Raw genomic sequence first — 205,822 nt, 5'->3', positions numbered from 1 at the left:
TTGCTTGCCGTTGTGGATACGACCATTTTTAACCGTGTGGCTGGATTGGCACTGGGGGCAAGCAGGCATGAACTGGAGCGGTGAATGACTGCTGCTAGACTAGCATCATTACTTCACAGGCACTACCAAATCATAAAAGGCTCCCATGCCTGAAGCCATTTCCTAAAAACAGATACTTTTAATTCGTCAGAGGGTTTATTGGAAAGCAATTCTGAACATTCTTTAATTGTCGCAAAATTGCCATTTTCCTTGGCAACGACCATTCCGAGCAAACAAGCAGATTTGACCGCGCTTTTGACATATGACTTGCTTTTACCTGTGTACTTTTCTAATGCATCTAGGCTGGCCTCAGTATATGAACTACGGAGCACTATATCCATCACTAGGCTCACTGACACTTTGTGGGCAGGAAGTTGATACATTTGTTCCTCGGCCATCATCAAAAATTCCGTAGGCAGCTTTGAAAAAAGTAATGATTTTGTTGTTATCCCAATCACTCATATCTACATTAATTGAGATATTTGGGATGATATTCAATGCAGTGTTGGGTGAGGCTACTTGAGGTGATGATAATTTGTCAGTATGAATGTTAGGATTGACAGCTTCTTCTTTAGGATTATCTAAAACATCATTAACAGTTGCTAGAGCACTATCAGCATGTTCCCGACTAGATGCAGGAACTTCAAATTGCTCTGCTAGATCTGAGGATTCCTCATCAGGGGTACAAGCTTTATCGATCAAAGTTTTTGCATTCAGACTCCACTCAATTCGCGATGGCTTCCCCCTTCTACCACTTATAAATTTACCTAGACCTGCCAACTGAATTAGCTTGCCGAATGTAACAACCCCCTCTTCGCGATTATTCCCAGAAGAGCCATAATTGTGCTTCCACCAATAATCTTTTACGCTCTCTGTTTCTGTAGCGGATAGAGCATTGGTATGGGAGAGATTTTCAAGGAAATGACCGTAAGGCGGATAGCTTAGGAAAAATCCGAGAAAAAGCTCTTGCTTGCGACTACCTTCCCTTTCTATAGCTAAGTTCTTCCCACTTAGACTGAAGCTAAATTGATTATCCAAAATCCCAAAAATTTCCAAAGCCTTACGTGCAGTTTCAAAGTTAGATTTGTTGTATATCTCTTTAATGGCTTTTTCGTTGTCTGGCTTCCTTTTTATAGCGTCGATTAGGCGCAAAATATCATTGTCATCAACTCCATAGGGAAGTGTAACACCTGATACTTTACTGGATGTATCTTCGTTGTTAGGCATGTGCTTAAACTCATGACACTAAATTCTGCAAGCAATTATATCCAATAGAAAGGATTGGTGAAAGCGCTCCCCTCCTACATAAGCAGAATCAATAAAAACGGCAAATCCGGTATTTTCAATGATTTCAAGCTTCTTGAGTCTTGTAAATCCAATAAGAATGAGTATGAAGCTATTCTTAAGCCTTTTAAAGAAAAATTTTTCACACCGTTTATCAATAAGATCCTATTTTTTGTATACTGCACTACAAATACTGGAGTGCCAGCAATGAACTAAATCTCCGATTGTCTAGGTTTCTGTTCAAAGTGAACTGGACTATGCCGCTACCTGTAACTCAGCAAGATAACTATGTATTAGACCGTACATATACGATAGCTCTCCTCAGCAGGATGTTGTCAAGCGTGTGCGGTCTAACTCCGATACTACAGGCATTATCCTGTCACTGCGGAATATGCTCTCATTTACGGGACGTTGATCGCAACTCGTAGCGCATAGGTCAACGTTGCGGAGTCAGTCGTGGTGATCAGGAGATTAATACCTTCGCTGCCTACCGATCGCCTAACAGCAACCATCATTTGACCTGACCGATCGAACTAAAACAGCCACGCCCTAGGCTCAGCGATCGCCGCAGGGTTTTGGGAGTTCGCTAGGATTAACTCTGAAAGCAAAGTCCAAAGCAAATTCCAGTCCCCTCGTTGATCGCCCGGACGATCGCCCTTACCGATGAACCTCTGGGAAAGCCTCAAAATGGCGATCGCCACCTTGGCCGCCAACAAATTGCGCAGCAGCCTCACCATGCTGGGGATTGTGATTGGTAATGCTTCGGTGATTGCCACGATCGGGGTGGGCGAGGGGGCCCAACGGTTTGTGACCGCCGAGGTGCAATCCTTGGGCCCCAATACATTGTTTATTCGCCCCGGCAGCCCGGAGGCCGATCGTCGGCCCCTTTGGCCCCCACAAACCCTGGTGCTGGAAGATGCGGAGGCTATTTCTACAGAAGTGCCCACCGTGGTGGCCGTGGCTCCGGAGCTGACCGGGAACGAGGTGGTGAGCTACCGGGGCCGCAACGCCAGCGTCACCGTCATTGGCACCACGCCGGACTATACCGAAGTGCGAGATTTTCAGGTCGATCGGGGCCGGTTCATCACCAAGCTCGATGGCCAACGGGTGCAGCGGGTGGTGGTACTGGGGTCTGAGGTGGCGCGGCAATTGTTCAACGGCCAAGACCCGATCGGGCAGTCTGTGCGCGTTCGCAACCTGCGGGCAGAGGTGATTGGGGTGATGCAGCCCAAAGGATCCAGCTTTGGCATGGATATGGACATGACTGTATTTCTGCCGCTGCGCACCATGGCGAACCAGTTGGTGGGTCGTCGATCGCCCTATGGAACCAGTGTTAGTTATATTTCCCTGTCGGCGCGGGATGAAACGGTGATGCGAGCCGCCCAATTCCAGATTGAAAACCTGCTGCGCCGACGACACAAAATTGTGGGCGAGGATGATTTCACCGTTCGTAACCAGCAGGATTTGCAAAACACCCTGGGGGCGATCACCGGCACGTTGCAGGTGATGTTGGTGGCGATCGCCAGTATTTCCCTGCTGGTGGGCGGCATTGGCATCACAAACATCATGCTGGTGTCGGTGGCGGAACGAACCCAAGAAATCGGGCTGCGCAAGGCGATCGGGGCTTCCCAACGGGATATTTTGATGCAGTTTGTGATTGAAGCGACGATTTTGGCCAGTTTGGGCGGGGCGATCGGGACGGCCGTTGGCGTGGGCGGCTTGGCCTTGGTGAGCGTGGTCACGGACTTGGAAGCGGCCCCCTCTAGCACCGCGATCGGGGTGGCTGTGGGTGTCTCGGGCGGGATTGGTCTCTTTTTTGGCGTAATTCCAGCCCAACAGGCGGCCAAGCTGGATCCGATCGTGGCCCTTCGCAGTGCTTAGGTAGCCCCTAGATCATGGCCACGGAAGCCACCGAACCCGAAACTAGCAGCACCGAGGGCAGCAGCACCGAGGCCAGCCACCGGCCGCGAGTGTCGATCGTGCTGCCGGTGTTCAATGGGGCAGACACCCTGGCAGATACGGTGGCCTCGATTTTGGCCCAAACGGAACCCGATTGGGAACTGTTGATTATTGACGATGGCAGTCACGATCGCTCCCGGGCCTTGGCTGAGTCGATGGCGGCCGCCGATGGCCGGATTCGGGTTTATGGCTTTGCCAACGGGGGACAGGCGATCGCCCGGAATCGTGGGATCGATCGGGCGCAGGGGAACTGGATTGGGTTCATCGATGCGGACGATCGCTGGCATCCCGACAAGTTGCGGGCCCAACTGGCGGCCCTGGCGGCCAACCCCGCCGCCGGTTGGGTTTACAGTTGGACCCAACTCACTGATGATTCGGGCCGGGCGATCGGGCAGCCGGTCACCAGCCCCTTCAGCGGTTGGATTTATGGGCCCCTGTTGGTCACGGATTTTGTTTCCAGCGGGTCTAATGTGCTGGTGAGTCGATCGGCCTTGAACCAAGTGGGCGGTTTTCAGCCAGACTTGGTTCCCTCAGAAGATTGGGATTTGTGGCTGCGATTGGCTTGGCAGTTTCCAGCGGCCCAAGTGCCCGAATGCCATGTGTTCTATCGCCAACGGCCCACCTCCTCATCGGAAAACGTGTGGCGACAGGAGCGCGTCAGTCGGCAAATTTTGCAAACGGCGATCGCCCGATCGCCCAACCAGCTCACCCCCCATCGGGCCATCATTTGGGGTAACCGCTACAAATATTTGCTCTTTAAGGCGTTGGACGGCCCTGCCCAACCGCGCCGCGCCAAAACCGCCGCCCGCTTTGCCTGGCAAGTGTTGCAGTGCCATCACGGGGTCTTGAAGCAATGGCCCTTGGTGGCGCAAATCTTGCTCAAGATGGGGCTGATGGGGCTGCCGGGGGCGATCGGGCAACGGGCGATCGAGCAACTAGGGCTACAGCGCATCCAGGATCGAATCTTGGCCCTGACCCTCGTGCCCCGCTTTCAGGAGCCAATTCATTGCCAGCTCGATCAGTTCGATCGCCCCAAAGGCTGATCGGCCGATCGCTCCTTGGCGTTTGTCTATCCGGCTGTCAATAGCCCTTCCGTAAGCCAAAGCAACCTATTTGACGCACCGTGAGTAAAAAATTTGACTCCTAACTTGGATCGAGGTTAATGCTAGGTGGAAGTATTTCGCCAAAGTGCCCATTGATTCAATTTTTTCTAATCGAGGCCAACAATCTGATCTGACTTCAAGATCTCAAAAGCCACCTAGGTTGCTGACCGAATTTAATTGAATTCACGGAACTTTTTTGATCAGGCATTTTATTTTTCATAACCCATTCTCATCAGAACATAAGCTTCTTTAATTGAAAAACGTTTTCATGAGTGCGATTTAGCACTTTGCCTTTACAAAATAAAACTATCTTTTAGATCCGGTTTCAATTCTAAATTTCTGAAGAAAAAATTATATTCCCTAAAAATCAGCCACGACTGACGGAGTTTTCCCATGAACTTTAGCGAGTTTGGTGTGGCAAATTTTGCTTGTCGAGAATCGAATCCTTGGGCGCAAACGCTTGAGATCAGCCGTCCTTCCAATCCAAATTCCCCAAAATTCAGCTTCTGGCACTTGGCATCCAGCAATTTCCCCGTCAACCAGGATTTTAGCGGTGAAAACCCTGTTTCAGAAACGGTTTCAGCAGCGGTTTCAGCAGCAGATTTCCTGCTCAATGTGGCAGCGAGCAATTTAGTCGCAAATTCTGCAATTCCGGCCACCACGCCCGTCCCCCCATCCAACGGTGGATTAATCCCCTCGATCGCCCCAGAAACCAAGGAACGCCGCAGCGCCAATGATGGTTTTTATCGTGTGGAGCTAACCACTGGAAGCGCCGATCTGGTTCTTGGGGGGATTGGCCGGGACTGGATTCAAGGCTGGGGTGGTGATGACGAATTACACGGCTTGGATGGGGACGATCGCCTGCTGGGCAACCAAGGCCGCGATCAGCTATGGGGCAATGATGGTCATGATTGGATCCAAGGGGGACAAGGGGCAGATAGCCTGTGGGGCGGCAGCGGCAACGATCAGTTACTGGGGGATTTGGGAGACGATTGGCTCGCGGGCGAATTGGGTCTTGATACGATGACTGGCGGCTTGGGGGCCGATCGCTTTTTGATTGGGATGGCGATGGATGGGGGCGCGATCGACCAAGCGGATTTGATTTTGGATTTCCGAACCAGCGAGGCAGATCAGTTGGTGCTGCCCAGCGGTCAACGGTTTGAAGATTTGGACTTCATCGCCGGAACAGGAAACAACAGTGGCGATACGATCGTGCGCGATCGGGCGACGGGCCGAAACTGGGTGATCCTGAAAGGAATCAGCCCCAGCAGCTTCAACGCTAGCAATGTGGTGTCCCAAGACAGCTTGGCTCCAACCCCGGCCGTGATTCGGTTCAGCAAGGGTAATTTTCTAGACGTTGAGCTGGACGGCAAGGCGACCATTACCCTAGAGCGATCAGTGAACACAGCAACGGACGTGAGCGTGAGCTTCAGCACCAGCGGCGGCACGGCCACCCCCAACCAAGACTTCGCCCCCATCACCGGCTCGATCACCTTTGGGGCCGACGAAACCCGCAAAACAATCACCATCCCATTAACAGATGATCGACGCACGGAACCCAACGAAACCGTGATGCTGCTGCTGTCCAATCCCGTTGGAGCTGAGCTGGATTTGGCAACCGCTACCCTCACCATCAGTGATCATGGTCTTTGAGCAGCGTTGAAGTGGGCCGAGTAGTTGCCCATCGTCAATTTCGCACTTAAATCCAGAGCGATCGGGCATGTCGATCGGCATGCCCCTGCTCAATCAACATTGGTCAAAAATTGATTGAGCAGAAATGGGTTAATAGACCTCTTTCACGAACCAGTTAAAAGCCTTCATCCTTGAACCCTTTTCCTCAAGATGGGCTAATCAACAATCATTTTGTAGGTTGGGTTGAGGTACGAAACCCAACAACAGTAAGGTTCGTAGTGATCGAGTTGGGTTTCGCAAGGCTCAACCCAACCTACTGAAGAACCAGGTGACTGAGCATTTTGTCAGTCAATCGGCAATCTCGGAGAGAGATCTAGGATAAGGATCATGATTGATGCAAGAGGTCTATTGATTCCTCAAAAACATCTCGAAAAAGCGATAAAATCTTGCCCCCTTTTCGTTATTGATCGATGAAATTGATGATGAAATTTGCAAATAGCCGATTTGGCTTTTTAGACATCCTGATTAAATTCCCTTTTGAATTATTTTTGCAGCTCCTTTGATTTCCAAAATTCTCACCCAATGCAGTTTTGGAGCGCAATTCCGGTTTCTCAGGAAAATTTTCGAAAAGAAACGTTAGGGTCTGTCATCAAATCCTCGAAATCCTAATCCTGTCATGATCCAAGGGCAGGAAGCTAGGAACTGGAGCCTTAGTGAAAAACTGGTTTCAGCGGTCAGTGCCCACGGTCGATCGCACCGGCATCAGGAATTCAGCGAATGCGATGACAGCTCCTACCCTTCCCTGCGAATCAGTTTTGCTAGACGGAGCCGATCTATGGATTTCACCGGTTTTGAGGTGGCGCGTTTTGCCTATCGTGAAGCGGATTATTTAGCCCAAAATCCCGATGTGAGCCTTGCGGTGAGCGGTAATTTGCTGCGATCGGGCTTTGCGCATTTTTCACAGCATGGTTTCAGCGAAGGCCGCAGCCCCAGCGGCGATTATGAAATTTTGCAAGCGGTGTTGCCGCTTTACAACGAAGCAAACTATTTAGCCCAAAATCCCGATGTGCAAGGGGCGATCGGGCGGGGTCAGCTCACTTCGGGCCTGGAACATTTTGCGCGATCGGGATTTCGGGAACGGCGCGAACCGGGCGGCGGGTTCAACCGCTTCAACTTTGGCAGCGAGTCGGCCGATTCGCTCACGGGTGGCACTGGTCGCGATTTGCTGTTGGGTTGGAATGGTGATGATCAAATCCAGGGGCTAGCGGGCGATGATCAATTGACCGGCAACCGTGGCCGCGATTTGCTGTTTGGCAATGAGGGCAACGATCGACTGCGCGGCGGCAAGGAAGCCGATACCCTCTGGGGCGGTGCGGGTGATGATCAACTGCTGGGCGACCTGGGTGATGATCTGCTGTCGGGGGATTTGGGAGCCGACACCCTGACCGGTGGCGCTGGGGCTGATCTGTTTTTGATCAGTGCCGTGGCGGGTGGCAGCTCGATCGCCTCGGCCGATGTGATTTTGGATTTTTTGCAGGAAGGAGCCGATCGGCTGGTCGTGCCCAGCGGTCAACGGTTTGAAGATTTGGACTTCACGGCCGGCATTGGTGTTAACAGCGGTGACACGATCGTCCGCGATCGGGCAACGGGCCGCTATCTGGCCGTTCTCAAGGGCATCAACCCCAATAGCTTCAGCGCCAGCAACGTGATCTCCCAAGAAAGCCTGAATGCCAACACCGCGATCCTGCGCTTCCTGGGCAGCGGCTTTGTGGGCAACGAGCAAGATCGCAGCACCGTGATTACCATTGAGCGCTCCGGCAACCTGCAAACCGCCGCCCAGGTCACCTTCAGCACCGGCAGCGGCACGGCCACCCCCAACCAAGACTTCACCCCCGTGAACAGCGCGATCGCCTTTGCTTCCGGCGAAACCCGCAAAACCATCTCAATTCCCCTAACAGACGATCGCCTCACGGAAACCGATGAAACCGTGGCCCTGTTGTTGTCGAATCCCGTGGGGGCCCAGCTCGATCGAGCCACCGCCACCCTCACCATCCGCGACGGCAGCGGCGGCGGCAGCAGCACGCCCCCCACCGGCCCCACCGTTTCTCTGGATGGCAACAGCTACAGCATCAACGAAACCAGCGGCTCCCTCGCCATCCCCGTGCGACGGACTGGCGACCTATCCCAACCCCTGTCGGTGACCTACGCCACCAGCAACGAAACCGCCCTAGCCGGTCTCGACTATAGCGCCATCAATGGCCAGCTCACCTTTGCCGCCGGCCAAAGCGTTGCCAGCCTCACGATCCCGATCCTGGGCGACAGCCTGACCGAGCCAACGGAAACCTTCCAACTCAACCTCAGCAGTCCCACGGGCGGACAACTGGGCAGCATCAACGCCGCCACCATCAGCATCATCGACAGCGCCGCCAGCGGCCCCACCACACCCACCAGCGGCCCGGTGCAATCCTCCGTGGCCAGCGCCGTTGCCTTCAGCCCCAGTGATTCGGAAGCCGCGATCGCTGCTAAAAATGGCCCAAAAATCACCCTCGGCAACACCAACATCTACATCGGCTATCAACAGGTGTCGGCCCTCAATCAGGATCCAATCTTGATCAGCTTCACCAACGGCGTGCGCAATTGGGTACGCACCGACTACGAAACCACCGTCGATGATGGAACAGGCACGGGCTTGGCTTGGGATGGCTCCAATCTCTATGCCGTCTTCACCTCCACCGGCAACCAACCGGGAAATAACCTCAGTCGCTTCACGGGCAGTGGCTGGCTCACGGGCTACACAGACGGCAGCCCCAGCGGCGGCGGCGGCGGCAAAGTGGGGATTTTGGCCAAGGTTGACCCCGCCACAGGCAACATCCAAAACGCCACTTACCTGACGGCTCGCAATGACAAGGGAACCGCCCCCCTCGGTGACGACACCACCAACTCCCTGTTTGTGCGGGGTCTCAGTTTCACGGGCGGCAATGTGCTGGTGCAAGCGGATTCGGCCTATGCGCCGCGCCGTCCCGACAAAACAGCCATGACCCAAAGTGTTGGCAATGGTGCGCTGCCCGCCAGCACGGGCTACAACTACGAAGTGGTACTCTCAGCCAATTTGGGATCTGCCCTGTCCACGCGGGCCAAAGATTTCATTTGAGGCCTAGGATGCCAGGGCCCGCTCACGATCGTCTGGAGTTCTTGATGGCATCTACTGATTTTGGGGGAGGAAGCTTGGCCAATTCGGCAACGGCTGTTTTGGGCCAAGGCATTGAGCCACGTTGGACGATGGGTTCCAGTTGGGTTGCATCCTACTTTCCGCCCACCCATGCTCACAATTCCGGAGGCGGTTTCAGCACCCATCACGCGATCGAGATTCAGGATTCTGAGATCAACAATTCTGAGATCAAAAACATTGATCACGTTTCCGAATTTCTCAGTACAAAGCAGCTTCTTTCTGGAGTTGATTGGCCTGAACATTCTTCGGTTGATGCTGGAGTGAGTGATCAGGTCAATTTGGGTCAGATCAGCTTGGGTCAGATCAGTGATGATTTTTGGTTGGATTCTTGGGGACAAAATCGCAACCTGAGGCGCAGTGGAACGGGTGGCGATTTCAATCAGGATTTGGATCATTTTGGTCGTCTCGGTCGCCGATCGGGAACCGATGCCCCCGATCGCCCATTGGATCCCCTGACCGGAGCACCTCAGGAGGAGGCCGCCGCGATCGCCCCAGACCTGCCCCGATCGGTCAATGTGCCTCGTAACGGTGTGCAATCTTCGGTGAAAAACGCCGTTACCTTCGGAATCAACGACTCGGAAGCTGCGATTGCCGCGAAAAACGGCCCCAAAGTCACGATCGGCACCACCACCGTCTATATCGGCTATCGCCAAGTGACCTCCGCCAACAAGGATCCGATTTTGGTGAGCTTTAACAATGGAGTCAGACGATGGGTACGCACGAACTACGAAACCACCAACGATGACGGCACGGGCACGGGCTTGGCTTGGGATGGTTCCAACCTCTACGCCGTCTTTACTTCCACGGGCACTCAGCCGGGCAATGGCTACAGCCGATTCACGGGCAGTGGTTGGCTGCGCGGCTACACGGATGGCAGCCCCGGCGGTGGCGGTGGCAGCCGGGTCAGCATTCTGGCCAAGGTTGACCTGGCCACGGGCAACATCCAAAACGCCACCTACCTGACGGCTCGCAACGATCGGCGCACGGTCAGTGTTGCGGACGATCGCACCAATTCCTTAACCGTCAAGGGACTGCGGTTCTCGGGTGGGAATGTGATTGTTCAGGCCGATTCCACCTATGCCCCTCGCCGGCCCGACAAAACCTCCATGACCCAACGGGTGGGCGGTGGCGCATTGTCGGCCAACAGCAGCTACAACTACGAGGTGGTGTTGGCGGGCAATTTGGGATCTGCCCTTTCAACCAAGGCGAAGGATTTTGTTTAATCGCCAATCCAACGCTAGAGTGCTGAGGGGCCAGGGGTTTGACCTTTTCCCTCAGCATTTCGACCCGAATCAGAACCCATGAAGTCGATCGCAGTTTTAGGAACCTCCTCCAACGCGGGCAAAAGCTGGGTAACCACGGCCCTTTGCGCTTGGTTGCGGCGGCGAGGTCTGCGGGTTGCGCCGTTCAAGGCCCAAAACATGTCCAATAATTCCTTCGTGACCCTGGAAGGGGGCGAAATTGGGCGGGCCCAGGCGGCCCAGGCGGAGGCTTGCGGGTTGCGGCCCGTGGCGGAGATGAATCCCATTTTGCTGAAGCCTTCGGGCAATAGCCGATCGCAGTTGGTGCTGTTGGGCCAGGCCGGGGAACATATCGCGGCGGCGGACTATTACCAACATATCGATCGTCTGTGGGAGGTGGTGGCGCAAACCCTGGCGGACTGGCGCGATCGCTGTGATGTGTTGGTGCTGGAGGGGGCGGGCAGCCCGGTGGAATTGAACTTGATGCACCGGGATTTGGTGAATTTGCGCCCGATCGAGCATCTCCAAGGGCGCTGGCTGTTGGTGGGCGACATTGAACGAGGCGGCATTTTCGCCCAAGCGGTGGGAACCTACCAACTGATGCCCCGATCGGCTCAGGCCCTGGGATTGGGCTTAGTGGTGAATAAGTTTCGGGGCGATTTGCGGCTATTTGCCGATGCCGATCGCTATTTTCAGCAGCATTTGCCCCACCTGCCCTATTTGGGAACCTTACCCTACGCGGCGGAGTTGCAACCGGAAAGCGAAGATAGCCTCTGTCGATCGGCCGAAGAGACCCCCATGGAATGCGATCACCCTGTGATTGCCTGGGTTCGGTTTCCTTTTTTGTCCAATTCCCAAGACAGCCAACCTTGGTCGATCGATCAAGGAGTGGCGGTGCGCTGGGTGACGCGGCCGGCCGAGTTGGCCACCGCCCGGGCGATCGTGTTGCCGGGCAGCAAAAACACCCTGCGGGATTTGGCTTGGCTCCAAGAAACGGGCCTGGCAGCGGCCATTCAACGGGCCGCCGCCCAGGGTGTGCCGGTGGTGGGCATTTGTGGGGGCTATCAAATGTTGGGCCGATCGCTGGTCGATCGCACGGGCATTGCGGGGGCCGCGGGCGAGATGGCGGGGTTGGGACTGTTGCCGGTGGAGACGGATTATTTTCCACAAAAAACCGTGCGCCAAGTGACGGCCCATTGGCCCAGCCAGGCCGGTGCAACCTCACAGCATGACATTCCGCAGCTCGATCGCTGGCAAGCCTATGAAATTCACATGGGTCAAACCCGCCCGATCGCCCCTTGCGATCCACTGTTGACTCTGGAGCCGATCGGACAGCCGCCAGAACCAGAAGGGGCCCGATCGGCCCAAGGCTGCGTTTGGGGAACCTATGTCCATGGTCTGTTTGAGTCGGCAGCGGTGCGCCAAACCCTGACCCGTTTGGCCGGCATCACCACCCATCGCCCCAACCCCCAATCCTGGCAACAACATCGGCAACAGTTGTACGATCGAATGGCCGACCTTTTGGAAACATCCTTAACCCTGGATCGGCTGTGCGACTACCTGGAGGTTTGAGCCGATGGTGTTCGATCGACCGATGGTTTCTCAGTGGCAACTCGCGATCACCAACGTGATCACCAGGGGTTTAGGGGCGATCGGGCTGTTGGCCCTTGTGACCTTGGGCACGCCCACCGCCCAGGCCCAAAGTCCCGGACTGTTGGACTGTCTGCGCCGCGCGGGGAATGATCCCTATGCTCTGGCCCGCTGCCGCAACCCCAACGCCCAGGCTCCCAACCTCGAAGAACCGATTACGCCCTCGCCCGGCAGCGGCAACTCCGGCGGGCCGCCGCCCAGCCAACCCAATTCCGCCAGCGGCCCCAGCAGCAACCCCAATCGTGGCAGTGGCTCCTCCGCCACCAGCACCGGTGTTCCGGCCAGTCGCTACAACTCCGCCAATCGATCAAGGATCACGATCGACTGCATGAGCGCCTACAGCGACCAACCCAGCGCCCTCCTAACTGAATGTGGTGCTTGGGCCCCCAGACGCAACACTCCCACCCCTTCCGCAACGCCCCAATTCCCTACCTCTCCCAACCAAGGGCCACCCGCGCAAACCATTCGCTAGTTGAGATTCACTGAGATTCACTGAAACTCACTGAGATTCGCTGGCTCAGATTGGCTGTTAGTCCAGGTCTGCGGTCGGTTTGGGAGCTGCCGATTCCGCAACCTTGCCCGATCGCGGACGGGTCGCCTTGGGGCGGGGACGGGTCAAAATTCCCTGGCTCGGGCTAAACAACAGGGCCATCAAAAACAACCCAAAAATCACTAGGGCGATCGCCGCGCCCGAGGGCAAATCCCAATAGAAACTGCTGTACATGCCCCCGATCGCGGCCAACACCCCTAAGCCAGCACCCACCAACATCATCATGTGCAACTCTTTGACCAACAAATAGGCCGTGATGGCCGGGCCCACCAACATTGCGATCGCCATAATCACCCCCACCACCTTCAAGCTCGTCACGATCGCTAAAGTCACTCCGGCCATCAGGCTGTAGTGAATCCAAGTGGTGGGTAATCCGGCCGCTTCGGCCCCCAAGGGGTCAAAGGTATAAAACAGTAATTCTTTATAGTGAAGCTTAATTAAAACTAATAAAATCACCGCTACAATCACTCCATGGAGCAAGTCTCCTTGGGTGACGTTCAAAATATCGCCAAAGAGAAATCCTTCCAAATCAAGCTGCGTTTTTAGCAGTGAAATCAGGGCAATTCCTAAGCCAAAAAAGGTGGAGAAGGTTAGGGTCATGGCCGCATCAACCCGCACCCGCGATTGCTGTCGAATCCAGGCAATGACGAAGGTGCTGCACATGCCGGAAATGAACGCCCCGATCGATAAATCAATACGCAACGCATTGGCGATCGCCAAACCAGGCATTACCGCATGGGCAATTACGTCACCCAGCAGAGACATCCGCAGCACAATGAGATAACTGCCCACCACAGGACAAATTACGCCCACGATCATCCCGATCGCGATCGCATGGCGCACAAATTCATACTGCAAAGGATCAAGCAACCAGTCCAAAATTAGCCCTCAGCATTTGGTTGAATCAAATTTAGACCTCCAATCAGGTTTAGACCTCCAATCAGGATAGTCTCACGGGATTTGCTAACAGGCTAAAACCGATTCAAAGGGACTGTGGCGATCGGCAGTTTGCATATTTTCGCCATAGGCTCGCCGGATATTATCCAGGGTCATCACGGCCTGGGGCCGATCATTCGCCAGGAGCGATCGATTCAGCAATAGCAGCCGATCGTATCGTTCCAGGGAGCTGCCCCACTCGTGAGAGCAAACTAACACCAAATGGCCTTGGCTGCGGAGTTCAGCAAACAGATTCAACAACACTAGTTCCGTTTGCTTGTCCACACCGGTAAAAGGTTCATCGAATAGAAAAAATTCTGCCTTTTGGGCCAGGGCCCGAGCCAAAAAAACCCGTTGCTGTTGCCCGCCAGAAAGGGAGCCGATCGGGCGATCGCGCAAATCCCAAATATTCACCTGCTCCATGGCCGATCGAGCCGCGGCCCGGGCTGCTGGGCCGGGCGATCGCCACCATCCTGCCACCTTGGCAAAGGCCATCATCACCACCCGTTGCACCGTGATCGGATAGTCCCAGTCGATTTGTGACCGTTGGGGCACGTAGGCCACGCGATGGCGCAGTCGCCGCAAGGGCACACCCCGAAAGGTAATCACGCCCGATTCGATCGGCACGAGGCCCAACAGGGCCTTGATCAGGGTGCTTTTGCCCGCGCCGTTGGGGCCAATCAGCCCCACCAATTCACCGGGCGCGAGGTCAAGCGAAACATCGTCCAGAACCGAGAGTCCGCGATAGCGAACACACAGCGATCGAACTTGCAGCATGGAGGCGATGGGTTCCAACCTAGGAAGGCCAACAAAACCGCCAGCCACCACCGCGCCTCAACAGCGCCGCACAATGGTGGTGGCTCACGAAGATGTTAAAGATTAGTTTGAGAATGGTTCTCAAAAAAAATTCTAACACCCCCCTGAGTCCCCGTCGCCCCCGGAATTGCCAAGCTCGATCGATCCCTGGGCGATCGCTTGGCCCCACTGAATTGCCGTCGAATTGCTGCTGATTAGCCCCGATCGCGCCTTCTGCCGTCCCTCGGTTGGTTACCTGAGTTGGGCAATCGGAAGACCGCCAAATCGCCTAAACTGAAAGGCTGTCGCAAGATTTGGAATGCGATTGGGAATTGGGATCAACATTGGGTGCGATTCACCTTTGGGATGCACCCGATCGATCGCCCGCCCTGGCCATCAGCCTTTCACCGAACCATGAAACACACCCTTTCTGTACTTGTCGAGGACGAAGCCGGCGTTTTGACGCGCATCGCGGGTCTTTTTGCCCGCCGGGGATACAACATCGAAAGCCTGGCCGTCGGCCCTGCCGAGCAAGGGGGCGTATCGCGAATCACGATGATCGTGTCCGGCGATGACCGGATCATTGAGCAAATCGTTAAACAGCTCTACAAATTGATCAACGTGATCAAAGTCCAAGACATCACCGAAGTGCCCTGTGTGGAACGGGAGTTGATGTTGGTGAAGGTGAATGCGCCGAGCAGTGCCCGATCGGAAATTATTGAACTGGCGCAAATTTTCCGGGCGCGGGTGGTGGATGTGTCTGACGACTCCCTCACGATCGAGGTGGTGGGCGACCCGGGCAAGATGGTAGCCATTCTGCAATTGCTGGAAAAATTTGGCGTGCGCGAGCTGGCCCGCACCGGCAAAATTGCCCTCACCCGTGAATCGGGCGTGAACACGGAATATCTGAAATCTGCTGATCTCCGTAACTAGGGCGCTTCCGGGGCCACCGACCGGTGAGCACCCGGCATGACACGATCGATCCCTGACTCTGACGGCTCGATCGCCAACCAACGCCACCACCGTCCCCAACAGACGGTAAAATCTGACTTTGGCGAATTGCAGCCCAACCATTCAAGTCCTAGCGTTCCCCGGTACGATCGGCCCATGATTCACGAAGTCTTCATGCCTGCCCTTAGCTCCACGATGACCGAAGGCAAAATCGTCTCGTGGGAGAAAGCGCCGGGCGACAAAGTAGCCAAAGGCGAAACGATCCTGATCGTCGAGTCCGACAAGGCAGACATGGACGTGGAATCCTTTAACGAGGGCTACATGGCCGCGATCGTTGTTGATGCCGGTGGTTCCGCCCCTGTGGGTTCCACGATCGCCCTGATTGCCGAAACCGAAGCGGAAATTGAAGCCGCCAAGGCCCAAGCGGCCGGCCTGTCCGGTGGCGCAGCCAGCGCTGCCCCGGCCGCTGCTTCAGCCCCGGCCGCCACGCCCGTTGCCACCCCGGTGACCGTGGCCGCTGCCCCCAGCAATGGAGCCAGCGCCCCCGCAGCCAGCCCCAGCGGCCGCACGATCGCCTCGCCCCGCGCCAAGAAGCTGGCCAAAGAACTGAAAGTTGACCTGAGTGGCCTGACCGGTTCGGGCCCCAATGGTCGGATCGTGGCTGAAGACGTGGAACGGGCCGCCGGTCGCACCCCGGCCGCTGCCCCCGCCCCGATCGCCGCGCCCGTGGCCGTGCCCGCCGCTGCTCCCGCTCCGGCTGCCGCTGCTGCGCCGTTGCCGCCCATGCCCGGTCAAGCCGTGGCCATGACCACCCTGCAAAAGGCCGTGGTCAACAACATGATGGTCAGCCTGAGCGTTCCCACCTTCCGCGTGGGCTACTCAATCACCACCGACAAGCTGGACGCACTCTACAAACAAGTGAAGTCTAAGGGCGTGACCATGACCGCCCTGCTGGCCAAGGCCGTGGCCCTCAGCCTGCGCAAGCACCCGGTGGTGAACGCGGCCTATGCCCCTGACGCGATCGCCTACCGCAGCGACATCAACATCGCCGTGGCCGTGGCCATGCCTGATGGTGGCCTGATCACCCCCGTGCTGAAGAATGCCGATCAGGTGGATCTCTATTCCCTGTCGCGCAACTGGCAAGACCTGGTAACCCGCGCCCGCAGCAAGCAGTTGCAGCCGGATGAGTACACCACCGGCACTTTCACCCTGTCGAACCTGGGGATGTTCGGGGTCGATCGCTTCGATGCAATTTTGCCGCCGGGCCAAGGGGCGATCCTGGCCGTGGGCGCATCCAAGCCGACTGTGGTGGCCACCGATGACGGTTTGTTGGGCGTGAAGCGGGTGATGCAAGTGAACCTGACCGCTGATCACCGGGTCATCTACGGTGCAGATTCGGCAGGCTTCCTGCGCGACTTGGCCGCCCTGATCGAAGGCGATGTGCAATCCCTGACGCTGTAAACCCTGGGAGGCTGACGCAAGCCGCAAACCTAACCTGGCTAGTCGTTAAGTCGTAGATCGTTCCCATGCTCTGCATGGGAACGCATCCCAGAAGCCCTGCATCATAGCCCGCAATCTTGACTTGGGTAATGCAGATCGTCCGAATCCGGTATTCCCGCCATCTGCGTGGGAAAATCAGACTACGTACTATGCACCCCTATGTTCCCCCTAATTTCCCCCGTTTCCGCTCTGCCTGCACCGCCTACTCCGGTTCCTCTGGTATCCCCGGTGGTTGCTCAGCGACTCGTTGACCCCGCTGATCCTCGGATCAACAAGCTCTTCGATCTCCAGCGCGCCGCTTTTAACCACGTAGTACGGGTGATGAAAGTCCCGAGATCAGGACAGGTAACCATTGATCGCTTTCAAGCTTACGTGGAATGGGGGGCAGCAATTTGTTTCATCAAGGAACGCCCTAGTGACCCTATGGGTTACCAAGTCACTATCATCATGCAATGGGATGACCGGGCAAACCGCTGGGCCTACCGAGGAGTCGTGGATGGGTCTAGTGTCGAAGAATTTATGGGCGTGGGGATGCCAGCCGAGAATGCCCAGTGGATTTCTGAGTTCCTTTGATGCCGCCTCTAAATTATTTTGATCATTGGATCGTTTTGAATCGTTCCTATGCTCTGCATCGTAGCCCCCACCTTCCAAGGAGCGCAGAGCACCCGATCTAGCCTTCCCACTCCAATTGCGAGAGCAATCATACTTGAAGCATCACCATGGTGGGTCAGGACTAATACTGAGTCCTGACCCTTTGTGCTAGGATTTCAAAAGCTCTCACAAAAACCAATGGCAATCATTTCTGTTCTGAATAATCCTGACGCTCAGGGAACTTCTGGGGCTGATACCATCTACGACACTGATTTGGGCCGCCGCACGCTGGGACTTGGCGGCAACGATGAGATTTTTGGAGAGGGTGGCAACGACGAAATTTTTGGAAATGAAGGCAATGACACCATTTTTGGGGGGTTGGGAGAAGACTCACTGTATGGTGGGCGTGGCGATGATGTGATCTATGGCAGAGTCCAACTAGGGCCAGGAGAATCGAATGGCAATTTCCTATTTGGTAACCTGGGCCAAGATACATTGTGGGGCAATGATGGTAATGATCAACTGTTTGGTGGACGCGAAAACGACTACTTAAGCGGCAATCTCGGCAATGATTTCCTCTCAGGAGATTTAGGATTTGATGTCCTAGTGGGTGGAAGTGGGCTAGATACCTTTGCTATATCTCCTTTGGCTGATAACTCATTTGACTACATCACCGACTTTGCGCCCGGTCAAGATGTCATTCAATTGGGCGGAGGACTAACTTTTGATAATTTAGTCATCTCCACCGTTGCTCAAGCAGGTCTTGTGGCCAATGAGGTTAGGAAAAATTTCTCTAGCCTTTCATCAGTCAGTCCATCTGATGTCGTGATTAGGGTGAAAGGCTCAGGACAAATTCTTGCTGTCTTCGACCTCACTGGCTCGTCACCACTCCTCACCCCACAATCCTTTACAGCCAGCAACTTTGTCAGTTGATACTGATACTCATATTGTTTGCCCTGCATGGGAGCGATTTTTCGATGCTTTGCGTCTTTATCAGTACTGGGGAATAAGGTACAGAGCATTTGGGAACGGTCAGCAAAAGTCAGACCGTAATCCTCAGTCCCAATCTTGACAAACGGGTACGAGCGATTACAATAAAGTCATAAACCGCCGAAAGGAACGCAATGCGTTCCTTTCGGCGGTTTTGCGTTTCAGGGCGAATTAGATGGGTCAAAACCATGTCCAAACCATCCAATCGCTGGCTGAATATTCTCGCTTCATGCTTAGTATTTCTGACTACGGTCTTGAAGCAGTCTGACTCAGTGCCTCATCAGATCAATATCAATTTCCCGATTCTTTTGATTGCCGTCACCGCAAAAAAGGAATCAGGTAAGGAATAGCAGCATAGGGTTAGGCCGAGGTACAAAGGCTAACACCTATAAGTACTTCAAGAATCGATCTGGGTTAGAAAGCTCAACTCAATCTTAGGACTCGGGAATTTGCATGGCGCGGGCCAGCTTGGAGGTGGCCATGTCCTGGGTGCGCTTGCATTTTTTCGTTGAGCATCATTAGCGCGATCGACCTAAACAGTCGATCGCGTTCTTGTTGGAGGCTAACTTCCGATCGCTTGCAGTTCTCCGGCAGTTCTTCGGTAGGTTGGGTTGAGCTTTGCGAAACCCAACTCGATCACCATGAAGCTCACTGTTGTTGGGTTTCGTGCCTCAACCCAACCTACAAAATGACCGTTGATCAGTCCATTGATCAGTCCATTTTGGGAAAGGGGTTAAGGATCAGGGCTTCTAACTGATTCGTGAAAGAAGTCTACTGACCTAGTGTTCCGCTTCAAGCTTGCTAGTGCGGCAAACAGGAGAGCTGACCATTTGAAAATCAGCTCGATGGCCAATGATCTTAAAATGATCTTACTTTTACAGTTCTAAATACTGTTGCTATTAATCTAAAAATCTTGCAACAGAAGCGTTTCAGCGATGGCTCAGGCGGGATTTGAACCTGCGACCTTGGGCTTATGAGTCCCCTGCTCTAACCTCTGAGCTACTGAGCCTTAATGCGTCTTCAAATCTCTAGGTTACGGAGATTGCTTGAGTGGTGATCGTTTGGCTAACGGAGCAAAACTCAATATTTTTGACGCGAGTATGTATTATACGCCATGGATGAGAAATCGCAAGGGTGCTAGCCAAATAATTTGGATGCCGCCCTGCAAAATTCTCAACAACCGGCCAAGATTTTAAGATTGGTTGAGGTTTTCGCCTTTCGCGACGCGCAATTAGGCGATTCTCGATAGGATGCGATCGCCTGGCCCCGTTTGGGCCCGGTGGCATCATTCAACAGAGCAAAGCGTTCCCGATCGCGATCGAGGCGATTACCGTCGGTTTCGATCGGCATGAGGCGCAAGAGCCAGTTGCTCTGCCCCCTTTTTTAGTAACCCATCACGATAAAACCGCACAACAGCAATGGCAGAACAGCAAAAACCCACCGTCCTCATCACCGGTACTTCCTCGGGAGTCGGGCTGTACGCCGCTAAGGCCCTCGTCAATCGTGGCTGGTATGTGGTGATGGCTTGCCGGAATTTGGAAAAAACCCACGCGGCGGCGGCCGAGGCGGGCATTCCTCAAGATAGCTATACGGTGCTCCAAGTGGACTTGGGGAACCTCACCAGCGTGCGGATGTTGGTCAGTGCTTTTCGATCGCTGGGTCGATCGCTCGATGCGCTGGTCTGTAACGCTGCCATTTATATGCCCTTGATTAAGGAACCGCTTTGGAGTCCTGAGGGCTATGAACTGACCATGACCACCAACCATCTGAGCCACTTCCTGTTGTGCAATCTGATGTTGGATGACATGAAGCTCTCGAACTATCCCGATCGACGGATGGTGATTTTGGGCACGGTGACCCACAACCCCGACGAATTGGGGGGCAAAATTCCGCCTCAGCCCGATTTGGGCAACCTGGAAGGCTTTGAACAGGGCTTCAAAAATCCGATTTGCATGGCCAATGGCAAGAAGTTTGAGCCGGTGCGGGCCTACAAGGAAAGCAAGGTTTGCAATGTGCTGACCATGCGCGAGTTGCACCGTCGCTTCCATGAATCCACCGGGATTACGTTCTCTTCGCTCTATCCCGGTTGCGTGGCCGATACGCCCCTCTTCCGCAATCACTATCCCCTGTTCCAAACCATCTTCCCCTGGTTCCAAAAGAACATCACTGGGGGCTATGTGTCCCAGGAGTTGGCGGGCGATCGGGTGGCTCAAGTGGTGGCGGATCCTGACTTCAAGCAGTCGGGGGCTTACTTTAGCTGGGGCAACCGCCAGAAGAAGGGTCGCGAAGCCTTCCTGCAACGGGTCTCGCCTCAGGCCCGCGATGAGCAACGGGGTCAAAGAATGTGGGATCTGACCCTGAAACTGGTGAATTTGGCCTAGAAATTGCTAGCAATTAGCAATTTGCGGTCAATGGCAATCGTTCAAAGGCAAGGGGTTTAAACCTCTTGTCTTTTTGATTCTGATCTTTTTGATTCTTGTCTTTTTTGTTGAAGTTTGGATTTCGTTAAAGGTTGAATTGCTCAAGGTTTGAATTTAACGGCATGGGCTTTTGGGCGGCGATCGGGGAAGGAAGTTGCAATTGATCGAGCCAGGCCATGTTGTCACCGCCGAGGGGTTGGATTTGCCCTTTTAATTCTGCCTCGATCGCCTCGCGAAAGGGGGGCATCAGGTTCAGGACGTATAGATCGCTGATCGGTGGAGTTATTTGCCCGATCGCCGTTTTCAATAATTGCAAATCACCGGGGTTGACCTGTCGAAAATCTGAGACCAAATAGAACGGCACATTGGGCCGAAGACGCAGAGCCAGGGCGATGGTGTTGCCAATTCGATAGCCAAATCCATCCGCAATCACCAAGGGGTTTGCGGCGGCGTTAATCTGTTCCGCAAAAGCAGGCAAGCTAACACTAATGCCTTTGGCCCAATTGGTGGTGGCGGTGATTAATTGCCAACTACCGTTCAGGCTAATGGTTAACAACAGGCTGGCCCCGATCGCGGCGAGACTGCGGCGCAGGGTTTGCCCTTGGGTCAGGGATTGGGCAATCAGAATCGCGAGGGCAATTTGCAGCCCCAGATAGGTCGGAGTCCAGTAGCGCGTTGAGATGGAGCGCAGCCCGCCATCGAACAGATCGGGGATCACCAGTAGGCTGGTGGAGACCAACGTGAGGGTCAGCACCCAACCGCTCACCCGCAGGGGAAACTGCCGTTGCAGCCAGATCAAGACTCCCAGGGCGATCGCGCAAAACAGCCCCGCCCCCCACCAACCAGCGCCCACGGGAACCCAATCCGTGAACCCTCGCAACACTTGGATGACCAATCGGCGGAGCACTTGAATGCGCGGCTCTTCATAGGCAGTCATCCAGGCGGTGAGCTGGCGAGCGGCTTCCCAATGGTTCAACAACACCAGCGCCCAAGGCAAGAACAGCAACCCACCGGCCAAGCCGGCCAGAATGAGCGATCGCACCCGCCAGCCCAGTCGCCCCCGATCGAGCCACAGCACATACAACCCTTGACCTACGGACACATAAACCGTCAACAGGGAGGTGTATAGCCCCAGCGCCAAAACCAAACTGTAGGGCCACCAGGCGCGCACCCGATCGCCCCAAGTGGCCGCCCGCTCTGTCAACCGCAAAGCACGCAGCAGCAGCGCCCCCAACACCAACAGCAACGCCGCCCACAGGCTATATTCCCGCACCTCTCGCCCATACAGCACATGAAACGGGGAGAGGGCCACCAGCGCCATGGCCACCCAACCCACCAAGGGCGATCGGGTTAATTCCCAACAGACCCAGTACAGAGCAGGAAAAACCGCCAGCCCAAAAATCGTGGGCAAGCTCCGAAGGGCAAGGGCACTGCTGCCAAAGCATTCCATCCAAAACCGCGTTAACAGGTAATAGAGCGGTGGATGCTCTGGATTGCCAATCACGGAAGCAAAAACGGTGTGCCAAGGCTGTCCTTTGGGCCCCAAATAGGCGACCAACTCCGGCTGCATGACCAGCTTGTTGGCAAATTCACGAGCCTGGAGCACCGGCAAACGATGGCCGGCAGCACTGACGGCCGTTAGTACTTCGTCATGCCAAAGGATATTGTGATCAATGGCCCAAAGACGAAGGCCAATGCCCAACACAACACAGCCGATCGCCACCCAACGGATGACGGTTTGCCAGGATGAGGCGCTCGATCGAGTCGGGTTCATGGGCAATGCTGATGGGTAACCGAATTTAAAAGCTAACCGATCGATAAATTTTGGACAGGGGTAACGCTAAATTGCCGGTGGCGATCGAGCAGGTTTCTGTCAATCCTTCGGTTCTTCGCCAGCGCCAGTCGCCGTCTTCACCCAACCAGAATCGATCGATGGCCGGTTCTTCCTGAGCCACCAACAGATATTCCCGGAACTCAGGAATTGAGCAATATTTACTAAACTTTTTCGTGCGATCGTAATCTGCCGTTGAAGGCGACAAAACCTCAATGATCAGTGTGGGATTTAACACTTCATCTCGCCGTCCATTGGAAAAGCTAGGGTCACCTTCAATCACCATCAAATCAGGATAAGTTCCGTGATTGTAGGTCGGCAACCAAAGGCGCATATCCAATGCAAAAACCGTGAAGGGTGGATCTAGATCGAGAAGCCGAATCAGGTTCAGACCAATTTGGTTATGACTTGAAGTACCACCGGTCATGGGGATTGATACTCCATCGCAATATTCATGGCGAGTTTCGCTTTTTTCTTCAAGGGCGCGATACTCGTCGGGTGTGAGGCTAGCAGCAATTAACTGGGCGGCAATAGAAGCAGTCATAGCAGGACGATCGCAGGAACTCTCTCCAGCATAGCCACTGAATTCAAATCCCATTCAGGGATGATTCCACACGATCGCCCAGCCGTTCAAAAACGAAGGCCAATGCCCAACACAACACAGCCGATCGCCACCCAACGGATGACGGTTTGCCAAGATGAGGCGCTCGATCGAGTCGGGTTCATGGGCAATGCTGATGGGTAACCGAATTTAAAAGCTAACCGATCGATAAATTTTGGACAGGGGTAACGCTAAATTGCCGGTGGCGATCGAGCAGGTTTCTGTCAATCCTTCGGTTCTTCGCCAGCGCCAGTCGCCGTCTTCACCCAACCAGAATCGATCGATGGCCGGTTCTTCCTGAGCCACCAACAGATATTCCCGGAACTCAGGAATTGAGCAATATTTACTAAACTTTTTCGTGCGATCGTAATCTGCCGTTGAAGGCGACAAAACCTCAATGATCAGTGTGGGATTTAACACTTCATCAGTGCGATTTTCGGTGAAGCGTGGCTCACCTGTAATGACCAGCACATCCGGATATGTGCCCGTTTGCCATTTCGGTAACCAAACGCGCAAATCATTGGCATGAACGGTATATTCCGTTTCGGCCCAGGCTGTAGCCAGCAGCACTATCAAGTTAGTAATAATTTGGCTATGTCGATAGCTGCCACCGGTCATGGGGATTGATACTCCATCACAATATTCATGGCGAGTTTCGCTTTTTTCTTCAAAGGCGCGATACTCGTCAGGTGTGAGGCTGGCAGCAATTAACTGGGCGGCAATAGAAGCAGTCATAGCAGGACGATCGCAGGAACTCTCTCCAGCATAGCCACTGAATTCAAATCCCATTCGGGGACAATTCCACGCGATCGCCCAGCCGTTCAAAGTCGCAAACTTTTAGCCTGAAATTAGGGGTCGATCGCCAGGGCCAGCTTGCCAATCAAGCCGCCCTGCTCCAGCAGTTGGTGGGCCTCAGCGGCGCGATCGAGCGGGAAGGTTTGGTGCAACTGAATTTTGAGTTGCCCCGCATCAATCCAGGCCGCGCATTGACGCAAAACCTCCGCCTGATGCCGCAAACCCGCATCCCAATGCTTCAGCAGTGGCGTGAGCATCAACTCCAACCCAATGCGCAAGTTGTGGTTGCGGGCAACTTTCCAGTTGGTGTTGGCCGCGGGTTCCAAAATCGTCACCACGTCGCCGTAGGGCTTCACCGCCGGAAAGGTGGCCGTCAGCAAGTCGCCACCCACCGTGTCAAAGGCAATATCTACACCTTGGCCGCCCGTCCAGCCCTGCAAGGCGCTGACGAAATCCTCTTGGCGATAGAGAATCGGACGATCGCAGCCCAACCCAGCCACAAAATCCGCTTTCTCGGGCGTGCTGACCGTGGCGGCCACCTCCGCGCCCCAGAGCTTGGCCAACTGAACTGCCACATGGCCCACACCGCCAGCCCCGGCATGGATCAGCACTTTTTGGCCGGCGGTGATGCGTGCCCGATCGCGCAGGGCCTCCCAAGCCGTAATCAACACCAAGGGAGCCGCCGCCGCTTCCGCAAAACTCAGGCGATCGGGCTTGGGAGCCAAGCAACGGGCATCCACCGCCGCCCATTCCGCATAGTTACCCGCCGGGCCGCCCAACCCGCCATAGCAAAAATAAACCGCTTGGCCCGGTTGCCAGCCCGTCACCTCGGAGCCGATCGCCTCGATGATCCCCGCACCATCGCACCCCAACACATGGGGCGTTGCCTCGGGGTAAAACGTGCCGCGCGATCGCAACTTGGCATCGATCGGGTTAATGCCGGCCGCTTTGAGCTTCACCAACACCTGGCCCGCCGTAATCTCCGGCTGGGGCAAATCCTGTAGCTGCAAATTTTCCGGCCCACCGGCCTGACTCAGGGCGATCGCTTTCATGGATTTCAGCTCGTTTTCTTCACAGCAAAATCCAATTTTACCGGCTGATTCTGAGCTAGTTAATCTGGCTTCGAACCTCATTCAGCATCTTGAGTTTTTCAGCTCAAAAATTACAAGCATGAATTGATTTTGAGCTGATTTCTAGAAGAGAAAGCTTGGCTCGATCAAACTCAATTTGGCTGAATTGACCTTGGGGCGATCGATTCTTCAGTTCGAGAGCTTTTCAGACAGTCCTAAGAGTTTTGGGAACTTTGGGGATTGTGGTTGGTTATCGATCGCCCTTGATCACTTCTCCGTCCACGTCCGGCGGGCCAGCGGGGCGATCGAGTTCTTTTTCATCGGGGTTTAGCTCATCGCGAAACCCGCGCAGGGTTTTGCCCAAGGCCCCACCCAACTGCGGCAACTTCTTGGGCCCAAAGATCAAGATCGCCACCAGCAAAATCAACAGCACTTCCGGCCAGCCCAGTCCAAACACGATCGCGCCTCTCCTAAACGACAATGCCCGCGATCTCAGTTGCGATCGGCAAATTACCCAGCGATCGCCACCCGTACCGCTGCCCCCATAGATAGCACCAATTGCCCAATCTGACCGACCCCATCACCAGCCCAAATCGCCAAATCTGTCATAAACACCAAGCGATCGCCCAAAGTATGGCAACCTAAAAAACTGGGAAACCCATTTATTTGGGCAACCCCTTGAACTATCCGCGCCTTCAGACATACCCCGCGCCATCCGCGATCGGAGCGAAGCCATGCAAACCCTGCCGAAGCCCCCCATTTCCAACGGCAGCATCGCCACCAACCTAGACGATCGACTGTTTGACACCACGATCCATCGTCGCCAAACCCGCCCCGTCCAAGTCGGTGACATCACGATCGGTGGCGGCCATCCGGTCGTGGTGCAGTCGATGATCAACGAAGATACCCTCGACATTCCCGGTTCGGTTGCCGCCATTCGTCGCCTCCACGAAATCGGCTGCGAAATTGTGCGCGTCACCGTCCCCAGCCTGGCCCATGCCAAGGCCATGGAAAGCATTCGCAAAACCCTGGAAGACACCTATCGCCCCGTGCCGCTGGTGGCCGACGTGCACCACAACGGCATGAAAATCGCCCTGGAAGTGGCCAAGCACGTCGATAAGGTGCGGATTAATCCGGGCTTGTATGTGTTTGAAAAGCCCCGCGCCGACCAGGACTACAGCGCCGCCGAATTTGAGGCGATCGGTAAGAAAATCCGCGAAACCCTGCAACCCCTGGTGGAAACCCTAGGCGAGCAAAACAAATGTATGCGGATTGGCGTAAACCACGGCTCCCTAGCGGAGCGGATGGTCTTCACCTATGGCGACACGCCCTTGGGCATGGTGGAATCGGCGCTGGAATTCCTGCGGATTTGCGAAGACATGCAATTCCAAAACCTGGTGATTTCCATGAAGGCCTCGCGCGTGCCCGTGATGCTGGCGGCCTATCGGTTGCTGGCCAAGCGGCTGGACGAAGCCGGGATGCCCTACCCGATCCATTTGGGCGTGACGGAAGCGGGCGATGGCGACTATGGTCGGGTCAAGTCCACCGCCGGGATTGCCACCCTGCTGGCGGAAGGGATCGGCGACACGATCCGCGTTTCCTTGACGGAAGCCCCCGAAAAGGAAATCCCCGTTTGCTACAGCATTCTGCAATCGTTGGGCTTGCGGAAAACGATGGTGGAATATGTGGCTTGCCCGTCCTGTGGGCGGACGCTGTTTAGCCTCGAAGAGGTGCTGCACCAAGTGCGGGAAGCGACGAAACACCTGGTGGGCTTGGACATTGCCGTGATGGGCTGCATTGTGAACGGGCCGGGCGAAATGGCCGATGCAGACTACGGCTACGTGGGCAAAACACCGGGGACGATCGCTCTCTATCGGGGACGCGACGAAATCAAGCGAGTCCCGGAAACCGAAGGCGTATCGGCACTGATTGAGCTGATCAAGGCCGATGGCCGTTGGGTGGATCCGCCGACCAGTTAAACCGGGCGATCGACTGTTTTTGATGCGGCTCTAGCCCCAAACCAGCTTCCCAGACTGTCCCTCAAGCTTGCCTTTGCGCTTGGTGGCCGGACGCTGGCGAGCTGGTTTGGCATAGCCATTTGGCATCACTGTTTGGCACATTTGGCCGCAAAAGTCAGTGGCCAATCACACTTGCCAATAACATTGCCCATGCGAATTGGCAATCCTGGGCTAGAATCATTACAGATTTTTACAAAAATCGTCTTTCCGAGACCCAACCTGCTGGACTGCTTGCTGTCAGCGGGGCCCGTGTGAACCCATCGCTAATCAACCTATGAGCCTCCCGATTCGTAACGTTGCCATCATTGCCCACGTTGACCATGGTAAAACCACCCTGGTTGACGCGCTGCTGAAGCAATCTGGCATTTTCCGCGAGGGCGAAGAAGTGCCCACCTGCGTGATGGACTCCAACGACCTCGAACGGGAGCGCGGCATCACGATTCTGTCAAAAAATACTGCGGTTCGTTACAAAGAAACACTGATCAACATCGTTGACACCCCTGGCCACGCAGACTTCGGTGGCGAAGTGGAGCGGGTGTTGGGCATGGTTGATGGCTGCGTGCTGATTGTGGATGCCAACGAAGGGCCGATGCCCCAAACGCGCTTCGTGCTGAAGAAAGCGCTGGAAAAGGGTCTACGCCCGATCGTGGTGGTCAACAAGATCGATCGCCCGCGTGTGGAACCCATGACCGCCGTGGACAAGGTGTTGGATTTGTTCATCGAGCTGGGAGCCGATGACGATCAGTGCGACTTCCCTTACCTGTTCGCTTCGGGGATGGCTGGTTTTGCCAAGAACGACTTGGCCGACGAAAACAAGGATATGCAGCCCTTGTTTGAAGCGATTCTGGAGCATGTGCCTGCGCCCGTGGGCGACCCCGAAAAACCCTTCCAACTGCAAGTGACCACCCTGGACTATTCCGAGTATCTGGGTCGGATTGTGATTGGCCGGATTCATAACGGGACGGTTACCGCCGGTCAACAAGCGGCTTTAATTAAGGAAGACGGGTCAATCACCAAGGGGCGGATTACCAAGCTGTTGGGCTTTGAAGGGCTGCAACGGGTGGAAATCGAGCAGGCTTCGGCCGGTAACCTGGTGGCCATTTCCGGTTTTGCCGATGCCAACATTGGGGAAACTTTGGCCAGCGCCGAGAATCCCGAAGCGCTGCCGCTGATCAAGGTGGACGAGCCGACTCTGCAAATGACCTTTGTGGTCAACGATTCGCCCTTTGCCGGTCGTGAGGGCAAGTTTGTGACCTCGCGGCAAGTGCGCGATCGCCTGATGCGCGAGTTGGAAACCAACGTGGCTCTGCGTGTGGAAGAAACGGACTCGCCCGATCGCTGGGCCGTGTCCGGTCGGGGTGAACTGCACCTGGGCATCTTGATCGAAACCATGCGCCGCGAAGGCTATGAATTCCAAGTGTCGCAGCCGCAGGTGATCTTCCGCGAAGTGAACGGCCAACCCTGCGAACCTTACGAATTGTTGGTGTTGGATGTGCCCGACGATGCATCCGGCAGTTGCATCGAAAAGCTGGGGACTCGTCGCGCTGAAATGCAGGACATGCGTGTGGGCGAAAACGGCCGCACCCAATTGGAATTCATCATCCCGGCGCGGGGTCTGATCGGGTTCCGGGGCGAGTTTATGCGCATGACCCGAGGCGAAGGGATCATGAACCACAGCTTCCATGACTACCGCCCGATCGTGGGAGACATCGACACCCGCCGCAACGGGGTGATGATTTCCTTTGAAGAAGGCGTGGCCACTTTCTACGCCATGAAGAACGCTGAAGATCGCGGTGTGTTCTTCATTGAACCGGGCACGAAGGTTTACAAGGGCATGATTGTGGGTGAGCACAACCGCCCGCAAGACATTGACCTGAACGTGTGCAAAACCAAGCAGCTCACCAACCACCGCGCGGCCGGTGGCGATGAATTGGTGCAGTTGCAAGCGCCGGTACAAATGACGCTGGAACGGGCGCTGGAATATATCGGCTCCGATGAAATGGTGGAGGTCACTCCCGAATCGATTCGGTTGCGGAAGCTCCCGGCAAAAAAGCTCGCTAAGCGCTAAGTCGTTTTAAGGCGATCGCTCCGGGGCGATCGTCTTTCCCACATGGCAGGAGAGGCGCTGATCTCTTCTGCCTTTTTGCTGTCTGGAGTTTTGTGCTAGCCTCGATGGGTAGCTCTCCAGCAGCTCGCAACGCCAGTCTATTTTTACTGATCTACATAACCGACTCAAAACTATGTTTCTCAAAAAAGTTCATGTTAAAAATTTTCGTGGACTGCAAGACGTAGTGCTTGAGTTCAATCAGTCTCTGTCGCCTTCTGTTTTTCCAGTCGGCAGCTTAAATGGTGGCGGCAAAAGCACCCTACTACAACTTATTTTTATTCTCCTTCGTTGCGCCGCCGACCCGCAGAAACATCACTACATTCAAAATATTCTTAAAGTTAATTTGAGTAACTTCAACTCAGATGTAAGTGAAATTATCCGCTTCTTAATCCATTATCAACGAGAAGATATTGATCTTCAGTTCCTGGCTGTTAATCGTGAATTGGCTAATTACAACCTCGAAAGCTTCTACCAATATGAACAATATAAAAATGAAGTTTCTCAAGAATTCGGTTCAGAGAGTGTAGTCAAGAATAATCTAGATATGATCAGTGCAAAAAATATAGAACTAAGAAGAATCATACAATCTCTAAGATCGAATGTTGGTAACGAAATAAAAACTTCTCAAAATCGAGAAATTGAGAAATTTATTAATGATTTAATTTTCTTGATTTACGACTCTCAATCGAGACTCGTAAATTATTTGTCAGAAGATGAGATTGAAAAGTTTTCAGTGCTGATTTTACGGGCAAAAGATATCAAGCTCACGATCGAGAGACTTAATGATCTTCTAGAAAATCTAGCAGAGATTGAATCTAGTCTCTATAATGTTCTGAAATTATTAAATCAAAAGGAATCTGAAATTTCTACAGTTCGAGAGCAGTTAGAAAATAATGGCTATTATTACATAACAATTTTATCCGATCATCATCTTTTATTTGCTCAGACATCATCTGATCAATTTATTTTTGAACTAATCGCCAGACAGATTTATCTAGCCTGTCCTTTGACACAAGTTTTTCTTTTTTTGGAAGAAAAAGTTCGTATGCAGCTTTTGGGCAGCAATGAAGGTCTTCTATCTTACGTGGACATTGTAGATCGCACTAAGCAGGCAATTGGAAACTGGTATACTTACGAATTTTCTCCAGTCAAAACATTGGCAGAGGTTTTCCAACGCTGTATTAAGGAAGATACAAAGATTGGCTTAGCATCTGATAGCTATGGTAATTCTCTGATGAGGCTAAAAGAAGAGGTAAATCAGTTTTTTACAGATAAAACTGTATCAATTGAAGACGAATTTCAGTCCATCACGTTCAAGAAAAAAGGCTCTGATCAAACATTATTACCTGAAGATCTAAGTCATGGTGAGCTAAAGAAGTTCGGTATTTATCTTTGGTTGAAATATATGGAAATCAAAGATGCAATCGTGCTGATGGATGAAGTGGAAATTGGTTTCCATCCTGATTGGCAATATGAAATTATTCATGAATTATTGAAATGGTCGAATAATAACCAATTCATTCTGGCGACTCATTCCTATGATTTGTGCAGTGCAGTTACACCCGCCCATGTGAATGAAATTGAGCCTCGGCTAATCTCAGAGAGAAAAAATGACCAGCCGCTTGAATGAATATTTTTGTTTAAAGAATTATGGGCTTGAATAGTATTCAGATTCTGAACTTGGCAAAGTCTATTTGCAACCTGAAAAAGCTGCAAAATAAAATGATTGTCCTATGTGAAGGCACAGTTGAGCCTGAGCCACCCTCAGATTCCAATGCGACACATCGTCAACTTAGGCAAAGCCCAGGAACGTATGCGAAGGAAAGATTTGAAGATAGCAAATTTTATAAAAAGTGCTTGCCTGTTGATCTTCGGAGTAAGGTGCAGTTTATTAACTGTGGCGATCGATCCAATGTGATTGACGCTTTTCATCGTATTACCAAAATCTGTCAAGATGATCCAGTCAATAGCTATATAGATACCGAAAGACTATTTGCGATCGTTGATTTAGACCTTGAAGTAAAGAAAATAAGCGACTACCACTTTTCCAGTATAGAGGAAATTTATAATGATATATACTGCTGCGATTCTGGAAAGTTAAGACTGAAAAATCACAGGATATACACAACAGGACTCATTCACAAAGAAGCCTATTTTATTTTGCCAGAGCTAGAAGGAGAGTTTTTTAGTGGATTTCTAGAAAGATTTCCGAAGTTGCAGCACTTTGGTCAACCATTCAACCTCAAGATCATCTATCAGACGTTAATCAACAGTATTGGCGATGATCCAAGAATCAAAGAGAATTTTGATATTGTCAAACAGCGGATTCAAAGGTATTTATCGCCAGAAGAGTTGATAGATCTAGATCCAAGAAAGCTGCAAGTAATCCTAGAACAGCGATTTGAGGCTTGCACTAATCAATATTCTTTGGACTCTGAGGAAGGGCGATCGCTTTTAATCAAAGCTGTCCTTGTGATCACGAAAGTCAAAGACTTGGCTTGGAATCAAATTACAGATGGTGATGATTACCCCTTGGATGCAAAAGTAATTCGTGATCAGTTGACTCTTAATATCGCAGAATATTTTTCACGAAATCATGAATCTTTGAGGGATTTTCATATTATGGAAATTTTGAAATTTATTGCCGAACAGTCTAGAAGTTAATGTCATGACGATCGCGCTAATTTGTTGGAGTTGCGCGATCGACTGGCAATTTTGATTGGGCATTGGTTGAAGTGGCAATACCAAAACAACAAATTTAGTCGCGGTTGGTTGGCAAGCATTCGGGTGCAACGGCGCAATATTCAACCACCCAAATTCTGATTGCTGAATTTTAAACAAGAAGATTTTGTGAGGTCTTTGTTCAAATTACAAATTGAGCTGAGACTCTGTGTTTAGATAGAGTCCAGTAGTTGCTTGGTGATCTCCATGCTTCATCAGCTTTTATGCGGTGCGATCGCCCTGGTTATCGGCTCCACGGCGATCGCACCGGCCCAGGCCCAACAGCGACCCAACACCCAATCAACCCCCAGCAGCCGTTCCACCACCCCGCCCGATCCCAAATGCCCGATCAAAGGCAACATCTCCCAAACCACGGACGGCCAAAACACCGGGCGACGGCTATATCACCTGCCAGGAATGCGGGACTATGAGCGCACCGTGATCGACCTATCGCGAGGGGAACGCTGGTTCTGTTCGGAGGCGGAGGCGATCGCGGCCGGCTGGACAAAGGCCCCACGCTAACCACCAAGGAAAGGGGCCAGGTCGATCGACCCAGCCCCCCATCGAGTTCAGAAGTGAAATTTTTGGCAGTCTTCACAGGACAGAATTTCTTGTCCTGCTCTAATCCGTGCAGTTCTAGATTGTGAACGTGCTGGCCGCAACGTTGGTCACATCGGTTGCTGCCACAAAACCCGCAGCCGCCGTATCTACCAATACTGCCAGATACTTCTTCACACCACTTGCGTCGGTGTAGGTCAGCGCCAAATCTGATGTTGCAGCCACGCCTGCCACATTCACCACTTCCGGCGTAATCACCACGCTGGTCAAGCCAGGGCCAAGACCAATTTTGTCAGCGCCAGTGGTGAAAGTCGTGATCTGATCCGCTGTCAGCGCGCTGGTCGTCAAGTCACTAGCTTGGAACGCAAACACATCAACACCCGCCGCGCCCGTCATTCGATCGAGACCTGGGCCACCGACAATCGTGCCACCACCAGCACCCGCCGTAATCACGTCATCACCCGCACCGCCCAGCAACTTATCGCCTGCGATCGGGCTACCCGTGATCGCATCGTTACCTTCACCGCCATCGATCGAAATCGGAGCCGTCGGCGCAACTGCTCCAGGCGCAAAGGTATCGTTACCGCCTTCACCGCGAAGGATTGCTGGAGCTGTGTTTGAGTAAGTGAACTGATCGTCTCCACCACCACCGTTAATCCCGCCGGGGAAGGTGGAGAGCAGACCTTGATCAGCCGTGATCGCATTCGGATCGTTGTTGAACTGTAGTGTGCTACCAACTGCCGAGCTACCAGGCGGCGTGGTTGTGGTCGAAGTTGACACATCCTTGATCGTCAACACCGAAGTGGCCTGAGTGCCCAACGTACCGCCAGTGGGAGCCGTCAGAGTCAGGTTAACTGTCTCATCGGCCTCTGGCGTAATCGCATCCGACAGAACCGGCACGTTCACTGTTTTGGTCGTTTCACCCGCCGCGAAGCTCACCACTTGGTTCGCAACCGCCGTGTAGTCCGAGCCAGCCGTCGCCGTGCCGCCTGTACCGGTCGAGAAGGTGACGGAGCCAGCTTGGGAGGTGTCGCCCGTGCGGGTGATGTTGATGGCCGCTTGTACCGTGGCCGTGCCTTCCGTCGCCGTGTAGGTTGCGCCGCTGAATTGGAAAGTGGAAGAGCCAGTGGTTCCGCCGCCACCCGTTGCGCCCTTGTCCACGATCGTCAAGATTGCCGAATCCTGCTTGCCCAAGATTGCGCCGCCCGTGGGACGAGACAGCAACATCCGAATCGTTTCGCCGCTGTCGGCCAAAGGCGCATCGTCAATCAGATCCACCTTGAAGGTTTGGCTAATTTGACCCGGCGCAAAGTTCAGGGTTTGGTTGAAGGTTTTGTAGTCTGCGTTGGCCGTTGCCGTGCCGCCCAACACACCCACATCCACAGAAACCGCGCCCGCCGATTGGTTCACATCCCGCGTCACGGTCACTTCCACTTGGGAACCTTCCGTGCCGGTCAGGTTGGCCACCGAGAATTGCAGTGCGCCTTGGGGCGGCACAGATCCAGGCTGCACACCATCGGAACTGAACGTGCCGGGGGTGTTCATCAGTTGGTTGGCGCTGACCCCTTTCACCACCGCCAAAATTTGGTTGTTGCCTTTGTCGCGAATGATGGCGCTGCCAGCGGTTTGACCGGAACCATCAAAGATTTCCAGGTCAGACATGGTGACTCCGCCAATCAGCCGAATTTGGTCTTGGCCAAATTGGTTGAAGTCTTCAATCACGTCGGCTTCCAGGATGGTGGAACCGCCGGTGGAAATTTGACCGGTCTGGGCCGAGAAGCTGTCGCTGCGGCGACCGATCACAAAGGTATCGTTGCCTTGACCGCCGCGCATGGTGTCTGCGCCCAGGTCGCCGGACAACACATCGTCGCCGTCTTCGCCAAACAGCAGGTCGTTGCCTTTGCCGCCATACAGCTCGTCACCGCCGCTGCCGCCATACAGTTGGTCGCTGTCCATGTTGCCGAACATCAGGTCATTGCCGAGTCCGCCCAACAACAGGTCATTGCCAGCACCGCCGAGCAATTCATCGTCGCCGGATTCCCCTTCCAGGGTATCTACGCCTTGGTTGCCAAACAGGCGATCGTTGTCGTTGCCGCCCAGGATGCGATCGTCTCCGTTATAGCCCCGGATGATGTCGTTGCTATCCAAACCGCTGATCACATCATTCCCGGCCAGGCTGTCGAGGGCGGCTTGGGTTTCAGTAATGGGGATGACATCGGGAAAGTTGGTTCCGTTAATAACAGCCATTGACTCCTCCAGTGGACTTGAGTTGCAAAAGGTGAGCTGTTGAGTTGAAGCGGCGCGGACGAACAGCCGCAACCATTGCGGTCACGAGTTCGAGTCCCAAACGCTGGTGCAAGTCCTGCATTCTTGGGTGCTTAGGGGCCGGTGGAACCGGAACCGCTATCGAGGTGCAAGTGAATTGCTGTTGCGTTCCCTGTGCGGGTTGGTGAACTGTGGTTCGCTGCCTATTCCTTCGGGAAGCGATCGAAGAATCCGGAAGTGGGGAAATTTTTTTGGGGAATTTTGCGGGAACAAAATGTTCTGAAAAGTTTTCAAAAAGTTCCCGCAATTCTTGATTTTTCTGGAAAATAATCGGGAACGATCGCCCTGTCTGGTTCGTCTGGGGAGCGACTGTTGGGAACCGGATTTTCAGGATCGGCTGGATGGCGATCGCATCTTGGCCAACGCTCCGGTGGAGTGATCGCTCAATCCGCCCAATCCCATCGGGGCGATCGGCTCGGGTTGTTTGGGGATAGCAATGGCGTGGGGTTGGGGCCTAAGGAGCGATCGATCCACAAGGAAGGCATCCCAAGCGGATTGATCCTGAAGGGCTGAGGAGATTCGTGGGCGATCGATGGCCGATCAATCCCGCCCTTCGATTAGGGATCATCAACCGCAATCCCCCCAAGCCTCCTGCCCATGCCTGGGGAATGACACTTGAGGCTAGGGTTTTCTATTAATAGTTTTCTGGTGGTTGAAGTTTAGAAGTTTTATCTAATTAATTCAGTCAGTTTCTTGATTTTAAGAATTACTGAAAACAAAACTCAGTGATGAGGTTTCTTTTAAAAGCAGGTTTTGATGATGACTGGAATTAGAACCCAGGAGCTTGATTCTTTTCAGTAAATCGTGGTCATGGGCTATTTTTCGATGGCTCCTCAATTAAGGACGTAACCAGTATCACCAGGTTCCCAAGGGCTGGCCCGGTTCCTCAGGACAATTAGGGTGATGCAGGATGATTAGGGCAATTTGGGAAGGTTTGGGCAACGGTTACGCCATAGGCCAGCCATCGATCGCCAGGGGGATGGTGCTCAGGATCCGTCCGACTCCAGCTCATCGGGGCCGCTGTGGATGTAGTCCCGCTCAAAGGCTAGTTTTTCGGCATATTCGCCCAAGGCAACGATTCGATCGAGATCGAACACATCAAAGACAAAATCCATCACCTCGGAATGATCGAGGCTGGGCCGCCGATAGTAGTGATTGCCGGATGGATCCCGTGTCACCACCCGTTCTCGAACTAACTTGTCGCGGATGGGGCGAATGTAGTGATAAAACAACAGGGCTTGGGTGGAATATTTTCCTTGCAGTTCAAAGAAGCGCTGCTGCTCCATGAAGCTCATGCAGAAAATCATGATAATGAGTTCAATACCCACGATGAACTTCATCAAAAAGTTTAAATAATCGGGCGTTAGGCGCTCCGGAATCGTACCCGTAAGGATGTAATAACGATAGTAATATTCACGAATATCGTTTTCACCCAGATTTTTTTGCAAGTAGAATCGCTTCAGCAAGCCTTGCACCCGTCGTCGCAAAAATTCCCGCGAGCGATCGGACAAAATGATGATTTCAAACTGAATCAGATCGTTGATGGCTTGGTGTTGTTGCTCGGGGGAAATGGCGGCAAATAGGGTGAGTGCATTGAGCAAAAACCGTCTTGTGCCCGCGTCCTTCTGGCCGAATTCTTCAAGGAATGATTCGGGCATGATTCGCGCCAGATCAAGACGGCGATTGGCAAAGTTTCTGCTCATGCGGGGCGATCGCCTGATTTCATACACCCGAGTCGATCGGGTGGGGGTTATTCTCCAAAATCTGATCCTTTGTGTCCTCAGGCCGGTTTTGTGGCCTGGCTGATGATGACGACTATCAGGCGCTCGATCGTGGCAAGGTTGCCCCTAGCCCCAGCGGCCATACAAATCCACCAACTCCCGGAGTCGATCGGCCATCCAAGGGGCAAAGGATCCCTCTAAACAGCGCCACTCCCAATTACTATCGGCCTGGCCGGGCACATTCATGCGGCAATCGCTGCCAAAGCCCAAGCAGTCTTGCAACGGAACGATCGCCCAGTCGGCCACCGAGGCCATGGCCATCCGGGTGAGATCCCACTGAATGCCATCGGGGCCCGCATAGCCAGCGTAGCGGATTACGCGCTGTTGCTCCTCGGGCGATCGGCCATTAAACCAACCCACCGTGGTGTCATTATCGTGGGTTCCCGTATAAACCACATAGTTGGGACTGCGGTAATTGTGGGGCAAATAGGGGTTACCGCTACCGGAGTCAAAGGCAAATTGCAGAATCTTCATGCCGGGAAATTGGAAGCGATCGCGCAGGGCTTCCACCTCGGGCGTAATAATTCCCAAATCTTCCGCAATCACCGGCAACTTGCCCAAGGCCCCCTGCACCGCTTCAAAAAATGCAGCGCCCGGCCCCGGAACCCAGTCGCCATTGATGGCGGTTTCTTCCCCTTGGGGCACGGCCCAAAAGGACTCGAACCCTCGAAAGTGGTCAATTCGCACCCAATCCACCATGGTGAACAAATGGCGGAATCGGTTAATCCACCAGTGATAGCCCGTTTGGGCGTTGGTTTCCCAGTCATAAACCGGGTTCCCCCACAGTTGCCCCGTGGCACTGAAATAGTCCGGGGGTACGCCAGCCATTTGAGCCGGATCCAGGGTATCTGGATCCAGAGCAAACAACTCGCGATTAGCCCAAACGTCGGCACTGTCGAAGGAAACATAGATGGGCACATCGCCCACCAATTGCACGCCCCGTTCGTTGGCAGCGGTCTTGAGCTGTTGCCACTGTTCAAAGAAGACAAATTGTAAAAACCGTTGCAGGGCGATCGGCTCGGCCAGGGTTTGGCGGGCGGCGGCCAACACGGCCGGATCTCGCTGGGCAAATCCCACATCCCAACGGTTCCAAACAATTTGGCCAAATTCCGCCTTCAGGGTCATGAACAGGGCAAAATCCTCGAGCCAGGTGGCCTGCTCGGCGCAAAATTCCTCAAAGGCGGTGCGTTGTTCTGCGGTGGCATGAACTTGGAACCCAGCCCAGGCTTGGACAAACAGGCGCTCTTTGTAGGCCCGCACCGCCGCAAAGTCCACCCGATGGGGATTGAAATCGGGCACTTGTTCGAGGGCGGCGGCAGGCAGCCAGCCAGCTTCCACCAGGCGATCGGGGCTGATCAGCAACGGCTCCCCGGCGATCGCAGAAAAACTCATATAGGGCGAATTGCCAGCACCCACCGGCCCCAAGGGCAACATTTGCCACACCCGCTGGGCCCCCGCTTGCAACCAGTCACAAAAGGCAATGGCCTGGTCACCCAGATCACCCACTCCGTAGCGACTGGGGAGCGAAGTGGGGTGCAGCAAGATTCCGCTGAGTCTGGCCATGGGAATTGTTTAAACCATCCGGATCGGGTCGGAATGACTCTAACACAGGGTCAGTCTTGCTTTTTGTTGATCAGCGTTTGTAGGCTTGGTGCTCGGTTTTGTAGGCGTGGGGAAAGGGTTGATCGGGAATTGGCACACCCAAAAAAGGGCAGAGTTTTTCCCAACCATCCCCGGCGGGAATATTCATCACCAGCAGTCGATCGGGCGGAATTTCTGCCATCACCCGATCGTTATGCTCCAGATACTTCTTCTTATAAAGAAATTCGGTGGCGATCGCCGAGCCATAAACACAATTGCGCAGGTCGCGGCGAAACTGTTGCGATGCGCTTTCTTGCCAAAAGTTTTGCCAGCCCGCTTGCCAATCCGTCGGCCAAGGCCCTTGGCTCAACCAGCGATCGAGCTGCCAACGCTGGGCAAGCTGGGCCCGAATCCCCAAGCTGGGTGACACGGGGAAGCGATGATTAATATGAAATTCCACACTGCGCCACCAGGCATCCACATCGCGCACGGTCAGGATGATTTTGCTGTCGGGATAGGCGGCCGCCAACTCCCGATAAAAATAGGCGCTGGGTAAATCCGTCACCACATCCACATCGTCATAGCAGCGGAAATTGGGTTGGGTGACCTTGCCGCTGAGGATCTCGTTCAGGCGATCGCGATCGAAATGCAGCCCATACAACCCCAGAATCTGCAAAGCCGCATGAAGTGAAGAAGTGCCCGTTTTGCTGAGGCCCGCGCCCAAAATTTTCATAGTTGTTGCAACTCTCGCCCTCGTGCGGTTTTGGCGGTGGCGATGCTCCCCTGATTTGGCCGTCGCCCTTTGCAAAATCTCGGAGCAAAACCTCGGGCCAAAACTTCGGGAGTAGAAGGCATCCGGGTAGGGGCGTACCGCTGTACGCCCCTACGGATGTGGCTCAGAAAATCAGCCATTCCCGTCCCCAGCGATCGGGAGTGCCAACCAGGCCTAAGGCATCAACACCTTAGCCACCGTTTGCACATCTTTATCGCCTCGGCCCGAACAATTAATCACAATTTTGGGGCTACCTTCCAAGGTCGGGCAAAGTTTTTCCAGATGGGCAAAGGCGTGGGCCGTTTCCAGTGCCGGAATAATTCCCTCCAGACGCGACACCCGTTGGAATGCATCCAACGCCTCCTGATCCGTCACGCTGTAGTATTCCGCACGTCCCGCATCCTTCAAGTAAGCGTGTTCCGGGCCAACGCCGGGATAGTCCAACCCAGCGCTGATTGAGTGGGCCTCAATGACCTGGCCGTCACCATCTTGCAGCAAATAGCTCATGGCCCCATGCAACACGCCCACCCGGCCTTTAGTCAAGGTAGCCGCGTGCTTTTCGGTTTCGGCTCCCTCGCCGGCCGCTTCCACACCAATCATCCGCACCGTTGGCTCCGTCACAAACTCATGGAATAGCCCCATAGCATTGGAGCCACCGCCGACGCAGGCCAGCAAAATATCTGGCAGTCCGCCCCACTTGGCTTGGCACTGTTGGCGGGTTTCCTGACCAATGATGGCGTGGAAGTCGCGCACCATCATCGGGTAAGGGTGGGGGCCAGCCACGGAACCCAGGATGTAGTGGGTGGTTTCCACGTTGGTCACCCAGTCGCGAATCGCTTCCGAGGTGGCATCCTTCAGCGTGCCGGTTCCCGCTTCCACGGGTCGCACTTCTGCACCCATCAGCTTCATGCGGAACACGTTCAGGGCCTGGCGCTCCATGTCATGGATGCCCATGTAAATCACACAATCGAGGCCAAAGCGGGCGCAAACGGTGGCCGTGGCCACGCCATGCTGACCGGCTCCGGTTTCGGCGATGATCCGCTGTTTGCCCATCCGCTTGGCCAGGAGGGCTTGGGCGATCGCGTTGTTGATTTTGTGTGCGCCCGTGTGGTTCAGGTCTTCGCGCTTCAGGTAAATTTGCGGGCCGCTGCCGTCGGGCCGGGCGTAGTGTTGCGTCAGTCGCTCGGCAAAGTAGAGCGGGCTAGGGCGACCCACATAGTCCTGAAGCAACCCTTGCAGTTCCGCTTGAAAGTCTGGGTCGTGCCGATAGTGCTCGTAGGCCCGCTCCAACTCAGCCAGGGCGGGCATCAGGGTTTCGGGAACGTATTTGCCGCCGAACTGGCCAAACCGGCCGAGGGCATCGGGCACTTGGGCATTGAAGGTGGCGGAACGGAGCGGGGTTACGGTCACGACTAGCTGGGCTGAATTCAACACCTCCATTATCGCATTGGGCGCTGGGCTGACGATCCGAGGCCCCCGGTCAGGATTTCTGAGGATGCAAATCATTTTGCAAAGGGGAAATTCTTATCTTGGGGGAAAGTTTTCCACAGGTTTTCCACAGAAGACCCCCAAGTTTTCCACAGAAATGACGGAGTTTTCCACAGGCTATGTCGCCAACGATACGGTTTGTCGTTCAGTTGGGGATTGTTTTGGGCGATCGCCCACTTTCTCATAAAAGGCAATTTTTTATGAATTTATGTAAATTAAATGAATAAAAATATATGCTATCCAGAAAAAATTCTGAGTTTTTGAGCTGGATCGCAATATTTCGCAGCATTGACATCGCCGGGAGCCTGGCGCACAATGTTGCCGCTTACCAATGTGGCTGGGGTTTTGCCGATGAGTGGCACAGTTAGCATCGTGGCGGAAATTCCTGAAGAACTCCACGAAGCCCTTAAGGATTATTTGGAAGTGCATCCCGACTGGGATTTGAACCGGGTGTTTGCAGCGGCGTTGTCGCTTTTTCTGTTGCAAAACGGGGAGAGCGATCGGCGGGTGTCGCGGGTTTATCTATCAACGCTGTTTCGCCAACCAGCTTAGGGGTTTTGGCTCGGCTTGGCCTGCGCTAGGGCGATCGGGAAGGCAACAGCATCAACCATCGCAATCAGCCTTCAATTGAAAAGTTGAAGCTCCAGAGATGAAACTCAAGAAACTCAAACTCAAGACGTTGAATTGAGGTACTGAGTCAGGGTGCTTTAGCCAAAGTGCTTCAGTCAAAGTGCTTCAGTCAAAATGCTAAGTTGCAACCGTTGATTAACCCTAAGCCGTGAAAAACGCTGTTGAAACCTAGCACTTGAAACTTAGCACTAAATATTGCAGAGCCAAGGGAGGATTGAGTTATCCCTTGGCTCTATTAGTTTCTGATTGGTTTTAAACTGGTTAGAAATTGGTCTATTCAACCGACGAATCAGATCCATTCGTCAAATCCAGCAGATTCATCCATCAACGATCATAATCGGGGTAATGACAGCAGTGATGACAGCAGTGATGACAGCACTCACGGCGGTGGTTGACTCCCAATTGCTCGATTGCCTGGGCTTGGAGTGGGGAGACTTTGCCCTTTGGTTTGGCGTAATTGGTGCGGTGTTGGGTGGCTCTTTAGGAATTATGATTTGGGCCTATCGCGGCCAGGGTAGCCGATCGATTTTGTTCACGGAGGCGGTTCCCTTGCCAACAGAGAACGGCGATCGAATCCCTAAGGCGATCGCGGCTTTCAATCAAGGGCAAACGCTGTTTATGCAAGGGGACTATCGGACAGCCGGTGAGCGATTTGCAACGGCCCTGGAATTAGCACCCAACTGGCCAGAGGCTTACCATAACTGGGGTCTGGCCTTGGCGAATTTGCTCAATGATAATGAAGCAGTTCCTCGGTTGGTGAAGGCGGGAGATTTATATTTAGAAAATCAGAATTTGCAAGGTAGCGCTCTGTTGCGACGGCATTTATCGGCCATGGTGGAACGCAAAAAGCAACGGCAAGCCCAACAAAAACTGGTGAATTGATGGTTAATTAATGGTGAGTTAATCAATGGAAAACCTTAGCCCTTAGGGTGGGCATTGCTCACCTAATAATGGCTCCGTGGAATTTGCGATAGGGCGTACCAATTGTTCTAGGTAAAGGCTAGATAAGAATTTGAAGAATTTGAAGAATTTGAATTAAGAATTTGAAGAATTTGAATTCTTTGCAGTTTCAGAGTGCCAGCCAACTAAACAAAACTTCTGAGGTGAGGGTTAGCTCTCCGACAAATTCTGGAATGGGCAAGGGGCGATCGGGCATTTCTTCTAGATCAAACAACAGTGCCTCTTGACCCGGCCGATAGATCATGACGGCTTTGTTTGCAGGATCAATAATCCAACCAGCGATCGTCCCGTGCTGAAAACAATGGCGTAGTTTTTTAAACAGTTGGGCATGGCTTTGATCAGGAGACAGAATCTCCACCACCCAATCGGGAGCCAGCAGAAATCGATCGGCAATTTCACCCGATTCATCTTTGGGAATCCGTTCCCAAGAAAAGACAGCAATATCCGGCACGATCGAGCGCCCATCAAAGGTGCAACGCAATTCGGTAAATGCCAGCCCCCGGCGGCGGGAACGAATTACGGCATTAATGGCGGCAGCCAGTTCAGCTTGGATGATGCTATGTTTTCCTTTGGGCATGGGTTTTTGCAGAATTTGCCCGTCGATATATTCACTCGCTGGTTGGGTTTCCGGCAACTCCAAAAAGTCTGCCAGGGAGATCGGGGCGGTCAGGGTTTCTAGCATGTGAACATCACCGTGCTTGCAACCAATTGATTTATAACCAATTGATTTATTTTGACACCAGAATTTTGAGATGCAGAAAAGTGGGTTCAGAACTGGTCTGAACTGGTCTGAACTGGTCTGAATGATCCGCACGATCAATACTGTTAAACCCGGAGGGTGGCCATTAACCACCCCACACATTGCTGCGATCAGCACTTGAAGGCATGACCCGATCGCCCGGTTACCCCCGGTTGCCCAAGGATGAACTCATCAACCCCATCATGGGCAGCCGATGGCTAGGCCGCGATCGGGATTTTGGTGCTTAACAGCGCCTTCGCGGCTTGTTTGCCCGAGAGGGTTGCGCCCTCCATGCTGTCGATGTAGTCCTGCATGGTGTAGCTGCCGGCCAAGAAGAAGTTCTCGATCGAGGTCTTTTGATTGGGGCGGTAGGGATCCATGCCCGGCCCTTCGCGGTACAACGACTGAGCCAGCTTCACCACCCCCGACCACACCAGATTCAGGCTGCGCGACGAGGGGAACAGGTCATGGACTTGCTTGAGGACATGCTGCACCGTTTCCTCGTTGGACTTTTTGATGAACGGGTCGCCAGGAGTCAACACCAATTGCAGCAGGGAGCCTTGGCCCTCGCGGTAGTAGTCTTTGGGGCTGGTGAGGGCCAAGTCCGCAAAACAGGAAAAATCCGCATCGGCCGAATAGAGCAAGTTATCCAAGCCCCGTGCTTTGCTCAGATCCTTCATGGCTTCGGGATTTTGCATTTCCGTGACCCAGCCATCAAACCGCAACTGCACCGTGGCCACGGGCACGGCTTCCAGCTTGTAGATGTTGTCGAATTCGGGAATTTTGCGCCAGGATTCCGGCAACAGGCGCTGAATGCCGGGGATGTCGCAGGCGGCCACGTAGGCATCGGCCGTGATGCGCTCGGTGGCTTCCCCGTCGGCCACGTCAAGGCCCGTGACGCGGATTTCGCCGTTGCTGCTTTCGGTATATTGCACTTCCCGAATGCGGCGACGCAGGTGAATTTTGCCGCCCCGATCGGTGATGTATTTCACGATCGGCTTGTGCAGATATTCATCGGGCGAGCCGGCCAGCATCCGCAACACCGAAGCTTCTGTTTTGGCAGCGAAGAATTGGAAGATGGTGAGCATACAGCGGGCCGAAATGTTTTCGGTGTCGATGAAGCCGAGGGCATAGGCGATCGGGTTCCACATCCGCTTCAAGCTGCCGTCGGATCCGCCGTGGCTGCGGAACCAGTCGGCAAAGCTGACCCGATCCAGCTCACGGATCGTTTTCATTGCGCCATTGAAGTCCACCAATCCCCGGACGATCGGGCTGGTTCCCAGGGCGATCGAGTTAGCCAGCTTGTCGGCAACCGACAGTTGCGAAGTGGTGAAAAAAGCCTTCAGACCGTTGAAAGGGGCCCCGATCGGGAAGCGAAAATCCAGCTCGCCCAAATTGCCACCCCGATTCACGAAAGTGTGGGTATGCTCCTTCAGCAACAGATTTTCAAAGGCTCCCACCTTTTTCATCAGGCCGAACAGGTTTTCATAGCAGCCAAAGAAGACGTGCAAGCCCATCTCCACATGGTTACCGTCTGCATCAACCCAACTGCCAACCTTGCCGCCAACAAAGTTGCGGGCCTCAAAGATTTCCACTTCATGGCCCGCATCGACTAGATCCACGGCGGTGGCTAATCCGGCTAATCCGGCTCCCACGATCGCGACTCGCATGGCTGCCTCAAATCCTTCTGTGCATCGGGTGAGTAAGGACGATCGGGCGGCGGGTTCCTGGAACGGTTAACCCAGCTCGATCGCCCAAAATATTAACGGATTGTAACATCGCAGTTGCCCGCTTCCGTCGCCCCTAGGCCTGCTCTCTTGCGATTTGGGCCTGCACTGCCGATCGCATCAGATCTTCCATGCTCAACGCATGGATATCCCACAACCGCATCAGATCCAACGGATCAACCATGCCGCGATTCTTGCCCGTGGCTCCCTTGAACACCGCCACCGAGCAACGATTTCCCGCCGCTTTGATCCGCTTGCGCCAGTCTGCAATCAATGCGCGATCGATCGGGTCATCTTGCCAATAAACATTCACCCCCAGCAAACGACCTTGCGCCGTGTAAAGCACCAACAAATCGTAAGCCTGATCAAACTGATCATGACTCGACATCAACCCCATCGCGATCGGGCGATCTTGACTCAGCACTTCATCAATCAACGCCTTGGCTTTGGGCTGGGAGGTTTGCAAAGCCAGTAGCGGGAAACTCTGGGGCGATCGCTTCGACGACTGAGCAGCAGTCTTTCCAGCAGCCTTCCCAGAACCAGCTTTTTTCTGCTGGCCTTCCTGCACCGAACCGCCACCCGTCAAACTATTTGGCGTGAAGGGATAGTCCACCAAGGGCGATCGAAAAGTATCCGGGATCATGTCATAGGTCACCCGAGGCAAATTGGTTTCCAAATTGACCAACGTTCCCTCCGGCAACCAATCCATCTCAATTTCCTGAGAATAGTGGCGTGAACCCGATGACAATTGTTGAGACGATGCCGATTTCAGCGCCCTGGGAACATAGCCAGGATTCAAGTTAGGGTTGCCCAATCCCAGAGGAACATCCCGTCCCGATGCGAGCGACAACAATTTTTGGATTTGCTCCAGAGCGGCCATGCCCTCTTCATCCTCATCCAAGTCATCCACAAAATCGGGCATCAGCAAATGAGCCGCCAAGGATTCGGGATCCGCAACAGATTCCAGCAAGCGCAGGGTCACATCAGGGCGCGTTTGAATCGTGACAGTGATGTTATCCTGTTTGCGCTTCTGGCCAGGATTGGGATTCGCTAAAGGGTCCAAAATCCGAAATTGGTTTTTTAGGCTTGGGAAATCATCAGCATCGTAAAGAATTTTGTTATTACGCTTGATGAACTGGTTGAGCGCTTCTAAGATTACGACCATCACCATCAATTCATCATCTGATAGATGATCTCGCATTCCTTCAAGGGGGTGAATGCTGCCCAATTCTGGCCAAGCAGATTCGCTGAGAATAGGGCTTTTGGAGGATGGTGCTTCTTCGTCTTCTAAATCATTGAAGGTGAGGAAGAAACAATCTTGATTCAGAAAGATTTCTTCCATTTTGTGCGGTTCCGATCGATGGGGACTGCTAATGATATCTTTGCGAAATTTCTCCAACGATTCCAGCGATCGATAGAGCAACAGTCCCAGCTCCAACCCCTCCATACCCAAAGTGGATAGATAGAACTGGTGTGGCTCATCCAGCTCAAATTTAATTTCCACCACTTCATATTCAGCCAACAACATCCAAGGGGCCGATCGCCAGGTGGCCCGAATTGCTTGAATCAGCCGTTTGGCGTGGGGCGAATCCCAAATATCTCGCACTTCCAATTCTGGGTTATAGGCTTCCAGCGATTGCACCACATCATCAATCAGAGGCAGCTTCGCGCCGTATTCCACCTTGATGTCTAACCCTTGCAGCGCGCCTCGCAGGAAAAATTGCAATTCTCGGTTGCAAACCACCAACCGCTGGGGCCGTCCCGGCGGCTGTTGTCCTCGGGGTTGTTCAATGGCCTGTAGCAAAACCCGCACCACCGCCCCAAACCCCGCTTCCTCTGCCACCGGCTCCAAAGAACGCAACGAGGGTTGACTAACATCCATCCACAACACACAGAGCCTTTGGGCATCCTGGTTTGCGCGGGTATTGAGGGCACGGCTGTGAACCGGTCTCAGGTCTCCCTGCCAAGTGGTTCGCAACAACGGAAGTTGTGTTAACCGTTCGATCGTCGCCTTTGGCAAACTTTGCATATCCCAGATCCCCAACAACACAGCGCATTGGAAAGAGCAGTGCGCACCCCATTTTCACGTTCTGACGCAGCCTTTCCGGTTCCATTATCGCAAGTCTTCCCAACTAGCACTTGCCAAACCGAGCATCAGAGGTAGCCTGACGAAACGGTGGCTTAAGAACGCCGTGGGTTCTGCGGTGGGTTCTGCCATGGGTGCTGTGGTGGGGTAACTTTGCTGTGCTTTCTGGATGTGGGTTGTTTTTGCCTTGGTTTCAGCCCAGAAAATTCAGAAAGCGGATGATCGTTAAGTTATCGCTACATTTCCAGATCCCATAGCCTACCGAAATTACTGAAAATTAGCTGGAGGAGTTGCATACAATAGATTTCATCAGATTCCATCGATTTCACAGATTCCGCGAAACTCTGGGGCATTCCTCCAAGGAGCTATCCCCAGGCAGTTGCTAGTCCCAGCCCTTTGAATCCTATGACTACTTCAACCATTCCCGCCAAGCAAGGCATTCAAATTAGCGAGTCGGCCCGCCAACACCTGCTCAACCTACGCCAGAGCCAAGGCCAAAGCGACCTCTGCTTGCGAGTTGGCGTTCGGGGAGGCGGTTGTTCGGGCTTGTCTTACACGATGGACTTTGAGACGGCAGCGAATATTCGCCCCGATGACGATGTGTTTGATTACGGCGATTTCAAGGTGGTTTGTGATCCGAAAAGCCTGCTGTATCTCTATGGTTTGGAACTGGACTACAGCACGGCTTTGATTGGTGGCGGGTTCCAATTCCGCAACCCGAACGCTACCCAAACCTGCGGCTGTGGGAAGTCTTTTTCGGCCTAGTTGGGATTGAACCTAACTGGGTTTTGGTTGAGGGAGCTAAGTTAGCTTGAGCTGATTGAGTTTGAATTAAGTTAGTTTGAGCTGATTGAGTTTGAGCTGAGTTGGTTTGAGCTGAGTTGGTTTGAATTGAGTTAGTTTGAGCTGAGTTGGTTTGAACTGGGCCTCCTGTCCTTAACTGGGTTTCATCAGTGTGGTGGGGTGCGTTGGGGGGACGATCGATCGCCCCTCTGTTAGCGGCGGCAGTCCTTTGGGATTGCCGTTTCGCGTTTGCTGGTATCGTTAGGATTCGGAATTATCCCTGCCATTCCGTTTTCGGGGCGATCGCGACTTTGTGCGCGCAACGTAACCCTTCAACAGTGGTCAAAGACCAAGCCTTTGGGCGATCGATGCTGGCGGGTTACTCCCCGTTGGCAATCGTTCGTCAGGACTGACCCTCATTCTTTTTCGTGGTTGACCCATGGCCGAAACTCCTGTCGTCACTTCAGAACTTGCGGATGCGGAAACCACTGACTCCGCGACGTTAACCGCCGAAGAACTGTTCTTGCAAGGCATCGATCGCTATCAAGCCGGTGAAGATCCCACTGTGCTGATTCCGCTGTTTAAGTCCGTGTGCGATCGGGCCCCCAAAAGCAGCCCCCCTTGGACTTGCTTGGCATGGCTGTATTTGCTGACTGACCAAGCGGGATTGGCTTTCAAAGCTGCTAAAAAAGCCGTGAAACTCAATCCCCAGGATGCCCAAGCCCGTGTAAATCTGGCTGTTGCCATGATCGAAGACGGCCAAAAAGGGGTGCGCGAACAGGTGGAAATCGCCAGCCAGTTGGTTTTGATTGACCAAGACGCGGCCGAAGAAGTTCAGAAAAATTTGGAAGAGGCGATCGCCCAAAAACCCAACAGCAAAGGCTTTCAGCGGATCAAAGCTTGGATCTTTGATAGCTAGGGATCGCACTGGGATCGCGTCTTATTGATTTTTTGGCATTGGAGTCAGGTAAAAACTGGCTCCATTTTTAATTGTCAAAAAACTTTACAATTTCTCGAACGATTGTGATCCCAAAAGTCCAAATCTCTGACAGGTCAAACCCTCGAAAAAACAGGGTTCAGCAGCTCTCTGGTTACACCGTTTACATTTAACAAGGGGTTGCAAGATGTCACAGAACTTTACTGGACAATCAAAAATTGAATGATAGGATTTTGCGATACAAGTTATTAGACTTGCTTTACCCGACCAGTTCAGTTCGTCGTCACACCGTTTCAGGAGTTAGGGAAATGTCTGCGAACAACGTTACTGTTAAGCCGGAAACCCGTAATCATAAGGGCTTTTTTGTCCAAGAAGCCTCCTACAAATTAATGGATATTGATGCATCGGGCTGGGCTTTGATTTGTGTTGATGATGCGGTTTGCCATTATGTGGATCCCGACAATCTTCTAGAGATGCTGTCTGAAGAAGATGCCATTGGTTAAGGGTTCCGATGGTTGAATGGCTGAGCCAGCGATTCAGCAGCTACCGTTTATAAAGTTTGCTAGATTCGCTGAATTGGGATGTTGGGATGAAGGTTGTTCACTGAAACAATCGCTTCAAAAGAGAATGTTCAGCAGTTTGCAACCGATTTTTCCCAATTCGTTTTTCAAGTACGATACAATCCCATCTTGATTCTCAAGGATGCCCCTGAAGCTGAGAATACCGGTGCGATCGCCCTTTCTTTTTTTCCCTTCAATTGGTGGCCCAGTGTTCGGCACAATTCACGACACTTGGAACAGCACTGTTATGGGTTTCTCGATCGGGTATAGGCACTGAGTGAAAGATGGGTATTGAGGGTGAACTTACTCCTTTAGTCCACAATGGGCCTCCTGTGTAGGGGGCTTTTTTGTGGGTGCGCTAATTGCCTGGCCATTCTGTCGTCAGTCTGGTGATTGAGGGCGAAGCGGGAAAATCCTGATTATTCCCTGCGGCAACGCTGCCCTCATGGGGGATACTTTTAAGGTCTCGATTCCCATCGCGCGCATGACCCAAGAAGATACTGCGTGGGACGTTCCCACCATCACCCTGTCCGATGCCACGGGTCGGACATTGGAGTGTTTTGTTGAGCACTCGATCGAGGTGGAAGGCTCCGAGTATGTGCTCTTACACCCGGTGGATTCCCCGGTTGAGATTGTGACCTGGAAGGGTGACGATGAGGACGAGGAAGCCGTCCCGATCGAGAACGAGCAACAGATCGATCTCCTGTTCAACACGGCGAAGGCGGTGTTGGCAGAGGAGAATTTGAAGTTGAAGCGCACGGCGATCGTGCTGACCGTTGAGGGCGAATTACCCGAAGAGCCGGAGGACGATGAACCCTGGGAAGGGAATGGCTCCGGTGAAGATGTGGATGAGTTCCAGTGGTTAGCCAGCTTTTTCCATAACGAAACGGAGTATGCGGTTTATACGCCGCTGGATCCGTTTTTCATTGTGGCCCGCATGAATGAACAGGGACAGCCAGAATTACTGGATCCCGAGGAACTGGAGCAGATCGAAGATTTGCTACCGTCGATCGAGGAACAACTATTTAATGGGTTGGAGTAGTTCGATCGAGCCATGCAACGATTGGGTCGCGTGATATTTACTCTCCTCGTGCCCACGGCGGCCTTGGTTGGTGCTTGGCAAGGATGGCAATGGTGGAGCTGGGCCAACCGTCCTATGGACTTGGCCCAGGGCGACACCGCCATGAAAGCGGTACAAGTGCAAATTGAACGGGGAACCAGCGCCCGGCAAATTGGCCGCGATCTGGAACGGTTGGGGATTATTCGCTCCAGCGCGGCTTGGGAGCTGTGGGCCCGGTGGCTGACTTGGAATGACGACAATGGCGGCTTCCAGGCGGGAACCTATGAACTATTGCCCACGGCCCCGATGACGGACATTGCCCAACAACTTTGGCAGGGCAAGACCATTCAACAGAGCCTGACGATTCCGGAGGGCTGGACGGTGCGGCAAATGGCCGACTATTTCCAGTCCCAAGGGGTGTTTCGGGCGGAGGAGTTTTTGGCCCTCACGCAAAAAATTCCGCGCGATCGCTACCCCTGGCTGCCCCAGCGAATTACGTCCTTGGAGGGGTTTCTTTTTCCGGATACTTACCAGTTTCCGGGAGACACGATTACCCCGCAGGCGGTGATTGATTCGATGCTCGATCGCTTCGAGAAGGTGGCTTTGCCCCTGTGGAACCAAAATCGCGGCCAAACCAAGCTGGATTTGTTGGGGTGGGTGACGCTTTCCAGCATTGTAGAAAAAGAGGCGGTGATTCCCCAGGAGCGATCGGTGATTGCGGGAGTGTTTAGTAATCGGCTGAATCGGGGGCAAAAGCTAGAATCAGATCCAACGGTGGAATATGCCCTGAAAATTCGGCAAACGCCCGATCGCCCCCTGACTTTCACGGATATTCGCCAGCCTTCGCCCTACAATACCTATCTCAATCCTGGGTTACCGCCGGGGCCGATCGCCGCACCGGGCAAGGCCAGCCTAGAGGCCACCTTGGCTCCGGCCAAAACAGACTATGTGTTCTTTGTGGCACGGTATGACGGAACCCATGTGTTTAGCAAAACCTTGGCGGAACACGAAGCCGCTGTGAAGCGCATTCGGGCCGAGCGCAACGCCAGGACTCGATCGACCCCTCAACCGGCGGCCAGCCCCAGCCCCTAGGCACAATCGCCCCGATCGCCCTGATAATCGCCCCTTTATCAGTTTGCCGCTCAGTTTGCTGCTCAGTTTCGCTGCTCAGTTCGATCGCCACAAGTTTGTGAGGTTCCCGTGACGTTTGGTGTCCTGCTTCAGCCCGACTTAATCCTAGGCGACTGCATTTTGGCCCTCACGCCGGAAGTGATTGTGCAGCACGGTTTGCAGGGCTTGATTCTGGATGTGGATGACACCTTGGTTCCCACCACCACCGACGCGGTTTCACCGGAACTGGTGACCTGGATCCAAGCAGTGCGGCCCCATGTGCAACTGTGGCTGGCCAGCAACAACCTGAGCGAGTCGCGAATTGGCAGCATTGCCCGATCGCTCGACTTGCCCTACTTCACCGGAGCTGCCAAACCCTCTCGCCGCAAGTTGCGCCAAGCGCTCCAAGAAATGCAACTGCCGCCGGAACGGGTGGCCATGGTGGGCGATCGCCTGTTCACCGATGTGTTAGCCGGTAACCGATTGGGGCTGTTCACCGTGTTGGTGCAACCGATGGTGAATCCCCTGTCGGCCCATCGGGGCTACCCGATTCACTCCCTCGAAGTGTGGCTCTCAAAACTGATTGGCGCATCGTTCTATCGCGATCCTTCGCCCCTGCCCACAGCAACCTCCTCGCCCGATCGCCCCGCCAGCTAACTCAATCAATGGTCAACTCGAAGTCATTCTGAGATTGAGTTAAAAATAACCGGTGCTCATGGATCTCGACTGGGTGGATCCCACCTGAATAGATGAGCACACAATTAAGCAGTCTTGGCCCCAAAAAACCAACACAGCACCATTGACAACCGCCCCCAAAGATTCGGAATCCAATCCGAGGATTTGGGGGCTAACTTTAGGAGCGATTAGTCATGGTTTTTGCCATCATTAATCGTTGCAATTTGCGGTGTAACGCACAGATTCATGGTGAAAATCTAGGGAATAGGGCGCTTAATAATTTTTTGTCAATCCCGATACAGTTTTTATTCAAATCGTCTTCGTTTTCTGGCCTAAGGGAATTTCTCTATCAAGTTGCCGCCATGGTTGAAACATTTTTTAAAGAAAAGATACTGATCCCGTGATATATCGCTTGCTAGAATACAAAATCTCGCCTTTTTGATTAACTTTTATGAAGAAACAAATATAAAAAAAATATAAGGAAATAAAACGCCATCCCAAAAATCTGCGATTCTAATAACAGTTCAAATGGGGTCAGCCAATAAAGACCCTAACCATAAAACCAACTTTTTTAAACACTCAAAGTGCTGGGGTCTCCGGATCCCGGCACTTTGTTTTTGGCCCTGCTGTTTTGGGGCCCTGTTGCTCAGGGTTTTTGGGATCACGGTGCTTGAGATCGCCGTTTCGCCCAGGATCTGAGTCGGACTCGGGGGCGAAGGTCTCGCGGTAATCTCAAGCATTCCGGTGGGGGATCCGCACGAAGGCGAGTCGATCGCCCAGAATTAGCCCCCCGCATTAACGCCACACCTCAACCGCTTGATCCCCATCAACCTCGATCGCCCTGGGGCCACAGCCTGGGCCGCTGGGGCCGTTCGCTGGTTTGATAATTGGTTGCCCCTTGCAACCCTTCCAGAAGTGGTGGTTAGTTATGCGCCCGATCGTCTTGAAAATTGGCACTTCCAGCTTGACCCAACCGGACAGCGGCCGGCTGGCCTTGTCCACGATCGCCACGTTGGTGGAAGTAATTTGTGATCTGCGCGATCGGGGCTATCCCGTGGTGCTGGTGTCGTCGGGAGCGGTGGGGGTGGGCTGTGCACGGTTGGGGCTGACGGAACGGCCCAAGGCGATCGCCCAGAAACAGGCCGTGGCCGCCGTGGGCCAAGGGCGACTGATGCGGGTCTATGACGATCTGTTTAGTCAGTTTGACCAGCCGATCGCCCAAGTGTTGCTGACTCGGGGAGACTTGGCCCAGCGCAGTCGCTACATCAACGCCTACAGCACCTTTCAAGAACTGCTGCGGATGGGAGCCATCCCGATCGTCAATGAAAACGACACGGTGGCCGTGGATGAGTTGAAATTTGGCGATAACGACACCCTTTCGGCCTTGGTGGCCAGCTTGGTGGAAGCGGAGTGGCTGTTTTTGCTCACGGATGTCGATCGGCTCTATTCCGCCGACCCGCGCCAAAATCCCGACGCGGAACCCATTCGCCTGGTGGAGCAAATGTCCGATTTGGAGGCGTTGGAACTGGACATTGGCGGCCGTGGCTCCCAGTGGGGAACCGGCGGCATGGCCACCAAAATCACTGCCGCCCAAATTGGCACCAGTGCCGGGGTTCGCGTGGTGATTACGGACGGCAGCCAACCACGTAACTTGTTGAAAATCTTGGAGGGGGCGGATATTGGCACGCAGTTTGCCCCCCAACCCCAGGCCACCAGCGCCCGCAAGCGGTGGATCGCCCATGGCCTGATTCCAGCGGGCAAGCTTTATCTTGACTCCGGGGCAGTGCGGGCCATCTGCACGGGCGGTGGATCCCTGTTAGCAGCGGGAATTCGGGATTTGGAAGGGGAGTTTCAACCCCAAGATGCGGTGCAGCTCTGTGATTTGGAAGGACGGGAGGTGGCTCGCGGCCTGGTGAATTTCAGCCATGAGGCGCTGGAGAAAATCTGTGGCAAGCGATCGGACGAAATTGCCGCAATTTTGGGGCATGATGCGCCGGAAACGGTGGTGCATCGGGATAACTTGGTGCTGGCTAGCTAAAGACGCGGGGCACAGGATTCAGCCATATTCAACCGTTCAACTGATTGGGGATATCAAAAATTTTGGGGGCGATCGGGCGGGATTGGGCGATCAAAGCAGCTCGATCGCACGCTATCGTAAGGGCTGGGCATCGGTTGACTGCCCCCGGGGCCCCAAGCCCTCATTCCCAAGCCAATCCCAGTCCCTGTCGAGTTCAGGCTAATCCTATGATCCTGCCCGGTTCCGCAGTCCGTGTCATTAACCCCAACGACACCTACTATCAGTTTCAAGGTCAAGTGCAGCGCGTGACCGATGGCAAAGTGGCCGTGCTGTTTGAGGGCGGCAACTGGGATAAATTGGTCACCTTCCGGTTCTCGGAACTGGAGACGGTGGATGCCACGGCTGGTCGCGGCAAAAAGTAACGCATTGGTTCAAGGCCGTCAGTCCCCTAACCCTTGCTCCCCTTAGCCCCGCTTTGGTTCGGCCATGCGTTTACCCCTGCCGCAATTTGCCCAGCGAGATCGCCCGTCCCATCACCTGGCGGAAGTGATTGAAACGGCCACGACGGAATATTTAGCCCAATGTTTGGAGCCAGAAACCCTTAGTTTTCCGACCATGCCGCCCTTTGGCAGTTGGGTGCGATCGCGCGATGAGGATTCCGGCAATCAGATCTATGGGGTGGTTTATCACGCCACCACCGCCCCGATCGACTCCGTACACCGGGCCCAGGCCTTGGGGCTGTCCTTGGAAGATTTGCGCGAACAACAGCCGCAAATTTTTTCCATGTTGCGCACGGAGTTTCGGGTGGCGATCGTGGGGTTTGTGCCGCTGGAGTCCTTGAATCCCGACGCGATCGGGACAGAAGGCGTGAACCCAGGGGCGATCGCCAACCTCCTGCAAGCGGGGGCCAAACTGATCAACGGCCCGATCTATCAACATTTGCCCCCTCGCCCACCCCAAATTCACCAGGCGGTGTATGGGTGCGATCGCCAAGAGGTGGTGGAATTCACCGCCAAAATGGACTTTTTGCGGACTTTGTTGCAAATGAGCGGCACGCCCACCGATGCGTTGATTGCCGCCACGCTGCGGGAGGTTTATCGGCTGCGACAGGGCGATCGGCCCTGGTTGGTGCAGGCGGGCCGCGCCCTCAGCGTTCTGCTCAAGGATGATTACGACCGCCTGCGAGCGATCCTCGGCCAAGTTCATCTCAGTCCCTAGTAGCGTGGCTGCCTTAATTCACTGGGTTAAATGACATGGCTGTTACTGTCACCTGATCGTTAAGCAGCAAGATGCTCAAGCCCCTTGTTACCACGACTGGCTCCGCAATTTTGACCCAATATTTTAAGGATGTCGCGCTACTAGTCCTTGTGATCCCTAATCCTTGCAATTCCTAAACCCCCAAGCGGCCGGCATGGGGGCGATCGAGCAGCAGCCACAGCAGCCACGCCACAACCCGCTTAGCCCTGGCCCGGTCAGCCCCAGCCCGATTGCGAATCATGGCAATATTGCGAACTGTTACCGTCGGTTGCGAACGATTGCTAAAACAAAATAGTGATTTTCCAGCCTTCTTCTCAGCCGCTTTATAATCCGATCAGGGATATGCAGTTGGTTGCCTGTCCCCGATCGCACGTTTTTCGGAGCCAAAGGCCATGCCGCGCATTCTCGTTATTGACGACGATCCAGCCATTTCCGAACTGGTATCCGTCAACCTAGAAATGGCCGGCTATGACGTGAACCAAACCACCGATGGCATCAAGGGCCAAGCCCTAGCGCTCCAACTCATGCCCGACTTAATCTTGTTGGACATTATGTTGCCCAAGGTGGATGGGTTCACCGTTTGTCAGCGGCTGCGACGCGATGAACGCACCGCCGATATTCCAGTGCTGATGCTGACAGCGCTGGGGCAAACACAACATAAAGTTGAGGGCTTCAATGCAGGGGCAGACGATTACTTAACCAAGCCCTTTGAAGTGGAAGAAATGTTGGCGCGGGTGCGGGCCCTGTTGCGGCGCACCGATCGCATTCCCCAAGCTGCTAAACATAGCGAAATCCTCAGCTACGGCCCCTTAACCCTGGTTCCTGAACGGTTTGAGGCCATTTGGTTTGACAAAACCGTGAAGCTCACTCACCTGGAATTTGAGCTGTTGCATTGCCTGTTGCAGCGCCACGGCCAAACCGTTGCTCCTAGCGAAATTCTCAAGGAAGTTTGGGGTTACGATCCCAACGATGACATTGAAACCATTCGAGTTCACGTGCGACATTTGCGCACCAAGTTAGAACCCGATCCCCGCCATCCGCGCTACATCAAAACCGTTTATGGTGCGGGTTACTGTCTGGAATTGCCGGCCCAGGACGATCGCGCCGTGGAAAGCGTGGCCGACGCAGCTTCGGTTTAAACGCCAGGTTGGGCGATCGCTTCGGCTCTGCAACCCCGATTCTCTCCTCGATCGACAAAGACAAAGACAAGGGGCTTAAGCCCCTTGCCCCCCACGGCTCCTACTAACGGCAGCTCTAGGGTTTCGGGCTAAACGACGATAGGCCCTAAGCCCCTTGCCCCCATGACTGCGGGTGCTGGGCCCGGGCCAGATCCTTTTCAGATAGCTTCTTCGGTCTCATCCCAACTTTTCAATTGAGTTCAAGTTCGTTCACCTTGATTCAAGTTTGTTCAAAAGAAGACAAAGCCAAAACAGGGTTAATTCTCGAAAAGCCAATCCCAAACAAGGCAAACGCCATTCATTCGTCTGCAAGGGTTGTTAGGTCTCGCAACACTTGCAGATTTTTGTTTACGTTGCAATGCTTCATGTTTAGCGGGGATCAATTATTCGTCTGCGAGAATCAGACTTGGGCTTAGATTTAGATGCAAATTTAGACCTGATTCAACGTCAATGCGTCGGGCTATTGGGCCCAAGTTGAGCAGCAGATGAAATTAGCCTATTGGATGTATGCCGGGCCGGCTCACATTGGAACGTTGCGGATTGCCAGTTCTTTTCAAAAAGTCCATGCCATCATGCACGCCCCACTGGGGGACGACTATTTCAATGTGATGCGATCGATGTTGGAACGGGAGCGAGACTATACCCCCGTCACCACTAGCGTGGTCGATCGCAACGTTTTGGCCCAAGGCTCCCAAGAAAAAGTTGTTGATAATATTGTTCGCAAAGATCGAGAAGAAGCGCCCGATTTAATTGTGCTGACTCCCACTTGCACTTCGAGCATTTTGCAAGAGGATTTGCAAAATTTTGTGGCACGGGCCCAGTTGGATGCCAAGGGCGATGTGCTCTTTGCTGATGTGAATCACTACCGCGTGAACGAATTACAAGCGGCGGATCAAACCCTTCAGCAAATCGTCAAATTTTATATTGAAAAAGCCCGCAAAGTGGGTGATTTGCAAACCCAAAAGACCGATCGCCCGTCGGTGAATATTTTGGGAGTGACCACGCTGGGATTTCATAATCGCCACGACTGCACGGAACTGAAGCGATTAATGGCAGATTTGGGAATTACGGTGAATGCAGTCATTCCCGATGGGGCTTCGGTGGAGGAACTGAAACAGTTGCCTCGGGCTTGGTTTAATTTAGTTCCTTACCGCGAAATTGGCGGACTGACGGCGCAATATTTGCAAACGGAATTTCAGATGCCGCTTGTGGATATCACGCCGATGGGGATTGTGGAAACGGCCCGCTGCATTCGATCGATCCAAGCCGTGCTGAACAGCCAGGGCGAACCGGTGAACTATGAAGGGTTTATTGATGAACAAACCCGATTTGCTTCGCAAGCCGCTTGGTTCACTCGTTCGATCGATTGTCAAAACCTAACGGGTAAAAAAGCCGTGGTGTTTGGTGACAACACCCACGCGGCAGCCATGACCAAAATCCTGGCCCGGGAAATGGGAATTCAGGTGGTTTTGGCGGGCACTTACTGTCAGTATGATGCCGACTGGTTCCGGGATCAGGTCAGTGAATATTGCGATCGAGTTTTAATTACCGATGACCATACCCAGGTGGCCAACGCGATCGCGGAAATTGAACCGGCCGCCATCTTTGGCACGCAAATGGAGCGCCACGTGGGCAAGCGATTAGATATCCCTTGCGGTGTAATTGCGGCTCCGGTTCATATTCAGAATTTTCCCGTTGGCTATCGACCCTATTTGGGCTATGAGGGAGCCAACCAGGTGGTGGACTTGGTTTATAACTCCTTCACCTTGGGCATGGAAGATCATTTGCTGGAAATCTTTGGTGGCCACGACACCAAGGAAGTGATTACCAAATCTGTTTCCACGGATTCGGAGCTGAATTGGAGTCGCGATGGGCTGACGGAGTTGAACCGTGTGCCGGGTTTTGTGCGGGGCAAGGTGAAGCGCAATACGGAAAAGTTTGCGCGCGATCGGGGACTGACGCAAATTACCGCTGAAGTGCTCTATGCCGCCAAGGAAGCCGTCGGCGCATAGCCCAGTGAGGAACCCAGCTCTCCCCGGGAAGCAGGAAACGCCTTGGTACAATGCCCAGGGATTGATCGCATCGGTGGGGGACTGGTGACCTATGGTTTTTGCAACGACCGCGCCCCGTTGGGTGCTAGCAACGGATTTGGACGGAACCTTTCTGCACGGCTCCCAGGCCGATCGCACTGCGTTTTATCAACGGATTGAACAACAGCGAGATCGGCTGATTTTAGTTTTCGTGACCGGTCGCCATTGGCAGCTCATTGAACCGCTGTGGTCGGGCGATTGCCCAGTGCCCCAACCGGATTTTGTGATTGGCGATGTGGGCACAACGGTCTATGACGGTCAGGGCCGCCCGATCGAAACCATCCAAACGGACATTGCCAATCGCTGGAATTGCGCGAACGATCGGGTCAAGCGCTTGCTGGCGGGGGAGCCGGGTCTCTCGTTGCAGCGCGGGGAATTTGCCTACCGCGTGTCCTATGACTACGACCCGCAATTGTTGCGGCAAGCCACACTGAACCTGATCCAGGCAGCCGGTTTTGATGTGATTATGTCCGCCGATCGCTATCTGGACGTGATGCCGAAGGGCGTTGCTAAAGGATTTACTCTGCAACGACTAGCCAAGCTGGAGCGCTGGCCGGGCGATCGAATCATCACCGCCGGAGACAGCCTCAATGATTTGAATCTGCTGGCGGCGGGCTACCGGGCGATCGCCGTGGGCAACAGCGAACCCAAGCTACTGGCGGCATTGGGCGATCGGCCCACCCTCTACCACAGTCCCTATCCTGGCCTCTTGGGCATTATGGATGGGTTCCGCCATTGGCAAGTGGACTTGTTTTGAGCCATCGGTTTGCAGCAAGGACTTGCAGAGATTACCTACCCAGAAAATATTTGCAAATAATCACAAACCGGCAATCGCTGATCAGTCAACGATCAACCGAAAACCAATCAGAAACCAATCAGAACTCGAAAGCGAGATCTTGGTGCTTGAAACGACCAGCCCATCAGGAGCCTATCAGGATCAACTGGGATCCAGTGCCCATCCTTCAGTGGAAGGCCTAAATTTAACCAAACCCTGATAGATTGAGCGAAACAATCGGCAAGCGCTAGCTCCAAGAAGTTATGAGAGTCCTCGTCATTGGCGGTGATGGTTACTGCGGTTGGGCAACGGCTCTATACCTGTCCGATCGCGGTCATGAAGTTGGCATCCTAGACAGCCTGGTTCGTCGGCACTGGGATCAACAACTGCAAATTGACACCCTGACCCCCATCGCCCCGATCAAGCAGCGCATCCAACGGTGGAAAGACCTGACCGGCAAGCACATTGACCTCTACGTTGGCGACATCACCAACTATGCTTTCCTGGATCAGGCTCTGACCGAGTTTCAGCCTGAGGCGATCGTTCACTTTGGGGAACAGCGATCGGCTCCGTTCTCAATGATCGATCGCGAACATGCCGTGTTGACCCAAACCAACAACGTTGTCGGAACCCTCAACCTGCTCTACATCATCCGTGAGAAGTTCCCCGACTGTCACTTGGTCAAGCTGGGCACCATGGGCGAATATGGCACGCCCAACATCGACATCGAAGAGGGCTACATCACGATCGAGCACAACGGTCGCAAAGATACCTTGCCCTATCCCAAGCAACCCGGCAGTTTCTATCACCTCTCGAAAGTCCACGACTCCCACAACATCCACTTTGCCTGTCGGGTTTGGGGTCTACGGGCCACCGACCTCAACCAAGGGGTGGTTTACGGCGTGTTAACCGACCAAACCGGCATGGACGAATTGCTGATCAACCGGTTGGACTATGACGGCGTGTTCGGCACAGCGCTCAACCGCTTCTGTATCCAGGCCGCCGTGGGCCACCCGTTGACGGTGTATGGCAAGGGCGGCCAAACCCGCAGTTTCCTGGACATTCGCGATACGGTGCGCTGCGTGGAACTGGCGATCGAAACGCCTGCCAACCCCGGTGAATTCCGAGTGTTCAACCAATTCACGGAACTGTTCAGCGTTTTGGACTTGGCCAAGAAAGTCCAAGAGGCCAGCGCGGCCATGGGCCTGAAGGTGGAAATCAACAACATCGAAAACCCCCGTGTTGAAGCCGAAGAACATTACTTCAACGCCAAGAACACCAATCTGCTGGATTTGGGCTTGCAACCGCACTACCTGTCCGATTCGCTGCTGGATTCCCTGTTGAACTTTGCGGTGAAGTACAAGGAGCGGGTGGACAACTCGGAAATTTTGCCGAAGGTGAAGTGGAAGGGCTAGGAACTATCCTCCAGTTTTCAGAATGCTGATGCCGTTGGTGGGCGACTCAAACCGCTGCGACTCAAACCACTACGACTCTAGCCACTACGATTCAAACAACAGCGGCTAAAACCACTGAAAGGGTAAGAACAAGGGCAAGGGGCTGAAGTTCCTTGCCCTTGATTTTCTGATTTTCTTTGGACTTTTTGGCTTTGGCCTGTTTTGGTGTTCGCTGGCTGCATTTAGGGGGTCACCAACAGGGCCGGCTCCACGGCGGTGGCGGGGCCCGTCAAAACCATGTGCGGTGCGGCAAAGTAGCGATCAGCCACTGTTTGAATATCTTGGGCACTCACTTGGGCGATCGCGGTTTGAAAGGTGCGATCGAACTCGCGACCCAAACCCAACACCTCATACCAGCCATAGAGTTGAGCCAACTGGGCGTTGGTTTGCTTACCCAGGGCATATTGACCCAAGAGCTTATTTTTGGCGGCGGTTAACTCTGCCGCTTCGATCGGGTGATGAATCAAGCGTTCCACCTCCGATTGCAGCCCGGCGATCGCCTCGGGCACGTTCTGAGGCGCAGTGCCCATGTAGACCACAAAGTGCGACGGGCCCAAGCGAGTGGGATAGAGGGCCGAAACTTCATAGGCCAAGCCGCGTTTTTCCCGCAGCTCCACAAATAGGCGACTCGAAAGGCCATTGCCCAAATAGGTGCTAGCCAACTTCAGCGCCGCATAGTCCGGGTGATGTTGTTGCTCGGTTGCGGTTGAATCCGTTCCCAACACCGATGCGGCCCCATAACCCAACATGACGATCGCCTGCTGAGTTTCCTGGGCGATCGCCCGTTGCTCAATGGTGTTGGGCAAGGGCGGAAACTGTGGCTCCACAATGACTTGATCGCTCACCTGCCAATCGCCAAACACTGCTTCGATCGCCTTCAAAGCTTCCTGGGTGCTCAGGCAACCGGACACCGCGATCGTCACCCGATCGGGCTGGAAGTAGGTTTGATGAAACCCCTGCAAATCTGCTGGGGTCAGTTGTCCCGTGGTGGTTTCCGTGCCCAAGGGCGAAAACGCATAGGGATGCTCTGGCCCGTAAAGCACTTGGCGCAGTTGATCAAACCCCAGGGAAAACGGCTGCTCGCGCTGGGAACGAATTCCCTGCAACATCAGCGATCGCTCCAGTTCCACCTCCGACTCCGGAAACGCGGGCGATCGCAACAACTCTCCCGCCAAGGACAGCAGATCCACAAAATCGTGGGACACACTCTTGAGGCTAACCAGAAAGTAATCCGTGCTGGCATCCGTGCCCAGGCTGGCCCCAATCGATTCCACCCGCTCCGCAATTTCCATCGATGACAGGCGTTCCGTGCCCTTCGTCATCACCGCTGCCACCAAGTTGGCTAGCCCCGCTTTCGATCGCGCCTCCCATAGGCTCCCGGCCTTAATGAAGATACGAGCCGCCACAATATCCGCTGCTGGATTTTCGATCGCAATTACCGTCAAACCATTGGGAAAAACATGGTGCTGAACTGGGGGCGCAAACGTCATAGCGAAAGAAACGGGAAATTGTTTTGCACAATACATTCTCACCCCTTTTAACCCCTTTGGGGGCGATCGTACTGTTCATCTTGATCGCTTCTGGCCGTGTCTCAGCCCATCCTCTCCCTCAAATCATTCAGCAAAGGAATCCGGTTGGTTGTCCTCGGAATCCGTAAAACTTCAAGAACTGCGATCACTGTGATCATCCAACGCCCATCATTATCATTGATCACTTAAAATTTCAAAAAATAAAAGATAAAGATCAGGATTGTCAGCCTTCTGAAAAAATCGCATAATTGTAATCGTTGAGGGTAAAAGCAGGTTCTGAGTTAACTCAACTGTCAATTTTAATCATGCTTAACCTAACTGTTTCAGAATAGGCAAAGATAGGAGATAGTTAGCATTTCAAGCATTTTCAGAAGCAACCATGACTGTCGATCGCTAGGGCCAAGTTCAGGGCATTTTTCTTTAAAACCCGTTGCTCTTCCAAACAACTGATTCCTATGCTGGCCAAGTGGTTTCAAAGACTACACGATCGCCTGCTTGTTCGATCCATCAGCACTCAGCTTTTTCTTTACGTTTTGGGTGGCTCCCTCGTCGCGCTGGGAACCATGGCCATTGTTTTTTACCGCTCCATTGAGCGGGAGTCTCTTGGAAGAATTCGCGCAGAACTCGATGCTCAAGTTGAATTCACCCGGGGGCAACTTTTAGAATCTCAACGCTACATTGAGATTCTGACTGCTGCGGTTTTGACCAATCGTGATCAAAACGTCCAAGATCCCGAGTTTTATAAGCAACTAACCTTTGAATTTTTTAAGCAGCGTCCAGAATTAGTCCTCGGAGTAGGATTTGGACAAGATGCCTTTCAAGTTTTACGAGATCGTAAGTGGTTCTATCCTTATTTTTATCGTGATCAAGGCCGCCCCAACCCCATTGGTCAGCGATTGCCACCCCCTCATTCAGATTGGATTTACTCAGAGCTTTATCAAGACGATCAATACCCTGAAAAGCATTACTGGCAAATTCCCATAGGCAATCAGGGCGGGATTTGGATAGAACCCTATGAGTGGTCAAATATCGTTATGACCAGCTATTTAGTGCCCTTTTATGATTACCGAGGAAAGCTGGTTGGCGTAGCTGGTACTGACTTTAGCGTAACCGAACTCAGCAAGCGTGTTGATCGATCGGTCATCAACGGCGAAGGCTATTTTGCCATTTTCAGCAGCTCCGGAAAATTACTCGCCTATCCACCAAAGCTCAAATTTATTCAGAACAATTCTAGCTATCGCGATTTACCCCTGTTTCGAGAGTTATGGCCAATTTTGCAGTCCAAGAACTCCGATGTTATTTATCACCAAGATCAAATCATTGCCTATGAGCGAATTCCCAGCGCCAACTGGATTGCGATCGCCGTTGTTCCCAGCGATGTGGTGTTAGGGCCCCTCTGGCGCGTTTTAATCATCAGCGTCAGCATCGCCGCCATTCTGTTAGCGATCGCCGTGTTGGGTTTCGTGCGCCGTCTCAATCGCCAACTCAAGCCGATTCTAGAAAAATGTAATACCTTAGTGGCCACCAAGCAAATCATGCCCATGGTCACCCCAGTGGCCGTTACTACATCAGAGGAGATTTTCACTTCTCCAAACTACGATCGGCAGCACATGGATGAGCTAACTTTTTTATGTCATTCCTTTGATCAAATGGCCGCCAAAGTAGAGGCAACCTTGGAATCTTTGGCGGAAACAAACCAAACCCTGCAAGCCACCGTTCAAGACCGGAGCGAAGCCCTAAACCAATTGCAGCAAACCCAACTGCAACTCATTCAGAGCGAAAAAATGTCAGGGTTGGGGCAGCTTTTGGCAGGAATTGCCCATGAAATTAATAATCCCGTGAATTTTATTCACGGCAACTTGGACTATGTGCGGGACTATGTTCACGAGTTACTCCAAGCCACAACGCAGGTCTATGCAGTCCATTCCGGTCAAGCCAGCCAATCCAACGGTCAAGCCTCGATCGACTTTGAAGAGCTGGCGTTTATTCAATCCGACTTGATTAAAATTTTGGATTCCATGACCGTTGGCACCGATCGAATTCGGCAGCTAGTTTTATCCCTGCGCACATTTTCCAGAACTGACCAAACCAAAGATTGTGTCACCAATTTGCACCATGGCATTGAAAGCACGCTGCTGTTGCTCAAACATCGCTTGAAAGCAACAGCAGACCATCCGGCCATTGAAGTGATTACGAAATATAGCGATTTGCCGCCTGTGGAATGCTATCCAGGCCCGTTGAATCAGGTATTTATGAATTTGTTGGTTAATGCGATCGATGCCTTAGAGCAAAAAACAGCCGGATGGAGCGAAGCAGAAATTCAGGCTGATCCTAGCCGGATTGAAATTACCACCCAGTTTATCGCTAGTGAAAGTGTGGTTGAAATCAGCATTGCCGATAATGGTCTCGGCATTCCAGAATCAGTGCAGGCAAGGATTTTCGATCCATTTTTTACCACAAAGCCCGTTGGCAAAGGCACAGGCTTGGGATTGTCAATCAGCTATCAAGTTATTACGGAGCGACACCAAGGGAAAATTTTCTGTCACTCTCAACCCAATCAAGGTACTCAATTTGTTATTCATCTGCCTGCTGGTATCAAAAAACACATTTAGCCATTAACAGAATTGAGTTCTCGAAGTGGTTCAGTAGTTCAAAATTCTCCAGTTTTTCTTTTTTCCTTACATCATCCCAAGACAGATCATCTTCTAAATCCTTGAAATCATGGGGTTTTTGGGGAATTTTGCAAAAGGATTGATCTCGAATTCTCGTTGGGAGTGTAACATTTTATTTTCAAAATCTCATGATTTTATGCTCTAAGACCGCTATATAACAGGGGTAATGTTTAACAACAAGCGCTAGTCCTATGCCTATTGACTATCGATATCAATTGGGATTTCCTTGGCCGGTTCGATCGGTCAGCACACGTCTTTTTATGAGTGTTCTCAGTGGAGCACTGGTGGGCATTGGCAGCATGGCAGGAATTTTTTACCGATCGCTGGAGAGTAAGTCGATCGACCAAATTCAAGACACCCTGAATGCTCAGGTACAAGTCATCAACGGACAGCTCACCAACTCTCAAGCCTATGTTAAGGCGATCGGCTCAGCCGTCAGGGCCAATCAACAAGCCGGCATTCAAGACGCTGAATTTTATAAACAATTAACTTTTGAGTTTTTTAAAAGCCGCCCTGACTTAACCATGGCGGTTTTTTTTGGTCAAGATGCTTACCAAATTGTGCGCGATCGTCCTTGGTTTTATCCCTATTTTTATGTTGATCAAGGCAGCTCGGGCATGGTGGGTCAGCGCCTTCCCGCGCCTTACCAGCATGTGCGCTATTCAGAAATTTATACCGATGATAACTATCCGACGCGCGACTACTGGAAAGCAGCAATCGCAGCCCGAGGTGATGTTTGGCTAGAGCCTTATGAGTGGTCAGGTATCAAAATGACCACATTCTATAGTCCCTTTTATAATGACCGCCGCAAGCTATTGGGCATTGCAGGTGCTGATGTGAATATCTCAGCCCTTGCTCAAAAACTAAAAAGAACTGTTACCCGTGGCGAAGGGTATTTTGCAGTTTTCAGTCAAGAAGGAAAGTTGCTCGTTCCACCGCCCAATTTTAAGTTTACAAAGGTCTCCACCGATTACTATGACCTTATATTATTTCGCGAAGCTTGGCTAATTCTTCAGTCTCGACCCGTTGGCATGGCTTACATGGAAGGCCAGTTCTTAGCCTATCAACGAGTTCCTAGCACAAACTGGATTGCCGTTGCCGTTGTTCCAGAATCGGTCGTTAAATATCCCATTTGGCGCACAGTCCTAATCGGCGCAGCCATTGCCGCTTTAGTGTTGGCTTTTGTGGTTTATGCTGCTGTGCAATATCTTAATCGTCGCTTACAGCCCATCGTTTCCAAGTGCAATGATTTACTGATTAATGATTTTTCCAGTAATTCTTCAATGGAGAAATTTCGCAATTTTTCCAAAAATTCAAATGAAAATTTATCAAAAGCTCATTCTTCATTGGAGATCCTAACCTTAACACAAAATAGTACAGAATCATTTGCTTCAGAATTAAATTCAGAACAAAATTTGGAGCAATCAAGATCTAGGCGATCGCCCCATAGGATGGATGAATTAGAATTGCTATCCTTCTCCTTTGAGCGAATGTCCAAGCAAGTTCAACAGTCTTTTCAATCCCTGGAAGCAGCAAATCAATCCCTTCAGAAGACTGTGGCTGAGCGGACGGCTGCTTTAGATCAATTACAGCAAGCCCAAATTCAACTAGTTCAAAGCGAAAAAATGTCGGGACTCGGGCAGATGCTGGCAGGTATTGCCCACGAAATTAATAATCCTGTGAATTTTATTTATGGCAACCTCGATCACATTAAAAACTACACAGCAGACCTCGTTAGTCTGATTCATCAGTATCAATCACTCGTGGAAATCATTCCCCAAAACGTGCGATCACAGTATCTTTCCGACTTAGAAGGTGATGCTGATTTTGATGCTGAAGAGCTGGCATTCATTGAGGAAGATTTAGACAAAATTCTTGGTTCTATGACTCTGGGAACTGAGCGCATTCGCCAACTGGTTCTTTCTTTGCGCAACTTTTCTCGATCTGATCAGGGAATGCACCAACCCTTTCAAATCAATGAGGGAATCGCAAGTACCTTGGCACTTTTAAATCACCGTTTGAAGGCCAACTCACAGCGACCCGCCATCCAGGTTACAACTCAGTTGGGTGATCTTCCGCTGGCGGATTGTTATCCAGGGCCGCTCAATCAAGTTTTGATGAATTTATTGGCTAATGCGATCGATGCATTGGAAGAGCGGACAACCAGTTGGGACTTTACGGAGATTGAAGCGAATCCTAATCGGCTGGAAATTACAACCAGACTGGTGAAATCTGACCCATCCCAATTATCAAACCCATCAACAGACACAAGCACGGTAGAAATTGTCATTACTGATAATGGTTCTGGAATTCCCCCAGAAATTCAAGCGAAGATTTTTGATCCTTTCTTTACTACTAAGCCCGTTGGCAAAGGCACCGGGATTGGTTTATCAATTAGCTACCAAATTATTGCGGAAAAACACCATGGCTCCCTAATCTGTTGCTCGCAACTGGGGCAAGGAACAACATTTATGATTCGGCTACCGCTGAAGCAACCCCCAATCCCGATCGCGGGGATTGCTCACGGGGCGGGTGGGGATAGCCATGCTTCTGTGGCTCGTTCAGAATCCCTGGAAGCTGAGGGTTCAGCAACAGGTTAAGCCCCTGAGAATTAACTGACTAAGAATTAACTAACCAAGAATCAACTAACTAAGAATCAACTAACTAAGAATTAACCAACCGTTAGGAATGCCAATCGTTGCCAGAACCGTAGCGCCAAGCCGATCGCACTGGTTCGCGAGCGGGCAAGGCCAGGCGATCGCCCGCGTGATATAGCCCCAAGGCGAGATAATGCCGCATCCAATCCAACAAAGCCGGCAAGCCCAGTTGGGGAATGAGTTGAGCCACCAAGGCCGGCTGGGCGATCGCCACACGGGCCAGGGCAATGGAAAGGGCAGGAAATTGCACCACATCTTGCAGGAAGGGCCGCAGTACCCGATCGCCCGCTGCGGCCATTTCCCCAAACACCGCATCCAACAATCGATTGATTCGATCGCTCGGTAACTGTTGCCCCACAGCCACGCGCATGGCCTGCTGAAATAACCAGGTAACGGAAAGATTCGGTTGATAGGGCAGCAACAGACTCAGGTGGGACCGATCGAGCCGATCGGTTTGCAGGGCGTTGGTGATGCCGTCCAAGAGCCGATCGAAGTGGCGCAGCAGGGCCCCAAAGCCGCCAAAACTGAGGGGAGATTGCAAACCGCTGCTATCACCAATAAACAGCAGGCGATCGACTGTCGGTTGCAAAGGGCTTTGGCGAAAGGCAGGAAAAAAACCAAATAGGGCCCGCTGAAATTGCAACCCCTCCAGGGAAGGTAAGTTTTGGTAGGCAGGTAACAGCCGGAAGTAGTCTTCAAACAAATCGTGCAAACTGGGACGGCTGGGGTGGGCATCCCCATAGCAAAACAGATAGGTAGTGCGGCCGGCTTTGGCGGGGAACGCTTCCCAAAAGTATTGGCGATCATCCTGAATGCCGGTGGTCGTGGCAATGAGATCGGCGCTGTCATTGGCAGGATAGCCCGTGGCGCAAGTGCCCACCACCAGACAAACGCCATCGGGCTTGGCGGGGCCGCGGGTTTGCCGGACGATCGGGGACTGATGCCCCATGGCATCCAACACCAGCCGTGCCCCGATCGTGACCGTAGCCTGATTGGCGGTGACCCAATCCCCATAGGCAGCGCTGCCCCCAGCTCCGGTGGCTCCGGTGGGGCCGCCCAGGAGCGATCGCCCCTGCACCCAAACCCGATCGGGCTGCACGGTCAAGGAAACAAACTGGGTTTGCTCCAGCAGGATGCCCCCAGCGGCCAAGAATTTTTGCCGCAATTGAGCGACCAAAATGGCGGGACTGACTCCCAGATTCAGCACATCCCGCACCCATCGCTCCTGGCCACCAGCAAAGGCAATCCGCACAGGATTAAATTCCGAGGCGATCGCCCGCTCCAGTTCCGCCGCCGTCAACAGCCCCCGTTCAACCAAAACGGCCAACTCCGATCGGGAAATGTTCCATTCCTGATCTCGCCCTTGCAGTTGTCCCCGTTCCATCAACACCACGCGCCAACCGGCCTGGGCCAGGGCCGTGGCCATCACAATCCCCAAGGTTCCCCCCAGCACCACCAAATCAACCATGAGGGCATCGGTCGGCGGCGAGTTGGCAGAATCTACCGCCAGATTTTGTGAAGATTCGTAAATCACCGAAATGGGGGGTGTAACCCCCTGATCATCCAGCCCCCGGAGTTGTTGCCACAGGCGATCGGCTCGCGCTAAACCCGCCAACGGTTGGCCGGGGATGGTGGAAAGGAGATCGGCGGTTAAACTCATAACGAACAAGAACGAACAATTGGGTGGAACAGGGCGATCGATTCAGGCGATTGCGGGCCCAGTGGCCCAAGCTTGGCATCCTCATGACCCCCACCCTCCACAAAGGACAGAACGGCCATGGCTGGTGTGAGGTCGAATGCGGCGGCGGTCGTGCAATTGCGCGAGGTGGTGAAAATCTATAACCGCAGTCAGCGCGGCCTGTTGGGGGCTAATTTACGAGTCAATCGCGGTGAATTTTTGATGATTACGGGCCCCTCCGGCGCGGGCAAATCTACCCTGCTGAAGTTGCTCTATGGCGAAGAACTGGTCGATCGGGGCGAAGTGATCATCGATGGGCAACGGGTTAGCGACCTCAATCGCAATCAACTGGCGCTCCTGCGGCGCAAAATTGGCATCGTTTTTCAAGATTACAAACTCATTCCCCGCCGCACCGTAGCCGAAAATATTGCCTTCGTTTTGTTGGCCCAGGGCTATCCTCAGGCGGAAATTCGCCGTCGTCTCACACCCGCCCTGCGGTTGGTGGGGCTGCTGCACAAGGCAGACCACTTTCCAGAACAGCTTTCCGGCGGCGAACAGCAACGGGCCAGCATTGCCCGGGCAATTGTCAGCACGCCCCCCTTAATTTTGGCTGATGAACCCACCGGCAACCTCGACGGCGACAACTCCCAACAGATCATTTCAATCCTGGAGCGACTCAACGAATTGGGAGCAACCACGATCGTCACGACCCATGATGAGTTGTGGGTGCGGCGCAGTCACCACCGAGTTTTGCAACTGAATGAAGGTAAGCTTTACGAGGTGCGGCCCGCCGGTCGATCGACCGCTCGGCCCGCACCGGCCGCCTGGTTAGGCTAGCAGCTTGCCAGTTTGCGATCAGTAAATTTGCGATCAGTGAATTTGCGATCGCACGTCTGTAACCACCATCTGTAACCACCAATTGACGCGGGGCGATCGCCCAACGCTCAAGGGTTGGAATCCGCCAGGCGACCCAAGCTCGGCATTTTCCCCAGCAGTCCTGTCATCAACCTCAGGGCCAGGGACTTCAGGGGCGGAACCCGCTTGAGGGCCGCCAAGCCCAGCCGTCGCACCCAAACCACGGGCCACAGTTGGGTAGAAAAGAGTCGATCGAGCAAATCGGTGAACGCCAGGATCACCCAATTGCCCCAACGACGCCAGCGATCGTAGCGCCGCAGCACCGCCACTTGCCCAAAGTCTTCACCCCGGGCGATCGCCCCTTGGATCACATCCACCAGGGCCGCCGCGTCGCGAATGCCCATGTTCAAACCTTGTCCCCCCACCGGATGGCAACAGTGGGCCGCATCCCCCGCCAGGGCCAACCGATGCCCCACGTAGCGATCGCACTGCATCAACCGCACCGGAAATAGATAGCGATCGCCCACCAATTCCAATTGCCCCATCTGGGGGCCAAACCGTTGGCTCAGGGCCCGCAAAAATGCTGGGTCATCCAACGCCAACATCGCCTGGGCTTCCGCGTGGGGAGCCGTCCACACCAAACGACAAACATCCCCCAAGGGCAAAATCGCGAAGGGGCCGCTGGTCTGAAACCGCTCGTAGGCAATGTTTTGGTGATGCTGTTCAGCCTTGACGGCGGCCACAATGCAGGATTGCCAATAGGCCCAACCGCGTCTGGGAATGCCGGCCGCTTCCCGCAGGGGCGATCGGGCCCCGTCCGCCGCCACCACCAGTTTGGCCCGCAGTCGCGACGGAACCGTCACCCCCTCGCCATTGGGCGCAATCACCAACTCAGCCCAATCGGCCCCGTAGTCCAAAACGGTGGCCGTGGCTGGGCCAATCCAAGTGCAATGGGGCGATCGATTCACAGCCCCTTGCAAGGCTTCCAGCAGGGTATTGTGGGCCGCCACATAGCCCAACTCCGTCTGCATTCCCGCATCTTGGGGCCAAAATTCCACCACATCGGGCCAATCACAATCGGAAAGCCGAATGCGCCGGAAGGGTTCCAGACTCGATCGCACCTGATCCCACAGGCCCAATCCCTGAAAGATTTTGGCCGAAGACAGGGAAAAGGCATAGGCCTGGGCTTGTTTTGCTGCCGTGGCCTGGGTTAGGGCTTCAATGATCACCACTTTCAGTCCCGTTTGGCGCAACCCACAGGCCACCACCAATCCCACAATCCCACCCCCAACGATCGCTACGTCATAGGTGGGAATTGCAGCCGATTCCGCCACTGCCACGTCAGATTCGCTATGCATTTCTGGGCGATCGAGCAACATAAATCTTCAATTCCTCAAATCTTGAATTCCTACGAATTCCCCGAGAGCCGCCGCAAAACCAGTACCCGTAACCCAATTATCGGGCGATTCAACCGTTCTGGATCCTGCGGATCACTGCCCGCATGAGTTTCTCAGGATCACCAATAGCAAGAGGGGAGACGATTCAAGATCGTCCCCCCTCCACTGTGTCGCTTAGACTGACTTGCTCAGGCTAGCAGGCACTCACAACCTTCAGAATTAACCGTTGATTGCGGGAGCTTGCAGAGCTACGGGAGCAGCTTCACCAGCAGCCAGATCCAGCGGGAAGTTGTGAGCATTACGCTCGTGCATCACTTCCATACCGAGGTTGGCGCGGTTGATCACATCAGCCCAGGTGCCGATCACGTGACCTTGCGAATCAACAACCGATTGGTTGAAGTTGAAGCCGTTCAGGTTGAATGCCATCGTGCTCACGCCCAGGGCGGTGAACCAGATACCCACAACCGGCCAAGCACCCAAGAAGAAGTGCAGCGAGCGGCTGTTGTTGAACGAAGCGTATTGGAAGATCAAGCGACCGAAGTAGCCGTGGGCTGCAACGATGTTGTAGGTTTCTTCCTCTTGACCGAACTTGTAGCCGTAGTTTTGCGACTCAACTTCGGTAGTTTCCTTAACCAGCGAGCTGGTCACCAAGGAACCGTGCATTGCCGAGAACAGCGAGCCACCGAACACACCAGCAACGCCCAACATGTGGAAGGGGTGCATCAGAATGTTGTGCTCAGCTTGGAACACCAACATGAAGTTGAAGGTGCCCGAGATGCCCAAAGGCATACCGTCGGAGAACGAACCTTGACCGATCGGGTAGATCAGGAACACGGCGGTAGCAGCAGCCACAGGAGCGCTGTAAGCCACGCAGATCCAAGGACGCATACCGAGGCGGTAGCTCAGTTCCCACTCACGGCCCATGTAGCAGAACACGCCGATCAGGAAGTGGAACACAACCAGTTGGTAAGGACCACCGTTGTACAGCCACTCATCCAAGGAAGCAGCTTCCCAGATGGGGTAGAAGTGCAGACCGATGGCGTTCGACGAGGGGATCACAGCACCAGAGATGATGTTGTTCCCGTACAGCAACGAACCAGCCACGGGTTCGCGGATGCCGTCGATGTCAACCGGGGGAGCGCCGATGAAAGCGATAACGTAGCAGATGGTGGCAGCCAGCAGGGTGGGGATCATCAGGACACCGAACCAGCCCACGTACAGGCGGTTGTTGGTGCTGGTTACCCACTCGCAGAACTGATCCCACACGGAAGCGCCTTGGCGCTGTTGCAGGGTTGCAGTCATGGTTGGATGAATTGCTTTGTAGAAGAATGATTTGGTGGGTTTTGCTTCCCACGTGAATATAGATTAACCGCTGTGTTTAGTTTTGTAAAGAGGTTTTGACGATGATTTACACAAATTCCTTTTTCTTTAACCTTTGAGGTCAAGGGCCATGGCCGATCGTACAGAGGCGGATTGCCGTACCCATCAGCCTTTGGGGTCTCTGGTGACCTACAGCGCTGCCTACACGCTGGTTCCCACCTATGAATGTTTCAATCGCTGTCAGTACTGTAATTTTCGGGTGGAGCCGGGGGCCGATCGCTGGCTGGGTCTGGCGGAAGCAACGGTTAAGCTTCGATCACTCATCAATCCATTGCGAGATTGTTACAAATCACGATCAGGGGGATTCTCGATCGCCCCGACCAGCCCCCCAAGCTCCGGGCCGATTGAGATTCTGATTCTGAGTGGGGAGGTGCATCCCCGCAGTCCCCGGCGATCGGCCTGGATTCGGCGCATTGAGTCCCTCTGTCGGTTGGCGCTGCTGGAAGGGTTTTTGCCCCATGCCAACGTGGGGCCGCTCGATCGCGAGGAGATGGCTTATCTGAAAGCGGTGAATATTTCGATGGGCTTAATGATTGAGCAGGTGAGTCCTGCCCTGGCCCAAACCGTCCATCGCCACGCCCCCAGCAAGGATCCATCCCGACGGTTGGCGCAACTGGCCCAAGCCGGGGAGTTACAGATTCCCTTCACCACGGGTCTATTGATTGGGATTGGCGAAACCGAGGCCGATCGCCTGGACAGCTTACGGGCGATCGGGCAGATTCATCGCCAGTACGGCCACATCCAAGAAGTGATCGTGCAACCCCACAGCCCCGGTCGAGATCAAGTCTGGGAAGGCGAGGCCTGTTCGGCGGCCCTGTTGCTGGAAACGGTGGCGATCGCCCGGGAACTGTTGCCACCGGAAATTGCGATTCAAGTGCCGCCCAATCTATTGAAAACAGCGGAATTGTTGCAACGGGCGATCGAGCTGGGGGCAAGCGACCTGGGAGGAATCTGCCCGATCGACGAGGTGAACCCCACCTATGAACACCCGAGCTTGGCCCAGCTCACCGATTGGGTAGCCGCAGCGGGCGGTCAACTGCGCCCCCGGTTACCGATTTACCCCGCCTTTGACGACTGGTTAAGCAATCCAATGAGATCGCTCGTGCAAAGTTGGCGCGATTTCCTCGGTTCCTTCCCAGATTCGCGAGATTCCCCCGGGCGATTCGACCCGAAACCAGGGCCTACAATGCAGAAGTTAATCAGCCGGCCCTAAATCCGGTGTTCACGCCCGCTCTCATCGTCTGGTCTTGCTGCTATGTGTGCTTTGGAAATTCGCCCCGTCAATACGCCGGCTGATTTGGAACAGTTTTTAGATGTGCCCGATCGGGTCTATCACCAGGATCCCTATTGGGTTGCCCCCCTGCGCAGCAGCATCGCTCGGCAATTATCACCGGAGAATTCATTCCGCACCTATGGCCAATTACAAGCTTTTGTGGCCTTGAATCCTGAACCGGTGGGGCGGATTGTGGCCACGGTGAATCAACGATTGGTGGAAAAGGAAGGGGAAGCGATCGGGCTGTTTGGCTATTTTGAAACCATCAATGATTTCAGTGTCGCCCAAGGGTTGTTTACGGCTGCTGAAACTTGGTTAAAAGCACAGGGCATGACCAAAGTTCGCGGCCCCATTGATCTGTCTACCCACAATAATTGCTTGATGCTGATTGATGGGTTTGATTCCCCACCCATGGTGATGATGCCCTACAACCCTTCTTACTATCCTGAGTTGGTGGAGCAAGGGGGATTCAGCAAAGCAAAAGATGCCTATGCCTATGAATATCCGCTCGATCGCCCCTTGCCCACTGAATTTGAAAAAGCCTATAAAATTGCCACCAAATCCGGCGTGAGCTTCCGCTCCATTGAAACCAAGGGTGAAGCCTTTGAGCGAGATGCCAGGATTTTATATCGTCTATTCACCGAAGCTTTTTCAGGGAATTGGAGTTCCACTCCACGCACCGAAGAAGAGTTTTTGGAAGAGGCGCGATCGCTCCAACAGTTGGTTGATCCCGATGTGGTTTTGATTGCAGAAGTGGACGGCAAGGCAGTGGGATTTTTTATGGGCTTACCAGACTACAACATCCCGCTCAAGGAAGTGAAAGGCAAGCTAAATTGGTGGGGAACGTTGAAGTTTCTTTGGTATCGGCGGCAAATCGATCGGGGGCGGGTGGTTGCCATTTGTTCTTTGCCGGAATATCAACGCAAATTGGTTCCCTTGGCCTTGATTTATTTGGGGTTGCGAGCTTGTCAGCAAAAGGGCAAGCCCTATCGCACCTCTGAGTTAGGTTGGGTTTACGAGGACAATTCCCGATCGCGCCGTTTGATCGAAGCGGCCGGCGGCAAAATCTACAAAACCTATCGCATTTATGAAAAGTTCCTATCTCTAGCCTAGGCAATCTCTGAACAGTAACTTAGGGTACTTGCAAAACACCAGTCATCGTCGGAACAAGGGGCTTAAGCCCCTTGTCATCATCGATCAATAAGCCCCACAGGCATCGACCAATAAGCCCCACAGGCATTGATCAATGAGGCACACAGGCATCGACCAATAAGCCCCACAGGCATCGATCAATGAGGCCCCCAAGATAGCGGTTTTAGCTGTTCAGACATCCTCATTCAAGCCGGATTCAAGCCGGGATTAGAACCCCCTAAAAACTTCACTCGCAATGCCCCAGAAAAGGCGCGATAATAGCATCATTGGCACTATTTCGCACCTCTTCGCATGGCTGCCCAGTAAGTTCATGGGCGCTGAGCGATCGGCAATAGGCGATTCAGTTGATCGGCCATTTACTAGGCCCTTGATAGGCGATCGGTTTAGGCACTGCAATCATGGTTTTCTCCGCCCCCGCGCCGGATGCTGCACCCAGCAACGGCCAAGCCCAGCCCAGTTCTCACCAGGCGAGTCCTCAACTGTGGCTCTATGACACCACGTTGCGGGATGGGGCCCAGTCGGAAGGTCTCTCATTTTCCATTGAGGACAAGCTACGGATTGCCCGCAAGCTCGATCGCCTGCGAATTCCTTTCATTGAAGGGGGATGGCCCGGGGCCAATCCCAAGGATGTACAGTTTTTTTGGCAACTTCAGGAAGAACCGCTGGAATTTTCCGAAGTGGTGGCCTTTTGCTCAACCCGCCGACCGGACATGAGCGCCGAGGAAGATCCGCTCCTGAAGCCCATTTTGGCCGCTGGGACACGTTGGGTAGCCATTTTTGGGAAGTCCTGGGATTTGCATGTGACCGAGGGCCTCAAAACCACCCTCGATGAAAACATCGCCATGATCCGCGATTCGATCGCCTTCTTAATCAGTCAGGGGCGACAGGTCATCTACGACGCGGAACATTGGTTTGACGGCTATTTGGCGAATCCCGACTACGCGATCGCCACCCTCAAAGCAGCCCACGAGGCCGGGGCCGCTTGGTTGGCCCTCTGCGACACCAATGGCGGCACACTCCCCCACGAGGTAGCTCGGATTGTGGCTGAGGTGCGGGAATGGCTGCCCGCGGCCCAATTGGGAATCCACACCCACAACGACTCCGGCACGGCGGTAGCCAACGCGATCGCCGCTGTCCAGGGAGGCGCAAGGATGGTGCAAGGCACGATCAATGGCTATGGCGAGCGCTGTGGCAATGCCAACCTCTGCACCCTGATTCCTAATTTGCAGTTGAAACTGGGGCTGAACTGCATTCCCGCCGCCCAGTTGGCGGAGTTGACGGCCACCAGTCGTTTTGTCAGTGAATTGGCGAACTTGGCTCCGGACGATCGCGCGCCCTATGTGGGTCTGTCCGCCTTTGCCCACAAGGGCGGGATCCATGTCAGCGCCGTGGAACGCAATCCCCAAACCTATGAACATATCGCGCCCGATCGGGTGGGCAACCAGCGCCGGATCGTCATTTCTGATCAATCGGGTTTGAGCAATGTGTTGGTCAAGGCCCGCTCCTTTGGCTTAGATCTCGACAAACAAGACCCCGCCTGTCGGCAGATTTTACAAACTCTCAAAACTTTAGAAAATCAGGGCTATCAGTTCGAGGCCGCCGAAGCCAGTTTTGACCTACTGATGCGAACGGCCCTTGGACAGCGATCGAGCTTTTTTGTCCTGAAAGATTGCCGCGTTCACTACGACTTTGGTGAACCGAGCGATCGGGAATCCTTGGCCACCGTTAAGGTCACCGTGGGCGATCGCACCCTGCTGGAAGTGGCGGAAGGTAACGGCCCCGTGGCAGCCATGGATGCGGCCCTGCGGCGAGCGTTGGTGCAGTTTTATCCAGTGGTGGCTCAGTTCCACCTCACCGATTACAAGGTGCGAATTTTGGATGGCGGCGCGGGCACATCCGCCAAAACCAGAGTATTGGTGGAATCCAGCGACGGCCACCAGCGTTGGACAACCGTGGGAGTCTCCGGCAACATTTTGGAAGCTTCCTATCAAGCCGTTGTGGAAGCGATCGAATATGGCCTAATTCTCCACGGCATTCAGACTTTGCAACCACTACCTCTACCATTGGAGGTCTAAAAAGTCACATCTTTGGCAACCCTATACCACGGAGGTGTTACGCCAAAGTGTCATTCTCGAAGCAGGATTTTAGGGCTAAGAAATAAAATTCCCGATCGCAAAAGCAAGGGTTTAATCATGAACCTTTGCTAATCTTTAATGCCCCAGATTCCGGCGGTCTTAGGGATTTTCCCTGAACTTGAGCACCCCTGAGAGCACATGAGACCAACCCGGAATCGGGGCCAATTTCACGCCATGGCTGCCCGTCGAGCCTGAGCAACCGTCACCCCCATGCCCACCGGTCTGCTGGTCAATCTGTCTGGCAGTTTACTCCCAAAGATATTTACCATTAATTCAAAACCGAGTTAACCCGAAAGAAAATTATCTAAATTGGATCCCAGAGGAAAAAATTTAACAATAATTGAAGTTGCGACCCCTCTATTTGTGATAACTCTGAAGGAAAGATGGAAAAGGATCTTGAGGCAGTTCTGTGCTGAAATCAGCTTCGTCTGAAAGTGAGCAGGTGCGACGCGGCTTTCGGCAGCTCGTGGTGACCATTTTGTTGGTATCAGGGTTGCTTTACACGGGCGTGGCGAGTGTCCTGCTGAACACCATCACCAGCCTCGAACAAAGAACCATCGAAGAACATACCAACCGCTTTACTCGGTTGCTTTACCGGCGATCGGCCCAGCTTTTGCCATCGGCCTGTGACTATGGCTATTGGGATGCAACCCATCGGTTTCTAGAGCAACCCAATGAAGACTTTATTCGTAATAATTTTAGTCCAACCAATTATCAAAGCTTTGATTTAACCATCATGGCCGTGGTGGGTCGCGATGGCAAAATTCGCCATGCCCGAGAGCGCCAAGTTTCCAATCAGTCCGGCAGCACCGCCAACGATCGCTATCATGAACCCTCCACAACCTTGACGTATTTTTTGCAATCCTTGCCGAGAGGATTTCAATCAAACCCAGACCAAAAGCGGCTGGCGGGCGTGGTAGCCATTGACAATGATTTGTTAAGCATTGCCATTTGCAGTATTCCCAATCCTCAAAAGCCGGATCAAGTGGATGGTTGGTTTGTGATGGGGCAGCGGCTGGATGCTCGCGTGCTTCAGGATTTGAGCCAATTGGTGCCGGGAGCTTTGGAAATTAAGGTCAGCCGCCACTCCAACAATTTGCCCCTCTATGGAACCTTTGATTTTTCTGGTCAAATCAGACGAAATCAGCGCACCGAGGTAACTAACTCATCGCGCAATTTGGTGGGCTATCGCTATTTAGTGGATTTGTATGGCAAGCCGAGCGCGATCGCCCGGGTCACCATTACGCGCACCCTACATCAACATAGTTTGTATGGACTTTTGAGCATTGGCGGCATTCTGGTGCTGCTTAGTTTGGGATTTATTAGCCTTGCTTGGCAAGCCCTGCAACAGGCTTTGCAAAACTTAGATGAGCGTGATCGCGCGGAGGCCGCTTTAATTGAATCGGCCACTCAAAATCTCGATCGGGAAACCTATCGCGCTCGCATCATGGAGCTGGAGTTAATGCTTCAGGATTTGCGGGCTTCTCAGGCTCAGTTGATCCACAGCGCCAAGATGGAAAGCTTGGGCAAAATGGTGGCAGGAATTGCCCATGAAGTGAATAATCCTGTGAGCTTTATTCAAGGCAATTTGCGACACCTTAAAAAATATCAACAGGATCTTTGTGACCTGATACGACTGTATCAAAAATATTATCCCGTTGCCTATGACGAAATTTTAGATCGCAGCCGAGAAATGGATTTAGTTTTTATTTTGGAAGATAGCGATCGGGTCATTCAGTCCATTGATCGTGGAGCCGATCGGATTTATCGAATTGTGAATGCCCTGCGCAATTTTTCGCGCTTGGATGAATCAGATTTGAAATCGGTGGATCTTCACGCGGGCATTGACAGCACGATCGAACTCTTAGACCACGCCTTAGAAGAACGCCCATTCCGGCCAGCAATTGCGATCGAGCGAGTCTATGGAGAATTACCCCTCGTTGAGTGTTATGCACGCCAGCTCAACCAAGTTTTTATGCATTTGCTCATGAACTCGATCGACTCCCTCGACGAGACCATGAAAAAACGCTACCAACGCATTCATGGTAAACCGGCAGATTCATCCCCGAGCACCCCAAATACTGCTCCCGTCGTTTTGGGTGCAGAGTCAGAAACCGAGATTTCCCTGAGCGATTCAGAATCCATTGATGGGGAAAGCCATCGTCCACCGGTCTTGAAAACCTCCGCTGGTTTACCCGCAAAGTCTCCCCGAAATTCCGGCCAACCCAATAGCCAACCGAGTCTGGGAAATGCTGGTGTCGGTAATTTGAGTTCTGGAAATTCTAGCGCTAGCAACAACACTAGCAACACCAGCAATACCAACAGCAATCGGCGCAATCGAGGGGCTTCCTTTGCGGAGCAACTGAGATCAAAATTACAAACTTTTGATGCGAATGGTTCAGGACTTGAGTCCACCAAAGCCTTATTGCAACCCACTATTACAATTCGCACCAAAGTGGATTTAAACCGCTGGGTTCTGATTTCCATTGCCGACAACGGCTTAGGCATTGACAAGCAAGTTCAATCGCGATTATTCGACCCCTTTTTTACAACTAAGCCCGTTGGGCAAGGCGCTGGGCTAGGGTTATTTATTAGTCATCAAATTATTACGCAGCATGGTGGGCAACTCCGCTGCATCTCTGAGCCGGATCAGGGTAGTGAATTTATTATTTTGTTGCCCCTGAAGCAGATTCGCGAAACCAAACCCCAGGAGGAGTTGGCGATGAAGTTGCGATTTAACCAGCTTCAGCGGGGCTTGAGTCATAGTCATGAGAGATCGCCCCATTTGGCTTCGACTCCGGTAGTTTCTGCCGCCGAGGAAGAAGCGTCCAAAAGTTAACCACGCCACGGGGCAACTCCGTCCCTTGTCGTCCGCTGTAGTCTGTCCCCTGTGGCAAGTTGGCACAAGTTGGCTTAATTCGGCCTAGCGTAATCGGCCTAGCGCGATCGCTCTAGTAGCATGACAGGCTTAATACATTGGGTCAAAGTTGCGGAGCCAGTCGTGGTAACCAGAGGCTTGAGCATCTTGCTGCTTAACGATCAGGTGATAGTAACAGCCATGTTATTTAACCCAACGAATTAAGGCAGCCACGCTACTAGCGCAATCGTTGGGCGATCGGGTCAAAGCACAAACGACCAGCCCCCCAGGACACCACCAGCGCACCAACGGAGACAGCCAGCGCCGCCGCCACCATCACCAAGAGCTGCACCGACACAGCCATCAGCGGATCCATGCCTGCCAGCAGGGCCCCACTCACCAAGCCTGGCAAAGTGAATAGTCCCGCGCTGGTGAAACCGTTTAACGTTGGCACAAGGGCCGATCGCAGGGCAGCACGGCGATGGGGGGCGATCGCCTGTTGGGCCGTGGCCCCCAAACTCAATCGCTGTTCAATATCGTTGCGGTGCGATCGGGCCGCCATCATCGCCTGTTCCCCCGCGATCGCCGCCCCATTGGCCGCCGCTCCCAACACCACGGCCCCAACGGGAACCCAAACCCGAGGCTCAAACCACTGACCCGGTCGCAGCACCAACAGCACCACCGGCAAACTGGCCAAAAGCCCGGCCCCCAACAGCCCACCCACCAACCAGGGCAAGAGTTGGGGCCATCGTTGCCCCATTTGTTGGTGGGCGGAAACCACCGCCAGTCCCCACAATCCCCCCAGGGCGATCGCCAGGCTACCCGGAGACGGAGCCGCCCAAACCAAGGCCAACAGGCTGCCCACCGCCGTGAGTTGCAACAGGGCCCGCCCGATCGCCCGGCCCCAAGACCGCGTTAGCCCCAAGCCTTGACTGGCACAGAGGCCCACTGTCCCCAGTGCCAATCCTCCCAGCCACAACAAATCCACTGGCTCCATGAAAGAACCCAACGCAAAAAGATCTCAACGACATCCTACAGTTACGCAGTTTCTCCACAATCTCTCCGCAATTGCCGCGTCACTATTATGTTGGGGGATGTTGGGGCTGCGTAATTGCTCTGAAATTTGGCTGAAATTTGGCTGAAATTGATGAGCGACTGATACGCAATCAATGCGTTATCTACCGATCCTTACACGCCATTGCTACGAAATAAATCTGCAATTATCATGTCGTTAACCTAGGATTAATTGCGCTTCTGAGTTGGGTTTTCTTGAATAATTGATCACAGTTATTAATTGCAATCATTAATTGTAAAGATTTGTATCATTTCAAAAAGTTTTGACTATTTCCTTCATTCAAAACTACATAAACAATTTTGTAGATCTTAGAGAAAATCTTGAAATTTAGTTGAAAAACCTCAAGAAGGTTACACTAATTGCCCAATTTTTGAATAAGATTTTTGTCATGATTTCAGAATTTTTAATTCCTTATAGTGATCTGAATTGAATTTGGAAGAAGCAGATTCAATTACAAAATCAGAATCCAGAAACTTTTTAGATTAATTTCCTCGTAAATTTACTATCTTAGAGTTACTCAAACAGAGAACATTGGTTCGAGACTGCTCCATCAGCCATTGGGCTTAGTGATCGTTGCTGTTGTCCAAATAGGCGATCGCAGGACATTTCTCGCCTTTTTAGCGATTCTCTTTTGGTGTTTTTGTCAATGCCCTTGGCCCTATTGAGTGTTGGCTGCCAGGAAAAAGGCATTTTTCGACGGCTTTGGGTTGAGTGAGTGATTTCAAAGCAATTCTCATTTTTGGGCCCCATTGAGGAAGCCTCTAGTCAGGACGAGTTAGCACGCTGCTTCACTTTGACCCTGCATCTGTTGGGATCGGGTTCTGGATCAGTTGACTGCCATCAAGCTTTCACTGCCAGGATGATCCCAGTCGTCAACGCCTCAAACAACGGTCAAAGGTGCCATGACAATCTGAATGGTGTGGCTGAATTTGGTGCTTGAGGTTGAACCGTTTTTTATCCATTACAGGCTGCCTAAATTTACGCAAATCTACGTCGAATTTGGGAGTTTCTGCCATCCCCTAGAACGCTGTCTGCCAGCGTACCGATCATGAGTGGCTCGTTTGCGCAATCATTGCAATGGACCTTGACGGCGGAGGGCTGTCAACAGGTGCGATCGCTGCTCTGGCAGTCAACGTTGGATTGTCTCCAGGAATTAGGTAATTTGCCGGAATCCGGGGCGATCGCAACGGAAGGGGACGCGACGATCGGGAAGCGACAACAGCCCGCTTTTGCCCTGGTGACGGGGCCGGGGCTGGCTTGGCTGTTGACCATGGAGCGATCGAGCGATGGCGAGGATCCAACCGGAATGGTGACGGAAGCGCCGGAGTCATCGATGCGACGGGGGCGGGGCCGAAACCACAAGGCCAATGGCCGCGGGTCGATCGAGGATCCAGCGGCCACGACTCACCAAACCCTACGCCAGGGATTAGATCAAACCACGCTCCATCCGGGGATCTATCACCTGCGGCTGACGGACGATCGGCGGGTCATTCAGGCGCTGATGAAAGAACGAGGGCTGTTGAAAGTGCCCCAGGGCTGGCATAAGGCCAATGCGTCGCTGCAATCGGCGGTGTTGGTGCGGTGGCTGGCCACTTGGACGCAGGCCCTGGCGACTCCTTTGTTGACCCAGGCCCCGGCCCCTCGGCCCTCCCCAACCCGATTGGAGGGCGATCGCCACCTGATTGATTTGCTGGTGGGGATTGTTCAGGAACAGGAGTTGCCCGTGGTGATTGACCGCACCTTGCAAACCCTTTGCCAAGGCTTGCGGGTCGATCGAGCGTTGATCTACCAATTTCAGGCGCGGTTACAGTCCATTCGGCTCTGGCGACAGGCAGATCAGGCGGCAGGGCTGCCCTCCCCTTGGGATGATCCCAACTGGCAAATGACTCGCGATTGCGTGACCTACGAAGCGCGTTTGGACGACCAGGTGGGTTCGGTGCTCTATGAGGGGGCCGATCGCTGCTTTGTGGATGACTTTGAACCCCAATGGCGATCGCAGGAACAGGAAACCTGGATTGTGAACGATGGGGGGCGAGATCGGGCGGCGCGGGCCCAACTGGCCGTGCCAATTTTGGCTCCCATGCGCGGATCGGTGGGGTTATGGGGATTTTTGGTGCTTCATCAGTGCGATCGGGCCCGGCTTTGGACTCCCGAAGAAGTGAGCCTGGCCCAACAAATTGCCCAGGGATTGGCCGTGGCCGTGCGGGCTGCTCACCTGGATGCCACCTTGCAGCAGCAACAACAAACCCTCGGTCAGCAAATCAGCACCCAAACCAGGGTTTTGCAGGAAGCCCTGCTGGCCGCCAAATCGGCTGCCCGGGCCAAGAGTGAATTTTTAGCCACCATCAGCCACGAGCTGCGCACCCCCTTAACCTGTGTGATTGGCCTGTCGGCTACCCTGTTGCGCTGGTCTTTCGGGCAACTGAACCAAAAACAGCGCGACTATCTGCAAACCATCCACGACAGCGGCGAGCATTTGCTGAAGCTAATTGAAGACTTGCTGGAAATGTCGCAGGTGGAAGCCGGGCGCACCGTATTGAACGTCAGCGATTTTTCAATTACCCAACTGGTGTACTCGGTGGTGAATGGCGAGCGGCCCCACGCCATTGAGCGCGGCATTGAACTGCTGTTGGAAGTGCAAATCTTAGCGAAGGATGATCGCTTTTCGGCCGATTGTCATCGCGTGCGACAAATTCTTAGCAATTTATTGGGTAATGCAATCAAGTTCACGCCCGAGGGTGGCCAGGCGATCGTCCGAGTTTGGCGCGAACAAGGCCTGTTGATGTTGCAGGTGGAAGACACAGGCATCGGCATCCCTGAGGATTGGATCCCGCAACTCTTTGAGATGTTTCACCAGTTCGATCCGTCCTACGGGCGGGTCTACGACGGCTTGGGTTTGGGCTTGGCCCTGACCAAGCAGTTAGTGGATCTGCATAAGGGCTGGATTGAGGTGGATTCTTTGCCCGATCGGGGATCGACTTTCACGGTGGGAATTCCCTCCCAAGCCCCCGCCGCCGAGCACCCCACCGCTCCCAACGGAGAAGAACCGGTGGATTGGCGACCGTCAGGATCGGTGATTCTCATCGATGCCCAGGAGGAGCGAGCGATTGCCGTTTGTGAGCTGCTGATGGCGGCCGGCTACCAAGTGGTTTGGACTCCAGACGGGGCGATCGCCCTCTCCCAGCTAGACGTGTTGCAACCCCAAGTGGTGATCGTCAGTTTGCGGCTGCCGGGCATGGATGGTTGGGAAGTGGTGGCCGGATTGCGCCGCCAAGCGCCCCGGGTGCAAGTGCTGCTGTTGGGCGATCGTGCCGAGGCTTCACCAATTTTGGTCGATCATCCCAACCTGACAGTGGATGTGGTGCTGGGGGAAAAGTTTGACCCGGAACGCCTTTTGCACGAAGTGAACACCCTATCCCAAGCTGCCGCCCGCGCCATGCGCATGAACAGCCAAGCCACGGGCGTGATGACCCGTGCCCGATCGCCCCTCACCGATCGTTCAAACGAGCGATAGGGGTTCTTGATTCACCTCTTCAAAACCAAGAGAGCAACCAGAACTGCTTGGGCCAGTTTTGGCCCCATTGTCGCGATCGCCCATCACGCGGTCGTGGTAGGGAGCCTGGTTGGGAGGAAATACCAATTGTCATTCATCTCGCACTGCCACTCGTCACGCCTTCAACAACTCTAATTCGGTTGGGCGGCGATCGCCCCTAAAGCCGCCTCACCCTTCACCGGGACGCGATCGCGCCAAGCGCCAAAGACCTGACCCCAAACAATAAAGCGAAATCGCCGCCAACAGCGCCCCCCAAAACCAATAGGGCAACCAAAGCTGCTTGGCCATTTGTCCCGTATCCGAGACCATCGCCACACCCTGAATCGTGCAGTTTTCAGTGAACAAATAGTCCAGCCGGGAAAACGTACTGATGCAAGCCTGCACACTCAAAAATTGCAGCGCAAAATATTGCGCCCACGGGGCTCCATAGAGCGGAATCAACGCGATCGCAATGCCCCACGCCCCGATCGCCAATACCCCAAACAGCGTGCGCACCCACAACAACACCGACAGCAGCAGCGCACAACCCAACAAAAATAGCCCCAACTGCACCCGAGGCAAGCGCTTTTGGGAAAGGCGCAATAGCCCATAGCCGGCCAAAGGCGCACCCAAGGGCCCACCCGCCGACACCAAGGCCCGCCCGATCGGCCCTAGCCAAAGCTGGCCGCTGTGTTGAGCCACGCCGCTGCCACTGGGATGGAGTAACAACGTCTCAAGCCGCCCACCCAGAAGCATCGCAGCCACCCCATGCCCCATTTCATGGAACCAAGTCGCCAGAATCGAAAAGGGATACAAAACTTGGTGACCCCACGGCAGTTGCCACAGAATCACCGTCGCGATCGCCGCTCCGATCAGCCACAGGTGTTGGGGCGATCGCACCCATGGCAAACCAGCATCATGGTTTGGGATGGGGCGTTTGGGATCCGACATAGGCTGGGGGGAGCAAAAATCGTTGAACTTTGACCGCGATCGGGCTGGCGTTTTCCCATTGTAGCGATTGCGCCTTGTCCCCCAAGATCGATGAAATTACAAGATCGATGAAGTTATGTGATCGCTCCCACAATCCAAGTGGGCCTGTAGTCCCAAGTACGTTGCATCACATGACAATCGGTTTAGATTAACCATGATTCTTGAAAAATCATGAAAACTTGGTAGCAATATCGTGACCGAAATCCAGTCAGTTTTTATTGATCGCCTGCAAGATTTAAACAAATGGCTAGACCAAAACTGGCACCAAAAAACCTCGGCTTGGTTAGTCTTTTATAAAAAATCGTCCCAAAAAGCAGACTTCACCTATTCAGATATTGTTGATGTGCTTCTTTGCTATGGCTGGATTGACAGCCTTCCCAACAAAGTTGATTCCGAACGAACCAAGCTGCGAATTTCACCCCGCAATCCCAAAAGCTATTGGAGCCGAGTGAATAAGGAAAAAATTAGAAAGCTGCTTGAACAAAATAAAATGCACCACAACGGCTTAAGAATTATGGAAATTGCCCAAGCCAATGGTGCTTGGAATGCCCTAGATGCAGTGGAAAATTTGATCCTGCCGCCGGATCTAGAATCCTTCCTCCAGCAAAATCAATATCTAGAGAAATGGCGCACATTATCTCGATCTTTTAAACGGAGCTTTCTAGAACAGCTTTTGAATTGCAAAAAAGCCGAAACACGCGCCAGAAAAATTGAATCTTTACGATCAAAACTGCAATAAACTAGATTGCAAAATTCAAAATAAGCTATTGCTTAAAGTGACCTGAATGCAGAGCAAAATCCTATTTTTCAAGGTTAACAATTCATTAGAGTTCCCTTGATCGAGCAGCTAAGATGCGATGCATACCGGTGAAGCCTTATGGCCGAGGCATTTCACTAACTCAAAGACTCGGAGTATTGCAACCATGGAAGATGGAACGATCGGCGAAATTCGCCTCTTTGCTGGTAACTATGCGCCAGATAACTGGGAGTTCTGCGATGGTCAAACCATGCGGATTGATATGTATCCAGCGCTTTTCTCAATTTTGGGTATTCAATACGGTGGCGATGGGTCAGTCACTTTTCAATTGCCTAAGCTAGCTCCCCTCAAAGAGTCTGATGGCGGCCCAACCCCCATTCGCTACGTCATTTGCCGCGACGGTTACTATCCGAGGCGGCCCTAATTCGGTGCGCAGGCAATAGCCGATCGATCAAACAGCATGACGGGCAGCCCCACAAGCTGGGAGCTGCCCGCGAATATCTGAAGCGGTGCGATCGCCCCGATCGAACGCCCTTAGCTCACCCCCGCCGGTAAGCGCAGGTTGATCGCCTGAGATTGGATATCGAGCAGGGTTTCACCGTTGTCGGCTAAGTCCACCAACACCCGATCGCCCCCCTTGATCCGACCGGACAAAATCGCCTCCGCCAGGGCATCTTCCAGCAGTTGCGTCACCTTGCGGCGCAGCGGGCGGGCCCCCAAGCTGCTGTCGAAACCCTCATCGGCCACCTTGTCCTTGAATCGATCGCTCGCGGTCAAGCGAATGTCTTGCTCCACCAGCCGACCGGCCACCTGCACCACCAACAGATCGACAATTTGCCGCACTTCCGATTTTTCCAAGGGGCGGAACACCACCACCTCGTCCAAGCGGTTCAGGAACTCGGGGCGGAAGAAGTTTTTCAGCTCATCGGTAATTCGATCGCGGATTGCTTGGTAGCGACCCTCGGCGCTGTCGCTGGCTAGGCCAAAGCCCAGGTTTGCGCCCCCCTTGGCGATCGCCTTGGCTCCCAGGTTGGAGGTCATCACGATCAGCGAATTGCGGAAGCTGACCACCCGCCCTTGGGAATCCGTCAGCCGCCCTTCATCGAGCAACTGCAACATCAGGTTGAACACGTCCGGGTGGGCTTTTTCCACCTCGTCAAACAGCACCAGGCTGTAGGGACGGCGGCGTACCGCTTCCGTGAGCTGGCCGCCGTCGCCGTAGCCGACGAATCCCGGCGGGCTGCCGATTAGCTTTGAGGTGGATTGGGGTTCCATGAATTCGGACATGTCGATCCGAATAATCGACTCATCGGAGCCGAACATGAAGTTGGCCAGGGCTTTGGCCAGTTCCGTTTTGCCCACGCCCGTGGGGCCGAGGAACAGGAAGCTGGCGATCGGGCGCTCCAGATTTCGCAGGCCGGAGCGGGCTCGGCGCAAGGCCTTCGAGACCGCTTCGATCGCCTCGTTTTGCCCAATCAGCCGCTCGTGCAGCTTCGCTTCCAGGTTCAGCAGTTGTCCCACTTCTGCGTCCGAAAGCTGCGTTACCGGTACGCCTGTCCAGAGGCTGACGATTTCAGCGATGTCTTCGGCGGTAATCGTCGGGCGCGGGCGCTCGGTGGCGGGGGCTTGGCGGGCGATCGCCAGTTCTTCGGTGATCACCAATTCCCGATCGCGCAGTTTGGCCGCCGTTTCAAAGTCTTGGTTTTCAACGGCCTGCTCCTTTTCCTCCACGGTTTGGGCCAGTTGCTGCTCCAAATCGCGGATGTGAGCGGGCTTTTTGCCGACGCTGACACGGGCGCGGGAACCGGCTTCGTCGATCAGGTCGATCGCCTTGTCGGGCAAGAACCGATCGGCAATGTAGCGATCGGCCAAGGTGACGGCCGCCGCGATCGCCTCATCGGTCATCAGCACGTTGTGGAAGGTTTCATAGGTGCTGCGGAGGCCGCGCAAAATCTCGATCGCCTCGGCTGGGGTCGGCTCACCCACCTTCACCGGCTGGAACCGCCGCTCCAGGGCCGCATCCCGCTCGATGTATTGCCGGTACTCATCCAACGTCGTCGCCCCCAGGCATTGCAACTGACCGCGCGCCAGGGCCGGCTTCAGCAGGTTGCCCGCCGACAGGCCGCCCTGCATGCCGCCCGCGCCCAGCAAGGTGTGAACTTCATCAATGAACACAATCACGTTGCCGGCCCGCTGCACTTCGCTGACCAGTTCCTTCAGCCGCTCTTCAAAGGCTCCGCGATATTGCGTACCCGCCAGCAGCCGCCCCATATCCAGGGAATAGACTTGCTTATCCAGCAGGGTTTCCGGCACGTCGGCCAGGGCAATCCGCTGGGCCAGTCCTTCCGCGATCGCGGTTTTGCCCACGCCCGGTTCGCCAATCAGGATCGGGTTATTTTTGGTGCGGCGACCGAGGATTTGCACCACGCGCTCAATTTCCCGATCGCGCCCCACCACAGGATCGAGCTTGTCCTCGATCGCCGCCTGGGTCAGGTTGGTGCAGTAGGTGGCCAAAATGTTGCCGCTATCGGTGCGATCGCCCGTGGACTCTCGCCGGGACTCGCCCCGATCGCCCGCGGCCACCGCCGCCGTTTCGCCCAGCAACCGAATCAAGTTGATCCGCAATTGATCAGGATCCACATCCATACTCCGCAGCACCTTCACCGCCGAGTTGTCCCGATCGCGAATGATCGCCAACAGCAAATGCTCCGGAGCCACCACCTTTTGGCCCTGTTGGCGCGCTTCGGCCAAGGCCGCCTCAAACAGGGCCTTCACCTTGGGCGTAAAGGGCACTTCGTCAGGAACCATGCCCGCGCCGCGACCAATCAGCGCTTCCACCCGGGCCCGGGCCCCCTCCAGGGTGACCCCCGCCGCCGCCAACAACTGAGCCGCCGGGCTGGACTGTTCACCCAACAAACCGAGCAGGATTTGCTCACTGCCCACAAGGCGATGACCCAAGCGGCGAGATTCTTCCTGGGCGAGCAAGATGGCTTGGATGGCGCGATCGGTAAAGTACTCAAACATGGTGCAGAGAGGGGCAAGAGGGCAAGATTACGCAGTTGGACGGGGTTGGCTCGTGGTGGCAGAGCAATCACCAAAGGTCATCATGGGCAGATTGCAGTGAGCAGACCAAATGAACAGACCAAATGAACAGACCAAGGGATCCAAATAAGCCAAATACATGGATCCATGGACAGATCCCGGGGATTCGTCATCAACCAAGTCAACAGCCCAACAATGGGCTAGCAACAGGCTCACAGCGGCTCCTTAGCCCCAAATCAGTACCGATGTTTTGAGCTAGGGGGTGGGAAACTGTGAATAAATGTTTACAACCTTAAAACTAATCTAAAGGATTCTGTATGGCCTGGCGCGATCGCGCGGGTACGGGAATTGCGACAAGGGTGGAGGTAATGGGGGGCAAGACCCCTTAGGGAGGTGTTAAAGTGCTGGAATCCAACGGCTGGCATCCCTTCCTGAGCCACGATCGCCCTGGTTGGTGAACAATCCGGCCGGGTTTGATTTCCCCCCAACCGGCCCCAAACCGGCGGCATGAGCCTTGGTTGGGTCGTGATTGGGTTTTGATTGGGTTTTGATGGGGCATTTTTTGATGGGGCATTGATTGGGTTTTGATGGGGCATCGATCTCGCGTTAGTCGTTTTTGATTTACGTCTGCATGTCGATTTACGTCTGCATGTCGATTTACGTCGATCGGCATCCCGATCAAGCCCCAAATGGGCGGGTATGGTGATTCACGATGCATCCTCTGGTCTGGCTGGGCCAAGAACACAGAACACCCATGGGTCAGGTTTCTTTTGATCGTCTCTACCGCTATGCGGAGCTGTCGGAGATTTTGCAGAGCTACGCGGCCGCATTTCCGCAGCTTGTCCAATTGGCATCAATTGGCCGCAGCTACGAGGGCCGGGATATTTGGTTACTAACCATCACCAATCGCGAGACGGGGCCCGATCGCCACAAGCCGGCCCTCTGGGTGGATGGCAATATTCACGCCACGGAGCTTGCGCCCTCAACGGCCTGCCTCTATCTCCTCGACTTTTTGACAAAGCACTACGGCAACGATCCGGACGTTACGCGTTGCTTAGATTCGCGGGTGTTTTATCTTTGTCCGCGCGTGAATCCCGACGGAGCCGAGCTGGCCTTGGCCGATCGCCCCAAATTTGTGCGATCGAGCACTCGACCCTACCCGGGCGATCGGTTGGCGGGCGGCCCCAGCGAACTGCAAATGGAAGATATCGATGGGGACGGGCGGATTCTTTGGATGCGTGTGCCCGACCCCAATGGGGCCTGGAAAGTGTCCGATCGCGATCCCCGATTGTTGGTACGGCGCGACCCGATCGAAACGGGCGGTACTTACTATCGACTGCTGCCGGAAGGCCGGATCGATCGCTACGATGGCGCGACGATCGCCACTCCACCTCCCACGGAAGGCCTCGATCTCAACCGCAACTTCCCGATGCAGTGGCGACCAGAGCCGGAACAGGCCGGCGCGGGTAACTATCCCACCTCGGAGCCGGAAACCCGGGCGATCGCGGACTTCATTGCCCATCACCCCAACCTGAACGCCGCCGTGGCCTTTCACACCTTTGGCGGCCTGTTGTTGCGTCCCTACAGCCACGCCACCGACATGGAATTGCCCCAAGCGGATTGGCTGAATTACCGGGCGATCGGGCAAAAGGGCACAGAACTGACGGACTACCCCGCCACCAGCGTGTTTGAGGGCTACTGCGACCATCCGAAAAATGTGATGACCGGAGCCTTTGACGATTGGTGCTATGAGGAGCGGGGGCTATTTGCCTGGACGGTGGAGCTGTGGAACCTGCCCCAGGCGGCGGGGGTGAAAACGCCGAAGCTGCTGGAATGGCTGGATGACCACCCGATCGAGGAAGATTTGGCGCTGCTGAAGTGGAACGATGAGGTGCTGGACGGGCGCGGCTATGTGGACTGGTACGCCTGGGAGCATCCGCAACTGGGCAAGGTGGAACTGGGCGGCTGGAACCAAATTTGCACCTGGCGCAACCCACCGGCTCACCTGTTGGAGCGAGAAATCGAACGGTTTCCCCGCTGGCTGCTGTGGCAATTGCTGATTTCGCCGCGTCTGGAACCGGTGAAGGCCACGGCGCAATCCTTGGGCGATCGGCTGTTCCAAGTGGAGTGGGTGGTGCAAAACACGGGCTGGTTGCCGACCAATGGCACGCAAAAGGCGATCGAAAAGGGGGCGGTGCAACCCTGCCGCGCGGCGATCGTCCTACCCCCGGGCGCGGAGCTGATCAGCGGTCAACCGGAAGTGAGTTTGGGTCATCTGGCGGGGCGATCGCACCAACCGACCACGCCCTATTACGACCACATGGATCCGACGGACGATCGATCGCGGGTGGTCTGGCTGGTGCGCGGCGAACCGGGAATGGTGGTGGAGCTAACGGCGCGGGGCGATCGGGCAGGCTGGGTACAACAGGCGATCGTCTTGCCGAATTTGTAGATCTTTACAATCTCAGAAACCACGACAGGCTGATGGCTAGACGGGTTTATCGAAGGAACTGCGATTGCCTAGATTGAGAACGTGAGTGATTGGAGGTGGCAACAGGTCGATATTGAGAACGTGAGTGATTGAGGTGGCAACAGGTCGATCGCTAGCAATACACTGACGGACAGGATTGGACTTCTGGCACGCTCATACTTTTTGGGTGACGCTTCTGGTGAAACAAGATGAAGTCTCGAATGCAGCGCAGATTAGAATTTTTCTGTCTTGCGACTGAGATGCCGGAAGCGGGCAGTCTGGCGAACGCGATCAAGGAGCTTGGGTGGCTGTGGTGCTTCCATAACTCTAGTTGCGGCAAAAGCCCTGCAACTGGGCTATTATCCCACGGACGCGAGATAACATAAACGATGCCGGACTTAGATCGCAGTTGCTTGACAACACCCATCTGGAGAAATTTGTCCTGTATATGAGGTCTAATATATAGTTAGGCAGCTTTCACACTCACGCCATTATGAACGTAAAAAATAATCCCACAAAAGAACAGCTGAAGAGTCTCATCGCCGCCCAAGACGATGATGCAGGAGACCACATGCTTTGGGTTTCAACAGATGGCGAGGTGTTTCTCGATACAGTGCCGGAGAGTCTCACACCAGCCGGTCATGCCGAGAGTTTGGCTGGCAGGATGCAGTTCAGGTTGGAGACCATGGCGGCTGGGAATGACTATGTTGGTCCAAAGGCAGCCGAGGACAAGGCGTGGATAGACTGCGTTTATGCTGCGCTCTTGACCAATTACGAGCGAGGAGTCAGAGGATATGTTGACACATTTTGAGCTGCCTAACCAGAGCGCTGCAGCGAACGGCCTCTCCGCCGTCCGTTCGAGCGTCGCGGGAAATCGTGAGCGCACCGAGTAATCTGTAGGGTGGGCAATGCCCACCTATGCTTTTGTACGAAAGGATAAACGCACTCAGGAAAGAGACATCAAAACAGCCTTAGATTTAGCGCAAAACCTATAGGAGGTTTCTATGACGATCGTTCAAACTCATTCTTGGGATGCAGCGGATCATTTGGAAACCAAGGAAGATATTGCTGCTTATTTGGAAGCTGCTCTTGAAGAGGGTGATCCAAGCCTAATCGTGGCAGCGTTGGGAGATGTTGCCCGCTCTAAAGGGATGACCCAGATTGCCCGTGAAACAGGGTTAGGGCGTGAAAGTCTCTACAAGGCTTTGTCACTTGAAGGTAATCCAGAGTTTGCTACGGTTCTCAAAGTTTTACAGGTGCTTGGGTTACGTCTCCATGTTGTGCCCATTGCCTAACACTGCGTTGGTTCTGACGGGCGATCGGGCGGGCTGGGTACAACGGGCGATCGTCTTGCCGAGTTCGTAAATCCTTACAATTTCAGAAGCTTCAACAAACTCATAACTCAAGGATCATGAAACTCATTTTAGTAGATCCCAAACAGGCTTTATGCAAAGCATGGAAAGAAGAATTCCAAAATTTACCTAATGTTGAAATTGTTCAAGGATATTTTGAAAGGCTGGCAGAATTTGATTGCATGGTCAGTGCTGCCAACTCTTTCGGAATGATGGATGGAGGGGTGGACTTAGCAATTGTCAATTTCTTCGGGAAAAGGGTGATGGAAAATGTCCAAGCAGCGATTTTGCGAAATTATCTTGGTGAGCAACCCGTTGGAACTTCCATGATTATAGAAACTGGACATCCACATCATCCCTTTATTGCTCACACCCCAACGATGCGAGTTCCCATGCCTATTGCCCATACTGATCACGTCTATTCAGCCATGTGGGCAATGCTTTTAGCCGTCCATTATCACAATCAAACTTCCAGCCGGAAAATTAATGTTATTGCATGTCCAGGACTTGGGACTACGACGGGTAAAGTCCCTTACGCCGAGGCTGCGCATCAAATGGCAATTGCCTATAAAAACTTTCTATACTCTCCCAAATTTATTGACTGGATTGTAATTACGCGCCGAGCTAAACCAATCAAAACTTACCAAGTTGGCATGGAGTACCACGCTGCTCAAAAGCGAATTTTGCAGGGTGAGTAGCCAGTAGGGTGAGCAATGCCCACCTAAACCTATAGACCATCGATAAAGCCATCAAATCACGCCGCGAGAAGAGGCGATCATTTTTTCAGAATGGATGCTGTCTTGGCTAGACTGACATGGCGTTCCTTAAACCCTACCTAAGAGAAATTATAAGGAGTCACACTTCCCCCAGCCACTTGCCAGCCCGCTTCACCCCTGCGCCAAACCCGCATATAGCGGAAATCTCCCGCAAAAGCATTTCCTAGATACGATCCACTCAAGAAAATATGCGCCGATGCAAGCGCAACATTTTCGCTCAAAGCTCGGATTTCTAGCGCCTTAGACACCAACTCATGAAACTGAGTACTTCCTGTGCGATGTAACTCTAAATCCATCGCCTTAGTCGCTAGCTCGCCAGTCGGCCCAGAAAAGAGCAAATCATCAGCAATAAGCGCGTCCAATTCAGACAGATTAGACGTGCTCATTGCGGCACGCAGTCGCGTTTCACACTCACAAATTTCGGTTTCGATCGCTGAATTCATAGTGACCACAAATGTTTTGATGATGTTTCACGATTAACCATCACTCCTCCTGCGCGGCCAAGGGGTTTTACCCCCTTGGCTGGGATGGGAACGATCGCTATTGCGGTTGTGGATCGCGCCAGAGAATTAGCCGATCGCTCATGGGTTGTAACTGCGTGCCGGGGTAATAGAACTGCAAAATTCGGCTGGCATTCCAACCAAGCTGAGCGAGCTTTTGCGATCCCGCTTGGCTCAGGCCCGCGCCGTGGCCCCAGCCGCCGCCCACAAAGGCATAGCCCCGCAGCGGTTGCGTGCCGCCCCCGATCGGCTCCAGGTAAAACAATGTGCTGCGCGGAGCCATGAAGGCGCTGCGAACCGCATCTTTTTCGAGCACTAGCGGGCCGCGATCGGTTGCGACGGTCAGCTTGCGTACTCGGCCGCCGGGCGATCGCTCCGTCACGGTCAGGCTTTGGACGGTTTTCAGGTTGGCGCAATCGCTGTTTTGGGCCCGGCAATAGCGCTGCAAGCCTTGGGCAATTTCCGGCAGGGTGCTGCTGCGTCGCCAGCGAAAATCGCGCCAACCCAGCTCGTTCCAACCTTGGGCGATCGCCAGGAACTGCCGCAGGTTGCGCTCATCGGACAGGGGCCGCGCCGCCAAGTCCCAAATCGGTTGATGGGCATCGACTACGGGCCGCAGGTAGGGACGATCGGGCCCGTCCCACACATCCGTAAAGTGGGCTGTTACGCCGCCGGAGGTGGAAAAGTAGAGCGCGTCGATCAGCTCGTTTTGATAGGTGAGTACCTGACCGTTGGTGGCAGCGATCGCCCGATCGACCCGGGCCGTGGCCGCTTTCAGGCCGCGATAGACCTGGCAGTGGGTGTCCGCGCAGAGTTGGTAGCCATCGATCGCGAACCGCCGCAAATTCCGCAGGGCATAGGTACGCGCCAAAATCGCCTGGGCTTGCAGGGCGGATTCCGGTGCGCCGGCCCCAATTTCGTAAGGAACCACGCCGCGCAGATAGGTTTCCGTGGGTACAGCATTGACGATTGTGTAGCTGCCATAGGCGTTGCGCTGGAGCTTCAGGGAACCGGCGAATCGATCGCGCCCCACCTCGATCGCCCCTTTGCCCGCCGAAATCTCTAAGCGCTCACTGGCAAAGGATTGACCCCCGATCGCCCCGCTCACCAACAGGTTGCGATCGCGCCGCTGACTAAACAAACTGGGCTGGCCGCCGGTTGTGGCGGGCGGGTTGGCGCGAACGCTATCCAGCAACAACCGCCGCAACAGGGGCTGGTGATAAATTTCCCGCTTGGCCCACACCTGCCAGCGCTCCGACGGTTGGGCCAACTCCACCTGAATCCCGCGCGATCGCCATTGGTTCGCGGCCGCCTCCGCCGTTTCAAAGCTGCGGTAAGTACCCAGCACCACCCGCTCATCAACAACGGGTTCCGGCAAGGGTTGGGCGATCGGCTGCAACACCAAGCGATCGCCCGTCAAGGTTTGGGTGCGATCGAGCAAATCCACTTGCACCGTCAGCCGATCACCCGGTTGCGCCTTCAACTCCAGGGTTCCCGGCTGCTCCCCAAACCGCTGCACAATCCCAATTTGCAGCACCGGATTGGTCGCCGCGATCGCTTCCGGAGCCATCACCCACAGCAGCGCTCCCACCCAAAAAACTTGCCGCATTGTTCCCCTCAAAAACGAACCCATACTAAGTGATTTTACTGATCTCCATTTGCCACAGGTCAAGGGATCAGCAGGCTGCACCCACCCCCCGCAGTCAGGACAATTTGACGTATTGCAACTCAAAATCAATATGACTATGATAAAGACAACCCGATCGTACCCCTTTCTCCAGCTAAAGTCATTTCATGAAGTTGGGTAATTCACCATGGCTGTTTCCACTCCCGTCATTAATATCGGCATTCCCGAAGCCGATCGCGCCAACATCGCCGCCGGCCTCTCCCGCGTCCTGGCCGACACCTACACCCTCTACCTGAAAACCCACAACTTCCACTGGAACGTCACGGGCCCCATGTTCAACACGCTGCACCTGATGTTCGAGGCGCAGTACACCGAACTCGCCCTCGCGGTGGATTTGATTGCGGAACGGATTCGATCGCTCGGATTCCCGGCTCCCGGCAGCTACAGCGAATATGCCAAGCTAACTTCCATTCCCGAGGCTGAGGGCGTTCCCAGCGCCGAGGTGATGATTGCTCAGTTGGTGGAAGGCCAAGAGGCTGTCGTGCGCACGGCGCGGGCGGTGTTCCCCCTGGCCGATGCGGCGAACGATGAACCCACGGCCGATCTGTTGACCCAGCGCTTGCAAATTCACGAAAAGAACGCTTGGATGTTGCGGAGTTTGCTGCAATAGATTCAGCCTTTCGCCCCTCCCGATCGCGCTAAGGGCGATCGACCATCACGCGAGAACCCCGATCCTGCCAGCACTGGATCAGGGTTTTTCGCGTTAGTTTTGAACTAATCCACCTTGACCTATCAGGGCGATCGTCCCTTCTCTGTCCCTCAGGAGATCTCCACCATGCTCCAAAGTCTCGAAATCGAAAACTTCCGCCAGTTTTCCCACTTCACCATCCCAAAACTGGGCCGCATCAACCTGCTCACCGGCAAAAACAACAGCGGCAAAACCTCAGTCCTAGAAGCGATTTACTTGCTCATGACCCAGGAGCATCCCGCCCAGTCCATCGTTAACTTACACATCAATCGTGGCGAAGTTTCTCCTCTTGGTAACTCTGGAGAATATGTAAATTCTAGAGAATACATTGCAGAGATCACCCATCTATTCAATAATCGAAATGTGAACAATGGAGAAGTTGTAAGAATTTTGGGTTTACACCAGGAAGGAACGAAAGAAAGCATTTCTATTCAAATTGATACAAGTCAAAAGGGAGGCTTAAAACTTCATAGTCTTTCCGACATTCGCAAAGAAACTTGGCCAAAACTTCTTCTAGAAAAACAGGATCAAAACTTCGGTTCGCTGTTATATTCAGTTGATATATCTCCAGACTTCAAAATTCCTTTTGATCGATCTCTCTATTCTCAAGATTCTTCTCCATATGATCAGGATCTTGAATTTTTAGTATCAACTGCTTTGAATTCTGAAAAAGTTGCAAAACTTTTTGATGAAATTGTTCTAACACCAAAAGAAGATTTGGTTATAGAGGCAATTCAGATTATTGAGCCAAAAATCAGAAGAATCGCACCTGATCACGGTAAATTTGAAAGAGTTAATCTGAGTTCTAGGCAAGGATTTCTAATTCAGCTTCGTGATGAAAACAACAGAAATCCTATGGGAAGTATGGGAGACGGAATTTGGCGGCTACTTGGCATTGCATTAACGATGGTTAATGCAAAAGGGCAAGTTCTATTAATTGATGAAATTGACACTGGCTTTCACTATAGTGTCATGATTGATCTTTGGAAATTTATCTGGAAAAGTGCCAAAAAGCTAGATATCCAAGTTTTTGCAACAACCCATAGCCGTGATTGCTGGGAAGCTCTGGGAGAACTGATCGAAGCTGAAGAAATTTACGACGATGAAATCATGATTCATCGAATTGATGCGAAGCGCGATCATAGCACCAGCTACGACACAGATAAAATCGTCATTGCTGTTGAAGATCAGGTTGAGGTTCGATAAAGATGAAGTCAGATCGTAATCGGAAAAGATTTCTTTTTGTAGAAGGAAGTAGTGATAAAAATATCACTTCTGAAATTTTAGATATCTATCTTCCACACTGGCAAATTGTTAGTCGTCGAAAAAAGTCAAAGAACCCAATTAAAGATCCACGGATCGACATCATAGATGCAAGGGGAATTAATAATATTACTAGTGAGCGTCTTGCGACTGCTGCAAGCGACTCCAATCTACACTCATTGGGCATTGTCATTGATGCTGACACTAATGCTCAATCTCGATGGGATGGAATCTGTCAGACTTGTAAAGCAGTTGATGAGTTAGATCACATTCCATTCCCTAAGCAAATTCCTAATCAAGGCTTTGTTGAAAAGATTGATAATGATAAAAAATTTGGAATTTGGGTAATACCGGATAATCACTCGCCTGGAATGACGGAAACTCTACTATCTCAGCTTATTCCCAACGATCGCGAAGATTTATGGATACACGTACAAACTTCTGTTAGTCAGGCAAAACAATTAGGTGCAACATTCGACGATAAGCACCTAGATAAAGCACACATCTACACATGGTTGGCTTGGCATCATAAACCCGGTGCATGGCTCAAAACTGGAGAGCGGGCTGTTTTTAATTTTGATCATCCCCAGGTTCATGCCTTTGTGGACTGGCTAAAGACGCTCTATGACTTATGAGCCGGTAATCTGTAGGGCGGGCTTGCACCCCAAAATTGATTCAACTAATTGATTCACAGGATGGATTGGCGCTGTGGCTGACCGGATGCGGATTTGTGTGACGATCGGGACTCGACCGGAAGCGATCAAGATGGCTCCGGTGGCGCGGGCGTTTTTGCAGGATGATCGCTTCGAGACCCAAATTCTGCTGACGGGCCAACATAAGGAAATGGTCGAGCAGGTGATGCGGCTATTTGAGTTGCAGGGCGATCGGGACTTGGCGATTATGCAGCCGGGGCAGACCCTGACGGATATTACCTGTCGTAGCTTGACCGGGTTGGGGGAGCTGTTCGCGGAAATTCAGCCCCACTTGGTGTTGGTGCAGGGTGACACGACGACGGCCTTTGCGGCGGCCCTGGCGGCGTTTTATCAGCAAATTCCCGTGGGGCATGTGGAGGCGGGTTTGCGGACGGACAATCTCTACAGTCCGTTTCCCGAGGAGGCGAATCGGCGGCTGATTTCCCAGGTGACGCAGTTGCACTTTGCGCCGACGGATTTGGCGGTGGTGAATTTGCAGAAGTCGGGGGTGATGGGCGAAATTCACCAAACGGGCAACACGGTGATTGATGCGCTGTTGGCGGTGGCGGCGAAAAATCCGCCTTGCCCGATCGCCTCCCTCGCAGGCACAGCGACGGCCGGGCGATCGCTTGATTGGTCGGCGGGGCCGGTAATTTTGGCAACGGTACATCGTCGGGAAAATTGGGGCGACCCGTTGACTGAAATTGCCGATGGGTTCTTGGGGCTGCTCGATCGCTTCCTGAATCTGTCGCTGGTGTTGCCGCTGCACCGCAACCCGACCGTGCGCGAACCGCTGATCGGCAAGCTGGGATCGCACGATCGCGTGTTTTTGACGGAGCCATTGGACTATTCGGCGTTGATTGGAGCTATGCAGCGATCGACCCTGATTCTTACGGACTCCGGCGGGTTGCAAGAGGAAGCCCCGAGTTTGGGCAAGCCGGTGCTGGTGTTGCGCGACACGACGGAACGGCCCGAGGCGATCGCGGCGGGCACGGCCAAACTGATCGGCACGGCCACGACCGATATTGTGCGGGAAGCGAGCCTTTTGCTAAGCGATCGCGCTGCTTACGAAGCCATGGCCCACGCGGCCAATCCCTTCGGTGATGGTCAGGCGGCAGCACGAATTGTCCAAGCGGTGGCCGCTTGGTTAGCGCGACGATCGGGTTAGGTAGCGGACGGCGCTGAGCGATTCCGGCGCTCTGGAGCGGTTAGCGACCAACAAGAGAGAGCGCCACTGAAAATCACGGCAAATGGGAGCAAGCCAAGTGACCGCAACCATGGCTTGCTCCCATTTTGCTTACGGAAGACCAGGTATGAATCGACACAGTTGTTTACGTTTTCCTGAGTCTAGCGTTGTCAGTCGCGTAATTTTTTTAACCAATGAAAGAGACTCAGTAAATCCTAGTTGAGAACTCATTTCCTGGTGATCAGGCTAGGTGATTTTTTTAACCTATAGAACTAGTTTTTCAATAGTTATTAAGATTTTCCGATCGCGCTGTGGGATCGGTCATTTTAATCGCCATATTTAGAGTATCCTCAAAAGCCCACAGTTCCTTGATCCCCGAGATCAGTTCTGCAATGCGCTGAATTCTGTAGCAGTCAGGGCGGATGGTACTGTTGATGACCGTTTGTCCCCGTTGCATCAGGAGCCTGGTTTCAAAGGCCGTTTCTCAGATCCTTGAGCGAATGGTTATGATTTGATCCCCGCGCTCTCGCGCCGATCGTCTCTTGAGGATCGGCCTCAGGTGCAGCACTGTGACTCCTAGTCCAGATCATGGGTTTAATCATGAACAAATCCATGAATTTGGGGCTGTGCAGATGCCTATTTTTAGGTTGGGTCGTTGACGCACATGGGGCACTTGGGATGGGTAATTTTCTTAAAAAAAGTCATAAAGACCATGGCTAATGCTGTGAATTTATCGGATGCAACCCTGATGGACATTTATGCAGACGCAATGACTTCAGGGGTGCTGACAGAGGATCAATGCGAGCGGCTCCACGAGGCAATGGTGGACAATGACTTGACGGAGCATGAGCAACAGGCGTTGAATCGAATTTTCCATTCGGTTTGGCGAGGATGGCTCCGCTATGGCGATCGCTCCTGAGCGCGCCCCCCGATCGACTCATGTAGCACCGTTGTGGGGTGATCAATTGCGATGGCCCACCCAACGGCTGATGGGATGGATGCTGCAATGGTTCACTCGATCGCGCCCTAGATCGTGTCCTAGGTTGGTGGCGATCGGGTTGGGGTTGCTGTTGGGGTTAAGTTGGCTGCTGGGGTCGGTTGACCTGGCCCGATCGCAGTCGTTGCCGGAGTTGCGCCAACAGCAACAGCAATTGGAGCAGCAACGGCAAACCGTCAAGGAACAGCGGCAAACCGTCCAGCAACAGCAACAGACGACCCAGGAACAGATGAAAACCCTGGAGCAGTCGCTCGATCGCACCGAAGCAGAGTCGGATCGCACCCAAAGCCGTTTGGACAGGGCGGTGGATCAGTTGGCGATTTTGGAGCGGGATTTAGCCCTTGCGGAACAGAACTACCAGCGCAAGCGGTTGGCGATCGTGGCGCGGCTGCGGTTTTTGCAACAACAATCGCCTCAGTGGGGATTGGCGGCGCTGTTGCAAAGCAAGTCGATCGAGCAGTTTTTTGATCATCAACACCGGCTGCAAGCGGTCTATGGAGCCGATCGGCGACAACTGAAGGAACTCGATCGAGCTGCGGATCAGCTCAGTTTGCAGCGCAGTCAGTGGCAAGAACGCCGCCGGGAATTAGCCAGCCTCAGCCAAGATCTGAGCCTGGAGGAGTTGGAATTGCGCCGCCGCACCCAAGCGGAGCAAGCCCGGGCGGCCGCCTTGCGGGCCGACCAAGCCCGTTTGCAAACGGAACAGGCCCAGCTCGATCGGGACTCGGCCAACCTCACGAGCTTGATTCAGCAGCGCATTACCGAACAGCAACAGGCCGAAGCGATCGCCCGTTTAAATCGCATGGCCGCCTTTCGAGTGCCGGGCCAGTTTGGGAGTCTGAATGCCGGTGAACCCAAAATTTTGAAGTTACCGGGCGGCATTTTAGCCACGCCCGTGGACGCGCTCATCACCAGTGGGTTTGGCTGGCGGGTGCATCCCATTTTGGGCTACGGCCGACAGCACAATGGGATTGATTTTGGGGCAGCCCATGGAACAACGGTGCGATCGGCCCATGGCGGAACCGTGGTGGTGGCCGGCTCGTTTGGGGGCTATGGCAACACGGTGGTGATCGATCGGGGCGATGGCCTATCCACCCTCTATGGTCACAACAGCGAACTGTATGTGCGGGTGGGGCAAACGGTGCAGAAGGGCGAGGCGATCGCCGCCGTTGGTTCCACGGGGCTGTCCACGGGGCCCCACTTGCATTTTGAAGTGCGGGAAAATGGCGACCCAGTGGATCCAGTGCCCTACCTGCGATAGAGCTGTTGATTAACGCTGTTGATTAACACTCTTGATTAACGCTGTTGGTTAACCCAGATCGAGGGTTGGGGCCGCAGCGCGATCGACTCTGTTCAGCTCGCCCCCAGAGCCGCAAGGCGATCGAGCAACGGTTGGGCCGCCGTTTCCAGATCCTGACCAAAGGACAACACCCCATCCTCATGACCCGCCATCACCAAAATGCGGCATTCCGGTAAGGGGCTTTCGGTAAACAGCCGCGCCATTTCCCGGGCCATGTCTGGTGTGCCGTAGGGAACCGTTGCCCGAGTGGTGGGCAGGCGATCGCGCTCTTGATTCCAGAGGGCGGGACAGTGACCGTGAATAATCGCCCGAATGTTTGGATCCAGTTGGTAGATGGCCGCATGGGTCAGGGATTCCGAAGAGGCGCAGATCGGCCCCCAGCAGTGAAGCCAGTTGCGATCGATCTCCCAGCGATCGACCAGGGTGTAATGCTCGAGGCCAGTGCTAGTGAGGTGGCCCGTTTGCGTACCGGAGATCAAAAATCGATCGATCCCCAGACGAATGCTGAGGTTGCCGTAGCCAATACCGTTGGGATATACCCCGATCGCCCCACACTGAAACAGTCGATCACGCCAGGTGATCAGCGCCTGCAACGCCACAGGATCAAGGGCGATCGGGGGAGCCTGCTGCCAATCGCAGGCAAATTTAATTACGCCCTCATCCATGGTTTTGGGCTCCCTGTTCGGGAAACAGACCCAGCAAGCCCGCTTCGGAGGCCGCGCAAAGGCCGCGCTCGGTAATCAACCCCGTGACCAGCCGGGCCGGGGTCACATCAAACCCATAGTTCGCCGCCGGAGAGGCTTCTGGGCAAATCAGCACAGAGGCGATCGCTCCCGATTCCGTGCGGCCGTCCATATATTTCACTTCCCGATCGCTCCGCTGTTCGATCGGAATTTCCCGCACCCCGTCCCGCAATGTCCAGTCGATCGTGGAAGACGGCAGCGCCACATAAAACGGCAGATCATTATCTTTGGCGGCCAAGGCCTTCAGGTAAGTGCCGATTTTGTTGGCCACATCGCCACAGCGTGTGGTGCGATCGCTCCCCACAATCACCAAATCCACCAAACCATGCTGCATCAGGTGGCCGCCCGTGTTGTCCGCAATCAGGGTATGGGGCACGCCATGTTGGCCCAACTCCCAAGCGGTCAGCTTTGCGCCCTGGTTGCGTGGGCGAGTTTCATCCACCCACACATGGAGCGGAATCCCCTGATCAAAGGCTTGATAGATGGGAGCGGTGGCGGTTCCCCAGTCCACGCAGGCCAGCCAGCCCGCATTGCAGTGCGTCAGCACATTCACAGGGCGGCCGGTTTGGGCATAGATGTCTGCAATCAGGCGTTGGCCGTGGTGACCAATTTGGGCGCATTGCTGCACATCGGCCTCGATGATTTCGGCGGCCCGCAGCCGCAGCCGATCGAACGCGGCCGCCCCGGACTGACAATCGGCTACTGCTGCCAACTGCTGAGCGATCGCCCAGTGGAGGTTCACGGCCGTGGGCCGCGTTTTCAGTAGCCGTTGGGCCGCCTCCGCGATCGCCCCCTGAAAGTCCGCAGTCGATCGCGCCGCCATGCCCGCCAGGGCCATCCCCACCGCCGCCGTGGCTCCAATCAGCGGCGCACCGCGCACCACCATCTCCTCAATGGCCCAAGCCGCCGTTTCCAAATCCGGCAGCGGTTGCCAAACCAGTTGATGGGGCAATTGCCGTTGGTCAATCACCGCCACCGCTTCCGGGCGATCGGGATCAAACCGAATGGTTCGGGTCACAACACCAGCAATTTTCATGAACCACCACCACAATCCAAAGGGCGATTGTCATCTTGGCATTGAGGGTTGGCCTTGCTCAAGCCAAGGGCAAATCAACAGCCGGGAGAACCCATCGGCAACTATTTCACCTCCGGATGCGGAAACAGCGTCGTGGCAGGCTGAAATTGATTGATTTGGTGAATTAACTGGTGCAACCGACCCAAATCCCGTTGGTTAAACGTCATCACCAAGCGCGGCAACCCCACCGTAGGGCTGTTGCGTTCTGCGGGCAGGGCGGCGGATTTTTCGATCGCCCCACTGACCAAAATGTCACTGAAGGTTTCGTTTAGTTTTGCCAACCACTCATCCGACAGTTCCGTTCGCAATCGCAACACCAGCCGATCGCCCACATAGCGACTGGAATGATAAATCCGATAGAAGTCGGCAATGTAGTCACAGGCGGCGGCTGGGCGATCGGTCATGAAGTACAAATTCAAATCTTCGGGGCTGATCAGGCCACGGCGCAGCAGGTGGTCACGATGGTAGGTTTCCCAGGTTTGCCAATAGTCTCCACCGGGGCGATCGAGCAGCACAATGGGAGCCGGGCCAAACTTGCCCGTTTGCGACAGCGTGAGGCACTCAAACGCCTCATCCTGTGTGCCAAAGCCCCCGGGAAACAGCGCCACCGCATCGCTTTCGCGCAAGAAGAATAGCTTGCGCGTAAAGAAATACTTGAAGTTCACCAGCTTGGGATCTCCGTCAATGTGGGGATTGGAGGTTTGCTCAAAGGGCAATTGGATATTGAGGCCAAAGGATTTTTCCCGGCCGGCCCCCTCATTGGCCGCCTGCATAATGCCCGGGCCGGCTCCCGTGATGGCCATGAAGCCCCGGGCCGTGATGCAACGGGCAAAGGTCAAGGCCGCTTCATATTCCGGCTCTTGCTCAGGCGTGCGGGCCGACCCAAAAATGGCCACCTTCCGTACATGGCGATAGGGATAGAACACCTCGATCGCCCGTTGCATATCGATCAGCGCACCGTTCAGGATTTTCCAATCCAGGCGATCGGCGTTGCTGTCGGCCAATTCCAAAACAGTTTCAAGGGCTAATTGCACCAGGCCGCTGTTGGGAAGGGTTTCCAGGCGATCAAGCAAATCCACCATCTGATGGCGTAACCGTTCTCCACTGTTGCGACGGTCTACGGATAATGACGAAAAGGCCACAGTCCCTCCCTGGCTTGCTTGGGCCAGCGCAATCTGTCTTTTCTTCAATATCTCACTGCACGATCCCCAGCGATCCCTCCCTTAAATTGCCGTTAACGTTGCTTCTGTGCCCATGAGTCATCACTGACCCAAGTCGCTCAAAGGAATCGAAAACGGGACAAAGCAGGGCAAAACAGGGCAAAGCATTCCAAAACAAAAGAACCTGGCTTGGCCAGGTTCTTCACACTTAGCGGGTTTCAGGGACTTTAAAAACGTCTCTTGAAGGTTTTTAAATCGTTTTCAACACCCTGAGGGAACGCCAAACTGCTCGCAATGGGAGCGATCGAATGGGGCCGGTTCAATGACTGATCAGGAATTTTGAGTCAGTCGGAGTTCGTTCAAATGAATTTGAACGAATTTGAATCAAGCTGGACTGACCCAGAGGTCACCCCTTGGCTCTGCTCTAATCGATGTACTTGGCAAGTGTGCCGGCCAACGTAGTTTTCGGCACTGCGCCCACAACCATATCCACGCGATCGCCACCCTTGAAAATCATGAGGGTAGGAATGCTGCGGATACCGTACTGGCTTGCAATGCCAGGGTTTTCATCGGTATTCAGCTTCACAACCTTCACTTTTTTGTCAAATTCTTGGGCAATTTCATCAACCACCGGCGCTACCATCCGACAAGGCCCGCACCAGGGTGCCCAGAAATCTACCAATACTGGGACTGTGCTTTGGAGCACTTCTGCCTCGAAGTTTGCGTCGGTAACTGCCGTTGCTGCCGCCATGCTGACCTATCCTCTAAACCGTTACTAAATCAGTCTTTTGACTCAGACCAATCTTGACATCTTTCCTCGGCCAAAACATGGAAAATTTCCCAAAGCCAAGGTTAGTTCCTGAACCGCCGTTACCCCGTCTAGACAAGTCCTTGGGGGGCCCGGCACGCCATACTCGATACGAGGCAAATCCAGATTACCACAAGCAAAACTCCAGCTCTGACGATTTGACCGATCGCTCAGAAACTTTACGAGATCGGGTACGAGATCGCGGCGAATCAAGCGAAATCACAGCGGAACCACTGGGGATCCGGCCTGTTTCGGGGTTGCGCTTGGGCGATCGCTGATGATGGCTAAGTTGGGGCCCGATCAGGTCGGAGAACCTAGCGATTGCTCCAATCCCGATCGGGCGATCGGCTTTGTTGTTGGCCAAGCAATTTTGCCCATTGCCTGCATCAGCCGCCTGTATTAGCTACCTGCGTTAGTCGCCACAGCGAGACCAATCCCTCAGCCAGCCAGCCTTGGGTTAGTCGGCCTTCTTGCCCTTGCCCTTCTTGGCCGCGCCCTTTTTACCGGCTGCTTCGGTGTCGTCGCTGTCGTCGGTGTCGTCGCTGTCGGTGTCAGGGTCGGCGGCGCTCTCAGCGGTCACGTCAACCGTGGCTTCAGCGGCGGGGGTTTCCTCCGCTTCGGTTGCTTCGGTTGCTTCGGTTGCTTCCAACTCTTCCGCCTGGCTCAGGGAACCGGGTTCCAGCAGCTCAAAGCTGTTGTTTTCCTTCAACCAAGTCAACACCTTACCCCGGTACAGGTCTTCGTAAACCACGGATTCCAACCGAGCGCGATCGACCTTTTGGCCAGAAAGGGCAGCCTTCAACTCCTTCGCGCGGGCTTGCACTTCCTCATCGCTGACCTCGATCGACTCCTGGCGACCCACAGCCCGCAGCACCAAATCCGTCTTCACCTGCCGAACGGCATCCGGGCGCGCCGTTTGCTGCATGTTGGCCATCAGTTCATCGTTCATGAACTTGCGCACATCAATGCCCTGGTTTTGCAGTTGATACATGGACTGGTTCACAATCCCGCGTACCTCTTGCTGCACCAGGCTTTCGGGCAAATCCACATCCACATTGTCAATCAAGGCGGCAATCAGGGCTGCTTCCTTGTTCTGCTCGGTTTGCTCGTCGGCTTCCTTTTGGTACTGGGACTCAAAATCAGCCCGTAGATCCGCCAGGGTTTCGTATTTGCTGATCGACTTGATGAACTCGTCAGTCAGCTCGGGCAGCTCGCGCTCTTTGATGTCATGCAGGGTGATTTCAAAGGTGACTTCGCGATCTTGCAGGTCTTCGCGGCCGTAATCGGCCGGGAAGCGCACGGTGATCGACTTGCTCTCACCGGCATTCATGCCCACGATCCCATCCACAAAGCCGGGGATGAATTTCTTCTGATCCAAATCCACTTGGAAATCCGTCGCTTCCAGACCGGAGAGATCTTCCGGATCGGTCTTGCCTTCTTCGGGGGTGAGGGTTCCTTTGTAGTCAATCACCACGGCATCACCCAACTGGGCCGGGCGACCTTCCACGGGAATCAAGTCAGCGGAGGATTCCCGTTGCTGTTCCAGGATCCGATCGACCCGGCTGGGATCGGGATCAACGCGCTCGGACTGGACGGTCAAACCGCTGTAGGGGGGCAGGTCAATATCGGGAACCACATCCAGTTTGACCGCAAAGGTCAGGGTTTGGCCCGGCTCAAACTTCGAGAACAGTTCCTCTTCGGAGGAGGTGATTTGGGCTTGGCCGGCGGGTTCGATTTTTTCTTGCTTGATGGCGGCTTTTACGCCCGCTTCCACCAACTCATCCAGACTGGCGGCCTTGAGGGCGGCGGGGCCAATTTGCTGAATCAACACGGCGCGGGGCACTTTGCCCTTGCGGAACCCAGGAAGTTTGACGGCTTTGGCGTACTTACTGAGGGTGTCTTCGTAGACCTTGGCCGACAGTTCAGCGGGCACTTCGATCGTGAGGCTAACCTGACTGGCGGACAGTTTTTCCTGGGTGACTTTCATGGATGATCCAACAACTGACAAACAACTGACAAAACGAAACGGACTCAACGAAACTTGCAACACAAGCTGGCCATAGCCAGGCCTATAACCGAGCGACGCGCGGCGCTGGCATAGTGCTGCGGCATCGTGCTGAAGCGAGGTGCGACGTTGACGGGCAAGCTACGCCAGATGAACCGCAATAGACTATCCTAGCTGAAATGCGCCCCTCTGCATGGGCAATTGAGTTGGCTAGTTTTTGGCGTTCCTGGGGAGAGAAGACCTTGGCTGGATATCGCGTCGCCATTTTGGGCGCTACGGGCGCTGTGGGTACGGAGCTGCTGCAATTGCTAGAAGAACGGCAGTTCCCGATCGCAGAACTGAAGTTGCTGGCTTCGGCGCGATCAGCCGGCCAGACCTGTACCTTTGGCGGCGAAACCCTGACCGTGGAAGCCACCACCGCCGAAGCCTTCAAGGGTGTGGATATTGTCCTGGCCTCGGCCGGGGGCAGCACCTCCAAGGCTTGGATTGACACGATCGTGGCCGCTGGAGCCGTGACGATCGACAATTCCAGCGCCTTTCGGATGCGGCCCGATGTGCCCCTGGTTGTGCCCGAGGTGAACCCCGACGCGGCAGCCAATCACGAAGGAATCATCGCCAACCCCAACTGCACCACGATTCTGATGGCCGTGGCCACTTGGCCCTTGCACTTGGTGCAACCGATTCAGCGGATTGTGGCCGCCACCTACCAATCGGCCAGCGGCGCGGGCGCTCGGGCCATGGAAGAGGTGAAGGTACAATCGCGGGCGATTTTGGATGGGGGCGAGCCGGTGGCGGAAATTTTGCCCTATCCCTTGGCCTTTAACCTGTTCCCGCACAATTCGCCCCTGGGCCCCAATGGCTATTGCGAGGAAGAAATGAAAATGGTGAACGAAACCCGCAAGATCTTCGGCACCGAAGCCGTGCGGGTGACGGCCACTTGCGTGCGCGTGCCGGTGTTGCGGGCTCACTCGGAGGCGCTGAATCTGGAATTTGCGGAGCCGTTCTCGGTCGATCGCGCCCGTGAGATCCTGAAATCGGCGGCCGGTGTGACCCTGCTGGAAGATTGGGAGCGCAACTACTTCCCGATGCCGATCGATGCTAGTGGCAAGGACAACGTGTTGGTGGGTCGGATTCGCCAAGACATTTCCAACCCCAATGCGATCGACCTGTGGCTCTGTGGCGATCAAATTCGCAAGGGTGCGGCCCTGAATGCGGTGCAAATCGCGGAACTGCTGGTGGAAAAAGGCTGGGTGAAACGCAAATCCGCCCGTTAAAGCAACAGGTAAATCAAGGGGCAGGTCAAGTGTAGACAAGGGGCTGAAGCCCCTTGCCCCCTCACGGTGCGATCGCGGTGGGGGCGTGATCGGTTTTCTGGGCGATCGCGCCTTGGCCACCGCGCTAAGATGATCCCGGCTGCGCCCCACTCGATGAAGGCTGAATCGGCCAACTCCCAAGCTGTTTCTGGTTTCCAGTGCTATGTTCACGATCGAAGTTGCTCTCAAGAGTTCGCCCGCCACGTTTTCGGTGCAGCGCAAGAATGCGGAAGATGCAGAAGCGCTCTATGCGGAGATTTTGGGTTTTGTGCAATCGGGTCAGGCCCAATGGCTTGATTTGACCTGTGAAAAAATGGTGGGCAAGAAAATTTCTATCCTGACCAGCGAAGTGGTGGCTGTGCAAATCAGCGATAAGTCTGGCGCAGCCCAAGCGGGTGGCCGGACGGCCGGTTTCTTGGCCGCCGCCACGGGCGCAACCAACTAAGTCTGCCGTGATCGATCCAATCGCCACTCAACCAGACAAGGGGCTTAAGCCCCTTGCTCCTCAACGGATTTGAGCACCATCATGCTGGTTCGTTGGGTTGAGGTTGCCCTGTGATTGGATCGGTCTTGCGGACGGTTCAACATCTCTATCGCGCACTGTTAAGGACGATCGCCCCCATGCAAGGCCAGCCCAAACCGGATGAGCGGGGATTGTTCCCAAACGATCGGGCGACGGAACCAGCGATCGCGGTGCGGCAGGTCTCGTTCCAGTGGGCAACCGATAAACCCGTCCTGAAAAACTGTTCCCTGAGCGTGCCCGCCGGGGAATTTTGGATGTTGCTGGGAACCAATGGCAGCGGTAAATCAACCCTGATGCAGCTCTTGGCGGGGTTGAACCAACCGAGCGCGGGCGAGGTGTTGTTGCGGCGGCCCGTGGGCTTTGTGTTCCAAAATCCCGATCGCCAATTGGTGATGCCCACGGTGGGGGCAGATGTGGCCTTTGGGTTAGCTGAAGAGAATTTGTCGGCGATCGAAACGCGCGATCGAATCCGCAACGCCCTGGCTGAACTCAATATTTTGGACTTAGAACGCCGCCCGATCTACGCCCTCAGTGGCGGCCAAAAGCAACGGGTGGCCATTGCCGGAGCGATCGCCACCCGTTGCGAAGTCTTGTTGCTCGATGAACCCACCGCCCTGCTCGACCCCGACAGTCAATTGGACTTGGTGCGCTGTGTGCGGCAGTTGGTGGACGATCGGGGAATTACGGCCCTGTGGGTGACCCATCGCCTCGAAGAACTGGACTATTGCGATGGGGCTTTTTTGCTGGAAAACGGACGGGTGGTGGCCGCCGGCAAACCAGCGGCCATGCGCGATCGGCTCCTGACCGGCAAGCAGACCAATCGCCATCCTTAATTGATCAACTTCAGCAATTAGTCAAAATTGACGCGCTCGACACTCATCACAAGGGCATTCAGTTAGCAAAAAATTGGGTTTTACAAACCGTAGAAACCCATGAATATAAATAGGAGCAATGACATCCCAACACAGCATGGAAAATACCAAGAGCCAAAAATTTACAAAAGAGTATTGATCATTTTCAGTTTGAAATCTATTCAAGCGCTTGATAGTTTTCCAAGCTGGTTTTAATTTCAAATGCTGAATATATAGCTGTAACAGCCAAGTTAAACCTTCAATTTCACCACGCTTGTAATCCATCTCGATCACATTCAATACCTCCTGTTGATAACGACGCTCTTTCTCAAGAAAGAGATCATGACTAGAGATCAGTTCTGGAAAGTCTTGCTGCGACAGCCGTTTAATCTCAGATAGTCTAGTTTGAGCGATTGCCTTACTTTTACTTTTTTCAAAGAGTCGGAGGCTTTCTTGATAGTGAAAGCGAGCTGATCGAGATATTTTTAAGGCTTCGAGTGCGTCAGCCATTCTTAAATGATAAAAAGCGGTTGCTGCAGTTCTGTATGGTAATGAAAATTTATTCCAAATATCCTCGAACATTTTTTGAGCATCAACATAGTGATGGATTGCTTGATTAAGGTTGAAATATGCATTATAGTTTCGTCCCATATAATGCAAGCAGGTTTGCATTCTGAAGTTTGCTTCTTTTGTGTCTTCATTTTGGAGAGCCAAGGTCAAATGATTTTTAGCAATTAAAAATTCATGATGAGCTTTGATTAGGTGTATCTGGTAAAAAGCACAATGAGCAGTGAGTAGGTGATAGTACCCTAAAAAATAGTCTTTTTTAGACAAAGAAATTTGGATTAGCTGATAAACTTGACCCAGACATTGCAATGAATCACCATAGTTACTATTATTGATATAATATTGAGCCAATTCGAGTCCAGCCGTAATTCGATCTTCCATGGCATAAGACGAATCATGGAGGCAGTCTTTGAATGATTGTTCGCTCTCTGGCACAGCCAGACTTGAATTCACTAGGCAAAAATACTCAGTAAATCTCAGAGAAAATGATATCTGACGTTTTGCAATACGCAAATCTTGCAGTAAAGAGTTGATTTCCTGTAGTAATGGTTCCCATCTTTGAAATTCCAGAAAATATTCTCTGTATTTTTCAATATTATATTCTCTTAATTCAATGACCTCTATGTTGCCTCTTACCTGCGTTAATGCACTGAGTAAGTGATCCAAGTCTTGGGCGGTAATAATTTCTTCATACTGTTCATCGCCTTTCCGAAGGTCTTTTTGAGCAAAGCTATTGAGAGTAGCGATCGCTTGCTCCATAAAGGAAAGAGCAGTGAGGCTCCGAGTAATTTGGTCTCGATTTTTCTGTCTGATCTCGAGAAGATTCATATAACTTTTCTACTGCGCCCGATAAGATTCGTTCATGAACTGATGGAGAAAACTATGAATCTTATAGCGTGGGTAGCGATGCAATGATGAGCCGACTTTTTCTAGGAGATGATACTGGCTCAGTTCAGCAAGGCATTCTTTAAATTCAGCATCATCCAACTCAACTTTTCCTTGCAAAATATCATATGAAATGGCGTAACCATTTTCGCTAGCTGCAATGACGCATAAGCACTTTAAAGATGCTGGGGATAAAGATGCCACAGAATCTTCATACAGAAACTCTCGGAGGTCATCAAGCCCAGCAATTTGCTGTAGAATTTCTTGCAAGGGAAAGTCGTATTTAGCAATAGTATTCACAATGAGGTGAGTGATCAGTGGAATACCCCGAGACGTATCGTAAATGGGCATTAAATCCTCATCATCGGCCTCGGCAATTCGATCAATATTTTGGCCTCGGTCTCGAATCAGCTCGATCGTTGAGCTGCGATCAATACCTGTCATTGGTAGCTCTCTGACACCGATGAGACCAGAACGCAATTTGACCCGTGAGGTGATCAGGATTTTGCTAGGCTCGATCGCAATCAACTTTTGGGGATCGAGTGGACTCCGAAAGCGGGATAAGATCGACTTATAACCCTCTAAAGTTTCTAGGTTGTCAATTACAATCAAATAAGGTCGAGACTTGATCTCTTCACAAAGTGCACCAAAATAATGTTCTGATGACTTGGGTAGCTCAATTCTGAGATCACGGGCGATATCTAGAATCAAGTCATCAAAGCTAGAAGAAGACCTCTGTTCATGATCAACCTTTGCTTGGGTTTGAAGATCAAAGTATTGCTTCTTGGCTGTCACCCATGAAATATCTCTAAAATCTGCTTTTTCAACAACCGATCGCACCGTCTTAGCAGTTAGGGATGTTTTACCAACCCCTCCTTCTCCCACTACGTCAATTAGCCACGAGTCTTCCGGGTCGGTGAGGTAGGCTTCTAGCTTTTGCTGAAACTGCTGAATGCCAAATAAGCGCTCCTGGGGGAGTTGACTTAAGACTCGCTGCAAGCTTTGAACCGAAGTAATTGATGATGTTTTCAGATCAGTTTTAGTACTTGAGTCAGTATCAATTCGCACAAGCCCATCCTCACTCGCTAAATCGCCAGATTGAGTGGATTGTTTTGCTCGTCCCTGATCCCAGCGATCACTAAGTTCCTGTAGGACAGAATCAACACCATCGTAGCTATGAGTTTTAAAACGCAGCAAAAATCTCCAGGTTTTTGAGCCGGTTCTTGTCGTCGAGTTAGTTTCTTCTCGCTTATCTTCTAAAATTCCAAGTTTTTCTAAGCAATGCAGTGCATTTCTAACATCGGATTTGAGTATATTGTCATCAATTTCACAAAATTTATTCTTAAAGCTTCTCAGTAAAAATACTAGGTTTTGAAGGGTTGTGCCTTTGACCCGGAGCACCCATGACAGTTGGTTTCGACCTGGCTGTTCCCACGCAACTCGCACTTTTGCCTGAATTATTTCAAGCGAAGCGGCACTGTCTTCTGCTGCCCAGCTCTCATCTGCTACCGAACAGAGTGATTCGACAAGATCAGGGGCTAGTTCTTTTCCCTTCTTCCAGCTTACGTTGCGACCCTTACTTTGCCCAATGCTCATAAGTCCCAAAAGGCTCCCAAGGTTTTTCACATGATACGCCTTGAAAGTCCTGTGGGCAATACATTTTAGGCTGATTTTGGGAAAATTTCCAACGATTTTCCCAAGGTTGGATAAAGGGCTTTGAGATAGCTTCTCAAAATAATTTCGGACGTAAGTTTTTAATTCCTCTCTGGGTAAGTAATTTTTGCCCTTTAGTGCCAAAAAGCCTTGGGATATCCCAAGGCTTTTTAGAAAAATATTGTTTAGTCATTACTTTTAAATGGTTTTTAAGTTTTGCTGGAAGAGTTTGCTTGGGATATATAGTCAGCCCTAGTATTGCTGATATCTCGATAATTCATGAACGAAGAGCCGATGATTTTATCGAGATAGGCATATTTTCCAATTTGGAGGATCACGAGATAGATGGACATTGATGCAGTTACACCATTCAATGTCAGAATTTTGGCAATTTGGAGTGGCATCGGTGCAAGTATTTTTTTGATTCTTGGCGTTGTAGGGTTAACTTCAGGTAGCTGGACTGATGGCAATATTGCCATGCTAATACCTTTGCTTATCTTTGGTGCATTCGCATACAACGTCTACGGACTCTTCATTCTTTTTCTGGTTGCAGGTACGCAATACAGATTTAAGTTCAATGAAATTCATCATCCAGTCTGGTATTGGGCCATGTATCCAATCATTGGCATGGTGATTTTATCTTTCGCATTCATTTGGCAAATTTTCAAATCTGCATTTAGGATCTCTTAAAACCATGAAATCTTCAAGGTTGAATCAACTCTCAAAAACATCCAAGGAGAATTAGTCAGATGGCCAGAAAGAAAGTGGGTGAAGTTGCGAAACCAACGGCTTATACTCCATCCTACTACCCAGTTTATTGGGATGAAGGAACTAAGGAAGTTTATGTTGGCAATGAATTTGCTGGCACGGCATCCGTTGAATCTATTGCTCTCCATGTAGGAGACTACTACTGCTCTACTGGGAATCGAATCAACAAGTAGTGGATAGGAGATTGAATTGTCATTTGGTAGTGCCTGTGAGGTGATGATTGTTGGCAACTGATTGCTTGCACCACAAGCTGTTCACTGGCTCGTCACTACTGAATTACAGCACTACCCTTTCTCCGCTGCCCAACTAAGTCATTGACTACTCCTGGAGAATATTGTGGCTGTTGATATTGATCTTTTCTCTGACCGAAACTTTCAGTCCACGATACGTGGGTATTGCAATCAGTTGAGCTGGGTAATTTCCGATCTCAACAGTCGTCGCGCTATTCTAAAATTCACTGCTAACTCTGGTACTACTCAAACTGTGTTTATCATTCGACATGACGACACACTTGAGTTTTCCTGTCCTAGTGGACTGAAGTTCCAAAGCGCTCAACAAGTTCCAGGTGCCCTTTCAACTTATCTACTTCAAGAAAATTGCAAGTATAAGGTCGGTTTTTGGTGTATTGAAGAGATTGATGAAAAGTTGGTTTTTTCTATCATGCACAATGCTGAAATGACCTTGTTGAATTCTAGTCATTTCAGACAAATTGTACTGAAATTGGTTAATGCTTGTGATGATTTTGAACAACTTACCAGAAAAATTCTGATGAACTAGAATTATCTGGAACCAAGAATTTTTCTATTCATGATGGTTTTCTTAGCCATCTTTAGTCTTGAAAATCACCTCATTTCTTATGGAGCTTCAATCATGAGCAATAAAAGCAATAAATATCGATTTATTGCTCAACTTCAGAGCGGTACAGACAATCTCGCAACTTCTGATCAGGGAGAATTTGATCGTCCACCTTCAGCGGAAGAGGCAATTGCAATTGTTGCAACTCTAAAAAGTCCAGGAGAAGATGAGCTTCCCAAAGGTGCACACAAGGATTTTAATAAAGCTCTAGTTGAAGTGATTACGTGGATTGAGAGCAATCGGCTCTATAACCCTGGCAAAAACGGTGATATTAGCCCTGCTCGCCGAAAATTCAAGTACGGAGGGCAAGAGTATCGAGTAGACATCAAGGTCGGTGGGAAAACTAGTGGAGATTCTTGGTTTTCTTAACTGGATACTAGCTTGAATCAAGCACTAATCATTAAACTCTCTGTAATGCTAATCACCTCCAGTTTTCCTAGAGGTGATTTTTGGTTTTCCAGTGGACGATCGGGGAATTACGGCCCTGTGGGTGACCCATCGCCTCGAAGAACTGGACTATTGCGATGGGGCTTTTTTGCTGGAAAACGGACGGGTGGTGGCCGCCGGCAAACCAGCGGCCATGCGCGATCGGCTCCTGACCCCGTAAGCACTCAGGGGCTATTGTGCGGTTTCCGTTTCAATGTCCGCGATCGCCAGCAGCGTCTTCAAGACCGAATCCGGGTTCAAGCTGATGGAGTCAATCCCCTCCTGCACCAGGAATTGGGCAAATTCGGGGTAGTCACTGGGCGCTTGACCACAAATCCCAATTTTGCGGCCGTTGGCCTTGGCGGTCTTAATCGCCATGCTCACCATCCGTTTCACCGCCGTGCAGCGTTCATCGAACAGGTGCGCCACCAATGCGGAATCGCGATCGAGACCCAACGTGAGTTGCGTCAGGTCATTGGAGCCGATCGAGAACCCATCAAACACCTCGCTGAAGGCATCGCCCGCGATCACGTTGCTCGGCAGCTCGCACATCACATAGACCTGCAAGCCGTTTTCGCCCCGTTTCAGGCCGTTTTCCGCCATCACCTCCAACACCCGCATTCCTTCTTCCGGTGTGCGGCAGAACGGAATCATCGGAATCACATTGGTTAAGCCCATATCGTCCCGCACCCGTTTCAGGGCCTGGCATTCCAACGCAAAGGCGGCCCGGAATTTCGGATCGTAGTAGCGAGATGCGCCGCGCCAGCCAATCATCGGGTTTTCTTCGATCGGCTCGAATTGCCGCCCGCCCAGCAGGTTGGCATATTCATTGGTCTTGAAATCCGACATCCGCACAATCACCGGTTTGGGATAGAAGGCCGCCGCGATCGTGCCCACCCCTTGGGCCAGCTTCTCCACATAGTATTGCGGACGATTGGTCTTATACAGGTGCGTCAACTCGCCCACCTGCTTACGCACCGACTTATCCTCCAGCTTGTCGTACTGGATCAGCGCCATCGGGTGTACTTGGATGTGGTTGGCAATAATGAACTCCAACCGAGCCAAACCCACCCCATCACAGGGCAACGAGGCCAGACTGAACGCCTCTTCCGGGTTGCCCACGTTCATCAAGATCTGGGTCTTGGGTCGGGGCAAATTATCCAGGCGAGTTTCCTTAATCTCAAAGGGCACTTCTCCGGCATAGACCTTGCCTTCGTCCCCTTCACAACAGGACACCGTAAGCATTTGTCCCGTTTCCACGGCACTGGTGGCGTTGCCGGCCCCCACGATCGCCGGGATGCCCATTTCGCGGGCAATGATCGCCGCGTGACAGGTGCGCCCACCTTGGTTGGTGACGATCGCACTGGCCTTCTTCATGATCGGTTCCCAGTCCGGATCCGTGCGGTTGGTCACCAGCACTTCACCTGCCTCGAACTCGTCAATGCGATGCACGTCCAAAATCACCCGTGCTCGACCGCGGCCCACCTTTTCACCGACGCTGCGACCGGTAATCACCACCGGTGGCCGTTGTTCCGGCGGCAGCGTAATCACGTAGTTTTGCAGCACGTTCCCGCTGCGTTGGGACTGCACCGTTTCCGGGCGGGCTTGCACAATAAACAAATCGCCCGTTTGCCCATCTTTGGCCCACTCGATGTCCATCGGAGTCGGCACGCCACGCACTTCGGAATAGTGATCCTCAATGATCACCGCCCAGCGGGCCAGTTGCACAATGTCATCGTCCCCGATCGCATAGCGGTTGCGATCGGCCACGGCCACCGGCACATTTTTGGTGGGTTTAGTGCTGCCCGGCGCGTAGATCATCTTGATCTCTTTCGTGCCCAGCCGCTTACTCAGAATGGGCCGCTTGTCCTGGGCCAAGGTGGGCTTAAAGACCACGTATTCATCGGGGTTCACCGCCCCTTGCACCACGTTTTCGCCCAAACCATAGGCCGCCGTCACCAGCACCACATCCCGGAAGCCGGTTTCCGTGTCCAGGGTGAAAATCACGCCCGAACTGTCCATGTCGGAGCGCACCATCTTTTGCACCCCCACGGACAGGGCCACTTCAAAGTGGTCAAAGCCCTTAATTTGGCGGTAGGAAATGGCGCGATCGGTGAAAATCGACGCAAAGCAGCGTTTACAGGCTTCCAGCACCGCCGCCATGCCATGGACGTTCAGATAGGTTTCCTGTTGCCCCGCAAAGCTGGCATCGGGCAAATCTTCCGCCGTGGCGCTCGATCGCACCGCCACATCCACATCCGCCCCGTATTGCGAACAGAGCGCCTGGTAAGCCCGGGTGATTTCCTCTTGCAAATTCATCGGAAATTCCGCGTGCAAAATCAAATTCCGAGCCTTTTGACCGCACCGCCGCAAACTTTCGCCATTATCCACATCTAAGGTGGCAAAAATGTCCCGCAGCTTGGCTTCTAACCCCGATTCTTGAATAAACGACCGGTAGGCAAACGCCGTGGTGGCAAATCCGTTCGGAACACGCACGCCCTTCGCGGTCAACTGACGAATCATTTCCCCCAAAGAGGCATTCTTGCCGCCGACCAAAGGCAAATCGGCAATGCCCACTTGATCGAACCAAAGCACTAACGCCCGATCGCGATCGGCCGCAGGGCGGGCATGAGGCACTGACGTGGCATGTGTCATAACCAAAGACCTCAAAACAACCTTGAATAATCTTCAAGAACGGAATTTGCAACCGGCAATTATTGTCAGGAATCCTTTTGTTGATTCCATATTGAGCAAACCACCATCAGAAACAACGGTTGTCATCCAACCTCCGCTAAAATTCGGTTCATTGATCCTCTAATGGTTCGCGGGGCCAGCCAAATGGCACTAATCCTTGAGCAGCATTGCAACCAAAAACCTGCATCACCGTTTATCGAAATTCACGATTTAAGGCAAGTTAACGATCAAAACCTGACATTAATGGTCAGATCATGCGAAACTACAGTGCTCCGCTGGAATCAATCTTTATCAAGTCCATGCAACAATAACGGCGATCTCAGATCTTAATAATTCGTAATCTTTAATGAAATGTGGGAATCGATCAAAATCTGAAGAACCGTCACCGGGATCCACCGAATAGCTCGATCAAATGATCATGTTAAGAGAGTTTGTGAACCCATTGACAAAATAGTCCAATCATTTGCCGACTATTTTGAAATTTGCTGAACTTGACCTTTATGGAAGGAGATACTTCAATCGTTCCTCAAAGGACGTGATTTAGGCAAGGTCATTTCCAAGTTGATTCTTGGAATCCGAAAGTAAAGAATTCAATCTGATTTGACGATTGAGGGCAATCTAAAGGAAAATAAAAATATCCGAAACGTCTTTGAGTCCTTGAGAACTCCCTGAAAAAGTTTGAAGTTTCCTGACTTTTAGTTCAGAGACTTTAAGTTTCCATGCCTGCTGATTAGATTTCTATCAATTCTTAGCCGCTGAAATCCCTTAACTCGGTGGTGATTTAAATCAAATCAGTCAGTTTTTGGGTTGCTGCTTCTTGTCAGCCCTCACTGTGGACACCATCAGCCCCCAATTCCCAAAACCATGCACAGAAGCTGTGTTATCGCAATTTTTGGCTTGGGATGACGTAATTCAGTGCGTATGATGAGTAAATGGTTATCTTATCCAATCGTCATGGTGGTAATAGCAACCACTGCCGACGATGGATCAAGCATGGGCTATCGTGCCTTGAACGATCGTGCGTTAACGATGATGTGTCTACGGCCAGGTCACGGGCGGTTTTACGGCTAGTACGCCGCTGACTCACCAGTTGCCCCACTGGCGCAGGCCCGCGAGGTGCAACCGGTGGCAATGACCGCTCACAGGGCTGGCTAGGCCCAAGGGGCGATCGCCCTGTGCATCTGGCACTGCCCACCATTCGGCAGTCACAGCACCCAGTCAACGTCTAGACCGGCGATCTCAAAACTCTCATTCATTTCTCAATTCCTCATGTTTGAGGATCCACAAAGGGTGGAGCTGGGAGGGGGAAATCAATCATTCCCAGTGTGTTTTAGGAGGCACAACCATGGGTAAACAACAGGGGTTGATGACGGCTGAGCAAACCTGCACCGATAGTGCTTGCCCAATCCAGGTGGTTTTGGAAGCGATCGGTCATAAATGGTCGATCTTGATTTTGCGGCTGCTGCGCGATCAGCCACGGCGGCCCAGTGAGCTAATGATGCTGTTACCCGGCATTAGCAGCAAAACCCTCACCCAACGGCTGCGGGGTCTGGAGCGCCACGGCTTAATTGTGCGGCGGGTCTATCCCGAGGTGCCGCCCCACGTGGAATATGCTTTGACGGCCAAGGGTCAGGAGGTGGAACCAGTCATGCAGGCGATGGCGCAATTGGGTTTGAAATGGGTCGATAGCGACGATCCCTGTGGTTGTCACCCCAACGCTAAGTTGACGGTCGTTTAGGCTCGGCCGGGCTGGAGTTGTGCTGGGCTGGGACTGGACTGGGACAGCACCAGACGAGGACTGTACCGGGCTGGGACTGTTTGGAAACTAAAGTTCGGGATAAGCTGAAACCTGATATTCCCGGTTGAAGCGCCCCCACTGGGGTTAATCAACGGGAATCCTGGCTTAGCCCGAACAACCATTCACGCAGGCCCCACAACAGCCGGCCCCACAGGACGGAGCTTGAGACCCGTTTTTGCTGATGAGTGACAAGAGCCTATGCCCCCCGGTGTTGCACGAGCCGGCCAGTTCGTCTTTGGGGCTGGAGGCAACCCTGGCGGATTTACCAAGCTATGACTGCATGGTGGATGTGGCGGTTTCGGGGTTCGCGCTGGCGAGCTGGCTGGCCCGTTATCCCCGGGTTCCTGGGGCGATCGTGATCGATCGCGGCCGGCTGGAGGGGGTGATTACCCGCCAGCAATTATTGGAATTTGCCATTCGGCCTTCGGGGGCAGCCATTTTGGAGCAGCCGCTACAGGCCCTATGGGGCTATTTGGAGCGAGATTGCCTAACTTTGCCGGTGGAGTTACCGATCGTCCAGGCCATGAAACGGGCCGTGAGCCGCACGATCGGGCTGTTGACGGATCCGATCGTCGTGCAATGTGCCGAAGGCCCTCGGCTGCTGGACACGCGCGCTTTGATTGTGGCGGATTGGCAAATTCGCGGCATTGAAACCCAGGCTCGCTATGAACGAATGCAGCTCCAGGCGATTCAAAACGACAAGTTGGCCAGCCTGGGGCGGTTGGTGGATGGGGTGGCACACCAAATTCTGGATCCGGTGGGGTTCATTTGGGGCAACCTGACCCATCTGGGATCTTACGGGGAACAGTTGGTGCAGTTGGTGGATGCCTACCGAGATTGGGCAGAACAGTCTAAGCAACCAATCCCCTGGACGATTACCAACTTGGAAGAGTCGGTGGATTTTGACTTTTTGCGGGATGATTTGCCGCTGTTGCTCAGTAGTTTGCGCAATGGGGCGGAACGGCTGAAGGCGATTGTCAGCAGTTTGCAAAATTTTTGCCATCTCGATGATGTGTATCCGCATCCAACGGATTTGCACCAACGGCTGAATAGTATTGTGCTGCTGCTGCAAAGCCGCTTGTCGGTGCAGATTGAGTTTGTGCGCAATTACGGTTCGTTGCCGCCGGTTTGTTGCTATGGCAGTCAGATCGATCGAGCATTGATGGCGGTGCTGGTGAATGCGGTGGATGTGCTGTTGGAGCGGGGAACGCGGGCCCAACTCAAGGCGGTGACCCTGAGCGCGGCGGAACAGCCCTACATCGAAATCAACACTTGGGTGGAACAGGATGCGACGGCTCATTCCTGGGCGGTGGTGTCGATCGCGGATAATGGCCCAGGGTTGACGGCTATTCAGCGCCAGCAAATTTTGGAAAATTTCCAACTCGATCGCCACCGGGTCAAGGAAACGGGCCTCACGGCAACCCATCACATCATCACTTCGCGCCATGGGGGGCAGTTGGATTTGCTCGATCGCCCCAGTGGCGGTCTGGAAGTGGTGATTCGGTTGCCTCTGGCCTAGGGAGCGGCGGTCACCATGGGCCGCAACTGCGCCGATTGTCCCCATTCAGGCTGTTGAGGCTTGGATCCTTGGCTTAACATGGAAGCAACTCAATCAAAGGGTGATTGCTGCCCTGTGCGGTATGGTTTGCTGCTTAAATCCGCACTGTCATCAACCGATGAATCGGGATGATGCCCAATTTTGCCAATCCTGCGGGGCAGCCTTGGTGGCACAGTTGCGCAATCGCTATCAACCGGTGCGGCCGGTGGGGCAAGGGGGATTTGGCCGCAGTTATTTGGCCATTGACCTCGATCGACTCCAGCAACCTTGCATCATCAAACAGTTTTCGCCCCAGGGCGGCAACCCAATTCACTCGATCGCCGGGGGTTCCATCAGTCGCGGTTTATTGGCGACGGACTCTCTCACCGGCACGATCGCCCAAGACAGCAGCTACGACAAATACGAGCAGCTCTTTGCCGAAGAGGCCCAACGGTTAGCGGAATTGGGCGAACATCCCCAAATTCCCGCCCTCTACGCCTATTTTGCGGAAGGGGGCCGGCTCTACTTGGTGCAGCAATTCATTGCGGGGGACACGTTGGCCCAGCGGGTGGCCCGCGTGGGCCCCTGGAGCGAGGCGGCGGTGCGATCGCTCCTGTTGGATTTGCTGCCAGTGTTGCAGTTTGTCCATGGACGCAATGTGATTCACCGGGACATTAAGCCGGACAACATTGTGCTGCCGGAGTCGGGCGAAAAGCCGGTCTTGATTGACTTTGGCGTGGCCAAGCAACTGACGGGTGAAACGGTGACCCGGGGGGGAACCCGGGTGGGCACGGAGGGCTACGCGCCCTTGGAACAATTGCGAAGTGGCCATGCCTATCCGGCCAGCGATCTTTACAGCCTGGCGGCTACGAGTTTGTTTGCGCTCACGGGCCATGCACCGGAGGAGTTGTTTGATCCTTTGGCGGGTCGGTGGGTATGGAGCGATCGCCTGCAAGAACAGGGGCGATCGGTTGATCCCCGCCTGGGGCAAGTGCTCGATCGACTGCTGAGCGATCGCGTCAGCGAGCGTTACCCCAGCGCCGAAGCCGTGATCGCCGCCCTCACGGAAGGCGACACATCCCCCTCGGTCGCGCCCAGTCCCTCGGTCACCCGGGATCTCGGGCGCTATAAGTGGCGACCCACCGTCACGATCGCGGCCCACAGCGATCGGATCTGCGCCCTGGCCTTTAGCCCCAATGGGCAATGGCTGGCCAGCGCCGGGGGCGATCGCCAAATTCGCCTTTGGCAGTGGGCCACGGCCAGCTTGCAAGCCGCTTGGGATGGTCATGATGGGCGAATCACGGCCCTGCTCTTTAGCCCCGATGGGGACAGCCTGATTTCTGCCAGCAGCGATCGCACCGTGCGGGTTTGGCCGATCACCGGCGGCCCCGCACGCCATTGCCTCAAGCATCACCAAGATTGGGTCAGCGCGATCGCCCTCTCGCCTGATGGTCAAACCCTCGCCAGCAGTGGCGACGATGGGCGCTTGGTGTTGTGGAACTGGCGCAGCGGCGAACTGCTCCACAGTTGGCGCGCCCACAGCCGACCGATTCCCGCCCTGGCCTGGAGCCACGATGGCCAGGTGCTAATTGGCGGATGCAGCGATGGGCTAATTGGCTTTTGGGATGCCCGATCGGGCGATCGGCTCCACAGCCTGCAACAACACCTGGGTCGAATTTGCGCCCTGCAAGCCACCCCCGACGGCCAATGGCTAATCAGCGCTGGCGAAGACAAAACCATCAAGCTCTGGCCCCTGCAAGCCGGCCAACCCAGCAACGACAAACCCCAGCGCATTTTCCGCGACAGCACCGAAGCAGTCTTTGCCCTCGCCATCGCGCCCCATACGGGCCTGCTGATTGCGGGTGGGGAAGACCACAAAGTCTATAGCTGGAACCTGGCCGACCAGGAACTATTGCAGGTGATGAAGGGCCATGATTGGTGGGTCAATGCGGTGGCGATCGCCCCCGATGGGTTGACCTTGGCCAGCGGCAGCGGCGATCACACCATTCAAATTTGGCAACCCACCTAATCTGGCAACCCACCTAAAGCCAGCTCAAGGTCAAACTCAGGGCAACAACCGCTAGCCCATTCAGCAGGCGGTAGCCTTGACCAATGCTCGGGCTTCGGGGCACAACTCCCCAAGTCACCGATCATCTGCAAAACGGGACTTTCAGCAACTTCCGTTGCCAAACCCCTTAAACTAAGGGCTAGTCTGGCAGGCCCAGCCCGGGCCGTCGATCATCGTTATCGCCCCACCATGCCGTAACGCAATTTATCCCAAGCAAGACGACCGATGAGGAGGATCGAGCATGGCCACTGAGCAAGAGCTGGACATGAATTCGGCTCAGGGGATTTCTCGGCGGGAACTCCGCGACCTCGTACGCGAACAATTGCGAGTCCTCTTGGATCAAAACAACCTGACCGGAGCCAAGGCGCTCTTGGTTCCCGTCAAGGCCCCTGACATTGCCGAGGCGATCGAGGGGTTACCCGAAACCATGCAGGCCCTAGCCTTTCGGCTCTTGCCCAAAGACGATGCGGCGGAAGTTTATGAACACCTAGAATCCAACGTTCAACAACTGCTGATTGAAGACTTCAAGCGCCAAGAAGTCTTGGATATTGTCGATAAAATGTCGCCGGACGATCGGGCCAAGCTCTTTGACGAATTGCCCGCCAAACTGGTGCGACGGATTGTTGACCAACTGAGCCATGCGGAACGGGAAGCCACCGCCCTGCTGTTGGGTTATGAAGCCAGCACCGCCGGCCGGATCATGACCCCCAAATACATTTCCCTGAAAGAGGAAATGACCGTTGATGATGCCCTGGCCCGGATTCGCCGCCTCGCGGACACCACGGAAACCATCTATTACCTTTACGTGACCGATAACACCCGCTGCCTGACGGGTATTGTTTCCCTGCGGGATATCGTCACCTCTCACCCACAACAGTTGGTGAGCGAGCTGGTGACCCGGGATGTGGTCAGCGTCACCACCGATGAAGACCAAGAGGAAGTGGCCCGCATTATCCAGCGCTACGACTTTTTGGCCGTGCCCGTGGTCGATCGGGAAAACCGCCTGGTGGGCATCGTCACCGTGGACGACGTGATCGACATTTTGGAGGAAGAAGCCACCAAAGACATCTACGCCTTGGGCGGGGTGCAAGCCGGTGATGATGACTATTTCCAAACCAACCTGGTGACCGTGGCCCAGCGGCGGGTGGTTTGGTTATTGGTGTTGTTGGTTACCAATGCGGTCACCGGGGCCATCATTCGCGGCCAGGACGACATCCTGAAACAGGTGGTGTCCTTGGCTTCCTTTATCCCGCTGCTGATTGGGACGGGCGGGAACGTGGGGGCCCAGTCCTCCACCGTGGTAATTCGGGGACTCAACATTGACCAGATTCGATCGGGGCCCCTGCGGGTCATTCGCCGGGAAGCCGTAGCTGGGGCCCTGCTGGGCATGATGCTGGGAACGATGGTTTGCGTGGGGGCCATGCTGTTTCAATATCCGCCCGCTGTCGCCATCTCCGTGGGGGTGAGCCTGATGGCCATTTCCACCCTAGCGGCCACGGCGGGATCGGTCTTGCCCTTTTTGTTCCAGAGCGTGGGCTTTGACCCGGCCCTGATGTCAGCGCCCTTCATCACCACAGCGGTGGACATGCTGGGGGTTTTGACCTATTTCACCGTGGCGCGGTTCATGTTAGCCCGATTCAACGGGGGTTGAAGCGGAACTAGTGATTCAGCACTTGCTCCAGGGCCTTCAGCAGGGTCAGCACCGTTTCGGGCCGACTGTTAAAGCCCATCAGCCCCACTCGCCAAACCTTGCCGGCCAACTCGCCCAGGCCGCCGCCAATTTCGATGTTGTAATCCTCCAGCAGGCGACGGGCCACGGCCTTGGCATCCACTCCCTCAGGTACGCAAACGGTGGTGAGCGACGGCAGGCGAATTTCTTCGGCCACCTGGCATTTCAGCCCCATGGCCGCCAGCCCATCCCACAGCAGCCGCGCATTATCGGCATGGCGTTGCCAGCGAGCTTCGAGGCCCTCTTCGGCCACCAGCCTTAGGGACTCCCGCAGGGCGTAGTTCATGTTGATCGGGGCGGTGTGGTGGTAGGTGCGATCGCTCCCCCAATATTTGCCCACCAGCGCCATATCCAAATACCAGTTGGCCACAGGGGTTTTGCGGGCCCGCAGCTTGGCCAAGGCGCGATCGCCCAGGGTGAAGGGCGAAATTCCCGGCGGGCAGCTTAAGCACTTTTGGCTGCCGCTGTAGGCCGCATCCACACCCCAAGCATCCAAAAACAGCGGCACACCGCCCAAGCTCGTGACCGTATCCACCAACAGCAGACAGTCAAATTCCCGGCAGAGATCGCTCACGCCCTCGAGGGGTTGCCGGGCCCCGGTGGAGGTTTCCGCATGAACTAAACCAAGGATTGCCGGCCGGTGAGCTTCCAGGGCCGATCGCAACTCCGCTAACGAAAACGCCTCGCCCCAGGGTCGGTGAATTTGCCGCACTTCCGCACCGTAGCGGCTGGCCATGTCGCTCATCCGATGGCCAAAATAGCCATTCACCCCCACCAACACCACGTCACCCGGCTCCACCAGGTTGGCCAGGGTGGCCTCCATGGCGGCGCTGCCCGTGCCACTGACCGGAATCGTCAGGCTGTTATCCGTTTGCCAGGCGTAGCGCAGCAGCTCTTGCACCTCGTTCATCAGCTCAATGAAGCACGGGTCGAGGTGGCCCACTTGCCGCATCCCGATCGCCTGGAGCACTCGGGGGTGAGCGTTTGAGGGGCCAGGCCCCAATAGCAGACGCGGCGGCACGTTCAGTTGGCTGGTTTGCAGGCGGTGGCGATCGCTAACGGTGGGCGCGGAGATGGTGGGGTTAGGGACTGCGGCAATCATAAGGCTCTAAAAAACAGGTCTTTTATGATTGACCCATGATAAAAGCTGGCCGATCGCCCAACGATGAAGCCTGATTAAGATTTCTTGGCCCCTCAGCCCGATCGCAAACTCAGCCGCTGCAACTCGTGATCGACCAACAGCCACAACTGACGATTGCGGGGGTCGGTGTTGAGGGCTTTTTTCAGATAGGTTTCGGCGCGGCTGCCCTGGCCTCGATTAATTAATTCCCGGCCCCAACGGTGATAGGCGATCGCCAACCACTGTTTCACCTCTTCATCCCGATCGAGCCGTTGGGCCAACCCCTCCGCCAGGGCGATCGCGCTGGGGAATCGGCCTCCCTGGAACAGTTCCTGGAGCCGACGGAACGCATTTTCCTTTAACTCTTGCTCAAAGGGCGACAGGGACGGATTCACCTGCACTTGAGGTTTCGCAGTCGATCGCGCGGTCGATCGCGCAGTCGATTGGTAGCGATTAGACTGCGCCGATGCTGGGCTAGTCCCAGGGTTAGTTGCTGGGTTAGGCGCTGGGCCAGGCGCTTGATGCGTTGCTGGGCGAGTTGCTGAGTTAGTCGCTGGGGCGGGTTCCCGAGGCGACGGCGGGGACGCAGCCGGTGGGGGTGGCGACTGGGGCGATCGGGCAGCGGGCGGCGGGGGAGACGGCGCAGCAACCGCAGCCGACGACGACCCAGACCAAGGAACCGTCGCACTGGGCCGCCCCGATCGCTCCATCAGGGCCCGGTAGGCCTGGGCCAAAGCCGCAAAGGTTTCTGCCGAAGCTGATCGATGGCCCGAATCGGGATGGTAGCGCCGGGCCAGCCGCCGATAAGCCCGCTTGATGTCTGCCACCGGAGCACCCGGCGGCAGTTCCAGCAGTCGATAGCAGTCCCGCACCGTCAAGGCCATAGCCACCTCAGTTCCTCACCCAAAATCCTCAAGATTGCCCCAAACCCTTTTAAAAATAACCGATCGCCCTTGCTTGTCACGCCATGTCACCCCCCAAAGATTAAGGGCGATCGACCCCTTTCAGAATCGATCGCCCTGTGGTTAAGCCTGACGTGATGGAGTCAGGGCAAGGAATAGGGCAAGGGGCTTAAGCCCCTTGTCTTCGGCCCGTTATCTATCGCAACTGAAGTATTGCAATTGAAGCAACGACCAATCCTAATCGCGGGATTCAATCACCCGATCGATCAAGCCGTACTCCTTCGACTCCTCCGCCGACAGCCAATAATCCCGCTCCGTATCCTTCTTCACCTTCTCCAGGCTTTGACCCGTCCGCAGCGCCAGGATTTCATCCAACTGGCTGCGGGTCTTCAGAATTTCCTTGGCCTCAATGTCGATATCCGTGGCTTGGCCGCGGAACCCGCCCATACTCGGCTGGTGAATCATGATCCGCGCATGGGGCAGTGCCAACCGCTTGCCCTTGGCCCCGGCCGCCAGCAGGAAGGCCCCCATTGAGGCCGCCAAGCCCACGCAAACCGTCACCACATCGGACTTGATGTGTTGCATCGTGTCATAAATCGCCATCCCCGCCGTTACCGAACCGCCCGGCGAATTGATGTACAGCACAATGTCCTTGCTGTTGTCTTCCGAGTCGAGATAGAGCATCACCGCCACGATTTCGTTGGCGATTTCGTCATCCACCTCCTTACCCAAAAAGATGATCCGCTCCTGATACAGGCGGTTATAGATGCTGATCCACTGGGTATATTGGCTACCCGGCAGACGATAGGGAACTTGGGGAATGCCAATCGGCATAGGATCGAGACTCCTTCTTCAAATGGCTGACTAGTGGGTGGTTGGATGGATTGGGAGCGTCATCAGGGCGATCGGGCAACCTAGCCCAACCCCACCGAATTCACCACCGGCTTAGGCAGCCCCTCCGATGATTCTAGGATCGTGTCAATGATCCCGTATTCCTTCGCTTCGGCCGGAGTCATGTAGAACCGGCGATTCATATCTTTGGTGAGCTTTTCAGTGGTTTGCCCGGTGCATTCCGACAAGATATCCAGCATCACCCGCTTGTTGCGCAGCACCTCTTCCGCCTGGATTTGAATGTCCGTGGCCTGACCGCGTGCGCCGCCTTGGGGTTGTTGCAGCACAATCTTGGAGTTGGGCAAACTGGCCCGACAGCCCTTCGTGCCCGCCGCCAACAACATGGCCGATGTGCCCGCCGCCAAGCCCAGGCAAATCGTATGAACGGGCGGCTTGATGTAGCGCATCGTGTCGCAGATGGCAAAGGCATCCGTCTCGAACCCGAGATTGCCGAAGGAGTTGATATAGATCCGAATTGGCTTTTCGGGATCGTCGTATTGCAAATACAACAGCTCGGCAATAATCAGCTCGGTGACGGCAGGTACGAGGGGCATTCCCAAGTAGACGATCCGCTCCTTGAGCAACAGGGAGGGAAGGTCTGGCGGGGGAGTCCGGTACGCGGTATCGCCGTAGTAGGGCGCTTGAACGGCCTCGATCTTGGGAGTCATCGGCAGATTCAGAAAATTCAGGGCGCTGCTGCGCAAACAGCAGTCATACTTCCAAAATACTAACGCGCAACGCTGACGGCCGGTTGAGTCCGGGCTTGGCGGTTCTCTGGGCAATGGGGGACGGTTGGGCGATCGGTCAGCGAGATCGCCCCCCAGATTCGGTTAATCGATCAGTTAATTGATCGCTAAATCCAACACCACGGGGGTATGGTCGCTGGGCTTTTCGAGCTTGCGCGGCTCAATATCAATCTCGCAACTGCGGGCAGCGGGAATCAAGGCTGGCGATAAATAGAGGTGGTCAATACGCCAGCCGCGATTGCGTTGGAACCCCCCCGATCGATAGTCCCACCAACTGAAGCGATCGCCCTCATCACAAAACAACCGAAAGGCATCCTGAAATCCTAAGTCAAAAATGCTAGCTTTCAGGGCTGCCCGCTCATCGTCGGAAGCCATGATGTGGGTTTCGCGGTTTTTGGGATTATGAATATCGCGGTCTTCATAGGCAATATTAAAATCACCGCAAACACAAACCTGAGGATACTGGGCTAATAATTCCGTCAAATAGGTTTTGAGTAATTCTAGCCAACGCAGTTTATAGGCATATTTTTCACTGCCAATTTCGGAACCATTGGGCACGTAGAGATCGACCAAAACCAAGTCGCCCGATCGAACCATGATCACCCGTTTTTGATCGTCTAAATCGCCGACCAATTCCGCATCCAAAACCGCGCCAAACCCGATCGCACAGTGATCCACCGGTTGCCGACTGGCGATCGCCACGCCGTTGTAGCTCTTTTGTCCCGAAATTTCCAGGTGATAGCCCAAATCCGTAAAAGCCGATCGGGGAAAGTCGCTATCAATCACCTTGGTTTCTTGTAAACAAAGAAAATCCACAGGGTTTTCCTGCAACCAACCGGTGACATGATCTAGGCGCGATCGAACAGAATTAACGTTCCAAGTGGCGATTTTCATAGGGGCGATCGAGCGATGAACTGTGGCTAGTGGGGCAAGGGGCTGAAGACCCTTGCTTACTATTCTGGGATTAATCCGTCGGAGAATTCAGGGTGTTAATCGTAGTCACTGGGGCAAGGGGCTGAAGCTCCTTGTTTACTATTTTGGGATTCACTGGTCATGGTATTTATTAACCAGTGATTAGCCTCAACCTCTGATTGATGGTGTTGGCATTAACAAGGGATGAGAATCGGGTTTAAACCCTGCTCTTAGTCCAAAGCTTCCTCAGAATACCGCTACAGTCGGGCCCGCGCCCGTACAATAGACCCCGGACATGAATTTTTTGCAGCATCCCATGGCCGATCGTCTTACCTATCCCAACAGCCACGTCGTTGACCAAGTGGACATCTACCACGGCGTTTCCGTGCCGGATCCTTACCGCTGGTTAGAAGATGCCAACGCGACCGAAACGGCCGATTGGATTGCCGCCCAAAATCAATTGACTTTTGATTATTTGGCGCAAATTCCGGCGCGATCGCCCATTTATGACCGGATGCTGCAACTTTGGGACTATGAAAAATTGAGTGTGCCCTGGAAGCGGGGCGATCACTATTTCTATTACAAAAACGACGGTCTGCAAAATCAAAGCGTTCTCTATACGATCGATCGCCTAGATGGGGAACCGCGCGTTTTGCTCGACCCAAATCGACTTTCGGATGATGGCACGGTGGCCCTATCGGGGATTGCTTTCACCCAAGATGGCTCGCTGATGGCCTATGGCTTGTCCACGGCAGGTTCCGATTGGCAAACCTGGCGCGTGCGATCGGTGGAAACCGGGGAAGATTTGCCCGATCGCCTGGATTGGGTGAAGTTTTCGGGAGCCTCCTGGACACCGGATAATCGCGGTTTTTTCTATAGTCGCTACGATGAACCCAACGCCGAAAACCAGTTCCAAGAAACGAACTATTTCCAGAAGCTTTACTATCACGAACTGGGTACTGAACAAGCCGCCGATCGACTGATCTATGAGCGACCCGATCAACCGGAATGGGGCTTTGGCGGCACGGTCAGTGATGACGGTTCCTATCTGTTAATTTCCGTTTGGAAGGGAACCGAATCTAAGAATTTGTTGTTTGTGAAAGATCTGCGGCAACCGGATTCCCCCGTGCGGGAATTGGTGGGCGATTGGGTCGGCGGTTTTGGGTTTATTGATAATGACGGGGCGATCGGCTGGTTTGAAACCAACTGGCAAGCGCCCATGGGCCGGGTGGTGGCGATCGACCTCGACGCGACCAGCAATGATTGGCAATCGACGATCCAAGAAGTGATTCCCGAAGCAACCCACAAGCTGGATGCGGTGTCCACCCTGAATGATGGGTTTGTGGTGGAATATTTGCAGGACGCGCGATCGGCGGTGCAGTTCTTTGATTTGCAGGGGCAATTCCAGTTTGAAATCGAGTTGCCGGGCCTCGGTTCGATCGGGGGATTCCAGGGCAAACGGGGCGATCGGGAAACCTTCTACAGCTTCACCAGCTACACCACCCCCACGCGCATTTATCGCTACGACTTTGCCAGCCAAACCAGTCAGCTTTTCCGTGAGCCAACGGTAGCGTTTAACCCGGACGATTACGAAACACGCCAGGTTTTTTATCGCAGCAAAGATGGCACACAAATTCCGCTATTTATTAGCCACAAGAAAGGGCTGAAATTAACCGGCGATCACCCCACCATTCTGTATGGCTATGGCGGGTTCAATGTATCTCTAACTCCCGTATTTTCCGTCTCCAATTTGGTGTGGATGGAAATGGGCGGCATCTACGCCGTGGCTAATCTGCGGGGCGGCGGTGAATATGGCGAAGCCTGGCATGAAGCGGGCACAAAACTGCAAAAGCAAAATGTCTTTGATGACTTTATTGCTGCCGCAGAATGGTTGATTGCGAATCAATACACCAAGCCCCAACGGTTGGCGATTTCCGGTGGCAGTAATGGCGGTTTGTTGGTGGGTGCTTGCTTGATTCAGCGCCCCGATTTGTTTGGGGCAGCCCTGCCAGCGGTGGGGGTGATGGATATGCTGCGCTTCCCCCAATTCACGATCGGTTGGGCCTGGTGTTCTGACTATGGATCGCCGGAAGACGAAGCGGAATTTCAGGCTCTTTATGCCTATTCACCGCTGCATAATTTGCGATCGGGCAAGGCCTATCCCGCCACCTTGGTCACTACGGCCGATCGGGACGATCGCGTGGTGCCAGCCCACAGTTTCAAGTTCACGGCGGCCCTGCAAGCGGCCCAAGGCGGTGATGCACCAACCCTGATTCGAATTGAAACCAAAGCAGGACACGGAGCCGGAAAACCCACTACTAAAATCGTAGAAGAAGCCAGCGATAAGTTGGCATTCTTGGTTAAAACCCTCAATTTTCAGCCTCGGCTGGTGGCCCAGGTTCCTGAGTCCTAACAATGGGGATGATGCCCACTTTGCGACCCACTTTGAGATCCATGGAAGCGGTTCCCACGGGTGAATTGTGCATCGATCCGCTACCGGATTTGCTGTTGCATCAATCTACCTGGGGGGAACCAACCACGGCGGAGTTTCAAATCGAAATTCGCCATGCGGATCATCTCCAGCAACCCCTCAATTTAGATCAAGCGATCGCCCAGTTTTCTGACCTCTCACCCCGGGGTGGCAAGCTAACAGTCATGGCGCGATCACTGCGGTTTTCCTTGGTGATTCCCACCTACGAAGAAGCTGAAAATATTGAAGCCCTGGTGCGATCGCTCGTGGCGGTTTTAGATCCTGTGTTGCCCCATGATTACGAAATTATTGTGGTGGATGACAACAGCACCGATCGCACCTGGAAAATTGCCCAGGAATTAACCGCTGAATTTCCCCAATTACGGGTGCTTTGTCGTCACTATGAACGGGGACTAGCCACTGCCGTGATTCGTGGTTGGCAGGTGGCCAAGGGCGAAATTTTGGGCGTAATCGATGGCGACGGCCAGCACGATGAGCAGCTGTTGCCGGAGATGGTGGCGCAAATTTTGGCCGGAGCCGATTTGGTGGCTGCCAGTCGTAATGATCCCGGCGGTGGCATCAGCGATTGGAGCCTGTGGCGGCGGCTCACCTCTCGGGGCGCGCAGATTTTGGGGTTGACCCTGTTGCCCGATGTGGTGGGGCGTTTATCCGATCCCTTGAGCGGTTATTTTGTGTTGAAACGCAGCGCGATCGCCCAAAAAATCCTCAATCCCTTGGGCTACAAAATTCTAATTGAAGTATTAGCAAAAGGCGACTTTGGGCGCGTCAAAACCCTCCCCTACGAATTTCGCGAACGGCAATCGGGCGAAACTAAAGTGACTTGGTATCACGCGATCGACTATTTCGCCCATCTGTTGCGGCTGCGGCTCGATCGCTTCCCAGTACAGCGCTTCATTCGGTTTGGCATTGTCGGCTTCAGTGGGGTAATCGTAGATATGGCGGTGCTCTACGCCCTCAGCGATCCCAGCACCTTGGCTTGGGGCCTCACCCGCAGCAAAATCATCGCGGCAGAAGTGGCGATCTTGAATAATTTTTGGTGGAACGATCGCTGGACATTTCGGGACTTATCCCAACGGCAAACCGGTTTTCGTCGTCGCCTGGAACGCTTTTTAAAATTCAATTTAATTTGTCTAATGGGGCTGATTCTGAATGTCCTGATTTTGAATCTCTTTTTTAATGTGATTTTTGCGGGTCAATATCGTTATTTAGCGAACCTAATCGCGATCAGTCTAGTCACCTTCTGGAACTTTTGGCTGAATACCAAACTCAGTTGGCGTGTCACCGATCGCGATCGCGCCGAACTCCCCAATCCCTAGATCACTTAGCCGATCACCCCAAGCACCCCATGAAGCCCCCTAAAAAACGTTGGATTGTGCTGCTACTGTTCTTTTGCCTCGGGGCGATCGGGGCAATGTTTTACAGCTTGGGGATGATTGACGTGGAACGGCTACGCACGCAAATTGGAAACACCGGTTGGCTTGCACCATTGGTTTATATGGTGGTCTATCTTGCTGTCACCATGTTAATGCTACCTTCAACGGCTTTAAACCTCTTGGGTGGTGCATTATTTGGCTCAATTTGGGGCACAATTTGGACGAGTTTAGCCGCTATTTTGGCCGCGATCGCCTCTTTTTATCTCAGTCGTTGGCTGGCTCGTCCCGCCTTTGAGCGTCGCCTCGCCGATCGCTGGCAAGAAATGGATCAAGAAATTCGTCGCCACGGCTTTGCCTATATGTTTGCCGTGCGTTTGCTGCCAATTTTGCCCTACGGTTTAGCCAACTACACGGCGGGTTTAACCTCCGTGCGCTTTCGGGATTATTTAATTGCCACCGTGGCGGGTACGGGCCCCGGCGTATTTTTATTTGTGCAATTGGGCAGTTCCGGCACCGATGCCATGAGTCGGGGTCAATTTTTGCCCCTGAGCTTGACCCTGGGGGCGATCGGGCTGCTGATCATTGGGGCCACTTGGTATAGCCATCGGTTGGCCCGCTTGGCAGGGCGCGAATAATGCGGTTGGGGCCAATCGATACCCCCCAAGCGGTATCCTGAGGCAAATATCGGCGGGGATAGGCTGAAACCATCGCCTAGTCTAGGCTTGGCATTAACCGAGCCTTAATCTACATCGGGCGATCGCCCGTCTTGCTCCGCTAGCCTCTTGCTCCTTTTGTCCCTGTTGCCCCGCACGGAACCTATGCGAATTGCGCTGTTTACCGAAACCTTTTTGCCCAAAATCGATGGGATCGTGACCCGTCTGCGCCACACGATCGATCACCTGCAAAAAATGGGCGATGAGGTACTAATCGTCACGCCCGATTTGGGTTTACAGGACTACAACGGCTCAAAAGTTTTCGGGGTTTCGGGGTTTCCACTGCCGCAATATCCTGAGCTAAAAATCGCCCTGCCACGGCCGGCAATTGGTCGCGAATTGGATCATTTTCGCCCCGATTTAATTCACGTGGTTAACCCGGCTGTCGTTGGTTTGGGCGGCATTTATTACGCTAAAACTCGTCAATTGCCCCTCGTTGCTTCCTATCACACGCACCTGCCCCAATACCTACAACATTACGGGTTGGGAATGCTAGAAGGTTTGCTCTGGGAATTGCTAAAAACCGCCCACAATCTCGCAGAAATTAACCTTTGTACCTCCACCGCCATGGTGCAGCAACTGAGCGACCATGGCATTGAGCGCACCGCCCTTTGGCAACGCGGCGTAGACACGGACAGCTTCACGCCCGATCGCGCCACCGCCGAAATGCGCGACTTCCTCAGCCAAGGCCACCCGGACGCGCCCCTGCTGATCTACATCGGTCGCCTTTCTGCTGAAAAGGAGGTCGATCGAATCCGGCCCGTGCTCGAATCGATTCCCGGCGCAAGGCTCGCCCTCGTGGGGGACGGCCCCTACCGCGCCGAACTAGAGGAATTTTTCGCGGGAACCAACACCCACTTCGTCGGCTATCTACGCGGCCTGGAGCTGGCCGCCGCCTATGCCAGCGCCGATGCCTTCATCTTCCCCTCGCGCACGGAAACCCTCGGGTTGGTGCTGTTGGAAGCAATGGCGGCCGGCTGTCCCGTGGTGGCGGCCAATGCGGGCGGCATCCCGGATATCGTCACCGACGGCGTAAATGGCTTCCTGTTTGACCCCACCGATGAACAAGGGGCTGTCACAGCGACCCAACGCCTGTTCGCCGACCCCAGCCAGCGGGCTGACCTGCGATCGGCCGCCCGAGCTGAGGCCGAACGCTGGGGCTGGGCCGCCGCCACCCGCCAACTGAAGGACTATTACTACGGCATCTTGAGCATGAGTCAGCGACAGGCGGCTTAGGCTGAAATGGCATCCCCTAGCCGGGCGATCGGCCCCACTGGCTGACTGAGCGCTGTTGCATAACCACTGTTGGATAACCTTCGAATCACCTTCCTAAACGCAGCGTCCTAACCTCTCAACCATGACTGACTCAACGACGGACTTAACGGGCGACACGATCGCCATTGGCATTCTGGGCGGCAGCGGTCTCTATCGGATGGAGGCGCTGCAAAACCCCCAAGAACAGCGGATTGAAACCCCCTTTGGCCCCACCTCCGACGCAATCATCACCGGAACCTTGGACGGTGTGCCCGTGGCCTTTCTGGCCCGCCATGGCCGCCACCATCACCTGCTGCCCACGGAAGTGCCCTACCGCGCCAACATCTGGGCCCTCAAAACCTTGGGCGTGCGCTATCTCCTGTCCGTGTCGGCGGTGGGATCGTTACAAATGGCGGCTAAGCCTCTGGATATCGTGTTGCCGGATCAGTTCATCGATCGCACCCGTAACCGGGTTTCCACCTTTTTTGGCGATGGCTTAGTGGCCCATATTGCCTTTGGTGATCCCATTTGTGCAGCCTTGTCGGGTTTGGTGGCTGAGGCGATCGACTCCCTGGCCCTGTCGGAGGTGACGTTGCATCGCGGCGGAACCTATCTCTGCATGGAAGGGCCGGCTTTCTCCACGCGGGCCGAATCCCAGCTCTATCAAAGTTGGGGAGCCACCGTCATTGGCATGACCAACTTACCGGAAGCCAAGCTAGCCCGAGAAGCGGAAATTGCCTACTGCACGATCGCCCTGGTCACCGACTATGACTGTTGGCACCCCGATCACGACAGCGTAACCACCGAGATGGTGATTGGGAACTTGCATCGCAATGCCGACAACGCCCGATCGATCATCCGGGAAACAGTCCGCCGCTTGGGGGCCCAACCGCCCGAGTCGATCGCCCATCAGGCCTTGGCCGGTGCGCTGCTCACCCCCCTCGACAAAGTGCCCACCGCCACGCTCGATCGGCTCGCCCCCCTGTTGGCTCCCTATCGTTAAACGCAGCACCCACTGAGCAAATGAGCAAAAGACCCAGGGCCTTTAGGCGCTGGGGTTCAGGGACGGGAGGCTAAACAACCGGCGCAGCCCAGCACTGGCGGGCCAATTCCCCTGATCGATCGGCTGAATGGGTTAATCCACAGCTTGTTAGTAATGGGCTTGGCCATCCGGGCCGATCGCCCCCGTCCAAACCACCGCCCGGGTGTTGGCCTGGGACAAATCCGCATCAATCAACACCGCCCCCCGCAGCACAGCACTGCTGAAATTCGTCCATTGCAAGCGAGCCTGGAACAAATTGGCATCGCTCAAATCCGCTTGGCGCAACGTTGACCAACTGAGATTGGTTTCCCGCAAATTTCCCTTCAGCAGTTTGGCCGCCGTGAAATCCGCCCCGATCGCCTTGGCTCGCCGCAGGTCGCAACTGGACAAGTCCGCCGCCAAAAACACCGTGCTACTGGCATAAACCTCTAGCAACATCGCCCCCACCAACACCGAATCTGAAAAATTGGCCTTGGTCAAATTGGCTCGCGTGAGGTTCGCCTTGGTCAAATTGGCTTCCGTGAGCTTGGCGTGGTGCAACGTGGCCTCTCGCATGTTGGCCCCTTCCAAGTTGGCCTGATGCAAATCCGCTTCACTGAGATTGGACTCGATCAACACCGCTTCCCGCAAATTCGCCCCGACCAACTTGGTGGCCCGCATCGAGCAACCGGACAAATTCGCCTGATCGCCCAAATCCACGCCGCTCAAATCCGCCCCAATGCAGTTCGCATTCACCAAATTGGCTCCCCGCAACGACGCATCCCGCAATTTCACCTCGCGGAGATTAATCCCACGCCATTGCACATGATTCGCCTCCACGTTCAGTAAACGCGCTTCCCGCAGGTTTCCCTCTTCCAAATTGGAGCCGGACAACTTGGCCCCTGATAAATCCGCCCCCTGGAGCGAAATACCGGGCAACAGGGCCCCACTGAGATCCGCCGATGACAAATCAACGCGGTCAAAATCTCGCTCTCCGGCTGCGTAGCGTTCGAGCAATTCGCTAACTTCCATGGGGGAGCCTCATCACGGACTTCAATGCTGCTGTCTGGGGGATATGAGCAATCCACATTTCAATCGTCCTCAAGATCCCCCGAAGGACCGGGGCAGAGATTTCAACACCAGCTCAGCAATTCAGCAGTTCTAGCAATTTCACAGAACCATTCAAAACTCATTCACACCCTTGGACTTCAGCCCCGGCGACTTGGCCAATCAAGGACAGGGCCAACCAGCGACCTGGCGAAATGACTAGGCGATCGGGATTTTGTTTGGGCTGCGATCGTAACCATGCTGATTTTACACCTCGGCTTAGGGTCGCTCCTGACAGGACGGGACTTGTACCCCCGACGGCCGCCAACGATATGGCCAGTCCAGCCCGATCGCATCACCCATCTTCAGCTTTTTGCCCCGGTGAATCTACCCACAGCCCAGAACGATCAGTATCGCTAGATACAGAACGATACTCGACAAAATTGATGCAATTGCCTGTGTTTAAAGCAAGTCCACGTCGATCGACAATTGCTGCGCCAAGAGACTGTCTTGGATTGCAGTCTAGCTCTCATTGAGTCCCTGTCAAACCCTGGGGCAAAGCACTCCCAAAGGCGATGCATCTGCAAAAGGCGGCCAGTCCGATCGTGTCAGCCTGTGGAGCAAATGAAGCCAACTTCGCCGCGATGGAGCAGGAAGCTTCCTGATTGCCGCATTCGTGAGCGAATCGCAGCAATTGTTAGTGAAGGAGTGATGGTCTTAGTTTTAACCAGTCAGCAACCGCCCTGTCTCTGAACCATCCATATCAACATCAACCCCTATAGGAACCGTTAGTCTATGGCTAGGCTCAAGTTCTCGGGTCGCCGTAAGGGGCATTCGCGCTCCCTTAACGAGGGCACCGATCGATCCATTGACCAGATCCTGCGTGCCGGGCGATCGTTCTTTCACGACGTATTTGGTCGCCGCACCTCCCTCGGTTGGTTAGCCTGCATTCCTTTGGCCGCTGTGATTGTGGCCACCTGGAACCTGGCTGCCCATGCCGCCGAACCCATCAAGCCCGAAGACGTTCAGGGCCTGCTGAACATGACCTGGGTTCTAGTGGGAGCCATCCTCGTGATCTTCATGAACGCGGGCTTCTGCATGTTGGAAACGGGCTTCTGTCGTCAGAAGAACGCCGTTAACGTTCTGACCAAGAACCTGATTGTATTTGCCCTGGCCACCTTGGCATTCTGGGCTTTGGGCTATGGCTTCATGTTTGCCCAAGGCAATAACGTGATTGGCACAACGGGCTTCTTCCTGTCGGGAACGCCCGAAACCTATGGCATTGAAGCAACGGGGCTGCCGGTCTCGCTGCACTTCCTCTTCCAAGTTGCCTTTGCGGGCACCGCCGCCACGATCGTGTCCGGTGCGGTGGCTGAGCGGGTGAAGTTCGTGGACTTCTTGATCTTTAGCTTGCTGCTGGTTGGGGTGTCCTACGCCATCACAGGCCGTTGGATTTGGAGCGGCACGGGTGGTTGGCTGTTCAATATGGGCTTCCGCGACTTCGCTGGTTCAACGGCGGTACACTCCGTGGGTGGTTGGGCCGCGCTGATGGGTGCTTCGATCCTGGGGCCCCGGATGGGTAAATATGACAACGGCCAACCCCGCGCCATCCCTGGCCACAACATGAGCATTGCCACGTTGGGCTGCTTGATTCTGTGGGTTTGCTGGTTTGGGTTTAATGGAGCTTCGACTCTGGCTGTGAATGCGGCAGTGCCTTACATTGCCGTGACCACCAACTTGGCCGCAGCAGCGGGTGGCGTAACCGCCACGTTCACGTCCTGGTGGTTGTCGGGCAAGCCGGATCTGTCGATGGTGATCAACGGCATCCTGGCTGGCTTGGTGGGCATCACGGCTGGTTGCAACGTGGTTGACTACACCGGTTCTGTGTTGATTGGTGGCATTGCCGGGATTCTGGTGGTGCTGTCGGTGGGCTTCTTTGACTCGGTGTTGAAGGTGGATGACCCGGTGGGTGCCACGTCGGTGCACTTGGTCTGCGGTGTTTGGGGCACGCTGGCGGTCGGCCTGTTCAGCATTGGCAAGGATGCAACGGGCGCGGATGCGGCTGGTTTGGGCCTGTTCTATGGTGGTGGTTTGACCCAGTTGGGTGTGCAATTCCTGGGTGTTGCCATTACTGGTGGGGTGACGGTGTTGCTGTCCACCATCTTCTGGTATGCCTTGAATACTTTTGGTGGCATTCGGGTTTCGCCCGAGGAAGAAGCAATCGGCCTCGATATCGGCGAGCACGGGATGGAAGCCTACAGTGGCTTTGTGAAGGACAACACCTCGATCGGCCCCACGGGTACGGCGGCAATGGGTGTTTCGGATCAAACCGCATCCTAGGGAAAAGCCTCGATGCTAGGGTTGGGTCGGGTAGCGATGATTTTCATGGTTTTCCCGACTTTAGCTGTTAGCCGAGTCCGGCTACAACTGATTACCACAGGTGTTCAATGACACAGGAGGGGGCGATCGCCCTCTTTTGTGTTTGGGGATGTTTTTTTTGCGGCCAAAGTTCGCTAGAGTTCTTAGTGAATTGGTCTTTTGGCGATGGATGCAAGGTCAACTAAGCCGGTTGGGGCGAGTTGGCTTGCACCAAGGTAGCGTCACCACAACGTTTCAGGGCAAATCGTGTTTTCTCGATCGCGTGCTCGACGAACAGGAATTTTTGGCCGCTCGATTGGCTGGTCACGCCGATCGAGTGGCTTCTCACCGTCTAAGCCCCGCGCTCCTTGGTGGGTCAAATGGTCTTTATGGGGCAATGGACTGTTAGCTGTGGCCCTTTTGGTGGTCGTCACGGGTCTGGATCGTGCGGCGGCCAAGGCCATTGCCCAAGCGATTGACCAGATTCAGCAAACCCAAGAGTCTTTGGAGCGATCGCCCACCAGGGCTGTGGCGGCAACGGTTACCACTCCTAAGCGATCGCCCGTCACGGCCACCAGTTATGAAGGATGGGTGGCTCGGCGGCGGCAGGAGGCCAATGCGATGGCCCTGCGACGGCCCGCCCGGTTGGCGGTGTTGGTGGGCGATTCCTTAACCCTGGCCTTTCCGTCCCGTCTGTTGCCGGCGGGAACCACTTGGCTGAATCAGGGCATCTCTGGGGATACGACCCGGTTGTTGTTGCAGCGCTTGGATGGGTTGGCGCGTCTGCAACCGGAGGTGATTTTTGTGGCGATCGGGATTAATGATCTGATGCAAGGGGTCAGTGATGACACGATCGTGGAAAATCACCGGGCCATTACCCAGGAATTGCGCCGGGCCCACCCAAATTCACGAATTGTGTTGCAAAGCCTGTTGCCCCATCGCGGGGCCAGTTCCACTTGGGAAGGTCGAGCCCGCTTGCAACAGGCCACGCTCGATCGAATCAAGCGGATTAACCGCCGGTTGAACCAGGTGGCCCGGGATGAACGGGTGGGCTTCTTGGATTTGTTTCCGATGTTTACCGATCCGCAGGGCAATCTGCACCCAGACCTCACCACTGACGGCCTGCACCTGAGCGATCGGGGCTATTTGGTTTGGCGTGCGGCCCTCGATTCCTTCTTGCAACTGTCGCGATCGGGCGCAGCGGGGTTAACTGTCACACCCCGGCCCACCGAAGAAAACCGGGCCGGGGCCCAGCGATCGACCGACTCCAACAACCAAAACATGACAACTCCGGGCGATCGCCCTTCCCCCACGCCCAAGGCCTCACCGGCCGATCGCAAACCGCCCAGCAGCGCTGCGCCCGCCAATCGCCCGGCGGAGTCGCCCGATCGGGCCCGCAGCACCAACCGGCGCGAAGCACCCGCCACCACCGACGACCAGCGCCCCTAAGGCCGTAAGATATTCACCAACTCACCAGCCAGACGGGCAACGACCAGGCCACGGGTAACCAGGCCATGCACAGAACGCCATGCATAAATTGATTAAAGGCTTGCGGCAGTTTCAGCAAGATTACTTCGCTTCCCATCAAAAGCTGTTTGAAGAGCTGGCCCATGGGCAGAAACCGCGTGTCCTCTTCATCTCCTGTTCTGACTCCCGCGTTGACCCGGAACTGATTACCCAGTCGGATCCCGGCGAAATTTTCGTGATCCGCAATGCCGGCAACATCATCCCCCCCTATGGCGCGGCCAATGGCGGTGAAGGAGCCACGATCGAGTATGCGATCGAAGCCTTGGGGGTGAGTGAAATTGTTGTTTGCGGCCATTCCCACTGCGGGGCCATGAAAGGCCTACTCAAAATCAAAGAGCTGGAAGACAAAATGCCCTTGGTCAGCCGTTGGCTGGAACATGCGGAAGCAACGCGCCAGGTGGTTTTGCAAAACTACAGCCCCTGTAGTGGTGAAGATTTGCTGGAAATTGCGGTGGCCGAAAACGTGCTCACCCAAATTGACAACCTGCGCACCTATCCCTGTGTGCGAGCCAAGCTGAACCAGGGCAGCTTGCGGCTCCATGCTTGGGTTTATGAAATCGAAACGGGTCGAATTTATGCCTACGACCCCCAAACCCAGGAATATGTGGAGCCGGAAAGTGCCTGGAACCGACCCACGCCGGCCCTGACCTTGCCCCAGCGCCAAGCCCAAGCCTGTGCCTGGTTGCCGCCGGAGCAGTCGGAGCGAATTTATCGCGGCGCACGCTAGGGCCCGCTGTCAAATCGCCCGTAACCCTGATTCCACCGTGACAAAACCGCGAGAGGTAAGGGGCTTCAGCCCCTTGGTACGATGATCGGGACATGAAAAATCAACCGTTTTCGTTTGATTCCAGGAGCTACCGATAGGCCGCTCAGCTTCCCGGCACGACGATCGAGGCAACGATCGATCGAGCGAGTGATTCTTGATCAAGCGAGTAATTTTTGACCGAGCGATTTCCTAATCCGTGGTGGGCAGGGCCGCATGAACCGATCGCTCTAGATAGATTTGAGCCACCCGATCGCCCGGAAATTGCCGCAAACATTCTTCAAAACAAACGGCCGCCGACTTGAACTCTTGCCGGTGATAGAGCCAAGTGCCTTCCTCAAAATGGGCCATGGTGGAGAGTTTTTGGTCACGAATGGGTGACGGATCGCCATCGATCGCCTCAAACACCGCCACGGGCCGAGATTTGCCTGTCACTTGTAATCGATCGATAAACCGCAGGTGATAGCGCGTTGGATCCTCCATCTGGGCGATCGTGTGGTGGGAAATCAGGACGCTGCTTTGGTAGCGCTTGGTCAGGGTTTCCAGCCGGGCCGCCAAGTTAACCGCGTCACTGATGGCAGTTCCATCCATCCGATTTTTGCCGCCCACCGTTCCCAATCGCATTTGGCCGGTGTTGATGCCAATGCCAATTTCGATCGGCACTTCGCCCGCCTGTTGTCGTTCGCGGTTAAAGATTTCCAAATTTCGCCGCATTTCGATCGCGGAAGCCACCGCATCATCAGCCGATTCCGGAAACAGCGCCATCACCGCATCGCCAATGAATTTGTCAATGAAGCCGCCATTTTGCTGAATAGCCGGTTCCATGTGGGCCAAATAGCGGTTAATGAATCGGAAGCTCTCGGCCGGTAATAGGTTTTCCGTGATGGTGGTGAACGATCGAATGTCGGAAAACAAGACCGACATCTGCCGTTCCACTTGGTCGCCCAGTTCCACCTCCAAAATGCTCTGTTTATTCAGCAGACGCAGGAACTCGTGGGGCACAAACCGCCCATAGGCAATGTTGATGTGGGACAGTTGCAGATGGGTTTTCAGACGAGCCAGCAACTCCTTCTTGGAAACGGGTTTCGTGAGGTAGTCATTGGCTCCGGAGTCGAGACCTTGCACCAAGTCTTCCACCTGGTTTTTGGCCGTGAGCATCAAAATCGGCAGCTTGTGGGCGGGATAGCGCGATCGTAACTGCTGGGTCAGCTCATAGCCGGTCATTTTCGGCATCATCACATCCACCAACACCACATCGGGCTGAAACCCTTGCTCCAACACGGCCAGGGCGGCGGGGCCGTTGTCAGCGGTCACGATTTCATACTCCTCCTGGGACAGGAAATTTTCCAGCACCTGAAGATTCACCGGCTCATCATCCACCATCAGGATTTTGAACCGTTGATTGGGTTCGGTGCGGGCGGCGCTGGCCTTGGCCAAGAGCTGTTCCGTGTCCCGCTGGCTGAGGGCTTCTAGGAGACGATCGCCCTCCACGGTGGCCGGAGCTAGGGTAATCGGTTCCGGCTCGATCGGGGCTTCGGGGGCTGGCTTGGGATTGGCCGTGGCGGGCTTGCGCAACATCATGGGCGATCGCCGGAAGCTGGGCATTTCGTAGGTGAGGGCTGGCGCTTCCAGGGCCACCGGCAAGGTCAGCGTAAAGATGGATCCCACTTCGGGACGGGACTCCACCCAAATTTTGCCCCCATGCAGTTCCACCAGTTGCCGCACAATGGCCAACCCCAACCCCGTGCCGCCATATTCCCGGGCCGTGGAGCGATCGGCCTGTTCAAAGGATTCAAAAATGCGCTCGATCGCCTCTGTGGGAATACCAATGCCCGTATCACTGACGGAAATGGCCAGCCACTGTTTGGGAACCGTTTCCGGGGATGACTCGGAAGGATGCCCCCGCTCAAACTGCCCAGACTCTGCTGGATCCAATCCGGGGCGATCGAACAGAGCACCCTGCCCGATCACGCTTGAGGGCATCACCACCCCCGTTAATTGATCCAATTGTTGACCCAATTGCTGATCCCCCAGTTGAGGATCTAGGGAGTTGGCAGGATCGACAGAAGGCGGCTGATGCAACTGATGCAACTGATTCAACAGTTCCGCGTCCGGTTGCCAACGGCGAGCATGAACAATCACCTCACCGCTTTGGGTGAACTTGAGCGCATTGCTAACCAGGTTGTGCAAAATCTGTTGCAGCCGGTTGAAGTCCGCCAACACAGGCGGCAAAGCCAAATCAATGGCATTCACCAGCGCCAAGCCCTTACGCTCCGCTTGGTCGTAGTGCAGTTGCAACACCTGTTCCACCACCACGGCCAAGGTGCAGGGGCGCAGGGCCAGATCGATCGTCTGGTGTTGCAGTTTGGAAAAGTCCAGCAGATCGTTCACCAAATTGGCCAAACGGTGACCGCTGGCGGCGATCGTGTCTAGGTTTGACCGTTCCCGATCGCTCAATCCTCCCCGATCGTCATCAAGCATCGCCTCCGCCAAGCCAATGATGCCGTTGAGGGGCGTGCGCAGTTCATGGGACGTGTTTGCCAGCAAATCATCCTTCAGGCGGTTCAGGCGCTGGAGTTCCTGGTTGGCGGTTTCCAACTCCGCCGTCCGCTGCTGCACCTGGGCTTCCAGGCTCGCATTCAGGGACTCCAGCGCCCGGGACTTTTCCTGCAAGGCATCCATCACCTGGTTGTAGCGTTCGGCAACGTAGCCCACCTCCGTGAAAGGATCCACCGGCACTCGCAAATGCAAATCTCCCTGGCGAGCGTGGCGATCCATCACCTCAAATAGGTCATAAACCTCCGTTTTCACCTGGTGCTCCGTCACGTTCAGACCCATCTGTTCTTCTGCCAGGGAAACCCGCAGGGGATGAAGGCGATCGACCCAACGCAGCAACCCGTAAGACAACCCAAAAGACCAAAGGGCACAGATCCCAATGCCCAACAGTTGCACGGCAATTTGTTGGGGGCGCTCCAAACCGCCCGGCATTTGGCTCAAGTCCCCAAATAACCCCACGCAGAGTGTGCCCCAGACTCCGGCCCCCGCATGGATGGGCACGGCTCCCACCGCGTCATCGATTTTGTGGCGATCGAGCCACCATTCCACCGCCAACGCCACGGCCGCCCCCGTGAACCCCACCACCAGGGCGATCGGGGTTGTAATCACATTGCAGCAGGCCGTCACGGCCACCATGCCCGCCAGGGAACTGTTGATCAGGCATTCCACATCTGGCCGGTGGCGATAATACCAACCCAGGGCCCCGCCACCCAGCATTCCCGCCACGCCCCCAATCACCGTATGCACCAGCACCGCCGGGACATGTTCATTGAGGGCTAGGGTGCTGCCGCCATTGAATCCCAACCAGCCCAGCCACAGCATCATGGCCCCAAGCATGGAAAAGGGCAAATTTGACCCGCTGATCTTCTGCTGCCGGGTGGCTTCGTCATAGCGCCCCCAGCGCGGCCCCACCACCAACAGCGTGGCTAGGGCAATCCAGCCCCCCACGCTATGCACCACTGTGGAACCCGCAAAGTCATAGAACCCGAGCGATCGCAACCAGCCCACCCCCTGGCCGGCAGGACTTGCGCCCACAATTTCCATTCCCTTCCAAGCCCAATGGCCAAACAGGGGATAGATCAATCCTGAACAAAGAAAACAAACGATTAGATAAGACGAAAACCGCATCCGTTCCGCCACCGCACCGGAAATAATGGTGGTGGAAGTGCCACAAAACATTAGTTGAAAAATTAAGAAAGCTGCCAGTTGAGGCTGCGATTCCACCGATAGGGCAAAGTAGTCATGGCCCATCCAACCCCACCAAGAGGGGCCAAACATCACCCCAAATCCAAACAACCAGTAGAGCAGTGCAGAAATGCCAAAATCTGATAGGTTTTTGGCCGCCACATTAATGCTGTTTTTCGATCGGGTCATGCCCGACTCCAAACACATAAAACCAGGCTGCATCAGGAACACGAGTCCCGAGCACCCCAGCAACCAAGCCACATCGCGCATATTCAGCCAATTGAGATGAGCAGCCACAGGATCCCTACTCCAACATGGGGAGCATTTGCCATTCGTTGCATCTTTTCTTCAATAATTTTTAGCAACTGCTTCAGTCTAATCAGAAGTCTCCAATGAGAGTCAAATTGGACTTGCTCGATCGAACCCCACAGTCAACCCAAAGGCATGGATCAATTTCAGTCTGCATTGAATTTTATTGCTTTTGCTGATCCTCTCACTGTCAAGGGAATTACGGAATCAATTTCCTGTTTTAGGTATTAATTAATACATGAAAATAAGGGTTGCCGTAAACTGCTTCAATCATGCGAATCTATGCCCTTTTGGACTGGTCTTGAATTGGTTGCCGCAGGGCATTGCCAAGGGGGTTGCCCAATTGCTGCTGACCCAGAATTCAGCAATTGCCGGATCCGCGATCGAATTCGCCTGATATTCTGAACAAGCTGACCGGCTGAGTTTTGGGGCAATTCAACCCCATCCATCGGCTCCAGAAGTCATCCTCTTGGGTCAGTCTTAACCTGTTTTTGCGCTGTTGAGATCGCCCTGCTTTGCAATACCTGCGCGATGGTCAAGCCATTTATGAACAGTCCTTCGCCACGATTCGGGCGGAGGTGGATTTGGCACAATTGCCCACGGATTTGCAGCCGGTGGCGGTGCGGCTGATCCATGCCTGCGGGATGACGGATTTGGTGACGGATTTACAGGCCACGACCGGTGCAGCGACGATCGGCCGATCAGCCCTGACGGCCGGTGCGCCGATTCTTTGTGATGCGCAAATGGTGGTGCAGGGCATCATCCGCGATCGATTGCCGGCCACGAATCCGGTAATCTGCACCCTGGGCGATCCAGCGGTGCGGCCGTTGGCCCAGCAAATGGGCAATACCCGATCGGCGGCGGCGGTGGAACTGTGGCGGCCCCACCTGGCGGGGGCTGTGGTGGCGATCGGGAATGCGCCCACGGCTTTGTTTCACTTGCTGGAGTTGCTGGATGCGGGTTGGCCAAAACCGGCGCTGATTTTGGGCTTTCCGGTCGGTTTTGTGGGGGCGGCGGAGTCCAAGGCGGCCTTAGCGGCGGACTCCCGAGGTGTGCCTTTTATCACGCTGCATGGACGGCGGGGCGGCAGCGCGATCGCGGCGGCGGCGGTGAATGCGTTGGCGAAGGAGTTGGAAGCGTGACGGGCAAGCTCTACGGCCTGGGCGTGGGGCCGGGCGACCCGGAATTGCTGACCCTCAAGGCGCACCGAATTTTAACGACCGTGCCGGTGGTGGCCTATCCGGCGACAGCCGACGGTGGCTCGGTGGCTCGGGCGATCGTGGCGGGTTTTCTGCAACCAACGCAAATTGAAGTCCCGATCGTCCTGCCCTTCAGCCCCCGGGAGTCGGCGGCGGCGGGCTACGATCGCGGCGCGGCGGAGATTGCGGCTCACCTGGCCGCGGGGCGCGATGTGGCGGTGCTCTGCGAGGGGGAACCGATGCTCTACGGTTCGTTCATGTATCTGCTAAATCGGTTGGGCGATCGCTTCCCAACGGAGCTAGTGCCGGGTATTTCCTCCACCCTGGCGGCGGCGGACGTGGCCCAAGTGCCCCTGACCTATCGCCAAGATGTGCTGACGATTTTGCCGGCCACGCTCGATCGCCCCCTCCTGCGCGATCGCCTGGCCCAAACCGATGCGGCGGTGATTATCAAGCTGGGGCGGCATTTCGAGAAGGTGCGATCGGTGCTTGATGAGTTAGGGCTAACGGGGCGATCGCTCTACATCGAACGGGCAACGCTACCACAGCAACAAATCCGGACGATCGACCAGGTAGACCCGGCCGCCGTGCCCTACTGGTCACTGATCCTAATTCCCAGCCACAGTCAACCGGGAGCTTAGGGGCTGGCCTCAACTCTCCCAATTCTTTGTCCTGCTGTTGGGTGATCGAAAGGGAGCAAGGGGCTGAAGCCCCTTGTCTGCGGTGATTTTCACCCCCTTCAGGATTTCAAGCGGACGGGGAATGAGTCCTAGACCTCAGCCAGTTCCCGTTCGGCGCGCTTGTAGGCTTCGTCGATCACTTCCGAGAGGGTCGGGTGCGCGTGCACCACAAAGGCCAGATTCTTCACAGAATCGCGCTGGGCGATCGCCGTGGCCACCTCTTGGATCAAGTCCGAAGCGTGGATGCCAAAGATATGCGCGCCCAACACTTCGCCCGTGTCCTTGCGGAAAATCACCTTGGCCAGGCCGTCCCCTTCTCCTTCGGCCACGGCCTTGGAGTTGCCCTTGAAGTAGGTGCGGGTCGTGCCGACGCTGAAGCCTTCCGCCTCGCCCAGTTCCTTGGCTTGGGGTTCCGTCAAACCGACGAAGCTAATTTCGGGATGGGTGAAGGCGGCGGCGGGAATGCTGCGGTAATCCACTTCCCGATCGCGCCCGCAGATGTTTTCGACCACCACCACGCCCTGGGCGGAGGCCGCGTGGGCCAGCATCATTTGCCCCGTCGCATCCCCGATCGCCCAGAGGTGCGGTACGGGTTCACCATCCTTCAACACCTGCATCTTGCCGTTGACGGGAATGAAGCCGGGGCGGTTGGTTTCCACGCCCACATTCTCCAAACCGATATTGGCCGTGGCGGGGCGGCGACCCGTAGCCACCAAGCAAGCATCGACTTCCAGCACGTCCACCACTTCCTTGGTTTTCGCGTCGGTCAGCTCGATCGTTACCGGCGCACCGGGCGTGATCTTAGTCGCAAACACGCCGGTATAGGTTTCGATGTCGCGCTGATCGATCAGCGTCCGCTTGGCCACCTTGGCAATGTCCGGATCAAAACCGGGCATCAGTTGATCGAGGGCTTCGATCATCGTCACTTCCGCGCCCAGAGCCGTGTACACATCGGAGAATTCCAAGCCGATGTAGCCGCTGCCGATGATCGCCACCCATTGGGGCACGGATTCCAGCCGCACTGCTTCATCGCTGGTGAACACCGTTTTGCCATCCAGCTCGATCCCCGGCGGCACAAAGGGCACAGACCCGGTGGAAATCAACACGTTGCGGGCGCTGATCGTTTTGGTGATCGTGCGGTTGCCGTCGGCGGTGTTCACTTCCACCTTTTGGGGGGCCAACAGCTTGCCCCAACCCTGGATGATGTCTACGCCAATCCGCTTCAGGCTGTTGGTCAGGTCGCCTTGGATTTTGCCCACCAGGTTGGTGGCATGGTCGGCGATCGCCTGGCGATCGAACTGCACGCCGCCCACTTGGATGCCCATGGCTTTGAGGTGTGCGGCATTGCGAAGATCGCGCACCCGGCCGGAAGCGGCCAGCAAGGCCTTGGAAGGAATGCAACCCCGGTTAACGCAGGTGCCGCCCATTTCGGCTGCTTCCACGATCGCCGTTTTCAGGCCACAGGCGACGGCGTGCAGTGCTGCACCATGGCCGCCGACTCCGGCTCCGAGGATCAACAAGTCGTAGTCGAATTCTTGAGTCACGCCCGCCTCCTGGGTTTGGATTGCTCTCAAAGTCCCCATTGTCCGGCGAAAGGGGCGATCGGGCAATTGCCACCCGGCCACAAAGCCGCCCCGGCTCGCTCAGTCTCGCCGCTAGCATCCAGTGGATTGGTCGATCGCTAGCAATTGGGATCCCGTTTCACAAAGGGCACGAGGTGCATCATAAAATCTCGCTTCCCGATCACAGCACCAGCCATGCGTAAAATGCCATAGGTTGTGGTTAGGTGAAAGTAGAAATTCGGCATCAAAAAATCATCCACATAGGCTAATCCTGGCAGTTCCAGCGATAGGCCTTCTCCTAGGTCAATGCGATGAATTTCTGAGAGTTTGGCATCTCCGGCGTTAATCTGGCTGAGCAACTCTCGGGTGGAGGTGATGTAATCCCGAGCAGTTTCCAAGGTGGTCACTTCGGGGTTCAAGTTGCTAGCGGGTTGGTCAGCGCACCAAAGGGCAAAGTTACGCGGCTGGTTACAGGTAAAGGCGATTTGTGTGCCAAAGGGCAGCATGTCGGGCGCAAGCCGAAGCTGAAAGAGGGCAGCCCGATCGGTGACAAAGTGAGAATCGGCAATATCCAGCAAATGGCTCAAGGTTTCTAGGCGAGATTCAAAAATCGCCCGAAATCGCTTAATTCTGATGTTTTCCATGATGTTTGCAACAATAAGGCAAAAGACCCCAAATCTAAGCGGTCACAGATAAGGCGCTCTTTCAAAACAATATTAACTATAAATTTCAGTTTCTATCGTGGCAGCATCATATAAAATAAATACTGTCCAATGGTGATCTGCCACTCAAGCGATTTGATTAAAAACCAGGAAGACGCGCATTTAAGTATTTTCAATAAACTAAATTCAACAGAAAAACCTTCAAAACATATTTAATATTAAAAAATATTTTTCATCTTAAAATATCAAATAATGATTTTCAAAAACATTAATCATTTTCCAGGCTATCAACTTAAAAAGACGGATATTTCATGACAATGGAAAATTTAACTCAATTTGAGCAATATTTTCACACTAGAGCTGATATTGCAGAAAGCCTTTGTCAAGTATTAAAAAGTCAAATAGATGCGAAAATCATTATAACTACAGCAATTGATGCGTTGTCAAAAATTTGGCTTCAAGATTTTCCTAATGCAGCAATTCAACTCAGAGAGAGTTATGGTCAAGAAATTTCAGAAGCTAGAAGATTTTCTGAATTTCTAAAAATCTTTGCAGGTCGAGATTCAAGTTCCAGCAAAATTGCTGTTATTTGTTTTGCAGAAGATTGGAAAGAAAATGCTAAAAGTTTAGAAGATCAAGATTTTGCCAACTTATTGCTGAGAAAGCGTATTAACGAAGATGATCCTTATCAATTTCCAAAATCACATCTCGATCTTTCAATTTCAGAGCTTGAAGTAGAGTGTCCTTTAATTCTTGAGAATTCTAATCTTAATAAAATAGCGAGAGAATACGAATATGGAGCCTTCATTTATAGATTTTATCGATGCCCATTAGTTCATTCTTTTAAATATTCTGACCGAATTCATGGATTCGCAAGAGACTTTGAAATCAGTTACTATCAAGCTACTAATTCCAAGACAGCTATTGATTTTGGTTTGCAGCGATTAACTCACTGGTTGCGGCTAGCATCAACTGAGTATGTTCAGTATTGTAAACAAATGGGAAAAATTCCAGCAGAAACTCTGAAATCGGATGAACAACCAGAACGTGCGATGAGTCGTCTTTGGAATCGATACACAAGGTAATTAGAAATACTAGCAAACGATCTCAATAGGATGACCTAAGACTGATCGCCCGATGGGCAAACGCCACCACCTCATCAATTTGATCGGTTTGCGCAGGATAGACAATCGAAGGGCGATCGATCACCAGCAACTGCACGCCTAATTCCTTTGCCAAAGCTTGTTTGAGATCCAGCCCCCCCGCTGCCCCGGCTGCTTTGGTAACAACCACTTCGATCGCCCGATTTTGCCAGTCGGCTCGCTCTTGGGCCGGATCCACCGGTAGGCGCTGGCCAATCACCTCTGAGCGATCGAACCCGAGGGCGATCGCCTGGGCCACCGACTCCGGCAACACCCGCACCCACAAAGCCGCCACCCGATCGCGCCAGGGCAAAATCTGCGGCAAGGCCTTCACTCCCAAGGTGAACAACACCAGCCGATCGCGCAGGAATCGATCGCATAATGCGGCGGCTAGATTGGGTAATTGCAGGGCCGGCGGCTCCAGGGGAATGGCGGGCCGCTCAAATCGTAGATAGGGAATTGAGCGAAGGGCGGCGGCGGCGATCGCCTGCTGGGAAATCTCTGTGGCGAAGGGGTGGGATGCGTCGATGATGCCCCGGATGGCGCGATCGGCTAGCCAGGGCATGAGGTCAGCAGGAGCAAACGCGCCCGATCGCACCACGCCGTTTAAGCCGTCATAGAGCCGCGCGGCCGCCGGGTTCACCACCGTGGCAATCCAGGGCAAACCAGCGCGATCGAGGGCTTGGGCAAGGGTACGGCTATCGCTGGTTCCGCCAATTAACCACAACATCAAGGGGCCAGAGCCTGCCACTCAGGGAAACGAGAAATTCAATAGTGCCTGTGAAGTAATGATGAGTCATCAAGCGATCGACCAGAGGGCATTGCGGTGATCAATCAATTGCTAGCTTGCTGCTTCGTGATGGAAAAAGACCCAAACCAAACGACAGATCCGCTAACGCAATGCATGACTCAAATGCATGACTCAATTGTTGCCAAGCAATTGATCAATCTGGTTTCTTGGCCCGCAAAGTGCGACCACCTTCAACCGCCACATAAGATTCGATCCAAGATTCAGAAACCTGCGCGACCCGCGCAATGGCTGCTTGGGAAAGGCGCTCTAGGAGCAGACGATCAATGAGCGCAATCTGCTCGGGTGTGACTCGTTTCTGAGTGGGGTGCTCAATGAACTGTCGGCCACAGGCTTTGCATTTGAAGCGTTGCTTGCCGTTGTGGATGCGACCATTTTTGACCGTGTGGCTGGATTGGCATTGAGGGCAAGCAGGCATGAACTGAAGTTATAGATTACTGCTGCCAGGTTAGCATCATTACTCCACAGGCACTCCCCCTGCGACGGATGAAATCTAACACATCACTATTGCGACCATAAGGCTTTGGTAGACATGAGTTTTAGGGGTTTAGCGAGTCATCAGTCCTGAGTTGGGCGATCGCCTCCAAATCAAGGCCCGTGGTGCGACTAATCGCTTCATCATCCAAAACACCCAATAACTGTCGGGCGATCGCCCGTTGCGCCACCAGTTTTCCTTGCTCAATGCCCTGCTCAAGACCCTGGCTGAGAGCCTTTTTAATGGAATTACGCTGATCCTGAATGAAAATTTCCTGATGCTCCAGCTCATCAAGCTCTTGAGCATTCAGGTTGGCTTGGTTCGCGATCGCAAAAGCTTTTTGAATCTCCGGAACCGCCTCCATACTGGGTGGCACAGACTCCAGCTTTCGGGCAGCTTTCAGAACATATAACCACTTATCCATAAGGGTTTCTAGATCTGGAAGTTTTTTTTGGAATTTGGGTAATTCAATAAATACCAGCTCAATATCATAGATTGATGAATAATCGGTCAGATAGGTTCTTTCTTTGAGAGGGCGATCGCTTTGTCCCAGTCGATCGCCCCTGTTCATTCCCCTTCGATGAATTAGATAACTTGACCTAGCTGCCGCGATGGCGCTGGGCGATCATGGCAATCCGCTGACCATATTTCTCAGCCGTCAAGCGATCGCCTGGGTGAACAATCGCCTCGCCACCATTGGGATTCAGATCGCTTTGACCCATCACCCCCAAAAACGACCCGAGGCGATTCACCCCCTCATCGCTGCCCACGTATTGGCTCGGCATTTCAGCCGCCCCCACCCAGATCATCCCGTGCTGGGCCGCGTTAATCGCCATGTACAGCAACGTGCCCTGCTTGTCGCCGCTGGGCGAGCCGGAGTGGGTGAACCCGCCAGCGATCTTGTCCTTCCACTGTTGCGAAAACCAAGCTGAGCTGGCAGCATCCGCAAACGCCTTGAACTGGGCCGCCACGCCACCCATGTAAGTGGGCGACCCAAACACGATCGCATCCGATCGCGTCAAAGCATCCAGCATCGCCGGATCTTTCCAACGCCCTTCGGTAATTTGCGCGCCCGTAATCCGCAGCAACTCGGCCGTCACGCCGTCCACTTGGCTGGCTCCCCGCGCCACCGCCTCTGCCATCAGATGGGTGTGCCCAGATCCCGAAAAGTAGACCACTGAGATCGTCGTCATAAAAACCTCAATACGGACTGGAAACGAGCAGCCTTGCCCGTAGTGTCGATCCTAGAAGTCAATGCCAACTAAAGTAAAGTAGGAACCTAAAAGTAACTAGCTTCCTTTTTGCGCCCAAAGCTGAGTCTGGAACTGCTCCTTTGCCCATGCCTCGCCCCTCCAAAGAAGTGAAGCGCTGCCCCGTCAGCCTCTTGATGGATATTTTGTCTGGCCCCTGGACGCTATACCTGCTGTGGGTGTTGGCCATGGAAGGGCCGATCCGCTTTGGAGCTTTGAAGCGGCAAGTAGAGGGCATTTCCACCAAAGTGCTCACGGAACGGCTGCGACTGCTGGAGCGCGAGGGGCTAATCTATCGCCACTACGAAGCGACCGTACCGCCCCAAGTCAGCTATGGCCTGACCGATCGGGGTTCGGAGTTGGTGCAGGTGTTGGATTTGCTTGGTGACTTGGCTCAGCACTGGTATGGCGATAGCGCGATCGCCCCGCTCAACCCCGACTCCGAGACCGGCGCAATTGTCGTGGACTATCCCTAGGAATCGATCGCTCGACTGTCCTGGTTAGCGATCGCGCAAGTTGGGTATAACAGGCGATAATTTTGCCAAGTTTGTAACGCCCTATAATTTCAGCAGTAGGCACAAGAAATAGCGCTCAACCTAATCTATGGCTCCGATCCACCTGCTTGATACCCGCACCGCCAGTTTTGGCGACCTACTGGGCAATGGTAAACGTTATCAAGTTCCGCTATTCCAGCGTGATTACTCTTGGACTGAAGAGAATTGGGAAGACCTTTGGCAGGATATTTTGGGCTTACACCAGAATCCCAAGACTAGCCATTACATGGGAGCAATCGTCCTGCAAAATTCTAGAGAGTCTGATAAAGAATTCACTATTATTGATGGTCAACAGCGATTAGCAACTCTGAGTATTATCGCAATTGTAGTCATTAATAAAATTAAAACTCTAGCAAGTCAGGGCAACAAACCAGAGGAAAATCAGGAGAGGCAAGAAATTCTGAAACGAACCTATTTGAGTGATAAAGATTCTATTTCGTTACGTTATTCAAGTAAAATTCGTTTAAATGACAATAATGATGGATTCTACCAGGATTATCTAATTAATTTGAAGCAACCAAGAAATATTCGCTCTCTTCCCAAATCAAATCAACTCATTTGGCAAGCCTTTGAATATTTTTCAAAACAGATTGATCAACATTCAGAAATAGTAAAAAGCGGGGAAAATCTTGCTGAATTCCTCACAGATATTATTGCTCGTCGGCTACTATTTATTCAAATCAGCGTAGAAGATGAACTCAATGCTTATACAGTATTTGAGACTTTAAATGCGCGGGGACTGGAGCTCAGTTCAACAGATTTACTTAAAAATTATCTATTCTCGCTAATACGAAGTTCGGGTGACTTGAAGGCACTACAGCGCCAATGGCAGATGATTATTAATACCGTACGAATGGAGAAATTTCCTGAGTTCCTGCGGTACTATCTCAGTCTTGAGCAGCCATGGGTTAGACGAGAACGACTCTTCAAAATTGTTCGAGAATCTGTCAAAAATGGTCACCAAGTGTTTGACCTAATAGACCAACTTGAAAGCTATAGCAGCCTATTTGTTGCTCTTGGCAATGCCCAGGATGATTTTTGGCGCGAAACACCTGCCAATCGGGCCTACATTCGAGAATTAGAGTTGTTTCGGGTGAAGCAAGCTTATCCGATTTTATTTGCTGCTCACGGCAAGTTTTCTGATGAAGACTTCACGCGACTGTTGAAGCTGATTAGCGTGTTGTCTTTTCGATATACGGTTGTTTGTGGTCTGAATCCCAGCGAACTAGAGAAGGTTTATAACCAGGTTGCGATCGCGATTCAAAATTCAGAAATTACAACTCCTAAACAAGTCTTTGAACAACTGCGATCAGTTTATGTTTCTGATGAGAAATTTGCACAGGACTTCGAGCTGCTAACGGTTTCTACGAGAGGGCAAAAGAAAAAGTTGGCTCGTTATATTCTGTGGAAGCTCGAAAATGATGCAGCCAATCAAGAGATTGTCGAAGAGAGTTTTTCGATCGAACATATTTTGCCCGAATCACCGGAGCAGGATTGGCTAGAGAATTTTACCGATGCTCAAATCACTGACATGGTGTACCGATTGGGCAATTTGACTCCCCTGGAACCGCCTCTGAATCGCCAAATTGGGAACCAATCCTATGCAATCAAGCGGGATGTTTATCCAACGAGTGCCTATCGCCTAACTCAAGAGATTTTGGCTGAAGAATGGACTCCGAATGCACTGGCAAATCGCCAAAAACAACTGGCCAAGCGAGCGGTGCATATTTGGCGATCGGATTTTGCAACTTAGCAGCAGTTGCCAATCTATCCCGCCACTCAATCCTAGGAATCGATCGCCTGGAATTGTTCCATCAGCCAGCGGATTGTGTCTGCGTCGTCGTTGCGATCGGTGCGTTCCAAGGCCTCTGCGACGATCGCCATCGACAGGCCCGGCAAAACTTGGGATTCCTCGATCGCCCGGCTGCCTCGATCGGCGATCGCAAAGGCAATCACCTGGCGTTCATTGGCGTTGATCACCCAATATTCCCGCACGCCCAATTGTTCGTAGAGCAAGCGTTTGGGGCCGAGGTCGTCGTTGAAGCTGCTGGATCCCACTTCCACCACCAAGTCCGGCGGCCCAAAGCGATCGAGGTCGATCGGCTCGTTGCCTTTGGGTGGCCACTCGGGGCGATCGCCCACATAGACCGATAAATCGGGCTGGCATTCTTGAACGCCGGTTTTCCGCAAGCTCACGTTCAAGTAGCGCACCACTCGCATCTGCCGCACCAGAGCATAAAACGCCACAATATCGGCGGGTGGCAGGTTTTGGCGAGCGTGGTCATGGTCTAAAGGAGTCATCTCAAAGCGCATCCGGCCGTTGTAGTAGTAGCTGCGGCGATCGGGTGGAGCGGTGGGGTCGTTGGCGATCGTGAGGAATTCATCCCAGGTGGTGGGCAACCATTGATCTAGCGGCGGATCTGTAATGGTGGCGGATGGTGGCGTTGTGGCAAGGGTCATGGGAGAATCCCCCAGCGATCGGACGGTGACTGCTTCCAGTGTAGCGAGGTGGCCCGATCGCTCCATCGAATTGTGTTGTGCCCCGATCGAACATGGCACTACGAAATCTAGTTCCCCATCGATCGCGCAATAGCGCCCAGATGCAACCGGCAAATCATGATTGGTGGGAGACCGATGGATTGATTGATGACCAATTTCTAGCCATGATTCCTAGCCACGATTCATCGCAGGTTTTGGGGAAATGAGTTGGGGAAATTAAGCTGAATCTCGAAACCCCAGCCGATTACTGACTAAGTAATAGGGCCGCTGCTTTACTTCATCATAAATTCGACCAATATATTCTCCCAAAATTCCCAGAAAAACTAACTGAATTCCTCCCATGAAAAAGGTTGTGGTTAAGCCATAGGCCCAATCCAAAAAGCTATGGCCCAAAGCAAATTTAAAATAGAGACCAATCAAACCCAAGGCAAAAGCAATCAGTGCGCAAAACAAACCCACATAGACTGTAATTCGTAAGGGAATTACGGAAAATGAAAAGATACCATCAAAGGCCAACTTAAACAATTTGCTGATAGTAACCCGAGGTTCACCACTGAAGCGGGGCCCCCGTTCCACCACCACTCCTGTTTGCCGAAACCCAGCATAGGCCCGCAAACCGCTGAGGTAGCGATTACGCTCGGGCATGGATCGCAGAGCCGCCGCCACTTTGCGATCCATGAGCGAGAAAATTCCAGCATCAAGGGGCAAAGTTAACCCAGACAGATAATTTAAGAGGCGATAAAACAATCGAAAGGCGATGCGTTTAAGGATAAATTCTTTGCGTTTACGACGAATGGCATAAACTACGTCATAGCCCGCTTGCCACTGTTCCACGAAGGATAGAATTGCACTGGGTGAATCTTGCAAATCACCATCCATCAAGATCACCGCATCCCCTTGGGCGTGATCAATGCCAGCGGCGAGGGCGCATTGATGGCCGAAGTTGCGAGAGAGCTGCAAGAGGCGAACTTCAGAATCGTGATCGATCAAATCCTGCACAATTTTGGCAGAGTGATCAACACTACCGTCATCTACAAAAATAATTTCGGCGGGTGCTGCTAGTTGATCAAGGGTGGCGCGGAGTTGTTGCCATAATTCCAAAATTGTTGCCGCTTCATTAAAAATTGGAATCACAATCGAGTAGCGAGGTTTCACGGTGTTTACCCTGTCGAACCGCTAGAGAGTATCTGAGAATTATCTTGGGAAATGTGTGCTGATTGATAACTTTGAAATTGATAATCTTGAAAAGGATGATCTTTAAAAGTAAAAGTACCTTCTTGTGAAAAAAGCTGAGTCATCAAGGCGATCGAGCGGTGGTGCGGTTCCCAGGGGCGATTGAACTGGGATTTAACTGGATTTTGAGGGGCGATCGAACCCGATGACTTCTGACAGGGTATAGAGAGGGCGGCCTTTGACTTCTTCATAAATTCGCCCCACATATTCCCCCAAAATGCCAATGCTGACGAGCTGGACGGCTCCGAGGAAGAAGATGGCGATCGCGATCGCGGCAAAGCCTGTGACGGGGGATTGGGGTTGGGAAATGCGCCAGTAGAAAACCATGGCGGCCATGACCAGGGCGATCGCAGCGGAGAGCAACCCCAGGTAAACCGACAGCCGCAGGGGCGCTTTGGAGAAGGACACTAACCCATCGATCGCCAGCCGCGCCGATTTGCGGAAGGTATATTTCACTTCTCCGGCAAAGCGTGGATCGCGGTGAAACTGCACGGCGGTTTGTCGAAAGCCCACCCACGATCGGAGGCCACGGATATAGCGATTGCGTTCGGGCATGGTGTTGAGCAAGTCCACCACGGCGCGATCGAGCAGGCAAAAATCCCCCGTATCGGTGGGAATTTCAATATCGGCCAGTTGCTTGAGCAAGCGATAGAACCCATAGGCGGTGAACCGTTTGAACCAGGTTTCTTTCTGGCGGGAAACCCGCTGGGCATAGACCACTTGATAGCCCGATCGCCATTGTTCGAGCATTTCAAAAATCAGTTCCGGGGGGTCTTGCAAGTCCGCATCCAGAATCACCACCACTTGGCCTCGGCAGAAGTTCAAGCCGGCCGTGACAGCGATTTGGTGACCAAAATTTCGGGCTAAGGAGAGATAGCAAACCCGAGAATCTTGGTCTTGCAGCTCGCGGATCATGGCTAGGGATCGATCGCGGCTGCCGTCATTAATTAACACCAGCTCAAAGGGCCCATCCAATTGCTCACCCACGGCCACCACGCGCCGATATAACTCTGCGATCGTTTCCTCTTCGTTGAAAATGGGCACAATCAGCGAGTAGCGCGGGTTCATAGAACAAGAGCCTAAAGGTCGCAGAAGCAGGGATCGGCTCTCAGGATACGCTGTCTTTGGCCTGGCGTTCAGGTTTCTTGGGCCTGGATCAAGGGGTAGACTTAGCCGATCGCGCCGGGAACCAATCCCAACAACCCCCCTGCGATTGCCCCGAAGGCCAACACCTGCCAAGCCGCCAACCGCCACCGCAACAGGCCCACCATTCCCAAAATTAAGAGCGCCCCGGTGGCCGCCGAAAGCCAAGCCACCCCTCGATCGATTTGGAGAGCGGCCTGCACCAAAGGCAGAGTAACCGCCAAAATGGCCCCGAGCACGGCGGGTGTGATCCCTTGTAAGAAGGCGCGTACCCAAGGATTATGGCGTGATCGCCGCAACAGGGGCGCGGCCAACCCCACAAAGCCAAAGGAAGGCAGAAAAACCGCGACGGTGGCGGTTAGGGCCCCGAGAACACCGGCCACTTTGTAGCCCACAAAGGCGACGGTGAGCAGGACAGGGCCGGGGGTGACCTGCCCAATCGCCACGCCGTGCAAGAACTCGGGACGGGTCAGCCAGCCCAACCGCTGCACCACTTCCAATTCCAGCAAGGGCACGATCGTTAGCCCACCACCAAAGACCAGGGTTCCCGCCCGCAAGAACGTGCTGATCAGTTCGGGGCCGTAGGTGTGGATGCGTTCCCAACCCCAAAAGCTGGCAACGGTCAGGGACTCCAGCGGCAAGGCGGCAACAAAGGTGGGCAGCAAGATTCCCCAAGGGCCGATCGCCCCTAAGGCGGAGCGGCGCGGCCCAAACAACACCAACCCGGCTAGCCCTGCCAAGACAAAAGCCCACAAAACGCCCCAAGTGCTGAACCGCAGCAGCCCAAAAGCCCCAAGGGCGATCGCCCAGCGGATCCAAGGACGATCACCTCCTAGCAAAACCTTGCGCCCTAATTTCCAACAAAAGGTCAAGACAATGGCCACCACGGCCGGGGAAATGCCCAAAAACAGGGCGGAAACGGCCGGTAATGCCCCATAGCGAAAGTAGGCCCAAGCAAGGGCCACCACCATCACCCAAGCGGGGGCAATGAAGCAGATGCCTGCCAACAGGGCCCCGAGCCAACCGGCACGGCAATAGCCAATGTAGATGCCAAGTTGGGTGGAGGCGGGGCCGGGCAACATTTCGCAAACGGCAATGCCTTCGGTGAATTCTTCCGCCGTTAGCCAACCCCGCTGCACCACCACGGCTTCATTCATCAACGCCATGTGGGCTTGGGGGCCGCCAAACCCGGTCACACCCAAGGTAAGAAAGAGGCGGGCCAGTTCCCGCAGTCGATCGGGCAAGGAAGGGGTGGGCGATGCAGCAGTCATGGGCCAAGCAAACTCCATCAAAACCATCACATCCCAGCAGCCTAACGGACAGGGCGATCGAACCTAGGTATTCTGGCCAACATTGCTCTTGACTAGCGATCGGGCAATTTGGACAGTCAGGGATCGTAGGCTCAATGGGTTGATTGGGCACAATGGCGCTGCAAAATCACGCGGCAACGTTTTAGTTCGATCGGACTAATAAACGGATGATTGCAGACGGTTAATCACAAATAACCACAGAAGTTTGATTGCAAACGGTTAATTTCAAATCAATAATTTCCACCGGCTCAGGCGGTGGTGTTGGCAAGCTGGAGGCTTTGACCTTGACCCTTTCCCCGATCGGCGACCGCTTTTATACGGCCGATGTGTTTACAACCCAAGCCTTTGGGGGCAATCCCCTGGCGGTGTTCCCGCAGGCCAGCGGCCTGAGCGAGGAACGAATGCAGGCGATCGCCCGAGAGCTGAACCTGTCGGAAACGGTGTTTGTTTTGCCGCCGGAAACGCCACAGGGGACTCGACGGCTGCGCATTTTTACGCCAGGGGGCGAAATTCCCTTTGCTGGCCACCCCACGGTGGGCACAGGCTATGTTTTGGCCAAAATTGGCGAAATTAGCCTCACGGGTGATGACACTCATTTGATTTTTGAGGAAGGGGTGGGGCCCGTGCCGGTGACGGTGCGATCGCGGGCGGGACAACCGATCGCCAGCGAGTTAACCGTGGCTCAATTGCCGGTGGTGGAACCCTGGCAGGGCGATCGCGTGGCCATGGCCCGGGTGATCGGGCTAACGGTGGCGGATTTAACCGTGCCGGGCTGGGAACCGGCCACGGCTTCCTGTGGCTTGCCCTTCACGGTGATTCCCCTGCGCGACTTGGCGGCCCTGAACCGGGCCCGCTTGCAGATGGGCCCCTGGGAAGAAACCTTTGGATCCACGGCAGCGCCCCAGTTGTATTTGGTGACGGGGTTAACGGGCGATCGCCCCCTGACAGTGCGGATGTTTGCTCCGGCCTTGGGCATTGCGGAGGATCCCGCCACTGGCTCGGCGGCAGCGGCCCTGGGGGGTTATTTGGTTCAGGGGCGATCGTTTCCCGACGGCGAACCGTCTTGGGCAATTGCCCAGGGGGCGGCGATTCAGCGGCCCAGCGAATTAACCGTGACGGTGCGAATCACCCAAGGGGAGGTCACCGAGGTGCGAGTGGGGGGCAGCTCGGTGCTGGTTTCGGAAGGGGTAATTTATCGTGCCTAATTCTGGCTGGCTTAATCTTGGCTGCCTAGTCCTGGCTGGCCTAGTCCTGGCTGGGCAAATAACCCAACCGATCGAGCGCGGCCAACACCTGTGCCGTGCAGTTCTCTAGGGAGTCCCGATCGGTACGGCATTCCACCTCCGGTTGCTCCGGCGCTTCGTAGGGATCATCAATGCCCGTGAAGCCTCGAATCAAGCCCGCCCGCGCCTTGGCATAGAGACCCTTCACGTCCCGCGATTCGCAAACCGCCAGGGGGGCGTTGACATAAACTTCCACAAACTGCCCAATCATCGATCGCACCTCTTGGCGAATAGCGCGATAGGGCGAGATGGCGGAGGCGACCACAAATACCCCATTCCGAGTCAGCAAATGAGCCACGAAGCCAATGCGCCGGATATTTTCATCGCGATCTTCTTTGCTGAACCCCAGGCCCTTGCTCAGGTGTTGCCGCACCAAGTCGCCATCCAGAATTTCCACACGCTGCCCCCGGGCCTTGAGGGCCTCGGCCACGGCCTGCCCGATCGTGGTTTTGCCCGCGCCACTCAACCCCGTTAACCAAATGGTTGCGCCGATCGTTGAAGCGGGGCTTGCCGTTGAAGATTCCATGCCAAACTGCTTTAAAAATGCGTCTCAATGCGTCAAAAATGCGTCTCGAAACAAAATTTTGCGCAATACAAAATTCTGCGAAACAAGAATCCCTAACAGAATTCCTAGAGAACAGACAGGACACCGCTGATTCCCGGCTCCCAGCTCAGCAACAGCCTGGCTAGGCCCTGGGGGCGGATCCACACAGCCACGCGGCAGCGGCCCGCCCTGATCGGGAAGATTACTCAGTAGTCGACGAATCCTGTGAATTAGTGGCCTCTTCGTCTGTGGGTTTCAGGTCGGGCACAAAGTCGGGCCGGTCTCTGCCTTCCCAGCCTGCCGGCCGCTTGGAGTTATACCAGGCGATCGACCCGATCGACACCGCCGCAATGAACCCCACAACATAGACCGCCACAAATGCCCAAGGAAAACCCTGGTTCACGCCGGGCAGTGCCAGCAACTGGGAGGTCACCAACGAGCCAAACAACGTCGGCAAGAAATGGCCAAACAACAGGGCGGTGTCCATAAGGATTACAAAAAGTTACAAACCACTATCCAAACACAACAATACCCTACGGGCTACCACCGCCGTCGCTGGTGGTGGGGGGTGCGACGGGGGGTGGGGGTGCGGCAGGTGGCGGGGGCGGCGCAGCGGGTGGCGGGGGCGCAACCGGTGGGGGTGGGGGCGCAACGGGTGCTGAACGAACCGGGGCCGCCGGTTCCGAAGATCCAGAGCGGGCTGGAGCTACCGCCGGACTTGGGGCGCTGGAGCGCGGGGAGCGGCGCTCACCCTCGCCACGGCTATTTTCGCCACGTCCCGATCGCGATTCACCGCTCCGGGGTTGAGGGGAACGCTCCGATGAACTGCCGCTTCGGGGTTCCTCTTCGCGCTCCTCCCGTTGACGACGGTTCAAATCTTCTTCGGAAGTGGCTTGGCCTTCCCGGGAGCCCCGATCGGCCCGTTTTTTGGGTCGGAAGCGACGGCCAGACAGGTTCGGCAGCTTGTCAAAGGTTTCCACCTTGAACCCCTTCACGGCCTCTTTCATGAAGTCGTTCCAAGTGGCGGCCGCCGCCGCACTGGCTCCATAGGTGGGTTGGTTATTGTCATTCCCCAACCAAACACCGGTCACCAATTGCGGAATGAAACCAATGAACCAAAGATCACGCGCCTTGTCCGATGTGCCGGTTTTACCCGCCACCGGGCGGCCTTCCAGGGCTGCGGGGGCCCCAGTCCCGTCATTCACCACCTGCTGCAACATCCAGTTGATGATCGCCGCATCGGTGGTGTTCAAGGCGACGACGGGGCTTGTCTTGTTTTCATAGATTACCTGACCTCGGCGATCGCGAATCCGCCGAATGCCGTAGGTGGGGAAATGTTTACCCTTGGCGGCCAACGTGCCATAGGCCGCCGTCAGCTCCAACAGATTTACCTCCGAAGCCCCCAGGGCCAGAGAGTAGGTGGGCTTTAATTCTGACTGAATGCCCATCTTGCGGGCCAGGTCAATCACGTTTTCCCGCCCCACATCCAGCATCACCTTCAGAGCGATGATGTTCACGGATTTGGTCAGGGCCGCAGTGGCCGACTGCCAACCGGAGAACTTACCGCTAAAGTTTTTGGGTTCGTATCCCCCAATGCGATAGGGTTCGTCCGCATAACCCGCATAGGGAGACATCCCCGCTTGGATGGCAGCGCTGTAGACGAAGGTTTTGAAGGTGGAGCCGGGTTGCCGTTTGGCTTGGGTGACGCGGTTGAATTGGTTGGCGGTGAAATTGGTGTCTCCGCTGCCCACCATGGCTCGAATTTCCCCGGTGCGCGGGTCGATCGCCACCAAAGCCCCTTGGGAAAATCGTTGATATCGACCGCGTTTTTGGACAGCCTCTTGCACCGCGCGGGTGGCGACTGTTTGCCAGTCGGGGCGGAGGGTGGTTTCAACGGTGAGGCCGCCGCGCTCAATCACTTCCGAAGGCAGGTGTTTGGGTAGCTCTTGCAGGATATAGGACGTGAAGTGCGGAGCTGTGACGATCAGGCGGCGCGGAATTTTTTGGTTGAGGGTAATTGGCTCATTTTGGGCTGCGTCCGCTTCAGCCGCGCTCAAGAAACCGGCTACCACCATTCGATCGAGCACGATGTTCCGTCGCTCTTTGGTAATTTCCGGGTTAACCAAGGGCGAAAAATAGCTCGGAGCGGGAGCCAAACAGGCCAGGGTTGCCATTTCCGCCAGGGTGAGGCGATCGAGGCTTTTGCCAAAATAAACCCAGGCCGCATCGGAAACTCCATAGGCTCCGGAGCCGAGATAAACCAAATTCAGGTAGCTTTCGGCGATTTGGTCTTTGGTGAGCGATCGCTCCATCTTGGCCGCCAACACCGCTTCTCGCAGTTTGCGGGTGGCGCTGCGCTCTTGGTTCAGGAAAACAATCCGTGCTAACTGTTGGGTGATGGTGCTGCCACCTTCGACCACCTCTCCCGCGAGCAGGTTTGTCCAGGAAGCCCGTAAGATCCCGATCGCATCAACCCCATCATGCTCATAAAACCGCCGATCTTCAGCGGCCATAAACGCCTGGAGCAGCTTTTTGGGAATTCGCCTCAGGGGCGTTTTTTCCCGGGTTGCGGGCCCCTGTTGCTGCAAAATTGTTCCATCGGCCGCAATGATCGTGACCGTGCCATCTCGCGAAAACGTGAAGACCTCTTGGGCAGAAGGCAGGGTATCTTCAAAGGCTTTGATGGAACGCCAGCCAGCCCAGCCAAGGGCAGTGCTGCCGCCTAAAAAACTGATCCCAATCAGGATTCCCCAATATTTACCAAAGGAGCGGGGACGGCCATCGGAGGGGTTGCGGGTCGATCGGGAGGGCCAACGCAGCCACCGGGGCCAGGGGAAGGCTGCCCGTTGTGGTGTGGCAACCGTTGGCGGCAGCGTTGGCAATGGATCAGCCGGAGTCGCTGTCGATCCCTCACCACCCTGGCTAGGGACTGGTGGTAAATCTGTAAATCCCGAATCTGATTGACTCACAGCTTTTCCTCGTTGCTGGCCCGTCGGTGCAGGAGGAGAGAATGCGGCCCGCCGGTTGGCAAATAACTTAACATGACCCCAAGGAAGTCTGAGGAAAAAAGTCGCTCAATGACTGATGAAGTCTAACTTTGGGCTGATTTAGAGTGTAGAAGCCATTGGGTAATATTTGCCTCCGTTGCTTGCCTCCGTTGCTTGCCTTTGTATAAATTGCAAAATCTGCATCGTGCCGATGAAACTTTGAATTCAGGGTGATCGCTTGGAACGGTCTTGTGCTAACCGATCGAATCGATCGCTTGGAACGATGTCGCGCTGATCAGTCCCAAGCAAATCCAGCGCAAATCCAAAGTAAATCCAAAGCCAAGAGGGCTAACGCGTGAGTAATCTAGGGGCTGAAATGCTGATAGCAAAAGAGGTTGAGGCGATGCAAGCCCAGTTCGATCGTGATGATCGTGGCTTTAAGCTAGATTGCTGACCAAGACTCATGAGGCTTACCCATGGGGCTTATTGATCATTCAACTTGATCGCTTATTAATAGGCCATTGCGGAACTCGCTCAAGGCAGATTCCACATTTGGCTCAATCTGGCTCAACATTTGGCTTAACGGAATCTGGCTCAACAGATTGAAACAGAAGATTGAAACAGACTGAAAACCTATTGAATCTGCTTAAATCTGCTACTTAAATCTGTCATTTGAATCCTCAATCAAAATTCAAAATCCAACTATGAGCCTTCCCTCCCACGTCACCGACTTAAGCAATCAAGATTATTTAGTGCTGGGCTTGGCCACTTGCTTTCTCAAGGAAGAGGGTGAGTTGCAGTCAGTCAGCCTCATTGAGCCGATTCCTTCAGCGGCCCTAGAAACGATTTTGCAAGGCATTCCCACCTCCTATCAGTGGGCGATCGCTCTGCCGATCGAAGCGGCCTTGGCTGCCAGTGCGGCGGGACAGTTGCCGGAAGGGTTCCCGCCCGAATCCCATTGGTGTGCTGATTTTGAACCACGGGCGATCGCGGCGGCTCGCACCTATCGCAGCCGACCCAGCGCCCAACAGCACATCCCGATCGGGCAACGGCGCACGGATTTGAATCACTCGGTCGATCGAAAGCGTGTTCTGAACGCCAACAGCATGGTGCGCCCCGAAGACAACGTGAAGCAACATGCCTACACCCATCAAGTGCTCTAGCCTTGGGGTTCAGCTAGCTGGTTGAGAGGGATTCAGAACTGCCGAGTCGGGATTGGATTGCCCAGCCCAGTCGGGACAAACTCACAGCTCTAGGGATGGGCATGGGCTTGCTGAAAATCCATCCGTAGCCGCTGCACTGTGGAAGTGCCAATATACAAATCACACCAACGGGCCATCTCCCACAACACGTGACCGATGGCTTCCTGGGACTCGTAAGCATGGTCTTCGTAGGGCAGCAGCACCAGCCGCGCCGTTCCTCCTAATCCGCGCATGGCATCATACATCCGTTCACTTTGAATGGGATAAGTACCAGGGTTGGAATCCCGCTGACCATGAATCAGGAGCAGGGGTTCATTAATGCGATCGGCAAAGGTGAAGGGAGACAGACGGGTATAGGTTTCTTGGGCTTGCCAGTAGGTGCGTTGTTCGCCCTGAAACCCAAAGGGGGTGAGGGTGCGGTTATAGGCTCCGCTACGGGCAATCCCGGCCTTGAAGAGATTGGTATGAGCCAGCAAGTTGGCCACGGTGAAGGCTCCGTAGGAATGGCCCCCCACTAACAATCGCTTGGGGTCGGCAATGCCGCGATCGACCACATAGTTCACCGCCGCTTCGGCTCCCGCGATCAGTTGCTCAATGTAGGTGTCATTGGGTTCTGCGCCGTTTTCACCCACGATCGGGAGGCTAGGATCGAGCAACACCCCATAGCCCAAGGCCAACAGAAACAGGGGTGAATCGGCTTCAGGGCGACTGAAGAAGTTGGCGGAGGTGGTGACCTGCCCGGCGGTGTTTCGATCGGCATATTCTTCGGGGTAAACCCAAAACACCATGGGCAAGGGCCCATCCCGATCGCGTTGGTAACCGGGAGGCAGATAGAGCGTGGCGGAGAGAGGAACACCATCAGCCCGCTGGTAATAGACAATTTCCTGCTGAATATCAGCCAAGGCGGGGATGGGATCGGCAAATTGGGTCAAGGGCTGGGCTGGGCTTTCGAAACTGGCTAAGTTCCGCAAAAAGTAATTGGGAGCCTCGCGCTGGGATTGCCGTTGGGTGAGCAGTTGCCCTTGACTGAGCAGGTCGATCGGGTATTCATAGTAAGGATCAGTGGCTTGCCACAGCCGCTCCATTTGATTGGTCACCAAGTTCCAGCGGTCTAAGAACGGATAGATGCCCTGAGGCGAGGCCCCCTGACCCACGAGGTAAAGGGATTGTTGATCGGTCGCCAACCGCAACACCTCAAGACCATAGGGCCCTTGAGCCATCAGAGGGTCGCCGGGGTCACGGTATCGATCCTGATAGTTACGATCGCCCCGCAGCACGGGGGCCGCGCCGGGGCGATCGGGAGCCACTTGCCACAGCCGCACTCGCCGTTCATCGAACCAAAATTCCTCAATCAGGGCCAGGTTGCCATTGCCCCACCAGGCATAGCGAAACCGAAATGAGGATTGCCAAAGCCGCTGAGGTGGCTGATCCAAGGCAGTGGCTTCCTGGACGTAGAGAGCATCCCGATCGGTTGCGGCCTGTCCTGAATTGCCCCCGTCCAGGGCTTCAACCCAATAGAGCGTGGCGGGGCGATCGGTTCGCCACCCAAATAACCGTTTACCCGGTCGCACAGCATCAAAACCGAGCGGTAAGTTATCCGCCAAGGGCAAGCGGGTCAAGATCTGCGATCGCCCTTGGTTTCGCCCTTGATTGAGGTGATGCAAGGCAATGCGACGGGGAAAACGATCAATCGGTACCTTATAGGAAAAAGGCGTTTCCACCGTTTCGACCAGCAAATGTTGACCGTTGGGTGACGGTGTAACGTGGTCGTACAAATCCGGGGGGAGCAGTAATGAGCGACGACCCTGTAGATCAATCCGCTCGATCGTGGCGCTTAGGTAATGCTTCAGGAGGGCCTCATCGTGGGGGCTGTTGAGCAGATTGGTGTAGGTGCGATTGGGCGATCGTTGTCCGTCATGATCCTCAATGATCGGCCCCTCAGGCGGCACTGGCATGGGTGGAGGCGCACCCCGATCGGTGGGAATGACCTTACAAACCAAGCCCTCTGTCCCCGGCAACCAATCGCAGGGCGGCCCGTAAGCCCCATTCAAGATTGGCCCCGTCAACATTCGGGAGCTAGCCGTTTCCAAATCAATGATCCACAATTCCAGCCCGCGATCGGTCGTTCGAGTTAGGGCCAGCGATCGGCCGTCCCGTGACCAGCGCAGATTACTGAGGCGACTGTTAGCCGGTAAAGATACCGCCTGCCGTTGTCTTGTACTTAGCTCAGTAATTGTTATGCCGCGATAGTAAGCATCCAGTGAGGGGCCGTTCGTTTGGGGATTAATGCGCAAACCGGCCAAGGGTAAAGCCGGAGCAGCCAGATCAACGAGGGCCGCCATCCCCACCGGTAACAGCTCGATCGTGTAGCGCCGGTTAGGGGAAACCATCACAATCGGCGTGGCCGGTGCTTTCAGCATTTGATCGATCGGTGGCGGTGCGGGTTGCCAACGGGCCGCCCCGGTCACCGACGGTAACTTCACCGATGGTTGTGCCAAAACCGATGATTCAACCCATCCCCAACCCATGACTGTGGCCAAACATCCCAGAACTGACCACCAGCGCGATCGATATCTGCTCGATCGATCTCCATCCACCACAGGCCTCACACTCCTGACCAATCAAAAACGGCAATCAAGCTAGCTTCACCAGTCGCATCAACGATGACCGCGTTCTTGTTTGCCCCTTAAAAACCAATGCTTCAATTAATACCTCAGACTGACTTCTCAGTCGGATCATGCTCAACACAAGCAAGATTTCAACTCAATTAACCAATACAAGACGATTCCATTTTTACGGTCAAGAATCCTCTTAAAGGCATTAATTTCGTTCTAGGTTTAATGACTTTAAGAGCCTAATCAACCCATCTTAGTCCTGATTACAGATCCTTTATAACCGATCCTAATTCCGTGACTAGAACCAATAGGACGCAATCAAAAGCATCATTTTTTACATAGACAAATTGGCATTTTTTAAATCAGAGATTAGGATTTCACCACAACCTAACCCTGATCAGCCATTGATTAATATCCCGAATTTGACATAGTAATGACTTACGGAAAGTACTGCGTCAAAAATAACGACTGCTGCCTACCTTCTGACACGGTTTAAGCGGGCGATCGTCCCTACACACCCAAAGAAAAACTCCCCAGACCCGGAATCCGAGTTGGGGAGGAAAGGCAGAGTCGAAACCCTGCCTTGAGAGTCAATCTGCCAAACCTTAGAAGATCACGATATCGCGACCGTAGGTCAGGTCGGTGACAGGTGCATTGCTCTTGAGCACTTGCGCGAACGGAATCGGCAGGTAATTGGTGTTCGTTCCTGCAAATGCAACACCAGTAATCGGGGTCGTTTGCGGCAAGATGAAGTACAGAGCAGTACCAACGGTGTTGAGGGCACCCGCTGCTGTACCAGAGTTCACCAGTACATTAGTACCGTTACCCGTAGTAACGTCGAGTAGAGAAGTGGTTCCGGCTACTGGCGTGGGGTTGTACAAGAACTGACTACCAAAGGCTTGCGCAGTATTTGCACCCGCTGTCGCTGCACGACCATACAAAATGCCAGTGTCACGTGCGTAGAACAGCAGAGAGGGATCGCCAACAATACCACCGACGTTAGTGCCGGTTACTGAGGCAACGGTCTTGAATACACTCGGGGCGTTGGCATTCGGGAAGTTAGTGCCTGACGTAAACAGGCGGCCTTCCAGGCGGATCTGGTCAACACCAGAGTCAAAGTCAGTGATCGTGTCAAACCCACTCAGGGCATAACCGTACCCTGACAAGGGAACTAAGGTGCCACCAGTCGTAAAGGATGAGCCAAAGATTGGCGTAACGCTTGTGCCGATACCACCACTTGTGCCGTACGAGATCGTCAGGCTTGCACCGAATGCAGGTGAGGTCAACCCTGTAGTGCCACTTGCGGGGAGGGTACCACCGCCAGCAAATGTGAAGGATGCACCAGCAAAGCTGGTTGGAACACCGATACTTGGGAAGGTGGTGAAGTACCGTACCTCGCGTGCAGCGGTTGGTGCCGTACCAGCACCGATCGTTCCAGAAACTTCCAGGGTGCTGTTATTGAAGGTGACCGAAGCCACATCGCTGATCTGAACGCCCTTGAACAGGAACACGTCAGCGCCTGCACCACCGGTCAACACGTCAGCGTTGCCCAGGCCTTCCAGGGTATCGTTACCAGCGCCACCGGTCAGGGTGTCGCGGTTCGGAGTACCAGTCAGGTACAAGCCAGTGCTGCCAGCAATGATCGTAAAGGGAGCGGTACCCGAGAGGATCGTGTCGCCTTCGCCGGGGTTGAAGCCGGAGATTGCGCCACCGGCCAACACGTTGAAGGTGTCGCGACCAGCACCACCCACCAGGGTGACGTTCGACCCTTGGGAAACCAGCGAATCATCACCAGCGCCACCTTGGATCGTGTTCGCACCAGCGCCGACCAGGGTGTCACCCAGGCTGCCGGCAATCAGCACGTTACCCGAACCCGTGATGGTGGGCAGGATTTGCAGGAAGTTCTTGCCACCGCCACCGGAAGCGGTCGAGAAGGCAGCACCACCGTCAAAGGTGATCGTGTCGTCGCCTTCGCCACCAGCCAGGGTGTTGTTAGCACCGGTGTTGCGGAGGATATCGTTACCCAGGTCGCCAGAGATGAAGGCACCCGAGCCGCTAGCGGTCAGTACGTCAGCACCCGAGCCGCCGTATACGGAGTCAGCGGCACCAGCCGTGATCGTATCGCTGCCTTGGTTACCGAACAGCAGAGTGCGGCCACCACCGGTGATCGCATCGTCGCCGTCGCCACCGTAGACCGTGGTTGCACCAGCAACGCCGGAACCGCTCAATACGATGCTATCGTTACCGCGATCGCCGTACAGCAGACCACCAACGGTCGAGGTCAGGGTGTCGTTGCCTTGGCCACCGTACAGGGTATCAGCCCGGTTGCCAGCTACCAGTGCGTCGTTGCCTTGGTTACCGAACAGAGCCGAAGGACCAACGGAGTTAGCAACCAGCGAGTCATCGCCTTCGCCACCGTACATGGTGTCGCCACCGCCAGCAGTTGACCCGCCGATGATGCCAGTGGAGGTGGACTCACCCACGATCGTGTCGTTGCCGCGATCGCCGTACAGCAGCGAGCCGCCGCGGCTGCGGATGATGTCGTTGCCTTGACCACCGTAGATGGTGTCAGCGCCACCTTGGCTGATCAGCGAGTCAGCGCCTTGGTTACCAAAAATTGCGTTACGACCGGCGGTGCTACTGACGAGCGAGTCAGCATCCCCCAGACCGATCAGGGTATCTACGCCAGACCCAATCAAAAAGTTGGGTAGGTTGTTGCCGAACTGAGTCACTTATTCCACTCCTCTGAAATTTGCTGTAGCTGTATGTCTGTGCTTGTACCAAACGATCGACAATTCAGCGTTGCATCCAGTGACAGGCAGCTTATGAGCTTTCTGTTGATCTGAGACTGCCAAAAAGACTCGTACAGCCAGCGCAAGTTTACCTTAGGTTGACTGATACTGTCTAGCTGAAGCCCTTGACGACTAGGCTCTCCAATGGGTTCCCCAAGATTCACAGGAAAATTGGGAGAGGCGGTGGAGATCGTGGCTCAGGTTATGGGGCATTGTACAGGGGTGGGATGATTTTGATGAAATTCGGGTCAGCATGGGCGTTAATCAACGGTTGCTCATTCACGATCGCCCCCGTTTGGTGACCCGCTTGGCCGAGTTGCCTCGGGAGCCGGGGGTTTATTTCATGAAGGATGATCGCGATCGCATCCTTTATATAGGCAAGTCCAAAAGCCTCCGATCGCGGGTTCGTTCTTACTTCCGGCCGTTTCAGGGTCAGTCCAACAAGCCGATCGGGGAGCAACTGCACAGTCCGCGCCTGGAACTGATGGTGCGGCAGGTGGCGGAGATTGAATTCATCGTTACCGATACGGAATCGGAAGCCCTGGCCTTGGAGGCCAACCTGATTCGGCAGCATCAACCCCACTTCAACACGCTGCTGAAGGATGACAAGAAATATCCCTATCTCTGCATTACTTGGTCGGAGGATTATCCTCGGCTGTTCATTACCCGCAAACGCAAGCTGAGCCAACCCGGCGATCGCTACTACGGCCCCTACACCGATGCGCAGGCCTTGCGGGAAACTTTGCGGCTGGTGAAGCGTTTGTTTCCCTTGCGGCAACGGCCAAAGCCCTTGTTTCGAGATCGCCCCTGCTTGAACTACGACATTGGCCGCTGCCCGGGTGTTTGTCAGGGTTTGATTACACCAGCGAATTACCGCCAAACGGTGCAGAAGGTGGCCATGGTGTTTCAGGGGCGATCGGGCGAGTTGATGGAGCAACTCCAGCAGCAGATGATTGCCGCAGCGGAGGAACTGAATTTTGAGCTAGCGGCTCAGTTGCGCGATCGACTGCGAGGCTTGGAACAGTTGGGGGCCGATCGCAAGGTGGAGCTGCCAAACGATCGGGTTTCTCGCGATGCGATCGCCCTGGCCACCAGTGATCGCCATGCTTGCATTCAACTGTTCCAAATTCGGGCCGGGCGGCTGGTGGGGCGGTTGGGTTTTGTGGCGGAAATTCCCGCACCGACCACCACGGCCCCCATAACATCCGAGTCCCGATCGCCCGTTGTCACCGAAGCGATCGCCCCAGCCGCGACCGAGGGTGCTGCCGAAACCGAATCCGCTATTCCGCCAGTTATGGCCCCAGCCATTGCCCCCAGCGTTTTGGGGCGAATTTTGCAACAGGCCCTCGAAGAGCACTACAGCACCGTGGAATCCGTTGAAATTCCGGCGGAGATTTTGGTGCAGTACGAATTGCCCGACGGGCCTTGGCTAGCGGACTGGCTGAGTGAGCGCCGGGGCCGCAAGGTGGCGATCGAAACCCCTCAACGGCAACTGAAAGCGGACTTGATTGCTCTGGTGGCCCGCAACGCGGACTACGAGTTAGCCCGCACCCAACGCAGCAGAGATCGAAACCAAGCCGCCCTCCAGGATCTGGCAGATCTCTTAGACTTGCCCGATTTGCCCCGTTGGATTGAGTGCTATGACATTTCCCACATCCAGGGATCCGATGCGGTGGCCTCGCGGGTGGTGTTTGTGGATGGCTTGCCTGCCAAGCAACATTACCGTCATTACAAAATTCGGAACCCCGAAATTGGCCCCGGCCACTCCGATGACTTCGCCAGCTTGGCGGAAACCATTCGGCGGCGATTCCGCGATCACCAACCCCGTAGCGCACCCAATGCGGCATTGAGTGTTTTGGGTGGACGTGAGCGTCAAACCCAAGACTGGCCAGATTTGGTTGTGATTGATGGGGGTAAGGGGCAACTGTCGGCGGTGGTTACCGTGTTGCGGGATCTGGATTTGTTGGATGAGCTGCGGGTGGTGAGCCTGGCCAAAAAACGCGAGGAAATCTTTTTGCCCGAAGAATCCCAGCCCCTACGCGCGGATCCAGAGCAGCCGGGGGTGCAGTTGGTGCGCCGTTTGCGGGACGAGGCTCACCGATTTGCGGTCAGTTTCCACCGCCAAAAACGCACGGAACGAATGCGGCGATCGCGCCTCGAAGAGATTCCCGGCTTGGGACACCATCGCCAAAAGCAATTGTTAGCCCACTTCCGCTCGATCGACTACATCCGCGAGGCTACACCCGCCCAGTTACAGGAAGTCCCCGGCGTTGGCCCCCGCTTGGCCCAACAAATTTATGAGTACTTTCATCCGACTGATTTGGCCAGCACTGATTTGACCAGCACTGACTTGGGCAGCACTGACTTGGGCAGCACTGATTTGACCGGCACAGTTTCGTGATTGCCGCCTTTAGCCGATCGCCCAGCAGCGGGCGCAACCTGGCTCCGGGGGCCCCGCTGGGGTTCATCAACAGAAAACCGGGTCGATCGCAACGTTTCAGCCCCTTGACTCCCTGAGCCAACAGCCCGATCGAGGAGCAACGGCTGGAACCATCACCGCCCGCCCCAGGTCGTAATCTCCGAACCTTTTCCCAGGCGTGCTGGGCCGCTCTCTTGACAAAATAGCCTTGGTAACGGGCAACGATCGGGGGTGCGCCCCATTTGGTAGTCCAGTTAGCCCCGTGTAACTTGCGATCGCGATTACCCTATTAGGGCGATCGCCGCCGCACCTCCACTCTCCTCCAATTAGCAGAATAGACCCGTGGCTCGAAACACGGGGCCGGCCCCGAGCCGGTTGTTAATGCTCGCTCTCTAGGAAGGTTTATGGTGCCCATGATGTACAGCCCTCATGTACTCGAACTCCAAGGTCGCTGCGACACCCACAGCAGCGCCGATCTGCGTCAACAATTTGAGCAACTGGCCCAGGAAGTTAGCGCTACGGAAACTTCTGCCCCGGTTTGGTTGCTGGATTTATCTCAGGTGAGTTCAATCGACAGTTCCGGTCTTTCGGCGTTCATTGCTGGTTTCAAATTGGCTCGACAGCAGGGTGGAGCGCTGCTCTTCTGTGCGCCCTCGGATCCGGTGCGGATGGTGTTTGAAATTGCTCAGCTCGATCGGGTGTTTCCCATCTACGAATCGCAAGCGGCGGCATTGGCTGCTTGGGAACAACAGACCCTGGAGCCGACTTTTAATCCCTTGGCGGCCTAGTGGAAACCGCTTGGGTTGGAATCCTGCCTGTTAGATGCCATGGAAGCAGTGTTTAAGGGGTTTCGGATTCAGGATTGGCAACCTCGCGATCGGGCGGCTGCCGCAACTGTGATCCGTACTGTGCTGACGGAGTATGGTCTGCCTTGGGAACCGACAGGGGCCGATCGAGATGTCCTGGCCGTGGAAGATTGTTATCTTGCGACCGGGGGAGAATTTTGGGTGATCTATCAAGGGTCGCAGCTCGTAGGCACTGGAGCCTACTACCCGATCGACCGAGGCGATCGCGCGGTTGAGATCCGAAAAATGTATCTGCTTCCATTGGCCCGTGGTCAGGGTTTGGGGCGCTGGCTGTTGCAACAACTGGAGCGAGCTGCGTCTAGGCGTGGCTTCCAGATTGCTTGGTTGGAAACCGCCAGCGTCCTTGCAACGGCCGTGCAATTGTATGAAACCAGCGGCTATCAATTAACCCAAGGGGTTGAAACGCCACGGTGCGATCGTCTCTACTGCAAACCGATCGCCCGTGGGCCCATTACCGCCCATCAACCAAGTGCCACAAACTCAAGTTCCACAAACCTATACACAAACTCATAAATCCATTAATTCATTGGCCGATTAGAGCCGGTGGTATGGTTATCGTTGGCTCCAATAGGCTTGGTTAATCCAGCACAATTGACCTAATTGATCGAATCAGATTGATCGGGTTGGGGATCGAAGATTCGCGAATGCTGAATCACAGACGATGAATCACGGATACTGAATCAGAGACGATGAATCACGGATACTGAATCGTCAATCGCACCCCAATTGTGCATACCCCAAACCATTGCCCAGGAGTCCATTCAACTAACTCAATCCCTTCAAACTGAATTTCCTATGCTCGCCCTCGACACCCTGCTGCAAGAGTTGAGCGCCCTCGCCAGTAGCTACAACAGCTTGGGGACCCGGCTTTCCCTGGCGGCCGGTGAGTTAACCAATTTGGGTACGCCACCCAGCGCCGGTCTGCTCCAGGAAGCTGCCCGCTATCAACAAGTTTTTGAAACCCTACGCGATCGCGCGATCGCCCTAGCCAAGGAAGCGGGTTTAACAGGGGGAGCCATTCCAGCCAACTTGGTTTCTGTGCGGGAACTGGAAGCCTTTATTCGCTCCTTGATGCCCATTGGATCGCCGGAAGCGGTTCAACAACAGGCGCTGGCCATGCTCGATCGCCTGCTGTCCATTCGCTACAGCGGCAGCAGCGATGCCCAAGGGGCCCTCGAAGATTGCCAAACTCAGGCGCGGCAGGTGCGTGGCCTGGTGGCCACCGCTGTGCCCACGAATTTGCCCCAGGTGGCCATCTCCCTGGTGAAGGGTAATCATCCCCTTTGTGCCCTTTTGACCCTGTTGGAAGAAGCCGATCGCCTAGATGACGATCGCTGGGTGCAACTGGAAGACACCGTGGCCCGCTCCTTTGGTCGATCGCTGGCCGTGGCCGCGTCCCGAGGCAAGCTGCAAGTGGGTGGTCAAGCGGCCCCCGCTCCCCGCGAAGCCCCCAGCACCCAAACGGTCGCGCCTTTGCAAGCCAATGATGTGATTTTTGGGGCCACGGCTTCGACGGTTGGCTCAGTGGCATTGGAAGTGATGGTACACATCGGCGGTATTGGCGATCGCACCTTCAGTGATCGGGAATTTGCTGGAACCATCGGCGAATCTCGCGCCATCGAAGGGATGCAAATTCGCTTTAAGCAACCGATTCCCGGTTTGGGCATCCGCTACATGGGTCACCTGCAAAGCACCGGTGACACGGCTTGGGTGGGTGAAGGGGAATACGTCGGATCCCGCCGCGAAAGTCGCCGCCTAGAAGGATTCACGATCGAGCTGACGGGCCCCGAAGCCGATCGCTATCAACTCTTCTATCAAGGACACTTTGCCCGCTATGGCAACTCCAATGTGCTGAAGGGTGGCGAGTTCTGCGGTTTGCGGGGTGATGGTTTGCAACTCGAAGCGCTGAAGGTTTGGATCGATCGCAAATAATCGCAAATAACATCCAGGCCGGCGCATTGAGACCCAACCCTCTCAGCAACACCGTTCCAGTGATCAACTAGCCCGATCGGGGCCGGTCAATTTGGCCCCTGGCCCCGATCGGTGGTGGTGGTTTACTGGCTGGTTTCATGCCCCCAACCGATCGCCACAGCCCACTAGAGCCAGCCCAGCGCAATCAAGGGCGAGCGCCATCAACCAAACTCTAGCTAGCCCCGAAGACCGCGCTCAGAATGCTCCCGTGCCTTCTAAGACTTAAGTTGCTTTAAATGCTGAAATTTAAGTGGAGGTTAGCGGACTCGAACCGCTGACATCCTGCTTGCAAAGCAGGCGCTCTACCAACTGAGCTAAACCCCCGCGCCGTTGTGCGGCGAAACCAAGTTTAGCAAATTTTCCGGAAGATGCAAGCCCCTTGCGCAAAAAAAGTTGCCCCGATGGCGTTGATCTAGGAATTCGCCGCCTCGGCCCGTAATTCTTGGATCAGTTGCTCCAAGCCTGAAACATCCGTTTGATAGACCGAATTACAGAAATGGCAGGTGGCCTCTGCGCCACCGTCCTTGACAATCATGTCCCGAAGTTCATCTTCGCCCAACGTCTTCAGGGCCCGCAGCACACGCTCATTGGTGCAACCACAGTGGAATCGCAACATTTGCACTTCCGGGAAAATTTCCAACCCCATATCTCCCAACAAATCTTGCAGGATCTCAGGCAAAGACTTGCCGCTCCGCAAGAGTGGGGTGAACCCCTGAAGGGCTTCAATGCGGCTTTCCAACAGCGCCAGGGCCGAATCCTCGATCGAGGCCTGCGGCATGACCTGAATCAGCAATCCCCCGGCCGCCGTTACCCCGTCTGGCTCCACAAACACCCCCAAGGAAAGGGCCGAAGGCGTTTGTTCAGAATTTGCCAAGTAATGCGTCACATCCTCAGCCACTTCCCCGGACACAATTTCCGTGGTGCTGGAATAGGGATAGCCATAGCCAAAATCACGCACAGCGTAGAGGTAGCCTTTCCCGATCGCCCCGCCCACATCGAGCTTGCCCTTGGCATTGGGTGGCAACTCCACACTAGGATTACCCACATAACCCCGAGCCGTGCCATCACAGCCCGCATCCGCCATCACCACGCCCAAGGGCCCATCACCCCGAAAGCGCAAGTTAACGCGAGCTTCCGTGCGCTTCATGTTGGCGGCCAGCAGCAAGCCGGCCGTCATGGTGCGACCCAATGCAGCGGTGGCTACGTAGGATAGGTTGTGCCTGGCGCGGGCTTCGTCGGTCAAACGGGTGGTGATGGCTCCCACCGCGCGGATACCCCCATCGGCGGCAGTGGCTCGGATTAGACGATCGCCCATGACAAAACCCTTACATTTCTTAACCTGCGTTATTAATTCATTGTATCCATTGGATCTGTCCAAATTACGGCATAACCTACGGAATACGGAACCCCAAAGCCTATGTTCGGCACATTTCAACAAGCCCAGTTGCGCATTGAACTCGAAGCCTCCGCAACCCTAATTGGCGATAGCATTCTGCGCCCTAGCGAATGGCCCCATTGGATTGGCCCCCAGCGGTTTTCGGCAAATTTGCCCGATCGCCTGGTCACCGGCACGACCTACACCAGTTGGCTGGGGCCCCTGGAAATTCAGCATCATGTTCAGTGGGCAAACGATCGGGGCCTCTCGCTCATTCTGGCCGGGGCGATCGATGGCCACCACGAATGGCATTGGGGCGATGGGTGGCTGCAATCGCGCGTTGAAGGGATCTCGATTTTGCCCTTGCGGTTAGGTCATGTGACCAGTTTGTTGCGCCTGAAGGCCTATCTCAGCCGCCAGAACAGCACCGTGCGATCGGGCATGGCCACCTAGAGCCTTTGCTCAGTGGCCTCCAAACACCAGTTGCGCCAGTCCCGATCGCCCCTAAAGCGGCTTTAAGTGGGGCCCGTTTGTTGCAAGGACTGTTCGGCATAGACCCGAAAGCGCTCCAAATCCGCTTGTAGCGTCGATTCCACAATCCGCCCCAAAAACAGCCGATCCATCAACTGCCCAACGATCCCCGGCATGTCGTAGGCGATGCTCATGCGGACGATGCTGCTGCCCTTGCGATCGTAAAACCGCACGGCTCCCCGGTTGGGCAACCCGTCGATCGATTCCCACTGAATAATTTGGTTATCCACCAGTCGCACAATCCGCGACTTCCAATCAAACCGGAAATTTCCCGAAGCAAATTGCCAAATGGAAATATCCGGATCCGCATCGGAAATATGCACCGAATCAATCCATTTCATCCAGCGGGGCATTTGTTCTAGGTCAGACCAAAGGCTCCACACATGCTCGATCGGAACCGGAACTTCTACTTGAACGCTGTGTTCGAGCCAGTCGGTCATGGGGAATTGGCGGGCTGCTGCGATCGCCCGGTGAAACGCTCAACCGATGCCTACGATAGCACTCTGGCTCTCGGTCGTGGCGATCGCCTGGCCCGCCGCCCGGAGTTGCCCGCCCTGCCGGAAACGCCAACGGGGGCGATCGATCTACGTTGGGGATGGCGGGCGAAATTACCAGGGGCGATGGATGGTGGAAAAGGGCCAGGCGGTGGGGTCGGTGACGTGGCCGTGTTTGACGGGGTTGTGGTGGATGTAATGAACGTGGTTGTGGAAATCAGCTTCGTCACGGATTTTGTGCTCCCAAAACCGGCGCTGCCAATAAGGAAGCTCACAACGACGATCGCGCGATCGACTGCTGGGTAAATCGATTGGCAATTGACGGGCACAAATCCGACTGGTGCGCGTTTTGATCAATCGCCATCGGGTTGAGAAATCATCGTCGTCTGCCGGTAATGTCCAAATGCAATGCAGATGATCGGGCAACAACACAAAGGCATCGATCGAAAACGGGTAAGCGGCCTGCGTGGTACGAATGGCTTGGCGCAGGGCTTGGCGGGCGATCGGTTCACAAAGCCAAGGTGATCGGCCATGGGTGACCACCGTAAAAAAATACGCGGCTCCCGTCTCTCGCCACCGCCGATAATTCGGCATGACTCTCCCTCCCAATTATCGGATGTCCCCACCCCGCCCCCGTATCCGTAGGGTGCGTAGGGCAACGCTCCTTTGAGTCCCAGCGCTCCCTTCTTGCCCTACGCACCGCTGCAATGTCTTGGCCCAACGAATTTGTGGGGATTGTCGTCGATGGCGGGGCGGTTGCGGTGCGTGGGAGCGGTTGCGGTGCGTGGGAGATTATCGGGCAATTGTCGTTAATTCGATCGCGTGCTCCCACACACCCTACGGCTCCTGAGGTTTCGCGCCTGATCGTCCAATCGGTAAATGTACCCAACAACCTCCTAGAATCAAAAGGGTTAACCATTCGCGCTAACGCTTCAAAGGAGCCACAAATTCCCTGTGGTGGGGACTTTGGCGCGCTGCTCAGGTTTTAAGGGGTCTGGATTATGGCTTTCACGTCGATCGTTCGTGCCTTGCAGCGGTCTCCCTTGACGGAGGAGTTTTTAGGACGGCTCGATCGCGATCGCCAGTTGATTTTTAGCGGCGCGGCCCAGTTGCCCAAGGCCTTCACAATTTCGGCGCTGGCCCAAGCGCGGGGGCGATCGCTGCTGGTGGTGACGGCGACGCTGGAGGAAGCCAGCCGCTGGGCTGCCCAGATGGAGGAGATGGGCTTTGGGGCGCTGCATTTTTATCCCACCTCGGAAGCCTCGCCCTACGAACCCTTTGACCCGGAGCAGGAAACCCTCTGGGGCCAGTTGCAGGTGTTGGCGGATTTGCGGGGGCGATCGCTCCACAGTGACCCAAAGCCGATCGCGATCGTCACCACCGAACGCGCCCTGCAACCGCATTTGCCCCCCGTGGCAGCCTTTGATCCCTACTGCATCAATCTGGAGCCGGGGGCCGAGTCAGACTTGAGTGATTTGGGGCGCAAGCTGGCGCGGCTGGGCTATGAGCGGGTTTCCTTGGTGGAAACGGAGGGCCAGTGGAGTCAGCGGGGCGACATTATCGATGTGTTCCCGGTGTCGTCGGAATTGCCGGTGCGGTTGGAGTGGTTTGGCGACGCTTTGGAGCGGATTCGGGAGTTTGACCCGGCGAATCAACGATCGCTCGATCCGGTGGCGCGGGTGGTGCTGACTCCGACGGATTTTGGGCCGATCGTCCGGGCGGCCTTGGGTTGGGAGCCGGAACCCGTGGACGAACCGGAGGCGGAAGCGGAGTTGCGATCGGACGCGGAAGGGGTGCGGCGGCTGTTGGGGCGGGCCTTTGAGCAACCGGCTTGCTTGCTGGACTATTTGCCCGAGGGGACGATCGTGGCGATCGATGAGATCGACCATTGCGGGGCCCATGCCGATCGCTGGGTGGAGCAGGTGGGCGAGCATTGGTCGATCGTCAATCAACACCCGGACAGCTTGCCCCACGGGGAACCCCTGCGACCGATTCATCGCACCTTTGGCGAGGTGTTGGCAGCGCTCGATCGGTTCGATCGCTTCTTTCTCAGTGAGCTGGCGACGGAGGTGGCCTCGCCCCTGATTGCCAACCCGCCCCGGCCGATTAATTTGGCTTCCCGACCCGTGCCGCCCACGCCGCACCAGTTCAGCAAGTTGGCGGACTTCATTCGCGGCGAGGTCGATCGCAAATTCGCCATTTGGCTGCTGTCGGCCCAGCCCAGCCGCTCCGTAGCCCTGCTGCAAGAGCACGACTGTCCGGCGCAGTTTGTGCCCAGCCCGCGCGACTTCCAGGCGATCGATCGGCTCCAGGGCAACCACACCCCCGTGGCGGTCAAATATTCCGGCTTGGCGGAACTCGAAGGCTTCGTGCTGCCCACCTATCGGATCACGGTGCTGACCGATCGGGAATTTTTTGGTCAGCACGCCTTGGCCACGCCCGGTTATGTGCGAAAACGTCGCCGCGCCACCTCTAAACAAGTCGATCCCAACAAGCTGGCTCCCGGCGATTATGTGGTGCATCGCAACCACGGGATTGGGCGGTTTTTAAAGCTCGAAAAAATCGTTTTTGACAACCAAACCCGCGAATATTTGGTGTTGCAATACGCCGATGGCCTATTGCGGGTAGCGGCGGATCAAGTGGGCAGCCTGTCGCGCTATCGTCGCACCCAAGATAGCCCGCCGGAATTACACCGGATGACCGGGAAAGCCTGGGAAAAAACGAAAGCGAAAGTCCGCAAAACGATCAAGAAATTGGCGGTGGATTTGCTGCAACTGTATGCGGCGCGATCGGAACAACGGGGCGTGGCCCTGCCGCCGGATATGCCTTGGCAACAGGAACTAGAGGACTCATTTCCCTACCAACCCACGCCGGATCAACTGAAGGCAACCCAGGACGTAAAACGAGACATGGAGAGCGATCGCCCTATGGATCGCTTGGTCTGTGGCGATGTGGGCTTTGGCAAAACGGAAGTGGCCGTGCGGGCCATTTTCAAGGCCGTCACCGCCGGAAAACAATGTGCCCTGCTGGCTCCCACCACGATTTTGACCCAACAGCATTACCACACCTTAAAGGAACGATTTGCGCCCTACCCAATTCAAATTGGGCTGATGAATCGATTTCGATCGCCCCAGGAACGCAAGGAAATTCAACGGCGTTTGGCCACCGGAGAATTGGACATTGTGGTGGGAACCCATGCCCTCTTGAGCAAATCAACTCAATTTAAAGATTTGGGTCTTTTAGTGGTTGATGAAGAGCAGCGCTTTGGGGTGAATCAAAAGGAGAAAATCAAAGCCCTGAAAACCCAAGTGGATGTGTTGACCCTCAGCGCCACACCGATTCCGCGAACGCTCTATATGGCGCTCTCGGGTATTCGGGAAATGAGCTTGATTACGACTCCACCGCCCAACCGCCGCCCGATCCAAACTCACCTGGCTCCCTACGATCCAGAAGCGGTGCGATCGGCGATTCGGCAAGAACTCGATCGGGGTGGGCAAATTTTCTACGTGGTGCCTCGGGTGGAAGGCATTGAAAAGGTAGCAACGCAATTGGTGGAGCTGGTTCCTAGCCTGCGAATTGCGATCGCCCACGGGCAAATGGACGAGGGTGAATTGGAAGCCACCATGCTGTCCTTTGGCAGCGGCGAAGCGGATATTTTGGTCTGCACCACGATTGTGGAATCGGGCTTGGATATTCCCCGCGTCAACACAATTTTGATTGAAGATGCGGAAAAATTCGGGCTATCTCAGCTCTATCAATTGCGCGGCCGCGTCGGTCGGGCCGGGGTGCAAGCCCATGCTTGGTTGTTCTATAACCGCCAAGGATTACTATCAGAAGCCGCCCGCAAACGACTGCGCGCGATTCAAGAATTTACTCAACTGGGATCGGGCTATCAACTTGCCATGCGCGATATGGAAATTCGCGGCGTTGGTAATTTGTTGGGCGCAGAACAATCGGGACAAATGGAAGCGATCGGCTTCGATCTCTACATGGAAATGTTGCAAGAAGCGATCGACGAAATTCGTGGCCAAGCAATCCCGCAGGTGGACGATACCCAAATCGATTTGCACCTAACGGCCTTTATTCCCAACGATTACATTCCCGACTTGGAACAAAAGATGAGCGCCTATCGATCGGTTGCCGCCGCCAGCAGCAAACGGGAACTCACGGAAATTGCCGCCGACTGGAGTGATCGCTACGGCCCCATTCCGCCCGCTTGCCTGCAACTGTTGCGGGTGATGGAACTGAAACAGACCGCCAAGCAGCTCGGCTTCTCTCGGATTCGGATCGAGAATAAACAGCACGTGATTTTGGAAACGCCGATGGAAGAACCGGCTTGGAAGTTGTTAGCAGAAAACCTGCCCGACCACCTGCGATCGCGCTTTGTCTACATGCCGAAAAAGGTGATGGTGCGTGGTTTGGGCGTGGTAAAACCGGAACAGCAACTAGACAATTTGATCGATTGGCTAGGTCGAATGCAAGGTGCACTACCGGAAGCGCCGTTGAAGGCTTCCTAGACAAAATGGAGCTTTCGAGACTTAGCAGCCCATCCAATGACTGGATAGGGCTTCTGCTTGCTGCAAGACGGTTTGAATCGCAGCTTTTTCTAAATCTGGTGGGTAGCCGTGTCTTTTGAGAATGCGCTTAATGGCAGTTCGCAGGCGAGCACGGGCGCTTTCCCGATGGGCCCAATCGATCGTGATGTTTGACTTCAAACTGATCAAGAGTTCGTGGGCAATCACTTTCAGGCTGTCATTGCCCATCACTTCAACCGCGCTTTCATTCTCGGCCAGGGCATCATAAAAAGCGATTTCATCGGCAGATAAACCTTGCTCCTCGCCCCGCTGCCGTGCGGCTTGGACATCCCGAGCCAAATTAATCATTTCCTGGATCACTTCAACGGCGCTGATCGCGTTGGTGTGGTAGCGGGCGATCGTCTTTTCCAATCGTTCAGAAAATTTCTTTTCTTCGGTAATATTCGTGCGACTGCGAGAGTGGATTTCATCATTGAGCAATCGCTTGAGGGCTTCGAGGGCGAGATTCTTCTTGGGCATTTGCTGAATTTCCAGCAAAAAATCATCGGAAAAAATCGAAAGATCCGGGGAAGACAGCCCAGCCGCCCTGAGGATATCGATCATTTCAGTGGAGGCAATGGCCCGATCGATCATTTGCTGGACGGCAAATTCCCGGCCGGTCGTGGTTGGTTGAGCAGTTGCGGTTGATTGCACCAGCGCAGCGCGGATTGCTTGGAAGAAGCCCACTTCATCGCGAATTTGGCGACCTTGATCGCTAGAACTAGCCAGGGCAAAGGCTTTGGATAAGGCTAAAACAACATCTTGATAGTGGCGGTGGGCGCGTTTTTGGGCGTTTTCATCGGTTTCTTGCTGGGCGGCTTGGTGCTGTTTTTCCAGAACCCATTCGATCGCCTCAGCCATCACCACCAAACGTTCTTGAGCTGTACCTATCAAGCCGCGTTGGTAATCGAAACCGTGGAAAAGGGCGCGCACAATATCGTACTTTTCCAGCATGACGGCGATCGCCTCGGCTTCATCGATGCCCGTGCGTTCTTGGTCTTGGGCGGAATAATCGCGGAGGGCTTCCTTCAGGCGTTGGGCAATGCCGATGTAGTCCACAACCAGGCCCGCAGGTTTATCACGAAAAACCCGATTCACACGGGCGATCGCCTGCATCAGGCCATGGCCTTTCATGGGTTTGTCCACGTACATCGTGTGCAGGTCGGGGGCATCAAACCCAGTCAGCCACATATCCCGAACGATCACCAATTGCAGGGGATCTTCCGGGTCTTTTAGGCGTTTTGCCAGCAGATCGCGGCGGGCCTTGTTGCCAATGTGGGGTTGCCATTCCAGGGGATCAGCAGCAGAACCCGTCATCACGATTTTGATCCGGCCGGTGTTGTCATCCAGGCTGTGCCAATCGGGACGGAGCGCGATGATTTGGTCGTAGAGCTTGATGCAAATCGATCGACTCATACAAACAATCATGGCCTTGCCCGTCAAAGCCGCAACCCGATTTTCAAAGTGTTGAACTAAATCGGCGGCAACTAGTTTAAGGCGAGATTCTGCGCCGACTAGCGCTTGAACCGTAGCCCATTTTTGACTCAGTTTTACCCGCTCTGATTGTTCCTCGTCCTCCAAAAGTTCTTCGATTTCCGCATCAATTTGGGGTTTTTGATCTTCGGGGAGTTGAATTCGAGCGAGGCGGTTTTCGTAATAAATCGGCACGGTTGCGCCATCTTCCACGGCGCGGCTGATGTCGTAGATGTCGATGTAGTTGCCAAAAACGGCGGGCGTGTTGACATCACTAGCCTCGATCGGTGTGCCCGTAAACCCAATAAACGAGGCATTGGGCAGGGCATCGCGCAGATATTTAGCGAAGCCGTAGGCCATGTCGCCCGTGGTGCGATCGAGCTTGGCGTTAAACCCGTATTGGCTGCGGTGGGCCTCGTCGGCAATCACGATGATGTTGCGCCGATCGCTCAACAGGGGATACGTGGTTTCGCCTTTCGTGGGGGCGAATTTTTGGATCGTGGTGAAAACAACGCCCCCGGCGGCCCGGTTCAGAATGGCTTGCAGGTCTTCGCGGCTGTCGGCCTGTTGGGGTGTTTGGCGAATCAGGTCGCGGCACATGGAAAACGTGCCAAAGAGTTGATCGTCTAGGTCGTTGCGATCGGTGATCACAACGATCGTCGGATTTTGTAGGTCAGGATGGCGCACCAGTTGGCCAGCATAGAACGCCATTAGGAAGCTTTTGCCGGAGCCTTGGGTATGCCAAATCACGCCGGCTTTTTGATCAGTTTGGATCGCAGAAACAGTGCGGGCGATCGCCTTGTGGACGGCGTGGAATTGGTGATAGCCAGCGATGATTTTACGGATGCCGGAGCCGGAGTCGCTAAAGACCGTGAAGTTTTGAATGAGGTCTAGGAAGCGTTGTTTTTCAAATACGCCCTCAATCAGCACGGCCATTTGGGGTTGACCTTTGGGCGCGATCGCTATTCCGTCGATCGTGGGCCAGGGCGCGAAGCGTTCTCGATCGGCCGAGAGGGAGCCGATGTGGGCGGTGAGTCCATCGGTGGTGATCAGGGCGGCGTTGGTGCGAAAGAGTGCGGCGATTTGGGCTTTGTAGGTTTGGAGTTGGTTATAGGCAGCGGTGAGCGTGTCGGTGGAGCTACCGGGTTTTTTAATTTCGATTACGGCGATCGGCAGACCATTAATAAAAACCACCACATCGGGGCGGCGTTTGTGGCCGTTTTCAATGACCGTAAATTGGTTGAGGACTAACCAATCGTTATTGTCGGGGTTGGCAAAGTCGATCGCATAGACTTTATCACCGCGAATCGTGCCATCTTCGGCGTAAAACTCCACATCAATTCCTTCAACTAAGGCTTGATGGAGTCGCCGATTCTCTTCAATTAAATTGGGCTTTTCGGTGGCAATGATTTTTTTAAACGCATCATCGCGGGCAGCGGCGGGAATCGTTGGGTTCAGGCGATCGAGGGCGGCGCGCAACCGTTGGCTCAGGATCGTATCGGCATAAGCTTCCCGTTCTGGCTGGGAGCCGTCGGGGTTGACCACAACATCCGCCCGGTAGCCATAGCCGAGGGTTTGGAATTGCTCAAGGAGGAGTTGTTCAACCTGGGCTTCGCTGAGGTAGGGCATGACGGGAGCTGCTGATTTTGATCAAGGTTTCTGTTATTGGCTTTTCACTGAACTAACATCCATTTCAGAATGCCCAGGACTTTTTGGACGGGCATGGCGGGATAGGTGGTCAAATCAACGGTGACGGTGTTGGCTTCTAGTTTGAGAAATTGCCAAAGTTTGCCGCTGGTGACTGAGCCATAAATCACTGAGATGGGCTGTTCCTGTTGTTGGTTATAAATTTGGGCGGCGACCATTTCGGCGACGCATTGGCCGAGGCCAGATTCCAACTCGCCGCGTTTGGCTTCCACGATCATTAGGACGGGTGCATCAATCGTTAATCGACTTTCCGATCGACTAAATAAAAAATCACAGAAGCCATTCAGACCCCGATCGCGATCGACATCAAACTCTTCACCCGAAAAGAGTTGTACATGTCGGTTAGCAAGTCTTCTGGCTTCTAGCAAAATGGGACTCACCAACATTTCAGAGAGTGCTTTTTCGGTGCGAGCGGCCTGGGCGATCGGGAACCATTCAGCGAGAATGCTGGCCATTTCGGGCGAGGGTTCTGCGGGCGGCAAGGTTTCGCAGAAGGGAGCATCTTTAACTTTGAGTTTAAATAGGTCTTTGACGGAGTTTAGGGTGAAGTTGTTGTAGGCCATAGCGGTTCAAATAGATCACGTTACCAATTGTTCAATCAGTTCTTCTGGCTGAGATAGGTAGCAAATATTGGAAAATTCAGCAAGTTGGCTGAGATGGCTAGAACTCCACACATCTAAGCTGTCATCAAATAACGAAATGAAGTGTAATGGTTCTGTGGTGAGTTGCAATTGATTTAAGTCAACCCAAGCAGCCACGGCGTTATTCACTTTGCTACTAGCCGCCCCCCGATTGCCGGTGCTTAGAACTTTAATTAAGGTGCTGCGTCGTGGGTGTCTCGTTTGAAAGTCCATAGACCAAGAGCGAGCCGATCGCCCCACTACCTTAATATCTCGTTCATAGGGAATTTGACGCTCTTCTAGAAGGTCGGCAAGATCATCATTCACGGTGCTGGCGAGTCGAGTTCGATTCAGCAACCACAAATTAGATGCAGCGATCGCGCCTTGGGCAAGTCGAGTGATGGCTTTTGCTAGGTTATTTTGCACCCGAATTAATAGCATTCCCTCGTATAATTCAACGCCGTAAGTCACTTGAATATCTTGCAGAAACCATTCTTGCTTTTTGGATAGGGACTGCCGAAATGTTTGCAGATCTAGCCAGCGCAGGGTTTCGCCGAGGTCGGTTAAGGTTTGGGTTTCGGGCTTAAGAAATAAGTCGATTACGTCGCCGTCGGGATAAAGATAGGGAGTCCGAATCCGCACCAAGCCATTCACCTCGGAGCAGGTGTAGAGTTGCCCGATGGTGTCTGCAATCAGTTGGCAGGGTGCGGCGGTCATGAGAATAGGGTTAGTTGCGGGGCGGGGGGCGGTGTCATGATGCCATTATGAATGACTTTTGCTTCTTGGCAGAACTGCTGCCAAACCTGGATGGGGTCAGTGGCGGGGGCGGTAATATCTGGCGGAACGTAGGCTTGTTTGTCCCGTAGGGGTTCGTACCAGCGGTGTTTGTGTTTTTCGCCGACATATTCGCCGTTGGGGTTGCGATGATCTTTGCCAAGATCGAGTCCATAAATCCGTCCAGCGGCGTGATGAATGATGTGATAGGACAGGGCAGCAATAATCGGGTTGTAGCTGCCTTTGAGAAAGAGGGGATAGCCCGCAGGACTGATGATTTCTGCCCGAAAACCTGACCAAGGCGATCGCTCTTTTTTCCAAGCAATATCGCCTTCGATCGATTTATTGGGGTCGTTGATCAATGTTTCAAATTCTTCCTGATTCAGCACTACAGCACCTCTTCAGCCATTTTTTCGGCTTCTTTGACTCGGATTTCGCCGGACATGAAGCTCTGGGGGAGGAGACGATCGCGCAGGTCGGCCAAGGTGCGATCGGGCTGAGAGAGCTTGCTATACAAAATGACGGGATCGATGTCTGCGCCGTTGTCCCAACAAATTGTGCCGAGGTCAGGATCGACGCGGACGGTTAAAAAGTATTCGTGATTTTTGAGGGCTTCAAAGATGCCTGTAAATTCGATGATTTCGATCAGATCAACGATTCCCTGTTGATTATCTTCAAAGGTTAGAAAAAGTTGATAGTCCTGAATGGGTTTAACAGAAATAATGTCTTTTAACATTGGATTGGCTTAAGGAATCAACAAACTTTAAGGCGAAGTTTGAGAAGGATTTCAAAGTATTTCTAAGCTAGACTTGGCTAAGTACTGCTAGTCAGCTTCTTCTAGATTAGTCTCTGGGGATTTAATATCCATCAACTCAGCATCTCGGCAGGCATCAAGGGCCGCCTTATAAGCCTGCCGATCGACCCCAAATAAGAGCCGCGAAGGTTCAATAGCAAGAGGAATTTCATCGTCATTGGGTAATTTAGCTGTGATGGAGAGACACCCATCATCTTGATATTCATCCACCTTCAAGACAGTATATTTATCAATTATCGTGTTGGAAGGTTCAAACCGATCGTAAGGTTCCAGAGTGTGCAAGGGGTCTAATCCTTGCTCTATATAGGCTTCATGTAAAAAGGTTACAATTGCATCGGCGGCTAGAATTGCGGTGCGGCGATGGTGAATTGAGAGTTTGGTGATAAAACCATCTCTCCCGTGACTAATTGTGCCTGCTTCATTTCTGAGAACTCGCAGTGCTTCTGCAAGACGGTTATATTCTCGGATTAAATCTGAAAAGGCGCGATGTCTGATTTCTCCTAGCTTTAACATCTGGGTGGCAATCCCAAGAAGCTTGCCAAGCTTAGGATCAGATTCAGTAGGTTTTTTGGGATTCTGAGGATCATCTAGGGTTTCGATAATGACCCTACAGGCACACTCAACCATTGCTTTTGCCGCGTCAATACAAGCATCCTGTTCTTCAGCAAAGGTTTGTTCTAATGTTGCGAAGGTGTTTTGTAGGGTTTGGGCATGATTCCAATGTTGGCAGAATGCCCGAATGCCGGGATACCAATCTGCTGTCATACCGCCTCCTCCACGAGTTTTTCAGCATCTTTAACCCGAATTTCGCCGGACATGAGCTTGGGGAGGAGGCGATCGCGCAGGTCAGCAAGATCATCCGAGCTTTTGGAGTTGCGGTATTGTAGATTGAAAAGATTTTCTGCCAAGCTGCTGAATTCTCTAATGATTTCGATATTGGGCTTAGGCACAAATAAATTATGTATATGATTTCGATTCAACGTTGGGACCGCAGAACCAGCATTAAACGAACTGAAATCAATATTTTGCAAAAGAAAGTAAGCATATATTGGAGTTGTATCAATATACTGCTTAATCCAAAGTGATGTATTCAGTGGCCAGAATTTTTCTTGTATGTAAAAAACCTTTCCTAAAACTCCACTTCTTCCCGTGGTAACACCTGGCGGTTCAACCATATATTCGTTGTGGGTTCCATTGAAGCCACTAGCTGCAATAACCGGGAAATTTCCATTTTGTCTTTTTGATTTTGGAAGATCAAATCCTCTTTGCAAAACAACTAATTCGTCTAGTCTACTAAGTTTCCAACCCGTCGGTATACCTGTTTCAGGGTCGATCGCCCCTGGGAACAGCGACCACAAATGCTCCGGCAGATAGGCAGCGCGGCCCGACATCTTGGCGCGGGTGGGGCCAAAGTCCACAAACCAATCCTTGAAAATTGCCCTGGCCATGGCCTCCAGGGTTTCGTTCATCCGCCGATTCAGCTCGATTTTGTCGTCGAGAGAAGAGAGGATACGGGCGATCGCTTTTTGTTGGGGTAGGGATGTGTAAGGAATCATCAAAGATTGCAGATCACTACTTCTTACACCAGAAGCACCCGCACCTTGCTCTACAATGGCTTCTATCAAAGATCTTCCTTGAGGACTTCTGAATAGATAGTAATAAAACTGAGGATTAGCCTTATTTTGATCTAATCGGACTCGGATTATATGTGATTCAAAAGCTACTTCCTCAATATCTCCAAGAAATATAGAGCATTTTCCAGCACCGGCAAGCACTAGAGATTGTCTCGCAAAAAGCAAATCATCATTTTTTAATAACGCAGACTTTTCATTTTCTGCTAGAGGTACTCTGTCGCATTCAAGATTTTTAAGGCGGTCATGCCGAAAAATTTCACCCATGTTTACAAATTTAACTCCATGCCCTCGGACACGCTTAGGCTTGGTTAATCCATTTCGGGAAGGTTCCGCATATAAAGAACCAAACTCACATGTAATCCACTCACTCATCGATCGCTCTTCCTTTACCTTCAATAATTTCATCTAACGCTGCTGTCAATCGCGCCACACTCGGCAAAACCGCTCGCAATTCTTCCGGTAGCTCTTGCTGATAACGGGCAATGGCGATCGGCTTGTTCACATCCCGCAAGGCATACTCCGCGATCGGTTGATCCTGATCGACAATTGGTGAAACACTCTGCTGCAAAATTGCCGCATTCCCTAACCATCCACGGGTAAACTCTCAAAAACAATTTCTTCATAGAACTGCTCGATCGGCGCGCTCAAACCAATACTTTTAAGCTCCACGCGATCGCCCGATCGATAGCTCAGGATTAGCCAATCTCCCGCATCATTCTTATGATAAAGATCGATCGCCATCTCATCGGAACTGACCAACACATAATCAATTAAATTCGGATTGCGGCGATATTTCTCAAACTTCTTGCCGCGATCATAAGCCTCGGTACTCTCTGACAACACCTCAACGATCAAGCAAGGATAAGTAATGTAGAGAGGATGCTCTCGATCGCGATCGTCGCAAGTCACGCTTAGATCGGGATAGGTGTAGTTTGGCGTATGGAGAATATTGACTCGACAATCTGAATTGTAAGCTTTACAACCACGACCCCGAAGATGAGGTTTGATGATCGATAGAATGTTGCCTGCAATGTCGCTGTGATTCCTCGTTCCACCCGTCATCGCATAGACACGACCATCAATTAACTCGTGTTTCTCGAGTTGCTTCTCTTCCCAAGCAAAATACGCTTCGGGTGTAAAGTACTGTTCCTGCTCCCTAGCGGCGATCATACGCATCTCCTAATCGGTCGGTGCGGCCTGCAACTTAAAATTCATAGCCTAATCCGCGCAAATTCTCCCGAATAGCTATCTCCAGCTTAGACGATTCCTTGAACTGTTCCGCCAGGGTTGCTGTCAACTCCGCCATGCGCTCTTCAAAGGGCACATCGTCCTCTTCAGCCGCCGCCGCTCCCACATACCGCCCCGGCGTGAGCACATAATTGTGGCCGCGAATTTCGTCTAGGCTCGCCGATTTGCAAAACCCCGCCACGTCTTCATAGCCGCTGCCTTCTCGCCAAGCGTGATAGGTGTCCGCAATTTTGGCCACATCCTCTTCGCCAAATTCGCGACGGGTGCGATCGACCATATAGCCCAACTTGCGGGCATCAATAAATAGGATTTCTCCCCGGCGATCGCGCAGCTTTTTATCCCTCGCGATGCCGTTTGATTTATCCTTTGCCAAAAACCACAAACAGGCCGGAATTTGCGTTGAATAAAACAACTGCCCCGGTAACGCAATCATGCAGTCGATCGCGTCCCCTTCAATCATCGCTTTTCGGATCTCGCCCTCACCGCTCTGTTGCGACGACATCGACCCATTCGCTAACACCACGCCCGCCGTTCCCCTGGGGGCCAAATGATGCCAAATATGTTGTAACCAGGCATAGTTCGCATTGCCCGCTGGCGGAATGCCAAATTTCCAGCGCCCATCTTCCCGCAGGCGATCGCCACCCCAATCGGAAATATTAAAGGGCGGATTCGCCAAAATAAAATCGGCGCGCAAATCGGGCAATTCGTTCTTATGAAATGATCCATCTGAATTCCAACGAATATCGGAATCAATCCCTCGAACCGCCAAATTCATCTTGCATAGTCGCCAAGTGGTGTAGTTGCTCTCTTGGCCATAAATGGCAATGTCGCCAATTCGCCCCGCGTGGTCTTGCACAAACTTTTCCGACTGCACAAACATACCGCCGGAACCACAACAGGGATCATAGACCCGCCCTTGGAATGGTTGCAGCATTTCCACCATCACCCGCACGACCGATCGAGGCGTGTAAAACTCCCCGCCCCGCTTCCCTTCCGACCCGGCAAATTGACCCAAAAAATACTCGTAGACCCGCCCCAAAACGTCCCTGGCAGTATCCTGAGTCTCGCCCAACGCAATATTGGAAATCAGATCGATTAATTCACCCAGCATCACTGCACTAAGCGCTGGCCGGGCGTATTCCTTCGGCAGCACACCTTTGAGTGAAGCATTCTCTTTTTCGATCGCCAACATTGCCTCATCAATCAACTTCCCGATCGTCGGCTGTTTGGCGTTGGCTTGCAGATGTGACCACCGGGCCACCGGGGGAACCCAAAAAACGTTTTCGGCCATGTACTCGTCCCGGTCTTCCAGAACTTCCGCATCGTCGGGAAATTCTGCGATCAGTTCTTGCCGCCGCCCTTCAAAGCGATCGCCAATGTGCTTCAGAAAAATTAAGCCCAAGGCAACGTGCTTATAGTCCGATGGCTCCATGTTGCCCCGTAACTTATCCGCTGCCTTGAACAGGTCGGACTCATAACCAAGGTTGGCACCCTGATTAGTGGTGGATGCGGCAGACTTCGGCATGGAGATAGGGATCAATTCTGAGTTAGGAGACCATTCATTATATTCAGAAGCGAGTAGTGCCTGTGGGTGATGGCTTTCGGTAACGGATCGCTTACACCGCGAGGCTTGCAGTCGCTCATCATTACTGAATTCTGGCACGACTCGAAACTCTATTGCTGCTGGGCTATACCCATTTCAGTGATGGGTAGTTGATCCCCTCAGGTCTAGGCTTGGCTGGCTTTAGGGCGGAAAATGTGGCGGTGATCGCCGCTGTAAAGGCGCGATCGGGCGGTGGTGGCCGTGGTCATGGCATCCAGGGCCGGACTAATCACATAAAGAACGGTGCGAGTTAGTTTTTCCTGGTGGGTGATGCTGGCCAACTCATCCAACCGGCAAAGTACCACTCGCTCATCCTCCCAGCCAATCCGGTAGCAAACCGCGATGGTCATCTCCGGTGGGTAATGGGCCGCGAGCTGGTCTTGGGCCCGCTGGGCATGGTGGGCACTCAGGTATAGACAAAGGCTGGCTTTGTGGGCGGCCAGGCTGGCCAAATCTTCCGCGTCGGGCACTTGGGTTTCGCCTCGGGCCCGGGTGAGGATGATGCTTTGCACCAGGTTGGGCACGGTCAGCTCCACGGCCAAGCGGGCGGCGGCCGCTTGGAAGGCGCTGATTCCGGGAACCACTTCAAAGGGAATCTCTTGCTCCAGCAGTTGGGCCACCACTTCATGGAGTGCGCCATAAAGGGAGGGGTCGCCGTCTTGCAGTCGCACCACCTGTTTTCCGGCTCGGGCCCGATCGATCAACGTGGGCAACCAATCTTCTAAGACGAGCGATCGGGTGTCGATCACTTCCACCTCGGGCCGGCAATGGCTCAACATCGCTTCCGGCACGAGGGAGCCAGCAAAAAAGACCGTATCAGCCGCCGCCAGGAGTTTTTGACCTCGCACGGAAATGAGGTCGGGGTCACCGGGCCCCGCGCCCACAATCCGCACGGTGGCGGGGCGATCGAGGGCCGACTCGGGCAAAGGGGTCATAGGATTGATTGCGGGGCTGGAATCGGAGGTCATGGGGTTTTGCGGCGGGCGGCATTGGAGCCTGGGATAGAGCGCTGAGGCAGCGCGGCGGAGGTGGACTCCATGGCCCAACGGCGATAGTCAGCACTCAGCCGTTCTACCAAGCGATACTTCATCCTTGCCAGCACTTGGGTCAACAGCAGTTGCCCCGTGGACTGTACGGTGGCGGCCGGCAGGCGATCGATCGGTGGGGGCAATTTCACACGCACCCCTAAATCCACCACGCCCTTTAGGCGATCGCCCGCCGAGGTGCTAATGGCTCGCATTTGGCCGGCTAACTCCAGGGAAAAGCCGTTGCCCAACCCCTTGAGGCCCACCAGCTCGCAACCGACCGATCGCAACCGCACCACGCCCGCTTCGTCGGCCCAAACCCGCAAATCCACCACGGGTTGAAACTGCAAATGGGCAAAGGTTAGGGGTTGCACCGAAAGCCGATAGCGATCGCCCCCCAGGGCCACCACGCGCCCGGGTTGGGCCGCCGCCAACGCGACCCGGTGCGGCTGACGCAGATATTCAGCGACCGAGCGACGCATCGGCGGCACCGGCATATCGATCGTCTGTGAGGCAGAGAAGCCAGCAGCCACCGAAAAAGTCCCCGCGTTAGGTTCAACTCATCCTTGGGCAACGGCGGTCACCGCCGGGCTGTCACCACAGGACAGCTCCTTGGCAAGCGGTTGACACGGATTAGACCCGATTAGACCCAAAATTTGGGGACTAAGCATGACTTAACGCTACCCAATGCATTCCATCATACCGGTTTGGGCGATCGGCGGGGGGCGGCCAGCCGAACCCTCCCGATCGCCCAGAGTGGCGGTGCATTTTGCCAAAACCCTGGTCTCGGGGCGATCGGTTGGCTCCAATTCGGCCCAAGACTGGGCACATCAACCGGCACAGTCGGGATCTGGAAATCGTATTCTGAGAACTGTCTGCGAAGAACTGTCTGCGAAGAACTGTCTGCGGAAAACTTTCTGCGGAGAACTTTCTGCGGAGAACTTTCTGCAAACTGGGCAGCGATTCAAAACGAGGGTTAATCAACGGTTCTTGATGCCCGCTGCCGATTCCGCACCCTGCAACTTTCTAACTCCGCATACCGGATTTCATACCCCATATTCTGGCGATGGCTATGGCGATGACCGATTCCCCCCACCCAATCACGATTGGCTACCTTGGCCCGGCGGGAACCTATGCCGAGGCCGCCACCACCGGCTATGCCCAGTGGCGATCGAGCCAGGAAGCCTTCCTAGGGGAGTTTCGCCCCTACCCGAGCATTGCCAAAACCCTGGAAGCGGCCGCCAGCGGCGAAGTGCCCCTGGTTGTTGTGCCCGTAGAAAATTCCATTCAAGGCAGTGTCACCACCACCCTCGACACCCTTTGGCAACTGGAGGGGTTACATGTGCAACAGGCGGTGTTGCTCCCGATCGCCCATGTGCTAGTGACCCAAGCCCCCACCCTGAAGACCATCACCACGGTCTATTCCCATCCCCAAGCCCTGGCTCAATGTCAGCGGTGGATCGAAACCCATTTGCCCAACGCCAAACCCCTGCCCACCAATTCCACCGCCGAAGCCTTGACCAACGTGCAGGAACAGCCCCAAACCGCTGCCATTTCCTCGGAGCGAGCGGCCCAACTGTATGATTTGCCCGTTTTGGCTCGCGATATCAGTGACTGCCCGGACAATTGCACCCGGTTTTGGGTCATTGCCCGAGAACCGGCACACCTCACCGGCAGCCACACGGCGATCGCCTTTTCAACCATTAACCGGCCCGGCTCTCTTTTGCAGCCCCTGGCCACCTTGGCGGAACGCGACATCAATCTCTGTCGGATTGAATCTCGTCCCTCCAAGCGCGGCCTGGGGGATTATGTCTTCTTTTTAGATTTGGAAGCCGGGCAACAGGAAGCTCGCACCCAAGCGGCATTGGCAGAACTGCGCGATCGGGTGGAAACCTTGAAGGTATTCGGCAGCTACGATGCCCTAAAGCTGACCTAGGACTATTTGGCCCAGGCGCGTTGGGCTAGCCTTGCGAGATCTGGCGGGATTTCGCTGAATCGTGCTGAATCGGGAAGGCTAATTGCTGAGATCGCGAGCAATCTAGTGCGATCGATTGCTGGCTGAAGGTTGGGGCAGTTGCAGCGGTTGCGGCGTGCCTGTCAGGTCTGCCGGAACTGTCACCGCAGCCGAATGACGACGAGACTGCTTCACCAAGTGGTTAAACAACTGTTCGTAGCGATCGAGCGACGAGTCAAAGCTATACATTGCCAATGCATGTTGGCGACCCTGACGACCCAGCCGTTCAGCCCGATCGGGATCCTGAGCCAGGGCCAAAATCGCCTCCGCCAAAGCCTGGGGCGACTCCGGCTCCACCACAATTCCCGCCTCACTGCGTCGGATCGCCTGGGCTGCCGTGCCATGGCTTGGCACAGATCCAATGATCGGCCGACCGCTGGCCAAAATGACCTGGGTTTTCGAGGGCATATTAAAACCCACCACATTGCGCCGCTGCACAATCAAGCTCACATCCGCCGCCGCCATCATCTCCGGCAGTGCTTCCCGAGGTTGAAAAGGCAACAGCTTGACCCGATCGCTCACGGCATTTTCACGGCAATATTGCCCCAATCGCTCGATCGCCCGCGCCTCGCCCACAATCACGAACTGAATCGGGGCCGCCTCGGGCCGGCCATCCAGCACCTTTGCCGCATCAATCACCGTTTCCAGCCCTTGAGTCAAGGCAATATTGCCCGAATAGAGCACCACAAACTTGCTCTGTAACCCATGGGCCGCACGAAATGCATTGTTCTTCGGCATCGGCTGCACAAAGTTCACATCCACCCAGTTGGGAATCAGGGCAATCTTGTTGGGCGACACCCCCTTGCTCACCAGGTTGTCCACAAAACCTTCCGCGATCGCGCTGATCGCCGTTGAGGTTTTATAGGCAAATCGCTCCAGGGCCTCAAAAACCTGAATCGCCCGCTTGCTGGTAATCAACCCCGTATGCACCGCCGCTTCGGGCAAAATATCTTGCAAATTCAAGATCAAAGGGCAGCGATACATCCACCGCAGCAGGGCCGCCGGAACCGTCGCCGCCAACGGAGGCGAAGTCATCAACATCACATCGGGTCGCCAACCATTCAGGGCCCGCAGAAAACTCGTGATCGCAAAACTGCCATCCAGGGCCAACCGCGTCAGCAGGCCGGGCTTGGGTCGAATCCAGACATAGCAGCGATCGATTCGCACGTTGTTAATCACTTCCGTGCAATACAACTTGCCCCGGTAGCCTTCGTAGATCCGCCGTTCCGGGTAGTTTGGCATTCCCGTCAAAACGCGGACTTCGTGACCACGCCGAGCCAGCCCCTCCGCTAGCTCAGTCATCAACGGCGCAATCCCAATCGGCTCAGGATGGTAGTTGTAGGAATAGATCAGAATCTTCATAGCCTTGGGTTTACCAGGTTAAGGGTGACGTAGAACAAGGAGTGACTATGTTGTGGTTTCGCCCATCTAATTGCACTTGAGCATCCCGCAATCAAGCCGATCGTGATGCGGCTGTTCCTATTCTGTTGATTCCCTGATGCAGCGTCTGTAACCAGGAAAAACCGCAAGCTGCGATCGGGGGCACACCCTAACACCCTTAGGATTGGTTGAAGTGCAGTTTTCATGGGTCAAAGCACCTGTGACCGGGCGATCGCGAATTCACACCACCACCCTATATAACCTTCGCCCAAGAGCCGGTGCAAAATTCATTGCGCCCAGCTCAAAGACGCGCCACTGACTCCTGATCATCCGTCAGCAAAATGGTTAAGTAACTTAATCAAAATGGGTAAGAACACGATCGGCCATGACCAAACGGGCAATGGGATCATGCAAGCGGCTCGATCGTCCCTGAACAGCGCTGAATCAACATCACTGGATTCATGGTGCTGAACTAATCGCACTGAATGAATCACTGAATGAATGGCATTGAGGTTAACTCATTCCAACCTCCAATCCGGGATATGGTTTCTAGATTTCGGCCTAGATCCAGCCTTAAACCTAAGATCTAATCCCTGATTCAGTCTGGGATGTAGTCTGAGATTTAGTTTTCAATAAAACTTTGAGTTGAAAATCTTGGGTTGCATCTTACATCGAATTTTGCAGAGCAAGGCCAACTGAAATGCCAGATTTTGCTGAAATTATCCCTGACATAGGTAGATAAAAGCACTGACGAAACAGAGATCAGCGCAGACAAATCTAAGTAGATTCGAGTCAATCGAAGTAGATTTGAGCAACCTGGAGTTGATAGCCAAGCGTGAATCCCTCATTAGAGCTTACTCCTAAGATTGATTAGCTGCTCAGCGAAAATCTCCAATTCGTAATTTTTTCCGAGAGATCCTTAAAGGGGCAACACTTCCCTTGCCGTCACTGTGGAGATCGATCGCGCAATCTCCCTTACACACCAGTTCCGCAAGCCATTGCTTGAGCATTGCTTGGGATTACTTTTGGAGATCGCCCTTGGAGATTGCTGGCGTTCTGCCAAAAAAAACACCAAATTTGGCAAGGGATAAACCCACGACCAAACATGGTGCAATTGCAATTTCTGAAGAGTGGAAAACGTTGTGTGGTTTGGGCAACTGGCCCGGAATTAACTTCGATCGACTGAAGCTGACCTTCAGCCGTTGGGTTCATCAACAGAGTGAGGGCTGCGATCGGGTCGATTGTTGCATGATGAACGTTCAATGGACTTTCAATGAACGTTCAATCTTCTTTGGCAATCAAGAACGATCGAACCGCTGACCTGAACCAAATTGACCCGCAGGAAATTTGGCAAACCTTAGGAGCCAGTCGTCTGAGCGTTCAGCAGTTGCTTCAGCTTCGCCAGTTCACCGGCCCAACGGGGATCCGGCTGGGCAGAAGCGGCGCTGCTTTCGGCCACCACAGCCCCACCGGGGGCGCGACGACCACCACCGTTGCCTTTTTTACCACCACCGCCACCGCCACCGCTGCGACGAGCTGCCTTGGCAGGGGTAGCTTCGACGCTCTCAGGAGCTTCATCATCGCCCTTGCCTTTGCGGGGCATGGCTTTTTCAATTTTCAGCACGGTGTCTTTGAAGGTGGAACCGTTGAACTGTTCGATGATTTGGTCGGCGAGTTCATCAGTGGGAACCGTCACGAATGCAAAACCGCGACATTTTCCGGTTTTGCGATCGACAATGACCTTGGTGGAGGTCAGGTCGCCCGTGCCGGCAAAGACGGCTTCGAGTTCTTTGCGATCGACTTCTTTGGGCAGATTGCCAACGTACAGGCGAATGGACATGACGGATCCCTCTGATGGTTTGCAGCAAGCGCCAGGAGACTAAGCGCCGGGTGACTGGATGTGGTGGTTGGCAGTTACCATTCGGTTGCCATTGAATCGAGAGCACCTCGATGGAAAAGACAAGTTTTGAGAACTTGCCAGCTCTGAGCAAGACACAGCTCGCGCGGGGATATCAAACGCTCTGCTGCAAGCTGCTGAATAAAGGTTGTTTGATAACTATTCAATTCAAATAGACTTGCTATTGCTCAATTGAAAGGAAAGGATCTGTCGCCAGTCTTGAGCAGTCAAGCGCTGACCTTTAGCCATCCGGAGCCGTGTGACCCGTGCGTTGTCGATCGGGTGTGTTGCTGCTGAAGATTTTGCCACGATGGGGGCAGCAAAACTCACCAAACAGTTAAAACAGCATCGATCGAGCGGCTGGTTTGCTGGCATAAAAGTCTATCACGACGCTTTGCAAATTGGGCCAAGATCTCCGGGGGCTGGGCAACGGGTTCGATCGCAGCGGTGATCGCTACCTCGATCGTGAAAAAGCCAGCCGTTGGGGCGGCTGGCCGTGCTTGCTGTGTTGGGAGAATACCAATTAAAACCTGGCCGGGGATGTCATTGACTTTGCATTTTGAGTGACAAAGACTCACACCATCGCAGTTTCAGCAGTTTCAACGAGTAAGGTTGATGGCAACTTGAAGCGGCGGTTAGTGCTTGACAGTTCTCCGAGCGTCGGCTAATTAGCCTCCTGTGAAGAAATGTAACATCAATGAAGCAACACTGTAAATCTGGCGTACTGGATCGGCGGAAATTTGAATGGAATTGGAAGACTGGGGAAATTGGAAGACTGGGGAAATTGGAACACCACGGATCCGCACGCTCAGGCATCTGAGCACTGGATCTGAATGCTGAAAACGATAGGAACTGGAAAATTTGGAAATTGGAAACTCTGGTAACCCTAGAGCCGGGTGGAGCTTGGGCGATCGCGCCGACGGCGACGGTGTCCGGGCCGATCGGGTGCGTTGAAGTGCCAGTAATGATGCAAATACAGTCGCTCTAGGGTACGACAATCGCGCGTAATGGCCATTTGTTCCCGTCGAGCATAGGCCCGGAACAGATTGCCCAGCGTGAGGGCCAACAGCGCCACCACCAGCCCGATCGCCGTAGAAACCAGCGCTTCACTGAGACCCGCATTCACGCGACTAGGGCCATCCCCGGCCCAATCGAGGCCCGCAAAGGCTCCCATCAGGCCAGTGACCGTGCCCAACAGGCCCAACAACGGAGCCAAGGCCGTCACGGTTTGCAACCATAGGTCAAAGCGCCGCAGTTGGGGCCGTTCGGCTTGGGTGGCGGCGCTGAGGGCTAAGCGAAAGGCGATCGGGTGGGGACGACGTAGCTCCAAGGCTGCCAAACTAATGCGGGCGATCGGGAGGCATTCGGCATATTGCTGGAACCGGGCGATCGCCGCCTTGGCATCGCGTCCATACAGCTCAAAAACCGCTGGAACCAGTTGGGATCGATCGCGCCGCACCTGGGCCCAAAACCAAGCTCGCTCGATCGCCACAGTCACCGTCGCGATCGATCCCAACAGCAAGGGCACAACCACCGGCCCGCCCGCCTGCAAAATAGCCCAAGCGATCATGGGCGATTTTCCCCCATCGTTTTCATGTACATGGCGCTTGCCGGATCATCTGTTGATTAGCCTGATTAGCCCCCACCTTGCCCCCCCAACCGCATGATCATCGCCCAACCCCTCAGCGCACCGTCAAATAGCGCAACCCAATCAGCAGCAAAAAGCCCCCATACAGTTTCTTCATCAGGGCCGAACTGATGTAGGGTTGATTGGCAAATATTGCCCCAAAGTAATTCCCCACCAGCAATCCCACCACAATCAACAACCCATACTTGATGTTGAGATTGCCATTGCGGTAATACACCATCGCTCCTAACAGCCCGATCGGCAACACCTGGGCCGCAAGGGACGTTCCCGTTGCTAATTTTTGGTCTAGGCCTAGCCACAGCACCATGGCAGGCACCATAATCGCCCCGCCGCCAATGCCAAACAGGCCCCCTGCCAACCCTGCCGCTAATCCAATCAGCAGCAATTGCCAAACCACATCCGTCATTCAGCTTTCTCCTTTCTTGAGCAATTCTGGTTTTTGATGTTCAGCTTGCCTGTGAGCGCAATTTCGGCAATTTCGAGTGAATCCCTTGGGCTTGGTACTGGAGCCTAGGGTCTATCGTCATTGAGCATGAAACCCTAGACCTGCCGTTAGCGAATCGTGGGGAGCAAGGGACTTGGGCATCTTGTTACGACGACTAGGACACGGAAGATCAACCGTTTCAGCCTCACCTCGAAAAATGACGACACCCCCTAAGCCTGAGCGAGTCATCTTCCCAAGCGCTGCCTCGTCAGACTCTGGCACTGTTTTTGGAACCAAGACAAGTTAAGGGCGGCACATTTTTCTTGGCAATACCCAAGTGATCAGTGTTGATACGGGATTCATCAACCCTCCACTTCCCTTTAACGAAGCATCGATTGGCGATTCAATGATGAATCAACCCGATGAATCAACCCGATGAATTAACCCGATGCATCAATCCCAATGAATTAACCCCCGATCAATGATTTCCTGATTCTCGATTCATTGGATCCTATAGATCCATCATGAGATCCATCATTGCCCTATTCTTCATGATCATTCCTTCAAAAGTGCGATCGGTCATTGATTGGACTATGAATTCATTTTTGATGCTGATTGAATAGTGAATTAATTACTGAGTACAGATCCCTGAGCAAAGATTGCAGCAGAGCCATGCCAAAACCTCGGAAACGCTTTGGTCAACATTGGTTGAGAAGTGAAAAAGCCCTTGCCAAAATTATTTCAGCGGCGGAATTGACCTCGAAGGATCGGGTTTTGGAAATTGGCCCCGGCCAAGGGGTCTTGACTCGGCAATTGTTAGATCGAGCGGGGGCAGTGGTTGCCGTCGAGTTAGATCGCGATCTTTGTCCTGAGTTGGTGAAAAAGTTTGGGCACCGGGACAATTTTTTGCTGCTTCAGGGCGATATCTTGGCTTTGGATTGGCCGGAGCAGTTGGCGGTTTTTCCCAATCCCCAGTTCCAAAATCCCAACAAGGTAGTGGCCAATATTCCCTATAACATTACGGGGCCAATTTTGGAGCATTTGTTGGGGACGATCGCCCAACCACGATTGCAACCCTTTGAGTCGATCGTGCTGTTGGTGCAAAAGGAAGTGGCCCTGCGATTGGTGGCTAATCCGGGCAGCAAACATTACAGCGCCCTTTCAATTCGATCGCGCTTTTTAGCGGATTGCTCTTGGGTTTGCGATGTGGGGGCCAAGGCTTTTTCGCCACCACCTAAGGTCGATTCAGCCGTGGTGAAAATTCAGCCCCGTCCTTTTCCGCAGTCGCCGCAAAATGTGAAGCGCTTTGAAACGCTGTTGAAATTGGGCTTTGCCAGCCGCCGCAAGATGTTGCGCAACAATCTAAAAAGCGTCGTGGATTTGGATCAGTTGCGTCATACTTTGGTTGAGCTGGCAATTCCTGAAACGGCGCGGGCAGAAGAACTGAGCCTGGAGCAATGGATTCAGTTAAGCGATCGCTTGGTTTTGGGTTCTTTGTCGATCGAGATCGCAACAGGAGAGGCGGAAGAATCGATGGACAGTGTTGCACCTTGAATACTGCACCTTGAATACTGCACCTTCAATGACCAAAATTTCTGAACCAAAATTCCTGAACCAAAATTTCTGAACCAAAATTCCTGAACCTTGATGCCAATGGATTGTCCATGCAAATTTATCTAGACCACAGCGCCACCACGCCGCCCTGTGATGTGGCGATCGCGGCGGCCCAACGGGTGATGACGGAGCTATGGGGAAATCCGTCAAGCATTCATAGTTGGGGCGATCGTTCGGCCATGGTGCTGGAAACGGCGCGGTTTCAGGTGGCAGCGTTGATTAATGGGGATCCCACGGGGGTGATTTTTACCTCGGGGGGCACGGAGGCGGACAATTTGGCAATCTTGGGGGTGGCCCAGCGGTTCACCCAACCGCGCCATATCATTTCGTCGCAGGTGGAACATTCGGCGATCGAGCGAACCTTGGAGCGGCTGGAGGCCCAAGGCTGGGCGATTACGCGCTTGCCGGTCGATCGCGCCGGGCGGGTGAATCCTTCAGACTTGGCTTTGGCCATTCGCCCGGAAACGGTGTTGGTATCGATTATTTTTGCCCAAAGCGAGGTGGGAACCCTGCAGCCGATCGCGGAGTTGGGAACAATTACCCGGCGATCGGGCGCATTATTCCACACGGATGCGGTGCAGGCGGTGGGCCGGGTGGCGGTGGATTTGCAAACCCTGCCGGTGGATTTGCTGTCCCTCTCCAGCCACAAGATCTACGGCATTCAAGGGGCTGGGGCCCTGTGGGCGCGGCCGGGCATTCATTT

General features: G+C 54.1%; 169 protein-coding genes, 2 tRNA genes and 2 pseudogenes (1 of these 173 running past the window's edge). 92 read left to right on the top strand and 81 right to left on the bottom strand.

Annotated elements, in window-relative coordinates:
• From VPK24_RS18850 to VPK24_RS11080, 3 genes are all read right to left on the bottom strand, one after another.
• Positions 1–69, bottom strand: a 69-nt coding sequence (locus VPK24_RS18850; protein WP_449283921.1) for a transposase-like zinc-binding domain-containing protein, incomplete at its 3' end; no start/stop codon positions are given.
• A 53-nt stretch (positions 70–122) separates the two neighbouring features.
• On the bottom strand, positions 123–380 hold the full coding sequence (locus VPK24_RS11085) for a hypothetical protein (protein ID WP_393013168.1): 258 nt from the start codon (positions 378–380) through the stop codon (positions 123–125).
• Entirely contained in the window at positions 361–1,266 is a 906-nt protein-coding gene (locus VPK24_RS11080; protein ID WP_393013165.1) for a hypothetical protein, read from the bottom strand. Before VPK24_RS11080 ends, VPK24_RS11085 begins: the two co-directional genes overlap by 20 nt.
• Positions 1,267–1,986: 720 nt before the next feature.
• On the opposite strand from VPK24_RS11080, the gene VPK24_RS11075 reads away from it, so the two are divergent.
• Both VPK24_RS11075 and VPK24_RS11070 read left to right on the top strand, forming a co-directional pair.
• Complete coding sequence (locus VPK24_RS11075; protein WP_190353414.1) at positions 1,987–3,204, top strand: ABC transporter permease; 1,218 nt, start codon at positions 1,987–1,989, stop codon at positions 3,202–3,204.
• Positions 3,205–3,218: 14 nt separating this feature from the next.
• A complete protein-coding gene (locus VPK24_RS11070) occupies positions 3,219–4,325 on the top strand; it encodes a glycosyltransferase family 2 protein (RefSeq protein WP_393013162.1) in 1,107 nt (368 codons plus the stop codon).
• 353 nt (positions 4,326–4,678) lie between these two features.
• Here VPK24_RS11070 and VPK24_RS11065 read toward each other — a convergent pair whose 3' ends face one another.
• Positions 4,679–5,119, bottom strand: coding sequence for a hypothetical protein (locus VPK24_RS11065; RefSeq protein ID WP_393013159.1), 441 nt, complete (start codon positions 5,117–5,119; stop codon positions 4,679–4,681).
• A gap of 16 nt (positions 5,120–5,135) precedes the next feature.
• On the opposite strand from VPK24_RS11065, the gene VPK24_RS11060 reads away from it, so the two are divergent.
• The 5 genes from VPK24_RS11060 (at position 5,136) to VPK24_RS11040 (ending at position 12,609) form a co-directional block, all read left to right on the top strand.
• The gene (locus VPK24_RS11060) at positions 5,136–6,038 is read left to right on the top strand and encodes a Calx-beta domain-containing protein (RefSeq protein WP_393013156.1); all 903 of its coding nucleotides are present in this window, start codon (positions 5,136–5,138) and stop codon (positions 6,036–6,038) included.
• Between the two features lie 814 nt (positions 6,039–6,852).
• Positions 6,853–9,168 carry a Calx-beta domain-containing protein gene (locus tag VPK24_RS11055; RefSeq protein ID WP_393013153.1) on the top strand — a complete coding sequence of 772 codons (2,316 nt, stop codon included), beginning with the start codon at positions 6,853–6,855 and terminating at the stop codon, positions 9,166–9,168.
• 44 nt (positions 9,169–9,212) lie between these two features.
• A complete protein-coding gene (locus tag VPK24_RS11050; RefSeq protein WP_393013151.1) occupies positions 9,213–10,469 on the top strand; it encodes a hypothetical protein in 1,257 nt (418 codons plus the stop codon).
• Between the two features lie 78 nt (positions 10,470–10,547).
• Positions 10,548–12,059 carry a cobyric acid synthase gene (locus VPK24_RS11045; RefSeq protein ID WP_393013148.1) on the top strand — a complete coding sequence of 504 codons (1,512 nt, stop codon included), beginning with the start codon at positions 10,548–10,550 and terminating at the stop codon, positions 12,057–12,059.
• A gap of 4 nt (positions 12,060–12,063) precedes the next feature.
• Positions 12,064–12,609, top strand: a complete 546-nt coding sequence (locus tag VPK24_RS11040; protein WP_190526295.1) for a hypothetical protein — start codon at positions 12,064–12,066, stop codon at positions 12,607–12,609.
• Between the two features lie 57 nt (positions 12,610–12,666).
• Here VPK24_RS11040 and VPK24_RS11035 read toward each other — a convergent pair whose 3' ends face one another.
• Positions 12,667–13,569, bottom strand: a complete 903-nt coding sequence (locus VPK24_RS11035; protein WP_190526608.1) for a metal ABC transporter permease — start codon at positions 13,567–13,569, stop codon at positions 12,667–12,669.
• A gap of 81 nt (positions 13,570–13,650) precedes the next feature.
• Positions 13,651–14,400 (bottom strand): metal ABC transporter ATP-binding protein, encoded by a 750-nt coding sequence (locus VPK24_RS11030; protein WP_393013145.1) that lies wholly within the window; start codon positions 14,398–14,400, stop codon positions 13,651–13,653.
• Positions 14,401–14,832: 432 nt separating this feature from the next.
• Here VPK24_RS11030 and ilvN point away from each other — a divergent pair, with 432 nt between their 5' ends.
• From ilvN to VPK24_RS11010, 4 genes are all read left to right on the top strand, one after another.
• Entirely contained in the window at positions 14,833–15,351 is a 519-nt protein-coding gene (gene ilvN, locus VPK24_RS11025) for an acetolactate synthase small subunit (protein ID WP_099533066.1), read from the top strand.
• Positions 15,352–15,525: 174 nt separating this feature from the next.
• Complete coding sequence (locus VPK24_RS11020) at positions 15,526–16,830, top strand: dihydrolipoamide acetyltransferase family protein (RefSeq protein WP_393013213.1); 1,305 nt, start codon at positions 15,526–15,528, stop codon at positions 16,828–16,830.
• Between the two features lie 267 nt (positions 16,831–17,097).
• Positions 17,098–17,442, top strand: a complete 345-nt coding sequence (locus tag VPK24_RS11015; RefSeq protein ID WP_393013142.1) for a hypothetical protein — start codon at positions 17,098–17,100, stop codon at positions 17,440–17,442.
• A 183-nt stretch (positions 17,443–17,625) separates the two neighbouring features.
• Positions 17,626–18,393, top strand: a complete 768-nt coding sequence (locus tag VPK24_RS11010) for a calcium-binding protein (RefSeq protein WP_393013139.1) — start codon at positions 17,626–17,628, stop codon at positions 18,391–18,393.
• A gap of 993 nt (positions 18,394–19,386) precedes the next feature.
• On the opposite strand, the gene VPK24_RS11005 is transcribed toward VPK24_RS11010, so the two are convergent.
• Together VPK24_RS11005 and VPK24_RS11000 are read right to left on the bottom strand one after the other, a co-directional pair.
• Positions 19,387–19,459, bottom strand: a tRNA-Met gene (locus tag VPK24_RS11005).
• Positions 19,460–19,623: 164 nt separating this feature from the next.
• Positions 19,624–19,800, bottom strand: a complete 177-nt coding sequence (locus tag VPK24_RS11000; RefSeq protein ID WP_158234469.1) for a hypothetical protein — start codon at positions 19,798–19,800, stop codon at positions 19,624–19,626.
• 68 nt (positions 19,801–19,868) lie between these two features.
• Here VPK24_RS11000 and VPK24_RS10995 point away from each other — a divergent pair, with 68 nt between their 5' ends.
• Positions 19,869–20,831: a protochlorophyllide reductase gene (locus tag VPK24_RS10995; RefSeq protein WP_393013135.1), complete on the top strand. Its 963-nt coding sequence runs from the start codon at positions 19,869–19,871 to the stop codon at positions 20,829–20,831.
• Between the two features lie 124 nt (positions 20,832–20,955).
• Here the strand turns inward: VPK24_RS10995 and VPK24_RS10990 are convergent, their stop codons facing one another.
• From VPK24_RS10990 to tatA, 5 genes are all read right to left on the bottom strand, one after another.
• Positions 20,956–22,644 carry a glycosyltransferase family 39 protein gene (locus VPK24_RS10990; RefSeq protein ID WP_393013133.1) on the bottom strand — a complete coding sequence of 563 codons (1,689 nt, stop codon included), beginning with the start codon at positions 22,642–22,644 and terminating at the stop codon, positions 20,956–20,958.
• 25 nt (positions 22,645–22,669) lie between these two features.
• Positions 22,670–23,245: a Uma2 family endonuclease gene (locus VPK24_RS10985; RefSeq protein ID WP_393013131.1), complete on the bottom strand. Its 576-nt coding sequence runs from the start codon at positions 23,243–23,245 to the stop codon at positions 22,670–22,672.
• Positions 23,246–23,452: 207 nt separating this feature from the next.
• Complete coding sequence (locus VPK24_RS10980) at positions 23,453–24,037, bottom strand: Uma2 family endonuclease (RefSeq protein WP_393013128.1); 585 nt, start codon at positions 24,035–24,037, stop codon at positions 23,453–23,455.
• Between the two features lie 113 nt (positions 24,038–24,150).
• Positions 24,151–25,149: a zinc-dependent alcohol dehydrogenase family protein gene (locus VPK24_RS10975; RefSeq protein ID WP_393013125.1), complete on the bottom strand. Its 999-nt coding sequence runs from the start codon at positions 25,147–25,149 to the stop codon at positions 24,151–24,153.
• A gap of 268 nt (positions 25,150–25,417) precedes the next feature.
• A complete protein-coding gene (gene tatA, locus VPK24_RS10970) occupies positions 25,418–25,624 on the bottom strand; it encodes a twin-arginine translocase TatA/TatE family subunit (RefSeq protein WP_190353443.1) in 207 nt (68 codons plus the stop codon).
• A gap of 277 nt (positions 25,625–25,901) precedes the next feature.
• On the opposite strand from tatA, the gene ispG reads away from it, so the two are divergent.
• The 6 genes from ispG (at position 25,902) to VPK24_RS10940 (ending at position 32,535) form a co-directional block, all read left to right on the top strand.
• The gene (gene ispG, locus VPK24_RS10965; RefSeq protein ID WP_393013122.1) at positions 25,902–27,146 is read left to right on the top strand and encodes a (E)-4-hydroxy-3-methylbut-2-enyl-diphosphate synthase; all 1,245 of its coding nucleotides are present in this window, start codon (positions 25,902–25,904) and stop codon (positions 27,144–27,146) included.
• A 313-nt stretch (positions 27,147–27,459) separates the two neighbouring features.
• Positions 27,460–29,253: a translational GTPase TypA gene (gene typA / locus VPK24_RS10960; RefSeq protein ID WP_099532669.1), complete on the top strand. Its 1,794-nt coding sequence runs from the start codon at positions 27,460–27,462 to the stop codon at positions 29,251–29,253.
• A 172-nt stretch (positions 29,254–29,425) separates the two neighbouring features.
• Complete coding sequence (locus tag VPK24_RS10955) at positions 29,426–30,922, top strand: AAA family ATPase (RefSeq protein ID WP_393013118.1); 1,497 nt, start codon at positions 29,426–29,428, stop codon at positions 30,920–30,922.
• Between the two features lie 50 nt (positions 30,923–30,972).
• Positions 30,973–31,956, top strand: a complete 984-nt coding sequence (locus tag VPK24_RS10950; RefSeq protein WP_393013116.1) for a hypothetical protein — start codon at positions 30,973–30,975, stop codon at positions 31,954–31,956.
• A gap of 21 nt (positions 31,957–31,977) precedes the next feature.
• Positions 31,978–32,115, top strand: coding sequence for a DUF29 family protein (locus VPK24_RS10945; protein WP_393013113.1), 138 nt, complete (start codon positions 31,978–31,980; stop codon positions 32,113–32,115).
• A gap of 105 nt (positions 32,116–32,220) precedes the next feature.
• Positions 32,221–32,535, top strand: coding sequence for a sunset domain-containing protein (locus tag VPK24_RS10940; RefSeq protein WP_393013110.1), 315 nt, complete (start codon positions 32,221–32,223; stop codon positions 32,533–32,535).
• Positions 32,536–32,649: 114 nt separating this feature from the next.
• Here VPK24_RS10940 and VPK24_RS10935 read toward each other — a convergent pair whose 3' ends face one another.
• On the bottom strand, positions 32,650–34,818 hold the full coding sequence (locus tag VPK24_RS10935; protein WP_393013107.1) for a Calx-beta domain-containing protein: 2,169 nt from the start codon (positions 34,816–34,818) through the stop codon (positions 32,650–32,652).
• A gap of 328 nt (positions 34,819–35,146) precedes the next feature.
• On the opposite strand from VPK24_RS10935, the gene VPK24_RS10930 reads away from it, so the two are divergent.
• Positions 35,147–35,275: a hypothetical protein gene (locus tag VPK24_RS10930; protein ID WP_393013104.1), complete on the top strand. Its 129-nt coding sequence runs from the start codon at positions 35,147–35,149 to the stop codon at positions 35,273–35,275.
• 607 nt (positions 35,276–35,882) lie between these two features.
• Here VPK24_RS10930 and VPK24_RS10925 read toward each other — a convergent pair.
• The 4 genes from VPK24_RS10925 to trpB all read right to left on the bottom strand — a co-directional run bounded on the left by VPK24_RS10925 (position 35,883) and on the right by trpB (position 40,440).
• Positions 35,883–36,554, bottom strand: a complete 672-nt coding sequence (locus VPK24_RS10925; RefSeq protein WP_199309216.1) for a hypothetical protein — start codon at positions 36,552–36,554, stop codon at positions 35,883–35,885.
• Between the two features lie 189 nt (positions 36,555–36,743).
• Positions 36,744–38,240, bottom strand: coding sequence for a 4-alpha-glucanotransferase (gene malQ, locus VPK24_RS10920; RefSeq protein ID WP_393013101.1), 1,497 nt, complete (start codon positions 38,238–38,240; stop codon positions 36,744–36,746).
• 70 nt (positions 38,241–38,310) lie between these two features.
• On the bottom strand, positions 38,311–38,991 hold the full coding sequence (locus tag VPK24_RS10915; RefSeq protein WP_393013098.1) for a sulfotransferase family protein: 681 nt from the start codon (positions 38,989–38,991) through the stop codon (positions 38,311–38,313).
• Between the two features lie 213 nt (positions 38,992–39,204).
• On the bottom strand, positions 39,205–40,440 hold the full coding sequence (gene trpB, locus VPK24_RS10910) for a tryptophan synthase subunit beta (protein WP_190353450.1): 1,236 nt from the start codon (positions 40,438–40,440) through the stop codon (positions 39,205–39,207).
• A 429-nt stretch (positions 40,441–40,869) separates the two neighbouring features.
• Between trpB and VPK24_RS10905 the strand changes: the two genes are divergently transcribed.
• Positions 40,870–41,070, top strand: a complete 201-nt coding sequence (locus VPK24_RS10905; RefSeq protein WP_099532685.1) for a DUF2811 domain-containing protein — start codon at positions 40,870–40,872, stop codon at positions 41,068–41,070.
• A gap of 423 nt (positions 41,071–41,493) precedes the next feature.
• Entirely contained in the window at positions 41,494–42,030 is a 537-nt protein-coding gene (locus VPK24_RS10900) for a tetratricopeptide repeat protein (RefSeq protein WP_393013094.1), read from the top strand.
• Positions 42,031–42,217: 187 nt separating this feature from the next.
• Here VPK24_RS10900 and VPK24_RS10895 read toward each other — a convergent pair whose 3' ends face one another.
• From VPK24_RS10895 to VPK24_RS10885, 3 genes are all read right to left on the bottom strand, one after another.
• Complete coding sequence (locus VPK24_RS10895; protein WP_393013091.1) at positions 42,218–42,790, bottom strand: Uma2 family endonuclease; 573 nt, start codon at positions 42,788–42,790, stop codon at positions 42,218–42,220.
• 275 nt (positions 42,791–43,065) lie between these two features.
• A complete protein-coding gene (gene zds / locus VPK24_RS10890) occupies positions 43,066–44,517 on the bottom strand; it encodes a 9,9'-di-cis-zeta-carotene desaturase (RefSeq protein ID WP_393013089.1) in 1,452 nt (483 codons plus the stop codon).
• A 133-nt stretch (positions 44,518–44,650) separates the two neighbouring features.
• Complete coding sequence (locus VPK24_RS10885; RefSeq protein WP_393013086.1) at positions 44,651–46,603, bottom strand: DUF6930 domain-containing protein; 1,953 nt, start codon at positions 46,601–46,603, stop codon at positions 44,651–44,653.
• A gap of 462 nt (positions 46,604–47,065) precedes the next feature.
• Here VPK24_RS10885 and VPK24_RS10880 point away from each other — a divergent pair, with 462 nt between their 5' ends.
• From VPK24_RS10880 to VPK24_RS10820, 13 genes are all read left to right on the top strand, one after another.
• Positions 47,066–47,425: a HesB/IscA family protein gene (locus VPK24_RS10880; RefSeq protein ID WP_393013083.1), complete on the top strand. Its 360-nt coding sequence runs from the start codon at positions 47,066–47,068 to the stop codon at positions 47,423–47,425.
• A 457-nt stretch (positions 47,426–47,882) separates the two neighbouring features.
• On the top strand, positions 47,883–48,362 hold the full coding sequence (locus VPK24_RS10875) for a hypothetical protein (RefSeq protein WP_190353455.1): 480 nt from the start codon (positions 47,883–47,885) through the stop codon (positions 48,360–48,362).
• 326 nt (positions 48,363–48,688) lie between these two features.
• On the top strand, positions 48,689–48,883 hold the full coding sequence (locus tag VPK24_RS10870) for a hypothetical protein (RefSeq protein ID WP_099532654.1): 195 nt from the start codon (positions 48,689–48,691) through the stop codon (positions 48,881–48,883).
• 541 nt (positions 48,884–49,424) lie between these two features.
• The gene (locus VPK24_RS10865) at positions 49,425–49,982 is read left to right on the top strand and encodes a DUF3727 domain-containing protein (protein WP_099532653.1); all 558 of its coding nucleotides are present in this window, start codon (positions 49,425–49,427) and stop codon (positions 49,980–49,982) included.
• A gap of 12 nt (positions 49,983–49,994) precedes the next feature.
• On the top strand, positions 49,995–51,092 hold the full coding sequence (gene mltG, locus VPK24_RS10860) for an endolytic transglycosylase MltG (protein WP_393013078.1): 1,098 nt from the start codon (positions 49,995–49,997) through the stop codon (positions 51,090–51,092).
• A gap of 108 nt (positions 51,093–51,200) precedes the next feature.
• Positions 51,201–51,767: a YqeG family HAD IIIA-type phosphatase gene (locus tag VPK24_RS10855; protein WP_099532651.1), complete on the top strand. Its 567-nt coding sequence runs from the start codon at positions 51,201–51,203 to the stop codon at positions 51,765–51,767.
• A 946-nt stretch (positions 51,768–52,713) separates the two neighbouring features.
• Positions 52,714–53,823 carry a glutamate 5-kinase gene (gene proB, locus VPK24_RS10850; protein ID WP_190353458.1) on the top strand — a complete coding sequence of 370 codons (1,110 nt, stop codon included), beginning with the start codon at positions 52,714–52,716 and terminating at the stop codon, positions 53,821–53,823.
• 206 nt (positions 53,824–54,029) lie between these two features.
• Positions 54,030–54,224: an NAD(P)H dehydrogenase subunit NdhS gene (locus VPK24_RS10845; RefSeq protein ID WP_099532648.1), complete on the top strand. Its 195-nt coding sequence runs from the start codon at positions 54,030–54,032 to the stop codon at positions 54,222–54,224.
• 64 nt (positions 54,225–54,288) lie between these two features.
• On the top strand, positions 54,289–55,020 hold the full coding sequence (locus VPK24_RS10840) for an HAS-barrel domain-containing protein (protein ID WP_190353460.1): 732 nt from the start codon (positions 54,289–54,291) through the stop codon (positions 55,018–55,020).
• A 431-nt stretch (positions 55,021–55,451) separates the two neighbouring features.
• On the top strand, positions 55,452–56,198 hold the full coding sequence (locus VPK24_RS10835) for a response regulator transcription factor (RefSeq protein WP_393013073.1): 747 nt from the start codon (positions 55,452–55,454) through the stop codon (positions 56,196–56,198).
• 524 nt (positions 56,199–56,722) lie between these two features.
• Complete coding sequence (bchB, locus tag VPK24_RS10830; protein WP_393013070.1) at positions 56,723–58,249, top strand: ferredoxin:protochlorophyllide reductase (ATP-dependent) subunit B; 1,527 nt, start codon at positions 56,723–56,725, stop codon at positions 58,247–58,249.
• Positions 58,250–58,340: 91 nt separating this feature from the next.
• The gene (locus tag VPK24_RS10825; RefSeq protein ID WP_393013067.1) at positions 58,341–59,084 is read left to right on the top strand and encodes an HAD-IIB family hydrolase; all 744 of its coding nucleotides are present in this window, start codon (positions 58,341–58,343) and stop codon (positions 59,082–59,084) included.
• 281 nt (positions 59,085–59,365) lie between these two features.
• A complete protein-coding gene (locus tag VPK24_RS10820; RefSeq protein ID WP_393013064.1) occupies positions 59,366–60,517 on the top strand; it encodes an NAD-dependent epimerase/dehydratase family protein in 1,152 nt (383 codons plus the stop codon).
• Between the two features lie 221 nt (positions 60,518–60,738).
• On the opposite strand, the gene VPK24_RS10815 is transcribed toward VPK24_RS10820, so the two are convergent.
• Positions 60,739–62,046, bottom strand: a complete 1,308-nt coding sequence (locus VPK24_RS10815) for a M16 family metallopeptidase (protein ID WP_393013062.1) — start codon at positions 62,044–62,046, stop codon at positions 60,739–60,741.
• Positions 62,047–62,648: 602 nt separating this feature from the next.
• On the opposite strand from VPK24_RS10815, the gene VPK24_RS10810 reads away from it, so the two are divergent.
• Positions 62,649–64,697: an ATP-binding protein gene (locus tag VPK24_RS10810; RefSeq protein ID WP_393013059.1), complete on the top strand. Its 2,049-nt coding sequence runs from the start codon at positions 62,649–62,651 to the stop codon at positions 64,695–64,697.
• A gap of 251 nt (positions 64,698–64,948) precedes the next feature.
• Positions 64,949–67,357: an ATP-binding protein gene (locus tag VPK24_RS10805; protein ID WP_393013056.1), complete on the top strand. Its 2,409-nt coding sequence runs from the start codon at positions 64,949–64,951 to the stop codon at positions 67,355–67,357.
• An 82-nt stretch (positions 67,358–67,439) separates the two neighbouring features.
• Here the strand turns inward: VPK24_RS10805 and VPK24_RS10800 are convergent, their stop codons facing one another.
• Positions 67,440–69,074, bottom strand: a complete 1,635-nt coding sequence (locus VPK24_RS10800) for an NAD(P)/FAD-dependent oxidoreductase (protein WP_393013053.1) — start codon at positions 69,072–69,074, stop codon at positions 67,440–67,442.
• Between the two features lie 117 nt (positions 69,075–69,191).
• Here VPK24_RS10800 and ftsE point away from each other — a divergent pair, with 117 nt between their 5' ends.
• Entirely contained in the window at positions 69,192–69,929 is a 738-nt protein-coding gene (ftsE, locus tag VPK24_RS10795; RefSeq protein WP_393013051.1) for a cell division ATP-binding protein FtsE, read from the top strand.
• Between the two features lie 107 nt (positions 69,930–70,036).
• On the opposite strand, the gene VPK24_RS10790 is transcribed toward ftsE, so the two are convergent.
• Positions 70,037–71,305, bottom strand: coding sequence for an FAD-dependent hydroxylase (locus VPK24_RS10790; RefSeq protein ID WP_393013048.1), 1,269 nt, complete (start codon positions 71,303–71,305; stop codon positions 70,037–70,039).
• A gap of 258 nt (positions 71,306–71,563) precedes the next feature.
• Positions 71,564–72,646 carry a photosystem II q(b) protein gene (gene psbA, locus VPK24_RS10785; protein WP_099532637.1) on the bottom strand — a complete coding sequence of 361 codons (1,083 nt, stop codon included), beginning with the start codon at positions 72,644–72,646 and terminating at the stop codon, positions 71,564–71,566.
• A gap of 148 nt (positions 72,647–72,794) precedes the next feature.
• Between psbA and cofG the strand changes: the two genes are divergently transcribed.
• The 4 genes from cofG to VPK24_RS10765 all read left to right on the top strand — a co-directional run bounded on the left by cofG (position 72,795) and on the right by VPK24_RS10765 (position 80,123).
• Positions 72,795–73,937, top strand: coding sequence for a 7,8-didemethyl-8-hydroxy-5-deazariboflavin synthase subunit CofG (gene cofG, locus VPK24_RS10780; protein WP_393013046.1), 1,143 nt, complete (start codon positions 72,795–72,797; stop codon positions 73,935–73,937).
• Positions 73,938–73,979: 42 nt separating this feature from the next.
• Positions 73,980–75,110 (top strand): GNAT family N-acetyltransferase, encoded by a 1,131-nt coding sequence (locus VPK24_RS10775; RefSeq protein WP_099532635.1) that lies wholly within the window; start codon positions 73,980–73,982, stop codon positions 75,108–75,110.
• A gap of 437 nt (positions 75,111–75,547) precedes the next feature.
• On the top strand, positions 75,548–77,224 hold the full coding sequence (gene cimA, locus VPK24_RS10770) for a citramalate synthase (protein ID WP_393013043.1): 1,677 nt from the start codon (positions 75,548–75,550) through the stop codon (positions 77,222–77,224).
• Positions 77,225–77,693: 469 nt separating this feature from the next.
• Positions 77,694–80,123, top strand: a complete 2,430-nt coding sequence (locus VPK24_RS10765; RefSeq protein ID WP_393013040.1) for a CHASE4 domain-containing protein — start codon at positions 77,694–77,696, stop codon at positions 80,121–80,123.
• Between the two features lie 256 nt (positions 80,124–80,379).
• Here VPK24_RS10765 and VPK24_RS10760 read toward each other — a convergent pair whose 3' ends face one another.
• Complete coding sequence (locus VPK24_RS10760) at positions 80,380–81,138, bottom strand: ABC transporter permease (RefSeq protein ID WP_393013037.1); 759 nt, start codon at positions 81,136–81,138, stop codon at positions 80,380–80,382.
• Between the two features lie 1,126 nt (positions 81,139–82,264).
• Here VPK24_RS10760 and VPK24_RS10755 point away from each other — a divergent pair.
• Positions 82,265–84,730: an ATP-binding protein gene (locus VPK24_RS10755; RefSeq protein ID WP_393013035.1), complete on the top strand. Its 2,466-nt coding sequence runs from the start codon at positions 82,265–82,267 to the stop codon at positions 84,728–84,730.
• Between the two features lie 207 nt (positions 84,731–84,937).
• Here the strand turns inward: VPK24_RS10755 and VPK24_RS10750 are convergent, their stop codons facing one another.
• Entirely contained in the window at positions 84,938–85,699 is a 762-nt protein-coding gene (locus VPK24_RS10750) for a M50 family metallopeptidase (RefSeq protein WP_393013032.1), read from the bottom strand.
• Positions 85,700–85,931: 232 nt separating this feature from the next.
• On the opposite strand from VPK24_RS10750, the gene VPK24_RS10745 reads away from it, so the two are divergent.
• Both VPK24_RS10745 and VPK24_RS10740 read left to right on the top strand, forming a co-directional pair.
• Positions 85,932–86,477, top strand: a complete 546-nt coding sequence (locus VPK24_RS10745) for a YdeI/OmpD-associated family protein (protein WP_393013029.1) — start codon at positions 85,932–85,934, stop codon at positions 86,475–86,477.
• 184 nt (positions 86,478–86,661) lie between these two features.
• Positions 86,662–86,919, top strand: coding sequence for a phage tail protein (locus VPK24_RS10740; RefSeq protein ID WP_393013026.1), 258 nt, complete (start codon positions 86,662–86,664; stop codon positions 86,917–86,919).
• A 110-nt stretch (positions 86,920–87,029) separates the two neighbouring features.
• On the opposite strand, the gene VPK24_RS10735 is transcribed toward VPK24_RS10740, so the two are convergent.
• Positions 87,030–89,519: an ATP-dependent Clp protease ATP-binding subunit gene (locus VPK24_RS10735; RefSeq protein ID WP_393013023.1), complete on the bottom strand. Its 2,490-nt coding sequence runs from the start codon at positions 89,517–89,519 to the stop codon at positions 87,030–87,032.
• 772 nt (positions 89,520–90,291) lie between these two features.
• Here VPK24_RS10735 and VPK24_RS10730 point away from each other — a divergent pair.
• From VPK24_RS10730 to VPK24_RS10715, 4 genes are all read left to right on the top strand, one after another.
• Positions 90,292–91,989: a M14 family metallopeptidase gene (locus VPK24_RS10730; protein WP_393013020.1), complete on the top strand. Its 1,698-nt coding sequence runs from the start codon at positions 90,292–90,294 to the stop codon at positions 91,987–91,989.
• A gap of 511 nt (positions 91,990–92,500) precedes the next feature.
• Entirely contained in the window at positions 92,501–92,818 is a 318-nt protein-coding gene (locus tag VPK24_RS10725; RefSeq protein ID WP_393013018.1) for a hypothetical protein, read from the top strand.
• Positions 92,819–93,011: 193 nt separating this feature from the next.
• Complete coding sequence (locus VPK24_RS10720) at positions 93,012–93,302, top strand: addiction module antidote protein (RefSeq protein ID WP_393013015.1); 291 nt, start codon at positions 93,012–93,014, stop codon at positions 93,300–93,302.
• 116 nt (positions 93,303–93,418) lie between these two features.
• Positions 93,419–94,057, top strand: coding sequence for a macro domain-containing protein (locus tag VPK24_RS10715; protein ID WP_393013012.1), 639 nt, complete (start codon positions 93,419–93,421; stop codon positions 94,055–94,057).
• Positions 94,058–94,194: 137 nt separating this feature from the next.
• On the opposite strand, the gene VPK24_RS10710 is transcribed toward VPK24_RS10715, so the two are convergent.
• Both VPK24_RS10710 and VPK24_RS10705 read right to left on the bottom strand, forming a co-directional pair.
• The gene (locus tag VPK24_RS10710) at positions 94,195–94,578 is read right to left on the bottom strand and encodes a nuclear transport factor 2 family protein (protein WP_393013009.1); all 384 of its coding nucleotides are present in this window, start codon (positions 94,576–94,578) and stop codon (positions 94,195–94,197) included.
• Between the two features lie 97 nt (positions 94,579–94,675).
• Complete coding sequence (locus VPK24_RS10705; RefSeq protein ID WP_393013007.1) at positions 94,676–96,244, bottom strand: SpoIID/LytB domain-containing protein; 1,569 nt, start codon at positions 96,242–96,244, stop codon at positions 94,676–94,678.
• A 205-nt stretch (positions 96,245–96,449) separates the two neighbouring features.
• Between VPK24_RS10705 and VPK24_RS10700 the strand changes: the two genes are divergently transcribed.
• The 6 genes from VPK24_RS10700 (at position 96,450) to VPK24_RS10675 (ending at position 102,409) form a co-directional block, all read left to right on the top strand.
• Positions 96,450–96,932 carry a Dps family protein gene (locus tag VPK24_RS10700; protein WP_393013004.1) on the top strand — a complete coding sequence of 161 codons (483 nt, stop codon included), beginning with the start codon at positions 96,450–96,452 and terminating at the stop codon, positions 96,930–96,932.
• Between the two features lie 114 nt (positions 96,933–97,046).
• The gene (locus VPK24_RS10695; RefSeq protein ID WP_393013001.1) at positions 97,047–98,216 is read left to right on the top strand and encodes an AAA family ATPase; all 1,170 of its coding nucleotides are present in this window, start codon (positions 97,047–97,049) and stop codon (positions 98,214–98,216) included.
• 2 nt (positions 98,217–98,218) lie between these two features.
• Positions 98,219–98,908: a DUF3226 domain-containing protein gene (locus tag VPK24_RS10690; protein ID WP_393012999.1), complete on the top strand. Its 690-nt coding sequence runs from the start codon at positions 98,219–98,221 to the stop codon at positions 98,906–98,908.
• 85 nt (positions 98,909–98,993) lie between these two features.
• Positions 98,994–100,133, top strand: coding sequence for a non-hydrolyzing UDP-N-acetylglucosamine 2-epimerase (gene wecB / locus VPK24_RS10685; protein WP_393013209.1), 1,140 nt, complete (start codon positions 98,994–98,996; stop codon positions 100,131–100,133).
• A gap of 766 nt (positions 100,134–100,899) precedes the next feature.
• Positions 100,900–101,070 (top strand): hypothetical protein, encoded by a 171-nt coding sequence (locus VPK24_RS10680; protein ID WP_393012996.1) that lies wholly within the window; start codon positions 100,900–100,902, stop codon positions 101,068–101,070.
• Positions 101,054–102,409: a murein hydrolase activator EnvC family protein gene (locus VPK24_RS10675; protein WP_393012993.1), complete on the top strand. Its 1,356-nt coding sequence runs from the start codon at positions 101,054–101,056 to the stop codon at positions 102,407–102,409. The genes VPK24_RS10680 and VPK24_RS10675 overlap by 17 nt, the downstream gene beginning before the upstream one ends.
• 92 nt (positions 102,410–102,501) lie before the next feature.
• Here the strand turns inward: VPK24_RS10675 and VPK24_RS10670 are convergent, their stop codons facing one another.
• The 4 genes from VPK24_RS10670 to trxA form a co-directional block, all read right to left on the bottom strand.
• Positions 102,502–103,113 (bottom strand): class II aldolase/adducin family protein, encoded by a 612-nt coding sequence (locus VPK24_RS10670; protein WP_393012990.1) that lies wholly within the window; start codon positions 103,111–103,113, stop codon positions 102,502–102,504.
• The gene (mtnA, locus tag VPK24_RS10665; RefSeq protein WP_393012987.1) at positions 103,106–104,227 is read right to left on the bottom strand and encodes an S-methyl-5-thioribose-1-phosphate isomerase; all 1,122 of its coding nucleotides are present in this window, start codon (positions 104,225–104,227) and stop codon (positions 103,106–103,108) included. Before mtnA ends, VPK24_RS10670 begins: the two co-directional genes overlap by 8 nt.
• Before the next feature lie 101 nt (positions 104,228–104,328).
• Positions 104,329–105,348, bottom strand: coding sequence for an LOG family protein (locus VPK24_RS10660; RefSeq protein ID WP_393013206.1), 1,020 nt, complete (start codon positions 105,346–105,348; stop codon positions 104,329–104,331).
• Between the two features lie 502 nt (positions 105,349–105,850).
• On the bottom strand, positions 105,851–106,177 hold the full coding sequence (trxA, locus tag VPK24_RS10655; protein WP_393012984.1) for a thioredoxin: 327 nt from the start codon (positions 106,175–106,177) through the stop codon (positions 105,851–105,853).
• A 334-nt stretch (positions 106,178–106,511) separates the two neighbouring features.
• On the opposite strand from trxA, the gene VPK24_RS10650 reads away from it, so the two are divergent.
• Positions 106,512–106,637, top strand: coding sequence for a hypothetical protein (locus VPK24_RS10650; protein WP_393012981.1), 126 nt, complete (start codon positions 106,512–106,514; stop codon positions 106,635–106,637).
• A 54-nt stretch (positions 106,638–106,691) separates the two neighbouring features.
• Here the strand turns inward: VPK24_RS10650 and tig are convergent, their stop codons facing one another.
• Entirely contained in the window at positions 106,692–108,221 is a 1,530-nt protein-coding gene (tig, locus tag VPK24_RS10645; protein ID WP_393012978.1) for a trigger factor, read from the bottom strand.
• 260 nt (positions 108,222–108,481) lie between these two features.
• Here tig and VPK24_RS10640 point away from each other — a divergent pair, with 260 nt between their 5' ends.
• The 3 genes from VPK24_RS10640 (at position 108,482) to VPK24_RS10630 (ending at position 110,908) form a co-directional block, all read left to right on the top strand.
• Positions 108,482–109,513 (top strand): aspartate-semialdehyde dehydrogenase, encoded by a 1,032-nt coding sequence (locus tag VPK24_RS10640; RefSeq protein WP_393012975.1) that lies wholly within the window; start codon positions 108,482–108,484, stop codon positions 109,511–109,513.
• A gap of 202 nt (positions 109,514–109,715) precedes the next feature.
• Positions 109,716–109,997 carry a hypothetical protein gene (locus tag VPK24_RS10635; RefSeq protein WP_099533114.1) on the top strand — a complete coding sequence of 94 codons (282 nt, stop codon included), beginning with the start codon at positions 109,716–109,718 and terminating at the stop codon, positions 109,995–109,997.
• Between the two features lie 176 nt (positions 109,998–110,173).
• Entirely contained in the window at positions 110,174–110,908 is a 735-nt protein-coding gene (locus VPK24_RS10630; protein ID WP_393013203.1) for an energy-coupling factor ABC transporter ATP-binding protein, read from the top strand.
• A gap of 21 nt (positions 110,909–110,929) precedes the next feature.
• On the opposite strand, the gene VPK24_RS10625 is transcribed toward VPK24_RS10630, so the two are convergent.
• Both VPK24_RS10625 and VPK24_RS10620 read right to left on the bottom strand, forming a co-directional pair.
• On the bottom strand, positions 110,930–112,252 hold the full coding sequence (locus VPK24_RS10625; RefSeq protein WP_393012971.1) for a hypothetical protein: 1,323 nt from the start codon (positions 112,250–112,252) through the stop codon (positions 110,930–110,932).
• Between the two features lie 78 nt (positions 112,253–112,330).
• Positions 112,331–114,175 (bottom strand): AAA family ATPase, encoded by a 1,845-nt coding sequence (locus VPK24_RS10620; RefSeq protein WP_393012968.1) that lies wholly within the window; start codon positions 114,173–114,175, stop codon positions 112,331–112,333.
• Positions 114,176–114,376: 201 nt separating this feature from the next.
• Between VPK24_RS10620 and VPK24_RS10615 the strand changes: the two genes are divergently transcribed.
• From VPK24_RS10615 to VPK24_RS10595, 5 genes and pseudogenes are all read left to right on the top strand, one after another.
• Positions 114,377–114,721, top strand: coding sequence for a hypothetical protein (locus tag VPK24_RS10615; protein WP_393012965.1), 345 nt, complete (start codon positions 114,377–114,379; stop codon positions 114,719–114,721).
• A gap of 59 nt (positions 114,722–114,780) precedes the next feature.
• The gene (locus VPK24_RS10610) at positions 114,781–114,972 is read left to right on the top strand and encodes a hypothetical protein (protein ID WP_393012962.1); all 192 of its coding nucleotides are present in this window, start codon (positions 114,781–114,783) and stop codon (positions 114,970–114,972) included.
• 163 nt (positions 114,973–115,135) lie between these two features.
• Positions 115,136–115,576, top strand: coding sequence for a hypothetical protein (locus tag VPK24_RS10605; protein ID WP_393012959.1), 441 nt, complete (start codon positions 115,136–115,138; stop codon positions 115,574–115,576).
• A 30-nt stretch (positions 115,577–115,606) separates the two neighbouring features.
• Positions 115,607–116,023: a hypothetical protein gene (locus tag VPK24_RS10600; RefSeq protein WP_393012956.1), complete on the top strand. Its 417-nt coding sequence runs from the start codon at positions 115,607–115,609 to the stop codon at positions 116,021–116,023.
• A 91-nt stretch (positions 116,024–116,114) separates the two neighbouring features.
• Positions 116,115–116,261: pseudogene (locus tag VPK24_RS10595) on the top strand (ABC transporter ATP-binding protein); the annotation flags it as partial.
• A gap of 11 nt (positions 116,262–116,272) precedes the next feature.
• Here VPK24_RS10595 and ppsA read toward each other — a convergent pair.
• Together ppsA and VPK24_RS10585 are read right to left on the bottom strand one after the other, a co-directional pair.
• Positions 116,273–118,735, bottom strand: a complete 2,463-nt coding sequence (gene ppsA / locus VPK24_RS10590) for a phosphoenolpyruvate synthase (protein WP_393012953.1) — start codon at positions 118,733–118,735, stop codon at positions 116,273–116,275.
• Between the two features lie 1,122 nt (positions 118,736–119,857).
• A complete protein-coding gene (locus VPK24_RS10585; protein WP_393012951.1) occupies positions 119,858–119,983 on the bottom strand; it encodes a hypothetical protein in 126 nt (41 codons plus the stop codon).
• Positions 119,984–120,119: 136 nt separating this feature from the next.
• Here VPK24_RS10585 and VPK24_RS10580 point away from each other — a divergent pair, with 136 nt between their 5' ends.
• The 4 genes from VPK24_RS10580 (at position 120,120) to mgtE (ending at position 125,828) form a co-directional block, all read left to right on the top strand.
• Positions 120,120–120,512, top strand: a complete 393-nt coding sequence (locus VPK24_RS10580) for a winged helix-turn-helix transcriptional regulator (protein ID WP_234406874.1) — start codon at positions 120,120–120,122, stop codon at positions 120,510–120,512.
• A gap of 241 nt (positions 120,513–120,753) precedes the next feature.
• On the top strand, positions 120,754–122,091 hold the full coding sequence (locus VPK24_RS10575; protein WP_393012949.1) for a sensor histidine kinase: 1,338 nt from the start codon (positions 120,754–120,756) through the stop codon (positions 122,089–122,091).
• 121 nt (positions 122,092–122,212) lie between these two features.
• Positions 122,213–124,138, top strand: a complete 1,926-nt coding sequence (locus VPK24_RS10570) for a protein kinase domain-containing protein (RefSeq protein WP_393013200.1) — start codon at positions 122,213–122,215, stop codon at positions 124,136–124,138.
• Between the two features lie 280 nt (positions 124,139–124,418).
• Positions 124,419–125,828 carry a magnesium transporter gene (mgtE, locus tag VPK24_RS10565; RefSeq protein ID WP_393012946.1) on the top strand — a complete coding sequence of 470 codons (1,410 nt, stop codon included), beginning with the start codon at positions 124,419–124,421 and terminating at the stop codon, positions 125,826–125,828.
• Between the two features lie 7 nt (positions 125,829–125,835).
• Here the strand turns inward: mgtE and VPK24_RS10560 are convergent, their stop codons facing one another.
• The 5 genes from VPK24_RS10560 to xth all read right to left on the bottom strand — a co-directional run bounded on the left by VPK24_RS10560 (position 125,836) and on the right by xth (position 130,459).
• The gene (locus tag VPK24_RS10560) at positions 125,836–127,008 is read right to left on the bottom strand and encodes a pyridoxal-phosphate-dependent aminotransferase family protein (RefSeq protein ID WP_393012943.1); all 1,173 of its coding nucleotides are present in this window, start codon (positions 127,006–127,008) and stop codon (positions 125,836–125,838) included.
• A 92-nt stretch (positions 127,009–127,100) separates the two neighbouring features.
• A complete protein-coding gene (locus tag VPK24_RS10555; RefSeq protein ID WP_393013197.1) occupies positions 127,101–127,910 on the bottom strand; it encodes a DnaJ domain-containing protein in 810 nt (269 codons plus the stop codon).
• A gap of 255 nt (positions 127,911–128,165) precedes the next feature.
• Entirely contained in the window at positions 128,166–128,762 is a 597-nt protein-coding gene (locus VPK24_RS10550; protein WP_190353568.1) for an ATP-dependent Clp protease proteolytic subunit, read from the bottom strand.
• 80 nt (positions 128,763–128,842) lie between these two features.
• Positions 128,843–129,487, bottom strand: a complete 645-nt coding sequence (locus VPK24_RS10545) for an ATP-dependent Clp protease proteolytic subunit (protein WP_393012940.1) — start codon at positions 129,485–129,487, stop codon at positions 128,843–128,845.
• A gap of 174 nt (positions 129,488–129,661) precedes the next feature.
• Positions 129,662–130,459: an exodeoxyribonuclease III gene (gene xth, locus VPK24_RS10540; RefSeq protein ID WP_393012937.1), complete on the bottom strand. Its 798-nt coding sequence runs from the start codon at positions 130,457–130,459 to the stop codon at positions 129,662–129,664.
• A gap of 334 nt (positions 130,460–130,793) precedes the next feature.
• On the opposite strand from xth, the gene VPK24_RS10535 reads away from it, so the two are divergent.
• From VPK24_RS10535 to VPK24_RS10515, 5 genes are all read left to right on the top strand, one after another.
• The gene (locus VPK24_RS10535; RefSeq protein ID WP_393012934.1) at positions 130,794–132,890 is read left to right on the top strand and encodes a prolyl oligopeptidase family serine peptidase; all 2,097 of its coding nucleotides are present in this window, start codon (positions 130,794–130,796) and stop codon (positions 132,888–132,890) included.
• Between the two features lie 242 nt (positions 132,891–133,132).
• Positions 133,133–134,284, top strand: a complete 1,152-nt coding sequence (locus VPK24_RS10530; protein WP_393013194.1) for a glycosyltransferase — start codon at positions 133,133–133,135, stop codon at positions 134,282–134,284.
• 29 nt (positions 134,285–134,313) lie between these two features.
• A complete protein-coding gene (locus tag VPK24_RS10525) occupies positions 134,314–134,976 on the top strand; it encodes a TVP38/TMEM64 family protein (protein WP_393012931.1) in 663 nt (220 codons plus the stop codon).
• A 183-nt stretch (positions 134,977–135,159) separates the two neighbouring features.
• Entirely contained in the window at positions 135,160–136,290 is a 1,131-nt protein-coding gene (locus VPK24_RS10520; RefSeq protein ID WP_393013191.1) for a glycosyltransferase, read from the top strand.
• Positions 136,291–136,411: 121 nt separating this feature from the next.
• Entirely contained in the window at positions 136,412–137,311 is a 900-nt protein-coding gene (locus tag VPK24_RS10515) for an S-methyl-5'-thioadenosine phosphorylase (RefSeq protein WP_393012928.1), read from the top strand.
• A gap of 147 nt (positions 137,312–137,458) precedes the next feature.
• Here the strand turns inward: VPK24_RS10515 and VPK24_RS10510 are convergent, their stop codons facing one another.
• Positions 137,459–138,361 carry a pentapeptide repeat-containing protein gene (locus tag VPK24_RS10510; RefSeq protein WP_393012925.1) on the bottom strand — a complete coding sequence of 301 codons (903 nt, stop codon included), beginning with the start codon at positions 138,359–138,361 and terminating at the stop codon, positions 137,459–137,461.
• An 810-nt stretch (positions 138,362–139,171) separates the two neighbouring features.
• On the opposite strand from VPK24_RS10510, the gene VPK24_RS10505 reads away from it, so the two are divergent.
• From VPK24_RS10505 to VPK24_RS10490, 4 genes are all read left to right on the top strand, one after another.
• Positions 139,172–140,716: an ammonium transporter gene (locus tag VPK24_RS10505; protein ID WP_393012922.1), complete on the top strand. Its 1,545-nt coding sequence runs from the start codon at positions 139,172–139,174 to the stop codon at positions 140,714–140,716.
• Positions 140,717–140,924: 208 nt separating this feature from the next.
• Entirely contained in the window at positions 140,925–141,143 is a 219-nt protein-coding gene (locus VPK24_RS10500; protein ID WP_393012919.1) for a hypothetical protein, read from the top strand.
• Positions 141,144–141,145: 2 nt separating this feature from the next.
• Entirely contained in the window at positions 141,146–142,183 is a 1,038-nt protein-coding gene (locus tag VPK24_RS10495; protein WP_393012916.1) for a GDSL-type esterase/lipase family protein, read from the top strand.
• Positions 142,184–142,262: 79 nt separating this feature from the next.
• Entirely contained in the window at positions 142,263–142,988 is a 726-nt protein-coding gene (locus VPK24_RS10490; RefSeq protein WP_393012914.1) for a carbonic anhydrase, read from the top strand.
• A 228-nt stretch (positions 142,989–143,216) separates the two neighbouring features.
• Here the strand turns inward: VPK24_RS10490 and amt are convergent, their stop codons facing one another.
• Positions 143,217–147,062, bottom strand: coding sequence for an ammonium transporter (gene amt / locus VPK24_RS10485; RefSeq protein ID WP_393012911.1), 3,846 nt, complete (start codon positions 147,060–147,062; stop codon positions 143,217–143,219).
• Between the two features lie 527 nt (positions 147,063–147,589).
• On the opposite strand from amt, the gene VPK24_RS10480 reads away from it, so the two are divergent.
• Together VPK24_RS10480 and cobI are read left to right on the top strand one after the other, a co-directional pair.
• Positions 147,590–148,216 carry a precorrin-8X methylmutase gene (locus VPK24_RS10480; protein ID WP_393012908.1) on the top strand — a complete coding sequence of 209 codons (627 nt, stop codon included), beginning with the start codon at positions 147,590–147,592 and terminating at the stop codon, positions 148,214–148,216.
• A complete protein-coding gene (cobI, locus tag VPK24_RS10475; RefSeq protein ID WP_393012906.1) occupies positions 148,213–148,914 on the top strand; it encodes a precorrin-2 C(20)-methyltransferase in 702 nt (233 codons plus the stop codon). The genes VPK24_RS10480 and cobI overlap by 4 nt, the downstream gene beginning before the upstream one ends.
• 128 nt (positions 148,915–149,042) lie before the next feature.
• On the opposite strand, the gene lpdA is transcribed toward cobI, so the two are convergent.
• Complete coding sequence (gene lpdA / locus VPK24_RS10470) at positions 149,043–150,497, bottom strand: dihydrolipoyl dehydrogenase (RefSeq protein ID WP_393012903.1); 1,455 nt, start codon at positions 150,495–150,497, stop codon at positions 149,043–149,045.
• Positions 150,498–150,634: 137 nt separating this feature from the next.
• Positions 150,635–151,159, bottom strand: a complete 525-nt coding sequence (locus VPK24_RS10465) for a DUF1993 domain-containing protein (RefSeq protein WP_393012900.1) — start codon at positions 151,157–151,159, stop codon at positions 150,635–150,637.
• A gap of 335 nt (positions 151,160–151,494) precedes the next feature.
• Between VPK24_RS10465 and VPK24_RS10460 the strand changes: the two genes are divergently transcribed.
• Positions 151,495–152,262, top strand: a complete 768-nt coding sequence (locus tag VPK24_RS10460) for a hypothetical protein (protein ID WP_393012897.1) — start codon at positions 151,495–151,497, stop codon at positions 152,260–152,262.
• Positions 152,263–152,284: 22 nt separating this feature from the next.
• Here VPK24_RS10460 and cobK read toward each other — a convergent pair whose 3' ends face one another.
• The 4 genes and pseudogenes from cobK to VPK24_RS10440 all read right to left on the bottom strand — a co-directional run bounded on the left by cobK (position 152,285) and on the right by VPK24_RS10440 (position 154,795).
• Entirely contained in the window at positions 152,285–153,070 is a 786-nt protein-coding gene (gene cobK / locus VPK24_RS10455) for a precorrin-6A reductase (protein WP_393012894.1), read from the bottom strand.
• Between the two features lie 238 nt (positions 153,071–153,308).
• A pseudogene (locus tag VPK24_RS10450) lies at positions 153,309–153,545 on the bottom strand (IS1/IS1595 family N-terminal zinc-binding domain-containing protein); the annotation flags it as partial.
• A gap of 121 nt (positions 153,546–153,666) precedes the next feature.
• A complete protein-coding gene (locus tag VPK24_RS10445; RefSeq protein ID WP_393012891.1) occupies positions 153,667–154,173 on the bottom strand; it encodes an Rpn family recombination-promoting nuclease/putative transposase in 507 nt (168 codons plus the stop codon).
• A gap of 28 nt (positions 154,174–154,201) precedes the next feature.
• Positions 154,202–154,795, bottom strand: coding sequence for a flavodoxin family protein (locus VPK24_RS10440; protein WP_393012888.1), 594 nt, complete (start codon positions 154,793–154,795; stop codon positions 154,202–154,204).
• A 146-nt stretch (positions 154,796–154,941) separates the two neighbouring features.
• Between VPK24_RS10440 and VPK24_RS10435 the strand changes: the two genes are divergently transcribed.
• Both VPK24_RS10435 and VPK24_RS10430 read left to right on the top strand, forming a co-directional pair.
• Positions 154,942–155,328, top strand: a complete 387-nt coding sequence (locus VPK24_RS10435; RefSeq protein ID WP_393012885.1) for a winged helix-turn-helix transcriptional regulator — start codon at positions 154,942–154,944, stop codon at positions 155,326–155,328.
• Positions 155,329–155,455: 127 nt separating this feature from the next.
• Positions 155,456–157,159, top strand: a complete 1,704-nt coding sequence (locus tag VPK24_RS10430) for a DUF262 domain-containing protein (RefSeq protein WP_393012883.1) — start codon at positions 155,456–155,458, stop codon at positions 157,157–157,159.
• Between the two features lie 32 nt (positions 157,160–157,191).
• Here the strand turns inward: VPK24_RS10430 and VPK24_RS10425 are convergent, their stop codons facing one another.
• The 4 genes from VPK24_RS10425 to chrA all read right to left on the bottom strand — a co-directional run bounded on the left by VPK24_RS10425 (position 157,192) and on the right by chrA (position 161,552).
• Complete coding sequence (locus VPK24_RS10425; protein WP_393012880.1) at positions 157,192–158,019, bottom strand: Uma2 family endonuclease; 828 nt, start codon at positions 158,017–158,019, stop codon at positions 157,192–157,194.
• 102 nt (positions 158,020–158,121) lie between these two features.
• The gene (locus VPK24_RS10420; RefSeq protein ID WP_393012877.1) at positions 158,122–159,060 is read right to left on the bottom strand and encodes a glycosyltransferase family 2 protein; all 939 of its coding nucleotides are present in this window, start codon (positions 159,058–159,060) and stop codon (positions 158,122–158,124) included.
• A gap of 192 nt (positions 159,061–159,252) precedes the next feature.
• Positions 159,253–160,206 (bottom strand): glycosyltransferase family 2 protein, encoded by a 954-nt coding sequence (locus VPK24_RS10415; protein WP_393012874.1) that lies wholly within the window; start codon positions 160,204–160,206, stop codon positions 159,253–159,255.
• Between the two features lie 101 nt (positions 160,207–160,307).
• Positions 160,308–161,552: a chromate efflux transporter gene (chrA, locus tag VPK24_RS10410; protein ID WP_393012872.1), complete on the bottom strand. Its 1,245-nt coding sequence runs from the start codon at positions 161,550–161,552 to the stop codon at positions 160,308–160,310.
• A 323-nt stretch (positions 161,553–161,875) separates the two neighbouring features.
• Here chrA and VPK24_RS10405 point away from each other — a divergent pair, with 323 nt between their 5' ends.
• Positions 161,876–162,796 (top strand): PhzF family phenazine biosynthesis protein, encoded by a 921-nt coding sequence (locus VPK24_RS10405; RefSeq protein ID WP_393012869.1) that lies wholly within the window; start codon positions 161,876–161,878, stop codon positions 162,794–162,796.
• Between the two features lie 40 nt (positions 162,797–162,836).
• Here the strand turns inward: VPK24_RS10405 and cysC are convergent, their stop codons facing one another.
• From cysC to VPK24_RS10390, 3 genes are all read right to left on the bottom strand, one after another.
• The gene (gene cysC, locus VPK24_RS10400) at positions 162,837–163,400 is read right to left on the bottom strand and encodes an adenylyl-sulfate kinase (RefSeq protein WP_393012866.1); all 564 of its coding nucleotides are present in this window, start codon (positions 163,398–163,400) and stop codon (positions 162,837–162,839) included.
• A 220-nt stretch (positions 163,401–163,620) separates the two neighbouring features.
• On the bottom strand, positions 163,621–163,905 hold the full coding sequence (psb35, locus tag VPK24_RS10395; RefSeq protein WP_393012863.1) for a photosystem II assembly protein Psb35: 285 nt from the start codon (positions 163,903–163,905) through the stop codon (positions 163,621–163,623).
• 46 nt (positions 163,906–163,951) lie between these two features.
• Positions 163,952–166,387 (bottom strand): transglycosylase domain-containing protein, encoded by a 2,436-nt coding sequence (locus tag VPK24_RS10390; protein WP_393012860.1) that lies wholly within the window; start codon positions 166,385–166,387, stop codon positions 163,952–163,954.
• Between the two features lie 722 nt (positions 166,388–167,109).
• Between VPK24_RS10390 and VPK24_RS10385 the strand changes: the two genes are divergently transcribed.
• Positions 167,110–167,568: a hypothetical protein gene (locus VPK24_RS10385; RefSeq protein WP_199291368.1), complete on the top strand. Its 459-nt coding sequence runs from the start codon at positions 167,110–167,112 to the stop codon at positions 167,566–167,568.
• A gap of 89 nt (positions 167,569–167,657) precedes the next feature.
• Here the strand turns inward: VPK24_RS10385 and VPK24_RS10380 are convergent, their stop codons facing one another.
• Complete coding sequence (locus VPK24_RS10380) at positions 167,658–170,207, bottom strand: S9 family peptidase (protein ID WP_393012856.1); 2,550 nt, start codon at positions 170,205–170,207, stop codon at positions 167,658–167,660.
• A gap of 620 nt (positions 170,208–170,827) precedes the next feature.
• Positions 170,828–172,954 (bottom strand): beta strand repeat-containing protein, encoded by a 2,127-nt coding sequence (locus VPK24_RS10375; protein ID WP_393012853.1) that lies wholly within the window; start codon positions 172,952–172,954, stop codon positions 170,828–170,830.
• Positions 172,955–173,267: 313 nt separating this feature from the next.
• Between VPK24_RS10375 and uvrC the strand changes: the two genes are divergently transcribed.
• The 4 genes from uvrC (at position 173,268) to VPK24_RS10355 (ending at position 178,231) form a co-directional block, all read left to right on the top strand.
• Entirely contained in the window at positions 173,268–175,415 is a 2,148-nt protein-coding gene (gene uvrC, locus VPK24_RS10370; protein WP_393012850.1) for an excinuclease ABC subunit UvrC, read from the top strand.
• Between the two features lie 422 nt (positions 175,416–175,837).
• The gene (locus tag VPK24_RS10365; protein ID WP_393012847.1) at positions 175,838–176,221 is read left to right on the top strand and encodes an STAS domain-containing protein; all 384 of its coding nucleotides are present in this window, start codon (positions 175,838–175,840) and stop codon (positions 176,219–176,221) included.
• 39 nt (positions 176,222–176,260) lie between these two features.
• Positions 176,261–176,812: a GNAT family N-acetyltransferase gene (locus VPK24_RS10360; RefSeq protein WP_393012845.1), complete on the top strand. Its 552-nt coding sequence runs from the start codon at positions 176,261–176,263 to the stop codon at positions 176,810–176,812.
• A gap of 282 nt (positions 176,813–177,094) precedes the next feature.
• The gene (locus VPK24_RS10355) at positions 177,095–178,231 is read left to right on the top strand and encodes a hypothetical protein (RefSeq protein ID WP_393012842.1); all 1,137 of its coding nucleotides are present in this window, start codon (positions 177,095–177,097) and stop codon (positions 178,229–178,231) included.
• Positions 178,232–178,521: 290 nt separating this feature from the next.
• On the opposite strand, the gene VPK24_RS10350 is transcribed toward VPK24_RS10355, so the two are convergent.
• Both VPK24_RS10350 and hslO read right to left on the bottom strand, forming a co-directional pair.
• A tRNA-Ala gene (locus tag VPK24_RS10350) sits at positions 178,522–178,594 on the bottom strand.
• Positions 178,595–178,682: 88 nt separating this feature from the next.
• A complete protein-coding gene (gene hslO / locus VPK24_RS10345) occupies positions 178,683–179,585 on the bottom strand; it encodes an Hsp33 family molecular chaperone HslO (protein WP_099533461.1) in 903 nt (300 codons plus the stop codon).
• A gap of 102 nt (positions 179,586–179,687) precedes the next feature.
• Here hslO and VPK24_RS10340 point away from each other — a divergent pair, with 102 nt between their 5' ends.
• Positions 179,688–180,098 (top strand): hypothetical protein, encoded by a 411-nt coding sequence (locus tag VPK24_RS10340; protein WP_190353596.1) that lies wholly within the window; start codon positions 179,688–179,690, stop codon positions 180,096–180,098.
• A 62-nt stretch (positions 180,099–180,160) separates the two neighbouring features.
• On the opposite strand, the gene VPK24_RS10335 is transcribed toward VPK24_RS10340, so the two are convergent.
• Both VPK24_RS10335 and VPK24_RS10330 read right to left on the bottom strand, forming a co-directional pair.
• Entirely contained in the window at positions 180,161–180,616 is a 456-nt protein-coding gene (locus VPK24_RS10335; RefSeq protein WP_190353597.1) for an SRPBCC family protein, read from the bottom strand.
• A gap of 168 nt (positions 180,617–180,784) precedes the next feature.
• Positions 180,785–181,264 carry an REP-associated tyrosine transposase gene (locus tag VPK24_RS10330; RefSeq protein WP_393012838.1) on the bottom strand — a complete coding sequence of 160 codons (480 nt, stop codon included), beginning with the start codon at positions 181,262–181,264 and terminating at the stop codon, positions 180,785–180,787.
• A gap of 407 nt (positions 181,265–181,671) precedes the next feature.
• Between VPK24_RS10330 and mfd the strand changes: the two genes are divergently transcribed.
• Positions 181,672–185,187, top strand: coding sequence for a transcription-repair coupling factor (gene mfd, locus VPK24_RS10325; RefSeq protein WP_393012835.1), 3,516 nt, complete (start codon positions 181,672–181,674; stop codon positions 185,185–185,187).
• Positions 185,188–185,208: 21 nt separating this feature from the next.
• Here mfd and VPK24_RS10320 read toward each other — a convergent pair whose 3' ends face one another.
• The 12 genes from VPK24_RS10320 to VPK24_RS10265 form a co-directional block, all read right to left on the bottom strand.
• Complete coding sequence (locus VPK24_RS10320; protein WP_393012832.1) at positions 185,209–188,346, bottom strand: type I restriction endonuclease subunit R; 3,138 nt, start codon at positions 188,344–188,346, stop codon at positions 185,209–185,211.
• A gap of 44 nt (positions 188,347–188,390) precedes the next feature.
• A complete protein-coding gene (locus VPK24_RS10315) occupies positions 188,391–188,987 on the bottom strand; it encodes a hypothetical protein (protein WP_190533097.1) in 597 nt (198 codons plus the stop codon).
• A gap of 15 nt (positions 188,988–189,002) precedes the next feature.
• Positions 189,003–189,761 (bottom strand): DUF1828 domain-containing protein, encoded by a 759-nt coding sequence (locus VPK24_RS10310; RefSeq protein WP_393012828.1) that lies wholly within the window; start codon positions 189,759–189,761, stop codon positions 189,003–189,005.
• Positions 189,758–190,207: a DUF6978 family protein gene (locus VPK24_RS10305; RefSeq protein WP_393012825.1), complete on the bottom strand. Its 450-nt coding sequence runs from the start codon at positions 190,205–190,207 to the stop codon at positions 189,758–189,760. Before VPK24_RS10305 ends, VPK24_RS10310 begins: the two co-directional genes overlap by 4 nt.
• Positions 190,207–190,554 carry a DUF2442 domain-containing protein gene (locus VPK24_RS10300; protein ID WP_393012822.1) on the bottom strand — a complete coding sequence of 116 codons (348 nt, stop codon included), beginning with the start codon at positions 190,552–190,554 and terminating at the stop codon, positions 190,207–190,209. The genes VPK24_RS10305 and VPK24_RS10300 overlap by 1 nt, the downstream gene beginning before the upstream one ends.
• 87 nt (positions 190,555–190,641) lie before the next feature.
• Complete coding sequence (locus VPK24_RS10295; protein ID WP_393012819.1) at positions 190,642–191,397, bottom strand: abortive infection family protein; 756 nt, start codon at positions 191,395–191,397, stop codon at positions 190,642–190,644.
• A complete protein-coding gene (locus VPK24_RS10290) occupies positions 191,394–192,638 on the bottom strand; it encodes a restriction endonuclease subunit S (protein WP_393012816.1) in 1,245 nt (414 codons plus the stop codon). Before VPK24_RS10290 ends, VPK24_RS10295 begins: the two co-directional genes overlap by 4 nt.
• Positions 192,631–192,834, bottom strand: coding sequence for a hypothetical protein (locus VPK24_RS10285; protein ID WP_393012814.1), 204 nt, complete (start codon positions 192,832–192,834; stop codon positions 192,631–192,633). The genes VPK24_RS10290 and VPK24_RS10285 overlap by 8 nt, the downstream gene beginning before the upstream one ends.
• Before the next feature lie 14 nt (positions 192,835–192,848).
• Positions 192,849–193,436 carry a Uma2 family endonuclease gene (locus tag VPK24_RS10280; RefSeq protein ID WP_393013188.1) on the bottom strand — a complete coding sequence of 196 codons (588 nt, stop codon included), beginning with the start codon at positions 193,434–193,436 and terminating at the stop codon, positions 192,849–192,851.
• Positions 193,437–193,470: 34 nt separating this feature from the next.
• Positions 193,471–195,039, bottom strand: coding sequence for a class I SAM-dependent DNA methyltransferase (locus VPK24_RS10275; RefSeq protein ID WP_393012812.1), 1,569 nt, complete (start codon positions 195,037–195,039; stop codon positions 193,471–193,473).
• Positions 195,040–195,242: 203 nt separating this feature from the next.
• On the bottom strand, positions 195,243–196,052 hold the full coding sequence (cobM, locus tag VPK24_RS10270; RefSeq protein ID WP_190353688.1) for a precorrin-4 C(11)-methyltransferase: 810 nt from the start codon (positions 196,050–196,052) through the stop codon (positions 195,243–195,245).
• A 29-nt stretch (positions 196,053–196,081) separates the two neighbouring features.
• On the bottom strand, positions 196,082–196,675 hold the full coding sequence (locus tag VPK24_RS10265) for a DUF1997 domain-containing protein (protein WP_393012810.1): 594 nt from the start codon (positions 196,673–196,675) through the stop codon (positions 196,082–196,084).
• 545 nt (positions 196,676–197,220) lie between these two features.
• On the opposite strand from VPK24_RS10265, the gene pheA reads away from it, so the two are divergent.
• A complete protein-coding gene (pheA, locus tag VPK24_RS10260; protein ID WP_393012808.1) occupies positions 197,221–198,078 on the top strand; it encodes a prephenate dehydratase in 858 nt (285 codons plus the stop codon).
• Between the two features lie 102 nt (positions 198,079–198,180).
• Here the strand turns inward: pheA and VPK24_RS10255 are convergent, their stop codons facing one another.
• The 4 genes from VPK24_RS10255 to VPK24_RS10240 form a co-directional block, all read right to left on the bottom strand.
• Positions 198,181–199,518 carry a glycosyltransferase family 4 protein gene (locus VPK24_RS10255; protein WP_393012806.1) on the bottom strand — a complete coding sequence of 446 codons (1,338 nt, stop codon included), beginning with the start codon at positions 199,516–199,518 and terminating at the stop codon, positions 198,181–198,183.
• A gap of 1,375 nt (positions 199,519–200,893) precedes the next feature.
• Positions 200,894–201,376: an RNA recognition motif domain-containing protein gene (locus VPK24_RS10250; protein WP_393012803.1), complete on the bottom strand. Its 483-nt coding sequence runs from the start codon at positions 201,374–201,376 to the stop codon at positions 200,894–200,896.
• Between the two features lie 943 nt (positions 201,377–202,319).
• On the bottom strand, positions 202,320–203,003 hold the full coding sequence (locus VPK24_RS10245) for a MotA/TolQ/ExbB proton channel family protein (RefSeq protein ID WP_393012800.1): 684 nt from the start codon (positions 203,001–203,003) through the stop codon (positions 202,320–202,322).
• Between the two features lie 112 nt (positions 203,004–203,115).
• Positions 203,116–203,487, bottom strand: a complete 372-nt coding sequence (locus VPK24_RS10240) for a sulfite exporter TauE/SafE family protein (RefSeq protein ID WP_099533483.1) — start codon at positions 203,485–203,487, stop codon at positions 203,116–203,118.
• A 690-nt stretch (positions 203,488–204,177) separates the two neighbouring features.
• Here VPK24_RS10240 and rsmA point away from each other — a divergent pair.
• Together rsmA and VPK24_RS10230 are read left to right on the top strand one after the other, a co-directional pair.
• The gene (gene rsmA, locus VPK24_RS10235; RefSeq protein WP_393012796.1) at positions 204,178–205,059 is read left to right on the top strand and encodes a 16S rRNA (adenine(1518)-N(6)/adenine(1519)-N(6))-dimethyltransferase RsmA; all 882 of its coding nucleotides are present in this window, start codon (positions 204,178–204,180) and stop codon (positions 205,057–205,059) included.
• Positions 205,060–205,169: 110 nt separating this feature from the next.
• A protein-coding gene (locus VPK24_RS10230) for a cysteine desulfurase family protein (RefSeq protein WP_393012794.1) crosses the window boundary here: on the top strand, positions 205,170–205,822 show its 5' portion. 568 nt of this gene lie beyond the right edge of the window; 653 of the gene's 1,221 nt are visible here — the first part of the coding sequence; its start codon is at positions 205,170–205,172; its stop codon lies beyond the right edge, outside the window.

The organism is Limnothrix redekei LRLZ20PSL1 (genome assembly GCF_043235035.1).
GTDB lineage: Bacteria > Cyanobacteriota > Cyanobacteriia > CACIAM-69d > CACIAM-69d > CACIAM-69d.
Note: the sequence above shows the minus strand (reverse complement) of the source record. Positions and strands in the feature narration are given on the sequence as shown.

Excerpts from the sequence above, each read along its gene's own strand:
- VPK24_RS11085 (WP_393013168.1), bottom strand. The coding sequence starts at position 380 with ATGGATATAGTGCTCCGTAGTTCATATACTGAGGCCAGCCTAGATGCA.
- VPK24_RS11080 (WP_393013165.1), bottom strand. The coding sequence starts at position 1,266 with ATGCCTAACAACGAAGATACATCCAGTAAAGTATCAGGTGTTACACTT.
- VPK24_RS11075 (WP_190353414.1), top strand. The coding sequence starts at position 1,987 with ATGAACCTCTGGGAAAGCCTCAAAATGGCGATCGCCACCTTGGCCGCC.
- VPK24_RS11070 (WP_393013162.1), top strand. The coding sequence starts at position 3,219 with ATGGCCACGGAAGCCACCGAACCCGAAACTAGCAGCACCGAGGGCAGC.
- VPK24_RS11055 (WP_393013153.1), top strand. The coding sequence starts at position 6,853 with ATGGATTTCACCGGTTTTGAGGTGGCGCGTTTTGCCTATCGTGAAGCG.
- VPK24_RS11050 (WP_393013151.1), top strand. The coding sequence starts at position 9,213 with ATGGCATCTACTGATTTTGGGGGAGGAAGCTTGGCCAATTCGGCAACG.
- VPK24_RS11045 (WP_393013148.1), top strand. The coding sequence starts at position 10,548 with ATGAAGTCGATCGCAGTTTTAGGAACCTCCTCCAACGCGGGCAAAAGC.
- VPK24_RS11040 (WP_190526295.1), top strand. The coding sequence starts at position 12,064 with ATGGTGTTCGATCGACCGATGGTTTCTCAGTGGCAACTCGCGATCACC.
- VPK24_RS11030 (WP_393013145.1), bottom strand. The coding sequence starts at position 14,400 with ATGCTGCAAGTTCGATCGCTGTGTGTTCGCTATCGCGGACTCTCGGTT.
- ilvN (WP_099533066.1), top strand. The coding sequence starts at position 14,833 with ATGAAACACACCCTTTCTGTACTTGTCGAGGACGAAGCCGGCGTTTTG.
- VPK24_RS11020 (WP_393013213.1), top strand. The coding sequence starts at position 15,526 with ATGATTCACGAAGTCTTCATGCCTGCCCTTAGCTCCACGATGACCGAA.
- VPK24_RS11000 (WP_158234469.1), bottom strand. The coding sequence starts at position 19,800 with ATGCCGATCGAAACCGACGGTAATCGCCTCGATCGCGATCGGGAACGC.
- VPK24_RS10995 (WP_393013135.1), top strand. The coding sequence starts at position 19,869 with ATGGCAGAACAGCAAAAACCCACCGTCCTCATCACCGGTACTTCCTCG.
- VPK24_RS10990 (WP_393013133.1), bottom strand. The coding sequence starts at position 22,644 with ATGAACCCGACTCGATCGAGCGCCTCATCCTGGCAAACCGTCATCCGT.
- VPK24_RS10985 (WP_393013131.1), bottom strand. The coding sequence starts at position 23,245 with ATGACTGCTTCTATTGCCGCCCAGTTAATTGCTGCTAGCCTCACACCC.
- VPK24_RS10980 (WP_393013128.1), bottom strand. The coding sequence starts at position 24,037 with ATGACTGCTTCTATTGCCGCCCAGTTAATTGCTGCCAGCCTCACACCT.
- VPK24_RS10975 (WP_393013125.1), bottom strand. The coding sequence starts at position 25,149 with ATGAAAGCGATCGCCCTGAGTCAGGCCGGTGGGCCGGAAAATTTGCAG.
- ispG (WP_393013122.1), top strand. The coding sequence starts at position 25,902 with ATGCAAACCCTGCCGAAGCCCCCCATTTCCAACGGCAGCATCGCCACC.
- typA (WP_099532669.1), top strand. The coding sequence starts at position 27,460 with ATGAGCCTCCCGATTCGTAACGTTGCCATCATTGCCCACGTTGACCAT.
- VPK24_RS10955 (WP_393013118.1), top strand. The coding sequence starts at position 29,426 with ATGTTTCTCAAAAAAGTTCATGTTAAAAATTTTCGTGGACTGCAAGAC.
- VPK24_RS10940 (WP_393013110.1), top strand. The coding sequence starts at position 32,221 with ATGCTTCATCAGCTTTTATGCGGTGCGATCGCCCTGGTTATCGGCTCC.
- VPK24_RS10935 (WP_393013107.1), bottom strand. The coding sequence starts at position 34,818 with ATGGCTGTTATTAACGGAACCAACTTTCCCGATGTCATCCCCATTACT.
- VPK24_RS10925 (WP_199309216.1), bottom strand. The coding sequence starts at position 36,554 with ATGCCCGAATCATTCCTTGAAGAATTCGGCCAGAAGGACGCGGGCACA.
- malQ (WP_393013101.1), bottom strand. The coding sequence starts at position 38,240 with ATGGCCAGACTCAGCGGAATCTTGCTGCACCCCACTTCGCTCCCCAGT.
- VPK24_RS10915 (WP_393013098.1), bottom strand. The coding sequence starts at position 38,991 with ATGAAAATTTTGGGCGCGGGCCTCAGCAAAACGGGCACTTCTTCACTT.
- VPK24_RS10905 (WP_099532685.1), top strand. The coding sequence starts at position 40,870 with ATGAGTGGCACAGTTAGCATCGTGGCGGAAATTCCTGAAGAACTCCAC.
- VPK24_RS10900 (WP_393013094.1), top strand. The coding sequence starts at position 41,494 with ATGACAGCAGTGATGACAGCAGTGATGACAGCACTCACGGCGGTGGTT.
- VPK24_RS10895 (WP_393013091.1), bottom strand. The coding sequence starts at position 42,790 with ATGCTAGAAACCCTGACCGCCCCGATCTCCCTGGCAGACTTTTTGGAG.
- zds (WP_393013089.1), bottom strand. The coding sequence starts at position 44,517 with ATGCGAGTCGCGATCGTGGGAGCCGGATTAGCCGGATTAGCCACCGCC.
- VPK24_RS10885 (WP_393013086.1), bottom strand. The coding sequence starts at position 46,603 with ATGCAAAGTTTGCCAAAGGCGACGATCGAACGGTTAACACAACTTCCG.
- VPK24_RS10880 (WP_393013083.1), top strand. The coding sequence starts at position 47,066 with ATGACTACTTCAACCATTCCCGCCAAGCAAGGCATTCAAATTAGCGAG.
- VPK24_RS10875 (WP_190353455.1), top strand. The coding sequence starts at position 47,883 with ATGGCCGAAACTCCTGTCGTCACTTCAGAACTTGCGGATGCGGAAACC.
- VPK24_RS10870 (WP_099532654.1), top strand. The coding sequence starts at position 48,689 with ATGTCTGCGAACAACGTTACTGTTAAGCCGGAAACCCGTAATCATAAG.
- VPK24_RS10865 (WP_099532653.1), top strand. The coding sequence starts at position 49,425 with ATGACCCAAGAAGATACTGCGTGGGACGTTCCCACCATCACCCTGTCC.
- mltG (WP_393013078.1), top strand. The coding sequence starts at position 49,995 with ATGCAACGATTGGGTCGCGTGATATTTACTCTCCTCGTGCCCACGGCG.
- proB (WP_190353458.1), top strand. The coding sequence starts at position 52,714 with ATGCGCCCGATCGTCTTGAAAATTGGCACTTCCAGCTTGACCCAACCG.
- VPK24_RS10845 (WP_099532648.1), top strand. The coding sequence starts at position 54,030 with ATGATCCTGCCCGGTTCCGCAGTCCGTGTCATTAACCCCAACGACACC.
- VPK24_RS10840 (WP_190353460.1), top strand. The coding sequence starts at position 54,289 with ATGCGTTTACCCCTGCCGCAATTTGCCCAGCGAGATCGCCCGTCCCAT.
- VPK24_RS10835 (WP_393013073.1), top strand. The coding sequence starts at position 55,452 with ATGCCGCGCATTCTCGTTATTGACGACGATCCAGCCATTTCCGAACTG.
- bchB (WP_393013070.1), top strand. The coding sequence starts at position 56,723 with ATGAAATTAGCCTATTGGATGTATGCCGGGCCGGCTCACATTGGAACG.
- VPK24_RS10825 (WP_393013067.1), top strand. The coding sequence starts at position 58,341 with ATGGTTTTTGCAACGACCGCGCCCCGTTGGGTGCTAGCAACGGATTTG.
- VPK24_RS10820 (WP_393013064.1), top strand. The coding sequence starts at position 59,366 with ATGAGAGTCCTCGTCATTGGCGGTGATGGTTACTGCGGTTGGGCAACG.
- VPK24_RS10815 (WP_393013062.1), bottom strand. The coding sequence starts at position 62,046 with ATGACGTTTGCGCCCCCAGTTCAGCACCATGTTTTTCCCAATGGTTTG.
- VPK24_RS10810 (WP_393013059.1), top strand. The coding sequence starts at position 62,649 with ATGGCCATTGTTTTTTACCGCTCCATTGAGCGGGAGTCTCTTGGAAGA.
- VPK24_RS10805 (WP_393013056.1), top strand. The coding sequence starts at position 64,949 with ATGCCTATTGACTATCGATATCAATTGGGATTTCCTTGGCCGGTTCGA.
- VPK24_RS10800 (WP_393013053.1), bottom strand. The coding sequence starts at position 69,074 with ATGAGTTTAACCGCCGATCTCCTTTCCACCATCCCCGGCCAACCGTTG.
- ftsE (WP_393013051.1), top strand. The coding sequence starts at position 69,192 with ATGGCTGGTGTGAGGTCGAATGCGGCGGCGGTCGTGCAATTGCGCGAG.
- VPK24_RS10790 (WP_393013048.1), bottom strand. The coding sequence starts at position 71,305 with ATGCATAGCGAATCTGACGTGGCAGTGGCGGAATCGGCTGCAATTCCC.
- psbA (WP_099532637.1), bottom strand. The coding sequence starts at position 72,646 with ATGACTGCAACCCTGCAACAGCGCCAAGGCGCTTCCGTGTGGGATCAG.
- cofG (WP_393013046.1), top strand. The coding sequence starts at position 72,795 with ATGGCCGATCGTACAGAGGCGGATTGCCGTACCCATCAGCCTTTGGGG.
- VPK24_RS10775 (WP_099532635.1), top strand. The coding sequence starts at position 73,980 with ATGTGTGCTTTGGAAATTCGCCCCGTCAATACGCCGGCTGATTTGGAA.
- cimA (WP_393013043.1), top strand. The coding sequence starts at position 75,548 with ATGGTTTTCTCCGCCCCCGCGCCGGATGCTGCACCCAGCAACGGCCAA.
- VPK24_RS10760 (WP_393013037.1), bottom strand. The coding sequence starts at position 81,138 with ATGGAGCCAGTGGATTTGTTGTGGCTGGGAGGATTGGCACTGGGGACA.
- VPK24_RS10755 (WP_393013035.1), top strand. The coding sequence starts at position 82,265 with ATGAGTGGCTCGTTTGCGCAATCATTGCAATGGACCTTGACGGCGGAG.
- VPK24_RS10750 (WP_393013032.1), bottom strand. The coding sequence starts at position 85,699 with ATGTCGGATCCCAAACGCCCCATCCCAAACCATGATGCTGGTTTGCCA.
- VPK24_RS10740 (WP_393013026.1), top strand. The coding sequence starts at position 86,662 with ATGGAAGATGGAACGATCGGCGAAATTCGCCTCTTTGCTGGTAACTAT.
- VPK24_RS10735 (WP_393013023.1), bottom strand. The coding sequence starts at position 89,519 with ATGTTTGAGTACTTTACCGATCGCGCCATCCAAGCCATCTTGCTCGCC.
- VPK24_RS10730 (WP_393013020.1), top strand. The coding sequence starts at position 90,292 with ATGGGTCAGGTTTCTTTTGATCGTCTCTACCGCTATGCGGAGCTGTCG.
- VPK24_RS10725 (WP_393013018.1), top strand. The coding sequence starts at position 92,501 with ATGAACGTAAAAAATAATCCCACAAAAGAACAGCTGAAGAGTCTCATC.
- VPK24_RS10720 (WP_393013015.1), top strand. The coding sequence starts at position 93,012 with ATGACGATCGTTCAAACTCATTCTTGGGATGCAGCGGATCATTTGGAA.
- VPK24_RS10715 (WP_393013012.1), top strand. The coding sequence starts at position 93,419 with ATGAAACTCATTTTAGTAGATCCCAAACAGGCTTTATGCAAAGCATGG.
- VPK24_RS10710 (WP_393013009.1), bottom strand. The coding sequence starts at position 94,578 with ATGAATTCAGCGATCGAAACCGAAATTTGTGAGTGTGAAACGCGACTG.
- VPK24_RS10705 (WP_393013007.1), bottom strand. The coding sequence starts at position 96,244 with ATGCGGCAAGTTTTTTGGGTGGGAGCGCTGCTGTGGGTGATGGCTCCG.
- VPK24_RS10700 (WP_393013004.1), top strand. The coding sequence starts at position 96,450 with ATGGCTGTTTCCACTCCCGTCATTAATATCGGCATTCCCGAAGCCGAT.
- VPK24_RS10690 (WP_393012999.1), top strand. The coding sequence starts at position 98,219 with ATGAAGTCAGATCGTAATCGGAAAAGATTTCTTTTTGTAGAAGGAAGT.
- wecB (WP_393013209.1), top strand. The coding sequence starts at position 98,994 with ATGCGGATTTGTGTGACGATCGGGACTCGACCGGAAGCGATCAAGATG.
- VPK24_RS10680 (WP_393012996.1), top strand. The coding sequence starts at position 100,900 with ATGGACATTTATGCAGACGCAATGACTTCAGGGGTGCTGACAGAGGAT.
- VPK24_RS10675 (WP_393012993.1), top strand. The coding sequence starts at position 101,054 with ATGGCGATCGCTCCTGAGCGCGCCCCCCGATCGACTCATGTAGCACCG.
- VPK24_RS10670 (WP_393012990.1), bottom strand. The coding sequence starts at position 103,113 with ATGGATGAGGGCGTAATTAAATTTGCCTGCGATTGGCAGCAGGCTCCC.
- mtnA (WP_393012987.1), bottom strand. The coding sequence starts at position 104,227 with ATGAAAATTGCTGGTGTTGTGACCCGAACCATTCGGTTTGATCCCGAT.
- VPK24_RS10660 (WP_393013206.1), bottom strand. The coding sequence starts at position 105,348 with ATGGTGGATTTGCTTGATCGCCTGGAAACCCTTCCCAACAGCGGCCTG.
- trxA (WP_393012984.1), bottom strand. The coding sequence starts at position 106,177 with ATGGCGGCAGCAACGGCAGTTACCGACGCAAACTTCGAGGCAGAAGTG.
- VPK24_RS10650 (WP_393012981.1), top strand. The coding sequence starts at position 106,512 with ATGATGGCTAAGTTGGGGCCCGATCAGGTCGGAGAACCTAGCGATTGC.
- tig (WP_393012978.1), bottom strand. The coding sequence starts at position 108,221 with ATGAAAGTCACCCAGGAAAAACTGTCCGCCAGTCAGGTTAGCCTCACG.
- VPK24_RS10635 (WP_099533114.1), top strand. The coding sequence starts at position 109,716 with ATGTTCACGATCGAAGTTGCTCTCAAGAGTTCGCCCGCCACGTTTTCG.
- VPK24_RS10630 (WP_393013203.1), top strand. The coding sequence starts at position 110,174 with ATGCAAGGCCAGCCCAAACCGGATGAGCGGGGATTGTTCCCAAACGAT.
- VPK24_RS10625 (WP_393012971.1), bottom strand. The coding sequence starts at position 112,252 with ATGGAGCAAGCGATCGCTACTCTCAATAGCTTTGCTCAAAAAGACCTT.
- VPK24_RS10615 (WP_393012965.1), top strand. The coding sequence starts at position 114,377 with ATGGACATTGATGCAGTTACACCATTCAATGTCAGAATTTTGGCAATT.
- VPK24_RS10610 (WP_393012962.1), top strand. The coding sequence starts at position 114,781 with ATGGCCAGAAAGAAAGTGGGTGAAGTTGCGAAACCAACGGCTTATACT.
- VPK24_RS10600 (WP_393012956.1), top strand. The coding sequence starts at position 115,607 with ATGATGGTTTTCTTAGCCATCTTTAGTCTTGAAAATCACCTCATTTCT.
- ppsA (WP_393012953.1), bottom strand. The coding sequence starts at position 118,735 with ATGACACATGCCACGTCAGTGCCTCATGCCCGCCCTGCGGCCGATCGC.
- VPK24_RS10580 (WP_234406874.1), top strand. The coding sequence starts at position 120,120 with ATGGGTAAACAACAGGGGTTGATGACGGCTGAGCAAACCTGCACCGAT.
- VPK24_RS10575 (WP_393012949.1), top strand. The coding sequence starts at position 120,754 with ATGAGTGACAAGAGCCTATGCCCCCCGGTGTTGCACGAGCCGGCCAGT.
- VPK24_RS10570 (WP_393013200.1), top strand. The coding sequence starts at position 122,213 with ATGGTTTGCTGCTTAAATCCGCACTGTCATCAACCGATGAATCGGGAT.
- mgtE (WP_393012946.1), top strand. The coding sequence starts at position 124,419 with ATGGCCACTGAGCAAGAGCTGGACATGAATTCGGCTCAGGGGATTTCT.
- VPK24_RS10560 (WP_393012943.1), bottom strand. The coding sequence starts at position 127,008 with ATGATTGCCGCAGTCCCTAACCCCACCATCTCCGCGCCCACCGTTAGC.
- VPK24_RS10555 (WP_393013197.1), bottom strand. The coding sequence starts at position 127,910 with ATGGCCTTGACGGTGCGGGACTGCTATCGACTGCTGGAACTGCCGCCG.
- VPK24_RS10550 (WP_190353568.1), bottom strand. The coding sequence starts at position 128,762 with ATGCCGATTGGCATTCCCCAAGTTCCCTATCGTCTGCCGGGTAGCCAA.
- VPK24_RS10545 (WP_393012940.1), bottom strand. The coding sequence starts at position 129,487 with ATGACTCCCAAGATCGAGGCCGTTCAAGCGCCCTACTACGGCGATACC.
- xth (WP_393012937.1), bottom strand. The coding sequence starts at position 130,459 with ATGAAAATCGCCACTTGGAACGTTAATTCTGTTCGATCGCGCCTAGAT.
- VPK24_RS10535 (WP_393012934.1), top strand. The coding sequence starts at position 130,794 with ATGGCCGATCGTCTTACCTATCCCAACAGCCACGTCGTTGACCAAGTG.
- VPK24_RS10530 (WP_393013194.1), top strand. The coding sequence starts at position 133,133 with ATGGCGCGATCACTGCGGTTTTCCTTGGTGATTCCCACCTACGAAGAA.
- VPK24_RS10525 (WP_393012931.1), top strand. The coding sequence starts at position 134,314 with ATGAAGCCCCCTAAAAAACGTTGGATTGTGCTGCTACTGTTCTTTTGC.
- VPK24_RS10520 (WP_393013191.1), top strand. The coding sequence starts at position 135,160 with ATGCGAATTGCGCTGTTTACCGAAACCTTTTTGCCCAAAATCGATGGG.
- VPK24_RS10515 (WP_393012928.1), top strand. The coding sequence starts at position 136,412 with ATGACTGACTCAACGACGGACTTAACGGGCGACACGATCGCCATTGGC.
- VPK24_RS10510 (WP_393012925.1), bottom strand. The coding sequence starts at position 138,361 with ATGGAAGTTAGCGAATTGCTCGAACGCTACGCAGCCGGAGAGCGAGAT.
- VPK24_RS10505 (WP_393012922.1), top strand. The coding sequence starts at position 139,172 with ATGGCTAGGCTCAAGTTCTCGGGTCGCCGTAAGGGGCATTCGCGCTCC.
- VPK24_RS10500 (WP_393012919.1), top strand. The coding sequence starts at position 140,925 with ATGCAAGGTCAACTAAGCCGGTTGGGGCGAGTTGGCTTGCACCAAGGT.
- VPK24_RS10490 (WP_393012914.1), top strand. The coding sequence starts at position 142,263 with ATGCATAAATTGATTAAAGGCTTGCGGCAGTTTCAGCAAGATTACTTC.
- VPK24_RS10465 (WP_393012900.1), bottom strand. The coding sequence starts at position 151,159 with ATGGAAAACATCAGAATTAAGCGATTTCGGGCGATTTTTGAATCTCGC.
- VPK24_RS10460 (WP_393012897.1), top strand. The coding sequence starts at position 151,495 with ATGGAAAATTTAACTCAATTTGAGCAATATTTTCACACTAGAGCTGAT.
- VPK24_RS10445 (WP_393012891.1), bottom strand. The coding sequence starts at position 154,173 with ATGAACAGGGGCGATCGACTGGGACAAAGCGATCGCCCTCTCAAAGAA.
- VPK24_RS10440 (WP_393012888.1), bottom strand. The coding sequence starts at position 154,795 with ATGACGACGATCTCAGTGGTCTACTTTTCGGGATCTGGGCACACCCAT.
- VPK24_RS10435 (WP_393012885.1), top strand. The coding sequence starts at position 154,942 with ATGCCTCGCCCCTCCAAAGAAGTGAAGCGCTGCCCCGTCAGCCTCTTG.
- VPK24_RS10430 (WP_393012883.1), top strand. The coding sequence starts at position 155,456 with ATGGCTCCGATCCACCTGCTTGATACCCGCACCGCCAGTTTTGGCGAC.
- VPK24_RS10415 (WP_393012874.1), bottom strand. The coding sequence starts at position 160,206 with ATGAACCCGCGCTACTCGCTGATTGTGCCCATTTTCAACGAAGAGGAA.
- chrA (WP_393012872.1), bottom strand. The coding sequence starts at position 161,552 with ATGACTGCTGCATCGCCCACCCCTTCCTTGCCCGATCGACTGCGGGAA.
- cysC (WP_393012866.1), bottom strand. The coding sequence starts at position 163,400 with ATGGAATCTTCAACGGCAAGCCCCGCTTCAACGATCGGCGCAACCATT.
- psb35 (WP_393012863.1), bottom strand. The coding sequence starts at position 163,905 with ATGGACACCGCCCTGTTGTTTGGCCATTTCTTGCCGACGTTGTTTGGC.
- VPK24_RS10385 (WP_199291368.1), top strand. The coding sequence starts at position 167,110 with ATGAGCCTTCCCTCCCACGTCACCGACTTAAGCAATCAAGATTATTTA.
- uvrC (WP_393012850.1), top strand. The coding sequence starts at position 173,268 with ATGGGCGTTAATCAACGGTTGCTCATTCACGATCGCCCCCGTTTGGTG.
- VPK24_RS10365 (WP_393012847.1), top strand. The coding sequence starts at position 175,838 with ATGGTGCCCATGATGTACAGCCCTCATGTACTCGAACTCCAAGGTCGC.
- VPK24_RS10360 (WP_393012845.1), top strand. The coding sequence starts at position 176,261 with ATGGAAGCAGTGTTTAAGGGGTTTCGGATTCAGGATTGGCAACCTCGC.
- VPK24_RS10355 (WP_393012842.1), top strand. The coding sequence starts at position 177,095 with ATGCTCGCCCTCGACACCCTGCTGCAAGAGTTGAGCGCCCTCGCCAGT.
- hslO (WP_099533461.1), bottom strand. The coding sequence starts at position 179,585 with ATGGGCGATCGTCTAATCCGAGCCACTGCCGCCGATGGGGGTATCCGC.
- VPK24_RS10340 (WP_190353596.1), top strand. The coding sequence starts at position 179,688 with ATGTTCGGCACATTTCAACAAGCCCAGTTGCGCATTGAACTCGAAGCC.
- VPK24_RS10335 (WP_190353597.1), bottom strand. The coding sequence starts at position 180,616 with ATGACCGACTGGCTCGAACACAGCGTTCAAGTAGAAGTTCCGGTTCCG.
- VPK24_RS10330 (WP_393012838.1), bottom strand. The coding sequence starts at position 181,264 with ATGCCGAATTATCGGCGGTGGCGAGAGACGGGAGCCGCGTATTTTTTT.
- mfd (WP_393012835.1), top strand. The coding sequence starts at position 181,672 with ATGGCTTTCACGTCGATCGTTCGTGCCTTGCAGCGGTCTCCCTTGACG.
- VPK24_RS10320 (WP_393012832.1), bottom strand. The coding sequence starts at position 188,346 with ATGCCCTACCTCAGCGAAGCCCAGGTTGAACAACTCCTCCTTGAGCAA.
- VPK24_RS10315 (WP_190533097.1), bottom strand. The coding sequence starts at position 188,987 with ATGGCCTACAACAACTTCACCCTAAACTCCGTCAAAGACCTATTTAAA.
- VPK24_RS10310 (WP_393012828.1), bottom strand. The coding sequence starts at position 189,761 with ATGACCGCCGCACCCTGCCAACTGATTGCAGACACCATCGGGCAACTC.
- VPK24_RS10300 (WP_393012822.1), bottom strand. The coding sequence starts at position 190,554 with ATGTTAAAAGACATTATTTCTGTTAAACCCATTCAGGACTATCAACTT.
- VPK24_RS10295 (WP_393012819.1), bottom strand. The coding sequence starts at position 191,397 with ATGACAGCAGATTGGTATCCCGGCATTCGGGCATTCTGCCAACATTGG.
- VPK24_RS10290 (WP_393012816.1), bottom strand. The coding sequence starts at position 192,638 with ATGAGTGAGTGGATTACATGTGAGTTTGGTTCTTTATATGCGGAACCT.
- VPK24_RS10280 (WP_393013188.1), bottom strand. The coding sequence starts at position 193,436 with ATGATCGCCGCTAGGGAGCAGGAACAGTACTTTACACCCGAAGCGTAT.
- VPK24_RS10275 (WP_393012812.1), bottom strand. The coding sequence starts at position 195,039 with ATGCCGAAGTCTGCCGCATCCACCACTAATCAGGGTGCCAACCTTGGT.
- cobM (WP_190353688.1), bottom strand. The coding sequence starts at position 196,052 with ATGACCCCTTTGCCCGAGTCGGCCCTCGATCGCCCCGCCACCGTGCGG.
- pheA (WP_393012808.1), top strand. The coding sequence starts at position 197,221 with ATGACCGATTCCCCCCACCCAATCACGATTGGCTACCTTGGCCCGGCG.
- VPK24_RS10255 (WP_393012806.1), bottom strand. The coding sequence starts at position 199,518 with ATGAAGATTCTGATCTATTCCTACAACTACCATCCTGAGCCGATTGGG.
- VPK24_RS10250 (WP_393012803.1), bottom strand. The coding sequence starts at position 201,376 with ATGTCCATTCGCCTGTACGTTGGCAATCTGCCCAAAGAAGTCGATCGC.
- VPK24_RS10245 (WP_393012800.1), bottom strand. The coding sequence starts at position 203,003 with ATGATCGCTTGGGCTATTTTGCAGGCGGGCGGGCCGGTGGTTGTGCCC.
- VPK24_RS10240 (WP_099533483.1), bottom strand. The coding sequence starts at position 203,487 with ATGACGGATGTGGTTTGGCAATTGCTGCTGATTGGATTAGCGGCAGGG.
- rsmA (WP_393012796.1), top strand. The coding sequence starts at position 204,178 with ATGCCAAAACCTCGGAAACGCTTTGGTCAACATTGGTTGAGAAGTGAA.